The organism is Bosea sp. Tri-49 (assembly GCF_003952665.1).
In the GTDB taxonomy this organism is placed as follows: domain Bacteria; phylum Pseudomonadota; class Alphaproteobacteria; order Rhizobiales; family Beijerinckiaceae; genus Allobosea.
Genome location: NZ_CP017946.1, coordinates 2,679,997 through 2,900,061, shown reverse-complemented (window position 1 = coordinate 2,900,061; position 220,065 = coordinate 2,679,997). Strand labels below are relative to the sequence as shown.

The 220,065-nt window shown below is 66.6% G+C and carries 217 protein-coding genes and 1 pseudogene (1 of these 218 only partly in view); 103 read left to right on the top strand and 115 right to left on the bottom strand.

All coding sequences use genetic code 11. The features are described 5' to 3' along the window. The first annotated feature begins 148 nt into the window (after window positions 1-148). Window positions 149-370 (top strand): hypothetical protein, encoded by a 222-nt coding sequence (locus tag BLM15_RS14240; RefSeq protein ID WP_126113377.1) that lies wholly within the window; start codon window positions 149-151, stop codon window positions 368-370. A gap of 24 nt (window positions 371-394) precedes the next feature. On the opposite strand, the gene BLM15_RS14235 is transcribed toward BLM15_RS14240, so the two are convergent. Continuing rightward, complete coding sequence (locus tag BLM15_RS14235) at window positions 395-1,210, bottom strand: hypothetical protein (protein WP_126113376.1); 816 nt, start codon at window positions 1,208-1,210, stop codon at window positions 395-397. A 120-nt stretch (window positions 1,211-1,330) separates the two neighbouring features. Beyond that, window positions 1,331-2,599, bottom strand: a complete 1,269-nt coding sequence (locus BLM15_RS14230; RefSeq protein WP_236846663.1) for a cell wall hydrolase — start codon at window positions 2,597-2,599, stop codon at window positions 1,331-1,333. A gap of 232 nt (window positions 2,600-2,831) precedes the next feature. On the opposite strand from BLM15_RS14230, the gene BLM15_RS14225 reads away from it, so the two are divergent. Then, entirely contained in the window at window positions 2,832-4,505 is a 1,674-nt protein-coding gene (locus tag BLM15_RS14225; RefSeq protein WP_126113375.1) for an acyl-CoA dehydrogenase family protein, read from the top strand. Window positions 4,506-4,568: 63 nt separating this feature from the next. Here the strand turns inward: BLM15_RS14225 and BLM15_RS14220 are convergent, their stop codons facing one another. The 6 genes from BLM15_RS14220 to BLM15_RS14195 form a co-directional block, all read right to left on the bottom strand. Then, a complete protein-coding gene (locus BLM15_RS14220) occupies window positions 4,569-4,940 on the bottom strand; it encodes a DUF2019 domain-containing protein (protein WP_126113374.1) in 372 nt (123 codons plus the stop codon). Beyond that, window positions 4,937-5,737, bottom strand: coding sequence for a hypothetical protein (locus tag BLM15_RS14215; RefSeq protein WP_126113373.1), 801 nt, complete (start codon window positions 5,735-5,737; stop codon window positions 4,937-4,939). Before BLM15_RS14215 ends, BLM15_RS14220 begins: the two co-directional genes overlap by 4 nt. Window positions 5,738-5,889: 152 nt before the next feature. Next, the gene (locus BLM15_RS14210) at window positions 5,890-6,417 is read right to left on the bottom strand and encodes a winged helix DNA-binding protein (RefSeq protein WP_126113372.1); all 528 of its coding nucleotides are present in this window, start codon (window positions 6,415-6,417) and stop codon (window positions 5,890-5,892) included. Between the two features lie 210 nt (window positions 6,418-6,627). Next, window positions 6,628-7,623, bottom strand: coding sequence for a TRAP transporter substrate-binding protein (locus BLM15_RS14205; RefSeq protein WP_206438641.1), 996 nt, complete (start codon window positions 7,621-7,623; stop codon window positions 6,628-6,630). A 32-nt stretch (window positions 7,624-7,655) separates the two neighbouring features. After that, window positions 7,656-8,963: a TRAP transporter large permease gene (locus BLM15_RS14200; RefSeq protein ID WP_126113371.1), complete on the bottom strand. Its 1,308-nt coding sequence runs from the start codon at window positions 8,961-8,963 to the stop codon at window positions 7,656-7,658. A 4-nt stretch (window positions 8,964-8,967) separates the two neighbouring features. Further along, on the bottom strand, window positions 8,968-9,516 hold the full coding sequence (locus tag BLM15_RS14195; protein WP_126113370.1) for a TRAP transporter small permease: 549 nt from the start codon (window positions 9,514-9,516) through the stop codon (window positions 8,968-8,970). Between the two features lie 233 nt (window positions 9,517-9,749). Between BLM15_RS14195 and BLM15_RS14190 the strand changes: the two genes are divergently transcribed. Then, window positions 9,750-13,349, top strand: coding sequence for a hydantoinase B/oxoprolinase family protein (locus BLM15_RS14190; protein ID WP_126113369.1), 3,600 nt, complete (start codon window positions 9,750-9,752; stop codon window positions 13,347-13,349). A gap of 72 nt (window positions 13,350-13,421) precedes the next feature. On the opposite strand, the gene BLM15_RS14185 is transcribed toward BLM15_RS14190, so the two are convergent. After that, window positions 13,422-13,847 carry a type II toxin-antitoxin system VapC family toxin gene (locus BLM15_RS14185; protein WP_236846662.1) on the bottom strand — a complete coding sequence of 142 codons (426 nt, stop codon included), beginning with the start codon at window positions 13,845-13,847 and terminating at the stop codon, window positions 13,422-13,424. Next, window positions 13,844-14,089 carry a type II toxin-antitoxin system VapB family antitoxin gene (locus tag BLM15_RS14180; protein ID WP_126113367.1) on the bottom strand — a complete coding sequence of 82 codons (246 nt, stop codon included), beginning with the start codon at window positions 14,087-14,089 and terminating at the stop codon, window positions 13,844-13,846. Before BLM15_RS14180 ends, BLM15_RS14185 begins: the two co-directional genes overlap by 4 nt. A gap of 160 nt (window positions 14,090-14,249) precedes the next feature. Here BLM15_RS14180 and BLM15_RS14175 point away from each other — a divergent pair, with 160 nt between their 5' ends. Further along, the gene (locus BLM15_RS14175; RefSeq protein WP_126113366.1) at window positions 14,250-14,945 is read left to right on the top strand and encodes an SDR family oxidoreductase; all 696 of its coding nucleotides are present in this window, start codon (window positions 14,250-14,252) and stop codon (window positions 14,943-14,945) included. A 17-nt stretch (window positions 14,946-14,962) separates the two neighbouring features. Here the strand turns inward: BLM15_RS14175 and BLM15_RS14170 are convergent, their stop codons facing one another. Beyond that, window positions 14,963-15,580: a LysE family translocator gene (locus tag BLM15_RS14170; RefSeq protein WP_126113365.1), complete on the bottom strand. Its 618-nt coding sequence runs from the start codon at window positions 15,578-15,580 to the stop codon at window positions 14,963-14,965. Between the two features lie 91 nt (window positions 15,581-15,671). Between BLM15_RS14170 and BLM15_RS14165 the strand changes: the two genes are divergently transcribed. The 3 genes from BLM15_RS14165 (at window position 15,672) to BLM15_RS14155 (ending at window position 19,233) form a co-directional block, all read left to right on the top strand. Beyond that, window positions 15,672-16,256: a GNAT family N-acetyltransferase gene (locus BLM15_RS14165; protein WP_335904831.1), complete on the top strand. Its 585-nt coding sequence runs from the start codon at window positions 15,672-15,674 to the stop codon at window positions 16,254-16,256. 156 nt (window positions 16,257-16,412) lie between these two features. Continuing rightward, entirely contained in the window at window positions 16,413-18,074 is a 1,662-nt protein-coding gene (locus BLM15_RS14160; RefSeq protein WP_206438640.1) for a methyl-accepting chemotaxis protein, read from the top strand. A gap of 67 nt (window positions 18,075-18,141) precedes the next feature. Then, complete coding sequence (locus tag BLM15_RS14155; RefSeq protein ID WP_126113363.1) at window positions 18,142-19,233, top strand: ATP-dependent DNA helicase; 1,092 nt, start codon at window positions 18,142-18,144, stop codon at window positions 19,231-19,233. Here BLM15_RS14155 and BLM15_RS14150 read toward each other — a convergent pair. Then, the gene (locus BLM15_RS14150; protein WP_126113362.1) at window positions 19,217-19,687 is read right to left on the bottom strand and encodes a hypothetical protein; all 471 of its coding nucleotides are present in this window, start codon (window positions 19,685-19,687) and stop codon (window positions 19,217-19,219) included. The two genes, BLM15_RS14155 and BLM15_RS14150, sit on opposite strands and share 17 nt — an antisense overlap. A gap of 149 nt (window positions 19,688-19,836) precedes the next feature. On the opposite strand from BLM15_RS14150, the gene BLM15_RS14145 reads away from it, so the two are divergent. Next, on the top strand, window positions 19,837-21,021 hold the full coding sequence (locus BLM15_RS14145; protein WP_126113361.1) for a MalY/PatB family protein: 1,185 nt from the start codon (window positions 19,837-19,839) through the stop codon (window positions 21,019-21,021). A 40-nt stretch (window positions 21,022-21,061) separates the two neighbouring features. Here BLM15_RS14145 and BLM15_RS14140 read toward each other — a convergent pair whose 3' ends face one another. Both BLM15_RS14140 and BLM15_RS14135 read right to left on the bottom strand, forming a co-directional pair. After that, complete coding sequence (locus tag BLM15_RS14140; protein WP_126113360.1) at window positions 21,062-21,814, bottom strand: anti-sigma factor; 753 nt, start codon at window positions 21,812-21,814, stop codon at window positions 21,062-21,064. Further along, window positions 21,811-22,374: a sigma-70 family RNA polymerase sigma factor gene (locus BLM15_RS14135; RefSeq protein ID WP_126113359.1), complete on the bottom strand. Its 564-nt coding sequence runs from the start codon at window positions 22,372-22,374 to the stop codon at window positions 21,811-21,813. The genes BLM15_RS14140 and BLM15_RS14135 overlap by 4 nt, the downstream gene beginning before the upstream one ends. 203 nt (window positions 22,375-22,577) lie before the next feature. On the opposite strand from BLM15_RS14135, the gene BLM15_RS14130 reads away from it, so the two are divergent. The 3 genes from BLM15_RS14130 (at window position 22,578) to BLM15_RS14120 (ending at window position 26,213) form a co-directional block, all read left to right on the top strand. Continuing rightward, entirely contained in the window at window positions 22,578-23,369 is a 792-nt protein-coding gene (locus BLM15_RS14130) for a DUF4394 domain-containing protein (protein WP_126113358.1), read from the top strand. A 151-nt stretch (window positions 23,370-23,520) separates the two neighbouring features. After that, window positions 23,521-24,966 (top strand): DUF1800 domain-containing protein, encoded by a 1,446-nt coding sequence (locus tag BLM15_RS14125; RefSeq protein WP_126113357.1) that lies wholly within the window; start codon window positions 23,521-23,523, stop codon window positions 24,964-24,966. A 2-nt stretch (window positions 24,967-24,968) separates the two neighbouring features. Continuing rightward, window positions 24,969-26,213: a DUF1501 domain-containing protein gene (locus tag BLM15_RS14120; protein ID WP_236846661.1), complete on the top strand. Its 1,245-nt coding sequence runs from the start codon at window positions 24,969-24,971 to the stop codon at window positions 26,211-26,213. Between the two features lie 178 nt (window positions 26,214-26,391). Here BLM15_RS14120 and leuD read toward each other — a convergent pair whose 3' ends face one another. From leuD to BLM15_RS31380, 6 genes are all read right to left on the bottom strand, one after another. Beyond that, window positions 26,392-26,994, bottom strand: coding sequence for a 3-isopropylmalate dehydratase small subunit (gene leuD, locus BLM15_RS14115; protein WP_126113356.1), 603 nt, complete (start codon window positions 26,992-26,994; stop codon window positions 26,392-26,394). Between the two features lie 46 nt (window positions 26,995-27,040). Continuing rightward, the gene (locus tag BLM15_RS14110; RefSeq protein ID WP_126113355.1) at window positions 27,041-27,673 is read right to left on the bottom strand and encodes a LysE family translocator; all 633 of its coding nucleotides are present in this window, start codon (window positions 27,671-27,673) and stop codon (window positions 27,041-27,043) included. Window positions 27,674-27,678: 5 nt separating this feature from the next. Beyond that, a complete protein-coding gene (locus tag BLM15_RS14105) occupies window positions 27,679-28,137 on the bottom strand; it encodes a metallopeptidase family protein (RefSeq protein ID WP_126113354.1) in 459 nt (152 codons plus the stop codon). Continuing rightward, window positions 28,137-28,382 (bottom strand): hypothetical protein, encoded by a 246-nt coding sequence (locus tag BLM15_RS14100; RefSeq protein ID WP_126113353.1) that lies wholly within the window; start codon window positions 28,380-28,382, stop codon window positions 28,137-28,139. The genes BLM15_RS14105 and BLM15_RS14100 overlap by 1 nt, the downstream gene beginning before the upstream one ends. A gap of 26 nt (window positions 28,383-28,408) precedes the next feature. Beyond that, window positions 28,409-29,827, bottom strand: coding sequence for a 3-isopropylmalate dehydratase large subunit (leuC, locus tag BLM15_RS14095; protein ID WP_126113352.1), 1,419 nt, complete (start codon window positions 29,825-29,827; stop codon window positions 28,409-28,411). Between the two features lie 89 nt (window positions 29,828-29,916). Then, window positions 29,917-30,093 (bottom strand): hypothetical protein, encoded by a 177-nt coding sequence (locus BLM15_RS31380; protein WP_164547340.1) that lies wholly within the window; start codon window positions 30,091-30,093, stop codon window positions 29,917-29,919. A 152-nt stretch (window positions 30,094-30,245) separates the two neighbouring features. On the opposite strand from BLM15_RS31380, the gene BLM15_RS14090 reads away from it, so the two are divergent. Next, entirely contained in the window at window positions 30,246-30,644 is a 399-nt protein-coding gene (locus BLM15_RS14090) for a hypothetical protein (protein ID WP_126113351.1), read from the top strand. A 224-nt stretch (window positions 30,645-30,868) separates the two neighbouring features. On the opposite strand, the gene kynA is transcribed toward BLM15_RS14090, so the two are convergent. After that, entirely contained in the window at window positions 30,869-31,717 is an 849-nt protein-coding gene (kynA, locus tag BLM15_RS14085; protein WP_126113350.1) for a tryptophan 2,3-dioxygenase, read from the bottom strand. Between the two features lie 109 nt (window positions 31,718-31,826). On the opposite strand from kynA, the gene BLM15_RS14080 reads away from it, so the two are divergent. Next, window positions 31,827-33,029: an aminotransferase class V-fold PLP-dependent enzyme gene (locus BLM15_RS14080; RefSeq protein WP_126116174.1), complete on the top strand. Its 1,203-nt coding sequence runs from the start codon at window positions 31,827-31,829 to the stop codon at window positions 33,027-33,029. Window positions 33,030-33,034: 5 nt separating this feature from the next. Here BLM15_RS14080 and BLM15_RS14075 read toward each other — a convergent pair whose 3' ends face one another. From BLM15_RS14075 to BLM15_RS14060, 4 genes are read right to left on the bottom strand one after another with little or no spacing between them, the layout of a single operon-like run. Continuing rightward, window positions 33,035-34,138 (bottom strand): ABC transporter ATP-binding protein, encoded by a 1,104-nt coding sequence (locus tag BLM15_RS14075; RefSeq protein WP_126113349.1) that lies wholly within the window; start codon window positions 34,136-34,138, stop codon window positions 33,035-33,037. A 2-nt stretch (window positions 34,139-34,140) separates the two neighbouring features. Beyond that, on the bottom strand, window positions 34,141-35,028 hold the full coding sequence (locus tag BLM15_RS14070) for a carbohydrate ABC transporter permease (protein WP_126113348.1): 888 nt from the start codon (window positions 35,026-35,028) through the stop codon (window positions 34,141-34,143). Further along, window positions 35,025-35,978, bottom strand: coding sequence for a carbohydrate ABC transporter permease (locus tag BLM15_RS14065; RefSeq protein ID WP_126113347.1), 954 nt, complete (start codon window positions 35,976-35,978; stop codon window positions 35,025-35,027). The genes BLM15_RS14070 and BLM15_RS14065 overlap by 4 nt, the downstream gene beginning before the upstream one ends. A 57-nt stretch (window positions 35,979-36,035) precedes the next feature. After that, window positions 36,036-37,283, bottom strand: coding sequence for an ABC transporter substrate-binding protein (locus BLM15_RS14060; RefSeq protein WP_126113346.1), 1,248 nt, complete (start codon window positions 37,281-37,283; stop codon window positions 36,036-36,038). A gap of 364 nt (window positions 37,284-37,647) precedes the next feature. Between BLM15_RS14060 and BLM15_RS14055 the strand changes: the two genes are divergently transcribed. Then, a complete protein-coding gene (locus BLM15_RS14055) occupies window positions 37,648-38,061 on the top strand; it encodes a hypothetical protein (RefSeq protein ID WP_126113345.1) in 414 nt (137 codons plus the stop codon). Window positions 38,062-38,077: 16 nt separating this feature from the next. On the opposite strand, the gene BLM15_RS14050 is transcribed toward BLM15_RS14055, so the two are convergent. From BLM15_RS14050 to rplS, 4 genes are all read right to left on the bottom strand, one after another. Further along, window positions 38,078-39,118 (bottom strand): HlyD family secretion protein, encoded by a 1,041-nt coding sequence (locus BLM15_RS14050; protein ID WP_126113344.1) that lies wholly within the window; start codon window positions 39,116-39,118, stop codon window positions 38,078-38,080. Next, window positions 39,115-40,683, bottom strand: a complete 1,569-nt coding sequence (locus tag BLM15_RS14045) for an efflux MFS transporter permease (RefSeq protein ID WP_126113343.1) — start codon at window positions 40,681-40,683, stop codon at window positions 39,115-39,117. The genes BLM15_RS14050 and BLM15_RS14045 overlap by 4 nt, the downstream gene beginning before the upstream one ends. A 59-nt stretch (window positions 40,684-40,742) precedes the next feature. Next, entirely contained in the window at window positions 40,743-41,192 is a 450-nt protein-coding gene (locus BLM15_RS14040) for a MarR family winged helix-turn-helix transcriptional regulator (protein WP_126113342.1), read from the bottom strand. Window positions 41,193-41,378: 186 nt separating this feature from the next. Then, window positions 41,379-41,771, bottom strand: a complete 393-nt coding sequence (rplS, locus tag BLM15_RS14035; protein WP_110487983.1) for a 50S ribosomal protein L19 — start codon at window positions 41,769-41,771, stop codon at window positions 41,379-41,381. A 188-nt stretch (window positions 41,772-41,959) separates the two neighbouring features. Here rplS and BLM15_RS14030 point away from each other — a divergent pair, with 188 nt between their 5' ends. Continuing rightward, window positions 41,960-42,748: an SDR family NAD(P)-dependent oxidoreductase gene (locus BLM15_RS14030; protein ID WP_126113341.1), complete on the top strand. Its 789-nt coding sequence runs from the start codon at window positions 41,960-41,962 to the stop codon at window positions 42,746-42,748. On the opposite strand, the gene BLM15_RS14025 is transcribed toward BLM15_RS14030, so the two are convergent. Further along, a complete protein-coding gene (locus BLM15_RS14025; protein WP_164547514.1) occupies window positions 42,745-43,608 on the bottom strand; it encodes an NmrA family NAD(P)-binding protein in 864 nt (287 codons plus the stop codon). The two genes, BLM15_RS14030 and BLM15_RS14025, sit on opposite strands and share 4 nt — an antisense overlap. A gap of 90 nt (window positions 43,609-43,698) precedes the next feature. Between BLM15_RS14025 and BLM15_RS14020 the strand changes: the two genes are divergently transcribed. From BLM15_RS14020 to BLM15_RS14010, 3 genes are all read left to right on the top strand, one after another. Continuing rightward, window positions 43,699-44,043: a winged helix-turn-helix transcriptional regulator gene (locus tag BLM15_RS14020; protein ID WP_126113339.1), complete on the top strand. Its 345-nt coding sequence runs from the start codon at window positions 43,699-43,701 to the stop codon at window positions 44,041-44,043. Window positions 44,044-44,256: 213 nt separating this feature from the next. Then, the gene (locus tag BLM15_RS14015) at window positions 44,257-46,335 is read left to right on the top strand and encodes an elongation factor G (protein ID WP_126113338.1); all 2,079 of its coding nucleotides are present in this window, start codon (window positions 44,257-44,259) and stop codon (window positions 46,333-46,335) included. 360 nt (window positions 46,336-46,695) lie between these two features. Then, window positions 46,696-48,417: an AMP-binding protein gene (locus BLM15_RS14010; protein ID WP_126113337.1), complete on the top strand. Its 1,722-nt coding sequence runs from the start codon at window positions 46,696-46,698 to the stop codon at window positions 48,415-48,417. Between the two features lie 13 nt (window positions 48,418-48,430). Here BLM15_RS14010 and BLM15_RS14005 read toward each other — a convergent pair whose 3' ends face one another. The 3 genes from BLM15_RS14005 to dapF all read right to left on the bottom strand — a co-directional run bounded on the left by BLM15_RS14005 (window position 48,431) and on the right by dapF (window position 51,232). Continuing rightward, window positions 48,431-48,997 (bottom strand): hypothetical protein, encoded by a 567-nt coding sequence (locus BLM15_RS14005; RefSeq protein ID WP_126113336.1) that lies wholly within the window; start codon window positions 48,995-48,997, stop codon window positions 48,431-48,433. Window positions 48,998-49,070: 73 nt separating this feature from the next. Then, complete coding sequence (gene mtaB / locus BLM15_RS14000) at window positions 49,071-50,348, bottom strand: tRNA (N(6)-L-threonylcarbamoyladenosine(37)-C(2))-methylthiotransferase MtaB (RefSeq protein ID WP_126113335.1); 1,278 nt, start codon at window positions 50,346-50,348, stop codon at window positions 49,071-49,073. Then, window positions 50,348-51,232: a diaminopimelate epimerase gene (gene dapF / locus BLM15_RS13995; RefSeq protein WP_126113334.1), complete on the bottom strand. Its 885-nt coding sequence runs from the start codon at window positions 51,230-51,232 to the stop codon at window positions 50,348-50,350. The genes mtaB and dapF overlap by 1 nt, the downstream gene beginning before the upstream one ends. A gap of 141 nt (window positions 51,233-51,373) precedes the next feature. Between dapF and BLM15_RS13990 the strand changes: the two genes are divergently transcribed. Then, complete coding sequence (locus BLM15_RS13990) at window positions 51,374-52,252, top strand: GyrI-like domain-containing protein (RefSeq protein ID WP_126113333.1); 879 nt, start codon at window positions 51,374-51,376, stop codon at window positions 52,250-52,252. Window positions 52,253-52,265: 13 nt separating this feature from the next. Next, window positions 52,266-52,697: a cupin domain-containing protein gene (locus tag BLM15_RS13985; RefSeq protein WP_126113332.1), complete on the top strand. Its 432-nt coding sequence runs from the start codon at window positions 52,266-52,268 to the stop codon at window positions 52,695-52,697. 22 nt (window positions 52,698-52,719) lie between these two features. On the opposite strand, the gene BLM15_RS13980 is transcribed toward BLM15_RS13985, so the two are convergent. Beyond that, entirely contained in the window at window positions 52,720-53,778 is a 1,059-nt protein-coding gene (locus BLM15_RS13980) for an MBL fold metallo-hydrolase (RefSeq protein ID WP_126113331.1), read from the bottom strand. Window positions 53,779-53,831: 53 nt separating this feature from the next. Then, window positions 53,832-54,431: a class I SAM-dependent methyltransferase gene (locus BLM15_RS13975; RefSeq protein ID WP_126113330.1), complete on the bottom strand. Its 600-nt coding sequence runs from the start codon at window positions 54,429-54,431 to the stop codon at window positions 53,832-53,834. Window positions 54,432-54,553: 122 nt separating this feature from the next. On the opposite strand from BLM15_RS13975, the gene BLM15_RS13970 reads away from it, so the two are divergent. Further along, the gene (locus BLM15_RS13970; RefSeq protein WP_126113329.1) at window positions 54,554-55,411 is read left to right on the top strand and encodes a CE1 family esterase; all 858 of its coding nucleotides are present in this window, start codon (window positions 54,554-54,556) and stop codon (window positions 55,409-55,411) included. Between the two features lie 8 nt (window positions 55,412-55,419). On the opposite strand, the gene BLM15_RS13965 is transcribed toward BLM15_RS13970, so the two are convergent. The 4 genes from BLM15_RS13965 to BLM15_RS13950 form a co-directional block, all read right to left on the bottom strand. Next, window positions 55,420-56,046 (bottom strand): LysE family translocator, encoded by a 627-nt coding sequence (locus BLM15_RS13965; protein ID WP_126113328.1) that lies wholly within the window; start codon window positions 56,044-56,046, stop codon window positions 55,420-55,422. A 70-nt stretch (window positions 56,047-56,116) separates the two neighbouring features. Continuing rightward, on the bottom strand, window positions 56,117-56,527 hold the full coding sequence (locus tag BLM15_RS13960; protein ID WP_126113327.1) for a hypothetical protein: 411 nt from the start codon (window positions 56,525-56,527) through the stop codon (window positions 56,117-56,119). Between the two features lie 161 nt (window positions 56,528-56,688). Further along, complete coding sequence (locus BLM15_RS13955) at window positions 56,689-57,276, bottom strand: CAP domain-containing protein (RefSeq protein ID WP_126113326.1); 588 nt, start codon at window positions 57,274-57,276, stop codon at window positions 56,689-56,691. 74 nt (window positions 57,277-57,350) lie between these two features. Further along, on the bottom strand, window positions 57,351-57,764 hold the full coding sequence (locus tag BLM15_RS13950) for a hypothetical protein (RefSeq protein WP_126113325.1): 414 nt from the start codon (window positions 57,762-57,764) through the stop codon (window positions 57,351-57,353). A gap of 271 nt (window positions 57,765-58,035) precedes the next feature. Here BLM15_RS13950 and ffh point away from each other — a divergent pair, with 271 nt between their 5' ends. The 6 genes from ffh to trmD all read left to right on the top strand — a co-directional run bounded on the left by ffh (window position 58,036) and on the right by trmD (window position 62,980). After that, a complete protein-coding gene (gene ffh, locus BLM15_RS13945; protein WP_126113324.1) occupies window positions 58,036-59,610 on the top strand; it encodes a signal recognition particle protein in 1,575 nt (524 codons plus the stop codon). A gap of 31 nt (window positions 59,611-59,641) precedes the next feature. After that, window positions 59,642-60,004, top strand: coding sequence for a 30S ribosomal protein S16 (gene rpsP, locus BLM15_RS13940; RefSeq protein ID WP_126113323.1), 363 nt, complete (start codon window positions 59,642-59,644; stop codon window positions 60,002-60,004). Between the two features lie 160 nt (window positions 60,005-60,164). After that, the gene (gene rimM / locus BLM15_RS13935) at window positions 60,165-60,686 is read left to right on the top strand and encodes a ribosome maturation factor RimM (protein WP_126113322.1); all 522 of its coding nucleotides are present in this window, start codon (window positions 60,165-60,167) and stop codon (window positions 60,684-60,686) included. After that, complete coding sequence (locus BLM15_RS13930; protein WP_126113321.1) at window positions 60,676-61,347, top strand: HAD family hydrolase; 672 nt, start codon at window positions 60,676-60,678, stop codon at window positions 61,345-61,347. The genes rimM and BLM15_RS13930 overlap by 11 nt, the downstream gene beginning before the upstream one ends. Before the next feature lie 203 nt (window positions 61,348-61,550). Then, on the top strand, window positions 61,551-62,195 hold the full coding sequence (gene catB, locus BLM15_RS13925) for a type B chloramphenicol O-acetyltransferase (RefSeq protein WP_126113320.1): 645 nt from the start codon (window positions 61,551-61,553) through the stop codon (window positions 62,193-62,195). Between the two features lie 62 nt (window positions 62,196-62,257). Continuing rightward, a complete protein-coding gene (gene trmD / locus BLM15_RS13920) occupies window positions 62,258-62,980 on the top strand; it encodes a tRNA (guanosine(37)-N1)-methyltransferase TrmD (protein ID WP_126113319.1) in 723 nt (240 codons plus the stop codon). A gap of 103 nt (window positions 62,981-63,083) precedes the next feature. On the opposite strand, the gene BLM15_RS13915 is transcribed toward trmD, so the two are convergent. The 3 genes from BLM15_RS13915 to BLM15_RS13905 all read right to left on the bottom strand — a co-directional run bounded on the left by BLM15_RS13915 (window position 63,084) and on the right by BLM15_RS13905 (window position 65,424). Next, on the bottom strand, window positions 63,084-63,506 hold the full coding sequence (locus BLM15_RS13915) for a rhodanese-like domain-containing protein (RefSeq protein WP_126113318.1): 423 nt from the start codon (window positions 63,504-63,506) through the stop codon (window positions 63,084-63,086). Window positions 63,507-63,572: 66 nt separating this feature from the next. After that, window positions 63,573-64,172 carry a sugar O-acetyltransferase gene (locus BLM15_RS13910; RefSeq protein ID WP_126113317.1) on the bottom strand — a complete coding sequence of 200 codons (600 nt, stop codon included), beginning with the start codon at window positions 64,170-64,172 and terminating at the stop codon, window positions 63,573-63,575. A 49-nt stretch (window positions 64,173-64,221) separates the two neighbouring features. Beyond that, entirely contained in the window at window positions 64,222-65,424 is a 1,203-nt protein-coding gene (locus BLM15_RS13905) for a pyridoxal phosphate-dependent aminotransferase (RefSeq protein ID WP_126113316.1), read from the bottom strand. 263 nt (window positions 65,425-65,687) lie between these two features. Between BLM15_RS13905 and BLM15_RS13900 the strand changes: the two genes are divergently transcribed. Continuing rightward, complete coding sequence (locus BLM15_RS13900) at window positions 65,688-66,503, top strand: transglutaminase-like domain-containing protein (RefSeq protein ID WP_126113315.1); 816 nt, start codon at window positions 65,688-65,690, stop codon at window positions 66,501-66,503. A gap of 19 nt (window positions 66,504-66,522) precedes the next feature. Here the strand turns inward: BLM15_RS13900 and BLM15_RS13895 are convergent, their stop codons facing one another. From BLM15_RS13895 to BLM15_RS13880, 5 genes are all read right to left on the bottom strand, one after another. Then, entirely contained in the window at window positions 66,523-66,723 is a 201-nt protein-coding gene (locus BLM15_RS13895) for a hypothetical protein (protein WP_126113314.1), read from the bottom strand. Then, entirely contained in the window at window positions 66,720-66,851 is a 132-nt protein-coding gene (locus BLM15_RS32150; protein ID WP_257791810.1) for a hypothetical protein, read from the bottom strand. Before BLM15_RS32150 ends, BLM15_RS13895 begins: the two co-directional genes overlap by 4 nt. A gap of 141 nt (window positions 66,852-66,992) precedes the next feature. After that, on the bottom strand, window positions 66,993-67,322 hold the full coding sequence (locus BLM15_RS13890; protein WP_126113313.1) for a hypothetical protein: 330 nt from the start codon (window positions 67,320-67,322) through the stop codon (window positions 66,993-66,995). Further along, window positions 67,303-67,533, bottom strand: a complete 231-nt coding sequence (locus tag BLM15_RS13885; RefSeq protein ID WP_126113312.1) for a hypothetical protein — start codon at window positions 67,531-67,533, stop codon at window positions 67,303-67,305. Before BLM15_RS13885 ends, BLM15_RS13890 begins: the two co-directional genes overlap by 20 nt. Window positions 67,534-67,543: 10 nt before the next feature. Then, the gene (locus tag BLM15_RS13880; RefSeq protein WP_126113311.1) at window positions 67,544-67,729 is read right to left on the bottom strand and encodes a hypothetical protein; all 186 of its coding nucleotides are present in this window, start codon (window positions 67,727-67,729) and stop codon (window positions 67,544-67,546) included. 126 nt (window positions 67,730-67,855) lie between these two features. On the opposite strand from BLM15_RS13880, the gene BLM15_RS13875 reads away from it, so the two are divergent. Continuing rightward, the gene (locus tag BLM15_RS13875; protein ID WP_126113310.1) at window positions 67,856-68,332 is read left to right on the top strand and encodes a YaiI/YqxD family protein; all 477 of its coding nucleotides are present in this window, start codon (window positions 67,856-67,858) and stop codon (window positions 68,330-68,332) included. A 5-nt stretch (window positions 68,333-68,337) separates the two neighbouring features. Here BLM15_RS13875 and BLM15_RS13870 read toward each other — a convergent pair whose 3' ends face one another. Next, window positions 68,338-69,318 (bottom strand): hypothetical protein, encoded by a 981-nt coding sequence (locus tag BLM15_RS13870; protein WP_126113309.1) that lies wholly within the window; start codon window positions 69,316-69,318, stop codon window positions 68,338-68,340. A 201-nt stretch (window positions 69,319-69,519) separates the two neighbouring features. On the opposite strand from BLM15_RS13870, the gene BLM15_RS13865 reads away from it, so the two are divergent. The 3 genes from BLM15_RS13865 to BLM15_RS13855 all read left to right on the top strand — a co-directional run bounded on the left by BLM15_RS13865 (window position 69,520) and on the right by BLM15_RS13855 (window position 73,261). Then, window positions 69,520-70,494: a Bug family tripartite tricarboxylate transporter substrate binding protein gene (locus BLM15_RS13865; RefSeq protein ID WP_126113308.1), complete on the top strand. Its 975-nt coding sequence runs from the start codon at window positions 69,520-69,522 to the stop codon at window positions 70,492-70,494. A gap of 163 nt (window positions 70,495-70,657) precedes the next feature. After that, a complete protein-coding gene (locus tag BLM15_RS13860; RefSeq protein ID WP_126113307.1) occupies window positions 70,658-71,962 on the top strand; it encodes an NAD(P)H-dependent oxidoreductase in 1,305 nt (434 codons plus the stop codon). Between the two features lie 177 nt (window positions 71,963-72,139). Continuing rightward, window positions 72,140-73,261 carry a PQQ-dependent sugar dehydrogenase gene (locus BLM15_RS13855; RefSeq protein ID WP_236846660.1) on the top strand — a complete coding sequence of 374 codons (1,122 nt, stop codon included), beginning with the start codon at window positions 72,140-72,142 and terminating at the stop codon, window positions 73,259-73,261. Between the two features lie 3 nt (window positions 73,262-73,264). On the opposite strand, the gene BLM15_RS13850 is transcribed toward BLM15_RS13855, so the two are convergent. The 4 genes from BLM15_RS13850 to BLM15_RS13835 are packed head-to-tail and all read right to left on the bottom strand — an operon-like array spanning window position 73,265 to window position 75,021. Then, complete coding sequence (locus BLM15_RS13850) at window positions 73,265-73,576, bottom strand: hypothetical protein (protein ID WP_126113305.1); 312 nt, start codon at window positions 73,574-73,576, stop codon at window positions 73,265-73,267. A 23-nt stretch (window positions 73,577-73,599) separates the two neighbouring features. Next, window positions 73,600-74,361: a class I SAM-dependent methyltransferase gene (locus BLM15_RS13845; protein WP_126113304.1), complete on the bottom strand. Its 762-nt coding sequence runs from the start codon at window positions 74,359-74,361 to the stop codon at window positions 73,600-73,602. A 3-nt stretch (window positions 74,362-74,364) separates the two neighbouring features. After that, window positions 74,365-74,721 carry a DMT family protein gene (locus BLM15_RS13840; protein WP_126113303.1) on the bottom strand — a complete coding sequence of 119 codons (357 nt, stop codon included), beginning with the start codon at window positions 74,719-74,721 and terminating at the stop codon, window positions 74,365-74,367. A 39-nt stretch (window positions 74,722-74,760) separates the two neighbouring features. After that, on the bottom strand, window positions 74,761-75,021 hold the full coding sequence (locus BLM15_RS13835) for a SemiSWEET family sugar transporter (RefSeq protein WP_126113302.1): 261 nt from the start codon (window positions 75,019-75,021) through the stop codon (window positions 74,761-74,763). A 139-nt stretch (window positions 75,022-75,160) separates the two neighbouring features. Here BLM15_RS13835 and BLM15_RS13830 point away from each other — a divergent pair, with 139 nt between their 5' ends. The 3 genes from BLM15_RS13830 to BLM15_RS13820 all read left to right on the top strand — a co-directional run bounded on the left by BLM15_RS13830 (window position 75,161) and on the right by BLM15_RS13820 (window position 78,062). After that, window positions 75,161-76,342, top strand: a complete 1,182-nt coding sequence (locus BLM15_RS13830) for a lytic murein transglycosylase (RefSeq protein WP_126113301.1) — start codon at window positions 75,161-75,163, stop codon at window positions 76,340-76,342. Between the two features lie 80 nt (window positions 76,343-76,422). Then, entirely contained in the window at window positions 76,423-77,532 is a 1,110-nt protein-coding gene (gene leuB, locus BLM15_RS13825; RefSeq protein ID WP_126113300.1) for a 3-isopropylmalate dehydrogenase, read from the top strand. Between the two features lie 104 nt (window positions 77,533-77,636). Continuing rightward, window positions 77,637-78,062, top strand: a complete 426-nt coding sequence (locus BLM15_RS13820) for a nuclear transport factor 2 family protein (protein WP_126113299.1) — start codon at window positions 77,637-77,639, stop codon at window positions 78,060-78,062. Window positions 78,063-78,080: 18 nt separating this feature from the next. Here the strand turns inward: BLM15_RS13820 and BLM15_RS13815 are convergent, their stop codons facing one another. Further along, window positions 78,081-79,805, bottom strand: a complete 1,725-nt coding sequence (locus BLM15_RS13815; RefSeq protein ID WP_126113298.1) for an ABC transporter ATP-binding protein — start codon at window positions 79,803-79,805, stop codon at window positions 78,081-78,083. 177 nt (window positions 79,806-79,982) lie between these two features. On the opposite strand from BLM15_RS13815, the gene BLM15_RS13810 reads away from it, so the two are divergent. Then, window positions 79,983-84,311: an autotransporter domain-containing protein gene (locus BLM15_RS13810; protein ID WP_126113297.1), complete on the top strand. Its 4,329-nt coding sequence runs from the start codon at window positions 79,983-79,985 to the stop codon at window positions 84,309-84,311. Window positions 84,312-84,384: 73 nt separating this feature from the next. On the opposite strand, the gene BLM15_RS13805 is transcribed toward BLM15_RS13810, so the two are convergent. The 5 genes from BLM15_RS13805 to BLM15_RS13785 form a co-directional block, all read right to left on the bottom strand. Beyond that, window positions 84,385-84,678, bottom strand: coding sequence for a hypothetical protein (locus tag BLM15_RS13805; protein ID WP_126113296.1), 294 nt, complete (start codon window positions 84,676-84,678; stop codon window positions 84,385-84,387). Between the two features lie 43 nt (window positions 84,679-84,721). Continuing rightward, window positions 84,722-86,677: a bifunctional 2',3'-cyclic-nucleotide 2'-phosphodiesterase/3'-nucleotidase gene (locus tag BLM15_RS13800; protein ID WP_126113295.1), complete on the bottom strand. Its 1,956-nt coding sequence runs from the start codon at window positions 86,675-86,677 to the stop codon at window positions 84,722-84,724. Between the two features lie 74 nt (window positions 86,678-86,751). Beyond that, window positions 86,752-87,591 carry an HTD2 family dehydratase gene (locus BLM15_RS13795; protein WP_126113294.1) on the bottom strand — a complete coding sequence of 280 codons (840 nt, stop codon included), beginning with the start codon at window positions 87,589-87,591 and terminating at the stop codon, window positions 86,752-86,754. 5 nt (window positions 87,592-87,596) lie between these two features. Then, window positions 87,597-88,754 carry an acyl-CoA dehydrogenase family protein gene (locus tag BLM15_RS13790; RefSeq protein WP_126113293.1) on the bottom strand — a complete coding sequence of 386 codons (1,158 nt, stop codon included), beginning with the start codon at window positions 88,752-88,754 and terminating at the stop codon, window positions 87,597-87,599. Between the two features lie 7 nt (window positions 88,755-88,761). Then, a complete protein-coding gene (locus tag BLM15_RS13785) occupies window positions 88,762-89,904 on the bottom strand; it encodes a CaiB/BaiF CoA transferase family protein (protein ID WP_126113292.1) in 1,143 nt (380 codons plus the stop codon). A 245-nt stretch (window positions 89,905-90,149) separates the two neighbouring features. Here BLM15_RS13785 and BLM15_RS13780 point away from each other — a divergent pair, with 245 nt between their 5' ends. The 7 genes from BLM15_RS13780 (at window position 90,150) to BLM15_RS13750 (ending at window position 97,196) form a co-directional block, all read left to right on the top strand. Beyond that, on the top strand, window positions 90,150-91,445 hold the full coding sequence (locus BLM15_RS13780; RefSeq protein ID WP_126113291.1) for an ABC transporter substrate-binding protein: 1,296 nt from the start codon (window positions 90,150-90,152) through the stop codon (window positions 91,443-91,445). Between the two features lie 141 nt (window positions 91,446-91,586). Then, window positions 91,587-92,492 carry a branched-chain amino acid ABC transporter permease gene (locus tag BLM15_RS13775; protein ID WP_126113290.1) on the top strand — a complete coding sequence of 302 codons (906 nt, stop codon included), beginning with the start codon at window positions 91,587-91,589 and terminating at the stop codon, window positions 92,490-92,492. Beyond that, window positions 92,492-93,445, top strand: coding sequence for a branched-chain amino acid ABC transporter permease (locus BLM15_RS13770; RefSeq protein WP_126113289.1), 954 nt, complete (start codon window positions 92,492-92,494; stop codon window positions 93,443-93,445). The genes BLM15_RS13775 and BLM15_RS13770 overlap by 1 nt, the downstream gene beginning before the upstream one ends. Continuing rightward, entirely contained in the window at window positions 93,442-94,191 is a 750-nt protein-coding gene (locus BLM15_RS13765; RefSeq protein WP_126113288.1) for an ABC transporter ATP-binding protein, read from the top strand. Before BLM15_RS13770 ends, BLM15_RS13765 begins: the two co-directional genes overlap by 4 nt. 3 nt (window positions 94,192-94,194) lie before the next feature. Beyond that, window positions 94,195-94,890: an ABC transporter ATP-binding protein gene (locus BLM15_RS13760; RefSeq protein ID WP_126113287.1), complete on the top strand. Its 696-nt coding sequence runs from the start codon at window positions 94,195-94,197 to the stop codon at window positions 94,888-94,890. A gap of 38 nt (window positions 94,891-94,928) precedes the next feature. Next, entirely contained in the window at window positions 94,929-96,362 is a 1,434-nt protein-coding gene (locus tag BLM15_RS13755) for an aldehyde dehydrogenase family protein (protein ID WP_126113286.1), read from the top strand. A gap of 105 nt (window positions 96,363-96,467) precedes the next feature. Further along, on the top strand, window positions 96,468-97,196 hold the full coding sequence (locus BLM15_RS13750; protein WP_126113285.1) for a class I SAM-dependent methyltransferase: 729 nt from the start codon (window positions 96,468-96,470) through the stop codon (window positions 97,194-97,196). Here BLM15_RS13750 and BLM15_RS13745 read toward each other — a convergent pair. Beyond that, the gene (locus BLM15_RS13745; protein WP_126113284.1) at window positions 97,174-97,734 is read right to left on the bottom strand and encodes an Lrp/AsnC family transcriptional regulator; all 561 of its coding nucleotides are present in this window, start codon (window positions 97,732-97,734) and stop codon (window positions 97,174-97,176) included. The two genes, BLM15_RS13750 and BLM15_RS13745, sit on opposite strands and share 23 nt — an antisense overlap. Window positions 97,735-97,782: 48 nt before the next feature. On the opposite strand from BLM15_RS13745, the gene BLM15_RS13740 reads away from it, so the two are divergent. Continuing rightward, window positions 97,783-98,976 (top strand): MFS transporter, encoded by a 1,194-nt coding sequence (locus tag BLM15_RS13740; protein WP_126113283.1) that lies wholly within the window; start codon window positions 97,783-97,785, stop codon window positions 98,974-98,976. Window positions 98,977-98,979: 3 nt separating this feature from the next. Here the strand turns inward: BLM15_RS13740 and BLM15_RS13735 are convergent, their stop codons facing one another. Next, entirely contained in the window at window positions 98,980-100,104 is a 1,125-nt protein-coding gene (locus BLM15_RS13735; protein WP_126113282.1) for a zinc-dependent alcohol dehydrogenase family protein, read from the bottom strand. Window positions 100,105-100,177: 73 nt separating this feature from the next. Next, the gene (locus BLM15_RS13730) at window positions 100,178-101,140 is read right to left on the bottom strand and encodes a LysR family transcriptional regulator (protein WP_126113281.1); all 963 of its coding nucleotides are present in this window, start codon (window positions 101,138-101,140) and stop codon (window positions 100,178-100,180) included. 207 nt (window positions 101,141-101,347) lie between these two features. On the opposite strand from BLM15_RS13730, the gene BLM15_RS13725 reads away from it, so the two are divergent. Beyond that, window positions 101,348-102,334, top strand: a complete 987-nt coding sequence (locus tag BLM15_RS13725) for an MBL fold metallo-hydrolase (protein ID WP_126113280.1) — start codon at window positions 101,348-101,350, stop codon at window positions 102,332-102,334. A 129-nt stretch (window positions 102,335-102,463) separates the two neighbouring features. On the opposite strand, the gene BLM15_RS13720 is transcribed toward BLM15_RS13725, so the two are convergent. The 8 genes from BLM15_RS13720 to BLM15_RS13685 form a co-directional block, all read right to left on the bottom strand. After that, entirely contained in the window at window positions 102,464-104,359 is a 1,896-nt protein-coding gene (locus BLM15_RS13720; protein ID WP_126113279.1) for a bifunctional sugar phosphate isomerase/epimerase/4-hydroxyphenylpyruvate dioxygenase family protein, read from the bottom strand. 4 nt (window positions 104,360-104,363) lie between these two features. Continuing rightward, on the bottom strand, window positions 104,364-105,101 hold the full coding sequence (locus BLM15_RS13715) for an ABC transporter ATP-binding protein (protein ID WP_126113278.1): 738 nt from the start codon (window positions 105,099-105,101) through the stop codon (window positions 104,364-104,366). Between the two features lie 11 nt (window positions 105,102-105,112). Then, window positions 105,113-105,856, bottom strand: coding sequence for an ABC transporter ATP-binding protein (locus tag BLM15_RS13710; protein ID WP_126113277.1), 744 nt, complete (start codon window positions 105,854-105,856; stop codon window positions 105,113-105,115). Beyond that, window positions 105,853-106,866, bottom strand: a complete 1,014-nt coding sequence (locus tag BLM15_RS13705; RefSeq protein WP_164547513.1) for a branched-chain amino acid ABC transporter permease — start codon at window positions 106,864-106,866, stop codon at window positions 105,853-105,855. Before BLM15_RS13705 ends, BLM15_RS13710 begins: the two co-directional genes overlap by 4 nt. Further along, window positions 106,863-107,741: a branched-chain amino acid ABC transporter permease gene (locus BLM15_RS13700; protein WP_126113276.1), complete on the bottom strand. Its 879-nt coding sequence runs from the start codon at window positions 107,739-107,741 to the stop codon at window positions 106,863-106,865. The genes BLM15_RS13705 and BLM15_RS13700 overlap by 4 nt, the downstream gene beginning before the upstream one ends. A 110-nt stretch (window positions 107,742-107,851) precedes the next feature. Then, window positions 107,852-108,988, bottom strand: coding sequence for an ABC transporter substrate-binding protein (locus BLM15_RS13695; RefSeq protein WP_126113275.1), 1,137 nt, complete (start codon window positions 108,986-108,988; stop codon window positions 107,852-107,854). A gap of 63 nt (window positions 108,989-109,051) precedes the next feature. Continuing rightward, entirely contained in the window at window positions 109,052-109,936 is an 885-nt protein-coding gene (locus tag BLM15_RS13690; protein WP_126113274.1) for a shikimate dehydrogenase, read from the bottom strand. Between the two features lie 110 nt (window positions 109,937-110,046). Next, window positions 110,047-110,961 (bottom strand): LysR family transcriptional regulator, encoded by a 915-nt coding sequence (locus BLM15_RS13685; protein ID WP_126113273.1) that lies wholly within the window; start codon window positions 110,959-110,961, stop codon window positions 110,047-110,049. 156 nt (window positions 110,962-111,117) lie between these two features. Here BLM15_RS13685 and BLM15_RS13680 point away from each other — a divergent pair, with 156 nt between their 5' ends. Together BLM15_RS13680 and BLM15_RS13675 are read left to right on the top strand one after the other, a co-directional pair. After that, window positions 111,118-111,588: a hypothetical protein gene (locus tag BLM15_RS13680; protein WP_236846659.1), complete on the top strand. Its 471-nt coding sequence runs from the start codon at window positions 111,118-111,120 to the stop codon at window positions 111,586-111,588. After that, entirely contained in the window at window positions 111,581-112,813 is a 1,233-nt protein-coding gene (locus BLM15_RS13675) for an HlyD family secretion protein (RefSeq protein ID WP_126113272.1), read from the top strand. Before BLM15_RS13680 ends, BLM15_RS13675 begins: the two co-directional genes overlap by 8 nt. Before the next feature lie 35 nt (window positions 112,814-112,848). Here BLM15_RS13675 and BLM15_RS13670 read toward each other — a convergent pair whose 3' ends face one another. The 4 genes from BLM15_RS13670 to BLM15_RS13655 form a co-directional block, all read right to left on the bottom strand. After that, window positions 112,849-113,130: a hypothetical protein gene (locus BLM15_RS13670; protein ID WP_126113271.1), complete on the bottom strand. Its 282-nt coding sequence runs from the start codon at window positions 113,128-113,130 to the stop codon at window positions 112,849-112,851. Between the two features lie 52 nt (window positions 113,131-113,182). Further along, a complete protein-coding gene (locus BLM15_RS13665) occupies window positions 113,183-114,778 on the bottom strand; it encodes a bifunctional aspartate transaminase/aspartate 4-decarboxylase (protein WP_126113270.1) in 1,596 nt (531 codons plus the stop codon). Window positions 114,779-114,795: 17 nt separating this feature from the next. After that, a complete protein-coding gene (gene aspT, locus BLM15_RS13660) occupies window positions 114,796-116,481 on the bottom strand; it encodes an aspartate-alanine antiporter (RefSeq protein ID WP_126113269.1) in 1,686 nt (561 codons plus the stop codon). Between the two features lie 219 nt (window positions 116,482-116,700). After that, window positions 116,701-117,387, bottom strand: coding sequence for a GntR family transcriptional regulator (locus BLM15_RS13655; RefSeq protein WP_126113268.1), 687 nt, complete (start codon window positions 117,385-117,387; stop codon window positions 116,701-116,703). Window positions 117,388-117,627: 240 nt separating this feature from the next. Between BLM15_RS13655 and BLM15_RS13650 the strand changes: the two genes are divergently transcribed. From BLM15_RS13650 to BLM15_RS13625, 6 genes are all read left to right on the top strand, one after another. After that, complete coding sequence (locus BLM15_RS13650) at window positions 117,628-118,656, top strand: 4-hydroxythreonine-4-phosphate dehydrogenase PdxA (protein ID WP_126113267.1); 1,029 nt, start codon at window positions 117,628-117,630, stop codon at window positions 118,654-118,656. A gap of 71 nt (window positions 118,657-118,727) precedes the next feature. Further along, window positions 118,728-119,723 (top strand): tripartite tricarboxylate transporter substrate binding protein, encoded by a 996-nt coding sequence (locus BLM15_RS13645; protein WP_126113266.1) that lies wholly within the window; start codon window positions 118,728-118,730, stop codon window positions 119,721-119,723. A 91-nt stretch (window positions 119,724-119,814) separates the two neighbouring features. Then, window positions 119,815-120,303: a tripartite tricarboxylate transporter TctB family protein gene (locus BLM15_RS13640; RefSeq protein ID WP_126113265.1), complete on the top strand. Its 489-nt coding sequence runs from the start codon at window positions 119,815-119,817 to the stop codon at window positions 120,301-120,303. Window positions 120,304-120,325: 22 nt separating this feature from the next. Beyond that, on the top strand, window positions 120,326-121,843 hold the full coding sequence (locus BLM15_RS13635; RefSeq protein WP_126113264.1) for a tripartite tricarboxylate transporter permease: 1,518 nt from the start codon (window positions 120,326-120,328) through the stop codon (window positions 121,841-121,843). Window positions 121,844-121,918: 75 nt separating this feature from the next. After that, window positions 121,919-122,452 (top strand): O-acetyl-ADP-ribose deacetylase, encoded by a 534-nt coding sequence (locus BLM15_RS13630; protein ID WP_126113263.1) that lies wholly within the window; start codon window positions 121,919-121,921, stop codon window positions 122,450-122,452. Window positions 122,453-122,492: 40 nt separating this feature from the next. Then, window positions 122,493-123,410, top strand: coding sequence for a dihydrodipicolinate synthase family protein (locus BLM15_RS13625; RefSeq protein ID WP_126113262.1), 918 nt, complete (start codon window positions 122,493-122,495; stop codon window positions 123,408-123,410). 44 nt (window positions 123,411-123,454) lie between these two features. Here BLM15_RS13625 and BLM15_RS32145 read toward each other — a convergent pair whose 3' ends face one another. Beyond that, window positions 123,455-123,589, bottom strand: a complete 135-nt coding sequence (locus BLM15_RS32145; RefSeq protein WP_257791809.1) for a hypothetical protein — start codon at window positions 123,587-123,589, stop codon at window positions 123,455-123,457. A 71-nt stretch (window positions 123,590-123,660) separates the two neighbouring features. Continuing rightward, window positions 123,661-124,014 carry a VOC family protein gene (locus BLM15_RS13620; protein ID WP_126113261.1) on the bottom strand — a complete coding sequence of 118 codons (354 nt, stop codon included), beginning with the start codon at window positions 124,012-124,014 and terminating at the stop codon, window positions 123,661-123,663. A 229-nt stretch (window positions 124,015-124,243) separates the two neighbouring features. Between BLM15_RS13620 and BLM15_RS13615 the strand changes: the two genes are divergently transcribed. Both BLM15_RS13615 and acuI read left to right on the top strand, forming a co-directional pair. After that, on the top strand, window positions 124,244-125,479 hold the full coding sequence (locus BLM15_RS13615) for an MFS transporter (RefSeq protein WP_126113260.1): 1,236 nt from the start codon (window positions 124,244-124,246) through the stop codon (window positions 125,477-125,479). Window positions 125,480-125,567: 88 nt separating this feature from the next. Next, window positions 125,568-126,554 (top strand): acrylyl-CoA reductase (NADPH), encoded by a 987-nt coding sequence (gene acuI, locus BLM15_RS13610; RefSeq protein WP_126113259.1) that lies wholly within the window; start codon window positions 125,568-125,570, stop codon window positions 126,552-126,554. 4 nt (window positions 126,555-126,558) lie between these two features. Here acuI and BLM15_RS13605 read toward each other — a convergent pair whose 3' ends face one another. Together BLM15_RS13605 and BLM15_RS13600 are read right to left on the bottom strand one after the other, a co-directional pair. Beyond that, complete coding sequence (locus BLM15_RS13605) at window positions 126,559-127,467, bottom strand: LysR family transcriptional regulator (protein WP_335904830.1); 909 nt, start codon at window positions 127,465-127,467, stop codon at window positions 126,559-126,561. 81 nt (window positions 127,468-127,548) lie between these two features. Then, window positions 127,549-128,526 carry an L-threonylcarbamoyladenylate synthase gene (locus tag BLM15_RS13600; protein WP_126113258.1) on the bottom strand — a complete coding sequence of 326 codons (978 nt, stop codon included), beginning with the start codon at window positions 128,524-128,526 and terminating at the stop codon, window positions 127,549-127,551. 167 nt (window positions 128,527-128,693) lie between these two features. Here BLM15_RS13600 and BLM15_RS13595 point away from each other — a divergent pair, with 167 nt between their 5' ends. Beyond that, on the top strand, window positions 128,694-130,469 hold the full coding sequence (locus tag BLM15_RS13595; RefSeq protein WP_126113257.1) for an acyl-CoA dehydrogenase: 1,776 nt from the start codon (window positions 128,694-128,696) through the stop codon (window positions 130,467-130,469). Between the two features lie 23 nt (window positions 130,470-130,492). Here BLM15_RS13595 and BLM15_RS13590 read toward each other — a convergent pair whose 3' ends face one another. Next, window positions 130,493-131,281, bottom strand: a complete 789-nt coding sequence (locus tag BLM15_RS13590; RefSeq protein ID WP_126113256.1) for a class I SAM-dependent methyltransferase — start codon at window positions 131,279-131,281, stop codon at window positions 130,493-130,495. 80 nt (window positions 131,282-131,361) lie between these two features. Between BLM15_RS13590 and BLM15_RS13585 the strand changes: the two genes are divergently transcribed. Beyond that, window positions 131,362-132,222 carry an SDR family NAD(P)-dependent oxidoreductase gene (locus BLM15_RS13585; RefSeq protein ID WP_206438637.1) on the top strand — a complete coding sequence of 287 codons (861 nt, stop codon included), beginning with the start codon at window positions 131,362-131,364 and terminating at the stop codon, window positions 132,220-132,222. A gap of 11 nt (window positions 132,223-132,233) precedes the next feature. Further along, window positions 132,234-133,094 (top strand): SDR family oxidoreductase, encoded by an 861-nt coding sequence (locus tag BLM15_RS13580; protein WP_126113255.1) that lies wholly within the window; start codon window positions 132,234-132,236, stop codon window positions 133,092-133,094. A 116-nt stretch (window positions 133,095-133,210) separates the two neighbouring features. Here BLM15_RS13580 and BLM15_RS31860 read toward each other — a convergent pair whose 3' ends face one another. Further along, the gene (locus BLM15_RS31860) at window positions 133,211-135,673 is read right to left on the bottom strand and encodes a methyl-accepting chemotaxis protein (protein ID WP_236846658.1); all 2,463 of its coding nucleotides are present in this window, start codon (window positions 135,671-135,673) and stop codon (window positions 133,211-133,213) included. A 253-nt stretch (window positions 135,674-135,926) separates the two neighbouring features. Here BLM15_RS31860 and BLM15_RS13570 point away from each other — a divergent pair, with 253 nt between their 5' ends. From BLM15_RS13570 to BLM15_RS13560, 3 genes are all read left to right on the top strand, one after another. Beyond that, window positions 135,927-136,916, top strand: a complete 990-nt coding sequence (locus tag BLM15_RS13570; protein WP_126113253.1) for a magnesium transporter CorA family protein — start codon at window positions 135,927-135,929, stop codon at window positions 136,914-136,916. A 38-nt stretch (window positions 136,917-136,954) separates the two neighbouring features. Beyond that, window positions 136,955-138,733 (top strand): SLC13 family permease, encoded by a 1,779-nt coding sequence (locus BLM15_RS13565; protein ID WP_126113252.1) that lies wholly within the window; start codon window positions 136,955-136,957, stop codon window positions 138,731-138,733. Between the two features lie 187 nt (window positions 138,734-138,920). Continuing rightward, the gene (locus tag BLM15_RS13560) at window positions 138,921-140,288 is read left to right on the top strand and encodes a dicarboxylate/amino acid:cation symporter (protein WP_126113251.1); all 1,368 of its coding nucleotides are present in this window, start codon (window positions 138,921-138,923) and stop codon (window positions 140,286-140,288) included. A gap of 4 nt (window positions 140,289-140,292) precedes the next feature. On the opposite strand, the gene BLM15_RS13555 is transcribed toward BLM15_RS13560, so the two are convergent. Together BLM15_RS13555 and BLM15_RS13550 are read right to left on the bottom strand one after the other, a co-directional pair. Next, the gene (locus BLM15_RS13555; RefSeq protein ID WP_126113250.1) at window positions 140,293-140,865 is read right to left on the bottom strand and encodes a hypothetical protein; all 573 of its coding nucleotides are present in this window, start codon (window positions 140,863-140,865) and stop codon (window positions 140,293-140,295) included. Between the two features lie 4 nt (window positions 140,866-140,869). Further along, the gene (locus BLM15_RS13550; protein WP_126113249.1) at window positions 140,870-141,913 is read right to left on the bottom strand and encodes a cysteine synthase A; all 1,044 of its coding nucleotides are present in this window, start codon (window positions 141,911-141,913) and stop codon (window positions 140,870-140,872) included. Between the two features lie 80 nt (window positions 141,914-141,993). Between BLM15_RS13550 and BLM15_RS13545 the strand changes: the two genes are divergently transcribed. From BLM15_RS13545 to BLM15_RS13535, 3 genes are read left to right on the top strand one after another with little or no spacing between them, the layout of a single operon-like run. Beyond that, a complete protein-coding gene (locus BLM15_RS13545; protein WP_126113248.1) occupies window positions 141,994-143,250 on the top strand; it encodes a class I SAM-dependent RNA methyltransferase in 1,257 nt (418 codons plus the stop codon). Between the two features lie 19 nt (window positions 143,251-143,269). After that, window positions 143,270-144,676 carry an FAD-binding oxidoreductase gene (locus BLM15_RS13540; RefSeq protein ID WP_126113247.1) on the top strand — a complete coding sequence of 469 codons (1,407 nt, stop codon included), beginning with the start codon at window positions 143,270-143,272 and terminating at the stop codon, window positions 144,674-144,676. A 3-nt stretch (window positions 144,677-144,679) separates the two neighbouring features. Then, complete coding sequence (locus BLM15_RS13535; RefSeq protein WP_126113246.1) at window positions 144,680-145,318, top strand: DUF4166 domain-containing protein; 639 nt, start codon at window positions 144,680-144,682, stop codon at window positions 145,316-145,318. Between the two features lie 4 nt (window positions 145,319-145,322). Here the strand turns inward: BLM15_RS13535 and BLM15_RS13530 are convergent, their stop codons facing one another. The 3 genes from BLM15_RS13530 to BLM15_RS13520 all read right to left on the bottom strand — a co-directional run bounded on the left by BLM15_RS13530 (window position 145,323) and on the right by BLM15_RS13520 (window position 148,951). Next, window positions 145,323-146,465 (bottom strand): AGE family epimerase/isomerase, encoded by a 1,143-nt coding sequence (locus BLM15_RS13530; protein WP_164547512.1) that lies wholly within the window; start codon window positions 146,463-146,465, stop codon window positions 145,323-145,325. Window positions 146,466-146,522: 57 nt separating this feature from the next. Then, a complete protein-coding gene (locus BLM15_RS13525; RefSeq protein WP_126113244.1) occupies window positions 146,523-148,130 on the bottom strand; it encodes a gamma-glutamyltransferase family protein in 1,608 nt (535 codons plus the stop codon). 62 nt (window positions 148,131-148,192) lie between these two features. Then, window positions 148,193-148,951: an SOS response-associated peptidase gene (locus BLM15_RS13520; RefSeq protein WP_126113243.1), complete on the bottom strand. Its 759-nt coding sequence runs from the start codon at window positions 148,949-148,951 to the stop codon at window positions 148,193-148,195. A gap of 88 nt (window positions 148,952-149,039) precedes the next feature. On the opposite strand from BLM15_RS13520, the gene BLM15_RS13515 reads away from it, so the two are divergent. After that, window positions 149,040-149,525, top strand: coding sequence for a hypothetical protein (locus BLM15_RS13515; protein WP_126113242.1), 486 nt, complete (start codon window positions 149,040-149,042; stop codon window positions 149,523-149,525). Here BLM15_RS13515 and BLM15_RS13510 read toward each other — a convergent pair. Both BLM15_RS13510 and dxs read right to left on the bottom strand, forming a co-directional pair. Beyond that, window positions 149,522-150,268: a TlyA family RNA methyltransferase gene (locus BLM15_RS13510; protein ID WP_126113241.1), complete on the bottom strand. Its 747-nt coding sequence runs from the start codon at window positions 150,266-150,268 to the stop codon at window positions 149,522-149,524. The genes BLM15_RS13515 and BLM15_RS13510 overlap by 4 nt on opposite strands. 4 nt (window positions 150,269-150,272) lie before the next feature. After that, window positions 150,273-152,183 (bottom strand): 1-deoxy-D-xylulose-5-phosphate synthase, encoded by a 1,911-nt coding sequence (gene dxs, locus BLM15_RS13505; protein WP_126113240.1) that lies wholly within the window; start codon window positions 152,181-152,183, stop codon window positions 150,273-150,275. A gap of 153 nt (window positions 152,184-152,336) precedes the next feature. Between dxs and BLM15_RS13500 the strand changes: the two genes are divergently transcribed. Next, window positions 152,337-153,560: an MFS transporter gene (locus BLM15_RS13500; RefSeq protein WP_126113239.1), complete on the top strand. Its 1,224-nt coding sequence runs from the start codon at window positions 152,337-152,339 to the stop codon at window positions 153,558-153,560. On the opposite strand, the gene BLM15_RS13495 is transcribed toward BLM15_RS13500, so the two are convergent. Beyond that, a complete protein-coding gene (locus BLM15_RS13495; RefSeq protein ID WP_126113238.1) occupies window positions 153,538-154,458 on the bottom strand; it encodes a pirin family protein in 921 nt (306 codons plus the stop codon). The genes BLM15_RS13500 and BLM15_RS13495 overlap by 23 nt on opposite strands. 113 nt (window positions 154,459-154,571) lie before the next feature. Here BLM15_RS13495 and BLM15_RS13490 point away from each other — a divergent pair, with 113 nt between their 5' ends. Both BLM15_RS13490 and BLM15_RS13485 read left to right on the top strand, forming a co-directional pair. Then, window positions 154,572-155,240, top strand: a complete 669-nt coding sequence (locus tag BLM15_RS13490) for a GntR family transcriptional regulator (RefSeq protein ID WP_126113237.1) — start codon at window positions 154,572-154,574, stop codon at window positions 155,238-155,240. A 165-nt stretch (window positions 155,241-155,405) separates the two neighbouring features. Beyond that, window positions 155,406-155,996, top strand: coding sequence for a biotin transporter BioY (locus tag BLM15_RS13485; protein ID WP_126113236.1), 591 nt, complete (start codon window positions 155,406-155,408; stop codon window positions 155,994-155,996). A 48-nt stretch (window positions 155,997-156,044) separates the two neighbouring features. On the opposite strand, the gene BLM15_RS13480 is transcribed toward BLM15_RS13485, so the two are convergent. Further along, window positions 156,045-156,593 (bottom strand): NAD(P)H-dependent oxidoreductase, encoded by a 549-nt coding sequence (locus BLM15_RS13480; RefSeq protein ID WP_126113235.1) that lies wholly within the window; start codon window positions 156,591-156,593, stop codon window positions 156,045-156,047. 85 nt (window positions 156,594-156,678) lie between these two features. On the opposite strand from BLM15_RS13480, the gene BLM15_RS13475 reads away from it, so the two are divergent. Further along, window positions 156,679-157,599 (top strand): LysR family transcriptional regulator, encoded by a 921-nt coding sequence (locus BLM15_RS13475; protein ID WP_126113234.1) that lies wholly within the window; start codon window positions 156,679-156,681, stop codon window positions 157,597-157,599. 119 nt (window positions 157,600-157,718) lie between these two features. On the opposite strand, the gene BLM15_RS13470 is transcribed toward BLM15_RS13475, so the two are convergent. The 4 genes from BLM15_RS13470 to BLM15_RS13455 form a co-directional block, all read right to left on the bottom strand. After that, window positions 157,719-158,150 (bottom strand): hypothetical protein, encoded by a 432-nt coding sequence (locus tag BLM15_RS13470; protein ID WP_126113233.1) that lies wholly within the window; start codon window positions 158,148-158,150, stop codon window positions 157,719-157,721. Further along, a complete protein-coding gene (locus BLM15_RS13465) occupies window positions 158,147-159,400 on the bottom strand; it encodes a YcxB family protein (RefSeq protein ID WP_126113232.1) in 1,254 nt (417 codons plus the stop codon). Before BLM15_RS13465 ends, BLM15_RS13470 begins: the two co-directional genes overlap by 4 nt. 23 nt (window positions 159,401-159,423) lie before the next feature. After that, window positions 159,424-159,681, bottom strand: coding sequence for an exodeoxyribonuclease VII small subunit (locus BLM15_RS13460; protein WP_057187566.1), 258 nt, complete (start codon window positions 159,679-159,681; stop codon window positions 159,424-159,426). Window positions 159,682-159,743: 62 nt separating this feature from the next. Further along, window positions 159,744-160,208, bottom strand: coding sequence for an Lrp/AsnC family transcriptional regulator (locus BLM15_RS13455; RefSeq protein ID WP_193219601.1), 465 nt, complete (start codon window positions 160,206-160,208; stop codon window positions 159,744-159,746). A gap of 291 nt (window positions 160,209-160,499) precedes the next feature. On the opposite strand from BLM15_RS13455, the gene BLM15_RS13450 reads away from it, so the two are divergent. Then, complete coding sequence (locus tag BLM15_RS13450) at window positions 160,500-161,087, top strand: acyl-CoA thioesterase (protein WP_126113231.1); 588 nt, start codon at window positions 160,500-160,502, stop codon at window positions 161,085-161,087. Between the two features lie 11 nt (window positions 161,088-161,098). Here the strand turns inward: BLM15_RS13450 and BLM15_RS13445 are convergent, their stop codons facing one another. Together BLM15_RS13445 and BLM15_RS13440 are read right to left on the bottom strand one after the other, a co-directional pair. Then, window positions 161,099-164,674, bottom strand: a complete 3,576-nt coding sequence (locus tag BLM15_RS13445) for a PAS domain-containing hybrid sensor histidine kinase/response regulator (RefSeq protein WP_126113230.1) — start codon at window positions 164,672-164,674, stop codon at window positions 161,099-161,101. Between the two features lie 195 nt (window positions 164,675-164,869). Then, the gene (locus BLM15_RS13440) at window positions 164,870-165,226 is read right to left on the bottom strand and encodes a winged helix-turn-helix transcriptional regulator (protein WP_126113229.1); all 357 of its coding nucleotides are present in this window, start codon (window positions 165,224-165,226) and stop codon (window positions 164,870-164,872) included. Between the two features lie 96 nt (window positions 165,227-165,322). Here BLM15_RS13440 and BLM15_RS13435 point away from each other — a divergent pair, with 96 nt between their 5' ends. The 5 genes from BLM15_RS13435 to BLM15_RS13415 all read left to right on the top strand — a co-directional run bounded on the left by BLM15_RS13435 (window position 165,323) and on the right by BLM15_RS13415 (window position 170,639). Beyond that, window positions 165,323-166,336, top strand: a complete 1,014-nt coding sequence (locus BLM15_RS13435; RefSeq protein WP_126113228.1) for a zinc-binding alcohol dehydrogenase family protein — start codon at window positions 165,323-165,325, stop codon at window positions 166,334-166,336. Between the two features lie 18 nt (window positions 166,337-166,354). Beyond that, window positions 166,355-167,488, top strand: coding sequence for an L-dopachrome tautomerase-related protein (locus tag BLM15_RS13430; protein WP_126113227.1), 1,134 nt, complete (start codon window positions 166,355-166,357; stop codon window positions 167,486-167,488). Between the two features lie 218 nt (window positions 167,489-167,706). Beyond that, entirely contained in the window at window positions 167,707-168,123 is a 417-nt protein-coding gene (gene mscL / locus BLM15_RS13425) for a large conductance mechanosensitive channel protein MscL (protein WP_126113226.1), read from the top strand. A gap of 153 nt (window positions 168,124-168,276) precedes the next feature. Next, a complete protein-coding gene (locus BLM15_RS13420; protein ID WP_126113225.1) occupies window positions 168,277-169,467 on the top strand; it encodes a pyridoxal phosphate-dependent aminotransferase in 1,191 nt (396 codons plus the stop codon). Window positions 169,468-169,568: 101 nt separating this feature from the next. Next, a complete protein-coding gene (locus BLM15_RS13415; RefSeq protein WP_126113224.1) occupies window positions 169,569-170,639 on the top strand; it encodes an AbrB family transcriptional regulator in 1,071 nt (356 codons plus the stop codon). A 40-nt stretch (window positions 170,640-170,679) separates the two neighbouring features. Here the strand turns inward: BLM15_RS13415 and BLM15_RS13410 are convergent, their stop codons facing one another. The 4 genes from BLM15_RS13410 to BLM15_RS13395 all read right to left on the bottom strand — a co-directional run bounded on the left by BLM15_RS13410 (window position 170,680) and on the right by BLM15_RS13395 (window position 175,453). Continuing rightward, window positions 170,680-172,269, bottom strand: coding sequence for an ABC transporter substrate-binding protein (locus tag BLM15_RS13410; RefSeq protein ID WP_126113223.1), 1,590 nt, complete (start codon window positions 172,267-172,269; stop codon window positions 170,680-170,682). A 93-nt stretch (window positions 172,270-172,362) separates the two neighbouring features. Then, window positions 172,363-173,289 carry an SMP-30/gluconolactonase/LRE family protein gene (locus BLM15_RS13405; protein ID WP_126113222.1) on the bottom strand — a complete coding sequence of 309 codons (927 nt, stop codon included), beginning with the start codon at window positions 173,287-173,289 and terminating at the stop codon, window positions 172,363-172,365. Between the two features lie 35 nt (window positions 173,290-173,324). Further along, window positions 173,325-174,431: a hypothetical protein gene (locus BLM15_RS13400; RefSeq protein WP_126113221.1), complete on the bottom strand. Its 1,107-nt coding sequence runs from the start codon at window positions 174,429-174,431 to the stop codon at window positions 173,325-173,327. Window positions 174,432-174,547: 116 nt separating this feature from the next. Beyond that, window positions 174,548-175,453, bottom strand: coding sequence for a LysR family transcriptional regulator (locus tag BLM15_RS13395; RefSeq protein WP_126113220.1), 906 nt, complete (start codon window positions 175,451-175,453; stop codon window positions 174,548-174,550). A gap of 151 nt (window positions 175,454-175,604) precedes the next feature. Between BLM15_RS13395 and BLM15_RS13390 the strand changes: the two genes are divergently transcribed. The 4 genes from BLM15_RS13390 to glcF are packed head-to-tail and all read left to right on the top strand — an operon-like array spanning window position 175,605 to window position 180,231. Next, on the top strand, window positions 175,605-177,041 hold the full coding sequence (locus BLM15_RS13390) for an FAD-binding oxidoreductase (RefSeq protein WP_126113219.1): 1,437 nt from the start codon (window positions 175,605-175,607) through the stop codon (window positions 177,039-177,041). After that, complete coding sequence (locus tag BLM15_RS13385; RefSeq protein ID WP_126116170.1) at window positions 177,038-178,225, top strand: FAD-binding protein; 1,188 nt, start codon at window positions 177,038-177,040, stop codon at window positions 178,223-178,225. The genes BLM15_RS13390 and BLM15_RS13385 overlap by 4 nt, the downstream gene beginning before the upstream one ends. Then, window positions 178,225-178,860, top strand: a complete 636-nt coding sequence (locus BLM15_RS13380; protein ID WP_126113218.1) for a DUF2585 domain-containing protein — start codon at window positions 178,225-178,227, stop codon at window positions 178,858-178,860. The genes BLM15_RS13385 and BLM15_RS13380 overlap by 1 nt, the downstream gene beginning before the upstream one ends. A 3-nt stretch (window positions 178,861-178,863) precedes the next feature. Beyond that, complete coding sequence (glcF, locus tag BLM15_RS13375; RefSeq protein ID WP_126113217.1) at window positions 178,864-180,231, top strand: glycolate oxidase subunit GlcF; 1,368 nt, start codon at window positions 178,864-178,866, stop codon at window positions 180,229-180,231. A gap of 4 nt (window positions 180,232-180,235) precedes the next feature. Here glcF and BLM15_RS13370 read toward each other — a convergent pair whose 3' ends face one another. Next, on the bottom strand, window positions 180,236-180,937 hold the full coding sequence (locus BLM15_RS13370; RefSeq protein ID WP_126113216.1) for a DUF3053 family protein: 702 nt from the start codon (window positions 180,935-180,937) through the stop codon (window positions 180,236-180,238). A gap of 357 nt (window positions 180,938-181,294) precedes the next feature. Here BLM15_RS13370 and hisS point away from each other — a divergent pair, with 357 nt between their 5' ends. From hisS to BLM15_RS13345, 5 genes are all read left to right on the top strand, one after another. Next, window positions 181,295-182,845: a histidine--tRNA ligase gene (hisS, locus tag BLM15_RS13365; RefSeq protein ID WP_126113215.1), complete on the top strand. Its 1,551-nt coding sequence runs from the start codon at window positions 181,295-181,297 to the stop codon at window positions 182,843-182,845. Window positions 182,846-182,928: 83 nt separating this feature from the next. After that, window positions 182,929-183,219: a GIY-YIG nuclease family protein gene (locus BLM15_RS13360; protein ID WP_126113214.1), complete on the top strand. Its 291-nt coding sequence runs from the start codon at window positions 182,929-182,931 to the stop codon at window positions 183,217-183,219. A 184-nt stretch (window positions 183,220-183,403) separates the two neighbouring features. Beyond that, complete coding sequence (locus BLM15_RS13355) at window positions 183,404-184,507, top strand: ATP phosphoribosyltransferase regulatory subunit (RefSeq protein WP_126113213.1); 1,104 nt, start codon at window positions 183,404-183,406, stop codon at window positions 184,505-184,507. After that, window positions 184,504-185,505, top strand: a complete 1,002-nt coding sequence (gene hisG / locus BLM15_RS13350; protein WP_236846657.1) for an ATP phosphoribosyltransferase — start codon at window positions 184,504-184,506, stop codon at window positions 185,503-185,505. Before BLM15_RS13355 ends, hisG begins: the two co-directional genes overlap by 4 nt. A 174-nt stretch (window positions 185,506-185,679) precedes the next feature. Next, window positions 185,680-186,162, top strand: a complete 483-nt coding sequence (locus tag BLM15_RS13345) for an META domain-containing protein (protein WP_164547511.1) — start codon at window positions 185,680-185,682, stop codon at window positions 186,160-186,162. Window positions 186,163-186,310: 148 nt separating this feature from the next. Here the strand turns inward: BLM15_RS13345 and BLM15_RS13340 are convergent, their stop codons facing one another. The 5 genes from BLM15_RS13340 to groES all read right to left on the bottom strand — a co-directional run bounded on the left by BLM15_RS13340 (window position 186,311) and on the right by groES (window position 192,083). Beyond that, complete coding sequence (locus BLM15_RS13340) at window positions 186,311-188,410, bottom strand: ABC transporter ATP-binding protein/permease (RefSeq protein ID WP_126113211.1); 2,100 nt, start codon at window positions 188,408-188,410, stop codon at window positions 186,311-186,313. A gap of 131 nt (window positions 188,411-188,541) precedes the next feature. Beyond that, a complete protein-coding gene (locus BLM15_RS13335; protein ID WP_126113210.1) occupies window positions 188,542-188,925 on the bottom strand; it encodes a DoxX family protein in 384 nt (127 codons plus the stop codon). A gap of 119 nt (window positions 188,926-189,044) precedes the next feature. Then, window positions 189,045-189,962: a phosphate/phosphite/phosphonate ABC transporter substrate-binding protein gene (phnD, locus tag BLM15_RS13330; protein WP_126113209.1), complete on the bottom strand. Its 918-nt coding sequence runs from the start codon at window positions 189,960-189,962 to the stop codon at window positions 189,045-189,047. 153 nt (window positions 189,963-190,115) lie between these two features. Next, entirely contained in the window at window positions 190,116-191,753 is a 1,638-nt protein-coding gene (gene groL / locus BLM15_RS13325) for a chaperonin GroEL (protein WP_126113208.1), read from the bottom strand. 42 nt (window positions 191,754-191,795) lie between these two features. Then, on the bottom strand, window positions 191,796-192,083 hold the full coding sequence (gene groES / locus BLM15_RS13320) for a co-chaperone GroES (protein ID WP_126113207.1): 288 nt from the start codon (window positions 192,081-192,083) through the stop codon (window positions 191,796-191,798). Between the two features lie 216 nt (window positions 192,084-192,299). On the opposite strand from groES, the gene BLM15_RS13315 reads away from it, so the two are divergent. The 3 genes from BLM15_RS13315 (at window position 192,300) to BLM15_RS13305 (ending at window position 193,772) form a co-directional block, all read left to right on the top strand. Then, on the top strand, window positions 192,300-192,755 hold the full coding sequence (locus BLM15_RS13315) for a MarR family winged helix-turn-helix transcriptional regulator (protein WP_126113206.1): 456 nt from the start codon (window positions 192,300-192,302) through the stop codon (window positions 192,753-192,755). Between the two features lie 74 nt (window positions 192,756-192,829). Then, window positions 192,830-193,315 (top strand): PaaI family thioesterase, encoded by a 486-nt coding sequence (locus BLM15_RS13310; protein WP_236846656.1) that lies wholly within the window; start codon window positions 192,830-192,832, stop codon window positions 193,313-193,315. 37 nt (window positions 193,316-193,352) lie between these two features. After that, on the top strand, window positions 193,353-193,772 hold the full coding sequence (locus BLM15_RS13305) for a DUF1801 domain-containing protein (RefSeq protein ID WP_126113204.1): 420 nt from the start codon (window positions 193,353-193,355) through the stop codon (window positions 193,770-193,772). A 14-nt stretch (window positions 193,773-193,786) separates the two neighbouring features. On the opposite strand, the gene BLM15_RS13300 is transcribed toward BLM15_RS13305, so the two are convergent. Continuing rightward, the gene (locus BLM15_RS13300; protein ID WP_126113203.1) at window positions 193,787-194,596 is read right to left on the bottom strand and encodes an AraC family transcriptional regulator; all 810 of its coding nucleotides are present in this window, start codon (window positions 194,594-194,596) and stop codon (window positions 193,787-193,789) included. An 84-nt stretch (window positions 194,597-194,680) separates the two neighbouring features. On the opposite strand from BLM15_RS13300, the gene BLM15_RS13295 reads away from it, so the two are divergent. Together BLM15_RS13295 and BLM15_RS13290 are read left to right on the top strand one after the other, a co-directional pair. Beyond that, window positions 194,681-195,181 carry a hypothetical protein gene (locus BLM15_RS13295; RefSeq protein ID WP_126113202.1) on the top strand — a complete coding sequence of 167 codons (501 nt, stop codon included), beginning with the start codon at window positions 194,681-194,683 and terminating at the stop codon, window positions 195,179-195,181. A 16-nt stretch (window positions 195,182-195,197) separates the two neighbouring features. Next, a pseudogene (locus tag BLM15_RS13290) lies at window positions 195,198-195,573 on the top strand (VOC family protein). Between the two features lie 16 nt (window positions 195,574-195,589). On the opposite strand, the gene BLM15_RS32195 reads toward BLM15_RS13290, so the two are convergent. The 4 genes from BLM15_RS32195 to BLM15_RS13270 form a co-directional block, all read right to left on the bottom strand. Beyond that, complete coding sequence (locus tag BLM15_RS32195; RefSeq protein ID WP_126113201.1) at window positions 195,590-196,291, bottom strand: DUF930 domain-containing protein; 702 nt, start codon at window positions 196,289-196,291, stop codon at window positions 195,590-195,592. A 106-nt stretch (window positions 196,292-196,397) separates the two neighbouring features. Then, window positions 196,398-197,240 (bottom strand): DMT family transporter, encoded by an 843-nt coding sequence (locus tag BLM15_RS13280; protein ID WP_126113200.1) that lies wholly within the window; start codon window positions 197,238-197,240, stop codon window positions 196,398-196,400. Beyond that, window positions 197,237-197,737 (bottom strand): GNAT family N-acetyltransferase, encoded by a 501-nt coding sequence (locus BLM15_RS13275; RefSeq protein WP_126113199.1) that lies wholly within the window; start codon window positions 197,735-197,737, stop codon window positions 197,237-197,239. The genes BLM15_RS13280 and BLM15_RS13275 overlap by 4 nt, the downstream gene beginning before the upstream one ends. 65 nt (window positions 197,738-197,802) lie before the next feature. Continuing rightward, entirely contained in the window at window positions 197,803-198,567 is a 765-nt protein-coding gene (locus BLM15_RS13270; RefSeq protein ID WP_126113198.1) for a sulfite exporter TauE/SafE family protein, read from the bottom strand. Between the two features lie 131 nt (window positions 198,568-198,698). On the opposite strand from BLM15_RS13270, the gene BLM15_RS13265 reads away from it, so the two are divergent. Further along, a complete protein-coding gene (locus BLM15_RS13265; RefSeq protein WP_126113197.1) occupies window positions 198,699-200,123 on the top strand; it encodes a lipopolysaccharide biosynthesis protein in 1,425 nt (474 codons plus the stop codon). A 156-nt stretch (window positions 200,124-200,279) separates the two neighbouring features. Further along, a complete protein-coding gene (locus tag BLM15_RS13260; protein ID WP_126113196.1) occupies window positions 200,280-201,092 on the top strand; it encodes a L,D-transpeptidase in 813 nt (270 codons plus the stop codon). A 79-nt stretch (window positions 201,093-201,171) separates the two neighbouring features. Here the strand turns inward: BLM15_RS13260 and BLM15_RS13255 are convergent, their stop codons facing one another. The 3 genes from BLM15_RS13255 to BLM15_RS13245 form a co-directional block, all read right to left on the bottom strand. After that, a complete protein-coding gene (locus BLM15_RS13255) occupies window positions 201,172-201,969 on the bottom strand; it encodes a DUF2076 domain-containing protein (RefSeq protein WP_126113195.1) in 798 nt (265 codons plus the stop codon). Window positions 201,970-202,091: 122 nt separating this feature from the next. Further along, window positions 202,092-203,396, bottom strand: coding sequence for a UDP-glucose dehydrogenase family protein (locus BLM15_RS13250; protein ID WP_126113194.1), 1,305 nt, complete (start codon window positions 203,394-203,396; stop codon window positions 202,092-202,094). Window positions 203,397-203,590: 194 nt separating this feature from the next. Beyond that, a complete protein-coding gene (locus tag BLM15_RS13245; protein WP_126116168.1) occupies window positions 203,591-204,289 on the bottom strand; it encodes a L,D-transpeptidase in 699 nt (232 codons plus the stop codon). Window positions 204,290-204,760: 471 nt separating this feature from the next. Between BLM15_RS13245 and BLM15_RS13240 the strand changes: the two genes are divergently transcribed. Further along, on the top strand, window positions 204,761-206,938 hold the full coding sequence (locus BLM15_RS13240; protein WP_126113193.1) for a methyl-accepting chemotaxis protein: 2,178 nt from the start codon (window positions 204,761-204,763) through the stop codon (window positions 206,936-206,938). 6 nt (window positions 206,939-206,944) lie between these two features. Here the strand turns inward: BLM15_RS13240 and BLM15_RS13235 are convergent, their stop codons facing one another. Together BLM15_RS13235 and BLM15_RS13230 are read right to left on the bottom strand one after the other, a co-directional pair. Beyond that, window positions 206,945-207,367 (bottom strand): globin domain-containing protein, encoded by a 423-nt coding sequence (locus BLM15_RS13235; protein ID WP_126113192.1) that lies wholly within the window; start codon window positions 207,365-207,367, stop codon window positions 206,945-206,947. 115 nt (window positions 207,368-207,482) lie between these two features. Beyond that, entirely contained in the window at window positions 207,483-208,892 is a 1,410-nt protein-coding gene (locus tag BLM15_RS13230; protein WP_236846655.1) for an MATE family efflux transporter, read from the bottom strand. A 185-nt stretch (window positions 208,893-209,077) separates the two neighbouring features. Here BLM15_RS13230 and BLM15_RS13225 point away from each other — a divergent pair, with 185 nt between their 5' ends. The 5 genes from BLM15_RS13225 (at window position 209,078) to BLM15_RS13205 (ending at window position 215,501) form a co-directional block, all read left to right on the top strand. Next, window positions 209,078-210,307: a M20 family metallo-hydrolase gene (locus BLM15_RS13225; RefSeq protein ID WP_126113191.1), complete on the top strand. Its 1,230-nt coding sequence runs from the start codon at window positions 209,078-209,080 to the stop codon at window positions 210,305-210,307. 14 nt (window positions 210,308-210,321) lie between these two features. Continuing rightward, the gene (locus tag BLM15_RS13220; protein WP_126113190.1) at window positions 210,322-211,734 is read left to right on the top strand and encodes an amidase; all 1,413 of its coding nucleotides are present in this window, start codon (window positions 210,322-210,324) and stop codon (window positions 211,732-211,734) included. A 223-nt stretch (window positions 211,735-211,957) separates the two neighbouring features. Then, window positions 211,958-213,556, top strand: a complete 1,599-nt coding sequence (locus BLM15_RS13215) for an ABC transporter substrate-binding protein (protein WP_126113189.1) — start codon at window positions 211,958-211,960, stop codon at window positions 213,554-213,556. 119 nt (window positions 213,557-213,675) lie between these two features. After that, window positions 213,676-214,617 (top strand): ABC transporter permease, encoded by a 942-nt coding sequence (locus tag BLM15_RS13210; RefSeq protein WP_126113188.1) that lies wholly within the window; start codon window positions 213,676-213,678, stop codon window positions 214,615-214,617. Next, the gene (locus tag BLM15_RS13205; RefSeq protein WP_442859445.1) at window positions 214,614-215,501 is read left to right on the top strand and encodes an ABC transporter permease; all 888 of its coding nucleotides are present in this window, start codon (window positions 214,614-214,616) and stop codon (window positions 215,499-215,501) included. Before BLM15_RS13210 ends, BLM15_RS13205 begins: the two co-directional genes overlap by 4 nt. 138 nt (window positions 215,502-215,639) lie before the next feature. Here the strand turns inward: BLM15_RS13205 and BLM15_RS13200 are convergent, their stop codons facing one another. Further along, entirely contained in the window at window positions 215,640-215,939 is a 300-nt protein-coding gene (locus BLM15_RS13200) for an antibiotic biosynthesis monooxygenase family protein (RefSeq protein ID WP_126113187.1), read from the bottom strand. A gap of 180 nt (window positions 215,940-216,119) precedes the next feature. Between BLM15_RS13200 and BLM15_RS13195 the strand changes: the two genes are divergently transcribed. The 6 genes from BLM15_RS13195 to BLM15_RS13170 form a co-directional block, all read left to right on the top strand. Beyond that, a complete protein-coding gene (locus BLM15_RS13195; RefSeq protein ID WP_126113186.1) occupies window positions 216,120-217,052 on the top strand; it encodes an N-carbamoyl-D-amino-acid hydrolase in 933 nt (310 codons plus the stop codon). A 128-nt stretch (window positions 217,053-217,180) separates the two neighbouring features. Next, window positions 217,181-217,756, top strand: a complete 576-nt coding sequence (locus BLM15_RS13190; RefSeq protein WP_126113185.1) for a hypothetical protein — start codon at window positions 217,181-217,183, stop codon at window positions 217,754-217,756. Between the two features lie 41 nt (window positions 217,757-217,797). After that, window positions 217,798-218,964, top strand: coding sequence for an amidohydrolase/deacetylase family metallohydrolase (locus tag BLM15_RS13185; RefSeq protein ID WP_126113184.1), 1,167 nt, complete (start codon window positions 217,798-217,800; stop codon window positions 218,962-218,964). Between the two features lie 52 nt (window positions 218,965-219,016). After that, window positions 219,017-219,541, top strand: a complete 525-nt coding sequence (locus BLM15_RS13180; protein ID WP_206438635.1) for a GNAT family N-acetyltransferase — start codon at window positions 219,017-219,019, stop codon at window positions 219,539-219,541. Then, on the top strand, window positions 219,538-219,996 hold the full coding sequence (locus BLM15_RS13175) for a RidA family protein (RefSeq protein ID WP_126113183.1): 459 nt from the start codon (window positions 219,538-219,540) through the stop codon (window positions 219,994-219,996). The genes BLM15_RS13180 and BLM15_RS13175 overlap by 4 nt, the downstream gene beginning before the upstream one ends. Continuing rightward, a protein-coding gene (locus BLM15_RS13170) for a D-TA family PLP-dependent enzyme (RefSeq protein WP_126113182.1) crosses the window boundary here: on the top strand, window positions 219,993-220,065 show its beginning. 1,007 nt of this gene lie beyond the right edge of the window; only the first 73 of its 1,080 coding nucleotides appear in the window; it begins with the start codon at window positions 219,993-219,995; its stop codon lies beyond the right edge, outside the window. The genes BLM15_RS13175 and BLM15_RS13170 overlap by 4 nt, the downstream gene beginning before the upstream one ends.

The window sequence follows — 220,065 nt, the reverse complement described above, 5'->3', positions numbered from 1 at the left end:
CGCATTCGACAACGCGCTCTAGAAAACAAAAGGCCTCGCCCCGCCCACCGAACGGGGGAACTGACGGGGCGTCTCACGATGACCAGCCCATGGATTGCATTAAAGCGCCCGAGCGGCGGCGGGGCTCACGGAAAGTATCCACAACCGCATGCCGGCGATGCTGCATCCGGACGACTTCGATGCCTGGCTCGACGGCTCGGCAGGCAAGGAGATCCTGATGAACGCGCCGCCAGAGCTACAGGAGTGGATCGTCAACCGGCGTATGAACAAGGCCGGCGTCGGCGATGATGATCCAGCTACGGCCGCCCCAGCCCAGGCCGAGGCGCCACCACCGCCGCCTGAGCCGCCGCCGCAGGGAAGCTTGTTCTAGACAGCTGGCTCCCACGAATGCCAATTAAGAGCGTGCTCGGCTGGCTTTCGACGCTTTACGCTCGTTGCGAGAGGGTTCGGCGGAACTTTCCGAAGATGCGGCCAATACCGTTACCTTAAGAGACGTCGTTGAGCGACTTAAACTCCAGAATGCAACACCCAAACGTGTCGGTATTGGCACCCGAAGCATCCAAATCATCAACGCCGTGGCACCAACGGCCCAGCCGAGGGTGAGGCTGGAAGCGATGAAATAGGACGCCGTCCTATCGCCTTCGTTCAGCGCTCCGCGCAGGTCCAAGCCGCGGGGGAGGAAAAAATAGGTCAGCGCCGCCAACATTAGGCCGATGGGCAGCGTCATGATCGCAGTCTGTAAAATGCGTTCCTTAAAAGGCTGGCAGAGACCGAGATCAACGAAGCGGTCGCGGTATTCGGCGGGCAGACCGTAGAAACTACGGCGGCCGATAAATTGATAGACCTCGTCAGGTGTCATGCTTTTGAGAAGCCGCAGAATTTTTTCTCGGTAGGGATTATGGGATGCCACTGCTTTGATCGCCGCCCGCCAAGCATTCGAGAGCTGTTCATCCAGAGGATCCACTTCGCTGACCGCGACGGCCCATTGCTCCAGTATCGCTGGATCGAGGTCATCGAGCGGGACCTCCCGTTCGGCGTTGGCAACGTGCGCTTCTAGGTTCTTTGCCCTTCGCTCAGCTTTCGCGGCTTCGAGACGCTCTTTAGCTCGCTCGCCCCAATCCGCGCCGTAAGCCTTTGCGAGTGGGCCAAGCAAATCTCTGACAAGGCTGTTTTTGGCTACCGCATTGGCGGCCCCAATTGCAGTCGACATGCTAGCTGGGTCCATCGATAGCCCTCCCGCAATGAGCCTAGCCGGGAGTGGACGAAATTCAACTTGCCGCCAATTGATCGTTCGCTCGATGCCATTTGATTGTTCGCGCTACAATATCGCTCAAGTCTGCCCCGGCCTGAGCTTGTAGAAGACGTGCCGGCCGATCGTGTCCATCTTCTTCAGCTTGCGCGCCCAGTACGGGCGGACATAGTCGGCGTGGTAGTGGGTGGAGGCGCCGACTTCGGCCAGATAGGTCGTGCCGTCATAGACCTCGCGGGCGATGCGGGTGGCGTCGCGCCAGGGGCCGGGCTCGGTGATGCGCAGCGACTTGCCCTCGCAGGCGAAGGTGAACTGGCAGGCGAGGTGGCGGCTGGCGTTCTGGTAGACCGCGCCGCAGACCGTGTTCGGGTAGAGCCCGCTCTTGACCCGGTTGAGCACCACCTGCGCCACCGCGGCGCGGCCCTGCTCACCCTCCGAGCGCGCCTCGAAATAAACGGCTTCGGCCAGGCAGCGCTGCTCCTTGGCCATGTTCTCGGGCGCAATCAGGCTGGTGTAGATCTGCTTCTCGGCGGGATCGACGGTGCGCAGATCGGTGGTCGGCCCGCGCTCGGACTTGGCGACGCGGCTGCGCGATTTAGGCTCGGCGGCGACGGGCGCCATCTGCATCGGCGTCGCCGAGCTGGCGGCGGCCATGCCGTTGGCCGCCGGCGTGCTGGAGGACTGGCCGAGCGTCGCGGCGACGGTCGGCGTCGCGCCGTCGAGATTGTCCGGACTGAGTTCGCCATGACGCGGCGAGCCGATGCTCTTCGGGACCGCCGTCGGCGAGGAATCGGACAGAGCCGGGTCGGTGACGCCCTCGTCGCGCAGGAAGGGCTCGAAGCCGAGCGGCGGCTCGTCCGGGCTTTCCAGCGCGTCGAGCGAGAAGCCGCCCGAGATCAGCCCCGGCTGGGTGTCGCCGAAGACGACGCGTTCGAGCTCGCCGGGCGGGCCGTTGCGGGTCAGGGTCGGGCGAAGGCCCAGCAGCGGATCGCCCTTGCTGCTGCGGTCGACCTGCGGGAAGGCGCTGGCGCTGCGCTTCATGTCCTCGCGCGGCCGACGCGGATCGATCGCGAAGGTTTTCTCGGGTTGCTCGAAGGAGAGGCGCGCCGGCTGGACCAGGCGGGCATAGGCGCGCTCCGGCAGATGGAAGGCGCTGGCGGCAACGAGCAGAGAAGGGCCATCAACCAGATCGGAGAGCGGGCCGGGCGCGGTGCGCGCGATCAGCGAGCCCGGCGGGCCGAGAGGGGCCGGGTTCTGCCCGGCCGAGGCGGTGAAGGAGACCAGCATGCCGGCCGAGAGCGCCCAGGGCGCGACCGTCGCCAGCGCCCAGCGCAGACGCTGCCAGCCCACTCGCTTCGATCGCCGACGCAGACGCAACTGACCAGAGCCCTCATAGCCAAAAAGACGAAAGACGAGCGGGCGCGAACCGCGATGATGCAAATTCGCGACAGTTGGATAATCCCTTGTCAGGGTTGAAGGGGGGTTAACGCCCGGCAGTCCACTGCGCGGGCCTCCGCCAAAAGACGGCTTTCGCGATCCGCGATTCTTCCCTTATGCTGCATCGCAACAAAGGGAGAGAGACATGAACGCCACCGCCATCAAGGCCGATTCCGAGGCCAATGCCGTCGCGCTGATCGCCGCCGCGCTGCCGGGCTTCGAGACCTTGCTGGAGGAGGCGGTCGCCGCCGTCAGGCAAAAAGTGCTGGTCGACGGCCGGATCTCCTCGGCGAAGCTAGAGCAGGAGCAGCATGCCGCCCATGGCCTGTCCTGGCTCGCCACCTATGTGATGGCGCTGCGCGAGCTCAAGGCCTATGGCGAGCGCCTGCAGGCCGAGGATCGCTACGGCGCGATCGAGGACTACGCCATCCGGATCGGCGCCGGCGAATATGCCGCCCAGATCTTCGGCGGCATCCCGATGAGCCAGGGCGAGATCGTCCGGCTACCGGCGCTCGGCCTGACGGCCAAGGCTGTCGCCGCCGCTTGCTCGGACGCAGCCGAGGCGCTGATCGCCGAGGGCAACACACCGGAGAACCGCGCCCGCTTCGTCGCCTTGTTCAGCCAGAGCCAGGGCCTCGCCAGCGTCGGCGATCCCGGCCTCGACGAGACGCTGGAAGCGATCCGCTCGGAGATGCGCCGCTTCTGCGAGCAGCAGGTGACGCCGCATGCGCATGAATGGCACTTGCAGAACGAATACATCCCGATGCCGGTGGTCGAGCAGATGGCCGAGCTCGGCGTCTTCGGCCTGACCATCCCCGAGGAATTCGGCGGCATGGGCCTGTCGAAGGTCTCGATGTGCGTCGTCTCCGAGGAGCTCTCGCGCGGTTATATCGGCGTCGGCTCGCTCGGCACCCGCTCCGAGATCGCCGCCGAATTGATCCTGAACGGCGGTACGGACGAGCAGAAGGCCTATTGGCTGCCGAAGATCGCCTCGGGAGAAATCCTGCCGACAGCCGTCTTCACCGAGCCCAACACCGGCTCGGACCTTGCCTCGCTGCGAACCAAGGCGGTGAAGGATGGTGATGTCTGGAAGGTCCATGGCAACAAGACCTGGATCACCCATCCGGTCCGCGCCGACATCATGACGCTGCTGGTCCGCACCGATCCCGACGCGCCGGGCTATCGCGGCCTCTCCATGCTGATCGCCGAGAAGCCGCGCGGCACCGACGCCGAGCCGTTCCCGGTCGCGGGCCTGACCGGCGGCGAGATCGAGGTGCTCGGCTATCGTGGCATGAAGGAATACGAGCTCGCCTTCGACGGTTTCGAGGTCAAGGGCGACAACCTGCTCGGCGGCGTCGAGGGCCAGGGCTTCAAGCAGTTGATGCAGACCTTCGAGGCGGCCCGCATCCAGACCGCGGCGCGGGCGCTCGGCGTCGCGCAATGCGCCTTCGATCTCGGCCTGCGCTATGCCCAGGAGCGCATCCAGTTCGGCAAGCCGCTGATCGCCTTCCCGCGTGTCGCCGACAAGCTCGCCATGATGGCGGCCGAACTCGTCATCGCCCGCCAGCTCACCTATTTTGCCGCCCGCGAGAAGGATGCCGACCGGCGCTGCGACCTTGAGGCCGGCATGGCCAAGTTGCTAGGCGCCCGCGTCGCCTGGGCGGCGGCCGACAACGCGCTGCAGATCCATGGCGGCAACGGCTTTGCGCTGGAGTACCCGGTCAGCCGCGTGCTCTGCGACGCCCGCATCCTCAACATCTTCGAGGGCGCGGCCGAGATCCAGGCGCAGGTGATCGCGCGCCGGCTGGTGGAGGGGTGAGGGGGAATCCCTCTTCCCAAAATGACCCCTCCCCAGGAGACCCTGAGAATCTGCAGACCGACTCTAGGATGGCACGAAGAAGCCGCTATCGAGGTTCATCAGCCGCTCTCTAGCTTGTGAGGATTGAGGCTCCCAGCCGAGCCTGATGATGGTTTCAAGCATCCGGCGAGACGCCACCGGGGCGACGTAGGCTGTCGCGAGCGCGGCCTCGCAACGGACCTGCCGATTGGGGTGGTCGAATAGGCTCGTCAGCGCGATCCTTTGATCGCCGGGGCGGAGTTTGAGTTCATCCTCAATGCGCCAGATTTCTCGGATCGCCCGATTCTGCTCTGCGATCAGGGAACGCACCTCAGCCCGTTCGCGCTGCGTGGCCAGCTCAATGTATCGAAGGAGCAACTCTCCGACAGACATAGAGTGAAGATCGACCCTTTTCATGGCTTTAGAATCCCATGGAGTTTCATCGCGCGGTCACCGATACGTAGACGTTCTTCCCAATTTTTACCGCGCAAGTATTCCCGTGGTGTCAGCCCCCTATAATCTCTGTTGGGGGTCATGTACCACCCCGTCACTTCCCAATGCCGCAAGGTCGGGACCAGGACGAGATTAGCACGGCCGTTGACGAGCGCTCTGGAGTAGCCGTCCACCAAAGCCGCGGCCCGTTCAGCCCGATGGTGCACGTCGAAACCGGCGCGTGGGGACGATACGCCGGCCTCAAGCTCCTGCAAGGTCTTGGGCTCGTCCAGATAGGAGGTGATCCGCGGCAGGTAGCCTCGCAACCAATCGGTCTCCATCAGCTTCCCGATGAAGCCGCGCGCCTGGGTGGATGCACCCGCCGTTTTGGCCTGCTGCAACCAGCGGGCCGAGTTCTTTGTAACCTCAGTCACTCTGAACGGATTGGATGGACGCTCTGCCGGAATTGCCGGCGATTCGCCGATCGTCGTCCTGTCGAAATCGGTCGCTATGCCCTCGATCGCTTCTGGAAAGATCGAGAGCAGATCCGGTAGAAGCGGAATGGCGCCGTCGCCGCTCCCGCTGCCGTCTGTCCATCGGCCACCACCGAACTGGTTTGCGGGTATCCGTGGCTGGTCCGGGTTGAAGCCAGCTTTCTCCGCGAGCGCCCGTAGCCGCTCGAACGCCGCCATCATCCGCTCACCGGCGGTGTAGCTCGCAAGGACGTTGCGTCGCAGCCTTTCGGTGCGACTTCTTTCGGTGACCGATCGACTGCTGAGCATCCGTGCGCTGACCTCCGCGACGGACACGGATATTAAGCACGGCTATCGCACCGGGGATAAGTTTTTTTGCACGGCCGATCAAACCGACGAGCCGAGAGATTAGTCGGTGGCGCTTCGTGTATGGCGTTAAATGATCGAGCCGTAGTCCGACGTCACAGGCTCGCCGCTGCCCGTGCCGCCTGGTCGTACTGGCCGGAGAGCGAGCGCATCGCCGCGGCGATCTCGGACAGGCGGGCCGGGTCGATGCCGGTCGCCAGCACCGATTTGACCAGCAGTTGCTCGCGGATCTGGGCGTAGCGCTTGCAGGCTTCCTCGCCCGCCGGCGTTACCGCGACGGTCTTCTCCTTGCCCTTGCGCCCGCTCTTCAGGAGCTTCAGGCGCTCGAGCTTCTTCAGCGAATAGTTCACCAGATGCGTGTCCTCGATATTGAGGACGAGGCAGATGTCGGCGAGGCGCTTGGGCTTGCCGCGATGGTTGACGTTGTGCAGGACGAGCACGTCCATCGGCGTCAGCTCCGGCACGCCGCCCGCCGTCATGGCGCGCAGCATCCAGCGATGGAAGGCGTTGACGGTCATCGTCAGCGCGAACTCGAACTCCGACAGCGCCGGCATCGCGCCGGAGGCGAGATGACCGGAGGAGACGATCGGGCCGAGGTCGTCGGTGAAGGGAGGAGTAGGCATCCGTAGCCTGCCGGAAAGGGCGCGGGGAACCCTCTCCTGTAAGGAGAGGGCAGGGTGAGGTGTCGGCCATTCAACGGACAGACTGTGGCCATCGCAGCCGCGGCCGGGTCGACACGGAACTGGTTCAGGGGCCTACACCTCACCCCTGCCCCTCTCCTTACAGGAGAGGGGTTCTGTCGTGGTTCCCGCGCCAGGCGCGGGTGTCCGTCGTCACATCTTCTTGTAGGCGTCGACGATGGCCTGGCCGTCGGCGCCGGCCTTCTTCAGCCAGTCGGCGGTCAGGGTCTCGCCGGCCTTCTTGAAACCGTCCTTGAGGGCGGGCGAGGGGGCGTTGACCTTCATGCCCTTGGCCTTGAGCTGGTCGAGATACCAGTTGGTCTTCTCTTCCCAGGTCTTCCAGCCGCGGGCTTCGGCCTCGGCCGAGGCCTTGAGGATCGCGTCCTGCGTCGGCTTGTCGAGCGCGGCGAAGGCCGCCTTGTTGACGAAGGTCGCGTTCTTCGGGATCCAGGCCTGGACGTCGTAGAAATGCGTCAGCGTCTCCCAGGCCTTCGAGTCATAGCCGGTGCCGCCCGACGACATGAAGGAGTTGACCACGCCGGTCGCCAGCGCCTGCGGCAGTTCCGCCGCCTGGATCGTCACCGACTGCATGCCGAGGATTTCGCCGAGGCGGGTCGTGCCGACATTATAGGCCCGCCATTTCAGGCCCTTCATGTCCTCGATCGTGTTGATCTCCTTTTTGGCGTAGACGCCCTGCGGCGCCCAGGGAACCATGAACAGGAGCTTGATGCCCTGACTGTCGAGCTTCTTCTCGACCGCCGCCTTCGAGGCCGCATAGAGCTTCTTCGATTCGACGAAGGAGGTCGCCAGGAACGGCACGACGTCGATGCCGAAGATCGGGTCCTCGTTCTCGTGCAGCGACATCAGCACCTCGCCCATCTGGGCCTGGCCGGTCTGGACGGCGCGCTTGATCTCCGGCGCCTTGAACAGGGAGGCGTTGGCGTGGACGGTGATCGAGAGCTTGCCTGATGTCGCCGTCTCGACATCCTTGGCAAAGATGGCGAGGTTCTCGCTGTGCGGGTTGTCCGACGGGTAGGCCGCCGGCAGGTTCCACTTTGCCTGGGCGAATGCCGCCGGGGCGGCGAGTGAGAGGCTCGCGGCGGCGACGCCGGCGACGAGCATTCCCTTGATGAAATCGCTGCGCTTCATGGTGTTCTCCGTTCCCTCTTGGTGATTATGCATCATTGCGGAAAGGCGAGCTGGGGCAAGACCATCACGATCTGCGGGAAGATCGTGATGATCGCGACCGCAGCGACGAGCAGGAAAAAGAAGGGCAGCGCCGCGAGCGCGACTGTGTTCGAATCCTTGCCCGACATGGTCTGCAGCACGAACAGGTTGAAGCCGACCGGCGGCGAGACCTCCGCCATCTCGACGATCAGCACCAGGAAGATGCCGAACCAGACCAGGTCGAAGCCGGCGGCCTTGATCATCGGCAGCACGATCGCGGTGGTCAGCACGATCATCGAGATGCCGTCGAGCGCGGCGCCGAGGATGATGTACATCACGGTGAGCGCGGCGATCAACGCGTAGGGCGAGAGGTGCAGCGAGTCGACCCAGGCGGCGAGCGCCGCCGGGATGCCGGTATAGGCCATCGAGGTCGACATGAAGGAGGCGCCGGCGAGGATCAGCATGATCATGCAGGTGATTCGCGTCGTGCCCATCACGCTCAGCCAGAAGGCTTCCTTGGTCAGCGAGCCCGACCACCAGGCGATGCCGAAGGAGCCGAGCACACCCCAGGCGGCGCATTCCGTCGCCGTCGCCCAGCCGAGCATTAGCGACAGGAAGACCAGCGCGATCAGCAGCATGCAGGGGATGAGATTGGCCGATTCCCTGAGCTTCTCGCGCAGCGCCATCTTCGGTTCGGCCGGCGGCGCCTTGTCGGGGTTCATGAGGTGCCAGACCACGATGTAGCCGGAATAGAGCGCCATCACGAGCAGGCCGGGCAGGAAGCCGGCGAGGAAGATCTGGATGATCGAGACATTGGCCGCCACCGCATAGACCACCATGGTGATCGAGGGTGGGATCAGGATGCCGAGCGTGCCGGCGCCGGCGAGCGAGCCGAGTGCGAGCTTCTCGTCATAGCCGCGACGCTTCAGCTCCGGCAGCGCGATCTTGGCGACGGTGGCGCAGGTTGCCGCCGAGGAGCCGGAGACCGAGCCGAAGATGCCGCAGGCCAGCACGTTGACGTGCATCAGCCGGCCCGGCAGCCAGTTCAGCCAGGGCGCGAGGCCGCGGAACATCTCCTCCGACAGCCGTGTTCGATAGAGTATCTCGCCCATCCAGATGAAGAGCGGCAGCGCAGCGAGTGTCCACGAGGCGCTGTTGCCCCAGATTGTCGTCGCGAGCACCGAGCCTGCCGGGATGCCACCGGCGACGAACTGCATCGCGACCCAGCCACAGGCCATCAGAGAGATTGCGATCCAGACGCCGCCGGCGAGCAGGACGACGAGCAAGACGAGCAGCAGCGCGGAGATTTCAATCATAGCCATGGTGTCAGACCCCGCTCGCCATGGCACGCTCGACGATTTCCTCGTCGGTTTGCGGCGGCGGCTTCTCGTAGCGCGGCGGCTGGCCACGCAGCACGACATGGACGAACTCGTCGAACATGGCGATGAACAGGATGACGAGGCCGCCGGAATAGCCGAGCTGCGGGATCCACATCGGCATGGCGACGACACCGCCGGCGACGTCGTTGAACTCGTAGGACTGCCAGGTCATCACCACGGCGTGCCAGGCGAAGAAGCCGGCGAAGCCGAGGCCGAGGATCAGCGAAAAGCACTCGAAGAGCCAGCGCTTGCGGCCCTGGAAGTGATCGATCAGCAGGCCGACCCGGATCATCTCGCCGGATTTGAAGGTGTGGGCGAGGCCGAGGAAGGCCATCGCCGCCATGCACCAGGACGCGAAATCGTCGCCTGCCGGGATGTTGAAGCCGACCTCGCGGCCGATCGACAGCCCCATCATCAGGACGAGGATCGCGATCAGGAAGAGGCCGGCGGCGTAGCCGGCGAAGAGGTAGAGCGCGTCGAGGAAGCGGCGGATCATGCGCGCGCCTCGTGGCGATACGTCGTCGCGCGCGGCCGCTCGGCCATGCGCAAAGCGGCGGTTGCCAGGACTGGTCCTGCCATGAAAGCCTCCCCTAAGATCGGTCCGGCCCCTCAGCCATGTCCCGATCGCTAATGCCGATCCTAATCGGCGAAATGAGCTTGTCAACGTTTCATCGACGATTTATCGATGAAACGTCAAAGAGCCACTATGGCCAATAATCGGGGGATCAGATGACGAGCGGCCGTTGGGACTTCTGGATCGACCGTGGCGGCACCTTCACCGATGTGATCGGCCGCGATCCTGCAGGCAAGTTGCATGCCCGCAAGCTGCTCTCCGAGAATCCCGGCGCCTATCGCGACGCCGCCGTCCAGGGCATCCGCGACCATCTGCGGCTGAAGGCCGGCGAGCCGATCCCGGCCGGCACGGTCGGCGAAGTCCGCATGGGCACGACGGTCGCGACCAACGCGCTGCTCGAACGCAAGGGCGACCGCACCCTGCTCGTCACCACCAAGGGCTTCCGCGACGCGCTGCGCATCGGCTACCAGGCCCGGCCCGATATCTTCGCCAAGGAGATCATCAAGCCCGAGCAGCTCTATGACGCCGTCGTCGAGGTCGAGGAGCGCGTCCTCGCCGATGGCTCGGTCGAGAAGGCTGCCGATGAGGCCGCGATCCGCGCGGCATTGCAGGCGCAGTTCGATGCCGGTTTCCGCGCAGTCGCGATCGCCTTCATGCACGGCTATCGCTATCCGGCGCATGAAGAGCTCGCCGCCAGGATCGCTCGCGAGATCGGCTTCCCGCAGGTCTCCGTCAGCTATGAGGTCTCGCCCCTGATCAAGCTGGTCGGGCGCGGCGATACCGCCGTGGTCGATGCCTACCTCTCGCCGATCCTCGCCCGCTATGTCGCGCAGGTCTCCGAAGAGCTCGACATCGCCCGCACCGGCGCGCGGCTGATGTTCATGATGTCCTCGGGCGGGCTCACCGCCGCTGAATTGTTCCAGGGCAAGGACGCGATCCTCTCCGGCCCGGCCGGCGGCGTCGTCGGCCTCGCCGAGACCGGCCGCTCGGCCGGTTTCGACAAGGTCATCGGCTTCGACATGGGGGGCACCTCGACCGACGTCGCCCATTTCGACGGCGAGTATGAGCGCGCTTTCGAGACCGAGGTCGCCGGCGTACGGATGCGCGCGCCAATGATGCTGATCCATACGGTCGCGGCAGGCGGCGGCTCGATTCTCCATTTCGATGGCTCGCGTTTCCGCGTCGGCCCCGATTCCGCCGGCGCCAATCCGGGCCCGGCCGCCTATCGCCGTGGCGGCCCGCTGGCCGTGACCGACGCCAACGTCATGGTCGGCAAGCTGATCCCATCCTATTTCCCGGCGATCTTCGGCCCGGGCCAGGACCAGCCGCTCGATGTCGCGGCCGTGCGCGAGAAGTTCGCATCACTCGCAGCCGAAGTTGGTGATGGTCGCTCGCCAGAGGAGGTCGCCGACGGCTTCGTCCAGATCGCCGTCGCCAACATGGCCGAGGCGATCAAGAAGATCTCGGTCCAGCGTGGCTATGACATCACCCGCTACGCACTGAACTCCTTCGGCGGCGCAGGCGGCCAGCACGCCTGCCTCGTCGCCGATGCGCTCGGCATCAAGACCGTGCTGCTGCACCCGTTCTCCGGGCTGCTCTCGGCTTATGGCATGGGGCTCGCCGAGATCCGTGCCACCCGTACGGCAGCGCTCGATGTGCCGCTCGACGCCGAGGCCAAGGCTGCGATCGGCGTGGTCGCCTACAGGCTGGGCGCCGAGGCGAAGGGCGAGGTTGCAGGGCAGGGCGTCGCCGAGGTCGACATTGCCATCCATGTCCGCGCCCATATCCGCTATGCCGGCACCGACACCGCGATCGCGACGCCCTTCGGCAGCCGCGCCGAGATGCAGGAGGCCTTCCAGGCAGCCCACAAGGCCCGCTTCGGCTTCATGGACGAGACCAAGGCGCTGGTGGTCGAAGCCGTCGAGGTCGAGGCCGTCGGTGGCGGGGCCCGCTTCGAGGAGGCGGCAGCGGCCGAGAACACCGGCGAGCCCGGAATCGCCGAACGCACCCGCTTCTTCTCGAAGGGACAGTGGCACGAGGCGGCGATCGTCCGGCGCGAGGCGATGGCGCGGGGAGAGGGCATCGCCGGCCCGGCGATCGTGATCGAGCCGAACCAGACCGTGGTCGTCGAGGATGGCTGGAGCGCCAAGCTCACCGCCAAGGACCATCTCGTCCTGACCCGCAGCAAGGCGCTGGTCCAGAATGCCGCGATCGGCACCAAGGCCGACCCGGTCATGCTCGAGATCTTCAACAACCTGTTCATGTCGATCGCCGAGCAGATGGGCGTGACGCTGCAGAACACCGCCTATTCGGTGAACATCAAGGAGCGGCTCGACTTCTCCTGTGCCGTCTTCGCCTCGGACGCCTCGCTGGTCGCGAACGCGCCGCATATGCCGGTCCATCTCGGCTCGATGGACAAGTCGGTCGAGACCGTCATCAAGAACAACCCGGTGATCAAGCCCGGCGACGTCTACTGCCTGAACGCGCCCTATAATGGCGGCACGCACCTGCCCGACATCACCGTCTGCACGCCGGTCTTCGACAATGAGGACAAGCAGATCCTGTTCTGGGTCGCGAGCCGCGGGCACCATGCCGATGTCGGCGGTACCGCCCCGGGCTCGATGTCGCCGCTCGCGACGAATATCGAGGAAGAGGGCGTCTACATCGACAATTTCAAGATCGTCGATCAGGGCCGCTTTTGCGAGGAGGATCTGGTCAAGCTCCTGACCGGCGCGCGCTATCCGGTCCGCAACGTCGTCCAAAACGTCAACGACCTGAAGGCGCAGATCGCGGCCAACGAAAAGGGTGTGGCTGAGCTTAAAAAGATGATCCGCTCCTTCGGCCTTGATGTCGTCCAGGCCTATATGGGCCATGTCCAGGACAATGCCGCCGAAAGCGTGGCGCGCCTGCTGGCGAAGCTGCACGACGCCGAGTTCACCTATCCGATGGACCAGGGCTGCGCGATCAAGGTTAAGATCACCATCGACCGCGACAAGCGCGAGGCCACAGTCGACTTCACCGGCACCTCGCCGCAGCGGCCGGACAATTTCAACGCGCCGGCGCCCGTCACCCGCGCCGCCGTGCTCTATGTCTTCCGCGTCATGGTCGACGATGCGATCCCGATGAACGCCGGTTGCCTGCGCCCGATCAAGGTGATCGTGCCTGAGGGGTCGATGCTGGCGCCGCGCTATCCGGCTGCCGTCGTCGCCGGCAATGTCGAGGTCAGCCAAGCCGTGACCAACACGCTGTTCGGCGCGCTGGAGGCGATGTCGTCCTCGCAGGGCACGATGAACAACCTGACCTTCGGCAACGACCAGTACCAGTATTACGAGACGATCTGCTCGGGCTCGCCGGCCGGGCCGGGCTTCAACGGCACCTCGGGCGTCCACGTCCACATGACCAATTCGCGCCTGACCGACCCGGAGATCCTGGAGACGCGCTTCCCGGTCGTGCTGGAGGATTTCCACATCCGCGCCGGCTCGGGCGGCAAGGGCGAGTGGAATGCCGGCGACGGCACCAGCCGCACCATCCGCTTCCTCAAGACGATGGACTGCGCGATCCTCGCCTCACACCGCAAGGTAAGGCCCTTCGGCATGAAGGGCGGCGAACCGGGCGAGCTCGGCAGGACGTTGGTCCGGCGGCTTTCCGGGGAGGTCGAGGAGCTGAAGCCATCAGACCAGACCCTTCTCCAGGCCGGCGAGGCGGTCACCGTGATCACGCCGACGGCGGGGGGCTATGGAAAGTCGAAGGGCTGAGGCTTAGGCTTGCGTCTTCGTCATTCCGGGCTTGTTGCTTCGCACGCTTCGGAATGACGGCGGCGGTTCCGCTTAAGCCATATCGGTCTTTGCGAAATCGTTGCCTTTGTAGAGCAGGATCGCGCCGTGTTCCTTGGCGCAGGCATAGGCGAAGCAATCGCCGAAGTTGAGCTTGGCCGGGCTGCCGACCGCTCGCCCATAGCGCTTCGCCGCCTCGATCGCGGCCCGGCCGATTGCGGGCGAGATCTCGATTTCGCGCGCCTTGATATTTGCGGCGAACAAAGAAACGCTGTTTTGGGCTTGGTCGATCAGAGAGGAATCCAGTTCACGGCCCGTATCGCGCGCCTTTTTCGCAGCCAGAGACATCACGGCCTCGAACAGTCCCGGCAGCGAGATAAGAAACGGAGCTTGGGCAGCTTCGAGTCTGTTGAGCAGGAGCTCGGCGTCGTCCTCCCGTCCAAGGATTGCGACGATCACGGACGCGTCCAGATAGGTCACGCTTCGTCCCACATCTCGTCGAGAAAGGCCTTGAGGTCAAAATCGCTTTTGCCCTGTCCCATCGCGTCGGCGAGGGCGAGGCTGGGCGCTATCCGTTCGCGCAGCGGACGGGCGCTCTCCACCCGTTCAAGCTCCTGTTCGAGGGCTCGACGCACGACTTCCGTCTTTGTCCGCGCGCCCATTGCCTTCTGCAGGCGGGCCGCGAGTTCGTCGACGGTGCGGTCTCGGATGTAGAGGGACATAGGTTGATCTTCATATGAATATTCACATTAGGCAAGTGAATATTCATATGAGCGGTGGCGCTCGCATATCGCCTCTGCCGCAAAGACGACGGCATGCGCCGCCGCTCTGGAAAGGATAGGGCCCGAGGCTTAGGTCTGGTCTCTAAGGTGGAGACCGACCATGCCCCAGACCTGGATGATCACCGGTGCCAATCGCGGTATCGGCTTGGCGCTGACGATGGAATTGCTGCGACGGGGCGACCATGTCGTCGCCGCGGCGCGCGATCCCTGGGGTGGGGCTCTGGCGGAGGTCGCCGGCGGGCAAGCCGGAACGCTGACCCCGCTCGAGCTCGACGTCACCTCCGACAGGAGCATCGCCGCGGCCAAGCAGGCGCTCGATGGCCGGCCGATCGACGTGCTCGTCAACAATGCCGGCGTCTATGGCCCGCGCGACCGGCAAACGGCGCTCGACATGGACTTCAGGGCCTGGCGCGAGGTGTTCGAGGTCAATGTCTACGCGCCGCTGCGGGTGGCGCAGGCTTTCCTGCCGAATGTCGAGGCGGGTTCGGGCCGCAAGATCGTAACGATCAGCAGCCGCATGGGCTCGATCGGCTCAAACCCGTCCGGCGCCGTTGCCTATCGCTCCTCGAAGGCCGCGGTGAACATGGTCATGGTCGCTTTCGGCAACGCGGTGCGCGACAGCGAGGTCGCGGTGCTGCTCTTCCATCCCGGCTGGGTGCGCACCGATATGGGCGGCGGCGGTGCCGATATCCCGCCGACCGAGAGCGCCGCCGGATTGATCGCGACGATCGACGCCTCGGGCATGGCCCAGACCAACAGCTTCCGCAACTGGAAGGGCGAGGCGATTCCGTGGTGATCGCCTCGCGCTGAAGCTCAGTTGCCGCGGGTCGACGCCAGCCAGAGCCCGCCGCCGATCAGGAAGCCGCCGCTGAACTTCGACATCAACAGGACGCGCCGCTGCGACAGGAAACGGCCGGCCCGGCCGGAGAGGATCGCATAGGCGCTGTCGCTGACTGCGGCGAACAGCATGGCGGTCGCGCCCATGATCGCGATCTGGGTGGCGTAGTCGCGCGCCGGATCGAGGAATTGCGGGAAGAAGGCGCCGAAGAAGACCAGCGTCTTCGGATTGCTCAGCGCGACCAGCAGTCCCTGCAGGAAGAAGCCGCCGCGCGGCGGGCGCGCCTCGGCCGCGCCATCGGCGATCTCGCCGGCGCTGCGATACATCTTCCATCCCAGCCAGATCAGATAGGCGGCGCCGGCGAGCCTGACCCAGTCGAACCAGTGGCCCATTGCGGCGATCACCGAGCTCAGGCCGATGCCGACGATGGCGATCATGATCACCAGCCCGGCCTGCGTTCCTGCCATGTTGAGAAGCCCGGCGCGGCTACCATGCTTCAGGCTGTTGGCGATGATCAGCGTCACGGTCGGGCCGGGCACGATCACGATGACGAAGCAGGCGACAAGGTAGGCGGCGAACAGCTCGAATGACATGGGATAGCCTCCCGGCGGCTTGGCGGCCGCCTTCAAGGCGGCGCGTCATTCCTCGCCTGTTTGCGCCGACCTGTCGAGAGAGGAGGGGAGCGTGGCCAACATCGGGTTTCGGGTCGTCCCGCTGACACCGCAGCATTGGCCGGCGCTGGAGGGTCTCTTCGGGCCGCAAGGGCCTTGCTATGGCTGCTGGTGCAATCATTTCCGCATGTCGCCGAAGCTGCGCAAGCCATTGCTCGGCGAGGGCGCACGGCAGCTCTTCGAGGAGCGGGTGAGGACAGGCCCGCCGCCGGGCGTGCTCGCTTTCGCCGGTGATGTCCCGGTCGGTTGGCTGCAGATCGGGCCTCGGGCGCATGTGCCCGAGTGGAACAACCCACGCCGTGCCTCGACGCCTTTGCCGGACGCTTCTGCAGAGGACGAGCGCAACTGGGCCGCCTCCTGCTTCTTCGTCCGCAAGGGCTTTCGCGGCAAAGGCGTTACGGCTGCGTTGCTCTCCGGCGGGGTGGAATTTGCACGGGCGAGCGGCGCGCGCCTCGTCGAGGCCGCGCCGATGGACAATGAGGGCAAGCGCAGCGCCGACGGGCTCTATGTCGGTCCAGAAAGCGTGTTTCGGCGCGCCGGTTTTGTCGAGGTCGCCCGGCAGAAACTCGGCCGGCCGCTGATGAGATTCATGCTCTGACGACAGGACGCCGAAGGTTGATGCATAAAAGGCTGTCAAGCTAAAAGTTTCAAATATTTGAGTTGGTTAGCTGGCTCCGTTAAGCATCTGTTTGCTTCGCAGCTGCGAGAAGTCGGCCGCTCGGCTTTGGCGGTGGATGTGATGCGGCGGTTCGGGTTGACGGCGAAGATCACGGTGCTTTTCGCGATCTTCGGCATCGCGGCGGCGCTCGGTCTCGCCAGCGCCGTGCGCGGCCTCGATTCCGTCCATGAGATCGACCGCGAGGCCTTCGGCGGGCAGCAGCTCGCCAACAAGGCGGCGCTGCTCTCGAGCCGCGTCGCGCAGGCTTCGCTGCTCAGCCGCTTCGAGGACGCGACCGAACCGCGCGCGGTCGAGCAGGCACTCGATCAGCTCGATGCGGCCGTTGAGCTTGTGGACGCGGCCCGCGCCAATCTGATGTCTTCCTTGCCGGCAAATGTACTGCAATCCAACGCGACTCTGGGGGCGCGCATCCGGACCTTCATCGATTTCCAGCGCGACATCGTCGAGATCGGCCGCAGGGTCTCGCCGAAGGCGGCATTGATCGAGGCCTCGGCCGAAGCCGCCAAGGAGAATGTCCGCCAGATCATGCTGGTGACCTCGGCCATGCGCGACGAGCTCGACCGGCAGGCCGGGATCGCTGCGGCGCGCGCGCAGGACCTCGCCTCGCGCGTGAGGTTGCGGGTCATCGTGATTGCTGCCGGCCTGCCGCTCGCCGGCGGGTTGCTGGCGATCTTCCTGCTCAGGGCACATCTGACCCGGCCGCTGCGCGAATTGATGGATACGATCAAGCTGGCGACATCGTCGGATCGGGTCGTCGACGTGCCGCACTGCAAGCGCCGCGACGAGATCGGTGAGCTTGCCCGCACGGTGCGCACGCTGAGCGAGGTCCGCGCCACCCTTGTCACGCGCGATGCCGAGGCCGACCTGTCGCAACAGCATCAGCAGCGGCGCACCGACGAGTTGCACAGGATCGCGCAGGAGTTCGAGGCGCGGATCGGCCGCCTGCTCGCCGATATCGGCCGGCTGAGCGAGGGCCTGCGCGCAGCGCTCGGCGAATCTGCCGCGCGTGCCGGACAGATCTCGCATAGCGGCAGTGCTGCTGCGCAGGCCGTCGCCGGGGCGGGCGAGGAGGCCGAGCGCATCGCCGATGCCGCGGTGCGGCTGGAGGAGGTCGTCGAGCAGATCAATCGCGAGGTCAGGCGTGTCTCGGAGACCGCGAGTCTGGCGACCCGCGACGCGGCCGGCACGGTCGGTCTGGTCGGCCGGCTGACCGAGAATGCCGGCAAGATCCGCGACGTCGTCCAGCTGATCGAGGCGATCGCCCGGCAGACCAACCTGCTCGCGCTCAACGCCACGATTGAGGCGGCGCGGGCGGGCGCACAGGGCCGCGGCTTTGCCGTCGTCGCTAGCGAGGTGAAGGCGCTGGCGACGCAGACTGCGGACGCGACGGCACAGATCTCGGCCCGGATCGCGACCGTGGACGCGGCACTGTCGCAGGCGGCTCAGGCGATCATCGGCATCGCCAGCCGCGCCGGCGCGGTCGAGCAGGCGAGCACCGAGATCTCGACCATGGTTGCCTCGCATACCGGCCTGCTGCAGGGCCTGGGCGAGACCATCGCGCGCATCTCGGTGGTCACCGGGCAGGCCGCCGTCGCGGTGACGACGATCGCGGGTGCCGGCGTCCAGACCACTGTCCATGCCGAGCAGGGCGCGAGCGGGGCTCGCCAGCTCGACGAGCGGATCTCGGCCCTGCAGGCTGAAGCCGACGAGTTCGCCAGGCGCCTGCGCGCCGCCTGAACCGGCTTGCCTTGGCCGGCCGACTCGCGGCCTTGTGCGCCATGCCCGAAAGCATGTGCATCTTCCCATGAGCTGGTCACCGCAGCAGGACGCGGCGCTCGCCGCCGTGGCCGATTGGCTCAGGGTCGGCTCGCCGCAGCTCTTCCGCCTGTTCGGTTATGCCGGCACGGGCAAGACCACGCTCGCCCGCCATATCGCCGAGGGCGTCGACGGCACGGTCGTGTTCGCCGCTTTCACCGGCAAGGCCGCGCTCGTCCTGCGCAACAAGGGCTGCGAGGGCGCGCAGACCATCCATTCGCTGATCTACCGCTCGCGCGGCGTCGACGAGGAGAGCCCGACCTTCGTGCTCAATCGCGAGAGTACGGCCGCCAAGGCCAAGCTGATCATCATCGACGAGTGCTCGATGGTCGACGAGGATCTCGGCCGCGACCTGCTGTCCTTCGGCACGCCGGTGCTGGTGCTGGGCGACCCGGCGCAGCTGCCGCCGGTCAAGGGCGGCGGCTTCTTCACCGAAGCCGAGCCGGACGTGATGCTGACCGAGGTCCACCGCCAGGCGGCGGACAACCCGATCGTGCGCATGTCGATGATCGTGCGCGAGGGCGGGCGGCTCGAGGTTGGCGATTACGGTGCCAGCCGGATCATCCGGCGCGCCGAGATCACGCCTGAGATCGTGCTGTCGGCCGATCAGGTGCTGGTCGGCCTCAACAAGACGCGCCGGCAATACAATGCCCGCATGCGCCAGCTCATGGGCCATGTCGCCAATGTCCCTGCGGTCGGCGAGAAGCTGGTCTGCCTGCGCAACGACAAGAGCAAGGGCCTGCTCAATGGCGGCGCCTGGATCGTGCAGGAGCTGAAGACCTCTAAGAAAGGCCTCATCACCATGCGGGTGACGCCGGAGGACGACACCGGGGGTAAGCCGGTCAAGGTCTCGGTCATGCCGAACTTCTTCGATGGCACCGAGGATGAGGTACCCTGGGAACTGCGCCGCCACACCGACGAGTTCACCTTCGGCTATGCGCTGACCGTGCATAAGGCGCAGGGCTCGCAATGGGACAACATCGTCATGTTCGACGAGGCCTTCGCCTTCCGCGAGCACCGGGCGCGCTGGCTCTATACCGGCCTGACGCGTGCGGCCGAGACGATCACCGTGGTGATGTGAGCGCTGCGAGCAAGCGGGCGCGCTCGATGTCCTTGGGGCGCCCGAAGCCAGCGATGATGCGCCTGAGCTCATCCCGTTCGGGGACGTAGACGGTTGCCCTGCCGATCGTGATCGTCTGGCGCGTCGTCGGCTGGACCGGGTGCCACGTCTCGCCGACGCGATGCTCGAAGCCGGCCATGAGATCGACCGGCACGGGCGGCGCCGACCATTTGGCCAGCACCGTCGAGCGAAATAGTGGGTTCGGCAGCCCCTGATAGGACTCGATGTCGAGCGCCGGCAGGATGCGGCTGATATCCTCGACGCTAAGCAGGACATCGACATCGGCGACGGTGATCGGCCTGGCGCCATGAAGGGCGGCCGCGGCGCTCGCGATGATCCACCAGGGCCCGCGGGCGTTCTCCATGATCGCAGCGACGGAACCGAGGGTTTCGATCAGGGGCGCTGGCAGGCTCATGAGCGGCCTATAGCAGCCCCGAGGTGGCTGCGGCGAGCCCGCGCCAGACCGCCACGGTAGATTGGAATTGCGCGAAGCGATGCTGGCGGAGAAGAATTTTCTTGGTATGCGATAGTGTCGGCCTGCCCGGCGACGCATCGAGAGCCATCATGAACTTCGCCCAGAACTTCGACCTGTGGATCGACCGCCGCGGCAGCAACTGCGCCAAATGGGACAAGATGGAGGCGATCTACGGCGTGCCGGTCTCCGACGGCATCGCCATGTGGGTCGCCGATATGGACTTTCGGCCGCCGGCTTGTGTCCAAGCCGCGATCGAGGCGATGGCCGCTCATGGCGTTTACGGCTATTTCGGCGACGAGCGCACCAACAGCGACGCCATCCGCTGGTGGATGAAGGAGCGCCATGGCTGGGCGGTCGAGCCGCAGGCGATCTTCACCACGCATGGACTGGTGAACGGCACCGCGCTCTGCGTCGACGTCTATACCAAGCCGGGCGATGGCGTCGTCCTGATGACGCCGGTCTACCATGCCTTCGCCCGTGTCATTAAGGCGGCGGGCCGCGATGTCGTCGAATGCAAGCTCGCGCTCGATGACGGCCGCTACGTCCTCGACATCCCCGCCTGGGATGCGCAGATGACCGGCAAGGAGCGGATGCTGATCCTGTGCTCGCCGCACAATCCCGGTGGGCGGGTCTGGAGCCGTGACGAGCTCAGGCAGATCGCCGATTTCTGCGTCCGCCACGACCTGATCCTGGTCTCGGACGAGATCCATCACGATCTGGTCATGCCGGGATACAAGCACACGGTCATGGCCAATGCCGCGCCGGAGATCATGGGTCGTCTGGTGATGATGACCGCGACGACCAAGACCTTCAACATCGCCGGCGCCCATGTCGGCAACGTCATCATCCCCGACGAAACGCTGCGCGCGCCCTTCCGCGCCCGGATGAATGCGCTCGGCATATCCCCCAACTCTTTCGGCATGGAGATGTCGACGGCTGCCTACAGCCCGCAAGGCGCAGCCTGGGTCGACTCCCTGGTCGCCTATCTCGACGGCAACCGCCGGCTCTTCGACGAGGCGGTCGGCAGTATTCCCGGTATGCGCTCGATGCCGTTGGAGGCGACCTATCTCGCCTGGGTCGATTTCGCCGGCACCGGGATGGAAGCCAAGGAGTTCATCGCCCGCGTCGAGAAGCAGGCGAAGATCGCGGTGAACCACGGTACGAGCTTCGGCGCTGGCGGCGACAGCTTCCTGCGCTTCAACCTTGCGACCCAGCGCTCTGTGGTGGTCGAGGCCGCAGAGCGGTTGAAGAAGGCGTTCGCCGACATGCAGTAAGGGCTGCGGCGAGTTGTGAGGCTCGCCGCCAGTTACTGCCTCACAGCCTCTGCGAGGTCGTTCCCTTGGCGATGATCGGGCCGGTCGGCCGACCGGTCGGGGAGCCGGTCGCCGGTTCCAGCGTGATCTCGAAGAGCTGATCCTTGCCGAGCGGCAGGTTGTCGAGCCTGAGCGGCGTCGAGCGGGCGCGGTCGATCAGGCCGACCGAGCGCGGTCCGACGGCGCGATCCCACAGCGTCCAGATTTCCAGCGCCTTGCCGGCCGGCACGTCGATGCTCTGCAAGGGCAGCATCTCGACGCGGCCGTCGGCGAAGGTATGCACCACGGCGGCGGCGGCATTGCTGTCGGTCAGCAGCACCGCAACCATCAGCGGCTGGCGCCCGGCACGGTCGAGCGCGCCGATGAGGCCGACCGCCAGCAGCACGGTCGCCAGCGCGCCGGCGAAGGCAGCACCGCGCCAGACGAACAAGCTGTTCCACCAGTCGGCAAGGCGGCCGGAGCCGGCCGCTGCCTGTCGCGGTGCCGCTGCTGCCGCGGAGGTCGCAGGCTGGATCAGGCCCGCTATTCCGGCCTCGATCCGGGACCAGAGATCGGCGGGAGGCGCGATCGGAGTGGCTGTCGCGTCGAGCGCGGCGAAATGGCGGCGCCAGCGCTCGACGGCGGTCGCGAAAGCGGTGTCCTGCTCCAGGCGATGCTCGGCGGCGTCGCGCTCCTGGCCTTCGAGCAGGCCGAGGACATATTCGCCCGCGAGCGCATTATACTCGGGCGAGGCTGCGTCGGCGACGGGGCTCATCCGAGGCACTCCTTCAGCGAGAGCAGCGAGCGGCGGATCCACGACTTGACCGTGCCGAGCGGCAGCTTGAGGCGCCCGGCGATCTCGCCATGCGTCAGCCCCTGGACGAAGGCGAGCAGCACCAGGCCGCGCCGTTGCGGCGGCAGCATCTCGAGACAGGCGCGCAGCGCCGTGGCGTCGGAGAGTTTTGACATCACGGTCTCCGGATCATCCTCCTCGCTCGCCGTCTCCTCGGCGATCGGTGTGTCGCTGGTCTCGGTCCGCTTCTCGTCGCGCAGGATCGAGAGCGAGCGGTTGCGCAGGATGGCGTAGATCCAGGTCAGGCCGGCGCCGCGCTCGGGATCGAAGCGGGCCGCATGTCTCCAGACCAGCACGAACGCGTCCTGCACCGCTTCCTCCGCCAGGGCCCGGCGCTTCAGCAGACGTTGCGCCACACCGAGCATACGCGGCGACTCCGCCTCGTAGATGCGCCTGAGCGCTGATTTATCGCCGGCGGCACAGGCGAGCAGCGCGTTTTCGATCTCGCCGGTCTGTCGCGGCTGCGTAGCGTCAGTCGCCATCCGTCTCCCCGGTATCCGGCCGTCCCTACGGAAGCGGCGAGCTCATTGTTACGCGATAGCAGCCGTCTTGGATGCGTCCGGGGCTTTTATTTTTTCGTCCGCATCCGGCCTGCGATCCCGTCGCTATCCGCCATGGGTGCCGCGCCAAAGCAGGCGCAGGCCGCCCCTCTTTTGAGATTGCGACACGAACCGGAGGACATCCAATGACCAAGGCTCGCAACCTGCTTCTCGCATCCACCATTCTCGCCACGACCTTCGCTGCGGCGACCGCAGCCCAGGCCGGCATGCTCGCCGCGCTGACCGGCGACGACACGCTCACCATGGTCGACACCGCGACCCAGAAGGCCGGCAAGTCGATGAAGGTCACCGGCATCAACGGCAAGATAGCCGGCATCGACGTCCGCCCCGCCGACGGCATGCTCTATGCCCTTGGCGTCGACGGCACGATCTACACGATCGACCAGGCCGGCAAGGCGACGATGAAGTCGAAGATGGACACGGTCCTCGCTGCCAGCGCCATGGCGTCCGTCGACTTCAACCCGGCGGCCGATCGCTTGCGCGTGATCGGCTCGGACGGCACCAACCTGCGCGTCAACGTCGACGACGGCAAGACCACGGTCGACGGCAAGCTGAAGTTCGCCGAGACCGACATGCACAAGGGCGAAGCGCCGATGATCGTCGCCGGCGCCTACAGCAACTCGGTCAAGGGCACCAAGGAGACGGCGCTCTACGACATCGACGGCAAGATCGGCGGGCTGCTGAAGCAGGCGCCGCCGAATGACGGCGTGCTCGGCGCCATCGGCAAGCTTGGCGTCACGCCCAAGGCGATCGCTTTCGACATCGAGACGGCAGCCGACGGCACGAATACCGGATGGCTCGTCGCCGATGGCGGGCTCTACAAGGTCGATCTGACCTCGGGCAAGGCCGCGATGGTTGGCAAGATCGGCGGGCTCACCGCACCGGTGCGTGATGTCGCGGCGTTGCCGGCGATGTGACCTCTACTGATCTTCCGATCAGCGGGAGGCCGCCGTTCCGCGAGGGACGGCGGCCTTTCTCGTCTCGGGAGATGATTGAGGAGTTGACCGGGCTTTCGCCATAGTTGCAGTGGAGCTTGCAATCGGCAACGCGGATAGCGGAGACGACAGCATGGCGGATCGCTCCGAGCCAAGTCAGCAGGCACTGGCGCTGCAGCGCTTCGGCCTAGGCCTGAAGCCGGGGCAGGCTGCTGGCATGGCGGATGCGCGCGAGCGCCTGCTTGTGGATATCCGCAGCGAAGGCGCGCCGCAGCCGAACGTCAGCTTTTCCGGCGCCGCTCCGATCGGACGGGGGCTCTACGCGTTCGAGGATGAGGAGCGGGCGGCGCGTGAAGCACGTCGGGTAGCCGGGCAGGGCATGGGGCAGGGCGTGCAGGTCGCCGCCGCGCCGCCGGCCCCTGGCCAGCCGCAAGGCCAGATGACGGCGCCGGCACAGCCGGTTCCCCAGTTTCCGCAGACGATCTACCGCGAGGAAGCTGTCGCGCGCATCCAGATCGCTCTGGAGGCCGAGACAGGCTTCGCCGAGCGGCTTGTCAAGTTCTGGTCGAACCATTTCTGCGTCTCGGTCGCCAAGGGCAATTTCGTGCGCGCCATGGCTGGCGCCTTCGAGCGCGAGGCGATTCGCCCCAATATCTTCGGCCGCTTCGAGGACCTGCTGATCGCGGTAGAGAGCCACCCGGCGATGCTCAACTTCCTCGACAACCAGCTCTCGATCGGCCCGGATTCGCGCGCCGGCAAGCGCCGTGGCCGCGGCCTCAACGAGAACCTCGCCCGCGAGATCATGGAGCTGCACACGCTCGGCGTTTCCGGTGGCTATACACAAGGAGACGTCACCTCGCTGGCGCGGATCATCACCGGCTGGACCGTTGTCGGGCGTGATGCCCGCCTCGGCTTCCCCGGCTCCTTTGCCTTCAATCCCGGCCTGCATGATCCCGGTGGGCAGAGGCTGCTCGGCAAGGTCTATCGGCAGGAGGGCAAGGAGAAGGGCATGGCGGCGCTCGCCGACCTCGCCCGCCATCCGAGCACGGCAGTCTTCATCGCCCGCAAGCTCGTCCGCCACTTCGTCGCCGACGAGCCGCCGCAGGCGCTGATCGCCGATCTCACCCGCGTCTTCCGCGAGACGGGTGGCGACCTCGCCGCGCTCTCGCGGGCACTGGTCACGTCGGAACTCGCCTGGACTGCGCCGGCGACCAAGCTGCGCACGCCGCAGGAATTCCTGGTCGCGACGTTCCGGGCGCTCGGCCGCAAGCCGGATTTCGGCCAGATCGCGGGGCCGCTCGGCGTGATGGGCCAGCCGCTCTGGCAGCCTTCAGGGCCCGACGGCTATCCCGACACGAACGCGGCCTGGGCGACGCCGGAGGGGATCAAGACCCGCATCGATGTCGCAGCCCAACTCGGCCGGCAGGCGGCGGGCTCGGTCGCCGATCCGCGTGCGCTGGTCGAGGAGGTGCTCGGCCCGCTCGCCTCGCCCCAGACCAGGCAGGCGGTAGCGCGCGCCGAAAGCAAGCAGCAGGCGATCGCGCTGCTGCTGATGTCGCCCGAATTCCAGCGGAGGTGAGCATGGCCGCCGACGATGACGATTGCGAACGGATGACGCCCTCACGCCGCGCCGTATTGGGGGCGGCCAGCGCACTCTTCGCCTGGTCCTACATGCCGAAATTCGCCCATGCAGCGGCCGGCTCGCGCGATTCCCGTTTCCTGCTGGTGGTGCTGCGCGGTGCACTCGATGGGCTCTCGGCCGTGCCGCCGCTCGGCGATCCCAACTACGCCGATCTGCGCGAGGGGATCGCGTTGGCGAAGGACGGGCCTGAGGCGGCGCTGCCGCTCGACGGCTTCTTCTATCTGCATCCGGCGATGCCCAACCTGGCGCGGCTCTATGCCGGCGGGCAGGCGGCGATCGTCCATGCCAGTGCCACCGGCTATCGCGAGCGCTCGCATTTCGATGGGCAAGATGTGCTGGAGAGCGGGCAGGGTGGTCCGGGCAAGACCGATTCAGGCTGGCTCAACCGGCTGATCGCCAGCCTGCCGCCGGGCGAAGCAGTCTCGCGCCATGGCGCGCTCGGCGTCGGCGTGGTGCCGCCTTTGGTCGTGCGGGGCGAGGCGCCGGTGCTCGGCTGGGCGCCGCCGCGCATGGCACGGGCCGGCGCCGATCTCGTCCAGCGTCTCGGCGATCTCTATGGCGAGCGCGATCCCGCTCTGGCGCTCGTGCTGAAGCGGGCGATCGAGACCGAATTGATCGCGTCCCGGCAAGGTGCCGAACAGCCGCGTGGCGGCGGCGGGCCGGATAGTGCCGAGGGGATGAAGCGCATCGCCGAGGGAGCCGCCCGGCTGGTCGGCGCCGAGGACGGCCCGCGCATCGCTGCATTGGCTTTCGAGGGTTGGGATACGCATGCGAACGAAGGCGGAGCCAAGGGGCGGCTCGCCACCTTGCTCGGTGGGCTCGACGGCGCGCTTGCGACCTTCGAGAGCGGTCTCAGGCCGGTCTGGAAGGACACGGTGGTGATGGTGGTCACCGAGTTCGGCCGTACCGCCCGCGTCAACGGCACGGTCGGCACCGATCACGGCACCGGCACGGTCGCCTTCCTGGTCGGAGGTGCGGTCAGGGGCAAGCGGATGATCGTCGACTGGCCCGGCCTCAAGCCGGAGCAATTGCATGAGCAGCGCGACCTCAGGCCGACCACCGACATCCGTGCCGTCGCCAAGGGCGTCGTCGCCGATCTCTTCGGATTGTCTGGCCCGGTGCTGGCCGAGAAGGTCTTTCCCGGCAGCGGTGATCTCAAGCCGATGCAGGGGTTGGTGGTGTAGCCCTCCCTTCTCCCCCTGCGGGAGAAGGTGGCTCGGCGAAGCCGAGACGGATGAGGGGTCGCGAGACCTCTCATGTTTCGTCGCCGTCAGGCGCAAACGACTAGTGACGGCGCGACCCCTCACCCCAGCCCTCTCCCGCAAGGGGAGAGGGGGCAGGTTGCGGTTCACGCGTCAGCGCTCAAGCCCAGGCGCGGCCCTTCAGCTTTTCTTCATAGGCGTCGATCTTGGTCGACTTCTCCATAGTGAGGCCGATATCGTCGAGGCCGTTGAGCAGGCAGTGCTTGCGGAACGGGTCGATCTCGAAGGTCACCGTGCCGCCATCCGGGCCCTTGATGCTCTGGTTCTGAAGGTCGACGGTCAGCGTCGCGTTCGAGCCGCGATCGGCGTCGTCGAACAGCTTGTCGAGATCTTCCTGGCTGACCACGATCGGCAGGATGCCGTTCTTGAAGCAGTTATTGTAGAAGATGTCGGCGAAGCTCGTGGAGATCACGCAGCGGATGCCGAAGTCGAGCAGCGCCCAGGGCGCGTGCTCGCGCGACGAGCCGCAACCGAAATTGTCGCCGGCGACCAGGATCTCCGACTTGCGATAGGCCGGCTGGTTCAGGACGAAATCGGGATTCTCCGAGCCGTCGTCCTTGTAGCGCATCTCCGAGAACAGCGCGGTGCCCAGCCCGGTGCGCTTGATCGTCTTCAGGTACTGCTTGGGGATGATCATGTCGGTGTCGACATTGATCACCTTCAGCGGGGCAGGGGTCGAGGTCAGGGTGGTGAAGGGCTGCATGGCGGGTACTCCGGCAGGTCTTTCGTGATGTGGGCGAGGCGGCGCGTCAGAGCTGCGCCGTCAGGAGCTTGAAGCTGGCGAAGGTGAAGAAGGCGGCGAGGCAAGCTTCGGCGCGGCGGCGGATCCTGCGGTAGCCCGCCACCATCGACGCCGTCGAGAACAGGTAGGCATAGGTCTGGTTGATCGCGAGCGAGATCGTCAGGCAGCCGAGGATGATGGCGTAGAGCACCACCGCTGGCGTTTCGGGCCTGAGGCCGAGCGCGATGATCGCCGTCCAGCTCAGGATCGCCTTCGGGTTGGTGAGGTGCATCAGGTAGCCGCGCAGATAGAGGCGGCGGCCCGAGCCACTGGCTTTCGGCGGCGGCATCTCCGCCTGCATGGCCGAGCGGGCCGAGCGCCAGGCCAGGAACAGCAGATAGAGCCCGCCGACGATCTTGATGGCGTAGAGCGCGCCGGGATGGGCGACGATCAGGGCGGTGACGCCGACCGCGGCGAGGATGCCCCAGGTCAGCGATCCCGTGGTGACGCCGAGCGCGAGCGTCATCCCGGCCCGTCTGCCATGCTCCATCGAGGTCGCCATCACCTGGAGATTGCTCGGTCCGGGGCTGGCGACAGCGATGAAGAACGCCGAGAAGACCAAGGCGAGGTCGGGCAAGTGGCGGATCAGTTCGTCCAGCATCGTCTCTATCCCGCCGCCTTCTCGATTGCGTCCATATCGTCGTCGTCGAAGCCGAAATGGTGGCCGATCTCGTGGACGAGCACATGGGTGACGATGGCGCCCAGGCTCTCGTCATGCTCGGCCCAGTAGTCGAGGATCGGCCGCCGGTAGAGATGGATGGTGTTGGGCATCTGCCCGGTCTGCGGGGCATAGCCCTGCTGCGGCAGGCCGATCCCTGAGAACAGGCCGAGCAGGTCGAAGGGGCTCTCGGCTTCGAGCTCCTTCAGCACGTCGTCCTCGGGGAACTCGGTGACGTTGATGACGAGGTCGGCGCAGAGCTTGCGGAAATCATTGGGCAGGCGGTCATAGGCCGCCTGCGCCAGCACTTCGAACTCAGCGCTGGACGGCGCACGCACGCCATCCCAGTCGAGACCCTGCGAGCCTTCAATCGAGGCGCTTGTCTTGATCGAGGGAACGCTGCCCATCACCAGATCTTCAATTGATGCCCGAGCCACCATGACAGGCCGATGAAGGCGATCAGCGAGAGACCGCGGCCGATACGCCGGCCCCAGATCTCGATTTGATCGCCTTCCGGCGCGTCCTTGCCGGAGAAGTGGTCGGCCGCGCGCCCCATGGATGAGCCGAGGAAGCTCTCATCGTCGCGCCTGACGCGATCGAGCGCTTCCTTGGCCTCCTTGGCGCGGGCGGCTTCGCGGGGATCGGTGCTCATGACGTCCTCCCGCGAAACGACCCGCTTCAGCCCAGCGTCCGCACGTCGACAAAGTGGCCGATCAGGGACGCCGCCGCCGCCATCGCCGGCGAGACCAGGTGGGTGCGGCCCTTGAAGCCCTGGCGGCCCTCGAAATTGCGGTTCGAGGTCGAGGCGGCGCGCTGGCCCGGCTTGAGCTGGTCCGGGTTCATGCCGAGGCACATCGAGCAGCCCGGCTCGCGCCATTCGAAACCGGCGGCGAGGAAGATCTTGTCGAGCCCCTCGGCCTCGGCCTGCTGCTTCACCAGGCCCGAGCCCGGCACGATCATGGCGTAGTCCAGGCTCTCATGGATCTTCTTGCCCTCGACGATCTTGGCGACCGTACGCAGATCCTCGATGCGGCCATTGGTGCAGGAGCCGATCCAGATCACGTCGAGCGGGATCTCGGTCATCTTGGTGCCGGCAGTCAGACCCATATAGTCGAGCGCGCGCTGCTTCGAGCTGCGCTTGGTCTCGTCCTCGATCAGCGCAGGATCGGGCACGGCGCCGGTCACCGAGATCACGTCCTCTGGGCTGGTGCCCCAGGATACGATCGGCGGCAGGTTGGCGGCATCGAGCCTGACGATGCGGTCGAAATGCGCGCCCTCGTCGGTCCGCAGCGTCTCCCAGTAGCGCAGCGCCTCGTCCCAGGCGGCGCCCTGCGGCGCCTTCGGCCGGCCTTTCAGATATGCGTAGGCCTTCTCGTCCGGCGCGACCATGCCGGCGCGGGCGCCGCCCTCGATCGACATGTTGCAGACCGTCATGCGGCCTTCCATCGAGAGGCCCCGAATGGCCTCGCCGGCATATTCGATCACCGAGCCGGTGCCGCCGGCGGTGCCGATCTCGCCGATGATGGCGAGCGTGATGTCCTTGGCGCCGACGCCCGGAGCGGGTGTGCCGTCGACCTGGACCAGCATGTTCCTGGCCTTCTTCTGGATCAGCGTCTGGGTGGCGAGCACATGCTCGACCTCCGAGGTGCCGATGCCATGGGCCAGCGCGCCGAAGGCGCCATGCGTCGAGGTGTGGCTGTCGCCGCAGACGATGGTGGTGCCGGGCAGGGTGAAGCCCTGCTCGGGGCCGACGATGTGGACGATGCCCTGGCGGATATCGAGCTCGTTGAAATACTCGACGCCGAATTCCTTGGCGTTCCTGGCCAGCGCCTCGACCTGGATGCGGCTCTCTTCCTCGGCGATGCCCTTGCTGCGGTCGGTCGTCGGGATGTTGTGGTCGACGACGGCCAGCGTCTTGTGCGGCGCATGGACCTTGCGGCCAGTCATGCGCAGGCCCTCGAAGGCCTGCGGGCTGGTGACCTCGTGGACGAGGTGGCGGTCGATATAGAGTAGGCAGGTGCCGTCGTCCTGACGGTCGACGACGTGGTCCTCGAAGATCTTGTCGTAGAGGGTGGTGGGGGCCTTGGTCGCAGTCATGGCTTCAATTGCCTTCGGTATGGAAATCGGTGGCGGCCCAAAGGGCCAGCGCGCATCGCAACGGCCTGTCGCCGGCCGGACGGCCGGTCTCAGGCGCAGCTAAGGCCGGCTGCGAGCGAGGCCGTGAAGCGGCCGAAGAAGCGCCAGGGCAGGCGGGCATGGTCATGCAGCGCAGCGAAGCCCTGGGTGGTCGGAAAACGGCGCAGGTTCAACGTGCGGCGCACTACGCGCCGGACTTCGCTCCTGTTCTGCCGTTTCACCGTCATGACGTGCTTCTACCAGTTCCAAACTGCACGGGCAACGCGGTGAGACTGTCGCAGCGGCAGCCGCGTAGCGCGTTCAGTGCAGGGCTGTTATCTAGCGGCTCCCGGCGCGCCGCGAAAGAGCAGGTTGCGCCGGCAAACGGAACGGTGATGCGATGGCGCGCTTCTTCCCCTTCATGCTGCTGGCGGTCATCGCCTATGGCGTCACTGTCGCGGCGTTGGGCGTGCCGCTCTCGCGCGAGCTTCTCAATATCGGCCTGCCGTCCGGCACCGCCTTCGTCCTCACTGTCAGCGAGCTCCTGCTCGCGATCTCGACGGTCGTGCTGTTCTTCGAGATCATGAACGCGACCAGCGCCAAGTCGAGCTCGATCCTGAACCACGGCCTGTCCATGGTGGTCTTCATCGCCTGCGGGCTGATCTTTCTGTTCGTCCCCGGCTTCGGCACCGGCACCTTCGTGATCATCACGCTGATGGCACTGGTCGACGTGATCGCGGGTTATTCGATCAGCATCCTGACAGCGCGGCGGGATATGACCTTCGGGAATAACGAGTAAGTCGCCGTCATTCCGGGGCAGGCCGTAGGCCTGAGCCTGGAACCCATGAACACCGCCCTTTCCGTCATGGTCGGGCTTGTCCCGACCATCCACGTCTTCCTTCCGGCGAGGCGGTGTTCAAGACGTGGATGCTCGCCACAGGGGCGAGCATGACGAACTGGAGCAGCGTTGTGTTCATGGGTGCCGGGCTCGCCGCTGCGCAGCGCCCCGGAAAGACGGCGGCGCTAAAGCTCACTCCGCAGCTGCCACAGCTCCGGGAAGAACGAGCGCTCCAGCGCCGTCCGCAGGAACTTCACGCCGCTGGAGCCGCCGGTGCCCTGCTTGAAGCCGATGATGCGCTCGACCGTCTTCATGTGGCGGAAGCGCCATTGCTGGAACTGGTCCTCGACATCGACCAGCTCCTCGGCGAGCTCGTAGAGATCGAAATAGCTGTGCGTGTCGCGGTAGATCGTCAGCCACACCGCCTTCACGCCCTCGTTCGCGACATGCGGCTGGCTCCAGTCGCGCTCGATGCAGTAGGCCGGGACCGGCAGGCCGCGCCGCGCCAGCAGGCGCAAGGCCTCGTCATAGAGGCTCGGTGCCTCCAGCAATTCCTTGAGATGGGCGTAATGCTCGGAATGATGCCGGTGCATCGCCAGCATGCGCGGATCCTTGGCGCCGAGACGGAATTCGAAGGCACGGTACTGGTGCGACTGGAAGCCAGAGGACTGGCCGAGCGCATCGCGGAAGGCGAGATAATCGGCCGGGGTCATGGTCGAGAGCACGTCCCAGGCGCTGATCAACTGCGCCTGGATGCGCGAGACCCGCGCCAGAGACTTGAAGGCCGGCTGCAACTCGTCGGCCTTGATCGCGGCGATGGCGCCATCGAGCTCATGTGCCGCCAGCTTCAGCCAGAGCTCCTGGACCTGGTGGATGGTGATGAACAACAGCTCGTCGGGCGCATCGCTCAGCGGCTTTTGCGCCGCGAGCAGCAGGTCGAGGCCGAGATAGGAGCCGTAATCCATCCGCTCCTTGAAATCGGTCTGGATGCCGGGTTCGATCCGGCTCTTGTGATCGCCTGTCCCGGTGGTCATCGCGCCGTCCTCGCTGGACTCGCGCCTTGACTGAGGAGAGGCGCAAGATATTTTAAGCTTAAAGTATTTTGCCGGATCGGCAAGGTAGCGGAGCACGATGATGGACCAGATGACGAATGCTCCCGCGACGCTCGGCCGTCCGCCCTTCGACCTTTCCGCCGAGTTCTCGCGCTTCCGCCAGAACTGGCCGGACAAGCTGCATTTTGCCGCCCACAGCCATCATTTCTGGCCGGATGCGACCCGCGAAGCACACCTGTGCGCCTGGGACGATGCTGCTCGCCTCGTCGACGGCAAGTGGCAGGAGGTGCTCGGCCCGGTCTGGCAGAAGGTCGCGCAAGGTGTTGCCAAGCACCTCAATCTGCCCGGGATCGAGGGTCTCGTCCCCGCCAACAACACCCATGAATTCGTCAACCGGCTGCTGTCCTGCCTGCCGAGCGAGCGCAAGCCGCGCATCCTGACTAGCGATGCTGAGTTCCACTCCTTCCGCCGCCAGATCGAGCGGCTGGCGGAGGACGGCTTGATCGAGCTCACCGTCGTGCCGGCCGAGCCTTTCGCCGACCTGACGGAGCGGCTGGTCGTGGCGGCGAAACAAGGTTCCGGTCCTGACCTGGTCTTCGTCAGCCAGGTCCATTTCAACTCCGGCTATGCTCTGACCGATCTGGAGACGCTGGTCGATGGCGTCTCGGCACCGGGCCGGCTCGTCGTCATCGACGGCTATCACGGCTTCCTGGCGCGGCCGACCGATCTCTCGGCCATTGCCGACAAGGCCTTCTACATCGCCGGCGGCTACAAATACGCCATGTCGGGCGAAGGCGCTTGCTTCATGCATTGCCCGCCCGGTTTCGCCATGCGCCCGCGCGATACCGGCTGGTATGCCTCCTTTGGCGCGCTCGCTGGCCCGCAAGACAGCATCGGCTATGCCGAGAACGGTTGGCGCTTCATGGGCGCGACCTTCGATCCCTCCGGTCTCTATCGGATGGGCGCTATGTTCGGCTGGCTCGATGCGAAAGGGCTCGACGCCGCCGCGATCCACGCCCACGCCCATGCCCTGCAGGAGATCGTTATGGCCGGGCTGGCGCAGCGGCCTTGCGGCGTACTTGCGCCGGAGAACCTTGTCGTTCCGCTCTCCGAACCGGCGCGCGGCAACTTCCTGACCTTCCGCCATGCGGATGCGGCCCTTTGGCACGAGAAGCTGAAGCAGGCCGGCATCACTGTCGATCTGCGCGGCGACCGCCTGCGCCTCGGCTTCGGGCTCTATCAGAACGCCGCCGACGCGGAGACGCTGCTGAAGCGTTTGGCTGAACTCGCCTGAGGGACCTAGATCCGCGCCTTGCTGACGGGGTCGAACAGCACCGCCTTGTCCAGATCGAGCGCCAGTCTGAAAGTCTCGCCGGGTTTGGCGGGAGCATCGGCGCGCAGGCGCGCGGTCAGTGTGATCTCGCCGCGGCGGGCGATGGCGTAGAGGTCGGAGCCGGTCGGCTCGACTACCTCGATCTGCACGTCGAGCGGGGCGAGCGTACCGGCTGATTGGTCGGTGATGACAGTGTCGGTCACTGCCTCCGGCCGGATGCCGAGGATGACCTCCTGACCATCGCTCAAGGCGGCGCCGCGGGCGCTGTGCGGCAGCGCGATCGCGATGTCCTCGCCGTTCTTGCTGACCAGGCCCTTGCCGGCGACATGGCGCAGCGTCAGCAGGTTCATCGCCGGCGAGCCCATGAAATCGGCGACGAAGAGGTTGGCCGGCCGGTTGTAGATCTCGTCCGGCGTGCCGACTTGCTGCAACTCGCCATCGCGCATCACTGCGATCTTGGTGGCGAGCGTCATCGCCTCGATCTGGTCGTGCGTGACGTAGACGATGGTGTTGCCGGTGCGCTGATGCAGGCGCTTGATCTCGTGCCGCATCTCGACGCGCAGCTTGGCGTCAAGATTGGACAAGGGTTCGTCGAACAGGAACACTCGCGGCTTGCGGACCAAGGCGCGGCCCATGGCGACGCGCTGGCGCTGGCCTCCCGAAAGCTGAGCCGGGCGCCGGCCGAGCAGGTGCTCGATCTGCAGCGTCTGCGCGACGGCACGCACCGCCGCTTCCCGCTCCGGCTTGGGCACGTTGCGCATTTCCAGGGCGAAGGCGATGTTCTGCGCCACGGTCATGTTCGGATAGAGCGCGTAGGACTGGAAAACCATCGCGATGTCACGCTTGGACGGCGCCAGATGCGTCACCGTCTGGCCGTCGATCAGGATATCGCCGCTGGTCACCGGCAGAAGCCCGGCGATGGTGTTGAGCAGGGTCGACTTGCCGCAGCCGGACGGACCGACCAGCACGAGGAAACCGCCCTTTTCCAGAGTGAGGTTGATGCCCTTGAGCACCGGCGTGGCGCCGATGCGCTCGTGTACGTCGCGAATTTCGAGGAATGCTGCGCTCATGCTCACCCCTTGACCGCTCCGGCCATCAGCCCGCGCACGAAATAGCGGCCGGCGACGACATAGACGAGCAATGTCGGCAGGGCGGCGATCATCGCCGCCGCCATGTGGACGTTGTATTCCTTCACCCCGGTGGAGGAGTTGACCAGGTTGTTCAGCGCCACCGTGATCGGCGCCTGATCGCCGGAGGAGAAGGAGACGCCGAACAGGAAGTCGTTCCAGATATTGGTGAACTGGTAGATCACCGTCACCACGATGATCGGCCCGGACGAGGGCAGCAGGATCCGCCAGAAGATCTGGAAGAAGCCGGCCCCGTCGATCTGGGCCGCCTTGACCAGCTCATCCGGAAAGGCCTCGTAGAAGTTCCGGAAGAACAGGGTGGTGAAGCCGAGCCCGTAGACGACATGCACCAGCACCAGCCCGGCAGTGGAGTTGGCCAGACCCATGATGCCGAGCAGCCGCGCCATCGGGATCAGCACGATCTGGAACGGGATGAAGCAGGCGAACAGCATCAGGCCGAAGATCAGCTTGTGGCCGGCAAAGCGCCATTTGGTCAGGACGTAGCCGTTCAGCGCGCCCAGCATGGTCGAGATGATCACCGCCGGCACGACCATGCGGAAGGAGTTCCAGAAGAAGCCGCGGATGCCGTCGCCATTGACGCTGCCGACGCCGATCCGCGCCTCGCTCCAGGCCTTGTGCCAGGCCTCGAAGGTCACCTCCTGCGGCAGGGCCAGCATGGTGCCGTTGCGCAGCTCGTCTAGCGATTTCAGCGAGGTGACCACCATGACGAATAATGGCAGCAGGAACATCGCCGCGAAGATCGCCAGGAGGCCATAGATCACGATCCGCGAGGTGATATTGCGGGGGCGCATCGAGCCGACGCTGCTGCTCATCCGCGCCGCTCCCTGAGTTCGGAGTAGAGGTAGGGCACGATGATCGCGGTGATCGTCATCAGCATGATCACTGCGCTCGCGGCGCCGACCGCCATCTGACTGCGCTCATAGGTGAAGGAATACATGAAGGTCGAGGGCAGCTCGGTGGCGTTGCCTGGGCCGCCGCCGGTGAGTGCCTTGACCAGGTCGTAGGACTTGATCGCCATGTGCGCGAGCACGATGAAGACGGAGAGAAACACCGGCCGCAGCAGCGGGATGATGATGCGGCGATAGATGGTGAAGCTCGAGGCGCCGTCGATCTCGGCCGCCTTGATGATCTCGCCGTCGATGCCGCGCAAGCCGGCCAAGAACATCGCCATGACGAAGCCGGAGGCCTGCCAGACGCCGGCGATGACGACGGTGTAGATCGCGGTCTCGGTATTGACCAGCCAGTCGAACTGCGCGTTTTCCCAGCCGAGCCAGCGCACCGGCGCCCATGTCGGCCAGCCGAGCGCCTGCATGGTGCGCCCGAGGCCGAGCGTCGGATTGAGGAACCATTGCCAGGCGGTGCCCGTGACGATGAAGGACAGCGCCATCGGGTAGAGGAAGATCGGCCGCAGCACCCCTTCGAAGCGGATACGCTGGTCGAGCAGGATTGCCAGGGTCAGGCCGATCGCCGTGCACAGCAAAAGGTAGAGCGAGCCGAAGATCGCGAGATTCTGCAGCGCCACGTACCAGTTCGGCTGCGACCAGAGCCGTTGATAAGCGTCGAAACCGATCAATTGATAGACCGGCAGCATGCGCGACGGGGTGAACGACAGATAGATCGTCCACAGGATGAAGCCGTAGACGAAGACGAGTACGAGCGCGAAGCTCGGCGCCAGCACCAGCTTCGGCAAGGCGTGCCGCAGCCGCTCGGCCCGGGAGCTCGACGAGCCCCCGGCGGGGTCGGTCAAGGGAACAGCAGACATGGCGATGGGATCCGGCCGATGCCGACGCGCCTGGCGCCGGCATCGGGGAGGGCAGGGTTATTTCGCGGCAGCGATTGCCGCCGGCAGACGGGTCAAGGCCTGGTCGGTGGTGAGCTGGCCGTTCAGGTGCTGGGTCACGACGTCGAAGAAGGCATTCTTGATCGAGTCGGGCTGGGCGTAGCCATGCGCGAGCGAGCCGACCATGGTGCCGGCGGCCATCGCCTCGGCGACATCCTTGATGCCCTTCTTGCCGCAGGCATCGAACTCGGCGTCGGAGACGCCAAGCCGCGCCGGGGCCGAGCCCTTCACCTTGTTGAAGGCGATCTGGAAGCTCGTATCCAGCACCGCCGCCGCCATCTTGTGCTGCGCCGGAATGTCCTTGGCGCCGAGCTTGAACATCATGAACTGGTCGGCGTTGAACAGCACATTGCCCTGCGTGCCGGGGAAGCGGATGCAGACGAAATCCTGATCCGGTACCTTCTTGGCGCCGATGAACTCGCCCTTGGCCCAGTCGCCCATTTCCTGCGCGCCGGCCTCGCCCTTGATCACCATGGCGGTGGAGAGGTTCCAGTCGCGGCCGGAAAAGCCTTTGTCGAAATAGCCGCGCAGCTTGGTCATCGTGTCGAAGGCCTTGCGCATCTTGTCAGATTTCAGCGCCGCCGGATCGAGCTGGAGCACGGCCTTCTTGTAGAAATCCATGCCGCCGATCGAGAGTACCACCGCCTCCCACAGCGTGGTGTCCTGCCAGGGCGAGCCACCATGCGCGAGGGCGGTAATGCCTTGCGCCTTGAAGGCGTCGAGCATGGCGATGAACTCGTCGAGGGTCTTGGGCGGCTGCAGGCCGGCCTTGTCGAGGGCTGCCTTGTTGATCCAGAGCCAGTTGGTCGAATGGATATTGACGGGCACGGCGACCCAATGGCCGGCATCCTTCGAGAACGCCTTGAGCGGCTCGGGGACCAGTTTCTCCCAGTCATTCGCCTTGGCGACGTCGTCGAGATTGGCGGCGAAGCCTTGCGAGCCCCAATCGCGCAGGTTGAAGCCGAGCAATTGCGCCGCGGTCGGCGGGGTACCGGCGGTGACGCGGGCGCGCAGCGCCGTCATGGCCTGCACGCCGGAGCCACCGGCGACCGGCATGTCCTTCCAGGTTACGCCCTGCTTGGCGAGGTTGTCCTTGAGCACGCTGAGGGCAGCCGCTTCGCCCCCGGCTGTCCACCAATGCAGGACCTCGACCTGCTCCTGGGCTTTGGCGGGGGCGAGGCCGAGCACGCCAGCGGTCAGAACGAATGCGAGCTTCCGGATTCTCATCGTTGTCCACTCCCTGGAGAATTGCTGGTTCTTGCGTCGGCTCTTGGCCGATCGCTGCCATTTCGATGCAGGCGAGTTCACTCGCCGTCGGTGAAGAAATTATCGTCGCCGGTCCGCTTCACCCCGCTCGGTTTCAACGTTCCTGCTGGTCTCGCCATGGCGAGGCGATCAGTCGCCAGCCTGCATCGCCAAGGCGAATTTCGCCGACCGGTCAACCTAACATGGTGGGATCGAAGCCGATGCGTCAATCCGTGATGCGCATCCAAAACGGTGCTCGCGGCTGGAGCCGCGAGTGACGTTGGGGTAGCATCCCGCTTGGTCGGCCGCGCCCTGCGCTGATCGATGAAGCGGACGGAGCTTACCCATGAAGACTCTGCCGAGCCTTGTGATTGCCGCCGCTCTCGCCACTTTCGCCCCTGCTTTCGCCCAGGCTCCCAAGCCGGCCACGGCCTCTCCTGCTGTGCAGAAGGAGTTCGCTGATTTCATCGGAAAGTTCCGCGCGGCGCTGAAGGCCAACGACCCAGCAGCCGTCGCCGGTCTGACGCGGCTGCCCTATATGGGCGACGCCTCCATCAGCGACGCTGCGCAATTCCGTGCCAAGGTCTATCCACGCGAATTCACCGCGAAGAACCGCACCTGCCTTCAACGCAGCAAGCCGGTCTACGACCGCGACGGCGCCAAGAACGAGATCTACGCCATCGTCTGCGGCGGCGACCTCTTCACCTTCACCAAGACGCCGGCCGGGTTCCTGCTCACGGATGTCGATGTCGCCGATTGACCGGCGGTACGGCTGGTCAGCGCTGCGCGGTATCGACGCTGACCACCACCGACATCCCTGGTGACAGCCGCTCTGCCAGCGCCTGACCGGGATCGATCGCGATGCGCACCGGCACGCGCTGGGCGATCTTGACGAAGTTGCCGGTGGCATTCTCCGGCCGGATCACGCTGAACTCCGAGCCGGCCGCCGGCGAGAAGCGCTCGATCGTGCCGGTCAGCCTGGCGTGGCGTAACGCATCGACCGTGAAGCCGACGCTCTGGCCGACCCTCATGCCCGGCAACTGCGTCTCCTTGAAATTGGCGACCACCCAAACCTGGCTCGGCACCAGAGCCATCAACTGCGTGCCAGCCGAGACGTACTGCCCGAGCCGCGCCGAGACCTCTCCGAGGCGCCCGTCCTGCGGCGCGGTGATGCGGGTGTTCTGCAGGTCGATCTCGGCGAGATGCACGGCTGCCTCTGCGCCCTGGACCGCCGCCTCCAGCGATTGCCGATTGACGATGGCGCTCTGCACGTCCTGCCGGGCGACGTCGACGGCGGCGTTGCTCGCGGTCAACCCGGCGCGAGCCTGGTCGAGCGCCTGCAGGCTCTGGTCGGCATTGGTCTGGTTGACGACGCCGCGCTCGCGCAAAGGCTCGATCCGCCCCCAATTGGCATCTGCAGTGCGTAGGGCCGCCTCAGCGCTGGCGACATTGGCCTCGCTGGCCCGTTGGCGCGCCTCGGCGGCGTGGCGGGACTGCTCGGAATTGGCGAGCGCGGCGCGCTGGGCTGCAAGACTGGCGCGTGCCTGCTCCAGTCGCTGCTGGAAGATGCGCTCGTCGATACGGACGAGGAGCTGGCCCTGCTTCACCCCTGCGAAATCCTGAACTGCGACCTCGGCGATATAGCCGGCGAGCTGCGGCGCGATCACGGTGACCTGGCCGCGAACATAGGCGTTCTCGGTGGTCTCGATCGCGCTGGCGAAGGGCGGCAGCCGCCATGCGTAGAGGATGACGGTGAGCCCGGCGAGGCCGATGGCGAGCGCGATATAGGTCGAGATGGAGCGGAAGATGCGGGTCATGGCTGGGGTGCAGGTGAAGGAGCGGGGAAGCCTTCCCGCATGCGCAGGACGGCGAGATGGGCGAGCAGGCCGACGAGGGCGCTGCCGGCGATCAGAGCGATGAGCAGGAAGGCGTCGTTATAGGCGAGCACGGTCGCTTCCCGGATCGCCTGCTGGGCGAGCAGGGTGACGCCCTCGGCTCGCGTCAGTCCGGCATCGGTCAGCATATGGCCATAGGTGCCGGCGAGCTCCTGGATGCGCTGGGCGACGAGCGGATCGGCCAATGAAAAGTGCTCGGCCAGCTGGCTGTAGTGGAAGCTGGTCCTGAGCGTGATGAAGCTGCCGAACAGCGCCGAGCCGAGCAGGCCGCCGAGGCTCTGGGTGAACAGGAAGATCACGAAGAAGCTGAGTATGTAGACCGGCCCGCGTGCCAGCGCCGGGGCGAGCCCTTGTCCCATCGCAGCCGGCAGGAACAGGGCGGAGCCATAGGCCACCAGCGCCTGGCTGAGATGAATGTCGTGCGGGCGGGTCAGGCTGGTGGCGCTGCTGTCGAGCAGCGCGCCGGTCATGATGCAGATCAGCGCCGCCGCGTAGAAGGCGCTCTCCCGCCCGGGCCGCAGCAGTGCCGCGCAGGTGAAGCCGCCGGCGAGGATCGCCGTGAGGATCACGCCATAGAGCGGCATGGTCTGCTCGTTCTGGAAGCCGAGCGCCTGGAAGAAATTGGAGGCGCCGACCGTCTGCTCCGCCAGCACGACGCGGAAGAGCAGCAGCACCGTGGCATAGTGCAGCGTCGCCGGGCTGGTCAGCCAGCGTATGTCGATGAGTGGGCTCTGCCGGTGCAGTTCGATGATTGCCGCCAGCGTCAGGCAGAGGATCGCGCCGGCGAAAAGCCAGCCGAGCCAAGGGGCTTCCAGCCACCAGTAGATGCGGCCGAGCGAGAGCGCGACGGCGATGGCGCCGAAGCCGACGGCGATCAGGAGATAGCTCACGCCGTCGAGCGGCCCGGTTACCTTGACCCGCGGCGGCGGCGTCAGCGGCAGTGCATAGACCAGGCCGAAGGCGACCAGCGCCAGCCCCATCTCGAACAGGGTCAGACCGTGGAAGCCGCCGATCTCGAGCAGGCTCGGCGAGAGCAGCCGTGTGACGGGAATGCCGAGCGTGGTGTTGGTCAGCGCCAGCGACAGGCCGACGGTGAGCTTTTGGCGCGGCTGCAGCGGCTCGATCATATAGAGAAAGGCGAGCGAGGACAGCGGCGCGGCTGCGATGCCGCTCATGAAGCGGACGACCACGGCCGATTGCAGGTCGTGCACGAAGAAATTGAGCATGGCGGCGATCACGAAGCCGGCGATGCTGATCTCGGCGAAGTTGCGTAGCCCGTACTGCATCCTGATCTTGATCAGGGCGATCGAGAGCGAGACGTTCGGCGCCATATAGGCGGCGATCAGCCAGTTGGTCTCGGCGACGGTAGCGCCGAGATCGCCCTGGATCTGGTAGACATTGGTCGCCACGAGATTGGCGCCGACCTGCTGCGTCAGCGCGAGCACCGTCGAAGCCAGCATGTAGCCCAGCGCACGAGCGCGGCTCATGCCGGCTGCGGCGGGTGCCGCCGGCTGCGACGCGGTCCGGGGTGCAGGAGCGGGCGTGTTCATCGGGCGGTGCCCCGGCTGGCAACGATGTTCTCCGACATCCGGGTGAGGACGCGCAAGGCGACCTCCAGCTCGCCCGGATCGATTCCCTCAAGGACATCGGCGCGCAGCTCGGCCAGGAAGGCGAGAATATCCTCGGCCTGGGCCCGCGCGACCGGTGTCAGGAAGACCCGGCGGGCGCGCCTGTCGCCCGGGGCGGCGCGCCGCTCGATCATGCCGTTGCGTTCGAGCCCGTCGAGCAGGCGCACGAGCGTTGGCTGCTCAATGTCGAGCAGGCCGGCGAGATCGGACTGGATCGGCCCGTCGGCCTTGGCGAGCTGCATCAAAAGTCGGGCCCGCGACAGCGTCAGCCCCATGTCGCGGGCGCGCTCGTCGACTAGCGCCCTCAGCTTGCGGTTGGCCGAAGCCAGCTCGGCGGTGAAGGCGGCCTGAAGCTCCGGGGAGTCCATAGCGTTCACATAGATAGCTTGCTAATGATATGCCTACATATCAATGCGGCAAGCGCATTTCAATCGCTATTCGTCGACTTCGATATGCGTAATGGGAATGTTTCGCCCTGCGCCTTCGTCGAGCGCCGACAACAAAAAACGCGGCCCGAAGACCGCGTTTCTGAAACCTCAAAAAGGAAGAGCGGCTTACTTGCCCTTGCTCTCGCCCTTGGCCGGCTTGGCATCGACGCGCTCGGCGATACGGGCCGACTTGCCGCGACGATCGCGCAGGTAATACAGCTTAGCGCGGCGAACCTTGCCCTTGCGGACGACCTTGATCGAGTCGAGGTTCGGCGAATACAGCGGGAAGACGCGCTCGACGCCCTCGCCATACGAAATCTTGCGGACGGTGAAGCTCTGGTTCAGCCCGCCGCCATTGCGGGCGATGCAGACGCCCTCATAGGCCTGAACGCGGCTGCGCTCGCCTTCCTTGACCTTGACGTTGACCTGCACGGTGTCGCCGGGCTGGAAATGCGGGATTTCCTTGCCGTCGGCGAGCTTGGCGATCTGCTCTTGGTCGATCTGCTCGATGATATTCATGGGTCTCTCCATGGCCGTGTTCGCGCGGAAGCGCGGGCTTTCGGCTCGCTGTTTTAAGTTGAGTGCCGGGCCTTACAGGAGAGCGCTGGGTTTGTCGAGCGCGAGATAAGCTGTGTGAAGGGTTTTGCCTTGCCTGGTCGGCCTGCCTATGGTCGCGGCCATCGCCAGCCTCGCTTCGGACAGCCGTCATGCCTCAGGACATCGCCAAGGTCGCCCTCATCACCGGGGCCGCGCGCGGGATCGGGCTCGCGACCGCCAAGCGTTTTCTCGCTGACAATTGGCGCGTCGTCCTGCTCGACATCGACGCGCCGGAACTCGCCAAGGCGATGGCCGAGCTCGATGCGCCGACCGTGACGATGACGATCGCCTGCGATGTCGCCATGCCGGAGCAGGTTTCGGAGGCGGTCGATGCGGTGGTCGAGCGCTTCGGCCGGCTCGATGCGCTCGTCAACAATGCCGGAACGGCCGTCTTCAAGCCGTTGCTGGAGACGAGCTACGCCGAATGGCAGCGTGTGCTTGCGGTCAATCTCGACGGCCCGTTCCTGACCACGCAGGCTGCGGCACCGGTGATGGCGGATAATGGCGGCGGCGCCATCGTCAACATCACCTCGATCTCGGGCCTGCGTGCCTCGACGCTGCGCGTCGCCTACGGGACCAGCAAGGCGGCGCTTGCCCACCTCACCAAGCAGCAGGCGGCCGAACTCGCCGGGCTCGGCATCCGCGTCAACGCGGTCGCGCCCGGGCCGGTCGAGACTGCCATGGCGAAGGCGGTGCACTCGCCCGAGATCCGCGCCGATTATCATGATGCGATCCCGCTCGCCCGCTATGGCGCGGAAGAGGAGCTGGCCGAGGCGATCTTCTTCCTGTGCAGCGACCGGTCGAGCTACATCACCGGCCAGGTTCTCGCCGTCGATGGCGGCTTCGACGCGGTCGGCATCGGCCTGCCGACGCTGCGCGGGCAGCGCCGTAATCGCTAGCCCAGAAGCCCGGCCAGCGCCTTTTTCAGCGTGACGCTGCCGCGACGCGTCTCGCCGACCTCCTCGAAGGCGATCCGGCCGGCATTCATGGCGTCGTAGAGTTCAGCCAGCTCGCGCGCATGGCTCGCGCTCAAGCCCGCGGCGACGAGCCCCGGTTCCCACTCCGCCCGCGGCGTCGGCACGGCCGCGATCGGCTTGCCGAGCAACTCGCCAAGCGCCTGCGCGGCGTCTTCAGGCGAATACTCTGCCGGCCCTTTCAGGTTGACGATGCGCTCGCCGGCATGCGGGCGGTCGAGTTCGATAGCGGCCTGCCTGCCGACATCGCTAGCGGAGACGGTCTCGCCCGCGGTGTCGAGCGGCTGGCGCATGCTCGGCAGGATGCCGTGCTCGGCGGCGACACCGACGACGCTGCCCCAGTTCTCCATGAATTCGGTAGCGCGGATGAAGGTCAGCGAGGGCGCTGCGCCGCGCAAGGCTTGCTCGAAATCGTACAGCGCGCGGACGATGCCGGTGCCTTCACTGCGATGGGCGCCGCTCGACGACAGCGCCACCACATGCCGCACGCCGGCGCGGCGGATTGCCTCAGCGATCGCCGCTCCGTTCTTCGCAGCCGCAGCGAAAACATCCTCGGCTGCGTGCGGCACCGGATTGAGCACATAGACTGCCTCTGCGCCGGTTAAGGCTGCCGTCAGCGCCTCGACATCGTCGAGGTCGGCCTTGGCCAGAACCGCGCCTTTGTCGGCAAGCGCTGCGGTGCGGTTCGGCTCCCGGACGATCGCCCTGACCGCATGACCTGCAGCGAGGGCAGCCGCCAAAGCCGCGCCGCCCGTCTGTCCCGTCGCTCCCATGATCGCAAACATCGTGTCCTCCATCGGTTGATGGAGGCGAGATAACAGGGCAGTATCAGAAGCGTAAGTACGCACAATTTTTATACTGGATTGGAGCAGCCGATGCGCCCGTCGCTCAAGGACATCCCCTATGTCTGGTGCCCGGTAGAGGCGACGATCGACGTGATCGGTGGCAAGTGGAAGGCGCTGATCCTGTTCCAGCTGACGCGCGGCCCGTGCCGGTTCAACGCGCTGCGCCGACTTCTCCCGCATGTGACACAGCGAATGATGACCCTGCAGCTGCGGGCGCTCGAAGAGGATGGAGTCATCTCCCGCAGCGTGCAGGAGACGGTGCCGCCCAAGGTCGAATACGCGCTGACCGAACGCGGCTGGGCGCTGGCGCCGATCTTCGAGGGAATGGCGCATTGGGGGCAGGCGCATGGCACACGCCGGTCGGAGCCGGCCTGAGCCAGCGGCAACATTCCGCTTGCGCCTGCTCCGGAACGGCGCAAACCTGTCTTTCGACATCCCACTTCGACGGCCGCCCGACCCTGTCGGGCCAGAGCGACCGCCGCCTTTCCGGCGTGGGCGCTCCATTCTCGTTCCCGCCGGTCAACCGCCGTTCCGGACATGAGGCTTCAAGGCCACCGTCCGCGCGCGGCCAAACCGAAGGAGGACGGCATGGCTGTGACTTCCGGCAATGGAGGAAACCCGTCCGGCGTCAGAGGTAGGGGCCCGCGATGCATCGCGATCGTCGGTCCCTTCCAGAGCGGCAAGACCAGCTTGTTCGAAAGCATTCTGGAGCGTTGCGGCGCCGTCTCGCGTGCCGGCTCCGTCAAGACGAAGAACAGTGTCGGTGACGCCTCGCCCGAGGCGCGCTCCCATCAGATGAGCACCGAGCCCAACGTCGCCAGCGTCGATTTCATGGGCGAGCGCTACACCTTCATCGACTGCCCCGGCTCCGTCGAATTCCTGCACGAGATGCGCCATGTCCTGCCGGCTGTCGACGCCGCGGTCGTGGTCTGCGAGGCCGATGACCGCAAGGCGCCGGCGCTGGAACTCGTGCTGCGCGAGCTCGAGGAGGCCGATATTCCGCGCTTCCTCTTCCTGAACAAGATCGATTCCGCCTCGCGACGCGTGCGTGAAACACTGGCGCTATTGCAGCGCGCCTCGCGCACCCCGCTTCTGCTCCGGCAGATTCCGATCTGGCGCAACGGCATCGCCGTCGGCTTCATCGACCTCGCGCTCGAGCGCGCCTTCATCTATCGCGAGCATGCGCCCAGCGAGATCGTGCCGCTCGCTCCCGAAGAGGTCGAGCGCGAGCGCGACGCCAGATTCTCGATGCTGGAAAAGCTCGCCGACTATGACGACGAGCTGATGGAAGGATTGCTCGGCGACATCGAGCCGCCGCGGGATCTCGTCTTCGACGACCTCGCCCGCGAGCTCAAGGAGCGCCATGTCGTGCCCGTGCTGATCGGCGCTGCCGAGCGCGGCAACGGCGTGACCCGGCTACTCAAGGCGCTCAGGCACGAGGCGCCGACACTGGCGGTGACGCGCGGGCGAGTGGGCGTCGTTGATAGCGGCGCGCCGCTGGCGCTGGTGCTGAAGACCTGGCAGTCGGGCCAGGGCGGCAAGCTTTCGCTGGCGCGCATCCTGCGCGGGCGCATGGCCGAGGGCGATGTGCTCACATCGTCCGGAGGCGTCGAGGCTCGTATCGGCGGCGTGCTCGAGCTCAAGGGGGCCGAGCAACAGCGCCGCCCTGCGGCGGATGAAGGCGAGGTCGTCGCCTTCTCGCGGCTCGAAGGCATCCGCACTGGAGACACCGTCGCGGTTGGCAAGTCCCGGCCGGATATCGTCAGCGCCGTGGCGCCGCCGGAGCCGGTTCATGCGCTTTCGGTCGGCGTCAAGGATCGCAAGGACGATGTCAGGCTGACCGCCGGCCTCGCCAAGCTGATCGAGGAGGACCCGGCACTTGCCCTCGAGCATCGCGCCGAGTTCGGCGAGATGCGCCTGTCGGGTCAGGGCGAGATGCATTTGCGTGTCGCGCTCGAGCGACTGGCCGGGCGCTACAGCGTCAATGTCGACAGCGGCGCGACGCAGATCGGTTATCGCGAGACCCTGCGCGGCAAGGCCAGCGCCCGCGGCCGACACCGCAAGCAGAGCGGCGGCCACGGCCAGTTCGGCGATGTCGTGCTGGAGATCGCGCCGCTTCAGCGTGGCGAGGGCATCCGCTTCGTCGACCGTATCACCGGTGGCGTCGTGCCCAGACAGTATATCAGCTCGGTCGAGGCCGGTGCGCGCGACTACTGCCAACGCGGGCCACTCGGTTTTCCGCTCGTCGACATCGAGGTGACGCTGACGGACGGCTCCTATCACACGGTCGATTCCTCCGACATGGCCTTCCGGCAGGCGGCGCGGATCGCGATGGGCGAAGCCTGTCCGCAGGCGAAGCCGGTCCTGCTGGAGCCGATCCTGGCGGTCGAGATCGTGATTCCATCGGACGCGATGTCGCGCGCCTCGGCGATCGTCTCGGCAAGGCGCGGCCAGATCCTCGGCTATGACGCGCGCCCCGGCTGGCGCGGCTGGGACCAGATCAACGCACTGATGCCGGAGGCCGAGATGGCTGGGCTGATCGTCGAATTGCGCTCGGCGACGGCCGGCGTCGGCTCGTTCAGCGCCCGCTTCGACCATCTCGCCGAGCTCGCCGGCAAGCCGGCTGACGCGGTGGTCGCGGCCCAGGCGATGGCGCAGGCGCGCTAGAACCTGTTCCGGTCCGATTGCACAGTAGGCTGACCGAAGGAACGATATTTAGACTAAAGTCTACGAACAAAAGGTGAAGGACGGATTCATCGGTCGGGTTGTCTAGACCCGACCGGATTCGGCTCCGGCCTCGGTTTTTGTGCTTTGGCTGGGATTGGATAAGGCGTCGGCTTCGGCCTGTTGCAGCGCAAAGGTTTATATGTAAACTTTTGCGTAGTGGGTGCTTGCGCCCGCCGCTAGGCTTGCGCAGTGTAGCGTGAGACAATCAGAAGGTGCGGAACGCGACCGGCCAGCAGCCGGGCGTCCGCGGCGCGGTACCCACACCCGGTAACAGGGCGGGCCGCTGAGGGGAGGATGACGATGACGGCAGTTTCAGCGGTTCAGTCGGCGCCGGATGCACGTCCCTGGCTGGCGCATTATCCGCCGGCAGTGCCGCCCACGATCGATGAGGCCCAGGTCGGTACGCTGGCGGATCTGATCCGTAACGCTTACGAGACTTATCCTGATCGCGAGGCGTTCGAGAGCTTCGGCAAGTCGATCACTTTTTCTGAGGTCGGCCGCGCAGCGCGCGCCTTCGCTGCCTGGCTGCAGGCGCAGGGCTTCAAGAAGGGTGACCGCATTGCGCTGATGATGCCGAACATCCTGGCCAATCCGGCGACGATCTTCGGCACGCTGCTCGGTGGCTTCACCGTGGTCAACGTCAATCCGCTCTATACCGCCCGCGAGCTGACGCATCAGCTCAACGACTCCGGCGCGCGCGCTCTGGTCGTGATCGAGAATTTCGCCCATGTCGTCGAGGAAGCTCGGCCCAATCTCAAGCTGGAGTCGATCGTCATCGCGACGGCCGGCGATCTGATGGGATTCAAGGGGGCGATCGTCAATTTCGTCGCCCGCAAGATCAAGAAGGTGGTGAAGCCCTACAACCTGCCGGGCGCGGTGCCGCTCAAGACGATCCTCGCTCAGCCAGGGGCCATGAGCCCGGTCACGATCACGCCTGAGGATGTCGCCTTCCTGCAATATACCGGCGGCACGACCGGCGTTGCCAAAGGCGCGACGCTGACCCACCGCAACGTCGCCTCCAATGTCGCGCAATGTGCACTCTGGCTCGGCTGGCAGCTTGAACCGCCGCATGGCCGCAGCGACTACCAGCACGTCATGGTGACGGCACTGCCACTCTACCACATCTTTGCGCTGACCTGCTGCTGCATGTTCATGCTGCGCATCGGCGCCAAGAGCCTGCTGATCGCCAATCCGCGCGACATCGCCGGCTTCATCAAGATCCTCAAGGGAAGCCGGTTCACGCTCTTTTCCGGCGTCAACACACTCTACAATGCGCTCGCCAGCCATCCCGACATCAAGGATGTGAACTTCTCCGAGCTGCGCTTCGCCATCGCCGGCGGCATGGCGACGCAGGCCGCCGTCGCCAAGCGCTGGAAAGACGCCACCGGCCGGCCAATCATCGAAGGCTACGGCCTGTCGGAGACCTCGCCGGTTGCCTCGGTCAACCGCACCGACATCGCCGAATTCACCGGCACGATCGGCTACCCACTGTCTTCGACCGACTTCGCCATTCGCGATGCCGAGGGTAATGACATGCCGGCTGGCGAAGCCGGCGAGATCTGCATCCGCGGACCGCAGGTGATGGCCGGCTATTGGAACCGGCCGGACGAGACCGCCAAGGTGATGACAGCAGACGGCTTTTTCCGCACGGGCGACGTCGGCGTCCTCCTGCCGGACGGGCAGATCAAGGTCGTCGACCGGATGAAGGACATGGTCATCGTCTCCGGTTTCAACGTCTATCCGAACGAGGTCGAGGACGTTCTCGCCAAGCACCCGGGAGTGCTGGAATCGGCTGTCATCGGCCTGCCGGACGAGCATTCCGGCGAGGCGGTGACCGCTTTCGTGGTCAAGCGCGACCCTGCCGTCACGGCCGATGAGCTGCGCGCCTTCTGCAAGGAGAACCTGACCGGCTACAAGGTGCCCAAGCAGATCATCTTCCGCGACGCCTTGCCGAAGACCAATGTCGGCAAGGTCTTGCGCCGGGCATTACGCGAAGAGGTCGCAGCCGGGCTCAAAGTCTGAGCCCGAGCGCAACTTATTCTGGCGCGTGGATCGTCGCGCGCAGCGCCCTGAACTGCGGCAGCGCGGCAGCGAGCCCCGCTTGGTCCGTGGCGCAGATCAGCGCTGTGCGGCCCTTCGCCGTCTCCAGGGTCGAGGTGAACATGCGTACGCTCAGCGCGTTCGGACCGGCCTTGGGCGTGACGATCAGCTCGATGCCGTTGAAGCCCTGGTGCTCGAACAGCTTGAGGTCGGACACGGTGCCGATCGTCTCGAACATATCGCGGTAGAGCTGCTGCCATTCCGGCTTGGCCATTTGCTCGTTGACGATCTCGCGCGTCAGCTTGGCGTTCTGCGCCGCGCTCTTGAAGCCGAGCGTGCAGAGCTGGCCGGTGCTGTTCACCGCCTTCGGCGTGCCGGTCTTCGAGCTGATGTCGATCGTCACTTCGAACTGCGGATGCGGCTTGCCGGCCTCCGCCTTGAAGCCGGCGGGCGGCGCGACTGAAAGGCTGGTCGCGGCATCGCCATAGGACTGTGCGGCGGCGCCTCCGGCGAACAGGGCGGCGAGGGCGGCGGAAAGATAGAGCGGTCGGATCATGGCCACGAGCTAGTTCCCGATTGCGACAGCGAGGAGACGGATGGTTCGTTGCGGCTATGGGCGTCGCACAGGCTTCACGTCAAGCCGCGAGCAGGGATTTCCCGGCCTGGGCATGGGCGGTCACCGGCAGGATCTGGCCGGGCGCGACGCTGCGGCCGAAGTGCACCAGAGTGAAGTCCTCGGCTCGGCCGGTGTCGCCGCGTTCGGTCAGGACCGAGAGTGGCCGGCCGATGCGAGCGGCAAGATGCCGGACATGGGCGGCCTCCGCCGCTTCGCGCAACCGAGCTGCCCGCTCCTTGATCTCGCCACCCGCGACCTGGGGCATGCGCGCCGCCGGCGTGCCGGGCCGGGGTGAGAACGGGAAGCCATGGACATAGGACAGCCCACACTCTTCGATCAGGCCGAGCGTGCGGGAAAACATCGTTTCATCCTCGGTCGGGAACCCTGCGATCAAGTCGGCGCCGAAGACGATCTCTGGGCGCAACCCGCGCATCTCGTCGCAGAACCGGACTGCGTCGGCGCGGCTGTGACGGCGCTTCATCCGCTTCAGGACGAGGTCGTCGCCGGCCTGCAGCGACAGATGCAGATGCGGCATCAGCCGAGGCTCTTCGGCGATCAGGCTGCGCAGGTCGTCGTCGACCTCGACCGCATCGAGCGAAGACAGCCGCAGCCGCTTCAGCTCGGGCAGCGCGGCGAGGATCGCGGCGACGAGCGCGCCGAGCGTCGGCCCCTCGGATCTCTCCCGGCCATAGCTGGTCAGATCGACCCCGGTCAGCACGATCTCGCTGGCGCCATCCTCGACAAGGCGGCGCGCTTGCGCGACGACCTCGGCGACCCCAGCCGAGCGCGCATTGCCGCGCCCGAGTGGGATGACGCAGAAGGTGCAGCGATGGTCGCAGCCGTTCTGCACCTGCAGGAAGCCACGCGTGTGCTGGCCCAGCGCCCGCGTGCGGTGAGGGGTGGCGTCGCGGGCTTGCATGATGTCACCGACTGCGATCTTGCCAGCGGGGTCGCCATCCGGGCTCGTCGTGCGCAGGCTGTTCGAGCTTGCGAGGCCTCGCCAGCTCGCCATGTCGAGCTTCTCGGCATTGCCGAGCACCCGCGCCACCTGCGGCATGGCGGCGAAACGCGCGGGCTCGATCTGCGCGGCACAGCCGGTGACCACGATCGGGCGCTCGGGTTTTTCGCGAGCGAGCCGGCGGATCGCCTGGCCGGCCTGGCGCACCGCTTCCGTTGTGACGGCGCAGGTATTGATCACGGCAAGGTCGGAGAGGCCGGCGGCCAGCGCCTGCCGTTCGATCGTCTCGCTCTCGACCAGATTGAGCCGGCAGCCGAAGGTGACGAGCTCGACCACCATCAGGCGACGGCGGCGAAGAGCTCGGGCTCCAGCACGCCGTCCCAGTCGAGCGCCGCCGGCCCGGTCATCAGTACATGGCCATCGCTCTCGCGCCATTCGATGATGAGATCGCCGCCGGGCAGGCTGACGGTCGCCTTGCGATTGGAGAGCTCGCGCCGCACCGCCGCGACCAGCGCCGCGCAGGCGCCCGAGCCGCAGGCGCGGGTGATGCCGGCGCCGCGCTCCCAGACCCGCAGCACGATATGGTCGGGCGCCTTGACGGCGGCGAGGCCGATATTGGCGCGGTCCGGAAAGATCGGATGGTTCTCCAGCAGCGGGCCGATCTGCTCGAGGTTGAAGCGATAGGGATCGTCGACGAAGAAGACCGCGTGCGGATTGCCCATGCTGACGGCGCAGGGCGTGTGTAGGATCGGATCGTCGATCGGGCCGATCTGCAATTCGAAGCGGCTGGTGTCCTCGAAGGGCTCGGCCAGCGGGATCTCGTCCCAGGCAAGGCGCGGTGCGCCCATGTCGACAGTGAAGACGGTCTCCGACCGGCACGCCACCGGCAGGAGGCCGGCCTTGGTCTGCAGCAGGAGACCATCGCGGCCGGCTTGCCCCATCTGCGGGTCCGCGGTCATCGCCCAGGCGACGCAGCGGGTGCCGTTGCCGCATGCACCCGCTTCCGATCCGTCGGTGTTGTAGATGCGGACATAGGCATCGGTGCCCGCCACCTTCGCGTCATGCAGCACCATGAGCTGGTCGAAGCGGGTGTGCTCCTGACTCGCGATCGCGCGCGCCTCGGCTTTGGAGACGAGATGCTTCGTCCCGCGCAGATCGAGCACGGTGATCTCGTTGCCGAGTCCGTTCATCTTGAGGAACCGGCGATTGGCGAGGGCGTTCATATCGTCACATGTCCATGATCATGGCGGTATATGAGCGCGACGCCGAAAAAATGCCACCCTTCGCGATCTTCCTGCCGTAACGGGATAGTCGTAGTTTGCGGCGCGGCGCGAATCGGTCGTGTCAGCTCGGGATGTTCGGGTATGCGGCAGTCGAGATTTAGCGCGCTCCTCCTGGCGCTCGCCTTCGTCCACCCAGCTGCCGCGCAGACGCGTGTGGCGCCGCCCACCGCCGTGGAGAGCACGCCGCTCGCGGCGCCGCCTGGAGCGGCAACGCCCGCGCAGAACGCGCAGCCTGCCCAGCAGGCCCCGACCCAGACTCAGGCCAATCCGCCGGTCCCGGCTGAGCCGCAGCCGGTGCAGCCGCCGCCGGCGCCGCAAGGGCAGGTCGTGCCGCAGCCTGTCCAGCCCGCGCCGGCGCCGCAGACGCCGATCGAGCCGCAACCTGTCCAGCCGCCGCCGACCTTGCCCGCTCCGCAGCCGGCCCCGCCCGTCCAGCAACAGCAGACCGGCGCGCCGAACCCGAACGCGACGCTTGCCGGCAAGCAGGGCGATCCGTCCGATGTCGACGAGATTCAGTTGTCGGCCAAGCCTGTGCTGCTGCTGGCCGGGCAGGCGAGCTGGGATCAGGGTTTCCAGAAGCTGTCGGAGACCATCGCACTCCTGCGGGCTGAGGCCGACAAGGCCGGCCTCAAGGTCGCCGGCCGGCCGCTGAGCCTGTTCGTCGAGACCGACGACAACGGCTTCAAATTCGAGGCGATGCTGCCGGTCGACCGGCCTGCGGACGCTGCCAAGCCGCTGGCGACCGGCGTGCGCAACGGCCAGTCGCCCGTCGGGCGCTCGCTGCGCTTCGTCCACACGGCGCCCTATGACGACATCGATTCGACCTATGAGACCATCACCGCCTATCTCGAGGCCAAGAACATCATCGTGAAGGACGCGTTCCTCGAGGAATATGTCAGCGATCTCAAGGATCCCGGCGACCCGAATCTCGAGATCAACGTCTACGTCCAACCGAAATGACGGCGATGAGCCGATGGGGCGGATCGACAGCGGCAGGGCCAGAGTTACGATCGGCAGCGGAGCGAGTGATGCTCCGCCATCCGGCCGCTGGAAGCGCATCGCGATCAGCGATGCCGTCGATCTCTCCCAGTTTGGCGTGAACATTCTCGAGCTTCAGCCCGGTGCGTGGTCTGCCGATCGCCACTGGCACAGCGACGAGGATGAATTCATCCATGTCTTGGAAGGGGAGGTCGTCCTTGTTGCGGAGGGCGGTGAGACCGTTCTGCGCGCGGGCGATAGCGCCGGTTTCAAAGCCGGCATTCCCGATGGCCATCATTTGCAGAACCGGTCGGCTACCCTGGCTCGGGTGCTTGAGGTCGGAAGCCGCAGGCCGGACAGCGATATCGTGACCTATCCCGATCTGCGCCGTCGGAAGGGGCCGCGAGGCATGGAAGGCTTAGGCTGATCGGCGCACCGACGGGTTCGTCTCAAGCCTGCCACACCAGCCCGGGCTGCATCGGCCGGAAGCGTTCCTCCGGCAAGCCCGCTTTTTCCAGCGCGACCTTGAGCGCCTCGGGCGGGCGGCCGACGCCTTCGTCGGTGAGCTGGAACGTGCCCCAATGGTGGCCGAGCGCCTGCTCGGCGCGCAGCGAGCGCATCACCGCCACCGCCTCTTCCGGATTCATGTGGTTGTCGCTCATGAACCAGCGCGGCTCATAGGCGCCGATCGGCAGCGCCGCGAGGCGGAACGGTCCGTACTCCCTGCCAAGCCGCTCATAGAGCGAGCCATCATGATAGCCGGTGTCGCCGATATGGAAGAGCTTCCCCGCCGGCGTCTCGATCACGAAGGAGCACCACAGCGCCATGCGCCGGTCGAAGGCGCCGCGGGCCGACCAGTGATAACTCGGCACCAATGTGAGCGCGACCTTGTCCGACAGCTCAAGCCGCGCGCCCCAGTCATGCGCCTCAGCCCGAATCGAGCCGTCGCGCGCCTTGACGATCGCGTCGTTGCCGAGCGGCATGATCATGCGCGGATTGTCGCGCGCATGGATCAGCGCCAGCGTCTCGACGTCGAGATGGTCGTAATGGTTGTGCGTGACCAGCACGATATCGATCTTCGGCAGATCGGTGAAGGCGACGCCTGGCGCGTTCACCCGCTTTGGCCCGAAGAAGGAGAACGGGCTGGCGCGCTCGGAATAGACCGGGTCGATCAGGATGTTGAGGCCGGCGATCTGGTACAGGAACGAGGCATGGCCGAGATGGACGACGCGTAAGGACTCGACGCGCGCCGGCGGCTTGTCCTGTGGCGGCGCTGCGTACTGGGCCGGAAAGACCTCGCGTTCGCGCTTCGAGAATTGCCAGCGCAGCACATCGGCCAGCCCCTTCGTGACCGGCCGCCCGTCGCTGAAGATCAGACCGTCGAAGTGGTCGCTGACGGGGCCCTGGTAATAGGGATTGCGCGAGCGCGCATAGGAGGCCCAGGCGAAGCCCGTGGACCCGAGCAAAGCGGGGATGCCGAGGAGGCGCAGGAGTTTGCGGCGTGTCATGACATCGACAAGTCGTGCTCAGGTCGCGCACCGTCAAGACCGTGCCACCCGTTTCAAGACAACTTGATCGCTGTCGCGTGCAGCCAGCGGGTCGGCTCCTGATCGTAGCCGCCGCCCATATCCTCTTCGATATCGATGCGGGTCCAGCCGAGATCGCCATAGGCCGCGCGCAGCCATTCGGTGTCCGGATAATTGTAGAACCGGCCGAAACGATCGCGCCCTTCCGCTTCGCCGGCCTTGTAGCTGGCGTAGAAGACGCCGCCCGGCCGCAGTGCCCGGTGAATCCTGGCGAGGATGCCGGGCAAGGCCGGGCGCGGGACATGCAGCAGGCAGGCATTGGCCCAGATGCCGTCATAGACCGCATCCGCCGTGAGGTCCTCGAAGAGCAGCACCGAGACCGGCCTGCCAAGCCGCTTTGCCGCCTGTGCGGCGAGTTCGGGCGAGCCGTCGGTCGGGCTGACGTCGAGGCCGAGCGCGAGCAGGGCCTCACTGTCCTGCCCGCCGCCACAGCCGAGTTCCAGCACCTTGCCGCGGGCGGGCACCAATTCGGCGAAGCGCTGCAACCGCGCCTGGCCGAGCTCGCGGGCGCGGCCGGCGTAGATTTGCGCCTCGGTGGCATAGAAATCGAGCGTTGCGCGGTCATCGCCGGACATTGTGATCTCCGTGGGCAGGAATCGTCGGTCGATGCTGCAGATCGCTGCCAGATTTGGTCAGCATCAAGGCTTGATCGCTCAAGGCAGCAAGGCATAGTCCCGCCTCGCTTCGCGAGGTAGCAATGGCAAGGCTTTTCCTGTTCTCCACGCTTCTCTTAGGGCTTGCCAGCACGGCGGCGCAGGCCTGCGGCTCGCAGGCCGAACCCTGCAAGGTTCCGCTCGGCGACTATCACGCTGCTGTGCCCGCAACTGCACTGCCACCCGGAGAGAAGCGCCCGGCTGTCCTGTTCTTTCACGGCGCCGGCGGAGGAGGCGATGCGGTCCTCGCCGCGGATTCCGTTCTGAAGCCCTTCGTCGAGGCAGGCTATGTCGTGCTTGGCCCGAACGGGCTCGTCATGCAGGGCAGCCGCTATGGCCGTGGCTGGTCCTTCCTGCCGGATGCGCCGCAGCAGCGCGACGAACTCGCTTTCGCCCAGCAGGTGCTCGACGATGCCGTCACCCGCTTCGACGTCGATCGCAAGCGCGTTCTCGTCGGTGGTTTCTCGATCGGCGCTTCGCTGACCTGGTATCTCGCCTGTCGGCAGTCGGATCTCGGCGCAGCCTATGCGCCGCTCGCCGGGAATTTCTGGCGGCCGCACCCGACCAAATGCGCCGGGCCGGTCGATATCCTGCAGACCCATGGCTGGCGCGACGAGGTCTTCCCGCTCGAAGGCCGCCAGCTCGGCCCCAACCATGCGCAAGGCGATGTGTTCGAGGGGCTGCAGCTCTGGCGCGCGACCGATGGCTGCAAGACCACGCGCCCCGATGCGATCGAGGTACGCGGGCCGGTCTGGCAGCGCTCATGGACGAATTGCGAGAGCGGCCGCCAAGTCTCGCTGATGCTGCATGCCGGCGGGCATGAGGACCCGCCGAAGGAATGGGCCGAACTGGCGCGCCACTGGTTCGAGGCGCGCTTGAAAGCCCGGCCGGCGGCGAACTGAGGGCGGCCTCAGTTACTGCCGGAGCGCACCGCGACGGTGGCGATCCCTGCGCCGATCAGCAGCGTGCCGCCGGCCTTGTTGAACAGGCCGATCGCGCGCGGATTGCTGACGACGGCCCGGGCACGCGAGGCGATCAGCGCGTAGCCGAAGGCGTTGGCGAAGGCGAGGGTGATGAAGGTCGCCTCGAAGATCAGCATCTGCGTCCAGAAATCCGCCTTGGCATCGAGGAACTGCGGCAGGAAGGCGACGAAGAAGGTGATGCTCTTCGGGTTGAGCGCCGTCACCAGCCAGGCATGGCCGAGCATCTTCAGCGCGGAGGTCGCGTCCTGGCGCGGCTCGGCGTTGAGGCTGCCGCCCGCCCGGAAGAGCTTGACGCCAAGATAGATCAGATAGGCAGCGCCGGCCCATTTCAGCACGGTGAAGATCGTCGCCGAGGTCGCCAGCAGCGCGCCGACGCCGAGCATGGACAGCGTCATCGCAGTGAAATCGCCGAGCGCGACACCGACCGCCATCGGGAAGGCGGTGCGCCAGCCCTGGCCGAGCGCATAGGAGATCACCAGCAGGATGGTTGGGCCGGGAATGACGAGGAGGATGGCGGTGGCGGCGGCGAAGGCCGCCCAGCTTTCGAAGGTCATGACGTAGAGGCTCCGCTAAAAACCAGAGCCATCACCAGACCGGGGTGTTTGTAAAGGGGGTATTGCGCGATCAGCCGGCCGCGCCGGCAATGATCCGGCAAAGCCCCGCACGGACCTGCGCATCGTCTGCCACCTGCCCGGATTGCAGTTCGTAGACGGCTTCGATCACCGTCGCACTCCCGGCCTTGCTGGCCGTGACCTGCATGCGCTGTGGCCGGCCGGTGCCGGCGCCATCCTTCAGGCCGGTGACAGTACCGGAGGCTTGATCGGTCCGGATGCCGGAGAACCCTTCCGCGCTGATGCTGCGTGGCAGGTTGCTCAAGGCTTTGGCCGGAGTGACCTTGACGATCCCGGAGCTGCGATAGCGGATGCCGGTCAGGAAGGGCTCGCCACCCGCCGTGAAGGTCTTCTCGCAGCTCTGGGCGATTGCGCCGGTCGCGCCGAATAGAATCAGGGCCAGCGCTACGCCGGCACGGGTCATGTCGGTTTTCATCGCTGCCAAACCCCTCTCGAATCGTCGGCGCCGCTGACGGCGCAACGCTGGGATGCGGCGATCGAAAAGACAACTCCAGTGACGAGCGCCGCAGCGATCTGACGGGTGGCCTGATCAGATGCCACAACGCGCTCGGCGCAGGTTCGGGCTCAAAGTGGCGCACCCCAGCGGAAGGTCGTCCCACCGAGCACCGGCACGAGCGGCCCCGCGGACATCTCCCGGCGCTTCTCCGGATCGCCCGCCAGCACCAGCGTCCACCAGGCGCCGTAGCGGGTCTGCGGGTTCTTTGCGAGGGCGAGGCCGATGCGCGTCGCTTGCGGCATGGAGAGGTTGGCCTCGTGGCCTGACGATTTCTTCCAGCCGTCGAAGGCTTCCTGCGTCGAGTAGTAGCCGGCACCGAGATTCTCCGCGGCGCGCACCGTGTCGAGGCCAGCGGCATTGACGCGGGAATTGAAGCTGCCGGCAGCGCTATGGGAAAGATCGTCGCTGGCCGCCATCGCGTCGGACTGGCGCTGGGCCATCGCGGTCAGGGTCGAGTCGAGCCGGACCGGGCCGAGGCCCTTGCCGGCGCGGTAGGCGTTGAGGATGCGCACCGCCTCGGCCGGATCGGCCTTCACGGCCGCGAGCCGCTCCTGCTTGCGTGGGCTTGGCGGCGCGGTGTCGCGCTGCGTGCCGGCGCAACCGGCCAGAAGCAGGGCGATCAGGAGTGCTGCGCCCGAATGTCTTGTCACCGTCATCGATCTAGGTCCCTGCCGACGGATGCCTGCGGCAGGGGCCTAGCGACAGATTGGGGCAGGAATGTCGCGCCGCCTTACCCCTGCGCGCCGGAGATGACGCGGCAGAGCGCGTCGCGAACATAGCCCTCGGGCGCGACCTGGCCCTGCTGGACGACGAAGACCGCATCGACCCGCGTGCCCCCGCCGCTCTTGCGCGCCGTGATGCGCAAGCTCTGCGGCCGGCCGGAGCCGGAGGTTTCCTGGATGGCCAGGACCGAGCTCGTGGCATTGTCGATGCGCATGTCGGCGAAGCCTTCGGCCGAAACCGAGGCGCCGAGGTCCTTCAGCACCCGCGCCGGCGCCCGTTTCGGCACGATGTCCCAGGTCTTGTAGGTCAATCCGGTCAGCATCGGCGTGCCGACCACGGAGAAATTGCCTTCGCAGGACTGGGCCTGCGCCTGGGTGAGGCCGAGCGCGAACAGCGCGGCGGCAAGGACCGGAAGCTTCATGTCATCTCCATGGAAAGGGTCGGCTCGGAAGAGCCGGCGGAAGGCCTGTTGCGCGCTTCAGCTTGACTTTCGCCGCATTTGTCCGCTTTAACGCGCCCATTCGTTTCGCCGACATCGCCGAAACCTCATCCGCCGACCGGGCCGTTCCAATGGAACCGCCGAGAGCCCGGAGGTCAACGCCCGACAGCGCGTCTGCGCCCTCGGGCGCGAAACCGTTTGGCGGATGGCTCGTGCGATATCGGTTTCTTGAGGCCAGGCAAAGCAGGACCGCATGTTCGGCACGCTGAGCGACAGACTTTCCGGCATCCTCTCGGGCCTGACCCGCAGGGGCTCGCTGACCGAGGACGACGTCAACGCCGCGCTGCGCGAGGTGCGCCGCGCGTTGCTCGAGGCCGACGTCGCGCTCGAGGTCGTGCGCAGCTTCACCGACAAGGTCAGAGAGCGCGCCGTCGGCGCCGAGGTGCTGAAGTCGGTCACGCCCGGCCAGCAGGTCATCAAGATCGTCAACGACGTCTTGATCGATACGCTCGGCGGCGAGGGCGAGGGCATCACCTTCGACGCCGTGCCGCCGGTGCCGATCCTGATGGTGGGTCTGCAGGGCTCCGGCAAGACGACGTCGACCGCGAAGATCGCCAAGCGCCTGACCGATCGGGACAAGAAAAAGGTCCTGATGGCGTCGCTCGATACGCGCCGCCCGGCCGCGATGGAGCAGCTCGCCATCCTCGGCAAGCAGGTCGGCGTCGAGACGCTGCCGATCGTCGCCGGCCAGAGCGCCGTGCAGATCGCCAGGCGCGCGATCGAGGCCGGCAAGCTCGGCGGCTATGACGTCGTCATGCTCGACACCGCCGGCCGCGTCACGCTCGACGAGGCGTTGATGGCCGAGGTCGCCGAGGTCAAGGCGGCGACCAATCCTCATGAAGTCCTGCTCGTCGCCGACGCGCTGACCGGCCAGGACGCGGTCAACACCGCCCGCGCCTTCGACGGCCGCGTCGGGCTGACCGGCATCGTGCTGACCCGCATGGACGGCGATGGCCGCGGCGGCGCGGCGCTTTCGATGCGTGCCGTCACCGGCAAGCCGATCAAGCTCGTCGGCACCGGCGAGAAGACCGATGCGCTCGAGGACTTCCATCCTTCGCGCGTCGCCAACCGCATCCTCGGCATGGGCGACATCGTCGGCCTGGTCGAGAAGGCAGCCGCGACCGTCGATGCCGACAAGGCGCAGGAACTGGCGCAGCGCCTCGCCAAGGGCAATTTCGATCTCGGCGACCTGCGTACCCAGCTCCAGCAGATGGAGAAGATGGGCGGGCTCGGCGGGCTGATGGGCATGCTGCCCGGCATGGCGCAGATGAAGAACCAGATCGCCAGCTCGAAGATGGATGACAAGGTCATCGCCCGGCAGATCGCGATCATCAATTCGATGACATCAGCCGAGCGCAAGAACCCCGATCTGCTCAAGAATAGCCGCAAGAAGCGCATCGCCGCCGGCTCCGGCACCTCGCCCGAGGCGATCAACAAGCTGCTCAAGATGCACCGCCAGATGGCGGACATGATGAAGCAGATGGCCCGCCAGAAGGGCGGCATGCTCGGCAAGCTCGGCAGCATGTTCGGGCTCGGCGGCGGCATGGGCGGCCTGCCGGCCGGCATGCCCGACCCCTCGAAGATGGATCCGGCCCAGCTCGCCGAGCTCCAGAAGCAGCTTGGCGCCGGCGGCGGCATGCCCTCGCTGCCGCCGGGCGGCTTCCCCGGCCTGCCCAAGGGCGTCACCCCGCCCGCCGGCATGATGCCGAAGTTGCCGGGCCTCGGCGGTCTGCCAGGCCTCGGCAACAACCCGTTCAAGAAGAAGTAGTTTTACCGCTCAACCCAAAGGAAGAAGAGCAATGTCCCTGAAGATTCGCCTGACCCGTGGCGGCGCCAAGAAGCGCCCTTACTACCGCATCGTCGTCGCCGACGCCCGCTCGCCGCGCGATGGCCGCTTCATCGAGAAGATCGGCGCCTATGACCCGATGAAGGCCAAGGATTCGCCGGAGCGCGTCGTGCTCGACCTCGAGAAGGCCAAGGCCTGGATCGCCAAGGGCGCCCAGCCGACCGATCGCGTCCTGCGCTTCCTCGACGCCGCCGGCGTTCTGAAGCGTCCGGCCCGCAACAACCCGGACAAGGCCGTTCCCGGCGACAAGGCCAAGGAACGTGCCGAGAAGAAGGCCGCCAAGAGCGCCGCCCCGGCCGAAGCTGCGGCTGAGTGAGCTGTGTGAGCTTCTCCCGTCATGGTCGGGCTTGTCCCGGCCATCCACGTCTTCCCCGATGCAATGCGGTGCTGAAGACATGGATGCTCGCCACAAGGGCGAGCATGACGAGCTGGAGAAGCGTCGCGCGGTCTGACGGTCCGTCCCGGAAGGGTCACTGATGAGCGACGAACTCGTTCTGCTCGGCATCATCGGCGCGCCGCATGGCGTGCGCGGTGAGGTCCGGATCAAGACCTTCACAGCTGATCCGATGGCACTGGCCGAATACGGCCCGCTCGTCGACGAGAAGGGCCGCCGCTTCGAGATCGCCGACGCCCGTCCCGCCAAGGAAGTGGTCGTCGCCCGGCTCAAGGGCGTGACCAGCCGCGAGGGGGCCGAGCTCCTCAACGGCGTGAAGCTCCATATCGAGCGCTCGCGCCTGCCGGCGCCCGAAGACGAGGACGAGTTCCTGCAGGCGGACCTCGTCGGCTGCAGCGTCATCGGGCCTGATGGAGCCATCCTCGGGACCGTCAGCGCCGTCGCCAACTACGGCGCAGGCGACCTTATCGACATCGAGACGCCGGATGGCCGGTCGGTGCTGATGCCCTTCACCAAGGCCTATGCGCCGCGCATCGACATCGCGGCCAAGCGCATCGAGGCCCTGCCTCCGGCCGGTTTGTTCGAGGATGACGATGCTGCCTGAGACGCCGGCCAAGGCCCTGATCTTCGACATGGACGGCACCATCGTCGACAATATGCGCTACCATGACGATGCCTGGGAGGCCTGGTACCGCAAATACGGCCTGCCTTTCGAGCGCGCGACCTTCTCGGCACGCACCGCCGGCATGGCGATCTCCGACATCATCGGCCCGCATTTCCCCGGCGCCGACGCGGCCGAGCTCGACCGACTCGCCGAGGAGAAGGAAGGGCTCTACCGCGAGACCTACGGCCCGCTTGTCGCGCCGCTGGGCGGCCTCGTCGACCTGCTCGACCGGGCCCGCAGCCATGCCGTGCCGATGGCGGTCGGCACCGCCGCGGCGCCCCCGAACATCGCGCTGATCCTCGACACGCTCTCCCTGCGCGAGCGCTTCGCCACCATCGTTTCGCCGAGCCAGGGTTTTCCCGGCAAGCCGCATCCCGACATGTTCCTGGCCGCCGCCGAGCGCATGGGCGTCGCGCCGGCCGACTGCATCGTCTTCGAGGATGCGCCGAACGGCGTCGAGGCGGCTCGCCGCGCCGGCATGCGCGCTGTCGCGGTGCTGACCATGCTGCCGGCCGAGGCCTTCACCATCTTCGACAATGTCATCGCCAGCGTGAGCGACTATGCCGCTCTGAACGGCAACCCGGCGCTTGCGTTCGCCTGACCGGGCGGTTGCCGGCAGCCATACGGCCTTCTAGCCTACCCACTCCATGAAACAGGCTCACTGTACCAGCTCCATCGCGTTCCCCCTCGTCTGAGGCAAGGAACGCAAGACCGGACGGGCATCGGCAAGGCCGATCGCCGCGTTTCCCTGTGTCTTTTGGCAAGCGGCTCCCCTGAGAGCGCTAGCCCTTGTGAGCTGAACACATGACCAATTTTTTCGAGGGCCCTTTCAAGGGCATTCCGCTCACCGAGCAGGTGCGCCATCCCAATATCGTCACCGGGCGCTACAGCTATTATTCCGGCTACTATCACGGCCACAGCTTCGACGACTGCGCCCGCTTCCTGCTGCCGCATGAGAACGCCGATCGGCTGATCATCGGCAGCTTCTGCTCGATCGGCTCCGGTGCCGCCTTCATCATGGCTGGTAACCAGGGCCATCGGAACGACTGGGTCAGCACCTTCCCGTTCCACTACGTTCCGGATGAGCCGCACTTTGGTGGCGCGCGCGACGGCTATCTGCCGGCCGGCGACACGGTTGTTGGCAACGATGTCTGGATCGGGTCGGAAGCCATCGTCATGCCCGGCGTCACGCTCGGCCATGGCGCGGTGATCGGGACGCGGGCGCTCGTCACGCGCGATGTCGAGCCCTATGCCATCGTCGGCGGCAACCCGGCGAAGTTGATCCGCAAGCGCTTCGACGAGGCGCGGATCGCCTTGCTACTGGAACTGGCCTGGTGGGACTGGAGCGAGGCGCAATTGCGCGAGGCAATGCCGCTCCTGACCAGCGGCGATATCGAAGCGCTCCACACCTACTGGAGCGACAGCGTCCGGCCGGCCCTGCAGGCCTGAGGCTTGTGTTGGCGGCCGCGTTCGACTGGTGACGCGGCCGCCATTTCATGCCAGCAGAGGCCATGACTTTCCGCGCCAGCGTCCTCACCCTCTACCCCGAAATGTTCCCCGGCCCGCTCGGCGCTTCGCTGGCGGGCGAGGGCCTGCGCACCGGGCTCTGGTCGCTGGAGACGCACCAGATTCGCGACCACGGTATCGGACGCCACCGCAATGTCGACGACACGCCGGCCGGCGGCGGCGCCGGCATGGTGTTGCGCTGCGACGTCCTGGCGGCGGCGATCGATGCCGCGGTTTCGGCCGATGATGCCCGGCCGCGCCTCCTGATGTCGCCGCGCGGCCGGCCGCTCAGCCAGCGCATGGTGCGGGACTACGTTGCAGGCGATGGCGTCGTCATCGTCTGCGGCCGCTTCGAGGGCGTCGACGAGCGCGTCATTGAGGGGCGGGGCCTGACCGAGGTCTCGGTCGGCGACTACATCCTCTCCGGAGGCGAGATGGCGGCCATGGTGCTGCTCGACGCCTGCGTGCGCCTGATCCCCGGCGTGATGGGCAAGGAAGCTTCCGGCACCGAGGAGAGCTTCGAGAACGGCCTGCTCGAATACCCGCACTACACCCGCCCGCGCGAATGGGAGGGCAGGGGCCTGCCCGAGGCGCTGCTCTCCGGCGACCATGCCCGCATCGCCCGCTGGCGACGCGAGCAGGCGGAGAGGATCACACGGGAGCGGAGGCCGGATCTGCTGGACCTTCCTTCTCCCCTCGGGGGAGAAGGTGGCAGCGCGAAGCGCTGACGGATGAGGGAAGTGTGACGCTGCGCTTAGAAGCAGCGCACCCGGTCGACCTTCCCTCATCCCCCTGCCGGGACCTTCTCCCCCGAGGGGAGAAGGATTCGCTTCACGGATAGCTCGTCACCGGCAGGCGTTCAGCCAGCCAGCCCTTGTCCTTTGGGTTGCCGAGCAGGCCGCCGCGGACGTCGATCAGCTCCTTCCAGCCGCGCGCCGCGAGCGTCTTCTGCAAGGTCGAGGTCCGGTTGCCGGTCCGGCAGATCAGCGCGATCGGCTTGCCGGGGTGGTCGAGCTTAAGCGCCGCCAGCCTGACCTCGAACGCGCTGCCGGTCATATCGAGCTTGATTGCGTCCACCGGCACGCCGGTATCGGCCCATTCCTCGGGCGTGCGGATGTCGACGAGAACGAGCTTGCCGGCCTTGGCCGCCTCATGCGCCTCGCGGACGGAGAGCGAAGGCAGGGTTGTCTGCGCCTCGGCGTCGGCCGGGAGCGAGCAGAGGGCGGCGAGCAGCAGTAGCGCACGGCGGTTCATGCCGGAGCGTTATCCAAAGGCACGGGCGACCGCAATTCACGAAGCCCGGAAACAGCCGGTGTCTGCTCAGGGACGCGATGAACGGAAGCCGGTCCTGTCCGCCTCGGTGATCGCGCGCAGCACTCTGCAGGGGACGCCGGCTGCGATCACCCCGGCCGGAATGTCGCGGGTCACGACACTGCCGGCCCCGATGATCGCATCGTCGCCGATGCTGACGCCCTGCGTGATCTGGACGCCGCCGCCGACCCAGACGCGGTTACCGATCGTGATCGGCTTGACATAGCAGCCGCCGGCCACCCGCTCGGCCGGATCGAAGGCGTGGTTCGCCGTATAGATGCCGACGCGCGGCCCGAGCAGGACATGGTCGCCGATCGTGATCTCGGCGCCGTCCAGCATGACGCAGTCGAAATTGGCGTAGAAGCTGCGGCCGATGCTGATGTTGAAGCCGAGTTCGCAGCGGAAATTCGGCTCGAAGTACGCGCCCGTGCCGACATCGCGCAGGAAAGCACGCAGCAGCGCCTCCCGCTCAGCCGGCGGCTGGCCGAAGCTACGGTTGTAGGCGTCGGTCAGGCCGACGGCCCGCGCCCGGGCTGCGATCAGCTCGGGCGCGAGGTCGTCATACATCTGCCCCGACAGCATCAGGGCGCGCTGGTCCTCGAGAGTCATTGCGGATCAGGGTGAAGCCGGCGGTCGAGCCGCCGGCTTCTGTCCAATCTCAGCGCAGCTCGGCGCAGAAGCGCTGGATGCGGCGGCAGGCCTCTTCCAGCTTCTCGTCCGAGGTGGCGTAGGAGATGCGGAAGTTCGGGCCGAGGCCGAAGGAGGAGCCGTGCACGGCGGCAACCGCCTCGTTCTCCAGGAGGCCCATGACCAGATCCTCATCGGTCTCGATCTTTTTGCCGTTCGGCAGCGTCTTGCCGATCAACTCCGAGCAGTCCGGATAGACGTAGAAGGCGCCCTCCGGCGTCGGGCACTTCAGGCCGCGGGTCTGGTTCAGCATCGAGACGACGAGGTCGCGCCGGCGCTCGAACGCCTTGCGGAAGACCGGAATGTGCTCCTGCGTGCCGTCGAGCGCCTCGACCGCGGCCCATTGCGAGATCGCCGAAGTGCCCGAGGTCTGCTGACCCTGGACCAGGTCCATGGCGTTGATCAGGTGCTGCGGGCCAGCCGCGTAGCCGATGCGCCAACCGGTCATGGCGTAGGACTTCGAGACGCCGTTCATGGTCAGGGTGCGCTCGTAGAGCGCCGGCTCTACCTGCGCCGGGGTGACGAACTTGAAGTCGCCATAGACCAGGTGCTCGTACATGTCGTCGGTCAGCACCCAGACATGCGGATGACGCATCAGCACGTCGGTGAGCGCCTTCATCTCGGCATGGGTATAGGCGGCGCCCGACGGGTTCGAGGGCGAGTTCAGGATCAGCCACTTGGTCTTCGGCGTGATCGCGGCTTCGAGATCGGCCGGCTGGAGCTTGAAGTTGTTCTGGATGGTGGCCTCGCAGAAGGTCGGCGTGCCCCCGCAGAGCGCGACCATCTCGGGATAGCTGACCCAGTACGGCGCGACGCAGATCACCTCGTCGCCCGGGTTCAGCGTGGCGAGGAGCGCATTGTAGATGACGTGCTTGCCGCCGGTCCCGACGATGGTCTGCGAGGCCTTGTAGTCGAGGCCGTTCTCGCGCTTCAGTTTGCGGGTGATCGCCTCGCGCAGCTGCGGAATGCCGGGGACCGGCGTGTACTTGGTCTCGCCGCGGCGGATGGCGGCGATCGCCGCCTCCTTGATATTGTCCGGCGTGTCGAAATCGGGCTCGCCGACCGAGAGCGAGATCACGTCCTTGCCCTGCGCTTTCAGATCGCGCGCCTTCTGCGTGATGGTGATGGTCGCAGACGGCTTCACGCGCTTAAGGGCGTCGGCAAGGAAAGCCATGGTCCAGGTCTCCGGGAGGACAAAGGCGCCGGTCACGGGCGCGGGCGTGGTTTAGGACCCCAGCGCATGCACTGCAAGCGACAGTGCTTGATATCGGCCAGAAACGACAGGAATGGCAGCTGGGCATGGCCGCGGACTTACGGAAAGGATGGCATCTCCCCTGCTGACGCCCGGAGCCATATCGTCGTGGCCTGAAACGTGCTTGGTGGAGGAAGCTGGGGAGCCGACGGACAACAGCGCGCTGACGCGCAGAAGGCTCATGCATGAAACTCCGGATCGGCTACGAGCTCGACTACGTCTTTCCACAGCCGACCCCGATGATCCTGATGCTGCATGTGCATTTCAGCCGTGTCTCCGACCTCGCGGCGCCGGACCATATGCGCATCCAGCCGCCGACACCGGTCACCGCCTATCGCGACGCCTTCGGCAATTGGTGCAGCCGCCTGGTGGCGCCGCAGGGCGCGATGCGCATCTCCGCCGATGCAGTGATCAGCGATAGCGGCCTGCCAGAGGCGTTCGACCGTACGGCCGGGCAGGTGCCGGTGGAGCGCCTGCCGGAGGAATGCCTGGTCTTCCTGCTCGCCAGCCGCTTCTGTGACAGTGATCGGCTGCTCGATCTCGCCTGGGAGCTCTTCGGCCATACGCCGCCGGGCGCGGCGCGGGTGCAGGCGATCTGCGACTTCGTCAACCAGCGCATAGCCTTCGACTATATGGACGCTAGCGTGACCCGCAGCGCCTCCGAGGCCTATCGCGAAGGCCGCGGCGTCTGCCGCGACTATGCCCATCTCGCCATCGCCTTCTGCCGGGCGATGAACATTCCGGCGCGCTATTGCACTTGTTATCTCGGCGATGTCGGCACGCCGCCGCCCTGGCCGCCGGGCGATTTCGCCGCCTCCTTCGAGGCGTTTCTCGATGGCGGCTGGCAGATGTTCGATCCGCGCAACAATGTCCCGCGCATCGGCCGGGTGCTGATCGCACGTGGGCGCGATGCCGCCGATGTTGCGATCGCCACCACCTTCGGACCGAACACGCTGACCGGCTTCAGGGTCTGGACAGACGAGGTCAGTGAGGCGGCTTAAGGCTGGTTGGCGGGGACCTCTACTTCTCGAAGAGCGGGGCGGTCTTGGTCGCCTTCGCCCGCAGCGGTGCCTTGCGGACCAGGCCCTTGCGGGTTGCCGGAGCGACGCTCGTGTCCTCCGGCAGCGGTTCTGCCGGAACGGCCGCGACAGCCTGCACGAGAGCCGGCTGCACTGCCGGCTTCTCGGGCTGGGTTGGGTCGATCGTACGGAACCGGATCATTTCTTCTTCGGTGCCGCCGCCTTGGCGACGACCGCGGAGAAGCCTGCCGGAGGGGTCGCGCTCGCCTTCGGCTTGTCCTTCTTCGGCTTCTTGGCCTCGCGATTGCTGCGCTGCTCGCCTTTTGCCATGTCTCGTCTCCTTCGGTGGGATAACGGGCGCCGCTGCTTCGGAGCGGAGCGCCTTGAACTTGTGCTGGTCGGGACGGCTGCGAACCTAGGCCGTGGCGGCCGGTGTCCGGCTGCCACGGCCGGCTCGCGGAAACCGGGCCGTCAAGTCGAAGCAGGTGCGGAGCGTAGGGCAGAGTCGGGTGGAGAGCACGCGCTTTCTTGGCGGGAAAGCGCTTCATCAACACAGTGCCGGAGCGCCCACCGGCGCCTCACCATGGAGACGGTGCTTGCGCCCCAGCGCGAGCGGCCGAAGCAGGGGAAGCCGCGGCGGTTGAGGCGGCGGGCGATGTCGGCGGGATCGCTAATGCCGGCTTCGACGAGTTGGTCGATCAGCGCGCCGGCTGCCTCAAGGAAGATGGCGAGCAGCGCCCTGTCGAGGTCGCGGCTCGCCTTGTCGGCGGCGGGCATTCCGTCAATGGATGCCCAGGCCATAGCTTGGCTCGACCTCGTTCGGCGAGATCAGCACGGCATTGGGGTGGCCGCCCTCGGAGAGGGCGAAGCGAACCGCCTCCTTCTGGTTGCGGAAGATGCCTTCGCTGCGGCCTTCCAGGTCGCGCGCGACCCAGAAGCCGTGGCTCGATTGGCCGACCAGGAAGAGGTGGCTCTCGCCGTTGAGCGGCTGTAGCGGCTTGGATTGTCCCATGTCGGCGCTCTCAGTTCGGCAAGGCGAACCAGGCGCGCAGGCCGATGAAGGCTGCGGCTGCCAATGCGAACACGGCGAGCGCGACCATCTCGGCACAGAGGATTCCAACGACCGGGCGGCGGCTGGCGACGCTGTCATAGACGGCGCGGGCGCGGCGCTGCTGGGTGGTGCGAAACAAGGCGTTGTTCATCGACATATCGACCTCCATCGATGCCGATGATGTAGGTCTGGCCCCGATAAAGCCGCCATGCGGAAGGTGTTCCGGCACATAAGGCCGGCATAAAGGCTTGCGCAGTGCCCTCCCGGCTGCGATGCGGGCGCCATGGATGCTCCCGCCACGATCGCGATCTATATCGACGCCGACGCTTGCCCGGTGAAGCCGGAGATCTATCGCGTCGCCGAACGGCACAAGCTCAGGGTCTTCGTCGTCGCCAACAGCTTCATGCAGGTGCCGCGCGAGCCCTGGATCGAGCGCGTCGTCGTGCCCGGAAACTTCGATGCAGCCGATGACTGGATCGCCGAACGCGCCGGCCGCGGCGCGATCGTCATCACCTCCGACATCCCCCTCGCCGATCGCTGCATCAAGGCCGGCGCCGACGTGATCGGCCCGACCGGAAAGCCGTTCACCGAAGCCTCGATCGGGATGGCGCTGGCGACGCGCGACATGATGGAGGATCTGCGCGCCATGGGCAGTGTCAGCGGCGGCCCGAAGCCGTTTTCGCCTAAGGACCGCTCGGCTTTCCTGCAAGCGCTCGACGTTGCGGTGCAGCGCCTGAAGCGGGCAGGATTCTCCGCCTAGCCTAGCTAGGGGGCCTGCCCCGGCTGCAGAAGCTTGGGCAGGAATCCCGCAGCCAGCAGCAGCCGCTTCTGACGCGCAGACACCTCGTTCAGGCTGCGGCGGAAGTCGATCCTGTGCACATACATCCACCCGAGTTTCATCGGTGTCTGCCGGCGCAGGCGCGAAATCCATGGCGTGGCGTCATGTTCCGTCACGACGGTCCCGCCGCCCATGATCGAATAGTATCGTCCGAGCCTGCGGCCATATTGCGCGTTGTCTTGCTGGGCCCTGGGGAGGGTGAGCGCATAGGACCGATCAATGTGGTCAAACACTTTCGATCCGGGATTGCGGAGCCAGTGGCCAACCTCGTGCGCGGCAGCGAATTGACCGGTTTTTCCACCGATCCCGCGTGCCCGGCCGGCGGTGAAGTTGTGTTCTCCGTATTGGACGCTTTCATCCGTGATGCGGGTCATCCGGTCTCGGAAGGTCGTGCCTGGATTGGCCAAATGCGCGACTTCGATGATGGCATGGCTATCTGCACCGGTTGGCTGCAAATCGATTTCGAGCACTCCGACGACATGCGCCGGCACTCTTGGATTGCCGATCAACTGCCGGAAGTCGGCGTCACTCAAGCTGTCTCCGCTTTCGGTCGGGAGGAACACCATTTGGTTGTTCCAGACGGTCTCGACGATGCTTTTGAAGCGTCGGGTGAAATCCTGCCATTCGCTGACGAGCCAGCTGTGGCAGGGGACGGGTTGGCCGCCGGCGTCAACGACACTGCCGCGTTTGAAGTCGGCCTCGCTTGCGGCCAGATGAGACGGGGGGAGCGGCCCCGGATGCGATCCCGGAACTTTGGCGGTATGGGAGCTTCTTGCCCACGCCGTGGAGGGATCGAGCGGGACAAGCGTCACTTTCAACCTGATGCGAAGCTGCGCAGGTTGCCCTGTTCGTGCGCGGTCGAAAAACGAGTCATAATTTGGCTCGAGGATGAAGGGCCGGATCGCCATTTGGTCACCTGCGCTTTGGGAGCAGATTGGAGCGGAAAAATTCTCGCTCGAGGCACGGCTATCGGCGTCAGCCTAGCAGCAGCGGTGCAACATCGCCATGCTATGCGTGTGGTAAACTGCGGGCGGCTGGACGAATTGGGACGTTGCCCCTAATCCTGCGGCGAAAGCCCGTCTCTCAATCGGGCTCCCGGGAGGATATTCATGTCGCTGACCCGCCGTTCCACGCTCGGCCTCGTTGCCGGCGCCGTCTTCGCTCCGGCCATCGTCCGGGCGCAGGGCTATCCCTCGAAGACGATCACCCTGGTCGTGCCCTATCCGGCGGGCGGGCCGACCGATGCGATCGCGCGCTTCGTCGCGCAGGATCTTTCCACTTCGATCGGCCAGAACGTCGTCGTCGACAACCGGGCCGGCGCCTCGGGCGCGGTCGGCACGCGCGCGGTCGCCAAGGGCGAGGCGGACGGCCACACCTTCATCTTCGGCAACAACCAGACGCATGGGAACAACATGTTCCTGCTGAAGGAGCCGGGCTATGACGCGGTCAAGGATTTCGCGCCGGTCGCCGGCGTCGGTGCCTTCGAACATGCCTTCGTCGTGCGCAACGACCTGCCGGCCAAGACCATCAAGGAGCTGATCGCGCTGGCCAAGGCCGATCCGGGCAAGCTCAATTACGGCTCGACCGGCGTCGGCTCCGGCTCGCATCTCGCCATGGAGCTGTTCATGCAGCGCACCGGCATCAAGATGACGCATGTGCCGTTCAGGGGTGCCGCGCCGCTGGTGCAGGAGATCATCGGCGGGCGCATCGACATCGCCAATTCGACGCTGCCTTCGGTGCTGGAGCAGATCACCGCCGGCAATCTGCGGGCGATCGCGCTGGCGAGCCCGGAGCGCAATCCGCGCGCCAAGGACATCCCGACCTTGCGCGAGCAGGGCGTGACCGATGCCGACGCCGATAGCTGGGCCGCCTTCTTCGCCCCGGCCGCGACGCCGGCCCCGGTCCTGGAGACTCTGTCGAAGGCAGTGATCGCCTCGATCGCCAAGCCGGCCGTGACCGAGCAGATCCTCAAGCTCGGTTTCACGCTGAAGGTCCGCGACCCGGCCGCGTTCAAGCCCTATCACCAGCAGGAAATCGCGACCTGGGAGAAGATCATCAAGGAGGCCGGCGTCAAGCCGGAGTGATCTTCAAACGCTGCGCACCGCCCTTCCGTCATGGTCGGGCTTGTCCCGACCATCCACGTCTTCGCTGGTCGAGACCTGAGTTCAGGATGTGGATGCTCGCCACAAGGGCGAGCATGACGGGTAGGGCGTGCCCGTCAGGATCGACGCTAACGGAGCGCTGCCCATGAACCTCATGCCCAAGCTCGCCGCCCGCCGCGAGGCCGGCCGCCCCGTTCGCTGCGCTTTGATTGGCGCCGGCAAGTTCGGCTCGATGTTCCTCGCCCAGGTTCCGCATATCGAGGGGCTCGAGGTCGCGGCGATCGCCGATCTCGATCTCGAGCGGGCGCGCCAGGCCTGTCGCACCGTCGGCTGGGACGAGGCCCGTATCGCCGCCACCCGCTTCGTCGATAGCGGCGTCGCAGCAGCGGAGATGGACGGCGTCGAGGTGGTGATCGAGGCGACCGGCCATCCGTCCGCCGGGGCCCGGCATGCGCTCGCTGCGATCGCGACCGGGCGCCATGTCGTGATGGTCAATGTCGAGGCCGATGTGCTGGTCGGTCCCGTCCTGGCGGCGAAGGCCAGGGCGGCCGGCGTGGTCTATTCGATGGCCTATGGCGACCAGCCGGCGCTCGTCGCCGAGATGGTCGACTGGGCGCGCGCGGCAGGCTTCATCGTCGCGGCCGCCGGCAAGGGCACCAAATACCTGCCAGCCTATCACCGCGTCACGCCGGACGAGGTCTGGAGCCATTACGGGCTGACGCCGGAGGCGGCGAAGGCGGCGGGCATGAACCCGCAAATGTTCAACTCCTTCCTCGATGGCACCAAATCGGCGATCGAGATGGCGGCGATCGCCAATGCCTGCGGGCTCGACGTGCCGGAGGGCGGGCTCTCGTTTCCGCCTTGTGGCGTCGACGATCTCGCCCATGTGCTGCGGCCGAAGGCGGCGGGTGGCCAGCTCGAGCGTGATGGCATGGTCGAGGTCGTCTCCTCGCTGGAGCGCGACGGGCGGCCCGTCTTCCGCGACCTGCGTTGGGGCGTCTATGTCGTGCTCAAGGCGCCGAATCCCTACGCCGCCGCCTGCTTCAAGCAGTATGGCCTGCCGACCGATTCCACCGGCCTCTATGCGGCGATGTACAAGCCCTTCCACCTGATCGGGCTCGAACTCTCGATCTCGGTGCTGAATGCGGCGCTGCGCGGCGAGGCAACCGGCGCGACCCGCTTCTGGCGCGGCGATGCGGTCGCCACCGCCAAGCGCGATCTCAAGGTCGGCGAGATGCTGGACGGGGAGGGCGGCTACACCGTCTATGGCAAGCTGATGCCGGCCGCTTCCAGCCGCATGGCGAGGGCGCTGCCGATCGGGCTGGCGCATGGCGTGACATTGAAGCGCGACGTTGCCGCCGGCTCGGTAGTCACCAGCGCCGACGTCGCGCTCGACGAAACCTCGCAGATCGTCTCACTTCGGCGTGAGCTCGAAGCAACCAGCGGCTGAATCGTGCATTGTTCCTGGGCTGGTCGTCCCGGGCGAAGCGAAGCGTAGACCCGGGACCCATGCCTGAGCCCTAATCGGAAAGGCTCAGGAATGGGTCCCGGATCGGCGCCGCTTCGCGGCTTGTCCGGGACGACACCGTATTGGTGTCCAAAGCCTGGCCACCATCAGGAGATGTCTATGCGTCCCGTTCTTGCTGCCGCCCTTGCTCTCATCCTTGCGGTAGCACCTGCCGCGGCCCAGCAGCGCTACCCATCCAGCGCCGGCGAACTTTTGGTCGAGACGGTCGCGAGCGGGCTGGAGAACCCTTGGGGCCTCGCCTTCCTGCCCGACGGGCGCATGCTGGTGACCGAGCGGCCGGGGCGGCTTCGGCTGGTCGGCAGCGACGGCAAGCTTTCGGCGCCGATTTCCGGCGTGCCCAATGTCGTGGCGCGCGGGCAGGGCGGCCTGCTCGATGTCGTGCTCGACCCGAATTTCGCGCAGAACCGCTACCTCTATCTTTCCTTCGCCGAGCCCCGCGCCAACGGCAATGGCACCAGCGTCGCCCGCGCCCGGCTCAGCGCCAATGGTAATGCGCTGGAGGGCCTGAGCGTGATCTTCCGGCAGATGCCGACGATCGCCAGCAACATGCATTTCGGCTCGCGGCTGGTCTTCGACCGAACCGGCGCGCTCTTCGTCACCGTCGGCGACCGCTATAGCCAGCGCGACCAGGCGCAGAACCCGGAGAACCATATCGGCAAGGTCATTCGCATCAAGCCCGAGGGCGGCGCAGCGGAGGGCAATCCGAAGAAGCCGGGCTGGCAGCCGGAGATCTGGTCGATAGGCCACCGCAATGTGCAGGGCGCGGCGCTCCACCCCCAGACCGGCCAGCTCTGGACTGCCGAGCATGGCGCGCGCGGCGGCGACGAGATCAATACGCCGAAGGCCGGCCTGAACTATGGCTGGCCGGTCATCACCTACGGCATCGACTATTCCGGCGTGAAGATCGGCGAGGGCACGTCAAAGCCCGGCATGGAGCAGCCGCAATTCTACTGGGACCCGTCGATCGCGCCCTCGGGTGCCGCCTTCTACACCGGCGACAAATGGCCGGCCTGGAAGAACTCGCTCTTCGTCGGCGCGCTCGCCGGCCAATTGTTGTCGCGGCTCTCGACCGATGGCGAGAAGGTCACCGGCGAGGAGCGCCTGCTGAGCAATCTCGGCGAGCGCATCCGCGATGTCCGGCAGGGGCCGGATGGTTTTCTCTATCTGCTCAGCGACGATTCGAACGGCAAGGTGTTGCGGGTCAGGCCGGCAACGCGCTGAGGCTCACGGTCCGCAATCCCATTCGCGCTCGACGACGAAGACCTTGCGGGTCGCGAGATGCCCGTTCGTGTCGTAGAGGTCGCCGACATAGTATTCGGTGCCGGTGGCGTCGCGCACGCTGCGGTCGACCTGCAGCGACCAGCCATAGCCGACCCGGTTTCCGCCCTTCCAGTCGCGATGCAGATTGCCTGTAGAGGCCGAGGCGAGGATGCGGGCGCGCTCGTCGCTCGGCGAGCAGGTCGGTCCGGCAAGAGCCGCGCCGGACAGGGTGGCGAGGCACAGGGCGAGCGTCATCGGCTTGAGCAAGGCAGGCATCCTTCGAGGCAATCCGGGGAGAATCAGGTGATCTCGGCGAGCCGCGTATCGAGCGACAGAACGAGGCACCAATGTGGCTCGAAGTCGGCTCCCAGCGGCCAGATCTGCTCCTTGAAGATCGTCAGCATGACCGCCTGATAACGCTCGAACCAGTCGCGCCGGCAAAGCACGAACTTGGTCGCGCCGACAATGGTCTCCCGGTCAATGATGCACAACGGAACGATGCCGGGATTGGCGGCGAGATACTCCTGCACCGCGACCATCAGCGTCGGGTAGCCGGGGTGCAGCATGTCGTCGAGCACGATCAGCCCGCCCTCAGTGAGGCAGGCGGTGGCGAGCGCAAGATCCTTGCTCAGGGCCGCGCGCGAATGCTCGCCATCGATATGGATGAAGCGCAGCTTGCTCCCGCGGGCATGGCCGATCAGCTCGGCCGGAGACATCGCGCCGGCATCGGCCTTGATCGTGACGCGGCGCTCGGGTGCGATACCGTGCTTCAGGCAGTTCGCCTCGAAGCGATCCTTCACCTCGGGATTCGGCCACTCGAAGATGTCGATGCCGAGAGCGATCTCGCCGGGCTCGAGCGCATGCGCCAGTGCGATGAAGAAGCGGCCCTCGAAGGCGCCGATCTCGGCGATCGGCCCGCTCACACCGTTTTCGGTCTGCAGCCGCAGCAGCCGCGCACAAACCGCTGCGGCGAATCGCGAGGACATGCCGACGACGCGATCATAGCCGTCAGCGAGATAGGTCTCGACGGCGGGGTGGCCGGAATGTGGGACGGGAGCCATCGCTCAGGCCTTGGCGTGGAAGATGAAGAACGCGCCGGCCGCGATCAGCGCAAAGCCGATCGCATGGCTCCAGGTCAGCTGCTCCTTCAGCCAGAACACCGAGAAGCCGGCGAAGACGCAGAGCGTGATCACCTCCTGCATCGTCTTCAGCTCGGCCGCCGAATAGACGGCGGAGCCGATGCGGTTGGCCGGCACGGCGAGCATGTATTCCGGCAGGGCGATCATCCAACTCGCCAGGATCGCCAGCCAGATCGCCGTGCTCTTGTAGGAGAGGTGGCCATACCAGGCGAAGGTCATGAACACGTTCGAGCCGATCAGCATGCCGATCGGCAAGAGATGGGCGGTGCTGAGAGCTGGCATGGTGGAATCCGGGATCGTGTGTTGGGCGGGGCGGAGGGATCAGCCGTAGCGCAACTTCATCGTCAGGATAACCAGGACGAGCGCCAGCGTGACCGTATTGGCGCCGATCAGCGGCCAGGAGGCGATCAGCACGCCATAGAGCAGCCATAGCACGATGCCGGTGGCGAACAGCGCCTGCGTCCACAGCGAGATGCCGCTGGTGTCGCGCGTCTTGATCGTCTGCCAGGCCTGCGGCAGCCAGCAGAAGGTGGTGAGCAGGGCGGCGCAGAAGCCGAGCGCTTCGGTGGCGGCGGTGGACATAGGGGCTGTCGACGATTCGCGCGGGGGTTGCGCAGACATAGCCGGTTTCGGCGTTCCGCGCGCCCTCGGGACTTGCATGGTTAACCTCCGTTAACCGCAGCGCCCTAGATTCGCGCCAATCCTGCGATTCGGTGGACCCATGCGCGCATTGATCCTGGCCTTGCCTCTCGTCCTCGCAGCCGCGACCGCGGCCCGGGCCGATTTCGACTCCTGCGTCGCCGGCCTGCGTTCGGCCGCGGCAGCGAAGGGCGTCTCCGGCGCCACCTTCGATCGCGCCATGTCGGGCGTCACGCCCGACATGAAGGTGATCGAGGCGATGAACAACCAGCCCGAATTCAAGACGCCGATCTGGGATTATCTCGGCACGCTGGTCGACGACGAGAAGGTCGCGGAAGGGCGCTCGATGATGCGCCAGCACGCCTCGACGCTGGCCGCCGCCGAACAGCGCTTCGGCGTCGACCGCCATACCATCGCGGCGGTCTGGGGCGTTGAGAGCGATTTCGGTAAGGCGCGGGGCAAGATGCCGCTGGTCCAGGCACTCTCCACCGGCGCCTGTCTGGCGCCGCGCCGCAACGCCTTCTTCAAGGGCGAGTTGATCGCCACCCTTCAGATCATCGAGCGCGGCGACGTCCGAGCCGACCGGCTGTTCGGCTCCTGGGCCGGCGCCTTCGGCCATACCCAGTTCATCCCCTCGACCTATCTGCGGCTTGCGGTCGACGGCGACGGCGACGGCCGGCGCGATCTCGTCGATTCGATCCCCGATGCGTTGCATTCGACCGCCAATTTCATGGCCAAGGCCGGCTGGGTCACCGGCGCAGGCTGGGGCTACGAGGTCCGTGTGCCCGGTGGCTATTCCGGCCCGACCGGGCGCAACCCGAAGCAGCCGGTCTCGTCCTGGGCGGCGCGCGGCGTCGTCAAGTTCGACGGCTCGGCGCTCTCCGGCTCCGGCAATGCTGGGCTCTTGATGCCGGCCGGCCGCAATGGTCCGGCCTTCCTTGTCTTCAAGAACTACGACGCCGCCTACAGCTACAACGGCGCCGATTCCTACGCCCTCGCCATCTCGCTGCTCTCCGACCGCCTGCGCGGCCGGCCGGGCGTGCAGGGCGACTGGCCGACCGACGACTTGCCGCTCTCGCGCGAGCAGCGCCGCGAATTGCAGCGTCTGCTGACGCAGCGCGGCTACAATGTCGGCGAGCCCGATGGCGCCGTCGGCGCGCTGACGCGCGCCGCGATCAAGGAAATCGAGAGCAAGATCGGCATGCCGCAGACCGGGCGGCCGGGCGAGAAGGTCCTGCGCGCGCTGAAGGGCGGGCGCGTCTGAGGCGCAGCGCCCCGATGCTTGCGCACGAACGCTGCGCCCCGTAAGCAGCCAGCGCATTTCTGTTGCGCGAGGCTCAATCGATGGCGAACCACAAGCTCCTGCTGCTCCCCGGCGACGGCATCGGCCCCGAGGTGATGGGGCAGGTCGAGAAGATCGTCTCCTGGTTCGAGAAGCAGGGCCTCGGCTCGTTCTCGCTCGAGCGCGGCCTCGTCGGCGGCGTCGCCTATGACGCCCACAAGCAGGCGATCTCGGAAGGCGACATGAAGCTCGCCCAGGACGCCGACGCCGTGCTCTTCGGCGCGGTCGGCGGTCCGAAATGGGCCGATGTGCCCTATCAGCACCGTCCCGAGGCCGGCCTGCTGCGCCTGCGCAAGGATCTCGGCCTGTTCGCCAACTTGCGTCCGGCGATCTGCTATCCGGCGCTGGCCTCGGCCTCGTCGCTGAAGCCCGAAGTGGTCGAGGGGCTCGACATCCTGATCGTGCGCGAGCTCACCGGCGGCGTCTATTTCGGCGAGCCCAAGGAGATCGTCACGCTGGAGGACGGCTCCAAGCGCGGCGTCGACACGCAGCTCTACACGACGGGTGAGATCGAGCGCATCTGCGCCGTCGCTTTCGAGCTGGCGCGCACCCGCCGCAACAAGGTCTCCTCGGCCGAGAAGCACAACGTCATGAAGACCGGCGTGCTCTGGAAGCAGACCGTTACCGCCCAGCACGCCAGGGACTACAAGGACGTCGAGCTCGAGCATGTCCTCGCCGACAACTGCGCCATGCAGCTGGTGCGCTGGCCCAAGCAATACGATGTCATCGTCACCGACAACCTGTTCGGCGACATCCTCTCCGACGTTGCGGCGATGCTGACCGGCTCGCTCGGCATGCTGCCCTCTGCCTCGCTCGGCGCCGAGGACCCGGCCACCGGCAAGCGCAAGGCGCTCTACGAGCCCGTGCATGGCTCGGCCCCGGACATCGCCGGCAAGGGTCTCGCCAACCCGATCGCGATGATCGGCTCCTTCGCCATGGCGCTGCGCTATTCTTTCGGCGCCGGCGAAGCGGCTGACCGGCTCGAAGGCGCGATCGCCGACGTGCTCGGCGCCGGCACCCGCACCAAGGACATCGCCGCGCCCGGCGCCAACGCCGTCTCGACCACCGAGATGGGCGACGCCATCGTCAAGGCGCTCGAAGCCCGCGGCTGAGCCCGATCGCCACCTGCACAGGAAGCGGGTGGCGGCTGACGGGTGATAAAGGCTTCCTCGGAGCCATGGCGGCCGCTTGAGCCGCGCTGACTCCGAGGTTCCCGATGAATGCAGATGTCGGCGGTCCGTCCGCCATGGAGCTGCTCGAACGCATGTTCGCGGTCGAGCTGCGCTTCCTGCAGCAGGACGAGGCCGATCTTGGCCTGCTCGCGACCGCCTTCCATCCCGATGTCGTCGTGCACGAGCCGGCCTCGCTGCCTTATGCCGGTGATTGGCGCGGGCTCGACGGGATCGGCCACCTATTCCGGACGATGCGCGACACATGGAGCGATCTCTCGGTCGATGGCCTGCAGGCGGCGAAGACCGGCGATACCGTCTTCATGACCTGCAGCCTGCACCTCACGGCCCGAGGCAGTGGCAGGACGATCACGCAGCCTTTCGCGGAAATGCTGCGCTTCGAGGGCGGGCGCCTGATCGAGGGCACGCCGTTCTACTACGATACGGCGGCGATCGCGGCGGCGCTGGCCTGAGTCGGCAGCAAGCTCTTGTCAGCTCGCCCGCCCGCCATACTGTGCCTCGTGCAGGCGCCGGTAGATGCCCGCTCGCTGCACCAGTTCCTGATGCCGGCCCTGCTCGGCGACGCCGCTCTCGTCGATGACGATGATGCGGTCGGCGTCCTGGATCGTCGCGAGGCGATGCGCGATCACCAGCGTGGTCCGGCCCTTGGACAGTTCGGCAAGGGAAGCCTGGATCGCGCGCTCGGTCTCGGTGTCGAGCGCCGAGGTCGCTTCGTCCAAGATCAGGATCGGCGGGTTCTTCAGGAACATGCGGGCGATGGCGAGGCGCTGCTTCTGCCCGCCTGAGAGCTTGACACCGCGCTCGCCGATCACCGTGTCGAGGCCGTCAGGCAGCCGCGCGATCATCTCGTCGAGTCGGGCGCGCCTGGCGGCCTCGATGATCTCCTCCTCGCTCGCGGTCAGCTTGCCATAGGCGATGTTCTCGCGAAGCGTGCCGGCGAAGAGGAAGACGTCCTGCTGCACGATGCCGATCTGTCCGCGCAGCGAGGCCAGCGTCATCTGGCGGATATCGATGCCGTCGATGGTGATGCGCCCGCCTTCGACATCGTAGAAGCGCGGCAGGAGCGAGCAGATCGTCGTCTTGCCGGCGCCTGACGGGCCGACGAAGGCGATGGTCTCACCGGCGCGGATCGTAAGGTCGATCCCCTTCAGGATCTTGCGGTCGGCCGTATAGCCGAAGCTGACGTTCTCATAGGCGATGTCGCCCTTGAGGCCGGAGACGGTGATGGCGCCGGGCAGGTCGGCGATATCCGGCCGCGTGTCGAGGAAATCGGTATAGCGCCGGAAGCCGGCGATCCCCTTCGGGTAGGTCTCGATCACCGAGTTGATCTTCTCGATCGGCCGGAAGAACACCGTGACCAGCAGCAAGAAGCCGACGAAGCCGCCGGCGCTGAGGTCGCCGATCAGCACGTAATAGGCGCCGGCGATCATCACCGCCATCTGAGTCAGCCGCATGCCGAAATAGCTGAGCGAGGTCGAGGCCGCCATCAGCCTGTAGGCGTCGAGCTTGGTGCGGCGATAGCGCTGGTTGTCGACCGCGAACAGGCTGCGCTCATGCTCCTCGTTGGCGAAGGCCTGGACGACGCGGATGCCGCCGACATTCTCCTCGATCCTTGCGTTGAACGAGCCGACGCTGCCGAACAGCTTCTGCCAGTTCGCCGTCATCCGGCTGCCATAGCGGCTGGTCAGCCAGGCGATCAGCGGCACGATCGTCGCGGTGATCAGGGCGAGCTGCGGATGCACGCTCAGCATCAGCGCAAAGGCGCCGATGAAGGTCATCACCGCGATGAACAAATCCTCCGGCCCGTGATGGGCGACCTCGCCGATCTCTTCCAGGTCCTTGGTCAGTCGTCCGACGAGATGGCCGGTCTTCTGGTTGTCGAACCAGCCGAAAGAGAGTTTTTGCAGATGGTCGAACGCCTTGCGGCGCATCTCGGTCTCGATATTGATGCCGAGCATGTGACCCCAATAGGTCACCACCACCATTAGTACGGCATTGACCAGATAGATTGCTAGCAGGCCGAGCGAGGCGATGACGATCAGGCTCCAGTTCCCGCTCGGCAGCAACTGGTCGACGAAGAGCTTCACCGCGATCGGGAAACCGAGCTCGAGCAGGCCGGAGATCACGGCGCAGCCGAAATCGAGCAGGAACAGCCCGCGATGGGGGCGGTAATAGGCGAAGAAGCGCTTGAGCATGGCGGGCGGGGCTTTAGCACGCCGCTCGGCGCGGAGCCATGAGCTGGAGGCGGGGCGGGGGCCGCGTCGCCGGCAAATCTGCCACAGTTTATCAATTTGGCGGGTTGTGAATGGCTGTTCATTGCCTCCTGCCCGCGCCCGCCTAAGCCTGCGTCCACGGTTGGGTTGGGCACTCTCATGATATCCGTCATCACTACTGCGAACAGCGGAACATCTCGCACGCGGCTCGCCTCGCGCCTGCTCGCGGGCACGGCGCTCGTGCTGCTCCTGTCCGCCGGGCAGGCGCTCGCTAATGGTGGGCGCGGCGGCGACCGAAGCAGCGCGCAACCCGGCTCCGGCGGCGCGGGCGGCATCGACAACCCGACGGGTGCCGGTGGTGCGGGCGCCAGGGGGCAAATAGCGCCAGGAGGCAACGCGGGCGGTGGCGGCGGTGGCGCCGGCGCTGTTACCGGCGGAACTGGCGGGCTCGCTGGCGATGGCAACCCCAGCGAGGGCCGAGGCGGCGATGGCGGCGTGCATGGCGCCGTCGGCGCGGCCCTGCCGGTCGGTGCCAATACCGGCAGCAATGGCGGCGACGGTACCTCCGGCTATTTCTACTCGGGCGGCGGCGGTGGCGCGGGCGGCTTTGGTGCCGTGGTCACGGGCGCGGGTGCGACGGGAGCGATCGCCGGCACGCTCACCGGCGGCAATGGCGGCCATGGCGGTGGTAGCTTTTATGGCTTCGGCGGCGGAGGCGGTTCCGGCGGCATCGGCCTGCTCTTCACCGATGGCAGTGCCGCGCAGACCCTGTTCATCGATGGCACGATCCAGGGCGGCAAGGGCGGAAACGGCGGCTCGTATGTGTCGGATGGCACTGGCGCCGCCGGCGCGGCCGGCGTTGGCGGCGCCGGCCTGGTCTTCACCAATGGCGGCGCGACGACGACGCTGACCGTCAACGGCACGATCCGCGGTGGCGATGGCGGGCGCGGCGGCTCGAATTTGCCGGCTTCTTTTGGTCGTACCCCTAATCCAGGCGAAGAGGCGAACGGCGTCGGCGCTGCCGGCGGCGATGCCATCATCGGCGCCGACCTGATCATCACCAATAACGGCACGATCGAGGGCGGCCTCTCGGGCGACGGCACGACGCGCGCCGCGGCGATCCATTTCACCGGTGGCAGCAACAAGCTCACCATCGGCTCCGCCTCGGCCACCATCAATGGCGGCATCGTCATCGACACCGGCACGCTGACCTTCGACCAGACGATCGCCGCGACGATCAGCAGCGTAGTCAGCGGCGCCGGCAGCGTGGTCAAGGAGGGCTCGGGCACGCTGACCTTAACCGGCGAAAACACCTATACCGGGGGGACGACGATCTCGGACGGGGCGATCAGCATCAGCGCCGAGGGCAATCTCGGCGCGACCTCCGGCACGCTGACGCTGGACGGCGGCATGCTGAAGGTGACCGGCACGACGCTGACCGGGCTGACGCGCAACATCGTCCTCGGCAGCACTGGCGGCGGCTTCGATATTGCCGACGCCGGCAATACCTTCACGGTGACGCAATCCTTCTCCGGCTTGGGCGGATTCACCAAGGCCGGCGCGGGCACGCTCGTCCTGTCCGGCGCCAACACCTATACCGGCACGACGACGGTCTCGAACGGCATCCTGCGGGCCGGGCAGGTGGGCGCCTTCTCGGCGGGCTCCACGGTCATGATCATCTCGGGCGCAACGCTCGACCTGGCCGGCTTTGACCAGACGATCGGCTCGCTCGCCGGCGCCGGCGCCGTCACGCTCGGTGCTGGCACGCTGACCGCGGGCGGCAACAATGCTTCGACGGCGTTCTCCGGCACGATCTCGGGCACGGGCGGGCTGACCAAGACCGGCACCGGCCGGCTCGTGCTCTCGGGCACGAACACCTATTCGGGCGCGACCACGGTGTCGGCTGGGACGCTCGGCATCAGCGGTTCCGGCGCCATGTCGGCGGCGTCGGACTACACCATCGCGGCCGGCGCGCTGCTCGGCCTCAACGATACGCTCGGCACAGTAACTGCGGGCTCGATCGCCGGTGCCGGCCAGATCGAGATCGAGAGCCGCTCGACGCTGGAGACGGGCGCGACCAACGCCTCGACGACGTTCACCGGCATGATCTCTGGCGATGGCAGCATCAGGAAGGTCGGCACTGGCACGCTGACGCTGACGCAGGAGAACACTTACTCGGGCGGCACGACGATCGCGGGCGGGGCGATCAGCATCGACCGGGAGGTCAATCTCGGCGCGTTCGCCGGCGCGTTGACGCTGGATGGCGGCGTGCTGCAGGTGACCGGCACGACGCTGAACGGGCTGACCCGCAGCATTGTCCTCGGCAGCAATGGCGGCGGCTTCGACATTGTCGAGGCCGGCAACAGCTTCATCGTGAACCAGTCGCTGACGGGCACGGGCGCGCTCTCGAAGGCCGGCGCCGGCACACTGCTGCTCAAGGGCACGAGCAGCTATTCCGGTGCGACCACGGTCTCGGGCGGCACCTTGCGGGCCGGCGTTGCCGGGGCGTTCTCGTCGAGCTCGGCGTTCACGGTGGCGAGCGGCGCGCGGCTCGACCTCGCCGGCTTCAATCAGAGCATCGGCTCGCTCGCCGGCGCCGGCACGGTCACGCTGGGCAGCGGCACGTTGACGGCCGGCTCCGACAACAGCTCGACCAGCTTCTCGGGATCGATCACCGGCACGGGCGGGGTCACCAAGACCGGCACCGGCACGCTGACCCTGACCGGTGCGAACACCTATAATGGCGCGACCAAGGTCTCGGGCGGCAAGCTCGTCGTGAACGGCTCGCTGGCGAGCAGCGTCACACTCGACGGCGGCTCGCTCGGCGGCTCGGGCACGATCGGCGGGGTGAGCGTCGCGAGCGGCGGCACCGTCGCTCCGGGCAACTCGATCGGCACGCTGACCGTCTCCGGCAATGTCGCCTTCGCGACGGGCTCGACCTATCAGGTCGAGATCAACGCCGCTGGCCAGAGCGACCGGATCGTGGCGACGGGGATCGCGACGCTGTCCGGCGGCACGGTCCAGGTCCTGGCCGACGCCGGCAACTATGCGGCGGCGACGAGCTACACTATCCTGACCGCCACGGGCGGGGTCAGCGGCCGGTTCAGCACAGTCACCTCGAACCTCGCCTTCCTGACGCCGTCGCTGGGCTATGACAGCCGCAACGTCACCCTGACCATGACGCGCAACGATACCGGCTTCGGCCCGGGCGATGGCGGCAGTTCCGGTGGTGGCAGCGGTGGCACGAGCGGCGGCGGCGACACGAACACCGGTGGTGGCGGCACGTCCGATGGTGGGAGCTCGGGCGGCGGCGGAACCTCAGGCGGGTCGCAGCGCCCCTATGTCGCTTCGACCCGCAATCAGGGCTTCATCGCAGTGGCGGCCGAGCGGCTCGGCGTCGGCAATCCGGTCTACGACGCGCTGCTCTCTAGCACGGTGGCCGAGGCCCGCGCCGGCTTTGATCTGCTCTCGGGCGAAGCGCATGCGCAGGCCGTCAGCGTCATGATCGACGAGAGCCGGCTGGTGCGCGACACCATCCTCAGCCGCCTGCGCGGGCCGCTGCTGACGCAACAGGGCGGCCAGGTCGCGGCCGCCTTCAGCGCCGACCTGCCCGGCCGCAAGGGCGCGGTGCTGATGGCCGCTCCGGTCCCGCAGCCGCGCTATGCCCTCTGGGGCGAGGCCTTTGGCAGCGCCGGCAACAGCGACGCCGACGGCAATGCCGCGAGCCTGTCCCGCCGCAGCGGTGGGGCGCTGCTCGGCGCCGATGTGATGCTCTACGACACTCCCGGCTCGTCGCTCAGGGTCGGCGTCGCCGGTGGCTACAGCCAGTCGCGCTTCGACCTCGATGCCCGCTTCTCCACCGGCAAGCTCGAGAGCGGCCATGCCGCGCTCTATGCCGGCGCCCGCTTCGGCAATCTGCGTCTGGATGCGGGCCTGGCCTATAGCTGGAGCGAGAGCGACATCCGCCGCCAGGTTCAGATCCGTGGCTTCGGCGACAGCCTGCGGCTGCAGCGCCCGGGCGCGGTGGCGCAAGGTTTTGCCGAACTCGGCTATGGCTTCGCCTTCAATGGTTTCGCGCTCGAACCCTTCGCCCAGCTCGCCTTGATCCGGGTCAGCACCGACGCCGGCACCGAGCAGGGCGGCGCCGCGGCGCTGCGCGTCCTCTCCAGCGACCAGACCCTCGGCTTCACCACGCTCGGCCTGCGCGCCGAGGCGCAGCTCGGGACGATGCCGCTCTTCGCCCGCGCCATGCTCGGCTGGCGCCACGGCTTTGGCGAGCTCACCCCGCAGGCAAAGACCGCCTTCGCCCTCGGCACCACCCCGGCCCGCGTGTTCGCGGCTCAAATCGATCGCGAGGCTGTTGTCGCCGAAGCCGGGCTCGACTGGCGCATCTCATCTGCCACCGCACTGGGCCTGACCTACTCGGCAGCAGTGGGCGACCGCTCCCGCGATCACGCCCTCAAGGGCAGGGTCGAAATGAAGTTCTGACGAAGCTGGTCATCTCCATCTTGGGCGTAGCGGAGGTACCGACCTTGCGTCGTTGACGCGCCTGCCGAGGGCGTCACGATCGCTCCTTTATTTGCAGAGGGGCGGGCATGGTCAGATTGGCGCTCATCGCAGGCTTGGCAGCCTCGTTCGCTATGCCCTTCATCGGTTCGGCATCCGCGCAGGAGGGCTGCAAGCAGGTCACCAGTTCCTGCTCGGCTCTGTTCAGGAGCTGCGAGCAGAACTGCAACAAGGTCGGCAGCAACCCCTCGGCCTGCATCGCCCGCGTCTGCACGCCACCGCTTGCCGGCTGCAAGTCGAACGGCGTCTGGCGCAGCGTCCAGGGCGGGTCGGCCTGCTGGGCGACCAAGAACAAGTCCTGATCTGACCGGGCCTCCGCCTCGAACGGAAACCTATCCGCCCAGCCGGTACTTCACAAAACCTTCGCCGGCATCGCCGACCGCCTCGGCTTTCAGCGCGTCGGGCTTCTTGCCGGCTGCGGCAGGCGAGGTCGGGAAGGTGACGTTGACGTTCGCCGGCAGGGGCTTCAGCGACCAGTTGTTGTCGGCGGCCGGGTTGATCGTCTTCTTCTCGATGATGAAGCGCACGATGACGTCGCGGTTGAGGTCGGGCGCCTCCAGCACCACGGTCGTCTTGGTTCCCGGGAAATTGCCGCCGCCGGAAGCGCGGTAATTATTGGTGACGACGATGAACTCGGCTTTTTCGTCCACCGGCTTGCCCTGGTAGGCAAGGTCGACGATGCGGTGCGCGTCGGGCGCCACCAGCTTGCCGTCGCCGTCGTAACGGGAGGCTTGCGTCACATCGATCTGGTAGGTGACGCCGTCGATCACGTCGAAATTGAAGGCCGGGAAGCCCTGGTTGATCAGCGGCTGCTCGTCGGTCTTGGCGAGATCGATGCGATTGAAGATGCCGGCCGATCGCTCCAGCCATTCGCGCAATTGCGCGCCGGTGACTTTCACGATCTGCACCGTGTTCGGGTAAAGATAGATGTCGGCGACGTTCTTGATCGCGATCGGCCCGGCCGGGATGTCGGTGAAGAAGGCCGGCCCGGCGCGCCCGCCCGATTTGAACGGCGCTGCGGCCGAGAGGATGGGCAGGTCCTTGTGCGGCGTCTGCGCCAGCAGCGGCCTGGCGTAGGCGATCTGCGCCTCCGCCACGATCTGCACCGACGGGTCGTCGGCGACGAGGGCGAAATAGCTGTTGATCGGGGCGCTCGTGGTGCCGACCGGCTCGCGCATATAGCTCAGCGTCGCCTCGTGGTCGGCCTTCACCGTGGCGAGCACGGCCGCTTCGACCTCCGCCTTCGGCACGATCTTGCGATCAGGCGTGCGCTCATAGATCGGCTTGGGATCGACCTTGAAGTCGGCGATGCGCCAGCGCCCGTCGCGCTTTTCGAGTTCGAGATCGACGATGCCGACATGCGAGCCCCAGAAACCGGGCTGGCAGGCCGGCTTGCCGTGCAGCGAGCCCTTCTTGTTGTCGACGCCGGGAATGCCGTCGAAGGCCTTGCCGCCGGGGAAGACGAGATGCTGGTGGCCGGTCAGGACGACGTCGATGCCGTCGAGCTTGGCGAGATGCAGCGCCGCGTTCTCCTCGCCGCCCTTGCGCTCGCCGCCGGCGATGCCGGAATGGCAGAGTGCGATGGTGAGGTCGGGATGGGCCAGCGCGATCTCCGGCAGGTACTTTTGCGCGGCGTCGACGATGTCGGTCGCCGTCACCTTGCGGTCGAGATTGCCCTTGTCCCACTGCATGATCTGCGGCGGCACGAAGCCGATCACCGCGATGTTGAGGACATGCCTCGTCCCGGCCTCGTCCTCGAAGCTCTGCTCGAAGATGCGCCAGGGCTCGACCAGCGTGCCGCCGCCAACGCGATCGACATTGGCGCAGATGATCGGGAATTCGGCGCGGGCGAGGCCGTGCTCGAGGAACTCCAGCCCGTAATTGAACTCGTGGTTGCCAAGCGTGCCGCATTGATAGGGCAGGGCGTTCATCGCGGCGATCATCGGATGGGTCTCGCCGGCCTTCAGCCCCTTCTTGTAGGCGACGAAATCGCCGAGCGAGGAGCCCTGCAGGAAGTCGCCATTGTCGAAGAGCAGGCTGTTCTTCGTCTCCGCTTGCGCCGCCTTGATCAGGTTCGCCGTCTTGGCGAGGCCGACCGTGTCGTCGGGTGCGTCGCGGAAATAATCGTAAGGCACGACATTGACATGGAGGTCGCTGGTCTCCAGCAGCCGCAGCTTGAGCTTGGTCGGAGCCTGCGCTGCGAGCGGGGTAGAAAGCGCGCCGGCTGCGGCGATGGCGGCCCCGGCCTTGAGCGTGTCACGGCGGCTGAAACGGGGGGCGCGGTCCATCATCGGCTCCTGAAGCAAGGTGCTGCGACAGACGCTAGCACCATGGCAGGACCGTGACACGGGGGAAGATGAGCCTAGCGGCTCACGCCCTCCATCCTTACCCGCCCGTCGGCACCTTCGGTCCAGGCAGCTATCGCGCCGTCCTTCAGCCGCTTCGCCTTCACCTGGAAGGCCTCGCCCGCGATCAGCGGTGCGAGTCCGCGATAGTCGAGCCGGACCGGCTCACCGCCCGACAGCGTCGCGATGATGTTCATGATCAGCGTCGCCTGGATCGGCCCGTGCACGACGAGCCCGCCATAGCCCTCGACGCCGGTGACATAGGGCTGGTCGTAATGGATGCGGTGGCTGTTGAAGGTGATCGCCGAATAGCGGAACAGCAGTACCGGGTTCGCCTCGACCGTCCAGGTCAGGTCGGCCGGACGCGGTTCGACCGGGACCGGAGCAGGCGGCGGTTCTTCGCCCGGCTTGGCCGCCTCGCGATAGACGATGTTATGGCGCTCGCGCAGCGCGATGCCGCGGGCCGTGACGAGGTCATGATCGACCGCGACGAAGCAGAGCGGACCGGTGCGGCCCTCCTTCCAGGTGACGTCGCCGATGGTCGAACGGCGGGTGACCTCGTCGCCGGTCCGCAAGGGCGCGATGGTCTCGATCCGCCCGCCGGCCCACATCCGCCGCGGCAGCTCGACCGGCGGCAGGAACTCACCCTTGGCGGCGTGTCCGTCCCGGCCGAGCGCAGCCATCGGCGAGATCGGCGGGGCGAGGCACCAATGCAAGGCGAGCGGTGCTTCGCCTGCGGCATAGGGTGCGAGATGCGGTGCAAAGGTTGCTTCATAGCTGGCGACAAGCCGCGGCGTGATCAGGTCGGAGGCAGCTTCGGTCTTGCCGATCCAGGATTTCAGATGGTCGATGTTCATTGGGCTCAATAGCTGCGTGGCATGCCGAGCACATGCTCGGCGAGATAGGACAGGATCAGGTTGGTCGAGATCGGCGCGACCTGGTAGAGCCGCGTCTCGCGGAACTTGCGCTCGATGTCGTATTCCTCGGCGAAGCCGAAGCCGCCATGGGTCTGGATACAGGCATTGGCCGCCTCGAAGGACGCATCCGCCGCGAGCAGCTTGGCCATGTTGGCCTCGGCGCCGGGATTGGCGCCAGCCTCGTAGAGCCTGATCGCCTCGCGCACCATCAGTTCGGCCGCGCGCATATTGGCGTAGGCCCTCGCGATCGGGAACTGGATGCCCTGGTTCTGGCCGATCGGCCGGCCGAAGACCTGGCGCTCTTTCGCGTAGTTCGAGGCCTTGTCGATGAACCATTTGGCGTCGCCGACGCATTCGGCCGCGATTAGGATACGCTCGGCGTTCATGCCGGAGAGGATATAGCGGAAGCCCTTGCCTTCCTCGCCGACGAGGTTGGCCGCCGGGACCTTGACGTTGTCGAAGAAGACCTCGGTGGTGGCGTGGTTCATCATCGTGCGGATCGGCCGGATGGTGAGGCCGGCCTGCAGCGCCTCGCGCATGTCGAGGATGAAGACCGAGAGCCCATCGGTGCGCTTTTGCACCTGATCGCGCGGCGTGGTGCGGGCGAGCAGCAGCATCAGGTCCGATTGCGCCGCCCGGCTGGTCCAGATCTTCTGGCCGTTGACGACGTAGTGGTCGCCCTCGCGCCGAGCGGTGGTGCGCAAGGCGGTGGTGTCGGTGCCACTGGTCGGCTCGGTGACGCCGAAGGCCTGCAACCTGAGCTCGCCCGAGGCGATCCTGGGCAGATAGCGCTGCTTCTGCTCGGCGCTGCCATGGCGCAGCACCGTGCCCATCACATACATCTGGGCGTGGCAGGCGCCGCCATTGCAGCCCTGGCGCTGGATCTCCTCCATGATCGCCGCCGCGGCCGAGAGGGTGAGGCCTGCGCCGCCATACTCCTCCGGGATCAGTGCCGAGAGGAAGCCGCTTTCGGTGAGCGCCGTCACGAACTCGGCCGGATAGGCCATCTCGCGATCGAGCTTGCGCCAGTACTCGCCCGGATAATCCGCGCACAGCTTGGCGACCGCCTCGCGGATGTCGGTGTGATTGTTGGGTGTCGTCATGCTCATCTCACGCTGATCGCGCCGCTTTCGCCGTAAACTCGCGGCGCAACGCTTCGTCATGCTCGCCGAGGCCCGGGATTGCGCGCATCGGCACGCGCTTGCCGTCCACCAGTGTCGGCGGCGCCAGCACCTCGACAGGCCCATTCGGCGTCGGAACCGGCAACGCCGTTACGGCTGGATGGTCGATCAGATCGGCGACCGTCGAGACCGTGCCAAACGCGATACGGGCTGCATCGAGCCCCGCTGCTGTCTCGGCATAGCGGCGGGTTTCGAGGATCGCCTGGATCGCTGCATCGAGGGCAGGGCGGTTGCGCACGCGCAGCACATTGCTGGCGAAGCGCGCGTCTTCCAGGAGGCTGACATCGCCGAGCACGTCGCGAGCCAGGATCTGCCATTCGCGCTCGCTCTGGATCGAGATCAGCACCTCGGCATCGGCGAGCCGGAAGACGCCATAGGGCGCGATCGAGGGATGGGCGAGGCCGAGCCGCGGTGGTTCGATGCCGCCATAGCGCCGGGTCAGATAGGGCACATTCATCAGGTCGGCGATGGTGTCGAACAGTGAGAGCTGGATGCGCGAGCCTTCGCCGGTGCGTCCGCGCCGGATCAACGCCTCAAGGATCGCGGCATAGGCGGCGTTGCCGGTGGCGATGTCGGCGATCGAGACGCCGATCCGTGTCGGACCGGAGTCAGGGCTGCCGGTGACGGCGGCAAGACCCGCTTCCGCCTGGATCAGGAGGTCATAGGCCTTGCGGGTGTAATGCGGTGTGCCGGGTGCGTAGCCGGAGATGTCGCAGGTGATCAGCTTGCGGTGTCGCTGGCGCAAAGCCTCGCTGCCGATGCCGAGACGGTCGGTCGCGCCGGGGGCAAAGTTCTGGATGAAGACGTCGGCCTCGGCGAGCATCGCCTCGACCAGAGCGAGGTCCTTCTTGTCCTTGAGGTCGACCCGGCAGGATTCCTTGCCGCGATTGATCCAGACGAAATAGGACGACAGGCCCTGCGCATAGTCGTCATAGCCACGCGAGAAATCGCCTTCCTCGCGCTCGAGCTTGATGACGCGCGCGCCGGCATCGGCGAGGCGGCAGCTCGCCATCGGAGCGGCCACCGCCTGCTCCAGCGCCACCACCAGGATTCCATCGAGAGCATTCGTCATCAGATCGCCACGCGCCGTTCATTTTGCGCGAGACACCGATGTCGCGCCCTCGAAGTCAAATAGCGTTTTGCGATGGCCGCCATAGCGCCGTCGGCTCGCTAAGCCGATGCGGCTCCATAGAAAAAGCGTCTGGCCTTCATCGCTTTATCCTACTTGTCCGGCCGGGGCGGCTATGCGCCCCTTTGATGGACACGAGGCGCCGTTCAAGAGCGCCCACTGTCGCGCGAGGTTCAGGGAGGACACTCATGAAGACGATGAAACTGGCGATTGCCGCGCTGGCGGGAACGCTGCTCGCAGGCTCGGCTCTGGCGCAGGACAAGCCGAAGGAACTGGTCGTCGGGATCGCGACCTTCCTCTCGGGTCCAGCGTCGGTCTTCGGCGTGCCCGGCCGCAATGCCGCCGATCTCCTGATCGCGGAGATCAACGCCAAGGGTGGTGTGCTCGGCGTGCCCCTGAAGCCGGTCTATGTCGACGAGGGCGCCGGCACCAACCAGCTGCTTTCCGAGTATCGCCGCGTCGTGCAGGAGCAGGGCGCGCAGGTGATGCTGGGCGCGATCTCGTCCGGCTCCTGCAACGCGCTCGCGCCGGTCGCAGAGGACCTCAAGGTCGTCAACGTGATGTGGGATTGCGGCACGCAGACCATCTTCGAGGACGGCAAGTGGAAGTATTCGGTCCGGACCCAGGCCCATGCCGGCGCCGAGATGATGGCGACGCTGCTCTACCTGATGAAGGTGAAGCCCGACTTCAAATCGGTCGCGGTCGTCAACCAGGACTATGCCTGGGGCCGTGAATCCTGGGCCCTGCTGCAGGCCGGCCTCAAGGCGCTGAAGCCCGACGTCAAGGTCGTCGCCGAGCTCTTCCCGAAATTCGGCGCGCCTGACTTCTCGACCGAGATCACGCGGCTTTCGGCGCTGCGGCCCGACGTGGTGATCTCGACCTCCTGGGGTGGCGATCTCGACACCTTCGTCCAGCAGGCGGCGGCGCGCGGCCTGCTGAAGCAGTCAACCTTCGTGCTGCCGCTGGCGGAAAGCTCGCTGGAGCGGCTCGGCAACGTCCTGCCGGAGGGCGTGATCGTCGGTTCGCGCGGCGACCATTACTGGCTGCACCCGAAATACAAGAACACGCCGGAGATGCAGGGCTTCGTCAAGGCTTACAAGGACAAGACCGGCGTCTATCCGATCTACCCGACCTTCCACATGCAGCAGGCCCTGACCGGGCTGGTGAAGGCCTATGAGAAGGCGGGCGCGGGCGGCAAATGGCCGAGCAAGGAAGAGGTCATCGCCGCCTTCGAGGGGCTGGAGTTCAAGTCGCTGACCGGCACGATCACCATCCGCCAGGACCATCAGGGGCTGGAGGACCAGCTGCTCGGCACCACCAAGCGCGTGCCGGACTATCCCTTCGCCGTCTATGACAAGATGGCGCTCTATCCCGGCAAGCTGGTGACCACGCCGCTCGGCGAGAAATCGCTCGACTGGTTCGCCAAGGTGAAGCCCGACCTCGTCACCGACAAGTCGATCGAGACCTTCGACTACGCGAAGTGAGCAGTCGGCTCAGGCTCGCGTCATTGCGAGCGCAGCGAAGCAATCCAGCGTCGCGCACTGCCCGCCCTGGATTGCTTCGTCGGCTTCGCCTCCTCGCAATGGCGGCGCCGCGCCTCGGTCAAAACCTGAAGAACGGAACGCATGCCTCCTGAAATGCTCCTCCTCGCCGCGCTCGACGGCCTCGCCTATGGCTCGCTGATCTTCCTTGTCGCGGTCGGGCTGTCGCTGATCTTTGGCGTGCTCGGCATCGTCAACGTCGCCCATGGCTCGTTCTATGCGATCGGCGCCTATGTCGCGGCGGCGGGCGTGCTCGCCATCGGCACGGCCGGGCTGCCGACCTGGCTCGCCTTCCCGACCTTGCTGATTGCGGCCGCGCTGGTCGGCATCCTCGTCGGCGGCCTCGTGGAGGTCGCGCTGCTGCGCCGCGTCTATGGCAAGGAGGAGGTGCTGCAGCTCATCGTCACCTTCGCCGTCTTCATGATCCTCGAGGACGCGCAGAAGGTCGTCTTCGGCGTGCAGCCCTATTTCGCCAACGCGCCGATGAACTGGCTCGGCACGGTCGAGGTCTTCGGCATCTTCTACACGACCTACCAGCTCGTCCTGATGCCGCTTGTCGCGCTCGCGGTGCTTCTGGGCCTGCGATTCTTCCTGCGCCGTACCAGCTTCGGCCGCGCCATCGTCGCGGTGACGCAGGATCGCGAAGCCGCGACTGCGATGGGCATCGACGCGGCGCGGGTCTACCTGATCACCTTCATCATCGGCGCCTTCCTGGCCGCGCTCGGCGGCGCGCTCGCCTCGGCCACGACGTCGCTGACCCCGGGCATCGGCGCCGGCACGCTCGTCCTCTCCTTTGCGGTCGCCGCGACCGCCGGGCTCGGCCGGATCGAGGGCGCGGCGGTGGCGGCGCTGCTGATCGGCCTCGGCCGCTCGGCCGCGGTCTATTTCGCGCCGGAATTCGACGTGCTGATCCCCTATCTCATCATGATGCTCGTGCTGCTGGTCCGTCCGCAGGGCCTGTTCTCGACCGTGCAGACGAGGAAGGTGTGATGGCGCGCCAGCTCGTCTTCGGCCTCGCGCTGATCGCGGCGCTCGCGGTCTTCCCGCTGTTCTCGCCCTGGTCGACGGTGATCCTGACCGTCGCGCTCTGTGAAGGCCTGGCGGCGCTCGGCATCATGGTGCTGCTGCGCGCCGGCCAGGTCTCCTTCGGCCACGGTCTGTTCTTCTCGTTCAGCGCCTATGCGGTCGCTTTCATGGCGGCGGCCAAGGTCGGGCACGAGGCTCTGATCCTGATCCCGGTCGGCATGGCGGCGTCGGGCCTGCTCGCGGCGATCGTCGGCCTCTTCGTCGTGCGTTACCGCGCGATCTTCTTCGGCATGCTCAACCTCGCGATCTCGATGGTGTTCTTCTCGCTGCTGGAAAAGCTCTTCTCGATCACCGGCGGCGCCGACGGCAAGCGCGTGCCGCGGCCGACCTTCGCCGGCATCGAATTCGGCCGCGAGCAGTTCGAGCTCGCGACCTTCTATGTCACGCTGGTGCTTTGCATCCTCGCCGCGCTCTTCGTCGCCCGCTACTTGCTCTCGCCCGGCGGCAAGGCGCTGGAAGCGATCAAGTCGAACGAGACCAGGCTCGAATATCTCGGCGTATCCCCGAGAAAAGTGCTCTATGGCGCCTATCTGCTCTCCGGCCTGCTGGCGGGACTGGGGGGCGCGATCATCGCGCTGGTCTCCGGCCACGTCACGCCGGAACTGGCCTATTGGGTGCGCTCGGGCGAGTTCGTCTTCATCGCGATCCTGGGCGGCATCGGCGGCGTCGCCGGTCCTTTCCTGGGCGCGCTGATGTTCCAGATCATCCGCGGCTATGCGGCGGTCTACGCGCCCGAGACCTGGCATGCCGTGCTCGGCGTCATGCTGCTGGTCATCATCTTCTTTGCGCCGGCCGGGCTCTACGGCATCGTCGCAGGCAAGGGCGGCAAGCCGCAGCGCGAGGAGGGCGGGCGATGAGCGACGTCATCCTCGAGGCGGACGACCTCCATTTGCGCTTCGGCGGCGTGCAGGCGGCGAACGGCGCCTCGCTCAAGGTCGCGGTGAACGAGCGCATCGCCATCATCGGCCCGAACGGCGCCGGCAAGACCACCTTCATCAACCTCTGCACCGGCTATCTCAAGCCGCAATCCGGGCGAGTGGTCTTCAACGGGCAGGACGTGACGCGCCTCTCGCCGCAGGCGATCACCCGCCTCGGCATCGGCCGCTCCTTCCAGATCCCGCAGCTCTTCCTCGACAACACCGTGATCGAGAACCTGCTGCTGGCGCTCTCGGCGCGCGAGGGCTCCTGGTCGCCCTTCCTCGCCATGCAGCGCCACCCCAAAGCCGAGGAGATGTGGGCGCTGCTCGACCTGGTCGGGCTGAAGGAGACCGGCAACCGCGTCGTCCGCGAACTGCCGGAAGGCATGCGCAAACTCATCGACATCGCCGTCGCACTGGCGTTCGAACCGAAGCTGATCTTCATGGACGAGCCGACCAGCGGGGTGTCCTCGACCGAGAAATTCCAAGTGATGGATACGCTGACCCGGGTGCTCGATGCCCGCGCCACCACGGCGGTCTTCGTCGAGCACGACATGGATGTGGTCGCCCGCTACGCCAATCGCGTCGCGGTCTGGACCGGCGGGCGCATCGCCCATCAGGGCACGCCGGAGGAGATTCTCAGCCATCCGCAGGTGCGCGAGACCGTGATCGGGGTGGGGGTGTAGCTCATGCTGGAAATCAGGGAGCTCTCGGCGCAGATCGAAGGCGTGCAGGTGCTGCGCCGGGCCACGCTGTCGCTGGAGGAAGGCGCGACGGTGGCTCTCATCGGCCGCAACGGCGCCGGCAAGACCAGCCTGCTGCGCGCCATCATGGGCTTCATGACAGTGACCGGCGGCGCGATAGCCTTCGACGGCAAGCCGCTCGATACGGTGAAGGCGCATGAGCGGCCGCGCCTTGGGATCGGCTATGCGCCGGAGGATCGCCGGCTGTTCTCGACCTTCACCATCGAGGAGAATATCCGCCTGCCGGCCGAGGTGATGAAGCTCGGCGAGGCCGAGATCGCAAGACGGCTGGAGCGCATCTATGCCGTGCTGCCCGAGCTCGCCGATCTGCGCCAGCGCCCGGCGGCGGGGCTCTCCGGTGGGCAGGGCAAGATGGCGGCGCTCGCCCGGGCGTTGATGGTCGGCAGCCGCGTCATCCTGCTCGACGAGCCCTTCCAGGGTCTCGCCCCGGTCCTGGCTAACCGCTATGCCGCTGCCCTGCGCGCCCTGCGCGACAGCCATCCCGACATCGCCTTGCTGATCACCGAATCCAACCCCAGTCTGCTGCGCAACTTCGCTGGCCGCGCTTATGCGATCGAGCGCGGCGAGGTCAGCGAAACGCAGTTGGCCGAAAGCTCGCTCGCCGCGGCCGGGCTGCATTGAGACAAGACGAGACGGCATCGCCGTAGACGGAGACCATCATGACCCAGCACTTCATCAACGGCCGGCATGTCGCCGGCCGCACCGGCGAGACCATGGCGGTGCTCGCACCGGCGACCGGCGAGGAGTTCACCCGGATCGCCTGCGGCACTGCCGAGGATATCGACGATGCAGTGCGAGCGGCCCGCGCCGCTTATGAGGGCGCCTGGGGCAGGCTCACCGCCGCCGAGCGCGGTCGCCTGATCTCCAAGCTCGCCCTCAAGGTCCAGGATCATTTCGAGGAGCTGGCGCGGATTGAGGCGCAGGACACCGGCAAGCCGATGGCGCAGGCCAGGGCCGATATCGAGGCGACGGTGCGCTATTTCGAGTTCTATGGTGGCGCCGCCGACAAGGTGCATGGCCACATCATCCCGTTTCTCAACGGCTACAGCGTCAACGTCGTGCACGAGCCCTATGGCGTCACCGGCCATATCCTGCCCTGGAACTACCCGGCGCAGATGTTCGGCCGCTCGCTCACCGCTTCGCTGGCCATGGGCAATGCCGTGGTGCTGAAGCCGGCCGAGGACGCCTGCCAGACGGCGCTGCGCCTCGCCGAGCTCGCCAGCGAGGTCGGCTTTCCCGACGGCGCGATCAACATCGTCACCGGCCGCGGCCATGAGGCGGGCGAAGCGCTCTGCCGCAATCCCGGCGTCGGCTTCATCTCCTTCACCGGCTCGCCCCAGGTCGGCCAGATCATCCAGAAAGCCTGCGCCGACAACTTCATCACCTGCACGCTCGAACTCGGCGGCAAGTCGCCGCAGATCGTCTTCGACGACGCCGATTTCGACGCGGCCGTGCCGATCGTCTGCAAGGCGATCGTCCAGAACACCGGCCAGACCTGCTCGGCCGGCAGCCGCGTGCTGGTGCAGAAGAATATCTATGATGACTTCGTCGGCGCCGTCGCCAGGCAGTTCGCCAAGCTGCGCGCCGGCACACCCGAGATGGACCTCGACTGCGGCCCGGTGATCAACGCCAAGCAGCGTGGCCGGGTGCAGAGCTTCGTCGACCAGGCCCGCGAGCAGGGCATCCCGGTCCTCGCCGAAGGTGCGATCGCCCAGGGCGTGCCCAATGGCGGCTTCTATGTGACGCCGACCCTGTTCGGTCAGGTGCCGCGCGGCAACCGGCTGGAGCAGGAGGAGGTGTTCGGGCCGGTGCTCGCCGCCTTCGCCTTCGATGATGAGGAGGATGCGGTGAAGCTCGCCAATTCCACCGCCTACGGCCTCGTCGCCGGTGTCTGGACCAACAATGGCGGGCGCCAGCAGCGTGTCGCCAAGCGGGTCAGGGCCGGGCAGGTCTTCATCAACGGCTATGGCGCCGGCGGCGGCATCGAACTGCCCTTCGGCGGCACCGGCAGGAGCGGCCATGGCCGCGAGAAGGGCTTCATGGCGCTGGAGGAGTTCGCCGTCGCCAAGACGATCGTGCACAAGCACGGGTGAAGTGGAACGAGTAGATCGCGGCCAGGTTGCTATTCGAACGGAGTAGCTTTGGATCGCAGGGGAATGGGTCTTGCGCCCGGCAGCGGGCGCAACCAATGATTTGTCATGGGCATGCGGCCGGCAGGCGATACCGTCGAGATTCTGGAGAAGCTACTCGCGCCCTTGCCGGGCCGGCGCATCCTCGACATCGGCTGCGGCAGGGGCAACCTGCTGCAGGCGCTGACCGAGCGTGGCGCCAGCGTCGTCGGCCTTGATCCGGACGAGGCGATGCTGGAGGTCGCACAACAACGCGTGCCCAAGGCGGCGCTGAAACACGGCTGCGCACAGCTCTTGCCCTGGGGCGATGCCAGCATGCACGCCGCGATCTTTCTTAACAGCCTGCATCATGTCCCGGTGCCGGACATGCTGCTGGCGCTGGAGGAGGCGGCACGCGTCGTCGGCAGGGGCGGCAGTGTCGTCGTCATCGAGCCCTTGTCGGAAGGCTCCTTCTTCGATGCCTTGCGCCTGATCGAGGACGAGACCGAGGTGAGGCACGCGGCACAGGATGCGATCGTCCGCGCGATGCGCCGCGGCATCGTCAGTGAGAGCCGGCGGATCGAATATGATCGCATCGAGACGTTTCCCGATGCGGCCGCCTTCATGGCGCGCGCCGTCGCGGCCGACCCCTCGCGGGAAGAGCGGGCAGAGGCGGCGCGCGGCAAGCTGCTGGCGCGTTTCGAGGCGCTGTCGGAGCATGAGGACGGTGGCTACGTCCTGCATCAGCCAATCAGGCTGCATCATCTCAAGGTGCCGGTCGGGCCGAAGCCATCTGTCAATCCCGGGCTGTTTGGCTGACGGGCAGCGTTCGCGGGTCCTTGACGCGTCCCGGCCATTCGCCGGTGATGCCCGGCTGGACTGGCCGCTCCAGATAGGTCGAGAGCACGACATAGCTGCGCGTCGCCGTGACACCGGGCACATCGTAGATCTTGGCCAGCAGGCCTTCGAGCGCATGGGTGCTCTGCGTGCGCACCTTCAGCATCATGCAGGTGTCGCCGGCGACCGAATGGATCTCCTCGACTTCGGGATGGGCCTCGATCGCCAGCAGCGTCGTCGTCTTGCCCCAGCCGGTGGTGTCGACATGGACGAAGGCGAGCAATGTCTTGCCGGTCGCCTCCGGCTCGATCAGCGCCGCGACCCGTTTGATCGCGCCGCAGCGCCGCAGCCGCTTGACCCGCTCATGTGCCGCCGGCGGCGACAGGCCGACGCGTTCGCCGAGATCGGCGTAGCTGATCGTCGCATCCTCGACCAGAACGCCTAACAGCTTTCGGTCCATCGCATCGAGTTCACGCTCGGACCCGCGGCTGCGCCGAACGCCATCTGTTTTTTCAAGCATTCGTTGATCTCCGATTGATCCAGAATTTCATTCGGTCATTCTGTCGAAATGACGAATGAAAATCAAACAATGTCGGAAACGCTCCGGATTCCCTCGGCAGCCTATGCGCTCTGCCTGTGCATCGGGCTCGTCGGGGCGAACTCTTTAGCGCTGGGGCCGATCGCGCCGCGCGTGGCGGAGAGCTTCGCCGTCGGCGTGCCGGCGGTGATGATGGCCTCCGCCGCCTTCGGCATCGGCACGGCAGCGAGCGCCTTGCTGCTCGCCGGCTTGATCGACCGCTTCGGCGCGGGCCGCATGCTGCGCTATGCCCTGCTTGCTTTCCTCGCTGCGCTTGCGGCGAGCGGGGCGGCGCCGGTTCTGCCGGCCTTCGTCGGCGCGCAGTTGCTGGCGGGGATTGCAGCGGGTCTCGCACTGCCGTCGATCTATACGCTCGCTGCGCTAGCGGCGCCTGCCGGCCGGGAGAGTGACACGCTCGGCATCGTCCTGTTCGGCTGGACGCTGAGCATGGTCGCCGGCGTCTCGCTCTCGGCTGTGATCGCCGACCTCCTGGGCTGGCGCATGGTCTACGCCATTGTCGTCGTCGCTGGTCTCGCCGCCATGGCCGGAACCACGAAGCTGACCGCCGCCGGCACCGTGACCGGCCGCGCCGCGCCGTCGCCGCTCTCGGCCCTGCGCGTTCCCGGCATCGCGCCGCTGCTGCTCGCCTGCGCTGCCTTCATGGCCTCGTTCTATGGCGTCTACGCCTATGTCGGCGACCATCTGCATCGCGGGCTCGGCCTGCCGGTCAGCGCCGGTGGCTTGCTCGCTCTGTGTTACGGCCTCGGCTTCGGGGCGACGACCTTCCTAGACCGCTGGATCGACCGCCTCGGTCCGGCCCGCCTGCTGCCGGTGTTCTTCGCCGTGGTCGGCGGCGTCTACCTGGTGATGAGCCTGGTTGCTGCGTCCTATCCCGCACTGCTTGCCGTGGTGTTCTTCTGGGGCATGGCCAACCATGCCGGGCTGAACGTTCTGATCCTCCGGCTGGGTGCGCTCGATCCCTCCCGCCGCGGCGCGATCATGGGCCTCAACAGCAGCGTGACCTATCTCGCGCTCTTCGCCGGGACGACCGGCTTCGGGCCGCTCTATGCCAGCGCCGGCTTTCCGGCACTTGCCGGATTGGCGGTCGCGCTGATGCTGGTGGCGGCGCTCGCCGCCGCGCTCGCGCCTCATGCTGCAGTGGTGAGCGACCAGCCCGCAGCCTGAGCCCTACATCTGGATGACGTGCCGGATCGTCCGGCCCTCGTTCAGCGCGTCGAAGCCTTCATTGATGCCTTCGAGCGGGCTCGAGCTGGTCCAGAGCTTGTCGACCGGCATCCGGCCGCGTTGGTAAAGGTCGATGAAGCGCGGGATATCGCGCACCGGGATGCAGGAGCCGACATAGGAGCCCTTCAGCGTCCGCTCCTCGCCGACGAGGCGGACCGGCGCCAGCGCCATGGTGTGGGCAGGGTTGGCGAGGCCGGCGGTGGTCGTCGTGCCGCCGCGACGCGTAACCTGATAGGCGAGCTCCAGCGCCTTCACCGAGCCGGCCATCTCCAATCCGTGGTCGACGCCGCCCTTGGTCGTGGCGCGGATCGCCTCGACCACATCGGGCGCGCCTGCGTTGAAGGTGTCGGTCGCGCCGAGCTCGCGAGCGATCCGGAGCTTCTCGTCCGACAGGTCGACCGCGATGACACGGGCGGCGCCACAGGCGGCGGCCCCGAGCAAAGCGGAGAGGCCAACGCCGCCGAGACCGACGACAGCGACTGTTTCACCAGCCCGCACCTTCGCCGTGTTCACCGCGGCACCGACGCCGGTGAGTACAGCGCAGCCGAACAGCGCCGCGATCTCGTGCGGGATGTCGGCCTCGATCTTCACCAGCGAATGGCGCGACATCACCGCATGCTCGGCGAAGGCGGAGACGCCGACATGGTGGTGCACCGGCTTGCCGTTCTGTGATAGCCGGCGCCCGCCCGCCATCAGCTCGCCGACGCCATTGGCGGCATTGCCGGGCTCGCACAAAGCAGGGCGCCCTTCGCTGCACGGCGCGCAATGGCCGCAGGAAGGGACGAAGACCATGACGACGCGGTCGCCCTTCCTGAGGTCGGTGACGCCGGGGCCGACCTCCTCGACCTCGCCGGCGGCTTCATGGCCGAGCACCATCGGCACTGGGCGCGGCCGGTTGCCGTCGATCACCGAAAGATCGGAATGGCAGAGACCCGCGGCGCGGACCCTGACCAGCACCTCGCCCATGCTGGGCGGCGCGAGCTCGACCTCCTCGATCAGGAGCGGCTTCGACTGCGCATAGGGCGCGGTGACGGGGCTGGCGTGCAGGACGGCGGCGCGGGTCTTCAAGGCGTATCCTCGTGAGCTGATTTGCGGGCAAGTGTTCGGCTCGCCGCGCCGCCTGTCAAAGACGAAATCCCGATCAGCCGTATAAGGCCGGCGGATCGCTCTCGTCGCCAAGCGTCGCGGTCCAGCTCTCCTCGGTGACGAGGCCGCGCAGGATCTCCCAGGAGAGCTGGCCGATGGCGCGGGCCGCGGCCGTCATCGGCCGCTCGGTCGAATAGGCGAGATAGACCTTGCGATAGAGCGAGGGCTCTTCGATCGGCCAGGTCCGGAAGATCCCGGCCTTCTCCTGTGCCCTGACCGCCATGCGCGGCAGGATGCCATAACCGAGGCCGCGTTCGGCCAGGCGCTTGATCTGCGCATAGGATTCGATCTCGACCGCGGCATGAACGGTGGCGTTGATGCCGGCCGCAGCCTCGTCGATCTGGTCGCGCAGGCCATGGCCCGGCCCGGGCAGGATCAGGTCGAGCCCGGCGGCTTGCGTCAGCGTCACCGCCTTGCCGGGCGGAGTTTCGAGCGCCGTCAGCACCGGCACGCCGAACAGGCAAAGCTCCTCGGTCAGGATGTGGTGGATGCCGAGGCCCTTCGGGTCCGAGGTCGAGTAGATCACCGCAAGATCGACCTCGCCCTTGCGCAGCCAGTCGAGCACGAAGCCGCTCATCGCCTCGGCGATGCGGATACGCACATCCGGATAGCGCTCCTGCGTCGCCTCGATCAGCGGCACGCTGAACTGCTCGCTGACCGTGCCGGGCAGGCCGATGCGGACCTCACCGGCCGGCGCCGCCTGCTCGCCGCGCACGCTGTCGCGCAGTTCGGCGAACTCGGCGAGGATGATGCGGGCTTTCGTGAGCAGGCGCTCGCCCGCCTCGGTCGGCTGGACGCCGCGGGTGCCGCGGTGCAGCAGGGCGACGCCGAGCTCGTCCTCCATATGGCGCAGATGCTGGCTCAGCGCCGGCTGCGCCACCCTGAGCTTGAGTGCTGCCTTGGAGAACGAGCCCTGTTCGACGATGGCCGTGAAATAGCGCAACTGGCGCAGATCCATCGCCGCCTGATCCCCCGATTCTTCTGTTTCGCCGCCGTCCCGCAGGGCGGCAGCTTTCGCTTATGCAGACTAGAGCTAAGCCTTATTGGCCGTCCACTCCGCAGGCGTGCATCTTTCCCCTCCCGGCAAGGCCTGACGGGAACGTCAGGCCTCCCGCGCGAAGAAGACGGCGCCCGACGCCGCTCCCTTTTGTCCCGGAGGAACGCCATGTCGAAGCTGCTCATTCCACCCACCAGCCGCCGAAGCTTCCTCTCCGGCGCGGCAGCGCTCGCCGCCGGTGCGGCCTTGCCGGGCAGCGCTTCCGCCAAGGCTCCACTCGCGAACAGCCAGGTGCCCTATTACTACCGTTTCGCGCTTGGCCAGGCCGAGGTGACGGTCGTTTCCGATGGGCCGCTGCCGCTCGGCGATCCCGGCTCCAGCTTCCTCGGCCTGCCGAAGGAACAGGTCTACGGCCTGCTCGAGACGAACTTCCTGCCTAAGGACAATGTCGTGCTCGAGCAGAACATCCCGATCGTCAATTTCGGCGACCGGCTGGTGATGTTCGACACCGGCATGGGCTTCTCCAAGGCTTTTGGCCCGACGACCGGTCGGCTGCTCAAGAGCATGCAGGAAGCCGGCATCGACCCGGCCGCGATCGACGCCATCGTCTGCAGCCACGCCCATATCGACCATACCGGCGGCATCTGCTCGGCCGAGGGCAAGCCGAACTTCCCGAACGCGCAGATCTATATCAGCCAGGTCGACCATGATTACTGGCTCGAGGATGCCAGGCTCGGCACACCGTTCAAGGCCTTCGGCGAGCATGCCCGCGCCAACTTAAGGCCGGTGCGCGACCGCATCGTCTTCTTCAAGGACGGGCAGGAGTTCCTGCCGGGCATCACCGCGATCTCGGCGCCGGGGCACAGCCCCGGCCACACCATCTTCAACGTCTCCTCGGGCGGAAAGTCGTTCACCTTCCTCGGCGATTTGACCCATCACCCGGTGCTGCTGACCGAGAATCCGCGGGTCGAATTCGCCTATGACTACGATCCCAAGCAGTCGGTGCAGTCGCGGGTGAAGCTGCTCACCATGCTGGCCGAGCAGAAGACGCCGGTGATGTCCTATCACTTCGCCTGGCCGGGCTTCGGCAACCTTGCCAAGGCCGGCGATGGTTTCCGATACTACCCAGCGCCGATGCAGATGCTGCGCGGCTGAGCCGGTCCTCCCCCAGGCTCAGTCTGTGCGGCGGCCATGGGTGCCTGGGCGCGGCCCCGGGCACCCATGGCCACAACTCTTTCGACGCCACGGCGTCGGACAACCGGCGTCAGATCAGCTCGGGATGAGCTAATCCTCGTGCAGAGGGCGCGGCACCGTCACGGGCCGCGCCTCGCGTGCCTGCGCCGCCAGCCGGACCGGCGCGTTGACCGCGCCGAACCCGGCGTAACCGCCGCGCCGCTCGACGATCTCGAAGAAGAAGCGCTGGGCGAAGACGTGGGTGTAGACCTGCAGGAACTCGGCCTCGCCGTCGCGGTCGTAGAGGATGTGGTGCTCGCGCAGCCGGTCGAGGAAGGCCGGCTCCAGCCCGTAGCGGGCTTCGAGATCGTCGTAATAGTTCTCGGGGATGTCGAGGACATCGAGCCCGGCCGCCCGCATCGCCGCCACCGCCGCGAAGATATCCGGCGAGGTGAAGGCGATGTGCTGCACGCCCGAGCCGAAATGCTCTGAGACGAAGCGCGAGGACAGGGTCCGTGTCGCCTGCGAACCATTGAGGATCATACGGACTGAGCCGTCGCCACTGACCAGCGGCCGGCTCTGCACCAGCCCGGCCGGATCGGCGATGGCGAGCTGCGGGATGCGGTCGAGCGCGAAGAGCGATGTGTAGAACAGCAGCCAGGACAGCATCTCGTCATAGTCCATCGACTGCGAGATGTGATCGACTTCGGTGAGCAGGGCAGGGGTGGTGCCGCCTTCACCGGTGGCGATGAAGTCGTCATGCCAGCTCTGGGCACCGTCATCGCGCGGTTCGGTGAAGTAGATCAGGCTGCCGCCGACGCCGCGGATCGCCGGGATCTCCATCTCGCCCGCACTGACCGATTGCTCGAAGGTCGTGTCCTTCAGCGCTCGGGCGCGCGCCATCGTCGCTTCGACATTGGCGACGCGCAGCGCCAGCGCGCAGACGCCGGGCCCGTGCATGATCGCATGCGACTGGGCAAAGCCGTCCTTCTCGGTGTTGACGATCAGGTTGATGCCGCCCTGGCTCCAGCGCGTCACGGACTTGCTGCGGTGCTCGCCGCTCCTATGGAAGCCGAGCGCGCTGAACAGGCTGGACAGTGCCTGCGCCGGCTCCTCGTCGAGCGCGAATTCGATGAACTCGACGCCGAGCAATGGCGCCCGGTCCGGCATCTCCGCCTTGGCCGGATCGTTCAACCGAGCCGTCTGGTCGGCGAGCTGGATCAGCGAGCGCAGGCCGTCGACCGCGACGCGCTTGGCCGAGCCGGCGCGGAACTGGTCGTTGAAGATTTCGAGCGAGAGCGGGCCCACATAGCCGGTCGCCTCGACTGCCCGGAGGAAATCGGCGACGGCGAGGTCACCCTGGCCGGGGAAGTTGCGGAAATGCCGGCTCCAGCTCAGCACGTCCATGTCGAGCTGCGGCGCGTCGGCGAGCTGGACCAGCTCGATCCGGTCGCCGGGAATCGAGGCGATCGGCTCCACCGGCGAGCGCCGCGCCAGTGTGTGGAAGGAATCGAGGATCAGGCCGATGCGGTCGTGGTTCGCCCGGCGCACGATCTCCCAGGCGTCGCGATAGTCGTTGACGTGGCGGCCCCAGGCCAGCGCCTCGAAGCCGACGCGCACGTTATGCTTCGCAGCGAGATTGCCGAGCTCGTTGAGGTCATGGGCGGCGCGGTCGATCCCCCCCAGCGATTGTGGCGAGACGTTCGAGCAGATTAGCATCAGCCCGGCGCCGAGCTCGTTCATCAATTCGAACTTGCGCCGCGCCCGCTCGAAGGTGCGCCCGCGCAGCGGCTCCGGCATGCCCTCGAAATCGCGGAAGGGCTGGAAGGCGACAATGGCGAGGCCGAGATCGGCAATCATCTTGCCGACATCGCGCGGGTTGCCGTCGAAGGTCAGGAAGTCGTTCTCGAAGACCTCGACCCCGTCGAAGCCGGCGGCGGCGATGGCGCGAAGCTTGTCGGCGAGATCGCCGGAAAGCGAGACGGTGGCGATCGAGGTCGGGTTCATGAGTTCACGCCGCTTCCGTCATCGCGCCACCGAGGAAGAGTTGGGCGACGCGGGGGTCGGCGAGGATGTCGGCAGCCGGGCCCTGCATGCGGGTCTGCCCGAGCTCCAGCACCAGGCCTTCGTCGGAGATTTCCAGAGCGGAGCGGGCGTTCTGCTCGATCATCAGGATGGTGACGCCCTTGGCGCGCAACTCCTTCAGGATGTCGAAGGTCTCCTGCACCAGCATCGGCGAGAGCCCGATCGAAGGCTCGTCGATCAGCACGAGCTTGGGATCGAGCAGGAGCCCGCGCACGATCTCGAGCTGCTTCTGTTGGCCCCCCGAAAGCGTCGAGGCCTGGACATCGGCCTTGGCGCGCAGCGACGGGAAGCGGTCGAGCGCCGCTTCGATGCGCTTGGGCATGTTGGTGATGTGGCTACCGGCCGCGACTGCGCCGAGTTCGATATTGTGGCGCACCGAGAGCTCGGGGAAGATGTTGCGGCCCTGCGGCACATAGCAGATGCCGGCTTCGAGCAGCTTGCGCTGGTTCCAGTTGGTGATCTCGCGGCCTTCCAGCCGGATATGGCCCTCGCGCACCTTGAGCAGGCCGAAGATCGCCTTGAATACGGTCGACTTGCCGGCGCCGTTGGGGCCGATCACCGTGGTGATCGCGGCGCGCGGCACCTTGAAGGTCGTCCCGTTGAGGATGGTCATGGCGCCGTAGCCGCCGACCACGCCGTCGAGTTCGAGGATGGGAGTGGTCATGGCGTCGCTCCTCAATGCCCGAGATAAGCTTCGATCACGGCGGGGTTGGCGCGGACCTCGGCCGGTGTACCCTCGGCCAGCACCTTGCCTTCGGCCAGCACGATGACGCGCGAGCACAGCGACATCACGAAATCCATGTTGTGCTCGATCACCACGAAAGTCGCGCCCTGCTCGGCGTTGATGGCGCGCAGCCGCTCCTTGAGATCGCCCAGCATGGTGAGATTCACGCCGCCGGCCGGCTCGTCGAGCAGGACGAGGCGCGGGCCGGCCATGAAGGCCATGGCGGCGTCCAGCAGCTTCTGCTGGCCATAGGAGAGCCCGCCGGCCTTGGCATCGGCGAGATGGCCGAGCTTGAAGAAGCCGATCATCTGCTCGGCTTTCGCCGTCAGCCCGGCATCGCGTGACCCGAAGAAGCGCGAGAGCATCGTGCCTTCATGCTCCTGGCCGGCGAGGATCAGGTTCTCGCGCACCGAGAGCTCGGGGAAGACCTGCAGCAGCTGGAAGGTGCGGCTGACGCCGAGCCGGTTGAGCTCGGAGGGGCGCATATTGGTGACGTCGCGCCCGTCGAGCTTCACCGCGCCCTCGGTCGGCTCGAGCTGGCCGAGGATGCAGTTGAACAGGGTCGACTTGCCGCAGCCATTGGGGCCGATGATGCCGAGAATCTCGCCTTCGTTGACCGAGAAGGAGACGCCGTTCACCGCCTTGATGCCGCCGAAGGCCTTGTGCAGGTTCGAGACTTCGAGGACCTGGTTCATCGGGAGCCCTCCTTCTTACCGGTAAGCCGGTTCCAGCCGCGCTCGAGCAGGCCGCTCATGCCCTGTGGGCAGGCGATCAGCAGGAGCATGACGATTGCCGCGAAGATGATCAGGTAGAGCGAGCCGGCAAAGCGCAGCCATTCCGGCAGCACGACGCCGAGCAGTGCGCCGATGAAGGGGCCGAGCAGATAGCCGGCCCCGCCCGCGACCACCATCAGCAGCAGGAAGAAGCTCTGCGACAGCGAGAAGGGCGAGGGGTCGATGAACTCGACCAGCGGTGCATAGAGCGCGCCGGCAAAGCCCGCATAGGCCGAGCCGATCGCGAAGGCGAGCAGCGTGTACATGCGGGTGTCGATGCCGAGGCTCGCGGCCCGGATCGGGTTCTCGCGCAGCGCCGTGAAGGCCCGGCCCCAGGGCGAGCGGATCATCCACCAGAGGACGACCGCGAGCAGGAAGGTGACGACCACGACGAAGCGATGGAAGGCCAGCGCCCCGTCGAGCTTGAGGCCGAAGAAGCTCGGCCGCGGGATGTTGGAGAGGCCGAAGACGCCGCCGGTAAGCCATTGCTCATTGCGCAGGACGAGCCAGATCAGCGTCGAGAAGGCCAGCGTCACGAAGGCGAGATAGTGCGCCTTGACCCGCAGCGCCGGGAAGCCGAGCACGAGCCCGACCGCGAAGGTGAGCAGGCCCGAGATCGCGAAGGAGGCGTACCAGTTCAGCCCGACCTTGCTGGTGAGCAGCGCCGTCGCATAGGCGCCGATGCCCATGAAGGCGGCCTGGGCCAGCGACTTCAGGCCGGCATAGCCGAGCGTCAGGTTGAGGCCCATCACCGCGACGCTCATCACCAGCCAAAGCGAGAGCACGTAGGTGCCGTAGCGGCCCATGCCGGACGGGACGAACCAGAGGATGATCGCGGCGGCGACCAGCGTCAGCAGCCTGCCGTCGATGAAGGCGGGCAGCGACAGGCGGCGTGCCGCCGGGGCGGCACTGTGGGTTGCGGGCGCGGTCATACGCGGCGCTCCTCTTTGCGACCCATCAGGCCTTCCGGCTTGACGAGGATGACGACGACCAGGAGCACGAGCGGCACGGCGAGCCGGTAGGAGGTCGAGATGTAGGCCGCCGCCATGCTGTCGACGATGCCGACGATCAGGCCGCCGACGAGGGCGCCGCGGACCTGGTTGAAGCCGCCGACGATCGCCGCGATGAAGGCGAACAGGCCGATGACCTCGCCATTCGAGAACTTCGCCAGATAGATCGGCGAGATCAGCACCGAGGCGACGACGGCGAGCGCCGCATTGATCACGAAGGTCAGCAGCACCATGCGCTCGACCGGGATGCCGAGGATGCGCGCCACCGTCGGATTCTGCGCCGTCGCCTGCATCTGGCGGCCGAGGCGGGTGCTGCCGACGAACCATTGCAGCAGGCCGATGACGGCGAAGGCGACCGCGATGATCGCGACATGCTGCAGCGAGATCGCGGCGCCGAACACCGAGATCGTCTCGGTCGGCACGAAGGAGGGGAATTTCTGCGCCTCGGCCGAGAAGCCGTCCTTGGCGCCTTCCTTCATGATGATCGACAGCGCCATGGTGGCGATGGCGAGTGGCAGAACGCCGTGCCGGATCATCGGGTCGACCACAGCGAGCTTGAAGCCGACGCCGAAGATCAGAATGAAGGCGGCGATGCCGATCAGGGCACCGAGCCAGATCGGCGCGCCGAAGAGCTTGATCGCGAGCAGGACCAGCACCGCCGGCAGCATGACGAACTCGCCCTGGGCGAAGTTGATCGTCTGCGAGGTCTGCCAGACCAAAGTGAAGCCGATCGCGGCCAGGGCATAGATCGCGCCCGTGGCAATGCCGGCGATGAGATAGGCGAGGAATTCGGCCATGACTTTGCTCGCTCGGTGTGTTGAGCGTCATGGTCGGGCTTGACCCGACCATCTCTGGATATCGAGATTCTCGGGTCGACGCGTCGCGCCGCCCGAGAATGACGCGCCTGTTACGGGTTGATCTTCGGCAGCGTCGCCGTGATCACCTGCTTGCCGTCCTTGACCTCGGCGAGGAAGCTCTCGCGGTCGAGGTCGCCGTTCTTCTCGACGGTGGTCTCGATCAGGATGCCCGGCTCTTCCGAGGTCTTGATGGTCGCGCCGCGCAGCGTGTCGGCGACGCCCTTCTTGTCGAATTTCTTCTGCTTCTCGGTCGCCCACTTCACCATGTAGACGGCCATGTAGCCCTTCAGGCCGTTATGGTCGGAGGCATAGTTGTACTTGGCCTGGAACTTCTTGCCGAACTCCTGGAAGGCCGGGATCGGCGCGTCGATCGAGAGGCCGACATGACCTTTGACACCATTAGCTGCATCGCCGGCCAGCTCGATCACCTTGGCGCCGAGCAGGGTCGTCTCGCCGACCATCGGCTTGGTGATGCCCTGCTGCTTGGCGGCGCGCAGGAAGCGGGCGCTCTCCTCCTCGTTCAAATAGACGAAGATCGCGTCGGCGTTCGAATTCTTGACCTTGATCGCGTCGGCGGCGAAGTCGGCCTGGCCCTGCTCGGTCGAGACGTCGACGGCGAGCTTGATACCGGCCTTTTCCAGCTCGGGGATGATCGCGTCGCGGCCACCCTTGCCGAAATCGTTGTTGACCCAGACGACCGCGACCGAGCCGGCCTTGATCGTGTCCTTCAGATATTTGGCGATCTTCGGCATCGCCGCCGTCTGGCTGAGCGAGGTCCGGAACAGGTACTGGTTGCCCTGCTTGGTCAGGCCGGCCGCCTCGCCGCCGACGAGCTGGGCGATCTCGGCGCGCTGGGCGATCTGCATGGAGGCGCCGATCGGGCCGGAGAAGACCGGGCCGAGCACGGCATAGGTGCCCTCGTCGATAGCGCGCTGCACGGCGGCGCGGGTGTTACCCGGATTGGTCTGGGTGTCGTAGTGGACGATCTCGATCTGCTTGCCGAGGATGCCGCCCTTGGCATTGATGTCGGCGACGGCGAGGTCGATGCCGTTCTTCCAGTTGGTGCCGGCGGTCGCGCCTGCGCCCGAGAGCTCGACGACGTCGACCAGCTTGACCTTGTCCTGCGCCAGCGCGGGCAGGCTGACGGCCATGCCGAGCGCGGCGGCGATGATCCAGTGCTTCTTCATTTTCGTTTCCTCCACTCGTCCTAAAGTTTCTTGATCCCCGCCCGGTGAGCCGGGTCGTCTTGCTCAGGCGGCGCGCTCGGCCCCCTCGCGCGCCGCGATCACCGCGTCGAAGGCGGCGCCGATCACGGCCTCCGAAACCTCCAGCCCGGTGAACAGCCGGAAGGCGTCGACGCCCTGGTGGACCGCAAGCTCGCGCCCGGTCATCACGGTCGCGCCGGCCTTTTGCGCCGCTTTCAGCAGCGGAGTAAAGAGCGGGTGATAGACCGCGTCCCCAACCCATTGCGACGCGTGAATCGCGTCCGCTTCGATCGGGATGCCGCGGTCCGGCAGCATGCCGATCGGCGTGCCGTTGACGATACCCGCGGCGCCCTCGGCCGCAGCCTCGGCGCTGTCGGCGATCACAGTCTCCGCGCGCCCGACGAGGGCGGCTGCGAGCGCTTCTGCCTTGTTGCCATCGGTGTCGTAGAGCCTGAGCCGGCTGACACCGCTGCCGGCGAGCGCGAAGGCGATCGCTTTGCCGACGCCGCCCGCGCCGATGATCGCGACCGGCTTGTCGCCATCCTGGCGGCCGAGCCGTCGATAGGCGGTGGCGAAGCCGGTGGCGTCGGTGTTGTGGCCGGTCAGCTTTCCGCCGTCGACGACGATGGTGTTGACCGCGCCCATTGCAGCCGCCTGCTCGGACAGTCCGTCGAGCAGCGGCAGGACCGCTTCCTTGTAGGGGTAGGTGACATTGATGCCGGAGAAGCCGAGCCGGCGGATGCCGTCGAGCATCGCGACGAGATCGTCGCGCCCTGCGCCGGCGACCTCGATGAGATGGTAATGCGCTTCGATGCCGGCCGCACGCGCCGCCGCTTCCTGCGCCGCCGGCGTTGCCGAATGCGCGATCGGCGAGCCGAGCAGGCCGAGCAGCACGCGTTTGCTCTTCTTGGCGGTGACGATGGTCGACATTCCATTCCCTTTGGCGCGCTCGTCTGGGCGGGCTTGCGCAATAGCCCGCAGCTAAACCGATTTGAAGCCGTAACGCGATAACCAATTCGTCGCTGCTGCCTAACTTGATGTTATCTTTCTGCGGCAAGTCGCGGTGAAATGACGGCGGTCATCTCCTCGCGCAGCAGGCGGACGAAGGTTTCGGCGTAGAGCGAGAGAGCCTTGTCGTTCTTCATCGCGACATAGGTCTGGAAATGGGTCGGCTCCTCGATCGGGATCGTGGCGATGCCTTGCATCGAGCCGTGCGCGACGGTGAACTGGTCGATGATGGCGATGCCGAGCCCGGCCCGGACCAGCGAGCAGACCGTGGTCCCGAAACGGGCCTTGATCGCCATCTCATAGCGCAGCTTCTGGCGCTCGAAGATCTCGCTCATGATCCGGCCGTATGGATCGGTCGGGTCGATACCGATCAGCGGATGCTGGACGATCTCGCGAGCCGAGATGCTGGTGCGGCCGGCGAGCGGATGGCTTTGCGGGACGATGCAGAGCAGCTCACCCATCGCCAAGGGCATGAAATCGAGCCCGGGATGATCGAGCTTGTAACTCATCGCCACGATCTCGCCCTTGCCAAGCAGGAGATAATCGAGCGCCTCCTCGATCTTCAGGATGTTGATGTCGATGCGCAGATCGGGATGCTTGCGCCTGAGGCGCTCGATCGCGCGCGGCACCATGACATGGCAGATGCTCGGCACCGAGCCGAGCTTGAACTCGACATCGCCGCCGCGCTCGATCCGGGCCAGCATCGAATGCAGGTCGTCGACCTTGCGGTACACGCCGTTGATCTGCTCGAAGATGTCCTTGGCTTCCGGCGTCGGCACATAGCGGCCGTGCCGGCGGTCGAACAGCTTGAGGCGGAGCGTCCGCTCGGTGTGCTTCATCAGTCGGCTGATGCCGGGCGCGGAGACGTTGAGCAGCTTGGCCGCGCCGGCGATCGTGCCGGTGATCATGATCGCCCGGACCACCTCGATCTGGCGCAGCGTCAGCATGGCCGGCGTTCCCCTGTCGGCTTCTTGCCGGCAGCGGAGGCGAGGGCGGTCGGGCTGTCAAGGCGGGATGGCGGTAGTCCGGCTTGAGCAAGTTGACTCCTGCGCCGTTTGCCGGTCAGCTTCCCTTAGGTCGTCGACCGATCCGGGGGGATTGTTATGGCAGGCCAGCTTCATCCCGCGGCGCCGCATCACCTGCCGGCGTTCATCACCGCCCCGGGCGGGACGGATTATCTGATGGTCGCCGCGGCGGTCATCCTGATCGGCGCCGTGCTGGGCATCGGCCTGCTCTTCCTGCGCCTGCACACCTTGCCCGAACGCATTGCGCACAAGACCCATAAACTGCAGTTCGAGATCGTCGCAGTGCTCGGTCTGCTCGCACTGTTCACCCATGTGCATCTCTTCTGGGTGATCGGCCTGTTCCTCGCTTTGATCGACATCCCCGACATTCCCGGGATGTTCGGCCGGATGGCGGGCGCTCTCGAGAAGATCGCCGGCATTGCGCCAAATCATGGCGGCGACGCCGCCTCGGACGTCGAGCATGGGATCGCTCCGCCGGACGACAAGCCGGTGCAGGTATCGGCCGCGGCCGCGCCCACCGGCCAGCATCGAGGGGTGAGCGATGCTTGAGCTTCTCGTCTGCGCGCTCTTCACCCTCGTCCCGGACTACCTCTACCGCCGCTACGGCCAGGGCAAGCGGCTGGGCAAGGAGATCACGCTCTATTCGGTCTGGTTCGAACTGCGTTGGGGCATCGTCACCTGCGTCATGCTGACGGTCGGCCTGATCACGGTGATCTTCTACAACCATCCGTCGACGAGCAGCGCCACGGTGTTCTTCCGGAGCGTGCCGATCGTGCCGGAGATCAATGGCCGCGTGGCGCAGGTCCATGTCGGTTACAGCGCGAAGGTCGAAAAGGGCGCGCCGATCTTCACGCTCGACAGCAAGAGCCAGGAGGCGGCCGTCGAGGCGGCGCGGCGCAAGATCGCCGAGGTGGACGCGACACTGGTGGTCGCGAAGGCCGATATCCTCGCTTTTGACGGCAAGATCCAGGAGGCGAGGAGCGCGCTGCAGCAGGCACTCGACGAACTGCAGACCAAGCGCGAGTTGAAGCGGCGCAATGACGATATCGTCGCGACCCGCGAGATCGAGCGGCTCGAGAATATCGTGGCTGGCCGGGAAGCCGCGGTGGCGTCTGCAACGGCCTCGCAGGCGGCCGCCCAGACCAAGATCTCGACGCTGTTGCCGGCCGAGCGCGCCAGCGCTGAGGCGGCGTTGGCGCAGGCCGAGGTGGAATTGAGCAAGACCGTGGTGCGGGCCGGTTTCACCGGGCATGTCGAGCAATTCACGCTGCGGGTCGGCGATATCGTCAACCCCTTCATGCGTCCGGCCGGGACCATCATTCCGGCAGAGGCCGGCCGGGTCGGATTGCAGGCCGGCTTCAACCAGATCGAGGCGCAGGTGATCAAGGTCGGCATGGTCGCCGAAGCCACTTGTGTCTCGAAGCCGTGGACGGTGATCCCGATGGTGGTGACGGGAGTGCAGGACTTCATCGCCGCAGGCCAACTCCGCAGCGGCGAGCAACTGATCGACGCGCAGCAGGTGGTGCGCCCGGGAACGCTTCTGGCCTATCTAGAGCCGCTCCACCCGGGCGGGATGGACGGCGTGACGCCGGGCTCGAGCTGCATCGCCAACGCCTATACCAGCAACCACGACGTGATCGCCGCGAAGGATACCAGCACCTTCCGGCGCATCGTCCTGCATGCGGTGGACGCGGTCGGGCTGGTGCATGCCCTGCTCCTGCGCATCCAGGCGCAAGTGCTGCCGATCAAGACGCTCGTCCTCAGCGGGCACTGAGGGGAGCCGGCCGCTTCCTTGGCCCCCCGCGGGGGTCAGAAGCGTCGGCTGGCTGGGCGCGATGCTGCGGTCCGGCGGGGCTGCTCCTGCGAACGGGCCGTCGTATCCAGCGATCGAAACGCTTTGATGTTCGCCGCGCCGTTGCGCATCGCTGTGCCCATGCGGCCGTCATGCATCATGCCGTAATTCTCAAGCTGAGTATCATGGATGCAGCCATCCATCCGATTGCAGGCTGCCGCGGGGCCGGCGGGCAGGCTTGCAGAAAAGGCGACGATGGCCGACGCGGCGAGCGCGCCGGCGGTGATCGGTTGGATCATCGGCGTTCTCCATAGTCATCAGGCGAGGGAGATTCGCGACGCCGCGGGCGCCTCACCCCCGGCCCTTCTTCTCGTATTCGGCGTAGAGCTGGTCCGCCATGGAGCGGAGCGCCCGGCCGATATTGGCGTATTCATACTCGTTGAGATTGGCGAGCGAGGCGCGGCCCGCCGCTTGCTTCGTGCCGAAGCCACGCCCTGGCAGCAACACGATCCCGGTCTCGTCGGCGATACGGAACAGGAAATCGCCGGTGGCCGAGCGCTTCGTGACCCATTTGGCGAAGGCGTCGCCATAGAGCTTGCGCGAGATCTCCTCGAGGTCGAGCAGGGTGTAGTAGTCGACGGCGTTCGGATCGCTGCCCTGCTCGATGCCGAGCTCGCGATAAAGCGCAGCCTCGCGCCGGCGGATCAGCTTCTTCAGCTCGGCCTTGTAGCTGTCGCTTTCGTCCATCAGCGCGAACAGCGAGAACAGCACCATCTGGACCTGCTGCGGCGTCGACAGGCCGGCGGTGTGGTTGAGCGCCACTGCGCGGCTGTCGGCGACAATGCGGTCGATGAAGCGCAGAGACCTTACATCCGGCAGGAGCGAGCCGTAGCGGCGGTCGAGACCCTTCTTCGCCTCCTTGGGCAGGGCGTCGAGCGCTCTGTCGAAGACATTCTGCTTGTGCGTGGCGATGACACCGAGGCGCCAGCCGGTCGCGCCGAAATATTTCGAGAACGAGTAGACCAGCATGGTGTTCTGCGGGCAGGTCGCGAACAGCGAGCGGAACCCGTCGGCGAAGGTGCCGTAGACGTCGTCGGTCAGGATGAACAGGTCCGGCCGATGCTCACGCACGATCGCCGCGACGCGGTCGAGGCTGCGGTCGTCCATCTTCACGGAGGGCGGGTTACTCGGATTGACGCAGAAGAAGATCTTGATCGCCGGATCCTTGAGCTTGTCGAGCTCCTCGTCCGGGAATTGCCAGCCCTTGGCGGGATCGGCGTTGATCGCGACCTCCTCGAGCCCGTATTCGTCGAGCTCGGGGATCTCGATATAGGGCGTGAACACCGGCAGGCCGATCGCGACCTTGTCGCCACGCTTGAGCAGGCCGTTCTGCTTCAGCGTGTTGAAGATATAGGCCATCGCCGCCGTGCCGCCCTCGGTGGCGAAGAGGTCGATGCTGCCGGCCGGCAGGAAGCCGCCGATCATCTCCTTGACGATGTATTGTTTGACGACCTCTTCGCTGAGCCTGAGCATGCGGGGTGGAACGGGGTAGTTGCTGCCAAGGATGCCCTCGACCATCTCGTGCAGGAAGTCCGAGGGTGGCAAGCCGAGCTGGTCGCGGACATAGCTCAGCGCCCGGCCGAGGAAGACGACGCCCGGCTGGTCGCGATGCTCGGCCGTGAAGCGCTCGAACCGGCCCTCGATGCCCTCGATCTTCGGCAGGCCGCCGACGCCGTTCTCCATGTAGGAATAGGAGAGCTCGGCCTCGGCCACGGCGAAGAGGCCGAGGCGGAAGAAGGCGCGGCGGGGCAGGGTGGCCAGGAAATTGGGATTGCCGCGGCCGGCATTGAGCATCGTGCGGTTCGCCTTGCCCGATGCCAGCTTGATCAACTCATCCTTCAGCTCGAACGGGCTCAGCTTGGCGTATTTCGAGTAATCGGCGGTCATGGCAGGCTCCGATCGGTTCAGGCAAAGGCGACGACGAGCGGCCCGAGCAGGGTCAGGAAGACATTGGCGAGCGCATAGGTGATGGCGAAGGGCGTGGTCGGGATCGAGTTCCCGGCCTTGTCGAGGATCTCGCCGAAAGCCGGGTTGGCGCTGCGCGAGCCCGACAGGGCGCCGGCGAAGATCGCGGTGTTGTCGTAGCGCAGGACATAGCGCCCGAAGAGCATGGTGATCAGCAGCGGCAGCAGGGTCACCACGACACCGATCAGGAAGATCGACAGGCCCTTGTCGGCGATCGTGCTGACGGCCTGCAGTCCGGATTGCAGGCCGACCACCGCGACGAATCCTGCAAGGCCGAGGTCGCGCAGCAGCGTCGAGGCGGCGCTCGGCATATTGCCCAGCGCCATGTTGCGGCTGCGATACCAGCCGAAAGCGAGGCCGGAGAGGAGTGCGCCGCCGCCGCTGCCCAGGGTCAGCGGAATATCGCCGAAGCGGACCACCAGGAGCCCGATCAGCAGGCCGACGACCAGGCCGAAGCCGTGGAAGACGAAATCGGTCTTGTCGCTCGGGATGATGACGCTGCCGACCTGCCGCGCCACGCGCTGCACGTCCTCGGCCGTGCCGTAGAGCGTGGCGACGTCGCCCGGTTCGATCACCGTCCCGCCTTCGAGCGGCAACGGAGTGCCGGCCCGCTTGACCGCAATCACATAGACGCCGTGGCGCAGATCCGCGGCCGTCGAGGTCCGGATCTCCGCGACGGTGCGCTTGACGAAGGTGGCCGCGGTGATCGCGACGTCGCGGGTGACGACGACCACGTCCATGCCCTCAGAGGATTCGAGCTCCGGACCGAGCTGCTGCGACAGGCCAACCACACCGGAGCGACGCCCGACCAGCAGGACGATGTCGCCGGCCTGGAGCTTGAGCGACGGTTCCGTGCCGATCAGCGCGCCGCCGCGCTTGATGCGCTCGATGCTGATCGGCTGGGCGCTGGCGCCCTCGATCTCGGCGACGCTGCGACCGGCCGCGGTCTCGATGCGATAGATGCGGCCCACCAGATCGGGCGCGGCCGCATGTTCGCCGACACCGTAGCTGCGCGCCCCGGCCAGCATCTCCGCCTCAGCCTTGATCGCGTCGTCGCGAATGCTCCGCCGCATGAACCAGGGCAGGATGTTGACGCAGACGATGATCGCGCCGAACGAGCCGAAAATGTAGGTGACGGCGTAGCCGATCGCGACATTGGCCTGCAGGCGCTGGGTCTCGTCGGCAGCGAGGCCGAGCTTGCCGATCGCGGCGCTGGCGGTGCCGATGATCGCCGATTGCGTCAGGCCGCCGGCGGCGATGCCGGCCGCGAGACCCTTGTCGAGACCGAAGGCGCGCGCCAACACGATGACGGTCAAGAGCCCGCTCACCGCCAGCACGGTCGCCATCGCGATCTCGCGCAGCGACTGGCGCCCGAGCGAGCGGAAGAACTGCGGGCCGCTCTCGAAGCCGACCGCATAGATGAACAGGGCGAAGAGGACGGATTTGATGCCGTTGTCGATCGAGACGCCGACCTGGCTGATGATCACTGCGACCAGGAGCGAGCCGGCGACCCCGCCGAGCTGGAACTTGCCGAACTGGAACTTGCCTATCCAGTAGCCCCCCGCCAATGACAGGAACAGGGCGATCTCGGGCGACTGAGCAAACAGGCCGTGCAGCCAGGACATGAGCGCTTCCCTCGACATCGAAGTCTTTGGAAACCAGGTTGCCTGAAGGCAATATTTGGTAAAATTATAATATCTTTGATTGCTTCAGCGTACAGTACTCAACCATTGGGTGTGATGTCCAGTAGGTTGGGCGGCCGAATTCTGACGTGTTTTTGCGACAAGCGCGCCGGGGCGCCTGTCGTGGTGGCCGGGTAGCCAGAAACGGGAAGTAGCGTCAGCTCACAGCACGTCGCGCACGCGCACCAGCGTCGAATCCATGTGCTTGCCGATGATGACGGCGAGCGCCTCGCCGTCGCGCTTCAGCAGGGCCTCGGTCATCTCCTCGTGCTCGGCCACGGCGCCGGCCCATTTCTCCGGGCCCTCATTGCCAATGAAGCGCAGGCGCTTGATCCTGGCCTGCAGGGTGCCGTGCATCTCGACCAGCACAGTGTTGCCGGAAGCGGCGACGATGGCGCTGTGGATCGCCTGGTTGAGCTTGAAATAGTCGAGCCGGTTGCGGACCCGGTAGAGCTCCATCATCTCGTCATGCATCGCCTTGATCGCGGCGATGGTCGCATCGCTCGCCTCGGCACAGGCGATCCGGCCGCCGAGCTGCTCCAGCGTCTTCAGCACTTCGAGGATCTGCAGCAGATCGTGCGCCGAGAACTTGCGGACGACGGCGCCCTTCGCCGGCTGGATTTCGACGAGGCCTTCGCTCGCCAGGGTCTTGATCGCCTCGCGCAGCGGTGTGCGCGAGACGCCGAGCTGCGCGCCCACCGCGCCTTCGTTGATGCGCTGCCCGGGCGCGAGCCTGCCCTCGATGATCATGTCGCGCAGTCGCTCGAGCACCTCTTCGTGCAAAGTGCGCCGCGTGATGCGCGGATAGGCGTCCTGCGCCTCGCTCGACATGCCGGCCTCGTTCGTCATCGCGGCTCTCCTTTGTATCTGTACGGCATGGTGCTTCCGCGCTGTCAACGCGAGCGCTCCGGCTGCGATGTGGCCTTCCCGGCTGGATGCGGCCCCGCCTGTGGACAGGTGAGGCCGCTACGGGCTCGCAGCAGGGTAGTGCAGTTAGGTTATGCTGCATACAGCATACTTGCGCTCGCGGCGGCCCCCATGATAGGCCAGCGGCAAGCAACCGGCTGCGGCCGGCCTCGGGAGGACGAGATGGACACGCACGCTTCCTTGCCGGTGATCGCGGTCGCCATGGGCGACCCCTCCGGCATCAGCCCCGAACTCACCGCCCGCATCCTGGCCGAGTCCGATCTGAGCAAAGCTGCCCGCTACATCGTCTTCGGCGATCTGCGCCTGTTCCAGCTCGGTGCGGACGATGCCGGCCTGAAGCCCGATCTGCATGTCGTCGGCGAAGACGATGCCCTGCCGGCCGATGCTGGCAAGCCGATCTTCGTCGACCTCAGGAATCATGATCCGGCCGATCTCCAGCGCGGCAAGGCGACGCTCGCCGGCGGCCAGGCCGCGACCGACAATTTCCGCCGCGCGCTGCGTCTCGCTGCCTCCGGCAAGGCCGATGCGGTGTTCTTCACCCCCTTCAACAAGGCGGCGATGCGCTTCGCTTATCCCGGTTACGACGACGAGATTCGCTTCGTACGGGACGCGATTGCATTCGAAGGACCGGCCAGCGAGTTCAATGTGCTGGACAAGCTCTGGAATGCCCGCGTCACCTCGCATATCCCGCTCTCCGAGGTGGCCAAGAACATCACCCAGGAGCGTATCCTGCGGGCGCTCGATCTGGCCGATAGGAACCTGCGTGCCGCCGGCTTCAACCCGCCGCGCATCGCTGTCGCGGGCATCAACCCGCATGCCGGCGATGGCGGTAATTTCGGGCGCGACGAGATCGAGACGATCGAGCCGGCGGTGAAGGCGGCCAAGGCCAAGGGCTATGTGGTCGAAGGCCCGTTCCCGTCCGACACCGTGTTCCTGCGCGCCAAGAACGGCGATTTCGACGCGGTGCTAACCATGTATCATGACCAGGGTCAGATCGCGATGAAGCTGATGGGCTTCGACCGCGGTGTCACGCTGATCGGCGGCTTCCCGTTCCCGATCTGCACGCCGGCCCACGGCACCGCCTACGAGATCGCCGGCAAGGGTATCGCCAATCTCGGCGCGACCCGCGCGGCGCTGTCGCTCGCGATCAAGATGGCGAGCGAGGGCAAGGCGACGCGCAAGGCCGCCTGAACCAAAATCCCGGCAGAGCGGCCGTGAAGAGCCGCGCCTCGTTTCCAAACAATCATCCAGGGAGAAACAGCATGAAACGTTTCTGCATTGTGGCCGGCCTCGCGGTCGCGTCCTTCGCCGCAGCCGTGGCTCCGGCTGCGGCCTGGCAGCCGACCAAGCCGATCGAGTTCGTCGTGACCTCGGGTCCCGGCGGCGGCACTGATAACTTCGCCCGAATCGTCCAGTCGATCATCGCCAAGCACAAGCTGATCGAGCAGCCGGTCGTGGTGCTCAACAAGGGCGGCGGCAGCGGCGCCGAGGGCTATATCTATGGCAAGGGTGCCAAGGGCGACCCCCATAAGGTCGTCTTCGGCACCAATAACGCCTATCTTCTGCCCTATGTCGCGAAGCTCGGCTACAAGCTCTCCGACCTGACGCCCGTCTCGGCGCTGGCGCTCGACGAGTTCCTGATCTGGGTGAAGGGCGACGCGCCCTTCAACGACGCCAAGGCCTATATCGAGGCGGCCAAGGCCAAGCCCGGCAGCTTCAAGATGGCCGGCAGCCAGTCCAAGGATACCGACCAGACGCTGACCGCGATGATCCAGGAGGCGACCGGCGCCAAGTGGATCTATGTACCCTTCCAGGGTGGTGGCGCGGCTGCGACCCAGCTCGCCGGCGGCCATGTCGACTCCAACACCAACAATCCGAACGAGAACATCGGCCAGTGGAAGGCCGGCCAGGTGAAGCCGCTTTGCGTCTTTTCGCCGGTGCGTCTTGCCAAGAGCGACCCGATCCATGACGGCAAGGGCTGGGGCGACATCCCGACCTGCAAGGAAGCGGGCTTGCCGCTCGAAGCCTTCCAGATGCCGCGCACCGTCTGGCTGCCGGCCGAGGTTCCGGCCGACGCCGTCGCCTACTATGCCGACGTGATGGAGAAGGTCAGCAAGACGCCGGAATGGGCCGAGTTCATCGCCCGCACCGCGCAGACCGCCCGTTTCATGAAGGGCAAGGAACTCACCGAGTTCGTCGCCAAGGACGAGGCCGCCAACGCCAAGGTCTTCAAGAACGAAGGCTGGGTCGTGAACTGACCTGAACAGGTCGAAATCGGATCATCCTGGGCGAGCGCTGCTCGGCCCGGGATGATCGTTCGGAACACCGTCAGCATTCAGGAGAGCGCCGATGATCAGCCGCTTCCAGGCCGAGATCGCGACAGCGCTGGCGACGCTCGCCTTCGGTCTCGTCATCGTCAATGGCGCTCGCGAATTCGGGCTCGGCTGGGATTCCTCCGGCCCGCAGCCCGGCGCCTTCCCGTTCTATTGCGGTTTGCTGATCGCACTCGCCAGCCTCGGCACGATCGCGACCACGATCGGCCGGAGGATGGGTGGCTCGGCGGCGCTCGCCGGAATCATCCTCGATAAGGAGCAGGGCAAGCGCGTCCTCTCCTTCTTCGTGCCGATGCTCGCCTTCGTCGTGCTGAGCGTGACGCTCGGCATGTATGTCGCGATGCTGCTCTATCTCGTCTTCGCGATGCGCTTCCAGGGCCGCTATGGCTGGCTGCCCTCGCTCGCGACGGCGGTCGGCACCGCTGCCTTCTTCTATCTCGGCCTTGAGAAATTCGCCCAGGTCGGCCTGCTCAAGGGGCCGGTCGAAGCGATGCTCGGCCTTTAGAGACAGCGAGCCGGAGCCCACCATGGAAAACTTCGCTTCGCTCCTCCACGGCTTCGAGGTCGCGCTGACGACCCATCACATCGCGCTGATGTTCGCCGGCGTGCTGCTCGGCATCCTGGTCGGCGTGCTGCCGGGCCTTGGCGCTCCGAACGGCGTCTCGCTGATGCTGCCGCTGACCTTCAGCATGGACCCGGTCTCGGCGATCATCCTTTTGACCTCGCTCTATTGGGGCGCGCTCTTCGGCGGTTCGACAACCTCGATCCTGTTCAACATCCCGGGTGAGCCGTCCTCGGTCGCGACCACCTTCGACGGCCACCCGATGGCCAAGCAGGGCAGGGCGACGGAGGCGCTCTCCTTCGCCTTCCTGTCGGCTGGCATCGGCGCCATGGCCGGCGTCATCCTGATCACGCTGCTCTCGGGCTGGGTCGCGCGCTTTGCGCTGAAATTCTCCTCGCCGGAGTATTTCGCGGTCTATTTCATGACCTTCGCCAGCTTTGTCGGGCTCGGCGGCGCCTCGCCGCTGAAGACCATCGTCTCGATGGCGATGGGCTTTGCCTTCGCCTCGATCGGCATGGATTCGGTCTCGGGCAATGTCCGCCTGACCTATGAGTTCGACGTGCTGCTCGCGGGCGTCAGCTTCTTGATCGCGGTGATCGGCCTGTTCGGCCTCGGCGAACTCCTGCAGACCATGGAGGAGGGCTTACGCTTCGACGGGGTGAAGGCCAAGGTCCGTCCGCGCGACGTGCTCGCCACCGCGCTGAAGCTGCCGCGCTACTGGTTCGCTCTGCTGCGCTCCAGCATCATCGGCATCTGGATGGGCATCACGCCGGGCGGGCCGACCGCCGCCTCCTTCATGAGCTACGCCATGGCCAAGCGCTCCTCGCGCAATCCGGAGAAGTTTGGCAAGGGCGAGCCCGAGGGCGTGATCTCGCCTGAGACCGCCGACCATGCCGCCGGCTCCGCCGCCATGCTACCGATGCTGGCGCTCGGCATTCCGGGTTCGGCGACCGCCGCCGTGATGATGGGCGGCCTGATGATCTGGGGCCTCAACCCGGGCCCGATGCTCTTCGTCGAGCGGCCCGATTTCGTCTGGGGCCTGATCGCCTCGATGTATCTCGGTAATGTCGTTGCCGTTATCGTCGTGCTCGCGACCGTGCCGCTCTTCGCCTCGATCCTGCGCATTCCGTTCTCGATCATCGGCCCGGTGATCGTCGTGGTCTGCTTCATCGGCGCCTATACCGTCGGCAACAAGCAGTTCGACATCTGGCTGGCGCTCGCCTTCGGCATCGTCGGCTACCTCTTCAAGAAGCTCGATTACCCGATCGCGCCGCTCGTGCTGGCAATGGTCATCGGCGATAAGGCGGAGGACGCCTTCCGCCAGTCGATGATCTTCAGCCAGGGCTCGCTCTCGATCTTCTGGTCGAACGCGCTGGTGGCGAGCCTCATGGCGATCGGCCTTGCGCTGCTGCTCTTCCCGCTCATCGGCTCAACCCGGCGCGGCATCCGCAAGCTGGTGACCGCGCGCGCAGCCAAGGCCTGAGCCAGACGCACTGCCGGATCGTGGATGCCGACGCTATGGTGAGCCGTCCAGAACCGAGCCGAGGGCGGATCGCCGATGACGGAATCGAGACTGCGCGCCATCCAGGCCGACATCACGACGCTGACGGTCGACGCCATCGTCAACGCGGCCAACAACTCGCTGCTGGGCGGAGGCGCGGTCGACGGCGCGATCCATCGCGCGGCGGGGCCGGAGCTCCTGCAGGAATGCCGCAAGCTCGGCGGCTGCCAGACCGGCGACGCCAAGCTGACCCAGGGCTATCGCCTGCCGGCGCGCTTCGTCATCCACACGGTCGGGCCGGTCTGGCAAGGCGGCGGGCAGAGCGAGGCGGAGCTGCTGGCGTCCTGTTATCGCCGCTCGCTTGCGGTCGCAGCTGGGGCGGGCATCCGCACCATCGCATTTCCGAGCATCAGCACTGGCGTCTACGGCTATCCGGTCGCACCCGCGGCGAAGATCGCCGTGGCGACGGTCGCGGCGGCCCTGAAGAACGGGGCCGCTTTCGACGCGATCATCCTCTGCTGCTTCTCGCCCGGGGACCTCGCCATCTACCAGGGCGAGCTTGCCGAGGCCGGCCTTCCGCAGGTGCAGTAGCTCCCGCCCTTTTTCAGCCACGAACAGCCGAGGCCATGCCATGACCGAACCCTACAAGGGCATCATCCCGATCGCCCCGACGATCTTCCACGAGAATGGCGACGTCGACCATGACGGCAATCGCCGGGTCATGGACCTGATGGTCGACCAGGGCGTCGACGGCATCTGCATCCTCGCCAATTTCTCCGAGCAGTTCCTGCTGACTGATGCCGAGCGCGACGAGGTCATGCGGCTCTCGATCGAGCAAGTCGCGGGCCGGGTGCCGGTCTGCGTCACCACCTCGCATTTCTCGACCCGCATCGCCGCTCAACGCGCCAAGGCCGCGGCCGATGCCGGCGCCAAGATGCTGATGATGATGCCGCCCTATCACGGCGCGCTGCTCAAGGCTGACGAGCAGGGCATGATCGAGCACTTCAAGATCGTCGCCGACACCTGCGGCTTGCCTATCATCCTGCAGGACGCGCCGCTCTCGGGCGTGACCCTGACTGTGCCCTTCATGGTCCGGCTCAACAAGGAAGTGCCGCTCGTCCGTTACTTCAAGATCGAGGTGCCGGGCACTGCGGGCAAGCTGCGCTCGCTGATCGAAGCGGGCGGCGACGCCATCGTCGGGCCCTTCGACGGCGAGGAGGCGATCACCCTGATGGCCGATCTCGACGCCGGCGCCACCGGCACGATGACCTCGGCGATGATCCCCGACCTGATCAAGCCGATCCTCGCCGCCCATGCCTCGGGCGACCGCAAGCAGGCGGCGGCGCTCTATGCCCGCGTGCTGCCGATCATCAACTACGAGAACCGGCAATGCGGCCTGCGCTCGGCCAAGGCGGTGATGAAGGCGGGCGGGGTGATCAAGTCGGACGCTGTCCGCCATCCGCTGACGCCGCTGCACCCGAAGACGCGCGAAGGCCTGCTCGAACTTGCGCGCGAGCTCGATCCGCTGGCCCTGCGCTGGGGCAAGTAGCCCAGCTGCTCCTGCTGCCCGCCGTCAAAAGCGGGCAACGACCGTCAATAGGCGCCGATGCCGCCGGATGGTGGCGGCAAGTTGCCTCTTCGATCTTTGGTGATGAACTCCGGTGTCACCAGAAGCATCCGGGACAGCCAGGAGGAGTAGGCCGATAGCAACTCAATGACGGCACGCATGAGACGCCTCCACGATTGCAGAGGCGATCATAGCAGAAAATGCACGCTTTGCTGGCAAAATCGATTGAGCTTCAGGCCTTCGTCCAGACCGCCAGCTCGTAGCCGTCAGGGTCGGCGAAGTGGAAGCGGCGGCCGCCGGGGAAGTCGAAGGCCGGTTTGACGATCTGGCCGCCGGCCTCCTCGATGCTCTTCTGCGTGGCTGCGAGATCGTCGGCGTAGAGGATCACCAATGGGCCCCCGGGCCTCACCGTCCCGATTGTGGTGAAGCCGCCCTCCAGCCGGCCATCGGCGAAGGCGCAGTACTCCGGACCGTAATTGGTCATCGTCCAGCCGAAGGCCTTCTCGTAAAAGCTGCGGGCGCGCGGGATGTCGGCGACGACGAATTCGACATAATCGATGCGGCGGTCGTTGCTCGATGCGGGCATGGTTTCGCTCCTCGCGATCAGTCTGTCGGACCGCTTATGGCGCATGGACGCGGTCAGCGTATGGCGGGAGCCTGCCTGCAGATTTCGCCTGGCTGACGCCTTGCAGCGACGTCGCGTGCGGGCCAAGCTCCATGCAATCCTGTGATGCGCAATGTAACGAAATCGCGTTGGCATGCTTGGGTTGCACACCCTATCGTGCAGACACACGTTTCCTGCTCCGGAGCCCGTCATGACCGCCACCGCCAAGCGCGGCTACGCGCCGGAGATCATCGTAGCCGCCGGCTGTCTGATCGCGCTGATCAGCTTCGGACCGCGTGCTAGCGCCGGCCTGTTCCAGATCCCGATGACGTCCGAGTTCGGCTGGGGCCGCGACACATTCAGCCTCGCGCTGGCGATCCAGAACCTGCTCTGGGGCCTCGGCGCACCGTTCGCTGGCGCCATCGCCGACCGCTTCGGCATGGTGCGGGTGCTCTGCGTCGGCGCGCTGCTCTATGCTGCCGGTCTCGTGACGATGGCCTATGCCGGAACACCGCTGCAATTGCATCTCGGTGCCGGCGTTCTGATCGGCTTTGGCCTCTCGGCCTGCTCCTTCAACCTGATCCTCGCCGCCTTCGGCAAGCTCCTGCCCGAGCAATGGCGCCCGCTCGCCTTCGGCGCCGGCACGGCGGCCGGCTCCTTCGGCCAGTTCCTTTTTCCGCCGATCGGCAACATCCTGATCGAGACGCTGGGCTGGCAGCAGGCGCTGATCGTCTTCGCCTTCACCTTGCTGCCGGTGCTGCCACTCTCGGTGATGCTGGCGATGCGGGGCACGAAACAGCCTGCGGCTGCTCCCGGCGCGGTCGCCGCGCCCAACCAGAGCATTGCGCAGGCGCTGGCCGAAGCCTTCAAGCACCGCTCCTATGTCCTGCTCGTGCTCGGCTTCTTCACCTGCGGCTTCCAGCTCGCCTTCATCACCGTGCACATGCCGGCCTATCTCAAGGACACCGGGATGCCGGCCTGGGTCGGCGGCTGGACGCTGGCGGCGATCGGTCTCGCCAATGCGGTCGGTTCGCTCGGCTCCGGCTGGCTGACGGCGCGCATGCCCAAGCGCCATCTGCTCGCCTGGATCTATCTCGGCCGCGCCGTCGCCATTGCCGCCTTCATCCTGTTGCCGCCAAGCCCGATGACCGCGATCGCCTTCGGCATCGTTATCGGCGTGTTCTGGCTCTCGACCGTGCCGCCGACCTCCGCGCTGGTCATGCTGATGTTCGGCACCAAATACATGGCGATGCTCTATGGTTTCGCCTTCTTCTCGCACCAGGTCGGCGGTTTCCTCGGCGTCTTGCTCGGCGGCATCCTCTACGAGCAGTTCGGCTCCTATACGATCGTCTGGTGGCTCTCGGTCGCGCTCGGCGTCGCCTCGGCGCTGATCAATCTGCCGATCGTCGAAAAGCCGGTCGCGCGTGCCGTGCCGCAGCCGGCCTGACTAAACCCGCACGAGCTTGCCGCTTGCGGGCGGTGGCCGGGCGGGCCACTCCTAGAGGCCTGTTGAATGGCTTTTCGGGAGTGAGTTCATGTCGACCTTCAAGGCCCTCATCGCCAGTAAGGGCGAATCCGGCACCAGCATCGCTTTCGGCGAGTTCGCCGAGGCTGACCTGATGGAAGGCGACGTCATCGTCCGCGTCACCCACTCGACGCTGAACTACAAGGACGGCCTTGCCATCACCGGCCGAGCCCCGGTCGTGCGGCGCTGGCCGATGATCCCCGGCATCGATTTCGCCGGCAGAATCGAGACCTCCGATCATCCCGAGTTCAAGCCCGGCGACCTCGTCATCCTCAATGGCTGGGGCACCGGCGAGACCCATCTGGGTGCCTATGCCCAGAAGAGCCGGGTCAAGGGCGATTGGCTGGTGCCGCTGCCGGATGGGATGACGCCGGCCGAGGCGATGGCGATCGGCACCGCCGGCTACACCGCCATGCTCAGCATGCTCGCGTTGGAACGATACGGCGTGAAGCCCGCAGATGGCCCGGTCGTCGTCACCGGCGCGGCCGGCGGCGTCGGCTCGGTCGCGACCGCGCTGCTCGCCAAGGCCGGCTGGCATGTGATCGCCTCGACCGGCCGGCCGGAGGAGGCGGATTACCTCAAGGGCCTCGGCGCGGCCGAGATCATCGACCGGAACGAGCTCTCCGCTCCCGGCCGCCCGCTCGGCAAGGAGCGCTGGATCGCCGGTGTCGATGCTGTCGGCTCGCACACGCTCGCCAATGTCCTCTCGATGACGAAATATGGCGGCGCCGTCGCCGCCTGCGGCCTGGCACAGGGCATGGACCTGCCGGCCTCGGTCGCGCCCTTCATCCTGCGTGGCGTCGCGCTGCTCGGCATCGATTCGGTGATGTGCCCGAAGCCGCGCCGGCTCGAAGCGTGGCAACGCCTCGCCAGCGATCTCGACCGCGACAAGCTCGCGGCGATGACCACGACGATCCCGCTGGCGGATGTGGTCGAGACTGGCCGCGCCTTGCTCGACGGCAAGGTCCGCGGCCGGGTCGTCGTCGAGATCGGCTGAGGCGTCAGCCCGCTCCCTCGAGCAGCCCCTTGCGCTTGGCGAGTTCGCCGCCGACGAAATCCATGAAGGCGCGCACGCGCGGAGCGTGCCGGATGTCGGGGTGGGTCAGAATCCAGAGACCTGTCGCGAAATCAGGATCTGGCGGCAGCAACCGCACCAGCCCTGGCCGCTGGTCGGCGATGAAGCAGGGCAGGGGGCCAATGCCGACTCCCTGCTCAACCGCTTCCGTCAGCCCAAGCACGGCCGAGGAGCGCAGTGCGATCCGCTCGGCCGGGACATGGTCGCGGACATAGCGGGCCGCCTTGACGTAACCGAGAGGGTCACCGAGCGCGACCCAGTCGCGCCGGAAGAACAGCTTCGGATCGGCCGTTTCCTCTTCTGTCGCTGGCGCGTCGGCGCGCGCATAGACGGCCCAATTAAGGTTGGCGAGGCGCCGGCCGACCAGCGTCTCGCCAGGCGAGTCGCTGGCGCGGATTGCGACGTCGGCATCGCGGCGCGAGAGATTGAGTGTCTGGCTCGCCATGACGACATCGAGCCGGATCAGCGGATGCGCCGCCCGGAACGCCGCGAAGATCGGCAGCAGCGTATGCAGATAGAGCGTATCGGTGGTCGTGACCCGCAATTCGCCGGAGGGGGCGAGGTCGCGTCCTGCGAGCCGGCGCCCGAAGGCCGTAACGTCATCGTCGATGCGCGAGGCGAGCGTCGTCATTTCCTCGCCGGCCGAGGTCGCGACATAGCCGGTCTTGCGCCTCTCGAAGAGGGCGTGGCCGAGCTGCTCCTCGATCTGTCCGAGCCGGCGGAACACGGTCGAATGATTGACGCCGAGCGCAGCCGCCGCCCCCGTTAGCCCGCGGGCATCGGCGATCGCCTTGATCAGGCGGAAGTCATCCCAGGCGAGCTTCGATATCGACAACGGGCATTCTCCGGCAAGTCCGCGCGCAGCATTGCCAGATCTTGCGGAAATGCAAGCAGGAGAGTGCGAGCCCGCCGGGCCTCAGCGCGGCGCGGCGGCGCGGCGCAGCCGGTCGTTGATCGCTTCGCCAAGGCCATGCATCGGGATCGAGGCGACCGCGATCGTCGCCGGACCGCGATCATCCAGCTGGCGCAAGGCGGCGAAAAGGTTGGCGGCCGCTTCGGTCAGATCGCCTGTCGGGCTGAGGTTGAAGGCGAGTGCGGGCAGTGGCCCGCTGTTCGGCTCCGCACCGAAGCCGAGCCAGGCCTCATCCGCGAGGGGTGCTTGCGCATCGAGCCTGACGGCGGCCCGCGGCGCATAATGGGAGGCAAGCAGCCCCGGAGCGAGCGGGGCAGCACCGCCTTCCGCGACGATGACGAGGGCTTGCCCGATCGCCGCTTCCAGCGCCGTGCGCGGCACGCCGCCCGGCCGCAGCAGGCGCGGGGCGCCGCCGAGGCAGGCGACGATGCTGGATTCGACCCCGACCGCAGTCGGCCCGGCATCGAGCACGGCATCGATGCGGCCATCGAGATCGACGAACACATGCTCGGCTTGCGTCGGGCTGACCCGTCCCGAGCGATTGGCTGAGGGAGCTGCGATCGGCTTACCGGCCGCCCGCAGCACGGCGCGTGCGACCGGATGCGACGGCACCCTGAGCGCGACGCTGTCGAGACCGGCGCGGGCAAGGCTGCAGATCGTGCAGGCGCTGGAGGCGGGCACGACCAAAGTGAGCGGCCCCGGCCAGAACGCCTTCGCCAGCGCCAGCGCCGGCGCATCGAACAGGCCCTGGCGTCGCGCGGCATCCACATCCGGCAGATGCGAAATCAAAGGATTGAAGCTCGGCCGCTCTTTGGCGGCGTAGATCGAGGCGACCGCGTGGTCGTCGCTGGCATCGGCGGCGAGCCCATAGACCGTCTCGGTCGGCAGCGCGACCAGCCTGCCGGCGCGCAGCAGTTCCGCGGCGGCGGCGATGCCGGCATCATCGGCGAAAAGGCGCTGGGTCTGGCGAGGGGCGGTCACGGGTGCTCTTGAAAGTTCATATGTAAACTATAACAATGCCGACGCGGCATGCGCGAACCCGCGCCGGCTTGCGCGTGGCGGCGGGCATAGTTCGTCGCTAACATCGCCGTCAAACGCAACGAGCAGAATGCCCGTCGGGAATGCGCGGGCGCCGAGGGAGGTAAGCGATGTCGTACCGTGCTCCGGTCGAGGATATCCTGGCGACGATGCGCCATGTCGCCGGGCTCGAGGCCCTGATCGCCGAGGGACTCGCTCCGGAACTCGCCGACGGCGTCACCGAGGCGGTGCTGGAGGAGGCAGCAAGGTTCGCCGGCGACGTGCTCGCTCCCCTGAACATCGTCGGCGATCGGCACGGCTCCAGGCTCAAGGATGGCATCGTCGTCACGCCGCCGGGCTGGAAGGAAGCCTATCACGCCTGGGCGCAAGGCGGCTGGAACGCGCTGCCGGGGCCCGAAGCCTATGGCGGCCAGGCCCTGCCGACGCTGGTGCAATCGGCCTGCACCGAGATGTGGAATTCGGCCGCCTTCGCCTTCGCGCTCGGCCCGCTGCTGACGGTCGGCGCGATCGAGGCGCTGCACGCGCACGGCTCCGACTATCTGAAGGAAACCTATCTCGCCAAGCTCGTCTCCGGCGAGTGGATGGGCACGATGAACCTGACCGAGCCGCAAGCCGGCTCGGACCTCAATGCGCTGCGCTCCAAGGCCGAACGCGTCGGTGACGGCACCTACCGCATCAGCGGCCAGAAGATCTTCATCACCTATGGCGATCACGAGATGACGGACAATATCGTCCATCTCGTCCTCGCCCGACTGCCCGACGCCCCTGCCGGCACGCGCGGCATCTCGCTCTTCCTCGTGCCAAAATACCTCGTCAACGCAGACGGCTCGCTCGGCCCGCGCAACGATGTCCGCTGCACTGGCGTCGAGCACAAGCTTGGCATCCACGCGTCGCCGACCTGCGCGATGAGCTATGGCGACGAGGGCGGTGCGATCGGCTGGCTGATCGGCGAGGAGAATCGCGGCCTCGCCTGCATGTTCACGATGATGAACAATGCCCGCCTCAATGTCGCGGTGCAGGGCGTCGCCATCGCCGAACGCGCCTATCAGCAGGCGCTCGCCTTCGCGCAGGAGCGCAAGCAGGGCACGGCGCTCGATGCGCCCAAGGGCGCTCCGATGAGCCCGATCATCGTCCATCCCGACATCCGCCGCATGCTGATGGAGATGCGCGCCAAGACGCAGGCGGCCCGCGCGCTCTCGCTGCTGCTCGCCTCCTTGCTCGACCGCTCGCATCGCGAGCCCGACGAGGCCAAGCGCAAGGCGGCGGCCGAGCGGGCGGCGATCATCACACCCATCGCCAAGGCCTACGCCACCGATATCGGCGTCGAGGTCGCTTCCACCGGTGTCCAGGTCCATGGCGGCATGGGCTATGTCGAGGAAACCGGCGCCGCCCAGCATCTGCGCGACGCCCGCATCGCGACGATCTATGAGGGCACCAACGGCATCCAGGCGATTGATCTCGTGCTGCGCAAGCTGCCGCTTTCCAATGGCGATGCGGTCAAGGCACTGATCGACGAAATGCGCGACGTCGTTGCACAGGTGCGCGAGGCCAACACGCCGGGCTTTGGCCACAGCGCGGCGCGGCTTGGCGCCGCCGTCGACTCGCTCGAGCGGGCGACACAGTGGATGCTGGCGACCATGGGCATCGACCAGGCGAGCGCGCTCGCCGGCGCCACGCCCTATCTCAAGCTCTTCGCGCTCGCCCAGGGTGGCACCGGCCTGGCGAAGAAGGCGCTGGCGATGCGCGGCGAGGATCAGGGAGCCGCGGCGCTCGCCACCGCCCGCTTCTATGCCGAGCACCATGTCGGTGAAGCCACCGCGCTGGAACTCGCGGTGACGGAGGGCGCCGGCGCCGTCGAGGATTCGGCTGCGGTCTTCGCGGCGTGACGCCGCTCGCCGCGCCAGAAGCGTCAGCCCTGCTTGCGCACGCGCATGTGCAGGAACAGCGGCGCGATATAGGTGTCGGCAAGATAGGGCACGGCCTTGGCCGTCTCAGCATCGACGCCCGGCTCGTGCATGTGCTCGAGCTGGAAGCCGGTGGCGATCAGCAGATTGACCCAGTCGCTGAGCGTGCGGTGGAAGCGCGGCACCCGGAACGGCTCGACCTTGGCCTTCTCCTCGGCTGGCGCCGCGCCGAAGCGCCAGCTCTCGATCTCGCCATCGCTGACGCGGAAATATTCGCGTACCTCGATGCCGAGCACATTGCCCGCCTCGTCGCGCATCACCTTGCGGCCCGGTGTCGCGAAGCAGGGATGCAGGATCGAGAACTGCAGGAAGCCGCCGGGTTTCAGGACGCGCATCGTTTCTGCCAGCACGCGGTCCTGGTGCGGCATGTCCATCAGCGACATGAACGCGGTGGCGAAATCGAAGCTGGCATTGGCGAAGGGCAGCGCCATGCCGTCGGCGGCGCGATAGTCGATCCCGAGCGGATTTGCCGTCTCCCTCTCCTGCGCATGGCGGATGAAAGTCGGGGCGATGTCGATCGCAGTGATGCGCCCGCCGGCCTCGGCGAGCTTACGCGTGTTCGAGCCCTCGCCGCAGCCGATGTCGAGGCCGTCCAGGCCGTCGATGTCGGGCAGGTTCGCGAAGAAGGCCGGGGTGTTCTGGGCGTCCCGGTAGAGGTCGTATCCGGCCCGGGCATGTCGGGTCCAGGTTTCGGCATTGGCCTCCCAGCAGGCCGCGACCTCACTCGCTTCCATGATCGTCCTCGCCGTTCGGGGGAGGGGGCTTCTATCGGAGCCGGAGGCGTTGCGCCAGCCGGATCGCGAGGCCTGTCGCCATGACGGGAGACGGCCTGCCAAAGCCGCTCGCCGGCAAGGTGTGCCTCGTTGCCGGCGCCTCGCGTGGCCTCGGGCGCGGCATTGCCCGGGCGCTCGGCCAGGCCGGCGCGAGCGTGATCGTCACCGGCCGCTCCAGCGAGGCCGGGCCGCGTACCGACCAACGCTCGGAAACCTTCGAGGACACCGCCCGCGAGGTCGAGGCGGCCGGCGGCCGCGGCGAGCCCTATCGCTGCGACCACACCAATGAGCGCGAGGTCGACCAACTCGTGGCCTGGTCGCTCCGCCGTTTCGGTCGGCTCGATTGCGTCGTCGACGCAGTCTGGGGCGGCAATGAGGGCTATGATGGCGAGCGCTATCCGGACGGTTCGGCCTTCGGTGCGCCGTTCTGGCGCCGCCCGGTGGCGCGGCTCGGCCAGAGCTTCGAGAGCGGCGTCTATGCGCAATTGCTGCTGGCCCGCGCCGTCGCTCCCGCCATGGTGCAGATGCGCCAGGGCCTGATCGTCACGGTGAGCTTCGACACCGCCAGCGGTTATCTCGGCGACGTCTTCTACGATCTCGCCAAGGCGGCGATGAACCGGCTGACGCTGGCGATGGCGCAGGAACTCCAGCCTTATGGTGTCACGGCGCTCGGTCTTTCGCCCGGCCATGTCCTGACCGAACGGGTGCGTGATGCCGGCATGGCAGCCGAGACCACCGAGACTCCGCTCTATACCGGCCGTGCGGTTGCGGCGCTGGCGGCCGATCCGGATGTTGCCCGCCATGCCGGCCAGGTGCTGCATGCCGCCGATCTGGCGCGCACCTACGGTTTCACCGATGCGGACGGCACGCAGCCGGATCGTTTCAGCTTGCAGAATTCATGAGGGAGGACACCATGTCGCTCAAGGGCAAGACGCTCTTCATCACCGGCGGGTCGCGCGGCATTGGGCTCGCCATCGCGATCAAGGCGGCGCGCGACGGCGCCAATGTCACGATCGCGGCCAAGACGGCCGAGCCGCATCCCAAGCTTGAGGGCACGATCTATACGGCTGCCGCCGAGATCGAGGCAGCCGGCGGCAAATGCCTGCCGCTGATGGTCGACGTCCGCGACGAGGCCAGCGTCGCGGAAGCGATCGCGAAGACGGCGCAGACCTTCGGCGGCATCGACATCGTCGTGAACAATGCCAGCGCGATCTCGCTGAGCAACACCCAGATGACCGATATGAAGCGCTACGATCTGATGCATCAGATCAACACGCGCGGCACCTTCATGGTCTCGAAATACGCCATTCCCCATCTGGAGAAGGCGGAGAACCCGCACATCCTGATGCTGTCGCCGCCGCTCGACATGAAGATGCGCTGGTTCGCCCCGCACCTAGCCTACACCATGGCGAAATACGGGATGAGCATGTGCGTGCTCGGCCTTGCCGGCGAGCTTGCGCCGAAGGGCATCGCCGTCAACGCGCTCTGGCCCCGCACCACGGTCGCGACCGCCGCGGTGAAGAATCTGCTCGGCGGCGACAAGATGGTGCAGGCGAGCCGCACGCCGGAGATGCTGGCCGATGCCGCCTACATGGTCTTCAACAAGCCCTCGCGCAGCTTCTCGGGCCAGTTCCTGATCGACGACAACTTCATGGCCGGCGAGGGCGTCACCGACTTCACGCCCTACCGCGTCGATCCGTCGGTGCCACTGATGCCGGATTTCTTCGTGCCCGTGGAGATCAAGCCGCCGCAGGGGGTGAAGGGCGGCGTCTGAGCCCGCCAGAGCATTTTCGAGCGAAGTGGATACCGGTTCGCGTCAAGAAAATGCGGCACATCAAAAAGACTGGAGAATTTGCGCGCTTCGGATAAGCGCGCAAATTCTCCAGGGACTCAGAACTCCTCCCAGCTGTGGTTGTCGCGCGCGCCGCCGCCCGCGACCTTGCGGGCGGGCGTCGGGGCGGTATGGGGCGCAGGCGCCTTCCGTGCCGGCGCGCGCGGAGCAGCGCGCGTTTCCGACATCGCGGCTGCTGCGAAGTTGCGCAGGCGCTCCGGCTCGCTGGTCGAGCGCGCATCGCTGGCGGAGATGCGGAAAGCCGCGACGAGCTGGTCCAGGCTATGGATCTGGTCAGCAAGTGAGGCCGCGGAGGCAGCGCTTTCCTCGGCGAGGGCGGCGTTCTGCTGAGTTATCTCGTCCATATGAGCGACGGTCTGGCTCATCTCGTCGATGCCATTGGCCTGTTCGCCCGCCGCTGCCGAAATCTCGACCACGGTCGCAGCGACCTGCCTGGAGGCCGAGACGATCTTGTCGAGAACCGTCCCCGCCGAGCGGACCAGCTTGACGCCTTCCTCGATCTCGATGGTCGAGGACTGGATCAGGGTCGTGATGTCCTTCGACGCTTCGGCCGAGCGCTGCGCCAGCGTCCGGACCTCCGAGGCGACCACGGCGAAGCCCTTGCCGGCGTCGCCGGCGCGGGCGGCTTCGACCGCGGCGTTCAGCGCCAGCAGATTGGTCTGGAAGGCGATGCCGTCGATGACCGAGGTGATGTCGGTGATCTTGCGCGAGGCCGCCTCGATCCGCTCCATCGCCTCGACGGCGTTCTGCACGATCGTGCCGCCCTGCTGCGCCACGTTCGTGGCCTCGTCGGAAGCCGATGCCGCAACCTTCGAGGAACCGGCACTCGCCTTGACGGACGCTGCGAGCTCCTCGGTCGTGGCTGCGGTCTCTTCCAGCGAGGCAGCCTGCTCCTCGGTCCGCTTGGCGAGATCGTCGGCGCCTGCCTTGATCTCACGGGCCGAGGCCGAGACCTGCGATGTCGTCGCCTGGATGCCGCCGATCGTCTCCGAGAGCCGCTCGACCGTCTCGTTGACCGAGTGCTTCAGCTCGGCGAAGCGGCCCTGATAGTCGGTCGCGATCCGGCGGGTCAGGTCGCCCTGCGAGACTGATGCCAGGATGTCGGCGAACTCCGTCGTGGCGCCGTCGACGACGGCGTTGATCTGGTTGATGCCGTTGACCAGCTGCTGCATCTGCGCGTCGGCATTCTCCAGTTGCAGCCGCGCGCTGAAATCGCCTGCCGCCGCTGCGGCGACGACTGTCCCGACATCATTGACGACGGCGATCATGGACTCTGTCCGCGCAGCACGGTCTGCCGCAGCGGCGCGTTCCTGCGCCTCCAATGCCTGGACGCGCAGCCCGTTCTCCTTGAACACAAGGACAGCGGCAGCCATCCCGCCGATCTCGTCATTGCGGCCGCTGTCGATGATCTCGGTCGAGAAATCGCCCTGCGCCAACTGCTTCATCGAGGCGGTCAACGAGGTGATCGGGCGCGTCACACGGCTCTGCACCAGCCAGAGCCCGACCAGCGCCAGCACGAGCGCGGCCGAGAGGACGAGGCCGTACATGACGAGCGAGCGCATTGCGGCGGCTGCCTTCGCATCGGCGGCATCCGATAGGACGTCGATAGCGCGGCTCGCCACTGCGCCGACGGTCTCGGAGGCGGCGACGATCTGGTCGCGCCATTGGTCGGGATTGATCGAAGGCTTGCGCCCGCCGGTCGCATTGGCGACCAGGTCGGCTCGCGTCGCCTTGAAGCTGCCGCCGAAATAGGTGTTTTCGGCAGTTACAAGCGCATCTTTCAGTGCCTGCGGCGTGCTCGCCTGGCCGATGAGCTGCTTCACCACGCCCCAGGCGAACTCCATGCGTGCATCGCTGACGATGACGGCATTGCTCTCCTTGGCGTCGAGCGGCCGGTCCTGGGCGACGGCGTTGTTGAGGACGATCGTCGACGATCCGCTGAACGAGCGCGCTGCCCAGGCCATCGAGCGGATGGAGGTGAGGTTAGCGAAGTTGGCGTCGAGGACGAGGATGCGTTCTTCGAGCGTAGCCGATGCGGTCTCGAGCGCCGTCAAGAATTTGCCGGTCTGGGCCATGCTGGCCCCGACCAGTTCCTTCTCCCGCGCTTCCACCGGGAGCTTCCAGTTGGCGTCGATCTTCGCCCGCAACGGCTTCAGCGCCGCGACATGGCCGTCGATCTCGTTCGAGACGGTCGTTGCGGTGCCGTAGCCGTTCTTCTGGACGATCGCCTGCGCCGTCGCGATCGCATCGTCCAGTCGCTTGCGCCGCGTCAGCACGTCCTCGATCATCCCGCCGTTCTTGTCGGTGGGCATCGTCATCGCGCTCGCGCCGTTGCCGCGTTCGTAGCGGAGATTCTGCAGCGCGGCGAAATAGGCCTTGTTCAGATCGGCGAGAACCGAAACCTCGACGGCCGTGTTGTAGCGCGTCCAGGCTTGCCAGAGCGATTGCGTCGAGAGCGTTACGATCGCCGCGCTGGCAAGACCGAGGACGGTCAGAAGCATGGTCTTGATGCTGAGGTTTTTCGCGGCGTTGAACATGGCAAACCCGGATGGAAGACTGATCCGTTAAGTGTCTCATCCTGCGATTTATTTTATGCTAACCACGCTGCCGCGCTTGGCGGCTGGCCAGGGCGAGGGATTCCCCGCTTCGGGGTTACCGTTGCCCCGGGCCCGTCATCGGTTTGACACTGCAGGACGTTTGGAGTTGGTGCAGTGCAAATCGCGCCGCGAGGCGCCTGATTCCGGATGACCGGCCATGCTCCTGATCCACGGCATTTGCCAGACGCACGGCGACAAGCTCGCGCATCGGACTCTCGCCGTCGAGGAGGAGATTCCACCCGGCTCAATCTGGATCGACCTGTTCAATCCGACGCCGGCCGAGGATGCCAAGGTCGAGCAGCATCTCGGCATCTCGATCCCGACCAAGGAGGAGATGCACGATCTCGAACCGTCCGAGACGATCTATGCCGAGGACGGCGCGCACTACATGACGCTGCGCGTCATCTGCCAGTCTGAAACGAACGTTCCCAGGCTCGCCGACGTCACCTTTATCCTGACCGAGAAGGCGCTGGTCACGGTGCGCTATGACGAGCCGGGCGCCTTCAACATCTTCCTCAACCGCGTCACCAAGCCGGGAGGTTGCGAACTCGAACCGGCTGGCGTGATCGAGGGCCTGATCGAGGCGATCGTCGATCGCGCCGCCGAAGTGCTGCGCGGCGTCGGCGACCGCATCGACCTGCGCTCGCGCCAGATCTTCGACGGCAACAGCGCCAGCGTCGAGCAGGGCCGGGTCTATCAGGCGGTCGTCCGCAAGATCGGCCAGTACGAGCACATCATCTCGAATGTGCGCGAGAGCATGGTCTCGGTCGAGCGCGTGCTGCTCTACCTCTCGGCCAACTTCAAGCGCACCAAGAAGGCGGCGAGCGGCTTCACACCGGAATGGCGCGCCGCGATCCGCGACGTCCAGGCGATCGAGGAGCACGCCACCTTCCTGTCGAACAAGCTGCAGTTCATGCTGAACGCGACGCTCGGCCTGGTCAGCATCGAGCAGAACAAGATCATCAAGCTGTTCTCGGTCGTCGCGGTGGTCTTCATGCCACCGACGCTCGTCGCCTCGATCTACGGCATGAACTTCGAGAAGATGCCCGAGTTGAAATGGGAACTCGGCTATCCGATGTCGCTCTTGATCATGGTGGTCGCGGCGATCCTGCCCTATCTATTCTTCCGCTGGAAGAAGTGGCTCTGACCCTGCCGGAGTGGCCTGCCTTCCGCTAGCCTAACCGGATGACGCTGCCACAGATTCTGTCCTGCTCCCTGGTTGCCGCGATGATGGCGGCCTTCGTCTGGGGCAAGCTGCGCTATGATGTCGTCGCGCTTCTGGCTCTCCTCGCCGGCGTCATGCTCGGCGTCGTCCCGGCCAAGGAGGCCTTCAAGGGCTTCTCCGACGACATCGTCATCATCGTCGCCAGCGCCCTGATCGTCAGCGCCGCGGTGGCGCGCTCCGGCCTCGTCGAGACTGCGCTTGCCCGCATCGCGCCCGCACTGCGCTCGACGCAGGCGCAGGTCGCGGTCCTCGTCTTCGTCGTCGCCGCGATGTCGGCGATCATCAAGAATATCGGCGCGCTCGCGATGATGCTGCCGATCGCCTACCAACTCGCCCGCAAGGACGGGAAGTCGCCCTCGGTCTTCCTGATGCCGATGGCCTTCGCCTCCCTGCTCGGCGGCATCGTCACGCTGGTCGGCACCTCGCCCAATGTCATCGTCGCGCGCGTCAGGCAGGAGCTCGGTGGCGAGCCCTTCGCCATGTTCGACTTCACGCCGGTCGGCATCGGCATCGCGGTCATCGGCTGCGCTTTCCTGAGCGTCGCCTACCGGTTGCTGCCGAAGGATCGCCAGGGTTCGCGCTCGCTCGACCAGGCTGTAGACATCAAGGATTACGTCACCGAGGCGCGCCTGCCCGAGAAGGGGCCGCTCACCGGCAAGACGGTCGCCGATCTCAGAAGGCCGGGCGATGGCGAGGTCGAGGTCGTCGCGATCCTGCGCGATGGCGAACGCCGCCGGGCGCCGCTGCCCGACGCCAGCCTGCGCGCCGGCGACATCCTGCTGCTGCGCGGCGAACCCAAGGCGCTGGAGCGCGTCATTGCGGCAGGCGAACTCGAGCTCGCTGGCCAGCACCGCTCGACCCAGCGCGAGGGCTCGCTCGATCCAGCTCGCACCGGTGAGGCGATCGTGACGCAGGGCTCGCTGCTCGAAGGTGTCAGCGCCGCTGAGATCGATTTGCATGCCCGCTTCCACATCAACCTGCTCGGGATCAGCCGCGCCGGCGAGCGCTTCACCGAGCGCCTGCGCGATATCCGCCTGCGCGCTGGCGACGTCGTGCTGCTGCAGGGCAACGAGGACCTGCTGCCCGAGCGTCTGCGCGAGCTCGGCCTGCTGCCGCTCGCTGCCCGTAGCTTGGCGCTGGGTAGCACGCGCCGCCGCTTCGTCACCGGAACGATCGTCGCCGCGACGGTCATCGTGGTCGCGCTCGGGCTGCTGCCGGTGGCGATCGCCTTCTTTGCCGCCGCGGTGCTCCTGCTGGTGACGCGCGCCCTGACGCTGCGCGACGCCTACGACTCTGTCGAGGCGCCGATCCTGATCATGCTGGCGGCGCTGATCCCGGTCAGCGACAGCCTGCGCGTCACCGGCGCGACCGACGTCTTCGCCGGGCTCCTGGCGCAGGTCGGTGCGGGCCTGCCGGGCTGGGGCGCTGTCGGGCTGATGCTCGTCGCCGCCATGGCCGTGACGCCCTTCCTCAACAATGCCGCGACCGTGCTGGTGATGGCGCCGATTGGCGCAGGCTTTGCCAAGACGCTCGGCTACAATCCCGACGCCTTCCTGATGGCGGTCGCAATCGGCGCCGCCTGCGACTTCCTCACGCCGATCGGACACCAGTGCAACACGCTGGTGATGGGGCCGGGCGGCTACCGCTTCGGCGACTATTCCAGGCTCGGCGCGCCATTGTCGCTGCTGGTGATCCTGCTCGCCGTGCCGCTGATCCTCTGGGTCTGGCCGCTGCGCTGACTTGGGCCGCTTGCATGCGGTTGACCTGCTTGAGAGAAGAAAATTCCTGTGGTGCCTTGCAGTGTAGAATATTTTCACTGTTGAGTTGGCTCAAAATGGCAGTCTTCAGCTTCCCGGAAGCTGCGACAGCGCCTATAAAACGGGCATAAATCTTCAGCCGCGCTGCGGCGATTGATGAGTTCCTGCCATGACCACAGTGACGTCCCGAGCCGGCGCGGCGACCGCCGGCACCAAGCCATTTTATGCCAGCTTCGGCTTCCAGGTTCTGGCGGCCATGGTGATCGGGCTCGTGCTCGGCTGGATCGCGCGCAATATCGGCCCCGATGCGGCCGGGCAGCCGAACGCCCTGACGACGACGCTGGCGACGACCGGCTCGATCTTCGTGCAATTGCTGCAGGCTCTGGTGCCGCCGCTGATCTTCACCGCGATCGTCGCCTCGATCAGCAATCTCCGCCAGCTCTCCAACGCGGCCGCTCTGGTCTGGCAGACGCTGCTCTGGTTTGCGCTCACCGCCTTCATCGCCGTGCTGATCGGCATCGCGCTCGGCTTGATCATCCAGCCGGGGATCAATTCGGGCGTGCTCGCGGCCAGCGCCAAAGCGCCCGGCTCGGTCGGCTCCTGGCTCGATTTCCTGAAGGGCCTCGTCCCTGCCAACGTGTTCGGCTTGCAGGCATCGACCCGGATCGACGGCGGTGCGGCGACCACAAGGCTCGGCTTCAACGTGCTGCAGCTGCTGGTCATCTCGATCGTCGTCGGCGTCGCGGCGCTGAAGGTCGGCGAACGCGCCAACAGCTTCCTCGCCTTCAACGAGTCGCTGCTGGCGATCGTCCGCAAGATCCTGTGGTGGGTGATCCGGCTGACGCCGATCGGCACCATCGGCCTGCTCGGCAATGCCGTGGCGCAATATGGCTGGCAGACCCTGCAGCAGCTCTCCTGGTACGCCTTCGCGATCTATCTCGGCCTCGCCATCGTGCTGCTGATCGTCTACCCGGCCTTGCTGATCCTGCACGGGCTCTCGCCGCTGCGCTTCTTCGCGGGCGCCTGGCCGGCGATCCAGCTCGCCTTCGTCTCGCGCTCCTCGGTCGGCACCTTGCCGGTGACCGAGGCCGTGACCGAGAAAAGCCTCGGCGTGCCGCGTGAGTATGCGGCCTTCGCGGTTCCGCTCGGGGCGACCACCAAGATGGATGGCTGCGCCGCGATCTACCCGGCGATCTCGGCGATCTTCGTCGCGCAGTTCTACGGTGTCCCGCTCGGCCTGCAGGAATATGTGCTGATCGCCTTCGTCTCGGTCATCGGTTCGGCGGCGACCGCCGGGCTCACCGGCGCGACGGTGATGTTGACGCTGACCTTGTCGACGCTTGGCCTGCCGCTCGCCGGCGTCGGCCTGTTGCTCGCAATCGACCCAATCCTCGACATGGGCCGCACCGCGGTGAACGTCGCCGGCCAAGCTCTGGTGCCGACCATCGTCGCCAAGCGGCAAGGCATGCTCGATCAGGCGCAGTACGACCGTGCCGGCGACATCGAGGCTATCGACGCCGGCGCGCAGACGGCTTGAGGCGTCAGCGCGGCGGAAGCTTCGAGAGCAGGGCCTCGCCGCGCGGCGACAGTCGGTAGCCGACATCGAGGCTCTCGGTCAGGCCGAGGGCTTTGAGTTTGCGCACATCCTGCTTGAATGGGAGCATCTCGCGCCCGAGTAGCTCAGCGAGTTCGGCGGCGCGCCGCCCGGGATGCGTCGCGATTAGCTCTAGCGTGGCGTGTGTCCAAACCTTGCGCGCATCAAGCCGGGCAAGGCGCTGAACCAGCTGCTCCGCGTCGGCGTCCGTCAGGTCATCGGCTTCACGCAAGGCTCCGCGCGGATCGGGGCCCGCGAGACGAATGCGGATGCGATAGAGCTCGCCGTCGCGGCCGGCCAACGCAGCGAGCGCGTCGTCGCGTGAGCCAAAGCCAGCGGCCTTTGCTACGGCGTCATCGATCTCAGCCTCGGAAATCGGCTCGATCGCGTCGACGGCGAGCTGACCTATCGCGGTCAGCAAGGTGCCGCCGCTCCTGACGCTCGGCCGGCGCCACCGACGCAGCACCTGCGTGATGCTGCCCTCGGCGATGCCCTGGAGCGCGCGCCGGTCGAGCAGCACGGCGTCAGGCCATCACCTTCGTCATCACGTCCTTCAGCCCGCCATCGCGCTCGAGCCAGCCGGGCACCGGCAGGTTCTTCGAGCGCAGGAACTCGGCGTTGAACAGCTTCGACTGGTAACGTGTGCCGTAGTCGCAGAGGATGGTCACGATGGTGTGGCCGGGGCCCATCTCCTTCGCCAGCCGGATCGCGCCGGCGACGTTGATGCCGGAGGAGCCACCGAGGCAGAGGCCTTCTTCCTCCAGCAGCTGGAAGCAGAGCGGGATCGCCTCCTCGTCCGGGATCTGGAAGGCGACGTCGATCGGGGCGCCCTCGATGTTCTTGGTGATCCGGCCCTGGCCGATGCCCTCGGTGATCGAGGAGCCCTCGGCCTTGAGCTCGCCGGTGGTGTAGTAGGCGTAGAGCGCCGCGCCCATCGGGTCGGCGAGGGCAATGCGGATCTTCGGGTTGTAGCCCTTCAGCGCGATCGCGACGCCGGCGAGCGTGCCGCCGGTGCCGACTGCGCAGGTGAAGCCGTCGACCTTGCCGTCCGTCTGCTGCCAGATCTCCGGGCCGGTCGTCTCGATATGGCCCTGGCGATTGGCGACATTGTCGAACTGGTTGGCCCAGATCGCGCCGTTCGCTTCAGTCTTCGCCAGCTCCTCGGCGAGGCGGCCGGAGACCTTCACGTAGTTGTTTGGGTTGACATAGCCGACGGCCGGGACCTCGACCAGGGTCGCGCCGGCGAGCCGCAGCATGTCCTTCTTTTCCTGGCTCTGCGTATCCGGGATGACGATCACGCTGCGATAGCCCAGCGCATTGCCGACCAGCGCCAGGCCGATGCCGGTATTGCCGGCCGTGCCCTCGACGATGACGCCGCCGGGGCGGAGCGCGCCGCTTTTTTCGGCGTGGCGGATGATGGCGAGCGCGGCGCGGTCCTTGACCGATTGGCCGGGGTTCATGAACTCGGCCTTGCCGAGGATCTCGCAGCCAGTTTCTTGCGAGGCGCGCTTCAGCTTGATCAGGGGGGTGTTGCCGATCGCTTCGACGACGCCGTTGCGGATAGTCATATTAGGCAACTCCAGCCATTTCCCTGCTTGCCGTCACCTGATAGGCCAAACCCGCAATCACGTCACGAGCCCAGCACCCTATGTCCGCCCTCGCCATGAATGAAACGCTCACGATCGCGCGGCTCGGCCAGCGCGGCGACGGCGTCGCCGAGACGGCGGAGGGGCAGGTCTTCGTGCCCTTCGCGCTGTCAGGAGAGAAAGCGCGGGTGGTGCGCGATGGCGATCGCGGGCAACTGGTCGAGATCCTCGCGCCCTCCGCCTCGCGCATCGCCGCGATCTGCCCGCTCTTCACCCGCTGCGGCGGCTGCGCCGCGCAGCATATGGGCGAGGGCCTCTATGCCGAATGGAAGCGCCAGCAGGTGGTGACGGCACTGTCCCGTGCCGGACTTGAAACCGAGGTCGCGGCACTGGTCGATGCCCATGGCGCCGGCCGCAGGCGCGTCACCTTTCATGCCCGCCGCGACGAGAACGGCATGCGCGTCGGCTTCATGGCGGCGAGGAGCCACGACCTGATCGAGGTCGAGGCCTGCCCGGTGCTGGCCCCCAGCCTTGCGCGGGCGCCGGTCGTGGCGCAACTCCTGGCCAATCGCCTGCGCGCTTCGAACAAGCCGCTCGACATCCAGCTCACCGCGTCGCAGGCCGGGCTTGACGTCGATATCCGCGGCCATGGCCCGGCCGGGGATAGCTTGCGCCGGGCGCTGACCGAGGTGGCCGAGCGGCTCGATCTCGCCCGCCTCGCCATGCATGGCGAGATCATCGTCGAGCGGCGCGCGCCTTTCCAGCTGATGGGCAAGGCCTCGGTGACACCGGCGCCCGGCGGCTTCCTGCAGGCCACCGCTGAGGGTGAGGCGGTCCTGTCGCGCCTCGCACTCGATGCGATCCCCAAGGCAAAACGCGTCGCCGATCTCTTCGCCGGCTGCGGCCCGTTCAGTGTCCGGCTCGCCGAAAAGGCGCAGGTTTCGGCCTTCGAGAGTGACAAGGCGGCGGTCCAGGCGCTGAGCCGGGCCGCCAACCATGCGCAGGGCCTGAAGCCGGTCGCAGCCGAGACGCGCGACCTCTTCCGCCGGCCCTTGCTGGAGCATGAGCTTAGCGCTTTCGACGCCGTCGTGCTCGATCCGCCGCGGGCCGGGGCAGAGGCTCAGGTCAGGCGGCTCGCCGCCTCCAAGGTGCCGCTGGTGGCCTATGTCTCCTGCGATGTCGGCAGCTTTGCCCGCGACGCGGCGCTTTTGGTCGCAGGCGGCTATGCGCTGGAGCGCGTGACACCGGTCGACCAGTTCCGCTATTCCGCCCACATCGAACTCGTCGGCGTTTTCCGCAAGGCTGCCGGCCGCAAGTGATCAAGTCTCCGGAGGCAGGATGAGCGCGCCTACTATCGAAGCTCTGGCCGGTATCGTCGGCGCGAAGAACGTGATCACCGACGCTGATGCGATGGTGCCCTATCTCAAGGAGCCGCGCGGTCTCTTCCACGGCAAGGCGCAGGCGGTGGTGCGGCCGGGCTCGGCCGCCGAAGTTTCGGCCCTGATGAAGTGGGCGAGCGAGACCGGCGCGACGATCGTGCCACAAGGCGGCAATACCGGCATGGTCGGGGGCCAGACCCCGGTCGCCGAGGGCCGGGAGATCATCCTGTCGCTGCAGCGGCTCGACAAGATCCGCTCGGTCGATGTCGATGGCGACACCATGACCGTCGAGGCCGGTGTCATCTTGCAGAAGGCGCAGGAGGCGGCCGAGGCCGCCGGGCGGCTCTTCCCGCTCTCGCTCGCCTCGGAAGGCTCCTGCACGGTCGGTGGCAATCTCTCCAGCAATGCTGGCGGCACCGCGGTGATCGCCTATGGCAATGCCCGCGAACTCTGCCTCGGCCTCGAGGTCGTGCTTGCCGACGGCCGCGTCTGGAACGGCCTGCGCCAATTGCGCAAGGACAATACCGGCTACGACCTCAAGAACCTCTTCATCGGTTCGGAGGGCACGCTCGGCATCATCACCGCCGCCGTGCTGAAGTTGTTCCCGCTGCCGACGGCGCGCGCCACCGCCTTCCTCGCTGTGCCCGATCCGGAAGCGGCGCTGTCCCTGCTCAACAAGGCCAAGGCCAGCGCCGGCGGCACGCTCACCACCTTCGAGATCATGCCGCGCATCGGCCTCGACTTCGTCGTCCGCCACGCCAGCGGCGCCCGCGATCCGCTGTCGGAGCCGTCGCCCTGGTATGTGCTGATGGAGGTCTCGGCGCAGGCCGAAGCCGGGCTCAGCGAGGCGGTCGAGGCCTTCCTCGGCGAGGCGCTGGAAGAGGGGCTCGTCACCGATGCCGTGCTCGCCGGCTCGCTCGGCCAGCGCGCCGATCTCTGGAAGCTGCGCGAGATGCTGTCCGAGGTGCAGACCCATGAGGGCGGCTCGATCAAGCACGACATCTCCGTGCCGCTCCACGCTACGCCCGAGTTCCTGAAGCGGGCTACCGCCAGGGTCGAGGCGATGGTGCCGGGCTGCCGGCCGGTGCCGTTCGGCCATCTCGGCGACGGCAACATCCATTTCAACGTCAGCCAGCCGGTCGGCGCCGACAAGGCCGCCTACCTCGCCGGCTGGAGCGCGATGAACGAGGCGGTGCACGCCATCGTCACCGAGCTCAAGGGCTCGATCTCAGCCGAGCACGGCATCGGCCGCCTCAAGCGTTCGTTGTTGCCGGGCGTCAAGGACCCGGTCGAGCTCGACCTGATGCGGACGGTGAAGGCGGCGCTCGACCCGAAGGGCGTGCTCAATCCCGGCTCGGTGCTGTAGCGCATGAGCGAGCGCCGGCCGGTCTTCCAGGAGGTGCTCGGCGAGGACTGGCACCAGCTCGGCGAGGTCATCCGGCGCCACTACTTCCTGCGCTCGTTCAGCGACGATACCATCTGCGTCAAAGGCGTGATGCACGAGGTCGAGCACAGCGCCTTCGCCAGGCTGCTGCTGCCCTTTGCCCGGATCGTCGGAGCGCTGGTGCCCTATCGCGGCCGCGACGTACCGATCGAAGTCCACTACGCTGCCCGGCCCGAAGACGGGACGCTGCATTGGGATCGGGTGTTCCATTTCGCCGGGCGCAAGCCGTTCCATTTCCGCTCGCGCATGCAGCAGACCGGCGCCAACCAGGTCATCGAATTCGTCCGCTTCGGCGTCGGCATGCGCCTCAGGGTCACGGCGGAGGAGGGGGCGCTGGTCTTCCGCGACGAGGGCTATGTCTGGCGACTTCTCGGCCTCGACCTGCCTTTGCCGGTCGGGCTTCTCCTCGGCACGGGCTATATCGAGGAACGGCCGATCGATGAGCGCAGCTTCAGCATGCGGATGACGCTGAAGCATCCGCTCTTCGGCGAGCTGTTCCGCTACAGCGGCACCTTCTCGCTTCCAGAGGAGGCGGTGACCACGGGCGAGGTCGCTGGTCGCTGAAGCACTACAGAGCCATATCGCTCTTGGTGACGCGGCAGATTTCGGCGAGCGCCAGCACCAGATGGTAGAGCACCCGAACCGGGACCCGCTCGCTCATCGGCTGCCCCTGGTCGTCGAGCTGGTTGACCCATAGCCCGTTCTTGGCGTCGACGAAGTGCCGGAAGACCAGGCGCAGATGCTGTCCGAGCCGTATCGCGGCATCGTCGTCGCCCTCGAATTCGATCCGTGCGGCGAGCGCCTTCAGATATTCCGTCTGCGGCCAGAGCAAGGCTGCGCCGTTGAGGACGCGGCCTGTCGGGTCTACCTCGTTCACGACGAGCTGCGATGGATTGACCGCCGCATCGACCTGACGTTGCCCGAACGCATGGAGCTTGTGGGCAGTCTCGCGAGCCTCGCTCGAACCGGTCAGCCGCTCGTGGTGATAAAGCAGCCACGTCCACTCGAAATGATGACCGGGCTCCCGGATCAGCCCGCGCGGGCCCGGGAACGTCGCCCAGTTCTCATCGAAAAACTCGCCGAGCGTGCCATTGGCGTCCAGCATCCGCTCCCGCATCAGCCGCACGAGCCTTTCGGCCGTCGCTAGCCAGCGCGGATCGGGCGATGCCGCCGCGAGAGCGTGGCAGGCCTCGAGCAGGTGCATATGCGGGTTCTGGCGCCGGGGTTGCGCGCCCAGCGTATCCTCGCGATAGCCGCCGGCCGGATGCGCCAGCTCGCCATTGAGGAAGTCCATCACCTCTCCGGCGGTTGCCAGCGCGTCCGTCTCGCCGGTCGCCTTGGCGAACCAGCCGAGCGCGAACAGGACGAAGGCGAGATCGTAAAAATCGGACCTGCCGTCGACCGCTTCTCCGCGCGTCGTGCAGGAATGGCCGAAGCGCCCGTCGGCGCGTCGGCAGACGCTCGTCAGGAAGGCGAAGCCGTGCCGCGCGGCGGCCAACGCTCCGGGCACGCCGAGGAGATGCGCATGGCTGAAGACATAGGTCAGCCGTGCCGTGATCAAGGTGGTGCGCAGATCGCTGGCCTCGGGCGTCCCGTCCGGCCCGAGATATTCGACGAAGCCGGGCTGGGCCGGGTCGAAGGCGCGGGCGATCCAGCCCGGCAGCAATGTATTCGTCAGCCAGGCCTTCAGATCATCTGGGGCGGTGCTCAAAATGCTTCCATCCATGGAGCCCCGCATGAGGCAGGTTCGATCCAGCGCAAAGGCCGCTCAGGGCGTCGCGACATAGCCGTCGCGGCGCGGGTCGCAGGCGCCAGTCAGTCGGCCCGTGGCCGGATCGCGCGACACCGCCTGCATGCCGCCGACTCGCATGGTCCAGCCGCCCTCGTTCGCGAAGATGCCGTGTCCGCGCTCGGCCAGCGCGGCGATCGTCTCTGTGGGAAGCCGGTTCTCGACCTCGACTTCGCGCCCATCCCAGAGCCGGGCGCGTGGCGCCTCGATCGCGTCCTGCAAGGGCAGCCCGAAATCGACGTGCTGGACCATGGCCTGCACCTGCGTCTGCAGGATGCCGTAGCTGCCGGGCGTGCCGAGCGCGAGCACCGGCGTGCCATCCCGCGTCGAGAGGGTCGGCGACATGCACATCGGCAGTTCCGAGCCCGGCAGCGAGCGGTTCGGGCTGCCGGGCTGGACATCGGCCCAGTAGAGGAAGTTGTTGAGGCTGACCCCCGTGCCCGGCACGACGACGCCGCTGCCGAAGGGGCTGCCGATGCTCTGCGTCACGCAGATCAGATTGCCGTCGCGGTCGGCGATCGAGAACGAAGTGGTGTGGCCTGGGTCCTCGCCTGCTGGCGCCTGCGGCATCCATTGTTCGGTCGGGCCGTCGACTGGCTTGCCGTCGCGGACTCGCGCTCGCAGATTTTCGACGAACGGCTCGGACAGGATCTCTGCAAGCTTCTCGGGCTTGGGATTATTGTGCGCGATCCGGACGCCGGCGGCGAGGCGGATGGCGCGATAAACGATGTCGAGATGCTCGGCGCCGTTGCTCTCCAGCTTGCCGAGATCGAAGCCGTCGAGGATGCGCAGGGTCAGCAGGAACTGGAAGCCTTCGCAGGCCGGCGGCGGCACATGCACCTGCCGATCGCGATAGGCGACGGCGAGCGGCTCGCGCCATTGCGGGGCGACCTTGGCGAGGTCGGCCATGGTCAGCGTGCCGCCTTGCGCCTTGAGATGGGCGACGATCGTCTCGCCGAGCGGACCCTGGTAGAGATGACCCGGTCCCTTGACGGCGATGTCGCGCAGGGTCGCCGCCAGCTCGGGTTGGTGCAGGATCTGGCCGAGCGCGACGCTTGTCCCGCCTTCGCGCAGATAGTTCCGCGCCCAATTCTCGTAGAGCTCGGGCCGCTCGCGCAATAGCGGCGCCTGCTCGTTGAACTCGGTCACGCCGAACTCCGCGATCGGGAAACCATCTTCGGCGAGAGCAATCGCCGGTGCGAATATCTCGCCGAGTGAGAGGCGGCCATAGGCGCGGTTGAGTTCGCACCAGCCGGCGAGATTGCCGGGCGGAGCCACTGCGAGCGCACCGCGCTCGAGGTCGGAGCGCTGGCTGAAGCGCTCGATTGGGAAGCTCTCGGGCACGCGGGGCACGAAATCGAGGACGCGGACGCGCTTCTCGGCCGCGACCCACATCGTCGCCGAGCCCATGCCGGCAAGGCTCGACATGAACGGCTCGACCACATTGAGCGCCGCCGCGACCGCGCCGACCGCGTCGAAGACGTTGCCGCCCTGGCTAAGGATGCGGGCACCGGCCTGCGCCGCCAGCGGATGCGCGGCGGCGACCATGCCGTGCAGGGAGCTCATCGTCGGGCGGCGGCCATCCATCTGGGGCGTTTCCTCTGTTGGTCTCGTTTGGGACGAGAGTAAGCGCGTCGTCATGGCCTGCGCTAGAACAGGCTGCCCTGTGCATCGTCCGGGCTGCCCCGACGAGGACGCATGACGGGCTTGGCGGGGGGCGCCGGCGCCGAAGCGGGATCGAACGGCTCTTGCACCTCCGGCCCGTCATTGGCGACCTTGTTCACCGCGGGGCCGAGCCGGAGCATCTCCAGAAGATCGTCCGGCGAGGGCTGCAGCAGCGCCTGCAGATCGGCCGGTTCGGCCGCCGGATCGAGCCAGGTGTCGAAAGCTTCGGGCGGCACGATGACAGGCGAGCGGTGATGGATCGCCGCCATCTGCCCGTTCGCCGATCCAGTGACCATCGCGACCGTGTCGATCTCGGAGCCATCTGGACTGTGCCAGGTCTCCCACAGCGCCGCGAAGGCGAAGAAGCCCTGATCGGGCTTGCGGAAGAGGTAAGGCCGGTTCTCCTGCTGCCGGCCTTCGCCGAGGCGATGCCATTCGTAGAAGCCATCAGCCGGCATCAGGCAGCGCCGGCGGATGAAAGCGGCGCGGAAGGAGGGTTTTTCGCGGGCGCTCTCGCTTCGGACATTGATGACCAAAGGAAAGGTCTTGGGATCCTTGACCCAGCCCGGGATGAAACCCCAGCGCATCAGGATGAACTGGCGCCGGCCTTCGTCGAGCCGGACGACAGGCACCGGCTGCGTCGGCGCGATGTTGTAGCGCGGCGGGAAGTTCGGCTGCTCGCGATAGGCGAAGGCCTCGCGCATCGCCTCCGGCGGCAGGGTAATGGCATAGCGACCACACATCGCCCGATCAGTTCCGTCTTATCGCGACCGGATCAAGACTTTGTTTGCTGTTGGCACAGCATAGTCGCGCCGCTTCCGGGGCCTCTTCATGTCTGCTTCCGCGACCGAGACATCAGCGACCGCGGCGGGCGGAACCACACCGCAACTCTCGACCGACTATCTCAACCGCCACAGCGAGGCGCTGATGCTGCTGGAGATGGTGCCGCTCGACCGCGAGATCGTCGGCGATCTCAAGGCCTGGCGCGGGCTCGGTTATGTCGAGCATTTCGCAGTGTCGCCGCTGCGCTGTGCCGGCGAGGCCACTGCGGCTTATCGCGCGCTCGGCAGGCGCGAGGCGGAAGGTTTCGAGCAGCTCTGCGCGGCCATGGATCGGCTGGTCTATACCGCGACGGCATTGCTCGACGAGATGCCGGCAGAGGAAGACCCAGCGCTGATCGTCGATGTCGCGAGCCTGTCGTTGCGCCGCCTCATCGCGCGCGCCACCGCCTTCATCAATGCCAATGGTCAGGGCCAGGCGGCCTATATCGATGCCGGTGCCGTGCAGGCCGACATCGATGCCGTAATGGCGAGCTAGACGCTCCGCACGCCGCCGAGCAGGAATTCACGGTTGCCGTCGCCGCCCTCGATCGGCGAGGGGGTGAGCCCACTGACGGTGAAGCCGAGGGCGGTGACCGCGTCCGCGATCTCCGCGCAGATCTGCTCCTGAAGCGCCTCGTCGCGCAGTACGCCCTTCTTCAGCGCCGAGCGCCTGGTCTCGAATTGCGGCTTCACCAGTGCGATCAGCCGGGCTTGCGGCGCCAGCAGCTTTGCCACCGCCGGCAACACCAGCTTCAGCGAGATGAAGCTGACGTCGATCACTGCGAGTGTCGGCGCCTCCGCAAACAGGCCGGGATCGAGCGTGCGGATGTCCTGGCTCTCCAGGCTGGTCAGGCGGGGATGGCCGTGCAGGCTCTCATGCAACTGCGCCTGGCCGACATCGATGGCGTAGACATGCGCCGCGCCGCGCCGGAGCAGCACGTCGCTGAAGCCGCCGGTCGAGGCGCCGACATCGAGGCAGGTCAGACCCTTGGGATCGAAGCCGAAGGCGTCGAGCGCGGCGGCGAGCTTCACCCCGCCGCGCGAAACGTAAGGGTGCGCCGCCTGCGCCTCGATCTTCGCCGCTGCGAGCACCGTCTCCGACGCCTTGCGCAGCACGATGCCATCGGCGCTGACGAGGCCCGCGGCGATGGCGGCTTGCGCCCGCGCACGGCTTTCGAAGAGGCCGCGCTCGAGCAGCAGCAGGTCGGCGCGGACCCGGCGCGGCAGGCCGGCGGTCATGGGCTCAGGCGCGCCGTGCGGCGCTGGCGGGGCCGAGCGCGGTCTCGACGGTGCGCACGATCCCGGCGGCGTCGAGCCCGGCCTGCGCATACATCGCCTCGGGCTTGTTATGCTCCTGGAAGATGTCGGGCAGCGTCAGGCTGCGGATCTTCAGGCCGCGATCGAGCGCGCCTTCGCGCGCCAGCAATTGCAGGACATGGCTGCCGAAGCCGCCGACCGAGCCTTCCTCGACCGTGACCAGCACCTCATGCTCGCGGGCGAGGCGCAGAATCAGCGCCTCGTCGAGCGGCTTGGCGAAGCGGGCGTCGGCGACGGTGGTCGATAGCCCACGCTGGCCGAGCTGCTCGGCGGCCGCGAGGCATTCTGCCAGCCGCGTGCCGAGCGAGAGCAGGGCGACCTGCGTGCCCTCCCTGACGATCCGGCCCTTGCCGATTTCGAGCGGCACGCCGTGCTGGGGCATCTCGACGCCGACGCCCTCGCCACGCGGATAACGGAAGGCGATCGGCCCGTCGTCATAGGCGGCGGCTGTCGCGACCATATGGGTGAGTTCGGCCTCGTCGGCAGCCGCCATCACCACCATGTCTGGCAGGCAGGCGAGATAGGCGACGTCGAAGGCGCCGGCATGGGTCGCGCCATCGGCGCCGACGAGGCCAGCGCGGTCGAGCGCAAAGCGCACCGGCAGTTTCTGGATGGCGACGTCGTGCACGACCTGGTCATAGGCGCGCTGCAGGAAGGTCGAGTAGATCGCGCAGAACGGCTTGAAGCCTTCGGTCGCAAGGCCGGCCGCGAAGGTCACCGCGTGCTGCTCGGCGATACCGACATCGAAGGTGCGCCCGGGGAACTCCTTGCCGAAGGCGTCGAGCCCGGTGCCGGACGGCATGGCGGCGGTCACCGCCACGATCTTCTCGTCCTCGCGCGCCGCCTTGACCAGCGCGTTGGCGAAGACATTGGTGTAGCTCGGCGCGTTCGCAGGCGCCTTGGCCTGAAGGCCGGTGACGGGATCGAATTTGACGACGCCATGGTATTTGTCGGCGCTGGCCTCGGCCGGCGCGTAGCCCTTGCCCTTCTGCGTCACGACATGGACGAGGATCGGCCCGGTCTCGGCATCGCGGACATTGCGCAGCACCGGCAGCAGATGGTCGAGATTATGCCCGTCGATCGGCCCGACATAGTAGAAGCCGAGCTCCTCGAAGAGGGTGCCGCCGGTCCAGAAGCCGCGGGCATATTCCTCGGTCCGCTTCGCTTTCTCGTGGAAGAAGCGCGGCAGCCTTTCGGCCAGGTACTTCGCGACCTCGCGCAGCGAGCGATAGGTCCGGCCCGAGACGAGGCGGGCGAGATAGGCCGACATCGCGCCGACCGGCGGGGCGATCGACATGTCGTTGTCGTTGAGGATGACGATCAACCGCGAGCCCGTCGCCCCGGCATTGTTCATCGCCTCATAGGCCATGCCAGCCGACATGGCGCCGTCACCGATCACGGCGATGACGTTGTTGCGCCTGCCGGCAAGGTCGCGCCCGACGGCCATGCCGAGACCAGCCGAGATCGAGGTCGAGGAGTGGGCGGCGCCGAATGGGTCGTACTCGCTCTCCGCCCGCCTGGTGAAGCCCGAGAGGCCGCCCGGCTGGCGCAGGGTGCGGATCTCGCCGCGGCGACCGGTCAGGATCTTGTGCGGATAGGCCTGGTGACCGACATCCCAGATCAGCCGGTCTCGCGGCGTGTCGAAGACATGATGCAGCGCGACGGTGAGCTCGACCACGCCGAGCCCGGCGCCGAGATGGCCGCCGGTGACGGATACGGCGTCGATCGTCTCGGCGCGGAGCTCCTCGGCGAGCTGGCGCAACTGCGCATCGTCGAGCCGGCGCAATGCGGCGGGATCGGGCGTCTGGTCGAGAAGCGGAGTGTGGGGGCGAGGCAAGGGCTGGCCGAAGCTTGCTGGATCGTGCCTCCGAAATAGTCTTTCACGGCGACGCTGGCAAACCGGCTTGTCGTCGCAGCCGGGCAGGAAACGGGTGGGAGCAACCGCCCCGATCTGGAAAATCGGGACCATCCTCTTCGCTGGACGCCTCCCATGACCTCGCCCTTCTTCATCGCCCTGCTGCTCGCGGGTGTCACGGCGCAGTTCGCCGATAAGCTCGCGCTCGACACGATCACACTTGCTGCGACTCAAGCCGGCGCGACGCCGCGCTTCGTCGGGTTGCTCGTCGCGGCGCAATCGGCCGCCTGGCTGCTGATCTCGCTGCCGGCCGGCGTGCTCGCCGATCGCATGGCCCCGCGCACGCTGATCCTCGCCGGCGGTGCCTTGATGGCGCTGGGCTCCAGCCTCGGTGCGGTCCTGCTCGCAAGCGGCGCGATCGGGCCCTCATTGGCGCTCTCGACTTTCATCGCGGCGGCGGGGCCGGTCACCATCGCGCTCTCGATCTTCGTGCTGATGCCGAAAGCAGTGACGCTCGCCGAGCTGCCGCGCGCCAATAGCCGGCTCGAGCTCGGCCGCGCCGCCCTCAGCCTGATCGCGCCGCTGATCGCCGGCTGGGCTGTGGCCCGCGCCTCGGGCTGGCTCGGCCTCGGGCTGTGCGCTGCCTGCGGCGTCGTCGTGATCCTTGCGGCCGCCCGCCTGCCCGCCGAGAAGCCGCCGGCGCAGCCGCGCCAGCCCTTGCATCGCGCCATCGCCGAGGGCGGCGCCTTCGTCGCGCGCCATCCCTATCTCAGGCCGATCGCGCTCTGCGCCATCGGCTGGAACCTCGCCTTCTTTGCCTTCATGGCGCTGCTCGCGCCCTATGCACTGCGCGTGCTGGCGCTCGATCCCGCGACGGTTGGCCTGGCCTCGTCCGTGTATGGCGCGGGCGCGATCGCGGCCGCCCTCTCCGGCGCCTGGCTGATCGCGCGCCTGCCGACCGGGTTCCTGCTCGTCTTCGGCCCGGCGGTCTCGCTCTTCGGGGCAACCGCGCTGGCGCTTGCGCCGCCGGCGCTGGGCTGGCCGGCGCTGGCACTCGCCTTCTTCCTGTTCGGCTTCGGCCCGATCCTCTGGTTCATCACCCAGACGACCTTGCGTCAGGCGGTGACGCCGCAGCCGCTGCTCGGCCGCGTCAGCGCGACGATCACCACCGCCATGTACGGCATGCGTCCGTTGGGAGCGCTCGCCGGCGGCCTCGCCGGCGAATGGTTCGGCGTCGAGACGGCGATGTGGCTGCCGGTTATCCTGTTCGGACTGTCGACGCTGGCGATCCTGGCCTCGCAGATGCCGCGGCTGCGGGCGATGCCGGCAGGCGAGCTCAGCGCTCCGGCAGCGGGATGAACTCTTCCTCGTCGCCGGGCACGGTGTCGAATCGGCCGGTCTTCCATTCCTGCTTGGCCTGGTCGATCCGCTCCTTCGAGGATGAGACGAAGTTCCACCAGATATGGCGCGGGCCGTCCATCGGCTCGCCACCGATCAGCATCAGCCGGCTCTGGTCGACGGCGAGGATCGAGATGCGGTCGTCCGGCTTGAAGATCAGCAATTGGCCGGCGCCGAACTCGTCGCCGGCGATGTCGATCTTGCCGGTGACGATGTAAACGGCGCGCTCGTGATAGTCGGGGTCGAGCGGCAGGATCGCGCCCGGCGCCAGCACGGCTTCGGCATAGAGCGTGTCCCAGGGGAATTTCACCGGCGAGGTCTCGCCGAAGGCCGAGCCCATGATCAGGCTGACGCGCTTACCCTCGCCGACGATGCGCGGCAGCTCCAGCGCGGCGTGGTGGATGAATTCCGGCGCGACCTCCTCATGCGTCTTCGGCAAGGCGAGCCAGGTCTGGATGCCGTAGAGCTTTGGCGCCTTCAGCCGCTCTTCCGGCGCGGTGCGCTCGGAATGGACGATGCCGCGCCCGGCCGTCATCAGATTGACCGCGCCCGGTCGGATCGGCAGCGCCGTGCCGAGCGAATCGCGGTGCATGATCTCGCCGTCGAAGAGATAGGTGACGGTGGAGAGCCCGATATGCGGATGCGGGCGCACATCGATGCCCTCGCCGAGCAGGAACTCGGCCGGGCCCATCTGGTCGAAGAAGATGAAGGGGCCGACCATCTTGCGCCCGATCGAGGGCAGGGCGCGGCGCACCGAGAAACCGCCGAGATCATGCGCGCGCGGCACGATCACCTGTTCGAGCGCCTCGCAGGAGCGGGTGTCGCCCGCGATCGGATCGTGGTCGGGCAGCTGCGACATGGCGATGTCCTCCTGTGAGCTCGGGAAGACTGGCCCCGGACGCGGTGCACGACAAGGGTACAACCGGCCGCAGCGGGCTCGACGCGGGCGGCCGGAGAAATTATCGATAATCCATGGCCAGTGAGAAATCCGAGACCCTTCCAGTCCGCATCAGTCGCGTCCTCGCCGAACGGATCATTTCCGGGCAGCTCGAGCCGGGCGCAAGGTTGCGGCAGGACCATGTCGCAGCCGAGTTCGGCGCGAGCCATGTCCCGGTGCGCGAAGCCTTCCAGCGTCTGGAGGCGCAAGGGTTGGCCGTCAGCGAGCCGCGCCGCGGCGTGCGCGTCGCCGCCTTCGACCTGCGCGAGGTCCGCGAGGTCGCCGAGATGCGCGCGGCGCTGGAGGTGCTCGCTTTGCGCCATGCCGGGCCGCATCTGACGCGCGCTATCCTCGACGAGGCCGAGGAAGCGACCCGCGCCGGCGACAACTCGCCCGATGTCCGCGCTTGGGAGGAGGCGAATCGGCGCTTCCACCGATTGATCGTGACGCCTTGCGCCATGCCGCGCCTGCTGGCGGCGATCGACGACCTCCATGCCGCCAGCGCCCGTTTCCTGTTCTCGGCTTGGCGCTCGGACTGGGAGGCGCGTACCGACCATGACCACCGCGCCATCCTCGCTGCGTTGCGTGTTGGGCAAATCGATGAGGCGGCCGCGATTCTCGCCCGCCATGTCCAGTGGATCGGTTCCAAACCCGTGCGGACCGCCGCTGGCGGAACCCGCGATGTCTTCACGATACAGGGCTGAGGCCGGGGCCGGAGCCGCGGTTGGCATGGCTGCAGCCCCGCTGTGCATTTTCGCGCGCGGGACAGCCACGCGCTGCTGACTTGCAATCCGATCGGTCTTATGGACTCTAAGATAGATCGGCTTGCTAAATTATCTATAATTTTGGAATCGATGGAGAGCAGACCCATGAGCGATCTCAGCTACGCCGCGCCCGCCCGCTTCAGCCCGCTCGATCTGCAGGCGCGTCCGGCATTCGTCCAGCTCGGGGCCGTCGTTCTCGGCACTCTGGTGCTGGCGATCGCTTCGCAGATCAGCGTGCCGATGGTCTCGGTGCCGATGACCATGCAGACGCTGGCGGTGATCCTGATCGGCGCGCTCTATGGCTGGCGGCTCGGCGCGCTCACCATCCTCGCCTGGCTGGGCGAGGCGGCGCTCGGCCTGCCCGTGTTGGCGAGCGGCAAGGCCGGCCTCGCCCCGTTCATGGGGCCGACCTCTGGCTACCTGTTCTCATTCCCGCTCGTCGCGGCGCTCGTCGGCTTGCTGGCGGAGCGTGGCTGGAACGGCAGCCGGCCGGCTTTCGCCTTCGCTTCGATGCTGCTTGGCCACGCTCTCTGCCTGCTGCTCGGCGGGCTCTGGCTTGCGACGCTGATCGGCGCGGAAAAGGCCGTGCTTGCCGGTGTCGTGCCCTTCCTGCTCGGCTCGCTGGTGAAGTCGGGACTTGGTGCCGCGATCCTGATGGCGCTCGTGCGCCGCACGAACAAGGCCGAACAGGCTTGAGTCGGAGCAGGCCGGCGTCTCGGCGCCGGCCCTATCCACGAGTACCGGTCAGGCGGCTTGCCGGGTTTCGAGCTGGGCGAGCCGCGCGACATAGTGGTCGGCGGCTGCCGCCAGCGCTTCGGCATCAGCTCGGCGCACGTCATAGACCAGGAACGGTTCCTGCCAGGCGAGGGCGCAGCGATGTGCCGTCGCCTGCAGCGGTTTCAACAGGTCGCGCAGCGAGAACAGATTGGCTCCGCTCGGCGTGTAGGCCTCGGGAACGTTGCCGGCGGTGGCGGCGATAAGGATCGGCCGGCCGGCGAGCTTCGCGCCCTCCGCGGCGTAGTGGATGTAGAACATCCGGGTCAGCACCGCGTCCTGCCAGGCCTTGAGCAGCGGCGGCGTCGAATACCATTGCACCGGGAATTGCAGGACGATGCGCCCGGCGGCAAGGAGCCGCGCGACCTCCGCATCGCCGTCGATCTGCCCATCCGGATAGAGCGCCTGCATATCGACGACGGTCGTGCCGGGCCGGCTGCTTGCGGCTTCCGCCAGCGCCCGGTTGGCGCGCGAGCTGCGATAATCGGGATGGAAGAGCAGGATCAGCGTCTGCGTCATGGCGACCTCCTTGGGTTCGACAGGAGGATGCGGTGCGCTCAGAAATTACTCCAATGGATGATCGATATATCATATTATCAATCTCATGAATTTACGCATCGTCGATCTCAACCTGCTCGTCGTGCTCGACGTCCTGCTCGACGAGGCGCATGTCTCGCGCGCGGCCGAGCGGGTCGGCCTGTCGCAGCCGGCCGCCTCCAGCGCGCTGGAGCGCTGCCGCCACCTCTTCGGCGACCCATTGCTGCTGCGGGGCAGGGGGCGGATGCGCCTAACCGCGAAGGCGCAGACGCTACGGCAGCCGCTGCGCGACATCCTTGCCCAGGTCACCGGGTTGCTCGACGCGCCGGAGCCCGATCTGAAGAGCCTGGTGCAGATCGTCAGGGTGATGACGGCCGAATTGCCGCCGGCCCTGGTGACGGGCCGGGTCTATGAGCGCCTGATGCGCACTGCGCCGGGCCTGACGCTCGCCATCCTGCCCTGGCAGGGCGCGCAGGCGACGCTCGACACGCTGGCGCAGGGGCGGGCCGATCTCGCCATCTCGGTCTTCCCGACGATCGACGCCGATTTCACCCGAAGGGAACTGCTGCGCGAAAGCTATGTCGTCGCGATGCGCAAGGACCATCCGGCGCGGACCGGCTTCGATCTCGATCGCTGGCTCGCCTTCCCGCATGTGCTTGTCTCCGGGCGCGGTGAGACCCATGGTCCGCTCGACGAGGCGCTCGCCCGGCTGGGTCGCAAGCGCCATATCGGCCTGGTCGTGCCGAGCTTCCTCAGCGTGCCGCCCTTGCTGCTGAGTTCCGATTTGATCGCGCTCCTGCCGAGCCGGACCTTGCCACCCGATGAGGCTGATCGCTTCGCCACCTTCGAGCCGCCGGTCGCGGTCGAGGGCTTCCCTCTGCATCTCGCCTGGCACCGGCGCAGCGAGCGCGATCCGGCGGTCCGGCATGTCGCACGCCTTATTGAAGCCGTGCTCGGCGAAGCAGCCGCACTCAGTCCGCGGGCCTGACGCTGGCCATGATAGCGCGGCCGGCTTGGTGGCGCTCGCTGCCGGTCTCGCAGGTCTTGCAGATCACGCCGAGATAGCGCCCGTCGATCACCGTCTCGGCGAACAGCCCGGACTTGTAGTTATGGCGGGCGTCGGTCTCGATCGTCCACCAGTCGCGTGGCCCAAACGCTGCGCGCCAGCGGCTGCAGCACCTGCGCATCCTTGCTGGTACTGCGCAGCACGGCGCGGATGCGGAAATAGCGGTCGGTCGGCGCAGCGTAGAGCGAGGCCAGTCGCGCATTGTCATCCGCGCCGGCAACAAGCTGTGTCCGCGTCAGGATGGTGCAGGTCTCCTGCGTGCGCTTGCAGGCCGGTGTTTCGCAGACCAGCTGGATCCGGGTCCGCCCATCTTTGCCAGTTTCGCCCTCTGCGGGGTCATCGACCCGCCAGCCTTCAGGCAGATCGAGCAGGAGACCATCGGGTAGAGGAAGCGGCTCCGCACTCACTCGCCCGGCCAGAAGCGCGTAGCCGATTAGGGCAATGCAAAGCGCGAACTGACGGCGTCCGGTCATGCAGCCTCTCCGGAACGGCCGATATGTGTGGCCGTCAGCCGATCGAATAGCTGCATCTGGTCGGAATTGAGGACGCGGACCGGCAGCAGCAGGGGATCGCCATGACGCAGGACGAGGAAGATATGGTCGCCGCGCCGCTCGATGCCGGTGAAGGCGGCCCAGTCATAGCGATGGGCGATGCCGCGCTGCCGGCTGGCGATACCATCCGCCGAGAGCGTGACCTCGATCGCGTCGTCCTCGGCGCGCTGGTGCAGGGTCTTGCCGAGGCCCTTCGCCTGCTGGCGCAGCGCCCAGGGATTGAACACGGCACCGAGCAGGACGAAGCTAGCGACGATCGCCGTGACCGGCCAGAAGGTTACCGCCCACATCTCGGCGAACAGCGGCAGGGCGAATTCGAAGGGCACGCGATCGGGATCGATCACCCAGAGGAACAGCATCACCGCCGGCACCAGCAAGAGTGCCAGGACAAGCCCGATCGCAAGACGGCGCAAATGGCGGCTGCGCGGCCAGAGCCGCATCTGCTGACGCTGGATCGCCGCTACCCTGTCTTCCGGCGTCAGGTGAAAGCGCAGTACGAGGGCCGATTCGCCGCTCGGCTCGGCCGCGAGCAACTCTGACTCGTTATGATCCGGCTTGTTGGCCTGCCCGATGCAGAACGCCGCCCAGTCGCGCGCCTGCGCCTGCTGCGCAGCAGACAGCTCGCGTTGGGGCAGGGCGACCAGCTCGTCGATGCCGGTGATCTCGACGAAGAGGTGCTCCGGCCCCTCGGCGAGCCCACGCAGCCGCCAGCTCGCGACATGGCTGGCGTGGTGGGGCTCGCTGCCGTCGAGCCCGCCCTCGTGCAGGCGGAACTGGCACGGCGTCGGCGTGGTGAGGCCTTCATTACGAAGCCAGCGCTTTATCCGGCTGCGCATCATCAGGCCGTGCAGCAGATAGGCAAGGCCACCGATCAGCACGAGCGCTGCCAGGAAAATCCCGAACGGGCCAGCAAGCGCCTCCAGGAAACCACGCCAGAGCAGTCCCGGATTGCGGCGTCCACCCTCGCTCCAGATCATCGAGATCGGCCCGAGCATGACGAGGAAGAGCGCGATGCCGGTGAAGATCAGGATACGCCGGCGCTGCCTCGCGATCAGGTCGCGATAGAGGTGCAGCATGCCGGCGATGCGGTCTTCGCCGGTGAGCGAGATCGCAAGGTCGAGCGGCGGGGGAGCTGCGAGCGGCCTGCTCGATATGGAAGGCGTGGTGCGCATGCCGCGGCGCGCCGGCTGCGTTCCTAGTTCCCGACGTCGAGCGGCTGGGTTCCGGTCGGCTTGCCGTCGGCCCCGAGCGTGATCTTCTCGATGCGCGCCTCGGCCTGCTTCAGCAGCGCATCGCAGCGCGCCTTCAGCGCCTCGCCGCGGGTGTAGATGTCGATCGATTCTTCCAGCGCCACGTCGCCGCGCTCAAGCCGGGCGACGATGCCCTCGAGTTCCTTCAGGGCCGCCTCGAAAGGCAGGCCGGCGACATCGGCATTGGTCTTGGCGTCGGTCACGGGAGTGATTCCTGTTCGGCGGCCGTTATCGGCTCTGATGCCCGCTCCCGCAACCCCGGCTTTCACATCGGCAGGGCCGAGGTCTTCTTGATCGTGCGCAGCGTCAGCGTCGACTGCACCCGGGTGACGCCCGGCAATTGCGTGATGATGTCGGTGTGGATGCGCTCGAAATCGGCGCTGTCGCGATAGATCACCCGCATCAGGTAATCGTGCGCGCCGGCGAGCAGGTGGCATTCGAGGATCTCGGGCAGGTCCTGCACCGCCTTCTCGAAGCTCTCCAGCGAGGCGCGGCCCTGCTGGTCGAGCGTGACGAAGACGAAGGCGGTACCGGGGAAGCCGGCGATGCGCTCGTCGAGCATCATCACATAGCCGCGGATCAGCCCGCTCTCCTCGAGCTGGCGCACACGGCGCAGGCAGGCGGAGGGCGAGAGGTGAACCTTGTCGGCCAGGTCGGAATTGGTAATCCGGCCATCCTTCTGGAGGATGCGCAGGATCGTCTTGTCGCGGGAATCGAGTTCGATCTGCATCGCTGGGGCGTCGTCCCGTGGGCCGGTGCCGTCTGGCGCGGTCGCCGGAAAGCGCAGATGCTTCTGCGCAAAAAGCGCGCTTGGCAAGCATGATCTTGCGCGTGCTCCCGCATTATCCGCATGGCGGCGCTGTCCCTGCGCCCTGTGCCGCAGGATCGTGCAGCGCAACATTCGGATTTTTCCAGTCGAGATCGAGGCGGACGGGCTTTGCCGTCGCGGGCGCCCGCCAAGCGGGTCTGGCCGTGTGAGCAAAAACGTTTACAACTAAACTATTCTCTCCGGGACGCCGCCATGAATCTCTGGTTCCGCCTCATCTGGCTGCTGCTGACGCGGCCCTTCCAGCCGAAGCTGAAGCCTCCTTTCGAGGCCTCGATCCTGCCCTTCCGGGTCTGGCCCCACGATCTCGACACCAGCCTGCACATGAACAATGCGCGCTATTGGGGGCTGATGGATCTCGGCCGCGCCGACCTCATGCTGCGCAGCGGTCTCTGGCGCGCGATCCTGCGCCATGGCTGGGTTCCGGTGGTCAATTGCGGCACGATCCGCTTCCGCCGCGAGGTCCGCCTGTTCCGCGCGCTCAGGCTGGAGACGCGCCTGCTGTGCTGGGGGGAGAGCTGGGTCGTGATGCAGCATCGCATCCTGGCGGCTGGGCGCGACGGCCAGGAGATCGTCGCTGCGGTCGCGCTCGTGCGCGCCGCGCTCTACGACCGCAAGGGCCGGGCCTATGTGCCGGCTGCCCGCCTTTTCGCCGAGATGGGTGTCGCGGTCGAAAGCCCGGAGCCCAGCCCCGAGGTCGCGGCTTTCCTTGCAGCCGAAGAAGCGTTGCGGCAGGCGGGTGCAGCCGTCGAGCAGGGCATGGCTGAGCCGGTGCCGGAGTAGCCGGAGCGGCGCTACTCCGCAGCCAGCCGGGTCGCGCGCCATTGCGCCAGCAGAGCCCGCAGCGCGCCGGGCTTCAGCGGCTTGTTCAGTACGTGGATATCGAGCGCGCCCGCTTCCTCGCGCACTTCGGGTGAGCGGTCCGCCGTAAGAAGGATCGCCGGCAGTCCGCCGACTTGCTGCCGCAGGGCCGAGATCAGTGCGATGCCGTTCTCGCCATGGTCGAGATGGTAGTCGGCGATCAGCACGTCCGGGGCGCCATTCGCGGCGATGAGCGCGGAAGCCTCGTCCAGCCCGCGCGCAGTCTCGACCTTGCAACCCCAGCCGCCGAGCAACAGCCGCATGCCGTCGAGAATCGTCGGCTCGTTGTCGATGGCGAGCAACTTGAGGCCGGCGAGCTGGCTGCTGGGTGGAGCGCTGCGCGTAGCGGCTGCCGTCGCCATCGCCGGCAGCGGCGCGGCGCGTGGCACCAGGATCGAGAAGCGCGTGCCGCGTCCCGGTGTCGAGGCGAGCAAGAGCTTGTGGTCGAGGGTTCGCGCGATCCGCTCGACGATCGAGAGTCCGAGGCCGAGGCCGCGCGCCACTCTGGCGCCCTGGTCGAGGCGCTGGAACTCGCGGAACACGGTCTTCTGCTTGCTCGCCGGGATGCCGAGCCCGGTGTCGAGCACTTCGATCGCAACCTGCCCGCCACGCTGGCGGCAGCCGACCAGCACCTTGCCATTCGGGGTGTATTTGATCGCGTTCGAGACCAGGTTTTGCAGCAGGCGGCGCAGCAATCGCCGGTCCGAGCGGACGGTCGTCGCGGTCGCCGCGAAGACGAGCTTCAGACCTTTCTCCTGGGCGCTCGGCTCAAATTCGCGCTGGAGCTGCCGCATCAGCTCGTCGAGGCGGAAGGCGCTGATCTCGGGCTTGAGCGCGCCGCCGTCGAGCCGTGAGATTTCGAGCAGTGCGGTCAGGATCTCCTCGACCGCATCGAGCGAGGCGTCGATGTTCTCGGCGAGGTCGGGCTGTGTGCTGGCACGGTCGCGTTCGACCAGAGCGGAGGCGTAAAGCCGGGCGGCGTTCAGGGGCTGCAGGATGTCGTGGCTGGCTGCGGCAAGAAAGCGTGTCTTCGAGGCGTTGGCGTCGTCAGCCTCGGCCTTGGCGCGCTGCAACTCGGTGTTGACGTGGCGGATCTCCTCGGTGCGCTCGGCGACACGTTTTTCGAGGGTCTCGTTGGTACGTTCGAGTTCTTCCTCGGCCGCGACCGAGTCGGTGATGTCGGTATAGGTGGTGACGATGCCGCCATCGGGCAGCGGGTTGGAGCGGATCTCGATCACGTTCTTCGAAGGATAGAGCCTGAGCCGGACCGGTTCGCGGTCGTTGATGAAGCTCTCCAGTCGCGCCGCCATGAGTTCGTCGAGCGGGCCGGCGCCATAGGCACCGCGTTCGGCATTGTAGCGCACGATCTCGTCGAGCCCGGTGCCGAAGCGCACCAGCGACGGCGGCAGATCGTAGAGCTGGATGAAGGCCTTGTTCCAGGCGAGGAGCCGAAGGTCGCGGTCGAGCACCGTGATGCCCTGGCCGGCATGATCGAGGCCGTTCTGAAGGATGTCGCGATTGTACTGGAGAGCTGCCGAGGCGTCGTCGAGCAGCTTGAAGGCCGCTTCGGTCGAGAGGTTGCGCCGTTTCAGCAGCAGCGAGAGCACGAGGCGGGAGGAGGCGGCGCCGATCGCGGAGGAGAGCAGGTGCTCGCCGAAGCGCAGCGTGTGGATATCGGCCTCGCGGGTGCCGTTCAGCACCTCGCCGCGCGAATGGGCAAAGCCCTCGAAGGCGCGCTGCGTCCGCTCCTGGCCGAGATAGCGGCCGATCGTCGACTGCAGTTCCGCCTCGGTGACGCTGGAGCGCCAGAGCGAGAAGGATTGCGCCATGGTCGCCCGGTCCGACTCGACGAAGGCGTTGGCCTGCAGCCGCTCCATTGCGCTCGCGGGGCGAATGAATGAGAAGCCGACATAGCAGGCGAGGTTGATGCCGAGGCTCCAGAGCACGCCATGGGGCAGCGGCGGCAGCGACGACAGGCCAAACAAAGCCTCCGGCCGCAGCGCGGTGATGCCGAGCGGCCCGTGTGCGACGATCTCCGCCCAGTAGCCGCCGGGCAGGGCCAGGCTCGGGATCAGAAGCGTGTATAGCCAGGTCAGCAGGCCGGCGGAGAGGCCGGCGGCAGCACCGAGTGCCGTGCCGCGCCGCCAGATCAGCCCGCCGAAGAACGCCGGCGCGATCTGGGCGGTGGCGGCGAAGGAGAGCAGGCCGATCGAGACCAGCGCCGCCTCGCCTGCGGCCCGGTAATAGGCGTAGCCGAGCAGGATGACGACGACGATGGCGCCGCGCCTTATGTGCACGACCTGTGAGCCGAGGTCGCCGCCGGTGGGACCACTGCGGCCTTTGCGCTCGATCATCGCAGCCGCGCGCTCGGGGTCGACGCTGACGCCGCGCCCGCGCAGCAGCAACGGCGTGACGAGATGGTTCGAGATCATGATCGCCAGCGCGACAGAGGCGACGATGACCATGGCGGTGCCAGCCGAAAGCCCGCCGATGAAGACGAAGAGGGCGATGAAGCCGGCCTGCTTCTCCAGCGGCAGCAGCAGCACGGTCATGTCGCGGTCTACGCCTGAGCCGGGCAGCAGGACCTCGCCGGCCGCTGCCAGCGGCAGCACGAACAGGTTGATCAGCACGAGGTAGAGCGGAAACATCCAGGCGGCACGGCGCACATCCCGGACATCGCGGTTTTCGACGATCGCCATGTGGAACTGCCGCGCCAGCAGCAGCGCGGCGCATGAGGACAGGGCGGTCAGCGTCAGGAACATCGGCCAGCTCGACGTCCGCTCCCAGATCGGCGGCTTGTCCGCAGAGGCTCGCGCCGCCTGGGCGAAGAGGTCGCCGGCTCCATCGAACAGGCCGTAGACGACGAAGACACCGAGAGCCAGGAAGGCGACGAGCTTGACCAGCGACTCGGCCGCGATCGCCAGCACCAGTCCGTCCTGGTGCTCGGTCGCGTCGATATGGCGGGTGCCGAAGGCGCAGGCGAAGCCGGCGAGCACCAGGGCGACCAGGAAGGCAAGGTCGCTCAGGATCGGGATATCGGTCATCGGCGGGGGACCGCCAGCGGCGGCAAAGAACACCGAGAGCGAATTCGCCACCGCCTTCAATTGCAGGGCGATGTAGGGCAGGGCGCCGACCACCGCGACGATGCAGACCAGAGCCGCGACGCGCTCGCTCTTGCCGTAGCGCGCACCGACGAAGTCGGCGATCGAGGTGATGTTCTGCGACTTGGCGATATCGACGATACGGGCGACGAAGCGGTGCCCCAGCCCGATCACCAGCGCCGGGCCGACATAGATGCCGAGGAAGTCGAAGCCCGCCCGGTTGGCGAAGCCGACCGAGCCGTAGAAGGTCCAGGAGGTGCAGTAGACCCCGAGCGCAAGCGCATAGATCGTTGTGCGCGCCCGCCCGGTCATCAGGCGACGTCCGGTGGTGTCCGCGAGATGGGCGATCGCGAACAGAACGCAGAGATAGCCGAGCGCGCTCAGGACGACGGACCAGGCCGGTAGCATCGCGCCTCCCTAGATCAGGCCATCCGCATTTGGACGATTCCGTCCAAATGCGGATGGCCTGATCGATTCCAATAGTTTGGAGCATGCTTTACGCGAAAAACCGTTGCCACTTTTTCGCAGCATGCTCCTGCAACGGCGATCGCCGGCAAACCTATCGCCGCCGCGCCATTGCCGCCATCGGTCTTTAGGCCGGTTTCAGGCTGCTGCCGGTACCTGCGCCAGTCGCTCCATCCGCTGCTGCCCCCACGCGTGCATGGCGCGGACGATCTCTTCGAGCGAGCGGCCTTCCTCCGTCAGGGCGTAATCCACCCGCGGCGGAACCTGCGCATAGACCGTGCGGTGGACGAGCCCGCACTCCTCGAGCTCGCGCAATTGCCGGGTGAGCATGCGCTGCGTCGCGCTCGGCAGCTTCCGGCGGATCTCGTTGAAGCGCAGCGTGCCGGACAGCAGGTGATAGACGATCACGCCCTTCCATTTGCCGTCGATCAGGTCGAGCGTCGCTTCGACCGGGCAGCCGGCGGCGCAGTCGTAGCGCTTCTTTGTCTTCAGCATCCGACAGTATCCATTTTGATACTACTGGTCCGTTTTGTGCGTATTGCGGCGATGGAGCCTAACAGTATTTCTTGGCCTTCAACAGGAGATATTCCGATGAAGGCCGTTGGCTATCGCGCATCCCATCCGATCGAGCATCCCGAGGCGCTGCTCGACCTCGCGCTCGACAAGCCAACCGCTGCCGGCCGCGACCTGCTGGTCAGGGTCGAGGCGGTCTCGGTCAATCCTGTCGACACCAAGATGCGCCTGCGCGCACAGCCCGAGGCTGGTGGCGTCAAGGTACTCGGCTGGGATGCCGCCGGCGTGGTCGAGGCGGTCGGCCCCGATGCCGAACTGTTCAAGCCGGGCGACAAGGTCTTCTATGCCGGCGCGATCGGCCGCTCGGGCACGAATGCCGAGTATCACCTCGTCGACGAGCGCATCGTCGGGCGCCGGCCGGCTTCGCTCTCGGTCGCGGAAGCGGCGGCGATGCCCTTGACGGCGATCACTGCTTGGGAGGCGCTGTTCGACCGACTGGACATCCGCAAGCCGGTTCCGGGAGCAGCGAACGCGCTGCTCATCATTGGCGGCGCGGGCGGCGTCGGTTCGATCGCGATCCAGCTCGCGAAGCAGCTCAGCGGCGTCACGGTGATCGCGACCGCCTCGCGGCCGGAAACGCAGGCCTGGGTCAAGGAACTCGGCGCCGACCACGTCGTCGATCACACCAGACCGCTGGCCGCTCAGGTCGCCGCGCTCGGCATCGGCGCGCCGGCCTTCGTCTTCTCGACCACCCAGACCGACCGGCACTTCGACGAGATCGTCGAATTGGTCGCGCCGCAGGGCCGCTTCGGCCTGATCGACGATCCCGAGCCGATCGACGTGATGAAACTCAAGCGCAAGAGCGTCTCGCTGCATTGGGAGCTGATGTTCACGCGCTCGCTCTTCGGCACCGCCGACATGATCGCGCAGCACGAATTGCTCAACGAGGTCAGCGCCATGGTTGATGCCGGCAAGCTCAAGACCACGCTCGGCGAGCATTTCGGCAGGATCGATGCCGCCAATCTCAAGCGCGCCCATGCCCTGCTCGAAAGCGGCACGGCCAAGGGCAAGATCGTTCTCGAAGGCTTCTGAAAAAAGGGAGGGCAAACCATGCGTATCGTCGTCACGGCCGCAATCGCAGCCGGTCTTCTCGCGGCGCCTCAAGCCGCGCGAGCTCAGCAATCCGCACAGCCGGTGAAGGCCGAGATCTTCGCCGAATTGCCGCAGGCGGTCGGCAACATCACCTTCACGCCCGACAAGCGCGTGATCTTCAGCCATCACCCGTTCTTCGCGCCGGATATCCGCGTCGCCGAGCTCAACCCGGACCGCAAATCGTTCAAGCCGTTCCCGGATGCGAGCTGGAACACGCCGCGGCCAGGCACCGACCGCTATCTCGACAGCGTGCTCGGTCTGCGCGGCGACGAGAACGGCATCATCTGGCTGATGGATATGGGGCAGCGCACGCCCCTGACGCCGAAGCTCGTCGGCTGGGACGCCAAGCGCAACCGGCTGCACCGGATCTACTACATCCCGGCACCGGCCTCGCTGCCGGAATCGCAGCACAACGACTTCGTTGTCGACCTGAAGAACCGCAAGTTCTACATCGCCGATGAGGGCATCGGGCCGGGCGGCGACGGCAGCAAGGCAGCGCTGGTCGTCGTCGACATGGATACCGGCGCGGCGCGCCGGGTGCTCCAGGGGCACGCCACCACCAAGCCGGAGGACCGACCGATCACGGTCGACGGCAAGGACCTGACCGTGCCCGGCAAGGATGGCAAGCCTGCGGTGATCAAGGTCGGCGCCGACGGCATCGCCGCGGACAAGGAATTCCGCTGGCTCTATTACGCGCCGCTCAGTGGCACGAGCGTCTACCGCCTGCGCATCGCCGATCTGATCGACGAGAAGCTTGGTGATGCCGAGCTCGGTGGCAAGGTCGAACGCTACGCCGCCAAGCCGAACAACGGCGGCTTCTCGCTCGACGCCAGGGGCAATCTCTACCTGACCGAGGTCGAGGCGAAAGCAGTCGGCGTCATTCCCGCCGAAGACCGGCAGTATCGGCGCTTCGCCGTCAACGAGGCGATGCATTGGCCCGACGGCGTCAGCTATTCGCCCGATGGTTTCATGTATGTCTCGGCTGCGCAGCTCGCCCAGGCTGCCCTGTTCAATGACGGTAAGGCCCTGAACAAGGCGCCCTACTACATCTTCCGCTTCAAGCCTTTGGCGCCCGGCAGGATTGGGCACTGAGCCCGAGCACGGCTTGAATGTCTGCCGCAGTGTTCGTTGCCGTCTCGACTTCGCTTCGTGGGCAATCGGAGCCCAAAGCCGGCTTTCGTCTCGGGAAAGGTCGAGGGGAACAGCCCGAATGCGGTTTCCTACGTCGCCGTCGATGGTCTAGCTTGCCGCGGGGGCGGCATTGCGTAGCGCGATGCCGAAGACTGGCCAGGCATTCGGAAAGGCGCGCCATGATCAAGGAATTCAAGGAATTTGCCCTGAAGGGCAATGTCGTCGATCTCGCCATCGGCGTGATCATCGGCGCGGCTTTCGGCAAGATCGTCGAATCGCTCGTCGGCGACATCATCATGCCGCTGATCGGCGCGATCGGCAGCGTCGACTTCTCCAACTACTTCATCGGCCTCAACAGCGCCGTCACCGCGCCGGTCCTCGTCGATGCCAAGAAGCAGGGCGCCGTGCTTGCCTATGGCAGCTTCCTCACCATCGCGGTCAACTTTATGATCATCGCCTTCGTGCTGTTCATGGTGGTCAAGGGGATCAACCGGCTCAAGCGCAAGGAAGCGGCCAAGCCGGCCGAGCCTGCGCCGCCTGCGCAAGATGTCGTGCTGCTCGGCGAGATCCGTGACCTGCTGAAGCAGAAGGCCTGACGTCTTCGCGGGGCGGGCCGGAACGTCCGAGCGCGCCCCGCGATCCATCACTGCGACCGATCGGGTCGATCTCGTCAATTCATGCCGCCCTGGCGCGATCTGCGTTAGATTGGCTTGCATGTTTCTCGCGACAGATCGCCCGAAGGACCGCCCATGAACATGCACGCACCGGCCGGCACCAGTCTGATCGCCGACCTGCGCCCCGAGGCGCGCAATGCGCCCGAGAGCGGCATCGTCGAGGTCGTCAACCATGGCCGCCTCAAGCCCGGGCTGATCCCGCTCTGGGTCGGCGAGGGCGATCTCGCGACGCCCGAGTTCATCGTCCGCGCCGCCAACAAGTCGCTGGCCGAGGGCGAGACTTTCTACACCTGGCAGCGCGGCATTCCGGAGCTGCGCGAGGCGCTGGCGCGCTACCACACCGCGCTCTATGGCCGCCCCTTCGCCATGGATCGCTTCTACGTCACCGGCTCCGGCATGCAGTCGGTTCAGATCGCGGTGCGCCTGATCGCCGGCATCGGCGACGAGCTGATCATCCCGACCCCGGCCTGGCCGAATTTCGCTGCCGCCATGGGTGTCGCCGGGGCGAATCCGGTCTGCGTGCCGATGCAGTTCAAGGACGGGCGCTTCACGCTCGACCTTGAGAAGCTGGAAGCGGCGATTTCGCCGCGCACCCGCGCCTTCGTCATCAACTCGCCGGCCAACCCGACCGGCTGGACCGCGACGCGTGACGAGCTCGCCGCCATCCTCGCCATCGCCCGCAAACATGGCATCTGGATCATCGCCGACGAGATCTATGCCCGCTTCGTCTATGATGGCTCGCCGCGCGCTGCCTCCTTCCACGACGTGATGGAGCAGGAGGATCGCATCCTCTTTGTCCAGACCTTCTCGAAGAACTGGGCGATGACCGGCTGGCGCGTCGGCTGGATCGAGGTGCCGCCGGCCTTCGGCCAGATCGTCGAGAACCTGATCCAGTACTCGACCTCCGGCTCGCCGGTTTTCGTCCAGCGCGCCGCGATCGCGGCGCTGGAGGAGGGCGAGCCCTTCGTCGCCGAGCAGATCGCCCGCGCTACCGAAGGCCGGCGCATCATCGCCGAAGGGCTGAAGGCGACGAACCGCGTGACGCTGCAGGCACCGGACGGCGCCTTCTACCAGTTCTTCGCCGTCGACGGCCGCACCGATTCGCGCGCGCTGGCAATCGAGCTGGTCGACAAGGCCAATGTCGGCCTGGCGCCCGGCACCGCCTTCGGACCGGGCGGCGAGACGGGGCTCAGGCTCTGCTTCGCCCGCAAGGCTTCGGACCTCGTCGAGACGGTGGCGCGGCTGCAGAAGGCGTTGGCCGGCTGACACGCCAGTGTCATGCCCCGCTTGCGCCCCGAGCGTTTGACCTGAAGGCTGGTGGCCGTCATTGATGCGGCGTTGCGCTTGCATGGCGCATCGCGAGCATCATGCCTGTCCCGAGCTACGTCCCCTACCATCTGCGCACCCTGTCGCGTGAAGCGGCGGTAATCGCTTGCGCAGCGCTCGGCGGCACGCTCTTCGCCCTGCTCGACGTCCCGGCGGCCTGGCTTTCGGGCTCGATGCTGCTGGTCTCCGTCCTCGGCATTACCCGGCCTCTGCCTGATCTGCGCCGTCCCTGGTTCGATTCGACCATGGTGATGTCCGGCGCGCTGATCGGCTCGGCCGCGACGCCCGAGGCGCTCGCCGCGACGGCGCGCTATCCCGGCTCGCTGTTGGTGCTGGTGGTCGGCCTCGTCGCGATCATGCTGGCCACCGGCGCTTACCTACGTTTCGTGGCGCGCTGGAGCTGGATCGACTCGCTGCTGGCGGCCGCACCCGGTGCGCTCTCGGCCGTGATCTCGGTGGCGCAGGACAAGGGCGCCAATATCGGCCGCATCGCCGCGATCCAGCTCTTCCGCATCCTCGTTCTGGTTGCGGTCCTGCCCAGCATCATGAAGCTGAGCAGCGGTGGGCCGCTCGGTCTACCGCCGCCAGTCGTGATCGCGAGCGTCGGCGACATGGCCTTGCTGCTCGGCAGCGGGCTGGTCACCGGACTGATCTTCGAGAAGATCGGGATCACCGCGCCCTTCATTCTCGGCGCCACGTTGGCGAGCGCCGTGCTGCACGGCACCGGCCTCGTCCACGGCACCATGCCGCCGGAGATCGCGATCGCGGTGATGGTCATGCTTGGCGCCGCCATGGGCGGGCGCGTCTCGAACCTCAAGCGCAACGAGATCGCCGCACTGTTCCCGCTCGCGATCGGCGGTTTCGTCGTCTCGATGGCGGTTGCCTTCGCCTTTGCCTGGCCGGCGGCCTGGCTCGCCGGCGTGCCCTATGCCAGCGCCATGGCAGCCTTCGCGCCCGGCGGGCTCGAGGCCATGGCGATGCTCGCCTTCGCCATGGGGCTCGACCCGCTCTATGTCGGCGCGCACCATCTGGTGCGCTTCATGCTGCTCGGGTTCGCCATGCCCTTTCTTGTCGGGCGGCTGAAGTCCGAAAAGCCGCCCGCGCCGCAGTAACAGCACGGGGGCCTGCCATGGCCGGCCCCCGGGGCAAGGATCAGTCCAGGCCGATCGTAGTCAGGTCCTGAAACCAGTGCTGGGCCAGCACGAACTTTTTGATCTTCGGCGAAAGGACATGCGGGTTGGTGTCGTGCACCACCCACACCAGAACCGCGTCGTCGACGATCTGCGCATGCGCCTTGGCCAGCAGCTCGTCCTGCCGGGCGACGTCGAAGGTCTTCATCGCCTCGTCGAGAAACCCGTCGACCGCGGGGCTTGCGTAGACGCCCCAGTTCACGCCGACCGGAGCGGCCTGGTTCGAGTGGAAGAACCGGATGATCGCATAGAGCGGATCCGAGGTGACATAGGCGATGTTGTTGGAGCTGATGCCGGCGTTGATCTCGTCCTTCGCGCCCTTGCGCCAGTGGGTGTAGAGCAGTTCGAGCTCGACCACCTTGAAGTCGATCTCGATACCGACCTCTTTCAGGTTCTGCTGGATGAACTCGTTCATTGGCAGCGACAGCATCTGGCCGGTGCCGCCCTGCGCGATCACGAAGGTCGCCTTCAGCGGTTTGGCAGGCGAATAGCCGGCCTCCGCCAGCAGCTTTTTCGCCGCCTCGGGGTCGTATTTGATCTCGAATCCGGGCTTGCCGAACCACGGGCTCGCCGGATCGACCTGGCCGACGGCAGGCTTGGCGAGGCCGTTCATCAGCTCGACCACGCCCTTGCGGTCGATCGCCAGGTTCATCGCCTTGCGCAGGCGAACATCGGTCCAGGGCGAGCCGGGAAGCACGCTGAGATGATAGTTCCAGACATGCGGCGTGACGTTCTCGACGATCTTCATGCCGGCTCGCTTGAGCTGAGGCACGGTATCGGGAGCCGGCGTCTCGATCAGGTCGACCTGGCCGGCGATCAGCGCATTGGTCCGCGCCAGCACCTCCGGCATCGGCACGAGCACCAGCTTGTCGACCTTGGCCAGCCGGTTCTTGTTCCAGTAATCCGCATTCTTGCTGAGTTCGGCGAGTTCGCGCGGCACCAGCCTGGTCAGTCTGAACGGGCCGGTGCCGGAGGGCTCGCGGGCGAACTTGTCCCAGTCGCGGCCGAGCTTCTCGTATTGCGCCGGGCTCGACACCAGGAACCAGAGCATCTGGTAGGGGAAAAAGGAGTCGACCGCTTTGGTCGTGATCTCGACCGTCTTCGTATCGACCTTGCGCCAGCTCGCGACCGAGGGAAGGCGGGGCTTGACCTGCGCCGCCTGGCGCCGGTCGTAGTGCGCCGCCTTCTCGTCGAGCACCTTGTCCAGATTCCAGACCACGGTGTCGGCGTCGAAGGCACTGCCATCATGGAACTTCACGCCCTCGCGCAGCGTGAACAGCCACTTCTTCGGATCGGCAGGATCGACCCTCCAGCCCGTGGAGAGCCCCGGAACCAGCTTGCCGGGCCGGTCGCCGATATCCATCTCCCAGGCGACCAGCGGGTCGTAGAGCGTATAGCCCGTGAATTTATAGGCGCCCGCACCACGATCGGGCTGGCCAGAGGTCAGCGGTATGTCCGCCATCGAGATGCCATAGCGGACGACCGTCTCGGCCAGCGCCGGACTGGTCAGGAAAAAGGCGATGAGGGCGGACCCCGCCAAGCGTTTGAGCATTGCGCGCACCAGTGTGAGGAATGGTGCGGGCACTTCGGCAAAAGCCGTGCCATCCGGAACCTTCGGCTGGGCGGCTTACACCCTCGTCAGCGCTCAGGCCGCGCCGTTGGTGTGCGTCATCAGCGCATAGAGCGAGGTCGTGCCGCAGATGAAGAGCCGGTTCCGTTTCGGGCCGCCGAAGCAGAGATTGGCGACCACCTCCGGCACCAGCACCTTGCCGATCAGCGTGCCGTCGGGGTCGTAGACATGGACGCCGTCGGCGGCGCTGGTCCAGAGCCGGCCGGAGACGTCGAAGCGGAAGCCGTCGAACAGCCCGTTCGTGCAGGTGGCGAAGACCGAGGAGGCGCCGAGCGTCCTGCCGTCACCGGCCACCGCGACTTTGCGGATATGGCGCGGCCCGTTCTGCGGATCATGGCTCGCGCCGGTGTCGGCGATATAGAGCGCGCTCTCATCGGGCGAGAAGGCGAGCCCGTTCGGCTTGATGAAATCGTCGGAGGCGATGGTCACCTCACCGCTTTGCGGATCGATGCGGTAGACATTGCAGCGGCCGATCTCGCTCTCGGCCTTGTCGCCCTCGTAATCGGTGAGGATGCCGTAGTCGGGATCGGTGAACCAAATCGAGCCGTCCGACTTCACCACCACATCGTTCGGCGAGTTCAGCCGCTTGCCCTGGTAATGGCTCGCCAGCACGGTAACGGAGCCGTCATGCTCGGTGCGCGTCACCTGCCGCCCGCCATGCTCGCAGGTGACGAGCCGGCCCTGGCGGTCGACCGTGTTGCCGTTCGAGTTTCGCGCCGGCTGGCGGAATACGCCGACCTGGCCGGTGAGCGCGTCATAGCGCATCATCCGGTCGTTGGGGATGTCGGACCAGACCAGCGTCTGGTGCGCTGGGAACCAGGCGGGCCCCTCCGACCAGCGCGCCCCGGTCCACAACCGCTCCATCCGGGCCGAGCCGGGCACGATCCGATGGAAGCGCGGGTCGAGCACCTCGACGCGAAAACCCTCGATGAAGCCGAACATGATTTCTCTCGCCTGCTTGTGAACCGAACGCAGCTTCAGCCGCGTGGCAGTTTCTGGCATCGCTCGACGAAGGCGGCAAATGATCCCTCGCCGCTGGTAATATCGAAAACTGCATCGCGCAGCCTGCCGCGGTCTGTTCGGCCGTTGACAGTGAGACGCTGGCCACGCGCGAGTTGGCCGAGCGCATCGGATGAAAGGGAGGCCGTGCCGTCGACCTGAGCATCGCTGAACATGAGGCCTTCATCGGCGCCTCCCACTTCCCAGCGTTGTGGGCGCCCGTCGATCGAGATTGGTGTTGCCGAGGTTGCGATATTCCAGCTGCGCGGCGGTAGGAACCAGTTGCCGAAGGCAAGACCTCCCTTAGGTGTCCGGGAGCAGCTCAGCGAGAAGCCGAAAGTCCGGTCGTTCGAGGCAATCGCGAGATCTATCTGAGCCTTCGTCGGCTGGCTCAGGCGCCAGCGCGAGGGTTTGCGCGGCGCGGAAGGCGGCGGCTCGGCCGCGGCCCTCGGCTCGCTGGCAGCAGCCGGTGGGGGAGGCGGGGGCTCGTCGATCTTCGCGGCGGCAGCCGGCTTCGGAGTGCTGTCAGGGGACCGCAACAGGCTATCATCGCCGTCGTCCATCTTGATGCCGCTGTCGCCGGACGGCGTGGCGGCAGGTTGATCGTAAGGTGTGGGCTTAGGCGCTGGAACCGGGGCTGGCGCCGGAGCCACTGCCGGAGCTGCTTTCGGCGCCGGCGGGTCGTCGACGAGCGTGGCAGACACCAGTTCGACGATCCTGCCGGCCGCTCCGCATGCAACGGATCTGATCTTGAGGCGGGCACCCTTTCGCAGGAGGTCGTCGAGCGCGACTCGGAGGCGGGCATAGGCCGCGCGGTCCTTGATGTCGTAGGCCGCAGGCAGGTTGATGTAGCCGTCGCCATAAGGCGGCTCGTTGAAGGTGAAGCCGTGCAGCTCGCCCTTCTCGAGCTTGCGGTCGACAACCTGGCCCAGGCCCGTGCCCCGGACACAGCCGGATGCGGTCGGCAGGCCGGAGATCGCGACGACGCGGCCAGTCTGGTCCCTGTCGATCCGAATCTGGGCGTCGGCCGGTGTCGCCGCGGCCGCAGAAAGCAGAATGGCACATGCCATGGTGACGAAACGCAAGCCGAAACAATTCGTCATAGGCATGAGATCCGTTGCGGCAGGGGAGCGAATAAAGGCGTCGAGGCCAATATTCGCAAGGATACTGGCGGTTGTGGTTCTCCTGGCGCAAGCGAATTTTACAGTGACAATCCCTCATCCCAATAAGGAGTCGCCCCGTAGAGCTCCGCCAGATAATCGACGAAGGCGCGCACCTTCTGCTCCATGTGCCGGCGGCTCGGATAGACCGCGTAGACGGCGACGCGCTTGCCGACCGAATAGTCCGGCAGCACCCTGATCAAGGCTCCCGATTTCAACTCCGGCCCGACATCCCAAGTCGAGCGCAGGGCGATGCCGACGCCGGCCAGCAGCGCCTCGCGCACCACCTCGCTCGAATTCGTGCGCAGCGGCCCGTTGATGCGGACCGAAACCTGGCCTTCCGGCCCGTCGAGGCGCCATTGATCGGCATTGTGGGCGACGAGCGTATGGCGCGACAGGTCCTCGATGGTCTCAAGGGTGCCATTGGAGGCGAGATAGCCCGGCGTCGCGCAGAGCACGCGGTGGTTCGGCGCCAGCCGCTTCGCCACCAGGCTCGAATCGCGGAGATCGGCGATCCGTATCGCCAGATCGAAACCCTCCGCGATGATGTCGACGAAGGCATCGCTGAGGATGAGCTCGACATTCACCGCCGGATTAGCGTCGAGGAAGGGCTTGAGGTGCGGAGCTACATGCATCCGCCCGAATGAGGTCGGCGCCGAGACGCGCAACGTGCCGCGCGCCTGGCCGGCGCCGCTGGCGACCCAAGCCTCGGCTTCCTCGATCGAACCGAGGATCGAGACGACCCGCTCATAGAAGCCCTGGCCGGCCTCGGTCAGCGAAAGCTGGCGTGTGGTGCGCTGGAGCAGGCGCACGCCGAGCCGATCTTCGAGCCGGCGGATACGCTTGGAGATCACGGCCGGCGAGAGGCTGAGCTCGCGGGCGGCGGCGGACATGCTCTTGGCCGTGACGACATGGGCGAAGACGTCGAGGTCGCCAAACCGATCCATGCGTCCACCATCTTTTCCGTTTTGGAAATAATCATGCACGTTACTCGCGCTGCGCCACATGTGGAAGTATTCTAGAGTCGCATCGGACTCGTTCGGTGCGTGTGCGCAGCGACAGCGCTTGACGGCTCCGAAGGCGAGTGGAGAATTTGCTATGAGTGCGATCGCCTTTCCGGTGCCCGATGCTGGCATCCTCGCCCGCCGCGACGCCATCATCGCCGGCCTTAGTCGGCTGGTCGCGCCCGATGCTCTGATCACCTCGGAGGACGAGCGGCGTCCCTATGAGACCGATGCGCTGACCGCCTACCGCCGCATGCCGCTCGCCGTCGTGCTGCCGTCGACGACGCAGGAGGTCGCCGCCGTGCTGCGATATTGCGGCGAGCAGGGCGTGCCGGTGGTGCCGCGCGGTGCTGGCACCTCGCTCGCTGGCGGCGCGATCCCGCAGGAGGATGCGGTGGTGATCGGTGTCTCCAAGATGAACCGCATCCTCGAGATCGATTACGCCAACCGCACCGCCAGGGTTGAAGCCGGCGTCACCAACCTCGCCGTCACCGGCGCCGTCTCGGCCGACGGCTTCTTCTATGCGCCCGACCCGTCCTCGCAGCTCGCCTGCTCGATCGGCGGCAATATCGGCATGAACTCCGGCGGCGCGCATTGCCTGAAATACGGCGTCACCACCAACAATGTCCTCGGCGTCACCCTGGTCATGTTGGACGGGAGCATCGTCGAGATCGGGGGCGGCCATCTCGATGCGGCCGGCTACGACCTGCTCGGCTTGATCGTAGGCTCTGAAGGGCAGCTCGGCATCGTCACCGAGGCGACTGTGCGCATCCTGCGCTCGGCGGAAGGAGCGCGGCCCGTCCTGTTCGGTTTCCCGACCAGTGTCGAAGCCGGCGCTGCCGTTGCCGCCATCATCGGCGCCGGCATCATCCCGGTGGCAATGGAGTTCATGGACAAGCCGGCGATCGAGATTTGCGAGGCCTTCGCCCATGCCGGCTATCCGATGGATTGCGGGGCCCTCTTGATCATCGAGGTCGAGGGCTCGGAGGCCGAGATGGATGCCCAGCTCGCCCGCATCGTCGCAATCGCCAGGGAGCACGGCGTCGGCACGGTCAAGGAAAGCAAGTCGGCAATGGAGACGGCGGCGATCTGGAAGGGCCGCAAATCCGCCTTCGGCGCGACCGGTCGCATCGCCGACTATATCTGCATGGATGGCACCATCCCGACCGGGCAATTGCCCTTCGTGCTCGAGCGCATGGACGAGATCATCAAGGGCTATGGCCTGCGTGTCGCCAATGTCTTCCATGCCGGCGACGGCAATCTCCACCCGCTGATCCTTTACAACTGCAACGATCCGATCGAGGCGCAGAAGGCGGAAGACGCCGGCAACGACATCCTCAAGCTCTGCGTCGAGGTCGGCGGCTGCCTGACCGGCGAGCACGGCGTCGGCATCGAGAAGCGCGACCTGATGAGCGTGCAGTTCAACGAGGCCGACCTGCACCAGCAGCAGCGGGTGAGAGCGGTGTTCGACCCGCGCTGGCTGATGAACCCGGCGAAAGTGTTCCCGCTGGAAGGGCGGATCGCGGCCTGATGCTCCACACGCCCACCACCGATGCGCAGGCCTGCGCTGTCGTCGCCTCGATCGTCGAGGCGCGTGTTCCGCTCGCCATTCGCGGCGGCGGCACCCGCACTGGCCTCGGCCGGCCGGACAACGCCGTCAGCACCATCTCAAGCGTCGGGCTCACCGGCATCACCCTCTACGAGCCGGCCGAGATGGTGATCGGCGCAAAAGCCGGCACGCCGCTGAAGCTGATAGAGGAGACGCTGGCCGCGCGCGGCCAAATGCTGCCCTTCGAGCCGATGGATCATCGCGCCTTGCTCGGGACGGAGGGCGAGCCGACCATCGGCGCCATCGCGGCCGGCAACATCTCCGGCCCGCGCCGGATCAATGCCGGTGCCGCCCGCGACTCGCTGATCGGCATCAAGCTGATCAATGGCCGCGGCGAGCTGGTGAAGTCCGGAGGCCGGGTGATGAAGAACGTCACGGGCCTCGACCTGGTGAAGCTCGTCGCCGGCAGCTTCGGCACGCTTGGCTTCCTGACTGAAGTGACCTTCCGAGTCCTGCCGCGGCCGGAACGCGTCGCGACGCTGATCTGGGAGGGCCTCTCGGACGAGGCGGCGGTGGCGCTGCTCTCGGGCGCGCTCGGCTCGCCCTTCGAGCCCATGGCCGCAGCGCACCTGCCGGCCGGAATCGGCGCGGAGCAGGCACGCACGCTGCTCAGGCTGGAGAATTTCTCGGCCTCGGTGAGCTACCGCGCTGCCGAGCTTGCCCGCCTCTTGAAGCCTCATGGGCGACCCGCGCTGGTCGAGGGGCGCGCATCCGACACGCTCTGGCGCGAGGTCAGGGATGCCTCCTTTTTTGCCGGCACGCAGGAGGCCGTCTGGCGGCTCTCCCTCGCGCCGACCAATGGGCCGAAGGCAATCGCCGCGATCGCGCGCGCCGTGCCGGGCGCCCGCTGGTTCTACGATTGGGGTGGTGGCCTCGTCTGGCTTGCAGCGCCGTCGGACGGAGATGCCGGCGCCGCCGTGATCCGGGCGGCTCTGAAGCCGCTCGGCGGCCATGCCACTTTGGTGCGGGCACCCGATGCGGTGCGGGCCGCCGTTCCCGTGTTCGAGCCGCTCTCCGAGCCGCTGATGCGGGTGACGGCGGGCATCAAGAAAAGCTTTGATCCGGAGGGCGTGTTCGAGCCCGGCCGAATGTATGCGGGGATCTGATGGCGCTCGCTGAACCGCTTTCCTCCGAGGTGCCCGTGGCGCGCGCGAACTGGGCGCCCGGCCGCCTTGGCCCTGTGGCCATCGCAGTGCTGGCGGTGCTGCTGACCGCCGGCGCGGCGGCGATCCTGCTCTGGATGGGCCGCGAGCCGATCTGCAAATGCGGGACCATCAAGCTCTGGCAGGGCACGGTGATGTCCTCCGAGAACTCCCAGCACATCGCCGACTGGTACACCTTCTCGCACATCATCCACGGCTTCCTGTTCTACGGCCTGTTCTGGCTGATCAGGCGCGCTACCGGCCTGCCGCTCTCCGTCGGCCTCGCATTGCTGCTCGCCATCGTGCTGGAGAGCGCCTGGGAGATCACCGAAAACACCGACGCGGTGATCAATCACTACCGCACGGCCACGATCTCGCTCGACTATTACGGCGACAGCGTCCTGAATTCGGTCAGTGACATCCTCGCCATGGCCCTGGGCTTCCTGTTCGCCCGGTTTGCGCCGGTCTGGATCACCGTGACGGGCGCGCTGGCGATGGAGCTGTTCGTCGGCTGGCTGATCCGCGACAATCTCACCCTCAACGTCATCATGCTGCTCTGGCCGATGGACTGGATCAAAGCCTGGCAGGGCGGAGCCTGAGCGATGCAGACCAATTTCACGCCCGAGCTCCTCGCCTCCGATCCGCGCCTGCCGGTTTCCGAGAAAATCCTACGCACCTGCGTGCATTGCGGCTTCTGCACCGCAACCTGCCCGACCTATCTCCTGCTCGGTGACGAGCTCGATTCCCCGCGCGGGCGCATCTATCAGATCAAGGACATGCTGGAGAGCGGCCGGCCGGCGAGCCCCGACGTGGTCAAGCATGTCGACCGTTGCCTCTCCTGCCTGTCCTGCATGACGACCTGCCCCTCCGGCGTGCACTACATGCACCTGGTCGACCATGCCCGCGCCCATATCGAGGAGACCTATGAGCGGCCGGTCGCCGACCGGACGCTGCGGCGCGTCCTCTCGGCGATCCTGCCCTATCCGGGCCGCTTCCGCCTCGCCATGCTGGCGGCGCGCCTCGGTAAGCCATTGGCCGGGGCGCTCGGGGCGCTGCCCGTCATCGGCGCGCGGCTGAAGGCGATGCTGGCGCTGGCGCCCTGGAGCCTGCCTGATCGCTCGGCGATGGAGGGGCCTGCGTCCTTCCCGGCTGAGGGCGAGCGGCAAAGGCGCGTCGCCATGCTCTCGGGTTGTGCCCAGCCGGTGCTTGACCCCGGCATCAACGAGGCGACGATCCGCCTGCTCACCCGCCACGGTGTCGAGGTGGTACTGCCCAAGGGCGAGGGCTGCTGCGGCGCGCTCGTCCACCATATGGGCCGCGAGCACGACGCGCTCGCCTTCGCCCGCGCCAATATCGACGCCTGGATGGCTGAGGTTGAGGGCGAAGGACTGGATGCCATCCTGATCACGGCATCCGGCTGCGGCACCACGATCAAGGATTACGGCTTCATGTTCCGCGACGATGCGGCCTATGCCGCGAAGGCGGCGAAGGTCTCTGCGCTCGCCAAGGACGTGACCGAGTTCGTCGAGACGCTGGAGATCGCGCCGGTTCGGAGCTTCGACCTCATCGTCGCCTACCACTCTGCCTGCTCGATGCAGCACGGCCAGCAGCTCAAGGACGGGCCGAAGCGTCTGCTGGCACGCGCCGGGTTCCGCGTAAAGGAGGTGCCGGAAGGCCATATCTGCTGCGGCTCGGCCGGCGTCTACAACATCCTCCAGCCGGAGATCGCCGGGCAATTGCGCGAGCGCAAGGTCGGCAACATCCAGCGCACGAAGCCGGATCTCGTCGCCACCGGCAATATCGGCTGCATCACCCAGATCGCGAAGGGCTTCGCCGATCGCGGCGCGACCACGCCGATCCTGCACACCGCCGAACTGCTCGACTGGGCGACCGGCGGACCGTTGCCCGTTAGGCTTGCGAAAGCGGGGATCGGTGAGGCGGTTCCGGCCGGAGTCGTCGCGGCGGAATAGCGCCTCAGTTCCCGTAGACCATCTGCCTTACTCTCTGCTGCGCCGCGGTCATCGCCGATTGCTTGGTGTTCATCGCGGTGATCGCTGCCTGCACCCTGTTGCGCAGCGCCGTGTTGCGTATGTCGACCTGCGAGCCGCTGACCCGGATCGCAGCCTTGTTGGCCTCGATCAGATCCGCCAGCGCCAGGATCGCGGCGAAGGTCTCGTCCGTCACCGGGAAGACCTCGCGGACGGTCGCCGCAGGCTCCGTCACCAGTTTCTGGTAGGCACTGGCATAGACCTTGGCCAGGTCCTCCGGCTGCTTCAGCGCGGCGCGCTCGCTCTCGGCGGCGGCGAGCGCGGCATCGAGCGCCTGGCGCATCTGGCTGAAGCCGGCGCGAACCGCAGCGATCTCGCTCTTGCGCGCGACGATGTCCTCGATCGAGCGCGGCGCGGCCTTGGCGGTCGCTTCCTGCATCGGCTTGCCGACCGTCGTGTTCATGCGCTCGTGGAAGCGCAGGATCACGGCATAGTGGCCGGCATAGTCGCCGAAGGATTTCTGTTTCTCGGCGTCGGGCCGCGGCAGCCGCACACCCTGGCGCGCCAGGATATCCGTCTGCAGGAAACCGATGAAGGCCTTGCGCTGATCCGGCTCGCTCGGCCCGCAGGCGGCGAGCAGCAGCACCGCGAACAGGCCGGCCAGCAGGCTGCGTAGTCTGACCTGCATTTATCCATTCCTCGCGCCGCGGCGGGACATTAGTGCGCGATTATGGCTGCGGCTAGCCGGGGAGCTCCCTTCTCCCCCTGCGGGAGAAGGTGCCGGAAGGCGGATGAGGGGTCGCGCTGCGCTTTCCGCCGCATCCTAGCAAGCATGACAGAAAACGTTGTGCGCCCCCTCATCCGTCAGCGCTTCGCGCTGCCACCTTCTCCCGACGCATGTCGGATGTTTCCGACATGCGCATCCAAAAGTGCCAATCTCGGGCAGGCCCGAGATTGGTGGGGAGAAGGGAAGCTTGCCCCTGGCGGCTTCGCGGGCTAACCCGCTCGATCATCAACAAGCGTTTACTGACCGAGTTCCTCTGCCATGTCCGCCGACAAGTCCGTCCCTGCCAAGCTGAAAGCCCGCCAGCCGCGTGGTTTCGTCGACCGCGGCCCGGCCGATGTCGCCGCCACCGAGCGCATGCTCGCCGTGATCCGCGAGAGCTTCTCGCTCTATGGCTTCGATCCCGTCGAGACACCCTTCGTCGAGTACACCGACGCGCTCGGCAAATTCCTGCCGGACCAGGACCGGCCGAACGAAGGCGTCTTCTCCTTCCAGGACGATGACGAGCAGTGGCTCTCGCTGCGCTATGACCTGACGGCGCCGCTCGCGCGCTATGTCGCCGAGAATTTCGACGCGCTGCCAAAACCCTATCGCAGCTACCGCGCCGGCTATGTCTTCCGCAACGAGAAGCCGGGGCCGGGGCGCTTCCGCCAGTTCATGCAGTTCGACGCCGATATCGTCGGCTCAGGCACGGTCGCCGCCGATGCCGAGATCTGCATGCTCGCTGCCGACACGATGGAGAAGCTCGGCATCAAGCGTGGCGACTACGTCGTCAAGGTCAACAACCGCAAGGTGCTCGATGGCGTGATGGAGGCGATCGGCCTCGGCGGCGACGAGAATGCCGGCCGCCGGCTGACGGTGCTGCGCGCGATCGACAAGCTCGACAAGTTCGGGCCTGAAGGCGTGCGCCTGCTGCTCGGTGAAGGCCGCAAGGACGAGAGCGGGGATTTCACCAAGGGCGCGGGGCTCGAGGCCTTGCAGTCCGATTATATTCTAGCTGTTGTCCGACATGAGCCGGGCATCGCAGTTGCCGGTAATGAAGCGGGTCAGGCTCGGGAGTGGAGCGCCAATATTAAGCGCAATGCGCTGACCGAAGTGGGTTTTGGCGAACTCGATGAAATTCAGAAGCTTGTTCGCGCCGGCGGTTATGGGGCAGATCGGATCAAAATCGATCCCTCCGTCGTCCGTGGCCTCGAATACTATACCGGTCCGGTCTACGAGGTGGAGCTGACTTTTCCGGTCACCAATGAGGACGGCCAGGTTGTGCGCTTCGGCTCGGTTGCCGGCGGCGGGCGCTATGACGGTCTCGTCGGCCGCTTCCGGCCCGAGCCCGTACCGGCGACCGGCTTCTCGATCGGCGTCTCCCGGCTCTATTCGGCGCTGAAGGCGGTGAAGTCGCCGATCGTCGACCAGAAGAACGAATTACCGCTCGTCGTCGTCACGGCGATGGACAACAAGTCGCCGGAGTTCATGCCGGGCTATCAGGCTTTCGTCTCGCAGCTCCGGCAGGCGAAGGGTGAGGATGACAAGCCGCTCTGCCGGGCCGATCTCTACCTCGGCTCGTCCGGCTTCAACGCCCAGATGAAATATGCCGACCGGCGCGGCGCAGCCTGCGCGGTGATCCAGGGCTCCTCCGAGCGCGAGGCGGGCACGGTCGTGATCAAGGACCTGATCCTCGGCGCCGAACTCGCGGCTGCGGGCCGCGACGTCAAGGATTCCGCCGAGCACAAGGAGCGGCAGGCGCAGGCGCAGTTCTCCGTGCCGGTGGGCGAACTGGTCGAGGGCGTGAAGCGGGTGCTGGCGCGACACTGACGCGCGTCATGCTCGGGCTTGACCCGAGCATCTCAGGACCAGAAAGCTCCCATTCCAGATTTGATCGTCTGTGGGGGCAGCTGATGCACCAGCCTTCCTTCGTCTACATCATGACGAACAAGCCCCACGGCAGGCTCTACATCGGTGTGACGGCGGAGCTTGCCCGTCGCGTGTCTGAGCATCGCCTGCTCCAGGGGCGAAGCTTCACGGCACGGTACAACCTCGACAAGCTCGTATGGTACGAGCCGCACGACACAATTGAGCTCGCGATCCAGCGCGAGACAAGCCTGAAGCGCTACGGACGCGCTTGGAAGATCGAGCTGATCGAGAAGGACAACCCGGATTGGAACGATCTGTTCGAGCACATCCTTTGATCGGCGCGCTTGCCATCTCGCGATGGGAGCCCTTTTCGGCTTGAGATTCTCGGGTCTGCGCTTCGCTCCGCCCGAGAATGACGGGCGCCTCCGGATTCCCGCTAACCCAATTCCCTAAAAACCATCGAAAATCGTAGCGGGCCCTGCTAGGACGGCGCCGCAACAGGGTGTCCAAGTGCCGGCCATGCGCTCAAAGCTCGAGACCGTGATCGCGCCGTTCGAGCGCGAGGGCTACCGGCGTGCCGAACCGGCGATCCTGCAGCCGGTCGAGCCCTTCCTCGATCTTTCCGGCGAGGATATCCGCCGCCGCATCTTCCTGACCCAGGACGATGACGGGCGCGAATGGTGCCTGCGTCCCGAATACACCATCCCCGTCGCGCTGGCGCATATCGCAGCCCATGCCACCGAGCCGGCGTCCTACGCCTATGCCGGCCCGGTCTTCCGCATGCGTGCGAACGAGTCCAACGAGTTCGCGCAGGCGGGCCTCGAATCCTTCGGCCGGACCGATTTTGCCGCCGCCGATGCCGAGATCATGGCGCTCACCGTCGAATCCGCTGCTTCGCTCGGCCTGACCCGGCCGCGCCTGCTGATGGGCGATGTCGCGCTGTTGACGGCGTTGCTCGACCGGCTCGGCGTGCCGCAGGCGGCCCGCCGCCGGCTGATGCGTGCGGTCGCGCAGGGCAAGGGCGCCGACGCTGTCGCCGCGCTCGAACCGCCGGTCAACGAGGTCGAGCACGCCCATGCCGGCCTGCTCAAGGCGCTCGAAGGCCAGGATCCCAAGGCGGCGCGTGCCTTCGTCGAGGACGTGCTCTCGATCGCCGGCATCTCGACTGTCGGCGGCCGCTCGGCCGGCGACATCGCCGAGCGCTTCCTGGCGCGGGCGGCCGAGCGCGACAATCCGGTCAATGCCGAGGCAAGCGGCCTGATCGCGCATGCGCTGGCGATCGGCGGCGACCCGGACGGCGCCTCCGCCGCCTGGCGCAAGCTCGCCGGCGAGTCCGGGCTCGACCTTGCCGCTGCGCTCGATACCTTCGACGAGCGCACCGGCTTCCTCGCTGCGCGCGGCGTCGACGTCGCCAATATCTCTTTCTCGGCCGGCTTCGCCCGCAATCTCGACTACTACACCGGCTTCATCTTCGAATTGCACGACCCGGCTCGGCCGGACCTGAAGCCGATCGCTGGCGGCGGTCGCTATGATGGCGTGCTGCAACGCCTCGGCGCCCCTGCGCCGGTGCCGGCCGTCGGCGCCTCGCTCTGGCTCGATCGTCTCGCGGGAGGCAAGGCATGAGCGGGACGATGACACACGACACGACCACCGACGCGCCGCTGGTCCTCGCCGTGCCCTCCAAGGGCCGGCTGCAGGAGAACGCTACCGCCTTCTTTGGCCGCGCCGGCCTCTCCTTTGTGCAGGCGCGCGGGCAGCGTGAATATCGCGGCCAGATCGCCGGGCTCGGCGGCGCCGAGGTCGCCTATCTCTCGGCCTCCGAGATCGTCGCACAGCTTTCCTCCGGCGCCGCCCATCTCGGCATCACCGGCGAGGACCTGGTACGCGAACAGGTCGCCGATGCGGATGCCAGCATGGTGATGCTGGCGCCGCTCGGTTTCGGCCAGGCCAATGTCGTCGTCGCCGTGCCGCAGGCCTGGATCGATGTCCGCACCATGGCCGACCTCGACGACGTCGCCGCGAGCATGCGCGCCCGCAATGGCCGCAAGCTCCGCGTCGCCACAAAGTACGTGAACCTGACCCGCCGCTTCTTCGCCAGCCACGGCCTCGCCGACTACCGCATCGTCGAGAGCCTGGGCGCGACCGAAGGTGCGCCGGCAGCCGGCACGGCCGAGATCGTCGTCGATATCACCACCACCGGCGCGACGCTGTCGGCGAATGCGCTCAAAGTGCTCGACGACGGTGTGATCCTGGCGTCCGAAGCCAATCTCGTCGCCTCGGTGCGTGCGCCCTGGAGCAAGCAGGCGCGGGATGCCGCGGCCGCCATCCTCTCGCGCATCGCGGCCGAGGAGGAGGCGCGCTCGCTGCGCGAAGTCCGCGCCGTGCTCAATGCCGTTTCGCCGCAGCGGCTCGGCGAGATCGCGCATCGGCTCGGCGCGCGCCTGCCCTTCGGTGCGGCCGGCAGCGACGGCGTCGTCACATTACATTGCCCGTGCAAGGCGGTGTTCCCGCTGGTCGAGGAACTGAGCAAGGCCGGTGCCGACGATATCACCGTGCGGACGCTCGATTATGTCTTCCGCCGCTCCAATCCCCTGATCGAGCGGCTGCTGGCCCGCATCTGACGCGCCGGATTCCCGACGCAATGTCGGGGTAATTCACCCGGGCGAGGCGATTTCAGTGCAAGTCGTACCAAAAGCGGTGCGATGGAGACTTGCGCTCGTCACCGCGATCGGTGCAGTGGAAAGCGTCGGGTTCTCCTACGAGCTGTCGCTTTTTCCAATCGGGGTCTGGACCAGTTGAATACGCAGTCGCGCCTTGGCCTCCTGGCCGCTTTCGTACTCTCCCTGTCGCCTGTTCTGGTGAGCGATGCGCTCGCCCAGGGGCGCCAGCGGCCGTCGCAGATTCCGCAGCCAGGGCAGGACGCTCCGCCGCCGCGGCAGCAGGAGAAGAATTTCCCGCTCGACGCCTCCTGGACCCTGAACCAGATGAACGGCAAGCCGAATACCGGCTACCGCGCGACGCTTAAGGTCGATTCCAATCTGCGCGGCACGGGCTTTGCCGGCTGCAATACCTTCTCGGCCTCGGCCTATCCGCTGCGCCAGCAGGCTTTCGCCGTCGGCCCGATCGCGGTGACCAAGTTGGCCTGCGACAAGGGCGCCTCCGACTTCGAACGCGGCTATCTGACGGCGCTGCGCACCGCCCAGAAATGGGACCTGGTCGAAGGTCGCCTTGTCATCAAGACGGGCACGGGCGAGCTCCGCTTCGACCGCGGGATCTGAGCTGGCGCGAAGCGGCCCCGCCGCTTCTCGTCAAGGTCGGGCTTGTCCCGACCAACCATGTCTTCCTTTCGGTCAGACGCGGTGTTCAAGACGTGGATGCTCGCCACAAGGGCGAGCATGACGTGCCGGGTTTCGCAGTGCTGTTGGACTAGCCCGCTGCTTCCATGGCCTTCGCCTTCGGGCTGAAGGTGCCGTCGGCATTCTTCTCCATCGCGATCAGCTCGTCGTGCATGGCGCGCAGCGTCGAACGATGACCGATCGAGACGATGCTGGTCTGTGGCAGCTCGCGCCGGATCACCTCGTAGATCTCGCCTTCCAGCTTCTCGTCGAGCGAGGCGGTCGCCTCGTCGAGGAAGAGCCAGTCGGGCTTCGCCAGCAGCGCGCGCGCCACCGCGAGGCGCTGCTGCTCGCCGCCCGAGAGGCGCTGGCCCCAGAGATCGACCTCGTCGAGCCGCTCGGCGAGATGGCCGAGCTTGACCTTCTCCATCGCCGCATGGATTTCCGTGTCACCGAACGCATCGGGCTCGGCCGGATAGGCGAGCGCAGCCCGCAGGGAGCCCTGCGGCAGATAAGGCCGCTGCGGCAGGACGAGCATGCGTTGCCCCTCCGGCGTCACGACTTTGCCCTCGCCGAACGGCCAGATGCCGGCGAGCGCGCGGAACAAGGTCGACTTGCCTGAGCCGGATGGCCCGACCACCAGCGTCGAATGCCCACCGGGCAGAGTGAGGCCGGAAGCCTGCACGATCGGCTGGCCGTTCGGCAGGTTGAGAGCGAGCGTCTCGATCGTGGCGTCCTTGACCGGCTTCTCGACGATATCGATCGCTGCGCCTTCTCCACCAGCGCCCTGCGCCTCCGCCTTGGCGATCGCCGCCTCGAAGGTGGTCAGTCGGTTGATCGAGGCGAGATAGGAGGCGATCGACTGGTAGCTGTTGATGAAGAAGGACATCGCCGTCTCGACCCGGCCGAAGGCCGAGGACACCTGCGTCAGAACGCCGAAGGCGATCGCACCGGCGAAGTAGTAGGGCGCCAGCAAGACGAAGGGGATGACGACGTTCGCCTGATTATAGGAGAGCGTGAAGGTCGTCAGCTTCAGCCTGCGCCAGAGCAGGTTGTAGAAATTGTCGACGATGCCGCCGAAGGTCTCGCCGAGATGGCGCCGCTCGGCCCCTTCGCCGCGCATCAACGCGATCTGCTCGGAGTATTCGCGCAGGCGAGCGAGAGCGAAGCGGAAGTTCGCCTCGCGCCGCTCCTGCTCGAATTCGAGCCCGATCAGCGGCTTGCCGATCAGATGAGTGATCCAGGTTGCGATCGCGGCGTAAATCAGTGTCGCCCAGAAGATGAAGCCGGGGATGACGATGTCGGTGCCGGGCACGGTGATCGCTACGGGGATCGACCAGAGGATGATCGAGAACGAGACCAGCGTTGAGACCTGGGTGATCAGCGTCAGTGAGAAGCTGTAGGTCTGGTTCAGGAAAGCGCGCGTGTCTTCCGAGATGCGCTGGTCGGGGTTGTCGGCCGTGCCGGCGAGCGAGATACGGTAGTGGTTGCCGTTGCCCAGCCAGCGCTTGTTGTATTCGGCGGCCATCCATTCGCGCCAGCGGATCAGCAGGACCGAATTGGCGACAGTCTCGATCAACACACTGATCACGGAGACCGCTGCCCAGACGCAGAAGACGTTGATGAGCTGTTCCCAGAAAGCCGGCGCGTTCTTCTCCTGCAGGGCGTTGTAGAAGTCGCGGTAGAAGAAATTGATGCGCAGCGAGATGCCGACCTGCGCCTGGTTGAGCACGATCAGGAAGACGACGAGCGCGACCGCGAAGGTGCCGAGCCGCATCCGGTAGCGGCCAAGTGGTCCGAGATTGGCGATCTGCGGCTCGGAGGATTCGAAATAGGGCGAGGCGATGCGGGCAATGCGCTGCACCACCGGCACGAACGAGACCAGGTAGATCAGGATGCCGAAGACAGCGACCGTCGTGCCGAGGCTGGCCGGCGGGGCAGCCGCCTGCCAGGCGGTGGGCCAGAGCCCGAGCTGGGCAAGCAGCGCGCCGGCGCCGAAAATCACATACTCCGTGCCGAAGATGCCGGAGAAGATTTTCAGGAAGAACGGGATGCTGGTTGAGCGGAACGCGGCGAACGCCAGCAGCAAGCCGACGACGCCGAGGCCGAGAATGCCCGTGCTCCCACTTTGCTGGCCGACTACGAGCGCGATCACGGCGAGCGCGGCGATGGCGAAACTCAACAGGCGCATGGCGTCGTCCTTGTCGGGGAATCAGCGCGGGAGCCGCGCTGCTTAGGAGAGAGCGTTGTAGATCAGCCCTGCGCACAAAAAAGGCCCGGCTCAAGACCGGGCCGCGCTTTTTCAGCGTTTTGTGATCTGGTTCAGTCCTTGTCGACCGAATAGGCGCCAGCACCAGCCGTGAACAGCACGAGGAAGCCGCCGGCGACCGCGAGGTTCTTCATGAACAGCAATTGCTGCATCGGCTGCGCCCAGTTCATGTGGAACAGCACGGAGGCGGCGATGGTGAAGGCGAACAGCGCGAGTGCTGCGAGGCGGGTCTTGTAGCCGACGATGATCATCAGGCCGCCGATCAGTTCGACCGCGATCACCAGCGGCAACAGGATGCCGGGAACGCCGGCCGAGGCCATGTATGCTTGCGTGCCGGCATAGCCGTTGATCTTGGACCAGCCGCCGAGGACGAACATAAGGGCGAGCAGGATGCGACCGACGAGCTTGGCAGCGTCGGCCAGGGCAGGGTTGTTCATGAAGTGACCCCCGAAAGCGCGGGCGTGGCAGGATGCCGCACCCATCGCGATCTAAGGCCTACAACCAAAGTCGATGCAAGCCTGCGGCGCCTCTTCCTTGTGCAAAGCTTCGCCGCTGTTCAACCGCCTGGCTTCTGCTTGCGACGCGCTTCCAATTCCTCGGTCACAGCGATGACGTCGAGATAATCTTCATGTTTCGCTGGCGCATAGCGCGACACTTGCCCGTCGGTGAAGGTCTTGAACACCTCCGGCGCCTCGTCCTTCATCGCCATCATTGCCGCGACAAACGCGTCCTTGAGCCCTTGCGGCAGGTTGGCGCGTGTCGAGAACGGGCTCGCCGGAATGAGCGGCGAGGTCCAGATCACCCGTGTTGCGCCAGCCGGGATCATTCCGCGCGCCGCCAGTCGCTGCACCACGCCGGAGTTCTCGTTGACCTGATAGGTCGCGACGCCATCGAACTGGCCTCGGACCAGCGCCAGCACCGAATTGTCGTGACCGCCGGAGAAGACGGTACCGCTGAAATGCGTCTGCGGGTCAAAGCCCTGCTTGCGCAGGAAGTAGGCAGGGAAGGCGAAGCCGGAGGTCGAGTTCGGATCGGCGAAGGCAAAGCTCTTGCCCTTGAGATCGGCGATCGAGCGGTAGGGGCTGTCGGCACGCACGACCACGACCGAATAATAGCCCTCCTGGCCATTGTTATCGACATCGCGGAACAGCGGCTGGAGCTTGTCGCCGAGCACGCGCCGGCCGAGTGAGTACACTGCTGGACCGAAGCGCGAGAACTCGAGCTGGTCGGCACGCATCGCCTCGACCAAGCCGGCATAGTCGCTGACCCGGTAGATCTTCACGGGGACGCCGAGCTTCTTGGCCAGATAGTCGACCATCGGCTGGTTGCGGGCGATCGCCGCCGCCTCGTTCTCCGCCGAAGAGACGCCGAAACGAACTTCCCGGATGCTCTGGCGCCAGTCATCTTGCTGGGCAAGGGTGGGCGAGGCGGCGACCGAACCAAGTCCGGCAAGCAGCAGGCGGCGCGTGAGCATGGCGGAACTCCGATGAGAAAGCCGAACTCTGCCCAGCGCCTGAGTCAGGGCGTTTACGGAGCGATGTCGTTTGCAAGACGCGCCGGCAAACGGAAAAAGGCCCGGCTTGCGCCGGGCCTTCCGTAACGATCGAGCTTGAGAGCTCGGACTTCCTCAGAAGTCCATGCCGCCCATGCCGCCGCCGCCCATCGGGGGCATCGGGGCGTCCTTCTTCGGCGCCTCGGCGATCATCGCCTCGGTGGTGATCAGCAGGCCGGCGATCGAAGCCGCGTCCTGGATCGCCGTACGCACGACCTTGGTCGGGTCGATGATGCCGGCCTTGACCAGATCGCCGTACTCGCCGGTCTGGGCATTGTAGCCGTAGGCGTAGTCCTTCGACTCGAGCAGCTTGCCGACCACGACCGCGCCGTCATCGCCAGCGTTGTCGACAATCTGCTTCGCCGGAGCGGTGATCGCCTTGCGGACGATCTCGACGCCGGTCTTCTGGTCGTCGTTCTGGGTCTTGATCGCCTTGACAGTCGACAGGGCGCGCAGGAGGGCGACGCCGCCGCCCGGCAGGATGCCTTCTTCGACAGCCGCGCGGGTCGCGTTAAGGGCGTCGTCGACGCGGTCCTTCTTCTCCTTGACCTCGACCTCGGTCGCGCCGCCGACGCGGATGACCGCGACGCCGCCGGCGAGCTTGGCCAGGCGCTCCTGGAGCTTCTCACGGTCGTAGTCCGAGGAGGTCTCCTCGATCTGCGCCTTGATCTGCGAAACGCGGCCCTCGATGTCCTTCTTCTTGCCGGCGCCGTCGATGATCGTGGTGTTCTCCTTCTCGATGCGCACCTTCTTGGCGCGGCCGAGCATGTTGAGCGTCACGGTCTCGAGCTTGATGCCGAGGTCTTCCGAGATCATCTGGCCGGCGGTCAGGATCGAGATGTCCTCGAGCATGGCCTTGCGGCGGTCACCGAAGCCCGGAGCCTTGACGGCCGCGACCTTCAGGCCGCCACGGAGCTTGTTGACGACGAGCGTGGCAAGAGCCTCGCCCTCGACGTCCTCGGCGATGATCAGCAGCGGCTTGCCGGTCTGCACGACGGCCTCGAGGATCGGCAGCATCGCCTGCAGCGACGACAGCTTCTTCTCGAAGATGAGGATGTAGGGGTCCTCGAGCTCGGCGACCATCTTCTCGGCGTTGGTGATGAAGTAGGGCGAGAGATAGCCACGGTCGAACTGCATGCCCTCGACGACGTCGAGCTCGGTCTCGGCGGTCTTGGCTTCCTCGACGGTGATGACACCCTCGTTGCCGACCTTCTGCATCGCGGTTGCGATCATCTTGCCGACCGACTCGTCACCGTTCGCCGAGATGGTGCCGACCTGCGCGACTTCCGCGTTCGAGGTGACCTTCTTCGAGTTCTTCTTGAGGTCAGCGACGATGGCGTCGACGGCCAGGTCGATGCCGCGCTTCAGGTCCATCGGGTTCATGCCGGCCGCGACCGACTTCAGGCCTTCGCGCATGATCGCAGCGGCGAGAACCGTCGCGGTCGTGGTGCCGTCGCCGGCGGCGTCGTTCTGCTTCGAGGCCACTTCGCGCACCATCTGGGCGCCCATGTTCTCGAACTTGTCGGCGAGCTCGATCTCCTTGGCGACGGTGACGCCGTCCTTGGTGATGCGCGGGGCGCCGAACGACTTCTCGATCACGACGTTGCGGCCCTTGGGACCGAGCGTGACCTTGACGGCGTTGTTCAGGATCTCGACGCCGCGCAGCATCTTGTCGCGGGCATCAGTGGAAAAACGGACTTCTTTGGCAGCCATGAGACTACTCCTGATTGAGGGCTTGAAGGAACGTCAGGCTGTTCAGCCGATGACGCCCATGATGTCGGATTCCTTCATGATCAGGAGATCCTGGCCGTCGATCTTGACTTCGGTGCCGCTCCACTTGCCGAAAAGGACGCGATCGCCCTTCTTGACATCGAGCGCAACCAGCTTGCCGGCCTCGTCGCGGGCGCCGGGGCCGACGGAGACGACTTCGCCCTCTTGGGGCTTTTCCTTGGCGGTGTCAGGGATGATGATGCCACCCTTGGTCTTCTCTTCGCCATCAAGGCGACGGACCACAACGCGGTCATGCAGCGGACGGAACTTCATGGTTCTGTCTTCCTCTCGGTCGTATTCTGGACGGGCTCGAGTTTGGCCCGTGAAAGGGATCTGTTAGCAGTCTCACCAAGTGAGTGCTAACGGACGTCGCGGAGATAGGCCTGAGGCCTGCAGGAGTCAAGGAAACCGCTGCGCAAAAGGTGAACGCGGCAACCGGCCGCCCAACTGCCTGCTGCGGCGGCACCTTAAACCGGCTATCGTGGCGAGATGACGACGCCAGCGCCCGATCTCCACCTCGACGACATCGCCCGCTCCTGTGTCGTGCTGCATGTGCGCATGACCGCAAGGGCCGTGACGCGGGCCTATGACGAGGCGATGCGGCCGAGCGGCCTGAAAATCACCCAGTTCGTGCTGCTCTCGGCACTCTCGACCGGTGCCTGGCGCTCGGTCACCGAGCTAGCCGACCGCTTCGCGTTGGAACGGACCTCGCTGACCCGCAACCTGCAACTCCTCGCAGCCGAGAAGCTGATCGAGCCGGTCGATTGCAAGGGCCGGGCGCTGACCTATGCGGTCACGGAGAAGGGTCGCGCCGCGATCGAAGCTGCGATCCCCTATTGGCGCGCGGCGCAGGACAGGATCGAGGGTGGGCTTGGCCAGGAACGCTGGAGCGAGACGCGCGACAATCTGAAAGCGATCAGGCGGGCGGCTCGCCAGGCCGGCTGAGCCGAACTGGCGCGCTTGACCTTGATCCGACTCCATCTCTATCGTGTAGATGCACGATAGAGATGGAGTCGGATATGTCCCGTGAGATCGGTGTCGTCAGCCGCGATGTTCTGCTCGCGGAGGATGGCGCGTCCTTCCTGCGCGGGATGATCGAGGGGCGCCATCCCGGCCCGCCCTTCGCCGATGCGATGGATTTCGATATCGCCGAAGTCGAGGAGGGCAGGGTGGTCTTCGTCGGCAAGCCGTCGCCGCGCTTCTTCAACCCGCTCGGTACGATCCATGGCGGCTGGACAGCGACCATCCTCGATTCCGCCATGGCCTGCGCCGTGCATTCGACGCTGCGCGTCGGCGAGGGCTACACCACGTTGGAGATGAAGCTGAATTATGTCCGCCCGGTCATGCCCGGCAACGGTCCGGTGCGCTGCGAGGGCAAGCTGATCCATCGCGGCGGTTCGGTCGCCACAAGCGAGGGCAGGCTGGTCGATGCGCAGGGCAAGCTGTTGGCGCACGGAACCGAGACCTGCATGATTTTTGGCGCGAGGGCAGGAGCGGGGCGCTGAACGGCCGGCCGCCCCTGCTTCGGAACAGGAGCGGCTCGTGACATTCGCACCATTCGCCGACGAGGCCGTCGAGGCAAAATTCCGGTCGCTGCCGGAGCCGCTTCGGCCGCCCTTGCTGCGCTTGCGCCAGACGATCCTCGATGTCGCCGCCGGGAATTCTGACATCGGGCCGCTTACTGAGACGCTGAAATGGGGCGAGCCGGCCTGGCTGCCCAAGCGGCCGAGGACTGGCACGACCTTGCGGGCGGACGTGCTCAAAGGTTCGGCGACGCATTACGCGCTCTACGTCCATTGCCAGACCAGCCTGATCGAGACGTTCAGGCGCCACTATCCCGTGCAGTTCAGCTACGAAGATACCCGGGCGCTGATCTTTGTTGCCGGGAGCGAGCCGCCGGCCGAGCCACTGGCCCACTGCATCGCGCTCGCGCTGACCTATCACCGCTGGGCAAGGCGCTGAGCGCCACACGCCGCTCAGGTTCTGCGATAGTCGCTCGGGTTCGCGCCCATCACCCGCTTGAAGCGGCGGTTGAAGGTCGAAAGATCGCCGAAGCCGCAATCGAAGGCGATGCCTGCGACCGGCAGCTCGGTCCGGCGCAGCAGCAATGTTGCCCGGTGCAGGCGGGTGCGCAGCACATATTGATGCGGCGTCATCCCGATCAGCGCCCGGAAGGTGCGCAGGAAATGATACGGGCTCATCGCCGCCTGCCGGGCTAAGGCGTCGATTGAGAGCGCCTCTTCGCAACGCTCTTCGATATGGCGCAGCACCCGCGTGATCCGGCGCTGATCGCGGCCGTTGGGCGCCTCGGCCCCGGGCTTTGTACCTGACAGCACGCTCGCCACAGCGCCGGCGAGGCGCAACGCGGTTTCCTCGAGCCGCTCGGGGTCATCCGCAGCGGTCTCCGCCGCGGCGACGAGGCTCGCGAGTGCGGGAAGCGGCGGCAGATGCGCCTGCGCGAAGCCCATTTGCCGTGCACCCGGCACGGCCGCGACAATACCTTCGAGCCAGGCCGGCTCGAACTGGAAGGCGAGGCAGCGGTCGCCCGCTGCATGCTCATGGCCGCATTCGAAGCAGGCGCCGCGATTGCCGAGCAGCAGCGAGCCCGGCGCCAGCATGGCGCCGCCTTGCGTCGAGCGGTAGCGGAACGAGCCGCTGCGGACGATGGCGATGCAGTGCTGCGGGTGCTCTTCCTCGAAGGCACGGTCGTCGGGGCCGGCCGTGCAGACGATGTCGCTGACCCGCCAGCCGGGGCCTGACGCCAGAAGATGAGCGGTCGCGGTCATGATCCGAGTTTAGCAGTTTTTCCCAAGCGAGGCCCGGGGCTCTGGGTCTAGCTGGAGCCAATCTGATCAAGACGGAGCCCGATCATGACAGCAGCGCCATCGACGCTGGCCGATGCCCTCATCGCCGCCGGGCCGGCGCCCGAATATGCGGAGAAGCTCGCCCTCTACGGCCAGTTCGTCGGCGCCTGGACCATGGAGGCGGTGATGCATGCCGACGATGGCCAACGTCACGAGGCCAGCGGCGAGATTCGTTTCGGCTGGGTGCTTGGTGGGCGCGTCGTGCAGGACGTCTGGAGCCTGCCGGGCTTCTTCCACGGTACGACGCTGCGCATCTATGACCCCGGCCAGGACGCCTGGCACATCCGCTGGAACGATCCGATCAAGCAGTATTACACGCACCAGGTCGGCCGCGCCGACGGCAAGGACATCGTCCAGCACGGCAAGCTCGAGGACGGCACCGCGATCCGCTGGCGCTTCACCGAGATCACGCCGGACTCGTTTCATTGGATCGGCGACCTCTCGCGCGATGGTGGCGCAAGCTGGCAGATTCAGGCCGATTTCCGGGCCAAGCGCATCAAGATTTGAAAGGGAGACGAGAGCCGTGTTCGATCACATCTCAATCGGCGTTCACGAGCTTGCCCGCACCAAGCGCTTCTACGATCGAGCGCTTGGTGCGCTCGGCTATGACTGCCTCAGCGCCGACGAGGGCTCGCTCGGCTATGGCAAGGGGAGTGTCGGCCTCTGGATCGGCGCCGTCTCCGCCGGTGCCGCCTGATCGCGAGTCGAACCTGCATTTCTGCTTCGTCGCGCCGACACGCCAGAGCGTCGATGCCTTCCATGCCGCGGCGTTGGCGGCGGGTGGCACCGACAATGGCAAGCCGGGCCTGCGCGAGTCCTACGGCCCCGATTACTATGCTGCCTTCGTCGTCGATCCCGACGGCTACCGCCTGGAGGTCTATTGCGGCAAGCCCGCCTGAACCAGTCGCGGCTGGGCTAATGCTCGGGCGGCAGATCATGCGCCGCCCATTCGCTGCGCGGGATCGCCTCGCCGACGCGGAACTGGAAGCCGGCGACCTTGCCAGTCGCTGCCATCTCGCAGCGGAAGCGCAAGCCGTACCATTGCTTGCGGCTGCGGAAGGCGGCGCCCTCCGCTTCCAGGGCGGTCTTCGTCAGCTTCGTGCCGGCCATGGCGAAGGCGACGACACGGTCGGGCTCGAACTCGGCCTTCCAGGCATGGATCTGGCTCATCGCCTCGAGATTGCAGAGCTGCTCGATGCGCTCGGCCGCGTCGAGCGTCTTCAGCGCTTCGCGCGTCCCGCGGCTGCGCGGATTGGCCAGCACGCTTTCGGAATGCAGCACCCGGGCCGTGATCATCGCTGGTGGCTCGGCCGGTGGTGGAACGGGCGGAGCGACCGGCTTTTCCGGAGGCGGGGCGGTGGGTGCCGCTTGCGGGAGTGGCACGATCTCAGCTGCCTGTGGAGGGGCGGGCGGCTGGATTGGGCCTTGCGGTGGCGCAGCCGGTGTCAACGCCTCCGGGCTGACCAGCTCGACCTCGATGCTCGCCTCGCTGACCGGAACAAAGCCGCTGAAGGCTTGGACGGCGAGCAGGGCGCCGAGCAAGGCAAGATGCAGGCAGAGCGCGACGGCGAGGCCGGGTTCGCGAAGGACGCGAACAGCGGGGCCGGGGCGCTGCATGCCCTGATCAATCGCCGTTGGTGCGGAAGGAGGGCATGAGCGGCGGGCGCTTACCTTAAGGCGTTCCGTGCAGAAGTCCGACCAAGCAGGCGATTTTGCGGCGGGGTCAGCGCCGGCTGACGGCGAAGGCGCCGGCGACGATCAGGAGCGCGCCGGCATAGGTGGTCCAGAGCGGGGCCTCGCTGAAGACGAACCAACCGAGCAGGCTCGCCCAGATCAGCGCCGTGTATTCGATCGGGGCCAGCCGCGAGGCGGGCGCGCGGGCGAAGGCCAAGGTCAGCGAGAGATGCCCGGCGACGCCGAGCGCGCCGGCAAAGAGATAGGCGAGGAGGTCGCCGCCGCTCATCGGCAGGAAGACGAAATAGGCCGGCCACGCCAGGCACAGCGCCGGCCCGGCATTCTGGAACAGCACGATGATCGCTGGATGCTCCTTCACCGCGATCCGGCGCAGCAGGATCAGGTTGAAAGCATAGGAGATCGCCGAGAACAGCGCGGCAGCGACGCCGAGTTCGGCGCCGGTGACGCCGCCCTGCAGGCGCGGCCAGACCATCACCAGCATGCCGGCGAGGCCGAAGCCGAGCGCCTGCAGGATGCGCCCGTCGAGCCGCTCCTTCAGGATCAGTGCCCCGAGCAGGGCGACGAAGACAGGCGCGAGGAAGGACAACGTCAGCGCCTCGGCGAGCGGCAGCACCGAGACCGAATAGAAGAAGCTGCCGGCGGTCAGGATCACCACCGGCACGCGCACCATATTGCCGATCAGGCTGGCGCGCGTCGGAAAGGCAGGGCGCAGGAAGGCCAGCACCACGACTGCGCAGAGGCCGCCCATGGCAAAGCGCATGAACAGCGCCAGCAGGAACGGATGCTGCTGCATCTGCGCCTTGATCACCGCATCCATCGCGGTGAGCAGTGCGATACCGAATGCGGCCCGCAGCGCGGTGTTGGGATTCATGGCTGCGCTGCGGTGAGCGGCTTGCGGAAATGGTATTCCCAGGTGGAGGAGATGTCAGCGAGATAACGCTCGCCCGGCCAGCGCACGAAGCCGAGCTTCTCATAGAAGCGGTGGCCACGGGTGAACTTGCTGTCGGACCACAGCATCATCTCGCCATAGCCACCGGCCTCGGCGAAGGCGAGCGTCTGGGCAAACAGCGCCTGTGCCAGGCCGCTGCCGCGCTGGCTCGGGTCGGCATAGACCTTGAACAGCTCGACTGCGTTCTGGTCGGGCACCGGAACGACGGCGATCGAGCCGACGATGCGGCCATCCGGCCCGTCCGCGACCCAGTGCCTGCCGCCCTTCTCGGCATAGTGGCTGGCGGGGCGGCGCAGCTCCGGGAATTCCGACCAGTCGAAGAAACAGTTCGGATATTCGGCGAAGGTCGCCGCGATCAACGCGGCGAGCGATTCCGAATCGGCGTCGGTGGCGTCGCGAAGGATGGGCAGGGCGATCATGATGGATCGCTTAGGGCCAATCCGGGACTCTGGAAAGATGGGCCGCTCGCGCTCCTGCCATGCCGTTACCGCAGCAATGCCAGCGCGGCGTCCGCCGTCAGTTTCAGCGCCGCGACCGCCAGCAGCAGGTAGCAGGCGAAGAACAGCCGCTTCTGGTCGAGCCGATCGTGCAGCCAGCGGCCGATCCAGACGCCGATCGGCGCGGCCGGCAAAAGCGCGAGCGCGGCCCAGAGCGCCTGCGGCTGCTTTAAGCCCAGCGCCAGATAAGGCGGCAGCTTCAGGAGGTTGCCGAGCATAAAAAAGGCGATGGTCGTGCCGACGAAGGCGGTCTTGGAGAGCCCGCGCGCCAGCAGGTACATGGCTACCGGCGGCCCGCCCGCATGGGCGACGAAGGTGGTGAAGCCGGAGGCCGTGCCGGCGAGCAGCGCCAATGGCGGCGAGACCGGCAGCTGGCCGGGCGGCGCGACGCGGCCGCGCAAAAACCAGTGGCCCGTGAAGGCGAGGGTGACGAGCCCGATGATCAGCGTGACGATGCGCGCATCGACGATGAGGAAGACCGCGTAGCCGATCGCGATGCCGGTGATCAGGCCTGGGATCAGCCAGATGAGGTCCTTCTTCGACCAGGTCGAGGCGCCGAAGCTGCCGATGGCGAAAAGATCCATCGCCGCGACCAGCAGCGCTACCATGATCGCGGCCTGCAACGGATCGACCACCAGCGCCAGCAGCGGTATGCCGAGGATGGCGAGCCCGCCGCCGAAAGCGCCCTTGCCGATGCCGACGAGCAGGGTCGTGGCCCAGCCGACAAGATAGAACAGCGGATCGCCCGGCATCGGCCTAGCCTGCCGCGATGGCGGAAGGCGACGTCTGGCCCGTCTGGAAACATGCGGTTTGGCGATTAGGCGGAATCAGCGCAGTCATGCGTCGCCGGTGCCGAGCTGGTCTGCCCCTTCGCGATGGCGTCATGACCGTTCTCCTGCCCTTCGTGATCAATGCCGGGCTGAACTTCGCCCTCGGGCTGCTCATCGCCTATTTCCTCGGCCCCGCCGAATTCGGCCGCTATGCCATCGGCGCTGCGATCATCGTCGTGCTCAACACCGCGCTGCTCGACTGGATCAGGCTCTCCACCGTCCGTTTCTACTCGCAGAAGAGCCGCGAGGAACAGCCGCAGATCAGGGCGACTCTCGATGTGCTGAGCGCAGGCATGACCATCGCGCTCACCGGGCTGCTCGTCGCGGCAATCATCGCGGGGGTGGATTTCGGCCTGCCGGCCATGCTGGTCGCAGCGTCGGTGCTGGGCGGCATCTGCGCCGGCCTGTTCGACTATCACGGCGCCATCGCCCGAGCCCGTTTCCTCGATGCGGCCTATGCCCGCCTGGTCATCGTCAAGAACGTGCTAGCGCTGCTTTTGATGGTTGGCGGCGCCTGGTGGACGCGCGACCCGACAATCGTGATGTTCGGCGGCGTTATCAGCGTGATGGCCGCCTTGCTGGCGGTGCGCCGGTCGCTTGCCGATGCACCACTGGTCTGGTCGGCCGCGCGGCGCGATCTCGCGCTCGATTTCGCGCGCTACGCACTGCCGCTCGTCGGCGCCAACGCGATCTATTCGCTGATCCCCTTGCTCAACCGCTCGCTGCTCGCCGACGCCTATGGCTTTGCCGAGGCCGGCTATTTCTCGCTCGCGGCCGATATGGGCCTGCGCCTGTTCGGCACGCTCGCCGCGACGCTCGAGATCGTCATGCTGCGCGAGGTGCTGCGGCTCGACGAAACGAAGGGGCGCCGGGCAGCGCAAAAGCGCATCGCCGAGAATCTCGTGATTGTGCTGATGGTGGCGCTGCCGGTGGCGGCCGGCCTCTTCCTTGTGCTGCCGGCTTTCGAGAAGCTGCTCGTGCCGGTAGCGTTCCACGGCCACTTCGCCGCCTACATGCTGCTGCTGCTGCCAGGCTTCGTCGCGCTCACGATCTTCGCCGGCGGACTTTATCCTGTCTTTCTGCTGGGCAAGCGCACCGGCATGGTGACCCTGGCCGCTTGCGCGGGCCTGGCCGCCAATCTCGCGCTCGTCTTCGGTGCCGATGCGGCCGGGCCGGAGCGGTTCGCGCTCGGCCAGACGGTGAGCTTCCTGATCGTTCTCGCCATCACCGGCTGGATCGCCTTACGGTCCTTGCCTGTGCTGCCGAAGCTGCGCGATGTCGGCTTCATCATTGCCGCGGTCGCGGTCATGGTTGCGGTGGTCTGGCCGCTCTCCGGACGCTTCCCGCCTTTGCCGGAATTGCTGCTGCAGGGTGCGCTCGGCGTCACTATCTATGGCGGGTTGATACTGGCCTTCGACGTGGCGCGCTGCCGGACATTGCTGAGGCTCTGGCTCGTGCTGCGCAAGCGAAGAGCATGAACCAAGCATTTACTCTGTTTGCTCGCGGATCGCTAAGGTTAATCGGCGGAATTCGAGCGATTAAGCCGGTTTCCAGTCGGGTAGAGTCAACGATTCACCGTTCATTTCAACGCATCGCCTCACGCTTCTCGCCTGTTGTGTCGAGAGAGTTGCGTCATGCGTCCGCTCTATTTCGTTCCCCTCGTCGCCCTTGGCGGTGCCCTGCAGCTATCGGGGCAGGCCAACGCTCAGACCTATTGGCGTCCGGCCGATCCGGTGGTCACGAGTTCTACGGCCCGCGGCCAGTATGGTGGCGGTTTCATCGAGATGCTGATGACGGGGCAGGACCCCAGCTATGGCCGGGGCGGCGCCGTCTACAACCGGCCGCAGCGCGGCGCCTATGGCCAGCAGCCGGCGATGCGTCGCCTCTCCGATTATGAGGCGCCGGTTCCGATCCAGGGCGACCCGATGGAGCCGCGCCGGGAGCGTCGCTCCGCTGCGCTCGGCGAGCCGATGCCGGCCGATCGGCCGATCGCCCGCACCCTCGATCCGCGCTTCCAGAAGCAGGAGGTCGCCTATGACGGCCCGCACAAGCCGGGCACCATCATCATCGACACGCCGCGCCGCTTCCTCTTCCTGGTTCAGCCCGGCGGGCGTGCCCTGCGCTACGGCATCGGCGTCGGCCGTCCCGGCTTCGAATGGGCTGGCATGAAATCTGTGACACGCAAGGCCGAATGGCCGAGCTGGACACCGCCGGCGGAGATGCTGAAGCGCCGGCCCGATTTGCCGCGCTTCATGGCCGGCGGCCCCGAGAATCCGATGGGGGCGCGCGCCATGTATCTCGGCTCGACCCTCTATCGCATCCACGGCACCAACGAGCCGAACACCATCGGCCAGGCCGTCTCCTCCGGCTGCATCCGCATGAACAACGACGATGTGGTCGACCTGTACGAGCGCGTGCGCGTCGGCGCGAAGGTCCTTGTGATCTGAGGAGCGCGAGACGGCGCGCAAAGAAAAAGACCCGCCTGTCGCCAGGCGGGTCTCGTCATTTCTGAACTGTGCTTAGGTCTCAGGCCCAGTCGTCGTCCCCGCCGCCGGAGCTGTCATCATAGCTGCCGTCGTCATAGCTGGCGTCCTGATAGGTGGGCTCCGGCTGGGCTTGCTGCGGCTCCGCCGCGGGCTGCTGGTCGGCCGCCGTCTGGGTATCCTTGGCCGCATCGCTGTTCTGCGAGGCGTCCTTGTTCTGCGCGGTGCTCGCCTCGGCCGGCTTGGCCTCGCTCGCTGCGCTCTTGTTGCCGCCGAGGGCGTTCATCAGCATGTTGCCGGCGACCATACCGCCGGCAACGCCAGCCGCCGTTGTCAGCGCGCTCGCCATGAAGCCGCCGCCGCCGCGAGCCGGGGGCTGCTGCGCCGGCTGGTTCTGCCAGGTGCCGGGTGCGGGTGCAGCGGCCGTGCCCTGCTGCGGCGCCATGCCCTGGTTGCCCGGCTGGCCGCCCCAGGGCGGGGAGGCCGGTTGCGGCTGGCCGCGCTGCGGGAAGGATGGCACCGAGCCGCTGCGGGCCGGCTGGCTCGAGCCGCCACCGAAGATGCCCGACAGGAAGCCGCCGGATTGCTGGGCTGGAGCCGGTGCAGGCGGTTGATTGCGCAACTGCTCGACCTCGGCCTGCAACTGCTCGATCTGGCCCTGCATGCTGGTGAGCGCCTGCTCCTGCACATAGACCGACTGCGCCATCGCATAGACGGCATAGGGCTGCTCGCGGAGGCGGTCAGCGATGAAACGCTCAGCCTCGGGGTCGCGGGGCTGGTTGGCCGCCTGACGCAGGCGGTCGAAAATCCCGGCGATCACGTCGCGTTCTTGCGGCGTCATCGTCATCTCCTCTCGATGTTGGACAAGGCGGTCGCCCTGTCGCATCGAAAGGTGGTGACGGCTTATGACGCTATCAAGGCGGTGCCTCGGCGCCTTTCTGTTGCGCCGAAAAAGACCTGCCTTCAGGCGTTGCCGACGTTGACATAGGTGAAGCCGCGCTCGTGCATCTCGCCGGAGCGGTAGATGTTGCGCAGGTCGACCACGACGGGATGCCGCAGCGCTGTCTTGACGCGGTCGAGATCGAGCGCGCGGAAGGCGTCCCATTCGGTCACGATCACCAGCGCATCGGCACCATCGAGGCAGGAATAGGCGTCGGGCGCGTAGGTGATCTCGGGCATCAGCGCCTTGGCGCTGGCCATCGCCTCGGGGTCGTAGGCGATGACCTCGGCGCCGGCGTCGAGCAGCGCCGTCACGATCGACAGCGACGGCGCCTCGCGCATGTCGTCGGTGTTGGGCTTGAAGGCGAGGCCGAGGATGGCGATCCGCTTGGCCCTGACCGAGCCGCCGCAGGCGGCAATCACCTTGCGCGCCATCGCCCGTTTGCGCTGGTCGTTGACCGCGACCACCGTCTCGACCAGGCGCAAGGGGCTCTCCATGTCCTGCGCCGTCTTGATCAAAGCGAGCGTGTCCTTCGGGAAGCAGGAGCCGCCATAGCCGGGGCCGGCATGCAGGAACTTGCCGCCGATGCGGTTGTCGAGGCCGATGCCGCGCGCCACCTCCTGGACATTGGCGCCGACCCGCTCGCACAGATCGGCGATCTCGTTGATGAAGGTGATTTTGGTGGCGAGGAAGGCGTTGCCGGCGTATTTGATCAGCTCGGAGGTCCGCCGCGTGGTGAACAACAGCGGCGCGGCGTTGAGATAGAGCGGCCGATAAAGGTCCTCCATCACCTTGCGGGCACGATCGTCCTCGGTCCCGATCACGATGCGGTCCGGTCGCTTGAAGTCCGCGATCGCGGCGCCCTCGCGCAGGAATTCCGGATTGGAGACGACAGCGAAGTCTGCGTCCGGCCGGGTCTCACGCATGATCCGCTCGACCTCGTCGCCGGTACCGACCGGAACGGTCGACTTGGTGACGACGACGGTGAAGCCCTCGATCGCCGCGACGACATCGCGCGCCGCCTGATGCACATAGGAGAGGTCGGCGTGGCCGTCACCGCGGCGCGACGGCGTGCCGACGGCGATGAAGACGGCATCGGCAGCCGCGACGGGACCGGCGAGTTCAGTGGTGAAGGAGAGCCGTCCGGAGCGGACATTGTTGGCGACAAGGTCGTCGAGGCCGGGCTCGTAGATCGGGATTTCGCCGCGCTTCAGCGCCGCGATTTTGCTGGCATCGGTGTCGACGCAGGTCACCTCATGGCCGAAATCGGCGAAGCAGGCTCCAGAGACCAGGCCGACATAGCCTGAACCGATCATCGTCACGCGCATCTGGCGTTCTCACCATCCGGCCGGCGGCCTGCCGGCCCGCAGGGCGTATCGCAAAACTGCGCCGAGGCAAATCGCTGCCGCGCGCATCGGCTCTCCGCGCCATATGGGGATCGTGGGTAACGCCGTCGTGACGACATGGCCGAAGGCAGCTGCAAAGCTGCCTTCGGGGTAGACCGGGTGGGAGGGACTAGATCTCAGATATCGTCCGGCGGCAGCGGCGCGTCGGTCTCGTCGAGCTCCGGCTCGGAGATCGGATTGCGGTTCAGCACGACCACTGTGGTGCCGGTCGGAACGCGGCTGTGCAGGTCGATGATGTCCTGATTGAACAGGCGGATGCAGCCCGAGGACACGGCCTTGCCGATCGACCAGGGCTCACTCGTGCCGTGGATGCGGTAGAGCGTGTCGCGGTTGCCCTGGTAGAGGTAGAGGGCGCGCGCGCCGAGCGGATTCTCGATCCCGCCCGCCATGCCGCCGGCCCAGCGCGCGTTCCGCTCCGGCTCGCGGGCGATCATGGCGGCGGTGGGGGTCCAGCGCGGCCATTCCGCCTTGCGGGCGACGGTAGCGCGGCCGCGCCAGGACATGCCCTGCTTGCCGACGCCGATGCCGTAGCGGATGGCGCGGCCGTTCTCGCGGACCAGATAGAGAAAGCGGGCCGAGGTATCGACCACGACCGTGCCTGGCGCTTCCGAGGTCCGGTAGTTGACCTCCTGGCGCAGGAAGCGCGTGTCGACGTCATCGATGTCGGTCGCCGGCAGCGGATGCCTCTCGTCCGGCCGCTCGTCATACATCGACAGGAAGGCGGCGTTCTGATGGGTCGGCGTGCGCGCCTCGAAGGGCTGCTGCGGTCCGGTGACACAGCCGGCCAAGCCGACGGGGACGAAGGCCGAAGCCATCGTCAGGAAGCGGCGACGGGAACAGGTGGCGGAAGCGTCAGGCAGGGGGGAGGACATTACTCGGCTCTTTGTGGGACGGCTGGCAGCGGAAACATGCGAATTGCCGACAAGTTCCAATGAGTTCTCGTCGGCTGACCCTTTCCACTTCACGGCTGGGCGTGGCGCCGGGGTGAAAAGCATGTGGCAGAATTATGGCCGGCGCGCAGCGTGGCTCGAATGCCACAGTGCGACATGCTGGCACTGCATGACCAGCGCATTGCTATCGGTGCGTGCATAAAACAAAAATATGAGCGCAAAAGTTAGTCTTTTGCTGCGTTTTTCATCGATGCGCAAAGGGGTGGGTAAGGAATTTAAAGGGCCCTTAACCGTTCGCGGCAAAGCTTTTTAAGCCCCATCGGCTTCGGTGCCTGGTCATGCCGAAAGTTTAAGCGCCGGTCACGTCTTCGACCGTGCGGAAGCACGAGCAAGAACATGAAATCGATCCGCTTCAAGGTCTTGGCGATGCTTGCGATCGTCGCCGTGGGCGCGATCCTCTCGGCGGCCCTGAGCCTTTATGCTCTTTCGCGCTCCAGCGACCTCAACGCGCGCTCCGACATCCAGGGCGAGATCGCGCTGGTGACCGAACGGATCAACACGCAGGTCTTCGCCGTGGTGATGGATTCCCGCGGCATCTACATGTCGAAGGATGCCAAGGAGGCCGAGGCCTTCGCCAAGCCGAAGGAGGCGCGTTTCCCGGTGATGCGCAAGCTCGCCGCCGATCTGGTCGCGCTGGTGCCGGCGGCAGAACGCGAGACCGCGCTCAAGCTGCAGAAATCGGTCGAGGAATTCATTGCCTTCCGCAGCGAGACGATCCGGCTCGGTCGCGAGGTCTCAACGGCCGCCGCCAACCAGCAGGGCAATAACGACCTGAACCGGGCCAACCGAAAGGCGCTGAACGACCAGCTGGTCGCCTTCGGCAAGCGCAATGAGGAGGTGGGCAGCAGGCTCGCCGCCGAGGCGGCCGATTTCACGCGCCAGATCCAGTGGATTCTGCCTTCGGTACTGCTTTCGACGCTGATTGCCTCGATTGCCGCGGCGGTGCTGTTCGCGCAACGCTCGATCACCCGCCCGCTGCTCGACCTTGGTGGCAGCATGAGCCGCCTCACCGCCGGCGAGACTGACATCGCGGTCCCGCACACCAAGCGGCAGGACGAGATCGGCGAGATGGCGCGCGCCGTTGCCGTGCTGAGGCAGAGCACGGAGCAGGTTGCGCTGCTGCAGGAGCAGGAGCGTGCCGCCTCGGCGGCGCGGATCCGCTCGGCTGATGCGATGGCGTCCGTTGTCTCCGATGTCGGGGAGGTTGTCGCGGCTGCGGCGGCAGGCGATTTTTCCGCGAGGCTTCAGATCGAAGATGCCGACGAGCAGATGCAGAAATTGGTCGCCGGCATCAACGAGATCAACGCCGTGGTCGACAATGCCACGACCGAGTTCGTCGACGTATTGCGGGCGCTGGCGACGGGCGACCTCACCCGGCAGGTGCCGACGGCCTACCACGGACGCTTTGCCGAGCTGAAGGGCGCGGTCAACGAGACGATAGAGCGCCTGGCCACGACGGTTCGGACGATCCAGCTGACGTCTTCTGAGGTCGGCATGGCGGCGCGCGAGATCAACATGGGCGCCGACGACCTGTCGAAGCGTACCGAGGAGCAGGCCTCGTCGCTCGAGGAAACCGCGGCGACGACGGAAGAGCTGGCCGCCTCGGTGAAGGCCTCGGCCCAAGGCGCCCGCCAGGCCGCTGCGATCGCCGAGGAGGCGATGAAGGCAGCGCAGGATGGCGGCGCCATCGCCGGTGAAGCCGTCGCGGCCATGGCCAGGATCGAAGAGGCCTCGAAGAAGATCTCCGACATCATCCGCGTGATCGACGACATCGCTTTCCAGACCAACCTGCTCGCCCTGAACGCAGCGGTGGAAGCCGCCCGCGCCGGCGATGCCGGCAAGGGCTTCGCGGTGGTGGCGAGCGAGGTTCGTACGCTGGCGCAGCGCTCCAGCGAGGCGGCCAAGGACATTTCCGGCCTGATCTCCTCGTCGAACAGCGAGGTCGAGACCGGCGTCAAGCTGGTCCGCCGGGCCGGCGACTCGCTGGAGAAGATCCTGTCGGCCTCGCAGAAGGTCACCGGCACGATCCAGGAGATTTCAGCAGCGTCCGCCGAGCAGGCCCATGGCATCGACGAGATGAGCCAGGCGGTCGCCCATCTCGACGAGATGACGCAGGCGAACGCGGCGCTTGCCGAACAGAGCGCCGCCTCGGCCGGCGCGCTGTCGGGCCGCATCGGCGAGCTCAACACGCTGGTGGCGAGCTTCCGGACGGACACCGGCACTGGCTTGGCCGCGCCGATCGCCGCAGCCCTGCCGAGCCTGCGCTCAGCCGTCGCTGGCTCGACGCCACGTTCGTCGGGGCGCCCCGCAGCAGTCGCCCCGCAGCGCAAACCTGCCACCGTCAGCGCCGGCGGCCATGGCTCCGAGCCGGAGCGGCTTCGCCAGCTCGCCGAGGCCGCCTTTGCCCAGAGCAAGGCCGCCGCGCCGCGCCGCGAGCCCACGCCGGTTGCAGCTGGGCCTGCTCGCAAAACCGCCAATGGCCGCGCCGGAGACGATGGCTGGGAAGAGTTCTAGGAAGCGCTAGGCCGAACGTCGGCTTGGTGTTTCGGCAGACAACATTGTCTTCGCCATCTGGCCGTAGAGCTCGGTCCAGGCTGCCCTCGTCTGTGTGGTGAAGTCGGCCCCCAGCGACGTCTCCAGGGTCCAGAGCAGGGCGCTGCCGACAGCCTCGTAATGCTCCGGCCGGACGCCATAGTTGCGATGGCGCTCGCCCAGTCGCGCGAGCAGGACATTGAGGCCGCCGGGGTCGTTGAGCATGGCGAGCGCGACCGTCAGCGTTTCCATCAGCTTGGCCGCTTGCGCCTGGATATCCGTCTTGAAGAGCGCCCGTGTGCTGGGCGCGGTGGTGAACAGTCGCTCATAGAACAGGCATGCCGTCTCGATCTTGCGCCGATGCAGCTGCGCAAAGCTCGACCGTACGAGCGCGATATCCTGCGGCGTCACGACCTTCCCCCCTTCAGCGTTGCAGCATGAGGGATCGTTCCGGAGATTCTCCGCCAATTCACGTGGAAGTGCAACCCAGAGTTAGCGGATTCTTGCGAATAAGAAGCAGTTAACTCTATGAGGCTTGCTCGCTGGCGCGCTTGGTCAAGCCGAGCCGCTCGCGGGCGAACCAGCGCGCCAGCATCAGCACCGCGACGATCGCGAGCCCGACCGCAAGCCCGATCCAGATGCCGACGCCGGCGAGTGGCGTGAGGAAGCCGAGGGCGGCCGAGAGCGGCAGGCCGATTCCCCAATATCCCAGGCCGGCAAACAGCATCGGTACCCGCGTATCGCGCAGGCCGCGCAGGATCGAGACGCCGACCACCTGCACGCCGTCGACGATCTGAAAGATCGCGGCATAGAACAGGAACAGCATGGCAAGCTGCGCCACTTCGGCGGCGCGCGGCTTGGTGGCGTCGAGGAACGGCACGACCAGCCAATGCGGGATCAGAAGCATCAGCAGGGCTGTGAAGCACATGAAGGCGGTGGCGAGCGCGAGCGCGGTCGCACCGGCACGGGCGATGCCCTCGCTGTCGCCGGCGCCGAAAGCACGCCCGACCCTGACGGTTCCGGCTTGGCCAATGCCCATCGGGACCATGAAACACAGCGAGGCGATCTGGATCGCGATCGCATGGGCGGCGAGCGAGGTCGGGCCGAGCAGACCCATCAGGAAGGCGGCGCCGTTGAAAATCCAGACCTCGAAGCCGACCGTCGTGCCGATCGGCAGTCCCATCCGCCAGAAGGCGCGATAGCGGCTCCAGTCCGGTCGCCAGAAGCGGCCGAACAGATGATAGCGCCGAAAGCGCCTGTCGAGCGAGACCACCATGGCGAGACCCGCGAACATCAGGGTCGAAGCCAGCGCCGTCGCCATCCCCGAGCCGGGCAGGCCGAGCGCCGGGAAGCCGAGTCGTCCGAACATCAGCACCCAATTGGCGAAGGCGTTGAAGACGACCGCGAAGAGCACGGTCACGAAGACCCAGAACGGCCGTTGCAGCGCCGCCAGGAAGCCGCGCAGGACGAGATAGAAGTAGAAGGGCAGGAGCCCCCATTGTAGCGTGTGTAGATAGGAAGCGGCAGCTTTCGCCAGCGCCGGATTCTGGCCCATCGCCGTCAGGATCGCCTCGGCTTGCCACAGGCAGAGCCACATCGGCCCAGCCATGGTCGCCGCCACCCAGAAGCCCTGGCGCACCGTGCGGCGCACGTCGCGGACCGAATGCCGGTTCCGCCCGAGCTCGATCGCGACCATCGGCGCGACGGCTGCCATCACGCCGATGCCGAAGATCAGGAAGGCCATATAGAGATTGGAGGCGAGCGCGCCGGCCGCCAGCGCATCCGGGCCGAGATGACCCATCATCACGACGTCGGTCGCAGTCATCGCCGTCTGCGCGACATTGGTCAGCACCATCGGCCAGCTCAGCGCCAGCATGGCCTTGACCTCGGTGAGCCAGGGGCTCGCCGACCGGTAGGGAAGGGCGATCTGCGACATCGCTGCCTTTTATCTGGGCAAATTGCTCCTTCACAGCCCTCGTTGCGCCGGGGCGAGCCGCGCCCTGCGCGGGGCGCGCTGCCGGTCCGCGCGGCAACGCTGATTCTGCCTCTTGCGCGTGCGGCCCGGTTCCTGCCTGCTGCGCATCTCGACCAAACCATGTCTGCCTGCGGAGAGCCGACGAAATGAGCACCAACCTGCGGATCGATGGGGAGCGCCTGGTATCGCGACTGGCGGCCCTGTCGAAAATCGGCGCGACGCCGGAGGGCGGCTGCCGGCGATTGGCGCTGACCGATGAGGACAAAGCGGGGCGCGACTGGCTGGTCGGCGAGCTGAAGGCGCTCGGCCTCGATGTCCGTGTCGATGCGATCGGCAATATCGTCGGCATCCTCAAGGGCCAGGAAGACGGGCCGGCGGTGATCATGGGCTCGCATATCGACACGGTTGGCACCGGCGGGCGCTTCGACGGAGCGCTGGGCGTGATCGGCGGCGTCGAGGTGCTGGCGGCGCTGCGCGATGCCGGCGTGACCCCCAAACGCGACATGGCGGTGATCGCCTTCACCAATGAGGAGGGCGCGCGCTTCCACCCCGACATGCTCGGCTCCTATGTCTGGGCCGGCGGGATGAGCGTCGAGGCTGCTCACGTCGAACTCGATGCTGACGGCGCCGTGCTCGGCAGCGAGCTGAAGCGCATCGGCTATCACGGCGCGGAACAACCGGGCTTCCTGCCGGCGCATGCCTATCTCGAACTGCATATCGAGCAGGGGCCGGTGCTGGAGAGCGAGGGCGGCGGGCTCGGCGCAGTCACCGGCATCCAGGCGATCTGCTGGCTCGAGCTGACTCTCACGGGGCGGCCGAGCCATGCCGGCACCACGCCGATGCGCTATCGCAAGGACCCCGGCCTCGCCGCGGCGCGAATCAACATCTTCGCCAACGAGCTGACCAAGACGATCCCGGGCCAGCTCGCCAATTCCGGCGTGATCCGCGTCCGGCCCGGCAACGTCAACGTCGTGCCCGAGACTGTGGTGATGACGCTCGACCTGCGCAATCCGTTGGACGCGCCACTGGCTGAGGCCGAGGCGGCCGTGCGGAAGTTCTGCGCCGAATTATCGGCGCGCGACGACATCGCCATCAGCTTCCGCGATCTTGCCCGCTTCCCGGCGACGCCCTTCGCCGAGGAGCTGATCGCCAGCGTTGAGGCGAGCGCCGCCGAGTTCGGCTTGCCGATTCGGCGGATGATCTCGGGCGCCGGCCATGACGCGCAGATGATGTCGCGCCTCTGCCCGACGGCGATGGTCTTCATCCCCTCGATCGGCGGGCTCTCGCACAATCCGGCCGAGCTCAGCAGCGACGACGACATGGTCGCCGGCGCCAATGTCCTGCTCAGCGCCGCCTGGCGCGCCGCCAACGCCTGACGGGGATTCCAGTCATGACCGCCATCGCTTCGCTGTCCGCCGCCGAACTCGGCGGCCTCTATGCCGCTCGCGAACTCTCCCCGGTCGAGGTCGCCAGGGATGCGCTTGCCCGCATCGACCGTTTCGAGCCGGAGGTGAATGCCTTCGTCGTCCGCGAGGAGGGCGTGACGCTCGCCATGGCCGAGGCCGCGCAGGCGCGTTGGCTGAAAGGCGAGGCGCTCGGTCCGCTTGACGGCGTGCCGGTGACGATCAAGGACAATCTCGGCGTTGCCGGCTGGCCGATGCGGCGCGGCTCCGCGATCGCCTCCGATGTGCCCTTTCAGCAGGACGCGCCCGCGACGGCGCGGCTGCGCGAGGCCGGCTGTGTCTTCCTCGGCAAGACGACCATGCCGGAATATGGCTGGAAGGGCGTCGGCGATTCGCCCTTCTCCGGCATCACCCGCAATCCCTGGGATGTCTCGACCGGCCCGGGAGGCTCCTCTTCGGGCGCCGCCGTCGCTGCCGCGCTCAATCTCGGCTGCATCCATCTCGGCACCGATGGCGCCGGCTCTGTGCGCATTCCTGCTGCCTTCTGCGGGGTCTTCGGCCTGAAGCCGACCTATGGCCGCGTGCCGGCTTGGCCCGCCTCGGTGATGGGGTTCCTGGCGCATCTCGGCCCGCTGACCCGCACCGTGCGCGATTCCGCCCTCGCCATGAATGCGATCGGCCGGCCTGACGCTCGCGATATGACCGCCTTCAAGGACATGCCGCCCGACTTCATGGCGGAGCTTGATCGCGGCGTGCGCGGTCTGCGCATCGCCTGGTCGCCGCGGCTTGGTGGCGACGCCCTGGTCGATCCTGAGATCGCGGCTCTGACGCACGCGGCGGCGCTGGCGTTCCGCGAGCTTGGCGCGACGGTGGAGGAGGTCGATCCTGGCTTCGACGACCCGATCGCGACCCTGACGACGCTCTGGTCCGCCGGCGCGGCGCTGGCATTGCGCAGTGCCGATGTGGCCGCGCGCGCGCAGATGGATCCGGGCCTGGTCGCGGCCGCCGAGATTGGCGAGGCGATCGACAGCGCGACCTATGTCGATGCCCTGCTGTACCAACGCAATGCGCTCGCCTATCAGATGGCGCAGTTCCACGAGCGCTTCGATCTCCTGCTGTCGCCGACACTGCCGCTGCCGGCCTTCTCTGTGGGCCGCAACACGCCCGAGCATGGCCGTTATGGCGAGGATTGGACGCGCTGGACGCCGCTGACCTACCCGTTCAACATCACGCAGCAGCCAGCCGCCGCCGTCCCGTGCGGGCTGACTTCGGCCGGATTGCCGGCGAGCCTGCAAATCGTCGGGGCCTTCGGCAATGATGCGCTGGTGATGCAGGCGGCCGCGGCCTTCGAGGCGGCGCGGCCCTTCGCCCGTGTCGACGCGCCGATCAAATCGATTTAGTTTTTAGGGCGCAATTTTCTGCGGCGGCTGGGTGGGCTCGCGCGTCATTTGTTTGCAAACGATGTCGCGGGCGGCAAACCAGTTCCGTCTGGCACGAACCCTGCAGAGCCAATTCTTGTCGTAGCGACCCGTCAAGCGTGTTGTCAGGTGCAGATTTTTCTGCCCACACTCTAGGCAAGGTCGCCCGATCAGAGGCCGCCGCCGCTTCAGGGGAGAGTACAAGATGGACCGCAGGAATTTTCTGAAGACCGCCGCCGGGACCGGCGTTCTGGCAGCAACCGGCGGTCTCGCCATGCCGGCGCTCTCGCAAGGCGCTGCCGCCAAGACGCTGCGCTTTGTGCCGCAGGCCAATCTCGCCAATTTCGACCCGATCTGGGGAACGCAATACGTCGTCCGCAATGCCGCAGCATTGGTCTGGGACACGCTCTACGGCATCGATTCGAAGTTCCAGCCGCAGCGCCAGATGGTCGAAGGCGAAGAAGTTTCCTCCGACGGGCTGACCTGGACCTTCAAGCTGCGTTCCGGCCTCAAGTTCCATGACGGCACGCCGGTGCTCGCCAAGGACGTGGTGCAGAGCCTCAAGCGCTGGCAGGCCCGCGACCCGATGGGCCTAATGATCAAGGCGATCGAGAACGAGCTCTCCGCCGTCGACGATCGGACTTGGACATGGAAGCTCAAGCAGCCCTTCCCGAAGATGCTGTTGGCGCTCGCCAAGAACAACGCGCCGTGCTCCTTCATCATGCCCGAGCGCATCGCCAAGACCGATCCGTTCACGCAGATCACCGAATATGTCGGCTCCGGGCCGATGAAGTTCGCCCGCAATGAATGGGTGCCGGGCGCCAAGGCCGTCTTCGAGAAGTTCGCCGACTATGTGCCGCGCTCCGAGAAGGCCGATTGGCTCGCCGGCGGCAAGAATATCTTGGTCGACCGCGTCGAATGGGTGATCATCCCCGATGCCGCGACCGCGGCAGCCGCTCTGCAGAGCGGCGAGGTCGACTGGTGGGAAACCCCGCTCTCGGATCTCGTGCCGGTCCTAAAGGCTCACAAGGACATCAACGTCGATATCGGCGATCCGCTCGGCAATATCGGCGCCTTCCGCATGAACCACCTGCATCCGCCCTTCAACAATCTGAAGGTGCGCCAGGCGGTGCTGACGGCGATGAACCAGGAAGACTTCATGCGCTCGATCGTCGGTGACGACGACAAGCTCTGGAAGCCGCTGCCCGGCTTCTTCACCCCCGGCACGCCGCTCTACACCGAAGCCGGCGGCGATATGCTGAAGATGAAGAACGTCGCGGCCGCCAAGAAGCTCATCGCCGAGTCCGGCTATAATGGCGAGCCGGTGATCTGCGTGGTGGCGCAGGACATGTCGGCGACCAAGGCGATGGGCGACGTCACCGCCGAACTGCTCAAGAGCATCGGCCTGAAGGTCGATTTCGTCGCCACTGACTGGGGTACGGTCGGTGCCCGGCGCGCCCAGAAGACACCGCCGAGCCAGGGCGGCTGGAGCATGTTCCACACCTGGCATGCCGGCGCGGACTGCATCAACCCGTCCTCCTACACAGCGATCCGGGCCAATGGCGACAAGGCCTGGTTCGGCTGGCCGGACGTGCCGGCGGTCGAGACCGAGGTCACCAACTGGTTCAATGCCAAGGATCAGGCCGAGGAGAAGGCGGCGATGGACCGGCTCAACAAGGCCGCTGTCGAGAACGTCGTCTACGCGCCGACCGGCTTCTACCTGGGCTATCAGGCCTGGCGGAAGAACGTCACCGGTGTGACCAGCGGCCCGCTGCCCTTCTTCTGGAACGTCGCGAAGGGCTGAGACCAGAGCAAGCCTATGTCCCGGCTTTAGCTGGGGCATGGCCCAGATCACGCCCGCCGGATCTATCGGGATCGCAATCCTGATCGGTCCGGCGCCAGCAGCGGCAACTCAGGGTTTCGATGCTCGCATTCATCATCAGACGCATCATCACGACGATCCCCGTCATGGCTTTCGTGGCGCTGTTCGTCTTCTCGCTCCTCTACATCGCGCCGGGCGATCCGGCCGCCGTGATCGCCGGTGACCAGGCCTCGCCGGCCGATGTCGAGCGCATCCGCCAGAGTCTCGGGCTCGACCGGCCCTATCTCGTCCGCTTCGGCGAATGGTTCTTCCGGGTGCTGCAAGGTGACCTCGGCACCTCGATCTTCACCTCGCTGCCGGTGACGCAGCTGATCGCCCAGCGCATCGAGCCGACGCTGTCACTGATGGTGCTGACGCTGATCCTGGCGGTGTCGATCGCCGTGCCGCTCGGCGTCATCGCGGCCTGGAAGGCCGGTACCTGGGTCGATCGCGCCGTGGTCGGCTTTGCCGTGTTCGGCTTTTCTGTCCCGGTCTTCGTGATCGGCTACCTCTTGGCCTATGTCTTCGCGCTCAAGCTCGATTGGGTGCCGGTGCAGGGCTACACGCCGATCGCGCAAGGCATCTGGCCCTGGTTCAAGAACCTGATCCTGCCGTCGATCACGCTCGGGACCGTCTATATCGCGCTGATCGCGCGCATCACCCGCGCGACCATGCTCGAGGTGCTCCAGCAGGATTATGTCCGCACCGCCCAGGCGAAAGGCGTCGGCAACCGTGACGTGCTCTTCCTGCATTCGCTGAAGAACGCGGCGGTGCCGGTCGTCACCATCATCGGCATCGGTGTCGCGCTGCTGATCGGTGGCGCCGTCGTCACCGAGAGCGTCTTCGCCATTCCAGGGCTCGGCCGGCTCACGCTCGATGCGATCCTGCGCCGCGACTATCCGGTCATCCAGGGCGTCGTGCTGATCTTCTCGTTCGTCTACGTGCTGGTGAACCTGGCCGTCGACCTGATCTACACCCTCGTCGACCCGAGGATACGCTATTGACCGCTCCAGCTGCTCCACTGCCCCTGGCGGATGAAATCGGCGCGGGCGTCAAGCCGCCCAGGCGCTCCTATCTGCGCAAGCACCCGTCGGTCGCCATCGGCGGCTTCCTCCTGCTGCTGATGATCTTCATCGCGGTGTTCGCGCCCTTGCTCTTCACGGTCGATCCGACGGCGATCGCCACCTCCAGGCGCACGCGCGTGCCGTCCGAATTGTACTGGTTCGGCACCGACATGCTCGGCCGCGACATCTATTCGCGTGTCGTCTACGGCGCGCGGGTCTCGCTGATCGTCGGCTTCTCAGTCGCCATCCTGGCGTCGGTCGTGGGTCTGGCGATCGGGTTGTTCTCCGGCTTCGTGCGCTGGGCCGACGGCATCGTCATGCGCGTCATCGACGGCATGATGTCGATCCCGCCGATCCTGCTCGCTATCGCATTGATGGCGCTGACGCGTGGCTCGGTCGGCAACGTCATCCTTGCCATCACCATCGCCGAGATCCCGCGCGTCGCCCGCCTGGTCCGCAGCGTCGTGCTCTCTTTGCGCGAGCAGCCTTATGTTGAGGCGGCGATCTCGAATGGCGCCCGCGTGCCGCGCATCATCATCAAGCACATCCTGCCCAACACAATCGCGCCGATGACGGTGCAGGCGACCTATATCTGCGCCAGCGCCATGATCATCGAGGCGATCCTGTCCTTCATCGGCGCCGGCGTGCCGCCTGCGACCCCGTCCTGGGGCAACATCATGGCCGAGGGCAGGGCGCTCTGGCAGGTCAGGCCGCATATCGTCTTCTTCCCGGCTGTGTTCCTGTCGATCACCGTGCTCGCCGTGAACCTGCTCGGCGACGGATTGCGCGACTCGCTCGATCCAAGACTCGCCAAAAGCATCTGAAAGCGGCCTGGCGTCATGTCATGCGTTGCTGTCGGGCCTCGTCGGAGCCCGGTCCGTTCGTCGAATTGGCTCGCAGGCGCGCGAACTCACTCGCGCTGCGACGCGGCCGCTTTCCGTCATGGGACTGCCGGCTGGGCGCTAGGCGCGAAGATCGACGACGACGTCGCCGGACACCGCGTCGGTGACGCCGAGATTGCCGCCAAGATCTTCGAGCGTGTCGCGGAAGCTATTGAGCGTCGCGATCATCTGGTCGCGAGCGCCCTTCAGCGCGGCGAGGTCGGCCCATTCGCCGATCAGGCAATAGGAATGGTCACCGGTCTTGATGATGTGCCCCTTCGCGAGGCCCGGCCAACTGGCCTTGCCGCCGCGATGGGCATCGAGGAACTCCGCCTCCCGGCCGGGCTTGATGCGGAAGCGAACGACATTGAACGTGGTCATGGGCTTGGTCCGAAGCTCGGTGCTGCCTCGGCAGCCGCGGCCGGCGGTTCCGGACCGAGCCCAGAGGGAACGCTCGACGCTATTGCCGCAACGGCAACTGCGCAATGGCGCACAGGGATAACGCCGCACATCTGCAGCGGCGGCCCTCGCTAACAGTCAAGCACAGCAGGAGCCTTTGCCATGCCTCGCATTCTGACCGTCGGCGCTGCCCAACTCGGGCCGATCCAGCGCGAGGAGAGCCGCAGGCAGGCGGTTGCGCGCCTGATCGATCTGATGCGTCAGGCGAAATCGAATGGCTGCGACCTCGTCGTCTATCCGGAAGCGGCGCTGACCGCCTTCTTCCCGCATTGGTGGATGGATGATGAGGCGGAGATTGACAGCTATTTCGAGAGCGCCATGCCCTCGAACGAGACCGCGCCGCTCTTCGCTGAAGCCGAGCGGCTCGGGATCGGCTTCCATCTCGGCTATACCGAGCTCGCCCATGAGGACGGCCGCAAGCGCCGCTTCAACACCGCGATCCTCGTCGACAAGGCCGGTGAGATCGTCGGTAAATACCGCAAGATCCATCTGCCGGGCCATCCCGAGCATCGCCTGGACGCTCCCTTCCAGAATCTCGAGAAGCGCTATTTCGAGACCGGCAATCTCGGCTGGCCGGTCTGGGAGACCATGGGCGGCCGGCTCGGCATGATGATCTGCAATGACCGGCGCTGGCCCGAAAGCTACCGGGTCATGGGCCTGCAGGGCGTCGAGATGGTTCTGCTCGGCTACAACACGCCCAAGCACAACCCGCCGGCGCCCGATCATGACCGGCTCGGCAATTTCCACAACCAGCTCGTCATGCAGGCCGGCGCCTACCAGAACGCGACCTGGGTCGTCGGCGTCGCCAAGGCCGGGCTCGAGGCCGGCGTCGACCAGATCGGCGGCTCCTGCATCATCGCCCCGACCGGCGAGGTGGTAGCGCAGGCGGTGACCGAGGACGATGAACTCGTCGTCGCGCGCTGCGATCTCGACCTCGGCAACAGCTACAAGAATTCGACCTTCAACTTCGCCAAGCACCGCGAGCCTCAAGCCTACGGCATGATCGTCGAGCGCAAGGGTGCGGTGGTGGCGTGAGCGCTGTTGGCGCATGCGTCGCAGTCGCCGGGCGCGGTCGAGAACCGGCTCTGATCAGGCCAAGGGCTCCCCGATGCCGCGTTCGTTCGTTGAACAGAGAGACGCGGCGCTTCGACAGGAGTGATGACGTGTCCCCCGATCCCCTGAACAAGGACTGCTTCTTCCCGCCCAAGCTCGCCCAGCACGACGCGAACGCGCGTGGCCTCGCCGGCGGCCCGCAGAATGGCGGCATGTCGAATGTCCAGCGCATCCATCTCAGCGTCGGCCAGTACTATTTCCGGTTCTGCGATTCGGCCCGCTTCGCATCGGACCCGGCGCGTGCTGCGGCGGGCCCCTGGTGGGCCGAGTACGAGGTCTTTCTCAAGGTGAAGCAGGCGGCGCGGCGCCAGGGCACAATCCAGCGCTACGCCAACATGGCGGGCTCGTCACGGCTCGCCTATGCGGCCAAACTGTACTTTGCCATCCCCTATGAATGGGGCGATTGCGGCTCGCTGGTCATCGCCCGGCTGGAGGATCGCCTCGACGCCTTCAAGGGGCGTGGCCTGCCCGCTTACCTGAGCGGCGCCGACCCGCGCGACGGCGGCGCGAAATACATTCCCATGCAGGACCCGACCATCTCGCAGCTCTACATTCCTGAGCTGCATAACCACTTCGCCAAAGCCTTCTCTATTATCCAGAAGGGCGCTACGGCCAGCTTCGCCTGAACGCGAAGCGGCCGCCCGCCCGGTTTCCCCAAGGAGCTGTCATGACTCACGATCTCATCCTGAAGGGCGGGCGGGTAATCGACCCATCGCAGAAGCATGACGGCATCATCGACGTCGCCTTCACCGACGGGAAGGTTTCGGGCTTCGGCAAGGACCTGAAGGGGGCCAAGGAGATCCGCGACGTCTCCGGCTACATCGTCACGCCCGGGCTGATCGACCTGCACACCCATGTCTACTGGGGCGGCACTTCGCTGGGCATCGACGCCGATGAGTTCTGCCGTGCCTCGGGCGTCACCACCTCGGTCGACACCGGCTCGGCCGGCCCCGGCAACTGGCCGGGCTTCCGCAAGCATGTGATCGAGAAGAGCCAGGCGCGCATTCTCGCCTATCTCCATGTCTCGCATGCCGGCATCTACGGCTTCGACCACCGCGTCATGGTCGGCGAGAGCGGCGATCTGCGGTTGATGAACCCGATCGACTGCGTCGAGGTCGCCGACAAGAACCGCGACCTCATCGTCGGCATCAAGGTCCGCGTCGGCCTGCACGCCTCGGGTACCTCCGGCACGGTGCCGCTCAACATCGCGCTGCAGGTCGCCAACGAGGTCGGCATGTCGCTGATGTGCCATATCGACCATCCGCCGCCGTCCTATGAAGAAGTCATCGGCATGCTCAGGCCGGGCGACGTGCTGACCCACGCCTTCCGCCCGTTCCCGAATGCCCCCGCGACCGCCCAAGGCACGGTGAAGCCCGAGGTGCTCGCCGCCCGCAAGCGCGGCGTGATCTTCGACATTGGCCACGGCAAGGGTTCGTTCTCGTTCAAGACGACACGCGCGATGCTGGCCAACGGCTTCGAGCCGGACGTGATCTCCTCCGACGTGCACAAGCTCTGCATTGACGGCCCGGCTTATGACCAGGTCACCACCATGTCGAAGTTCCTCTGCATGGGCATGAGCCTGAACAATGTCGTTGCCGCCTCGACCGTGAACGCCGCCACGGCGCTGAAGCGGATGGAATACGGCTCGCTCAAGGTCGGCTCGCTCGGCGACGCGACGGTGCTCACCGTCAAGGAAGGCAAGTTCGACTATGTCGACGTCGTCGGCGAGCATCTGATCGGCGACAGGAAGATCGTCTCCGAGGGCGTGGTGCTGAAGGGCGCCTGGTGGCACCCCAAGCGCAGCAACAAGTTCAGGAAAGTCGAGGCGGCGTAAGGCACGAGCGTCATTCTCGGGTCAAGCCCGAGCATGACGTGCAGTTGTTCTGATGACCACATATCCAACCTCCTGGCGCTCCATGGCCCCCGCCGACTTGCCAGCCGTGCTGGCTGTCGCGGCTGAGGTGCATCCTGACTACCCGGAAGGCGAGGCGGTCTACGCCGAGCGGCTCGCGCTGTATCCGGCCGGCTGCCTCGTCCTGGCGGGCGGGGAGGGCGTCGGCGGTTATGTGCTGAGCCATCCCTGGCGGCTCGGACAGGTGCCGGTGCTCGACAGCCTGCTCGGTGCATTGCCTGATCAGGCCGACGCCTATTACATCCACGACCTCGCTCTGCTGCCGGGTGCGCGCGGCGGTGGCGCCGCCTCCGCCTGCGTCAACAGGCTAGCGTCACACGCCCGTGCCTCGGGCTTCGCCCGGATGGCGCTGGTCGCTGTCGGCAACTCGGCCGGCTTCTGGCGTCTTCACGGGTTTCACGAGGCGCATGACGAAGCGCTTGCTCGCAAGCTTGCGAGCTATGACGATGCGGCCCGCTACATGGTCCGCGATCTCGACCACGATTGGAGAACAGCATGAGTGCCGAAGACAAGCTCAAGGAGCTGGGGCTGACCCTGCCCGACGTCCCGACCCCGGTCGCGACCTATGTCAGCTTCAAGCGCGTCGGCGAGTTCATCTACCTCTCCGGCCAGGGGCCGAAGCGCGCCGACGGCACCTATCCGACCGGCAAGGTCGGCGCCGGCGTCTCGATCGAGGAAGCCTATGAGCACGCCAAGCAGACCGGGCTTGGCCTGCTCGCGGCGATGAAGAAGGCGGCCGGCTCGCTCGACAAGATCGAGGTCGTCAAGCTGCTCGGCATGGTCAACGCTGCGCCCGACTTCGCCCAGCATCCCAAGGTCATCAATGGCTGCTCGGACCTGTTCGTCGCCGTGCTCGGCGACAACGGCCGCCATGCCCGCTCCGCCGTCGGCATGGGCTCGCTGCCCAACAACATGACCGTCGAGATCGAAGTCATCGTCCGGGTGCTGCCGTGACCACTGCGCTCGCTGAAGAGATCGCCCGCGTCTACGGCACGCCGGCCGTCGTCATCGACCTCGACAAGG

What these genes read in the sequence shown, in the direction of transcription:
- rimM (WP_126113322.1), top strand. Translation starts at nt 60,165, where the DNA reads ATGAGCGACGAACTCGTTCTGCTCGGCATCATCGGCGCGCCGCATGGC.
- BLM15_RS14215 (WP_126113373.1), bottom strand. Translation starts at nt 5,737, where the DNA reads ATGCTCAGCAGTCGATCGGTCACCGAAAGAAGTCGCACCGAAAGGCTG.
- BLM15_RS13845 (WP_126113304.1), bottom strand. Translation starts at nt 74,361, where the DNA reads ATGGCTCCCGTCCCACATTCCGGCCACCCCGCCGTCGAGACCTATCTC.
- BLM15_RS13405 (WP_126113222.1), bottom strand. Translation starts at nt 173,289, where the DNA reads ATGTTCGGCTTCATCGAGGGTTTTCGCGTCGAGGTGCTCGACCCGCGC.
- BLM15_RS13675 (WP_126113272.1), top strand. Translation starts at nt 111,581, where the DNA reads ATGCTTGAGCTTCTCGTCTGCGCGCTCTTCACCCTCGTCCCGGACTAC.
- BLM15_RS13180 (WP_206438635.1), top strand. Translation starts at nt 219,017, where the DNA reads ATGACCACATATCCAACCTCCTGGCGCTCCATGGCCCCCGCCGACTTG.
- BLM15_RS13370 (WP_126113216.1), bottom strand. Translation starts at nt 180,937, where the DNA reads ATGCAGGTCAGACTACGCAGCCTGCTGGCCGGCCTGTTCGCGGTGCTG.
- BLM15_RS13455 (WP_193219601.1), bottom strand. Translation starts at nt 160,208, where the DNA reads ATGCAGATCGAACTCGATTCCCGCGACAAGACGATCCTGCGCATCCTC.
- BLM15_RS13700 (WP_126113276.1), bottom strand. Translation starts at nt 107,741, where the DNA reads ATGGCCGAATTCCTCGCCTATCTCATCGCCGGCATTGCCACGGGCGCG.
- BLM15_RS14195 (WP_126113370.1), bottom strand. Translation starts at nt 9,516, where the DNA reads ATGATCCGCCGCTTCCTCGACGCGCTCTACCTCTTCGCCGGCTACGCC.
- BLM15_RS14220 (WP_126113374.1), bottom strand. Translation starts at nt 4,940, where the DNA reads ATGAAAAGGGTCGATCTTCACTCTATGTCTGTCGGAGAGTTGCTCCTT.
- BLM15_RS13865 (WP_126113308.1), top strand. Translation starts at nt 69,520, where the DNA reads ATGTCGCTGACCCGCCGTTCCACGCTCGGCCTCGTTGCCGGCGCCGTC.
- BLM15_RS13595 (WP_126113257.1), top strand. Translation starts at nt 128,694, where the DNA reads ATGTCGTACCGTGCTCCGGTCGAGGATATCCTGGCGACGATGCGCCAT.
- BLM15_RS13570 (WP_126113253.1), top strand. Translation starts at nt 135,927, where the DNA reads ATGCTCCTGATCCACGGCATTTGCCAGACGCACGGCGACAAGCTCGCG.
- BLM15_RS13965 (WP_126113328.1), bottom strand. Translation starts at nt 56,046, where the DNA reads ATGACCTTCGAAAGCTGGGCGGCCTTCGCCGCCGCCACCGCCATCCTC.
- leuD (WP_126113356.1), bottom strand. Translation starts at nt 26,994, where the DNA reads ATGCAGCCCTTCACCACCCTGACCTCGACCCCTGCCCCGCTGAAGGTG.
- groL (WP_126113208.1), bottom strand. Translation starts at nt 191,753, where the DNA reads ATGGCTGCCAAAGAAGTCCGTTTTTCCACTGATGCCCGCGACAAGATG.
- BLM15_RS13450 (WP_126113231.1), top strand. Translation starts at nt 160,500, where the DNA reads ATGAATCTCTGGTTCCGCCTCATCTGGCTGCTGCTGACGCGGCCCTTC.
- BLM15_RS13215 (WP_126113189.1), top strand. Translation starts at nt 211,958, where the DNA reads ATGGACCGCAGGAATTTTCTGAAGACCGCCGCCGGGACCGGCGTTCTG.
- BLM15_RS14145 (WP_126113361.1), top strand. Translation starts at nt 19,837, where the DNA reads ATGAACTTCGCCCAGAACTTCGACCTGTGGATCGACCGCCGCGGCAGC.
- ffh (WP_126113324.1), top strand. Translation starts at nt 58,036, where the DNA reads ATGTTCGGCACGCTGAGCGACAGACTTTCCGGCATCCTCTCGGGCCTG.
- BLM15_RS13195 (WP_126113186.1), top strand. Translation starts at nt 216,120, where the DNA reads ATGCCTCGCATTCTGACCGTCGGCGCTGCCCAACTCGGGCCGATCCAG.
- BLM15_RS13860 (WP_126113307.1), top strand. Translation starts at nt 70,658, where the DNA reads ATGAACCTCATGCCCAAGCTCGCCGCCCGCCGCGAGGCCGGCCGCCCC.
- BLM15_RS14180 (WP_126113367.1), bottom strand. Translation starts at nt 14,089, where the DNA reads ATGTCCCTCTACATCCGAGACCGCACCGTCGACGAACTCGCGGCCCGC.
- BLM15_RS13210 (WP_126113188.1), top strand. Translation starts at nt 213,676, where the DNA reads ATGCTCGCATTCATCATCAGACGCATCATCACGACGATCCCCGTCATG.
- BLM15_RS13545 (WP_126113248.1), top strand. Translation starts at nt 141,994, where the DNA reads ATGTCCGCCCTCGCCATGAATGAAACGCTCACGATCGCGCGGCTCGGC.
- BLM15_RS13360 (WP_126113214.1), top strand. Translation starts at nt 182,929, where the DNA reads ATGCACCAGCCTTCCTTCGTCTACATCATGACGAACAAGCCCCACGGC.
- BLM15_RS13265 (WP_126113197.1), top strand. Translation starts at nt 198,699, where the DNA reads ATGACCGTTCTCCTGCCCTTCGTGATCAATGCCGGGCTGAACTTCGCC.
- leuB (WP_126113300.1), top strand. Translation starts at nt 76,423, where the DNA reads ATGGCGAACCACAAGCTCCTGCTGCTCCCCGGCGACGGCATCGGCCCC.
- BLM15_RS13960 (WP_126113327.1), bottom strand. Translation starts at nt 56,527, where the DNA reads ATGACCCGTGCCGGCGTAGCGCTGGCCCTGATTCTATTCGGCGCGACC.
- BLM15_RS13500 (WP_126113239.1), top strand. Translation starts at nt 152,337, where the DNA reads ATGACCTCGCCCTTCTTCATCGCCCTGCTGCTCGCGGGTGTCACGGCG.
- BLM15_RS13905 (WP_126113316.1), bottom strand. Translation starts at nt 65,424, where the DNA reads ATGGCTTTCCTTGCCGACGCCCTTAAGCGCGTGAAGCCGTCTGCGACC.
- aspT (WP_126113269.1), bottom strand. Translation starts at nt 116,481, where the DNA reads ATGTCCTGGCTGCACGGCCTGTTTGCTCAGTCGCCCGAGATCGCCCTG.
- BLM15_RS13260 (WP_126113196.1), top strand. Translation starts at nt 200,280, where the DNA reads ATGCGTCCGCTCTATTTCGTTCCCCTCGTCGCCCTTGGCGGTGCCCTG.
- BLM15_RS13335 (WP_126113210.1), bottom strand. Translation starts at nt 188,925, where the DNA reads ATGAACAACCCTGCCCTGGCCGACGCTGCCAAGCTCGTCGGTCGCATC.
- BLM15_RS13955 (WP_126113326.1), bottom strand. Translation starts at nt 57,276, where the DNA reads ATGACGGTGACAAGACATTCGGGCGCAGCACTCCTGATCGCCCTGCTT.
- BLM15_RS13625 (WP_126113262.1), top strand. Translation starts at nt 122,493, where the DNA reads ATGACCGAACCCTACAAGGGCATCATCCCGATCGCCCCGACGATCTTC.
- BLM15_RS13830 (WP_126113301.1), top strand. Translation starts at nt 75,161, where the DNA reads ATGCGCGCATTGATCCTGGCCTTGCCTCTCGTCCTCGCAGCCGCGACC.
- BLM15_RS31380 (WP_164547340.1), bottom strand. Translation starts at nt 30,093, where the DNA reads ATGACGGTGAAACGGCAGAACAGGAGCGAAGTCCGGCGCGTAGTGCGC.
- BLM15_RS14020 (WP_126113339.1), top strand. Translation starts at nt 43,699, where the DNA reads ATGCGCCCGTCGCTCAAGGACATCCCCTATGTCTGGTGCCCGGTAGAG.
- BLM15_RS13750 (WP_126113285.1), top strand. Translation starts at nt 96,468, where the DNA reads ATGGGCATGCGGCCGGCAGGCGATACCGTCGAGATTCTGGAGAAGCTA.
- BLM15_RS13465 (WP_126113232.1), bottom strand. Translation starts at nt 159,400, where the DNA reads ATGCGCACCACGCCTTCCATATCGAGCAGGCCGCTCGCAGCTCCCCCG.
- BLM15_RS13275 (WP_126113199.1), bottom strand. Translation starts at nt 197,737, where the DNA reads ATGATCGCCCTGCCCATCCTTCGCGACGCCACCGACGCCGATTCGGAA.
- BLM15_RS13850 (WP_126113305.1), bottom strand. Translation starts at nt 73,576, where the DNA reads ATGCCTGCCTTGCTCAAGCCGATGACGCTCGCCCTGTGCCTCGCCACC.
- BLM15_RS14155 (WP_126113363.1), top strand. Translation starts at nt 18,142, where the DNA reads ATGAGCTGGTCACCGCAGCAGGACGCGGCGCTCGCCGCCGTGGCCGAT.
- BLM15_RS13970 (WP_126113329.1), top strand. Translation starts at nt 54,554, where the DNA reads ATGGCAAGGCTTTTCCTGTTCTCCACGCTTCTCTTAGGGCTTGCCAGC.
- BLM15_RS13670 (WP_126113271.1), bottom strand. Translation starts at nt 113,130, where the DNA reads ATGATCCAACCGATCACCGCCGGCGCGCTCGCCGCGTCGGCCATCGTC.
- BLM15_RS13245 (WP_126116168.1), bottom strand. Translation starts at nt 204,289, where the DNA reads ATGGCTTCGGCCTTCGTCCCCGTCGGCTTGGCCGGCTGTGTCACCGGA.
- BLM15_RS13630 (WP_126113263.1), top strand. Translation starts at nt 121,919, where the DNA reads ATGACGGAATCGAGACTGCGCGCCATCCAGGCCGACATCACGACGCTG.
- BLM15_RS13250 (WP_126113194.1), bottom strand. Translation starts at nt 203,396, where the DNA reads ATGCGCGTGACGATGATCGGTTCAGGCTATGTCGGCCTGGTCTCTGGA.
- BLM15_RS13485 (WP_126113236.1), top strand. Translation starts at nt 155,406, where the DNA reads ATGAGCGATCTCAGCTACGCCGCGCCCGCCCGCTTCAGCCCGCTCGAT.
- BLM15_RS13220 (WP_126113190.1), top strand. Translation starts at nt 210,322, where the DNA reads ATGACCGCCATCGCTTCGCTGTCCGCCGCCGAACTCGGCGGCCTCTAT.
- BLM15_RS14070 (WP_126113348.1), bottom strand. Translation starts at nt 35,028, where the DNA reads ATGAGCAGCAGCGTCGGCTCGATGCGCCCCCGCAATATCACCTCGCGG.
- mtaB (WP_126113335.1), bottom strand. Translation starts at nt 50,348, where the DNA reads ATGGTGGTCGAGCTCGTCACCTTCGGCTGCCGGCTCAATCTGGTCGAG.
- BLM15_RS13740 (WP_126113283.1), top strand. Translation starts at nt 97,783, where the DNA reads ATGACGAATGAAAATCAAACAATGTCGGAAACGCTCCGGATTCCCTCG.
- BLM15_RS14225 (WP_126113375.1), top strand. Translation starts at nt 2,832, where the DNA reads ATGAACGCCACCGCCATCAAGGCCGATTCCGAGGCCAATGCCGTCGCG.
- BLM15_RS13395 (WP_126113220.1), bottom strand. Translation starts at nt 175,453, where the DNA reads ATGGATCGGTTTGGCGACCTCGACGTCTTCGCCCATGTCGTCACGGCC.
- BLM15_RS14090 (WP_126113351.1), top strand. Translation starts at nt 30,246, where the DNA reads ATGGCGCGCTTCTTCCCCTTCATGCTGCTGGCGGTCATCGCCTATGGC.
- BLM15_RS13495 (WP_126113238.1), bottom strand. Translation starts at nt 154,458, where the DNA reads ATGTCGCAGCTGCCCGACCACGATCCGATCGCGGGCGACACCCGCTCC.
- BLM15_RS13640 (WP_126113265.1), top strand. Translation starts at nt 119,815, where the DNA reads ATGATCAGCCGCTTCCAGGCCGAGATCGCGACAGCGCTGGCGACGCTC.
- BLM15_RS13300 (WP_126113203.1), bottom strand. Translation starts at nt 194,596, where the DNA reads ATGACCGCGACCGCTCATCTTCTGGCGTCAGGCCCCGGCTGGCGGGTC.
- BLM15_RS13580 (WP_126113255.1), top strand. Translation starts at nt 132,234, where the DNA reads ATGTCGCTCAAGGGCAAGACGCTCTTCATCACCGGCGGGTCGCGCGGC.
- BLM15_RS13295 (WP_126113202.1), top strand. Translation starts at nt 194,681, where the DNA reads ATGACAGCAGCGCCATCGACGCTGGCCGATGCCCTCATCGCCGCCGGG.
- BLM15_RS13775 (WP_126113290.1), top strand. Translation starts at nt 91,587, where the DNA reads ATGCCTCCTGAAATGCTCCTCCTCGCCGCGCTCGACGGCCTCGCCTAT.
- BLM15_RS13240 (WP_126113193.1), top strand. Translation starts at nt 204,761, where the DNA reads ATGAAATCGATCCGCTTCAAGGTCTTGGCGATGCTTGCGATCGTCGCC.
- BLM15_RS14050 (WP_126113344.1), bottom strand. Translation starts at nt 39,118, where the DNA reads ATGACCCGCATCTTCCGCTCCATCTCGACCTATATCGCGCTCGCCATC.
- BLM15_RS13855 (WP_236846660.1), top strand. Translation starts at nt 72,140, where the DNA reads ATGCGTCCCGTTCTTGCTGCCGCCCTTGCTCTCATCCTTGCGGTAGCA.
- BLM15_RS14075 (WP_126113349.1), bottom strand. Translation starts at nt 34,138, where the DNA reads ATGAGCGCAGCATTCCTCGAAATTCGCGACGTACACGAGCGCATCGGC.
- BLM15_RS14025 (WP_164547514.1), bottom strand. Translation starts at nt 43,608, where the DNA reads ATGTTTGCGATCATGGGAGCGACGGGACAGACGGGCGGCGCGGCTTTG.
- BLM15_RS14055 (WP_126113345.1), top strand. Translation starts at nt 37,648, where the DNA reads ATGAAGACTCTGCCGAGCCTTGTGATTGCCGCCGCTCTCGCCACTTTC.
- BLM15_RS13435 (WP_126113228.1), top strand. Translation starts at nt 165,323, where the DNA reads ATGAAGGCCGTTGGCTATCGCGCATCCCATCCGATCGAGCATCCCGAG.
- BLM15_RS14235 (WP_126113376.1), bottom strand. Translation starts at nt 1,210, where the DNA reads ATGTCGACTGCAATTGGGGCCGCCAATGCGGTAGCCAAAAACAGCCTT.
- BLM15_RS13255 (WP_126113195.1), bottom strand. Translation starts at nt 201,969, where the DNA reads ATGACGCCGCAAGAACGCGACGTGATCGCCGGGATTTTCGACCGCCTG.
- mscL (WP_126113226.1), top strand. Translation starts at nt 167,707, where the DNA reads ATGATCAAGGAATTCAAGGAATTTGCCCTGAAGGGCAATGTCGTCGAT.
- BLM15_RS13950 (WP_126113325.1), bottom strand. Translation starts at nt 57,764, where the DNA reads ATGAAGCTTCCGGTCCTTGCCGCCGCGCTGTTCGCGCTCGGCCTCACC.
- BLM15_RS13870 (WP_126113309.1), bottom strand. Translation starts at nt 69,318, where the DNA reads ATGGCGATCCGGCCCTTCATCCTCGAGCCAAATTATGACTCGTTTTTC.
- BLM15_RS14100 (WP_126113353.1), bottom strand. Translation starts at nt 28,382, where the DNA reads ATGAGCACCGATCCCCGCGAAGCCGCCCGCGCCAAGGAGGCCAAGGAA.
- BLM15_RS32150 (WP_257791810.1), bottom strand. Translation starts at nt 66,851, where the DNA reads ATGGCAAAAGGCGAGCAGCGCAGCAATCGCGAGGCCAAGAAGCCGAAG.
- BLM15_RS14175 (WP_126113366.1), top strand. Translation starts at nt 14,250, where the DNA reads ATGCCCCAGACCTGGATGATCACCGGTGCCAATCGCGGTATCGGCTTG.
- BLM15_RS13175 (WP_126113183.1), top strand. Translation starts at nt 219,538, where the DNA reads ATGAGTGCCGAAGACAAGCTCAAGGAGCTGGGGCTGACCCTGCCCGAC.
- BLM15_RS13980 (WP_126113331.1), bottom strand. Translation starts at nt 53,778, where the DNA reads ATGACACGCCGCAAACTCCTGCGCCTCCTCGGCATCCCCGCTTTGCTC.
- BLM15_RS13690 (WP_126113274.1), bottom strand. Translation starts at nt 109,936, where the DNA reads ATGTCGACCATCGTCACCGCCAAGAAGAGCAAACGCGTGCTGCTCGGC.
- BLM15_RS13665 (WP_126113270.1), bottom strand. Translation starts at nt 114,778, where the DNA reads ATGACCGCCGATTACTCGAAATACGCCAAGCTGAGCCCGTTCGAGCTG.
- BLM15_RS13225 (WP_126113191.1), top strand. Translation starts at nt 209,078, where the DNA reads ATGAGCACCAACCTGCGGATCGATGGGGAGCGCCTGGTATCGCGACTG.
- BLM15_RS13780 (WP_126113291.1), top strand. Translation starts at nt 90,150, where the DNA reads ATGAAGACGATGAAACTGGCGATTGCCGCGCTGGCGGGAACGCTGCTC.
- hisG (WP_236846657.1), top strand. Translation starts at nt 184,504, where the DNA reads ATGAGCGGGACGATGACACACGACACGACCACCGACGCGCCGCTGGTC.
- BLM15_RS13510 (WP_126113241.1), bottom strand. Translation starts at nt 150,268, where the DNA reads ATGACCGCCGGCCTGCCGCGCCGGGTCCGCGCCGACCTGCTGCTGCTC.
- BLM15_RS13715 (WP_126113278.1), bottom strand. Translation starts at nt 105,101, where the DNA reads ATGACCACTCCCATCCTCGAACTCGACGGCGTGGTCGGCGGCTACGGC.
- BLM15_RS13765 (WP_126113288.1), top strand. Translation starts at nt 93,442, where the DNA reads ATGAGCGACGTCATCCTCGAGGCGGACGACCTCCATTTGCGCTTCGGC.
- BLM15_RS14040 (WP_126113342.1), bottom strand. Translation starts at nt 41,192, where the DNA reads ATGGACTCCCCGGAGCTTCAGGCCGCCTTCACCGCCGAGCTGGCTTCG.
- BLM15_RS13515 (WP_126113242.1), top strand. Translation starts at nt 149,040, where the DNA reads ATGTCTGCTTCCGCGACCGAGACATCAGCGACCGCGGCGGGCGGAACC.
- BLM15_RS14135 (WP_126113359.1), bottom strand. Translation starts at nt 22,374, where the DNA reads ATGGCGACTGACGCTACGCAGCCGCGACAGACCGGCGAGATCGAAAAC.
- BLM15_RS13410 (WP_126113223.1), bottom strand. Translation starts at nt 172,269, where the DNA reads ATGCTCAAACGCTTGGCGGGGTCCGCCCTCATCGCCTTTTTCCTGACC.
- BLM15_RS14015 (WP_126113338.1), top strand. Translation starts at nt 44,257, where the DNA reads ATGGCTGTGACTTCCGGCAATGGAGGAAACCCGTCCGGCGTCAGAGGT.
- leuC (WP_126113352.1), bottom strand. Translation starts at nt 29,827, where the DNA reads ATGACTGCGACCAAGGCCCCCACCACCCTCTACGACAAGATCTTCGAG.
- BLM15_RS14065 (WP_126113347.1), bottom strand. Translation starts at nt 35,978, where the DNA reads ATGTCTGCTGTTCCCTTGACCGACCCCGCCGGGGGCTCGTCGAGCTCC.
- hisS (WP_126113215.1), top strand. Translation starts at nt 181,295, where the DNA reads ATGTCCGCCGACAAGTCCGTCCCTGCCAAGCTGAAAGCCCGCCAGCCG.
- BLM15_RS13810 (WP_126113297.1), top strand. Translation starts at nt 79,983, where the DNA reads ATGATATCCGTCATCACTACTGCGAACAGCGGAACATCTCGCACGCGG.
- BLM15_RS13185 (WP_126113184.1), top strand. Translation starts at nt 217,798, where the DNA reads ATGACTCACGATCTCATCCTGAAGGGCGGGCGGGTAATCGACCCATCG.
- BLM15_RS13720 (WP_126113279.1), bottom strand. Translation starts at nt 104,359, where the DNA reads ATGAACCCGACCTCGATCGCCACCGTCTCGCTTTCCGGCGATCTCGCC.
- BLM15_RS13635 (WP_126113264.1), top strand. Translation starts at nt 120,326, where the DNA reads ATGGAAAACTTCGCTTCGCTCCTCCACGGCTTCGAGGTCGCGCTGACG.
- BLM15_RS13890 (WP_126113313.1), bottom strand. Translation starts at nt 67,322, where the DNA reads ATGGCCTGGGCATCCATTGACGGAATGCCCGCCGCCGACAAGGCGAGC.
- BLM15_RS14105 (WP_126113354.1), bottom strand. Translation starts at nt 28,137, where the DNA reads ATGGGCAGCGTTCCCTCGATCAAGACAAGCGCCTCGATTGAAGGCTCG.
- BLM15_RS13815 (WP_126113298.1), bottom strand. Translation starts at nt 79,805, where the DNA reads ATGCTCAAGCGCTTCTTCGCCTATTACCGCCCCCATCGCGGGCTGTTC.
- BLM15_RS13770 (WP_126113289.1), top strand. Translation starts at nt 92,492, where the DNA reads ATGGCGCGCCAGCTCGTCTTCGGCCTCGCGCTGATCGCGGCGCTCGCG.
- BLM15_RS13380 (WP_126113218.1), top strand. Translation starts at nt 178,225, where the DNA reads ATGGCGCTCGCTGAACCGCTTTCCTCCGAGGTGCCCGTGGCGCGCGCG.
- kynA (WP_126113350.1), bottom strand. Translation starts at nt 31,717, where the DNA reads ATGACCACCGGGACAGGCGATCACAAGAGCCGGATCGAACCCGGCATC.
- groES (WP_126113207.1), bottom strand. Translation starts at nt 192,083, where the DNA reads ATGAAGTTCCGTCCGCTGCATGACCGCGTTGTGGTCCGTCGCCTTGAT.
- BLM15_RS13790 (WP_126113293.1), bottom strand. Translation starts at nt 88,754, where the DNA reads ATGACGACACCCAACAATCACACCGACATCCGCGAGGCGGTCGCCAAG.
- rpsP (WP_126113323.1), top strand. Translation starts at nt 59,642, where the DNA reads ATGTCCCTGAAGATTCGCCTGACCCGTGGCGGCGCCAAGAAGCGCCCT.
- BLM15_RS13540 (WP_126113247.1), top strand. Translation starts at nt 143,270, where the DNA reads ATGAGCGCGCCTACTATCGAAGCTCTGGCCGGTATCGTCGGCGCGAAG.
- BLM15_RS13880 (WP_126113311.1), bottom strand. Translation starts at nt 67,729, where the DNA reads ATGTCGATGAACAACGCCTTGTTTCGCACCACCCAGCAGCGCCGCGCC.
- BLM15_RS13315 (WP_126113206.1), top strand. Translation starts at nt 192,300, where the DNA reads ATGACGACGCCAGCGCCCGATCTCCACCTCGACGACATCGCCCGCTCC.
- glcF (WP_126113217.1), top strand. Translation starts at nt 178,864, where the DNA reads ATGCAGACCAATTTCACGCCCGAGCTCCTCGCCTCCGATCCGCGCCTG.
- acuI (WP_126113259.1), top strand. Translation starts at nt 125,568, where the DNA reads ATGTCGACCTTCAAGGCCCTCATCGCCAGTAAGGGCGAATCCGGCACC.
- BLM15_RS14130 (WP_126113358.1), top strand. Translation starts at nt 22,578, where the DNA reads ATGACCAAGGCTCGCAACCTGCTTCTCGCATCCACCATTCTCGCCACG.
- BLM15_RS14190 (WP_126113369.1), top strand. Translation starts at nt 9,750, where the DNA reads ATGACGAGCGGCCGTTGGGACTTCTGGATCGACCGTGGCGGCACCTTC.
- BLM15_RS14125 (WP_126113357.1), top strand. Translation starts at nt 23,521, where the DNA reads ATGGCGGATCGCTCCGAGCCAAGTCAGCAGGCACTGGCGCTGCAGCGC.
- BLM15_RS13525 (WP_126113244.1), bottom strand. Translation starts at nt 148,130, where the DNA reads ATGGATGGCCGCCGCCCGACGATGAGCTCCCTGCACGGCATGGTCGCC.
- BLM15_RS14030 (WP_126113341.1), top strand. Translation starts at nt 41,960, where the DNA reads ATGCCTCAGGACATCGCCAAGGTCGCCCTCATCACCGGGGCCGCGCGC.
- BLM15_RS13615 (WP_126113260.1), top strand. Translation starts at nt 124,244, where the DNA reads ATGACCGCCACCGCCAAGCGCGGCTACGCGCCGGAGATCATCGTAGCC.
- BLM15_RS14240 (WP_126113377.1), top strand. Translation starts at nt 149, where the DNA reads ATGCCGGCGATGCTGCATCCGGACGACTTCGATGCCTGGCTCGACGGC.
- BLM15_RS13420 (WP_126113225.1), top strand. Translation starts at nt 168,277, where the DNA reads ATGAACATGCACGCACCGGCCGGCACCAGTCTGATCGCCGACCTGCGC.
- BLM15_RS13910 (WP_126113317.1), bottom strand. Translation starts at nt 64,172, where the DNA reads ATGACTCTCGAGGACCAGCGCGCCCTGATGCTGTCGGGGCAGATGTAT.
- BLM15_RS13650 (WP_126113267.1), top strand. Translation starts at nt 117,628, where the DNA reads ATGGACACGCACGCTTCCTTGCCGGTGATCGCGGTCGCCATGGGCGAC.
- BLM15_RS14080 (WP_126116174.1), top strand. Translation starts at nt 31,827, where the DNA reads ATGACGAATGCTCCCGCGACGCTCGGCCGTCCGCCCTTCGACCTTTCC.
- BLM15_RS31860 (WP_236846658.1), bottom strand. Translation starts at nt 135,673, where the DNA reads ATGCTTCTGACCGTCCTCGGTCTTGCCAGCGCGGCGATCGTAACGCTC.
- BLM15_RS13705 (WP_164547513.1), bottom strand. Translation starts at nt 106,866, where the DNA reads ATGACCGCGCCCGCAACCCACAGTGCCGCCCCGGCGGCACGCCGCCTG.
- dapF (WP_126113334.1), bottom strand. Translation starts at nt 51,232, where the DNA reads ATGAACGCCCTCGCCAATCGCCGGTTCCTCAAGATGAACGGACTCGGC.
- BLM15_RS13655 (WP_126113268.1), bottom strand. Translation starts at nt 117,387, where the DNA reads ATGACGAACGAGGCCGGCATGTCGAGCGAGGCGCAGGACGCCTATCCG.
- BLM15_RS13415 (WP_126113224.1), top strand. Translation starts at nt 169,569, where the DNA reads ATGCCTGTCCCGAGCTACGTCCCCTACCATCTGCGCACCCTGTCGCGT.
- phnD (WP_126113209.1), bottom strand. Translation starts at nt 189,962, where the DNA reads ATGCTCACGCGCCGCCTGCTGCTTGCCGGACTTGGTTCGGTCGCCGCC.
- BLM15_RS14205 (WP_206438641.1), bottom strand. Translation starts at nt 7,623, where the DNA reads ATGAAGCGCAGCGATTTCATCAAGGGAATGCTCGTCGCCGGCGTCGCC.
- BLM15_RS32145 (WP_257791809.1), bottom strand. Translation starts at nt 123,589, where the DNA reads ATGCGTGCCGTCATTGAGTTGCTATCGGCCTACTCCTCCTGGCTGTCC.
- BLM15_RS13975 (WP_126113330.1), bottom strand. Translation starts at nt 54,431, where the DNA reads ATGTCCGGCGATGACCGCGCAACGCTCGATTTCTATGCCACCGAGGCG.
- BLM15_RS13310 (WP_236846656.1), top strand. Translation starts at nt 192,830, where the DNA reads ATGTCCCGTGAGATCGGTGTCGTCAGCCGCGATGTTCTGCTCGCGGAG.
- rplS (WP_110487983.1), bottom strand. Translation starts at nt 41,771, where the DNA reads ATGAATATCATCGAGCAGATCGACCAAGAGCAGATCGCCAAGCTCGCC.
- BLM15_RS13340 (WP_126113211.1), bottom strand. Translation starts at nt 188,410, where the DNA reads ATGCGCCTGTTGAGTTTCGCCATCGCCGCGCTCGCCGTGATCGCGCTC.
- BLM15_RS13835 (WP_126113302.1), bottom strand. Translation starts at nt 75,021, where the DNA reads ATGTCCACCGCCGCCACCGAAGCGCTCGGCTTCTGCGCCGCCCTGCTC.
- BLM15_RS14010 (WP_126113337.1), top strand. Translation starts at nt 46,696, where the DNA reads ATGACGGCAGTTTCAGCGGTTCAGTCGGCGCCGGATGCACGTCCCTGG.
- BLM15_RS13560 (WP_126113251.1), top strand. Translation starts at nt 138,921, where the DNA reads ATGACCACAGTGACGTCCCGAGCCGGCGCGGCGACCGCCGGCACCAAG.
- BLM15_RS13585 (WP_206438637.1), top strand. Translation starts at nt 131,362, where the DNA reads ATGACGGGAGACGGCCTGCCAAAGCCGCTCGCCGGCAAGGTGTGCCTC.
- BLM15_RS13985 (WP_126113332.1), top strand. Translation starts at nt 52,266, where the DNA reads ATGGGGCGGATCGACAGCGGCAGGGCCAGAGTTACGATCGGCAGCGGA.
- BLM15_RS13590 (WP_126113256.1), bottom strand. Translation starts at nt 131,281, where the DNA reads ATGGAAGCGAGTGAGGTCGCGGCCTGCTGGGAGGCCAATGCCGAAACC.
- BLM15_RS13520 (WP_126113243.1), bottom strand. Translation starts at nt 148,951, where the DNA reads ATGTGTGGTCGCTATGCCATTACCCTGCCGCCGGAGGCGATGCGCGAG.
- BLM15_RS13355 (WP_126113213.1), top strand. Translation starts at nt 183,404, where the DNA reads ATGCGCTCAAAGCTCGAGACCGTGATCGCGCCGTTCGAGCGCGAGGGC.
- BLM15_RS14110 (WP_126113355.1), bottom strand. Translation starts at nt 27,673, where the DNA reads ATGCTGGACGAACTGATCCGCCACTTGCCCGACCTCGCCTTGGTCTTC.
- BLM15_RS13490 (WP_126113237.1), top strand. Translation starts at nt 154,572, where the DNA reads ATGGCCAGTGAGAAATCCGAGACCCTTCCAGTCCGCATCAGTCGCGTC.
- trmD (WP_126113319.1), top strand. Translation starts at nt 62,258, where the DNA reads ATGACTTTCCGCGCCAGCGTCCTCACCCTCTACCCCGAAATGTTCCCC.
- BLM15_RS14170 (WP_126113365.1), bottom strand. Translation starts at nt 15,580, where the DNA reads ATGTCATTCGAGCTGTTCGCCGCCTACCTTGTCGCCTGCTTCGTCATC.
- BLM15_RS13390 (WP_126113219.1), top strand. Translation starts at nt 175,605, where the DNA reads ATGAGTGCGATCGCCTTTCCGGTGCCCGATGCTGGCATCCTCGCCCGC.
- BLM15_RS13900 (WP_126113315.1), top strand. Translation starts at nt 65,688, where the DNA reads ATGAAACTCCGGATCGGCTACGAGCTCGACTACGTCTTTCCACAGCCG.
- BLM15_RS13785 (WP_126113292.1), bottom strand. Translation starts at nt 89,904, where the DNA reads ATGACGAATGCTCTCGATGGAATCCTGGTGGTGGCGCTGGAGCAGGCG.
- BLM15_RS13645 (WP_126113266.1), top strand. Translation starts at nt 118,728, where the DNA reads ATGAAACGTTTCTGCATTGTGGCCGGCCTCGCGGTCGCGTCCTTCGCC.
- BLM15_RS13230 (WP_236846655.1), bottom strand. Translation starts at nt 208,892, where the DNA reads ATGTCGCAGATCGCCCTTCCCTACCGGTCGGCGAGCCCCTGGCTCACC.
- BLM15_RS13445 (WP_126113230.1), bottom strand. Translation starts at nt 164,674, where the DNA reads ATGCTACCGGCCTGGTCCGTCGTCCTGAGCGCGCTCGGCTATCTCTGC.
- BLM15_RS14060 (WP_126113346.1), bottom strand. Translation starts at nt 37,283, where the DNA reads ATGAGAATCCGGAAGCTCGCATTCGTTCTGACCGCTGGCGTGCTCGGC.
- BLM15_RS32195 (WP_126113201.1), bottom strand. Translation starts at nt 196,291, where the DNA reads ATGCAGCGCCCCGGCCCCGCTGTTCGCGTCCTTCGCGAACCCGGCCTC.
- BLM15_RS13840 (WP_126113303.1), bottom strand. Translation starts at nt 74,721, where the DNA reads ATGCCAGCTCTCAGCACCGCCCATCTCTTGCCGATCGGCATGCTGATC.
- BLM15_RS13550 (WP_126113249.1), bottom strand. Translation starts at nt 141,913, where the DNA reads ATGACTATCCGCAACGGCGTCGTCGAAGCGATCGGCAACACCCCCCTG.
- BLM15_RS13800 (WP_126113295.1), bottom strand. Translation starts at nt 86,677, where the DNA reads ATGGACCGCGCCCCCCGTTTCAGCCGCCGTGACACGCTCAAGGCCGGG.
- BLM15_RS13480 (WP_126113235.1), bottom strand. Translation starts at nt 156,593, where the DNA reads ATGACGCAGACGCTGATCCTGCTCTTCCATCCCGATTATCGCAGCTCG.
- BLM15_RS13730 (WP_126113281.1), bottom strand. Translation starts at nt 101,140, where the DNA reads ATGGATCTGCGCCAGTTGCGCTATTTCACGGCCATCGTCGAACAGGGC.
- BLM15_RS13280 (WP_126113200.1), bottom strand. Translation starts at nt 197,240, where the DNA reads ATGAATCCCAACACCGCGCTGCGGGCCGCATTCGGTATCGCACTGCTC.
- BLM15_RS13440 (WP_126113229.1), bottom strand. Translation starts at nt 165,226, where the DNA reads ATGCTGAAGACAAAGAAGCGCTACGACTGCGCCGCCGGCTGCCCGGTC.
- BLM15_RS14150 (WP_126113362.1), bottom strand. Translation starts at nt 19,687, where the DNA reads ATGAGCCTGCCAGCGCCCCTGATCGAAACCCTCGGTTCCGTCGCTGCG.
- BLM15_RS13475 (WP_126113234.1), top strand. Translation starts at nt 156,679, where the DNA reads ATGAATTTACGCATCGTCGATCTCAACCTGCTCGTCGTGCTCGACGTC.
- BLM15_RS14210 (WP_126113372.1), bottom strand. Translation starts at nt 6,417, where the DNA reads ATGCCTACTCCTCCCTTCACCGACGACCTCGGCCCGATCGTCTCCTCC.
- BLM15_RS13895 (WP_126113314.1), bottom strand. Translation starts at nt 66,723, where the DNA reads ATGATCCGGTTCCGTACGATCGACCCAACCCAGCCCGAGAAGCCGGCA.
- BLM15_RS13990 (WP_126113333.1), top strand. Translation starts at nt 51,374, where the DNA reads ATGCGGCAGTCGAGATTTAGCGCGCTCCTCCTGGCGCTCGCCTTCGTC.
- BLM15_RS13725 (WP_126113280.1), top strand. Translation starts at nt 101,348, where the DNA reads ATGTCGAAGCTGCTCATTCCACCCACCAGCCGCCGAAGCTTCCTCTCC.
- BLM15_RS13710 (WP_126113277.1), bottom strand. Translation starts at nt 105,856, where the DNA reads ATGAACCAGGTCCTCGAAGTCTCGAACCTGCACAAGGCCTTCGGCGGC.
- catB (WP_126113320.1), top strand. Translation starts at nt 61,551, where the DNA reads ATGACCAATTTTTTCGAGGGCCCTTTCAAGGGCATTCCGCTCACCGAG.
- BLM15_RS13470 (WP_126113233.1), bottom strand. Translation starts at nt 158,150, where the DNA reads ATGACCGGACGCCGTCAGTTCGCGCTTTGCATTGCCCTAATCGGCTAC.
- BLM15_RS13620 (WP_126113261.1), bottom strand. Translation starts at nt 124,014, where the DNA reads ATGCCCGCATCGAGCAACGACCGCCGCATCGATTATGTCGAATTCGTC.
- BLM15_RS14045 (WP_126113343.1), bottom strand. Translation starts at nt 40,683, where the DNA reads ATGAGCCGCGCTCGTGCGCTGGGCTACATGCTGGCTTCGACGGTGCTC.
- BLM15_RS13875 (WP_126113310.1), top strand. Translation starts at nt 67,856, where the DNA reads ATGGATGCTCCCGCCACGATCGCGATCTATATCGACGCCGACGCTTGC.
- BLM15_RS13680 (WP_236846659.1), top strand. Translation starts at nt 111,118, where the DNA reads ATGGCAGGCCAGCTTCATCCCGCGGCGCCGCATCACCTGCCGGCGTTC.
- BLM15_RS13915 (WP_126113318.1), bottom strand. Translation starts at nt 63,506, where the DNA reads ATGAACCGCCGTGCGCTACTGCTGCTCGCCGCCCTCTGCTCGCTCCCG.
- BLM15_RS13755 (WP_126113286.1), top strand. Translation starts at nt 94,929, where the DNA reads ATGACCCAGCACTTCATCAACGGCCGGCATGTCGCCGGCCGCACCGGC.
- BLM15_RS14200 (WP_126113371.1), bottom strand. Translation starts at nt 8,963, where the DNA reads ATGGCTATGATTGAAATCTCCGCGCTGCTGCTCGTCTTGCTCGTCGTC.
- BLM15_RS13930 (WP_126113321.1), top strand. Translation starts at nt 60,676, where the DNA reads ATGCTGCCTGAGACGCCGGCCAAGGCCCTGATCTTCGACATGGACGGC.
- BLM15_RS13535 (WP_126113246.1), top strand. Translation starts at nt 144,680, where the DNA reads ATGAGCGAGCGCCGGCCGGTCTTCCAGGAGGTGCTCGGCGAGGACTGG.
- BLM15_RS13760 (WP_126113287.1), top strand. Translation starts at nt 94,195, where the DNA reads ATGCTGGAAATCAGGGAGCTCTCGGCGCAGATCGAAGGCGTGCAGGTG.
- BLM15_RS13795 (WP_126113294.1), bottom strand. Translation starts at nt 87,591, where the DNA reads ATGAACATCGACCATCTGAAATCCTGGATCGGCAAGACCGAAGCTGCC.
- BLM15_RS13200 (WP_126113187.1), bottom strand. Translation starts at nt 215,939, where the DNA reads ATGACCACGTTCAATGTCGTTCGCTTCCGCATCAAGCCCGGCCGGGAG.
- BLM15_RS13745 (WP_126113284.1), bottom strand. Translation starts at nt 97,734, where the DNA reads ATGCTTGAAAAAACAGATGGCGTTCGGCGCAGCCGCGGGTCCGAGCGT.
- BLM15_RS14140 (WP_126113360.1), bottom strand. Translation starts at nt 21,814, where the DNA reads ATGAGCCCCGTCGCCGACGCAGCCTCGCCCGAGTATAATGCGCTCGCG.
- BLM15_RS13820 (WP_126113299.1), top strand. Translation starts at nt 77,637, where the DNA reads ATGAATGCAGATGTCGGCGGTCCGTCCGCCATGGAGCTGCTCGAACGC.
- BLM15_RS13430 (WP_126113227.1), top strand. Translation starts at nt 166,355, where the DNA reads ATGCGTATCGTCGTCACGGCCGCAATCGCAGCCGGTCTTCTCGCGGCG.
- BLM15_RS13885 (WP_126113312.1), bottom strand. Translation starts at nt 67,533, where the DNA reads ATGGGACAATCCAAGCCGCTACAGCCGCTCAACGGCGAGAGCCACCTC.
- BLM15_RS13270 (WP_126113198.1), bottom strand. Translation starts at nt 198,567, where the DNA reads ATGCCGGGCGATCCGCTGTTCTATCTTGTCGGCTGGGCCACGACCCTG.
- BLM15_RS13695 (WP_126113275.1), bottom strand. Translation starts at nt 108,988, where the DNA reads ATGAAGAAGCACTGGATCATCGCCGCCGCGCTCGGCATGGCCGTCAGC.
- BLM15_RS13685 (WP_126113273.1), bottom strand. Translation starts at nt 110,961, where the DNA reads ATGCTGACGCTGCGCCAGATCGAGGTGGTCCGGGCGATCATGATCACC.
- BLM15_RS14120 (WP_236846661.1), top strand. Translation starts at nt 24,969, where the DNA reads ATGGCCGCCGACGATGACGATTGCGAACGGATGACGCCCTCACGCCGC.
- BLM15_RS13565 (WP_126113252.1), top strand. Translation starts at nt 136,955, where the DNA reads ATGACGCTGCCACAGATTCTGTCCTGCTCCCTGGTTGCCGCGATGATG.